Raw genomic sequence first — 218489 nt, forward strand, 5'->3', positions numbered from 1 at the left:
TACGGCGTGCGCTACACCACGGCGTTCGCCCAGGTCTATGAACAACTGGCGGTCGATAAGAAGGTGCCGCTGGTGCCGTTCTTCCTCGAGGGCGTTGGCGGGGTTGCGGAGCTGATGCAGGCCGATGGCATCCATCCGGCTGCGGCCGCCCAGCAGCGCCTGCTGGAAAATGCCTGGCCGGCGATAAAACCCTTGCTGTGACGCTTTTATCGGGGGCCGCTTTCGGATAATGTTGCGCCCCCCGTTTCGAGTGCCCCCAATGCCGCGCCCCGCCTGGTCCCTTTACGCCTATCAACTGATCGAGCCCGATGAGCAGCTCGACCTGTTTGCCTGCCAGGAAGTGCGTATTCACCTCGCGGCCCGCCAGCTCGAACTCGGCGTGCCCGTCGACCGTACCTTGTGCGGCAGCCTGCTGCCCGCGCAGCCGCGTTGGTCAGGGGTCGAGCGAGCCATCTACCGTGATGAGCGCCTGTGTAAGCTGTGCAAGGCAATCCTGGATGCTCAACGGCGAGGCATGCGCCCGGTGTGGCCGGAGCTCTGAGCGCCTTTCATCATCTGAAATGCTTGCGCCTCCCGCTTGTTTCGACGCGGGTGTACAATCGTATCCCTTGACTGACCTTTCGAAGGATTTACCGGATGTTGCCGCGCTTTCCCGCCGTCACTCGTAGCCTGACCCTGGCCGCCTTGCTGGCGACAGGCCCTGCTGTTGCGCTGGAACTGCCGTTGCCACCCCCGGGGGAGGACGTAGTTGGCCAGGTTCACACCATCCAGGCCAAGTACGAAGACACCTTCGCCGACATCGGTACCGCGAACGACCTTGGCTACCTGGAGATGATCGCCGCCAACCCGGGCGTCGATCCCTGGCTGCCGGGCGCTGGTACCGAGATTATCCTGCCGACCCGTTACATCCTGCCGCCGGGGCCGCGTGAAGGCATCGTCATCAACCTGGCCGAGTACCGGCTCTACTACTACCCGAAAGGGCAGAACGTGGTGCATACCTTCCCGTTGGGTATCGGTCGCGAGGGCTGGGGGTCGCCGATCGCGAACACCAAGATCACCGCCAAGACGCCTAATCCGACCTGGACCCCGCCGGCCTCGATCCGTGCCGAGCACGCCGCCGATGGCGACATCCTGCCGGCGGTGGTACCGGCCGGGCCGGACAACCCGCTGGGGCCGTTCAAGTTCACCCTGGGAGTGCCGGGCTACCTGATTCACGGGTCGAACAAGAAGTTCGGTATCGGCATGCGCACCAGCCACGGCTGCTTCCGTATGCTCAACAACAATGTGCTGACGCTGTCGAAGATGGTCCCGGTGGGCACGCCGGTACGCATCATCAATGAGCCTTACAAGTTCGGTATCAGTGCTGGCAAAGTGTATCTGGAAGCCCACACACCGCTGGACGATCACGGCAATCCGTCGGTGGTCGACAAGCACACCGCGGTCATCAATGCGCTGCTCAAGCGTGAAGACCTGGCCAACAACTTGCGTATGAACTGGGACATGGTCCGCGATGTGGTCGCTGCCGAAGATGGCATGCCGGTCGAGATCGCCGTGCCCACCAACGGTGCAAGCGCGCCGATGGTGTCGAGCATTCCGCCGGAACTGCAGTAAGCGGTTGCCCGCCGGTAACTAGCAGGGCACTTTTCTTAGGGGCCGCCATGCGGCCCACCTCGGTTCAAACCCGCTTCTGAAGGCATGCGTGCGCTGTCCTGTAGGAGTGGGCGTGTAGCGGGATGGGCTGCGAGGCGGTCTCTGTTGCTTGGTCTTGCAGCAACAGGTTTTCTATCAGGCAATAAAAAAGCCGACCCACAAGTGGGTCGGCTCCATAACAATCCGTGAGGATTATTACTTGCGGCTGGCTTTGTCCAGCATACGCAGAGCGCGCTCATTGGCTTCGTCAGCGGTCTGCTGAGCCTTCTGAGCAGCTGCCAGAGCGTCGTCAGCTTTGCGGTAGGCTTCGTCTGCACGAGCCTGGGCGCGAGCTGCTGCGTCTTCGGTAGCAGTCAGGCGAGCTTCGGTTTCTTTGGATACGCTGCTGCAACCGGTAGCCAGAACTGCGGCCAGAGCCAGAGCAGAGAATTTCAGAACGTTGTTCATCGTGTTCCCCTTCAAGGACTTTCTATAAAATAGCCATCTCTCGGAAAAGAGAAACTGGCCGGCGTACATAGTACCCATTACTTGTAGTAAGTAAACTGACTGAGCGCAAGAACTGCAAAAAAAATGCTGCCGAGGGCTGCAGCGGCGGTTTTGTAAACAAACTGTGAAAACCTGCACCAGCGTTCGCAAGCGACTGTAGTACCGGAACTTTTTTGTTGAACTAAGGGTGACTTTAACTGTCCGTGAACGTCTTAGCCCTACAACATCCGGTTGCTGTTACCTGGCCATACAGACGTTGCTGTCAGCATTTTCATTCAGGGTGGCTTGAGCATTCTTGCTGGCGCCGCCTACTATTTGAGGGTGCCATCGGCGCAGAACGTTCCAGGTCGCGCTGCTGTCCAAGGAGCAACAGGTGGCGTAGGCTTTGCGCGAAAAGTCGCCGAGCGGCTATCAGGCAAGGCGAAAACAGGCGAGGGACGGTCGGAGTCGCGCTCGACTTTGCTGGTTGCAAATGAGCATTCCGACCGGGCTGGCCACCAGCCTGTTTTCAACGCAGCATTATCGTCGCGCAGGCACTTTTAGCACAAAGCCTAGAGGTTCCTCCGCCGGATAAACCACATCGGTAAGGTAAGGGTCTGCCGACAAGACCTGCGAGGAGTAGTGATGAGCGAAACGCTGACCATCCACCATGACCAGGCCGGTCATCAGTTCGAGACCACCGTGGATGGTCACCGGGCTTACCTGACCTACATGGATCTGGGCAAGCAGACGCTGGATATCTATCGCACTTTCGTGCCCAACGCCCTGCGAGGGCGCGGGATCGCCGCCGCGTTGACCGAAAAGGCCTTGGAGTACGCTGAGCAGATGGGCTACACGGTCATCCCCTCGTGCTCCTACGTCGAACGCTACATGGAGCGCCAGCAGCGTCATTCAAGCAAGGCCTGACCTGACAGCACGCATATGATAACGCCGGGTATTGCCCGGCGTTTTCATTTATGCGCAGTTTTCAGCCGCGCTGGCGCTTGGGCAGCACATCCTTGAGCTTGGCGTGCATGCTGCGCAGGGTCTTTTCGGTAGCGGCCCAGTCGATGCAGGCGTCGGTAACCGACACCCCATACTGCAACTCGTCGAGATTCTTCGGAATGGCCTGGCAGCCCCAGTTCAGATGGCTTTCGACCATCAGGCCGATAATCGACTGGTTGCCTTCGAGGATCTGGTTGGCCACGTTCTCCATGACCAGCGGCTGCAGGGCCGGGTCCTTGTTGGAATTGGCGTGGCTGCAGTCGACCATGATGTTTGGCTTGATCTTGGCCTTGACCAGGTCTTGTTCGCACAGTGCGACACTCACCGAGTCATAGTTGGGTTTACCGTTGCCGCCGCGCAGCACAACGTGGCCGTAGGCGTTGCCCTTGGTGGTGACGATGGAGACACCACCTTCCTGGTTGATGCCCAGGAAACGATGGGGCTTGGAGACTGACTGCAGGGCGTTTATCGCCACGGTCAGGCCGCCATCGGTACCGTTTTTGAAGCCGACCGCCGAGGACAAGCCGGAGGCCATTTCGCGGTGGGTCTGGGATTCTGTGGTGCGTGCGCCAATGGCCGACCAGCTGATAAGGTCCTGCAGGTACTGCGGGGAGATCGGGTCGAGTGCTTCGGTGGCGGTGGGCAGGCCCATCTCGGCCAGATCCAGCAGCAACTGGCGGCCAATGTGCAGGCCGTCCTGGATCTTGAATGAGTCATCCAGGTACGGATCGTTGATCAGGCCCTTCCAGCCGACAGTGGTGCGTGGCTTCTCAAAGTACACGCGCATGACCAGATACAGGGTGTCGGAAACCTCCTCAGCCAGTACCTTCAGGCGCTCGGCATACTCGTGGGCGGCCTTGATGTCATGGATCGAGCAGGGGCCGACCACCACGAACAGGCGATGGTCCTTGCCGTCGAGGATATTGCGCACCACTTCACGGCCGGCAGTCACGGTCTGCAGGGCCTTGGTGCTGAGGGGAATTTCCTTCTTGAGCTGATCAGGGGTGATCAAGGTCTCGTTGGAGGCAACGTTAAGGTCATCGATCGGTAAATCAGCCATCGTGTTACTCGTCAGGTCACGGGTGCCGGCCGCCAGCAATCCCCGTGCGGCCCAGCAGCAGATTGTTCGCAGCGGGGAGGCCGAACCTTAGCGCGTTAGCGGGGGCGCGACAATGGGCTGGGCCCGTCGATACGGGGTTTTTGCCTGGCAAGCGGCATTTGGGCGCGAGCTCGCTGCCCTGCGGGATGATTTCGCCGTGGCAGCGACACCTGGGTATAGTGGCTGACCAATAACAATGACTCTTGACCAGGAGCACTGCATGGCATCCCTCGACCCTCAGGTGGGCAATCCCCGCATCGGCATCATCGGCAGCGGCGCAATCGGTGGCTTCTATGGCGTGATGCTGGCCCGAGCCGGTTTCGACGTACACTTTCTGCTGCGCAGTGAATATCAGGTCGTGCGTGAGCAGGGGCTGCAGCTAGACAGCGCCGTGCATGGTCAGGTGCGCATGTCCGTGCAGGCCTACGCCTCTGCCGCCGACATGCCGCCTTGCGACTGGCTACTGGTAGGGGCCAAAGCCACCAGCAATGCCGAACTGGCGCCCTTGATCGTACAAGCCGCAGCACCGCAGGCCAGGGTGGTATTGCTACAGAACGGCCTTGGGGTCGAGGAGCAACTGCGCCCGGCCTTGCGCCCGGACATGCACCTGCTGGGCGGGTTGTGCTTCATCTGTGTCAACCGCGAGCGCCCCGGGGTGATTCGTCACCAGTCGCTGGGCGCGGTGAACCTTGGCTATCACAGTGGGCCCGCACCAGATGATGCAGCGGTCGTGGTGGAGGAGGGAGCGGCGCTGTTCCGGGCTGCGGGCATCGATTCCCAGGCCATGGCCGACCTCGACCAGGCGCGGTGGCAGAAGCTGGTGTGGAACGTACCCTACAACGGCCTTTCGGTGCTGCTGCAGGCCAGCACCACACCTTTGATGAGCGATGCCGACAGCCGTGCGCTGATCCAGGCGTTGATGGCCGAAGTGGTGGCGGGCGCCAAGGCCTGTGGCCGTGAGCTGCCGGCGGGTTACGCCGAGCACCTGTTCCGCGTCACCGAGAAGATGCCGGACTACTGGCCAAGCATGTACCACGATCATGCCTTGCAGCGGCCGTTGGAACTGCAGGCAATCTACGCCGAACCCTTGGCCCGTGCCCGTGCGGCTGGTTGCGAGCTGCCGCGCATGCAGGCGCTATATCAGGCCCTTATGTTTATCGACCGGCGCAACCGCTCGGCCTGAAGGTCGCGGTGGCCCTGCGCCGGACGGCCAGGCGGCTGTCCATGGCGCTGCTAAGCTCAAGCTTGCTCTGCCGTCGCGGCAGTCGAGGAGGTCGAATGATCCGTTCCATGCTGTTCGCCACGGACCTCGGTGTGTATGCGCCCTTCATCATGCAGCACGCTCTGGCCCTGGCGCGGACCTTCAACGCAGAGCTGTATGTGATTCATGCCGTGGAGCCTATGGGGCAGTTCGCTGAATCCTTGCTGCAAAGTTACCTGGACGAACAAACCCTCGACACGTTGCACAGTGAGGGCGTCAATACCGTCATGGCCAATATCGAGCAGCGGGTGCTGGAGAACTTTCGCGAAGAGCTGGGTGAGGTCGCCGACCTGGCGCTGATCCGTGCAGTACGGGTGCGTCAGGGGGACCCTGCCCAGGTGATCCTCGAACAGGCCCAGCGCCTGGCGGTCGATCTGCTGATTTTCGGCAGCCACAGTGCAGGGGCGGGAGTGGATGTGCCGATCGGTCGCACGGCCGTGCGGCTGCTGCAACTGTCGCCGGTGCCGGTGTACATGGTGCCGTTGGCCCAGCATCTTGGACGTAGGAAAGTGTGAGCCTGGCGGTAGGGCGTTTTCCTACGGACGTAACAAAATAGTTCTAGATTTATTTCTCAAGCCACTAATATAGTTATAACTCGTCGCTGCCGGCGCGCCGGTGACCTACCGCCTTTGAGGGATATCTATGAAGCTTCAGCAACTGCGCTACATCTGGGAAGTAGCGCACCATGACCTCAACGTTTCCGCGACGGCGCAGAGCCTCTACACCTCCCAGCCTGGCATCAGCAAGCAGATTCGCCTGCTCGAGGATGAGCTGGGCGTCGAAGTCTTCGCCCGCAGTGGCAAGCATCTGACTCGCGTCACCCCAGCGGGCGAGCGCATCATCAGTACCGCCGGCGAGATTCTGCGCAAGGTCGAGAGCATCAAGCAGATCGCCCAGGAATTCTCCAACGAGAAGAAAGGCACATTGTCGATCGCCACCACCCATACCCAGGCGCGCTATGCGCTGCCGCCGGTGATCAGCAACTTCATCAAGCAATACCCGGAAGTCGCCCTGCACATGCACCAGGGCTCGCCGATGCAGATCGCCGAGATGGCGGCCGACGGTACCGTCGACTTCGCCATTGCCACCGAAGCCCTTGAGTTGTTCGGCGATCTGATCATGATGCCGTGCTACAAGTGGAACCGTTGCGTGGTAGTGCCTCAGGGGCACCCACTGACCAAGCTGCCGAAGCTGACCCTGGAGTCAGTGGCCGAGTATCCGATCGTCACCTATGTATTCGGCTTCACTGGCCGTTCCAAGCTCGACGAGGCGTTCAACCACCGTGGCCTGACGCCGAAGGTGGTGTTCACCGCCGCCGACGCCGACGTGATCAAGACTTATGTGCGCCTGGGCCTGGGCGTGGGTATCGTGGCCAAGATGGCGGTGGACCCGAAACTCGACAGCGACCTGGTGTGCCTGGATGCCAGCGAGTTGTTCGAGGCCAGCATCACCAAGATCGGCTTCCGTCGCGGCACCTTCCTGCGTGGTTTCATGTGCGACTTCATCGAGAAGTTCGCGCCGCACCTGACTCGCGAGGTGATGGCCAAGGCGATCCAGTGCCACAACAAGCAGGAGCTCGAAGAGCTGTTCGAGGGTGTCGAGCTGCCGGTGCACTGACCTGAAATAACTGGGGCCGCTTTGCGGCCCCAGTCGTTTATGCCTTGCTGATCAGGTTGCCCGCGTGCAACCCGCATTCCTTCTGGGTCGACTCCTCCCACCACCAGCGTCCTTCGCGCTCATGCTGGTTCGGCAGCACCGGGCGAGTGCACGGCTCGCAGCCGATGCTGATGAAGCCGCGCTCGTGCAGGCTGTTGTAGGGCAGTTCGAGCATGCGGATATAGCCCCAGACTTCCTCGCTGGTCATCTGCGCCAACGGGTTGAACTTGTACAGGGGGCGTTCGGGAGTTGAAAAGGCGCTGTCGATTTCCAGGGCCGCCACCTGGCTGCGGGTGCCGGGGCTCTGGTCGCGACGTTGGCCGGTGGCCCAGGCGCTCACGGTGGCCAGCTTGCGGCGCAGCGGCTCGATCTTGCGGATGCCGCAGCACTCGCCATGGCCGTCCTTGTAGAAGCTGAACAGGCCCTTTTCCTTGACGAACGGGTCGAGCTTATCGCGGTTCGGGCTGAGGATTTCGATCGGCAGGTTGTACTGCTCGCGCACCTGGTCGATGAAGCGGTAGGTTTCCGGGTGCAGGCGACCGGTATCGAGGCTGAACACCTTGACCTGTTTGTTCAGCTTCCAGGCCATGTCCACCAGCACCACATCCTCGGCACCGCTGAAGGAGATCCACAGCTCGTCGCCGAAGTGTTCGAAGGCGAGCTTGAGGATCTCCTGCGGGGACTTGCTGGCGTAGGTCGCGGCCAGGGCGGCGACGTCGAAGGGTTGGCTCATCAGGCGGTTTCCATCGGGTGAGTGGCGCTGTGCGCTCGTAGTGGTCAGATGGTAACAAAAAATGGCGGGGCAGACGCCTGGCGATCGCGGGGCAACCCGCTCCCACGGAGTTCTACAAGGCTTGCAGCGTTTCCATCAGCACGCGCACCTTGGCGATCGACTCTTCGTATTCGGCCTGCCAATCCGAATCAGCCACCACCGCGCCACCGCCCCAGCAACTGACCTGACCGTCCTTGACCAGCAGGCTGCGGATGGCGATCGAACTGTCCATCTCGCCGCGCACGTCGAGGTATAGCAGCGAGCCGCAGTACAGGGTTCTGCGTGTCGGTTCCAGCTCATCGATGATCTGCATGGCGCGGATTTTTGGAGCGCCGGTGATCGAGCCGCCGGGGAAGCTGCCTGCAATCAGATCCAGGGCATCCTTGTCGGCGGCCAGGTGGCCGACCACGCTGCTGACCAGGTGGTGGACGTTGGGGTAGCTCTCCAGGCTGAACAGCTCCGGCACCTTCACCGAGCCGATCTGGCAGGTGCGGCCGATGTCATTGCGCAGCAGGTCGACGATCATCAGGTTTTCCGAGCGGTCCTTGGGGCTGGCTAGCAACTCGGCAGCGTTGCGGGCGTCCTCGGCGGGGTCGGCAGAGCGCGGGCGGGTACCTTTGATCGGCCGGGTCTCGACCTCGCCTTGGCTGACGTGGATGAAGCGTTCGGGCGAGAAGCTCAGCAGGGCTGTGCCTTCATCCAGCTGCTGGTAGCCGGAAAACGGCGTCGGGCAGGCGGCGCGCAGGGCCTGGTAGGCGCGCCATGGGTCGCCCTGGCAGGGTGCGCGGAAGCGCTGGGTGAGGTTGATCTGGTAGCAGTCGCCGGCCTGGATGTAGCGCTGCACCTGATCGAACGCCCCCCGGTACTGCTCGGGGCGAAGGTCGCCGGTCATGGGGGTCAGCAGGTGGAAGTCACCGCTATCGCCCGGGGTGCTGGCCTCGAACAACGCGATGAGCCGTTGCCGTTCGTCCTCGGGCAGGCGCGGGTGGAACACGAGCTGGCTGCTGCACAGCCGATGGTCGGACACCAGTGCCCAGGCATACAGCCCCAGCCGGGCGTCGGGCAGGCCGAGGTCGTCGACAGCGTGCGTCGGCAATTGCTCCAGGCGCCGGCCAAAGTCGTAGCTCAGGTAGCCGATCAGGCCGCCGGCGAAGGGCAGCTCTATGCCCTCGGGCAGTCGGGCTTCCCCAAGGTCCGCCAGTGCCTGGCGCAGGCGCTGCAGGTAAACCTGGCCGTCTTCATCGCTGTGTGCCTGCAGCTGTTGCAGGGGCCAGGCGCTGAGCAGGTCGTAGCGACCGCGTTCGGCACCCGGACGGGCGCTGTCGAGCAGGATCGCGCCGGGCGCGCGGCGCAGGCGTTCGAAGTAGAAGGCGGGGTCGGGCTGGTAGGGCAGGGGGTGCAGCGTACAGGTCGGCATCAGAGTGGACGGCGATGAAAAAGCGAGGAGGGCGATTGTAGACCTGTGGGGGGGATGCGCCTAGCGTCGGCAGCGACATTCGCATGTTGTGTCTCGCCTCGGGGACGCTATGCGACCCTTTCGCCGCGGTTCGTCGTCACGACAAGCCGGCTCCCACAGGTGGTGTGTGATCCTTTTGGGAACTGGCTTGTAGTAGCGACGAACCGCAAAGGGCTGCAGAGCAGCCCCCGAGCATCACTGCGGATGAACGTGTCCGAACAGGCCTTGCGAAACCTTCACGCGTTGCTCGGCATCCTCGCTGCGACCTTCCTTGGCCAGCATCTCCAGGTGCGCCTCGATGGCGTGGGTGCGTTGCGTGAGCCCGCAGTCGTTGGCGATCTGGATGTTCAGGCCGGGGCGGGCGTTGAGCTCGAGGATCAGCGGGCCCTTGTCCTGGTCCAGCACCATGTCCACACCGATGTAGCCCAGGCCGCACAGCTCGTAGCAGCTGGCGGCAAGCTTCATGAAGCCGTCCCAGTTCGGCAGCTGCACGCCGTCGACCGCGTTGGTGGTGTCGGGGTGCTTGCTGATGATCTTGTTCAGCCAGGTGCCGCGCAGCGTCAGGCCGGTGGCCAGGTCCACGCCGACGCCGATGGCGCCCTGGTGCAGGTTGGCCTTGCCGCCGGACTGGCGGGTCGGCAAGCGCAGCATGGCCATCACCGGGTAGCCCATCAGCACGATGATGCGGATGTCGGGCACGCCCTCATAGCTGATGCTCTTGAAGATCTGGTCCGGGGTGACCCGGTACTCGATCAGCGCGCGGTCGCGGTGCCCGCCCAGCGAATACAGGCCGGTAAGGATGCTGGAGATCTGGTGCTCGATCTCCTCGTGGCTGATGATCTTGCCCGAAACCGTGCGGTAGCGGTCCTCGAAGCGGTCGGCGATCACCAGGATGCCGTCACCGCCGGCGCCCTGGGCCGGCTTGATGACGAAGTCGCTGCGCCCGCCGATGATCTCGTCGAGCTTCTCGATCTGCTTCTCGGTCTCGATGATGCCGTACATCTCCGGCACATGGATGCCGGCCGCCAGGGCGCGCTCCTTGGTAATGATCTTGTCGTCGACGATCGGGTACAGGTGGCGCTTGTTGTACTTCAACACGTAGTCAGCGTTGCGCCGGTTGATGCCCATGATGCCCCGGGCCTCCAGGGCTTTCCACGTCTTGATCAGGCCGAACATCAGGCGTCAGCCTTCTTCAGGAATGCCTTGAAGCGCACGAGCTCGGTCAAGCGGTAGCCGCGGTAGCGACCCATCGCCAGCATGAAGCCCACCAGGATCAGCAGCACCGCCGGGAAGGTGAAGACGAAGTACACGGCTTCCGGCACGGTCATCAGCAGGTGCGCGATGGAGGCGGCGAACAGGGTGCCGACGGCCACTTTCATGGCATGGCCGCCGCCACGTTCTTCCCAGGTGATCGACAGGCGTTCGATGGTCATGGTCAGGATCACCATCGGGAACAGCGCCACCGACAAGCCGCGTTCCAGGCCCAGCTTGTGGCTGAACAGGCTGATGGCGGCGATCAGCACCACGACGAAGGTCAACACCACCGACAGGCGGGGCAGCATCTGCAGCTTGAGGTGTTCCAGGTAAGAGCGCAGCGACAGGCCCAGGGCGGTGATCACCGTGAACAGAATGATGCCGAAGCCCAGTTGCGTCTCGCGGAAGGCCAGGGCGATCAACACCGGGGTGAAGGTGCCCAGGGTCTGGATGCCGATCAGGTTGCGCAGCACCAGGATCACCAGCACGCCGATCGGGATCATCACCATGATCATGAAGGTCTGCTGGGTCTGCAGCGGCAGGCCGTACAGCGAGTATTCGAGGAAGTCGGCGTCGGTGTTCTCGTCGGTCAGCTTGGCCAGGCGGATGGCGTTCATCTCGCTGTTGTTCATGCTGAAGGTGACGGTGGCCTTCTTGCCTCCATCGACGGTGATCAGGTTGTCGTCGCCGGTCCACCACAGCAGGCGGTCGCTGGGCAGGCCTTGCTCACCGGTCTCCGGGTTGAAGTACAGCCAGTCGTTGCCGTTGAAACTGCGCAGCCACAGTTCAGGGCTCTGCGGGGTGTCGGCCACCAGGCGGATGGTGTGGACCTTCTCCAGCGGGACGTGGGCGATGGACAGCAGCAAGTCGATGACCTGGGCTTTCTTCAGCGGTGAGTTGTCGCCGGCCAGCAGCAGCTTGGCGTTGTCGTCGTTGGCGTTGTTGACGCGCTTGATGGTCTCGCTGACGAAGGTCTCGACGTCGGCCGAGTGCTGGCGGATCGGTGCCATCAGTGCTTCGGCGGCGATCTTCTCCGGGCCTTCGACCGCCAGGCTGTCGCGGAAGGTCGGGCCCTTGATCTTGGCCTTCTCGGTGCTGTAGCGCTTGGTCAGCACCAGGCGGTAGTAAAGAGTCTGGTTGCCGCTGGCGCGACGGGCCGACCAGGTCACCTTGCGGTTTCCGTCGGCGCGGTTGACGCTGACGCCATAGTTGTTGGAGATGAAGCTCTCGTTGAGGCTCACGTAGTCACGGTTCAGCGGGGGCACGAACATCTGCACCTTGACCGGGTCCTTGGCGCTGGCAACGAACTCGACCTTGGCGTCGATGTTCCACAGGTCATCGGTCTCGTCCTCGGTCACCGGGATGCCGAGGGCGAAGATCTGGTAGGCCGTGATCGCGATGCCCAGCACCACCAGGACGGTGATCAGGACTTTCAAGTGGAGGGTAAGAGAGCGCATCGGAATTACTCTGCTTTGGGAGCTTCGGTGGCACAGGCAGGTTTGCCGGCCGCGTATTTAAGGCTTGGGTCGACCAGCGCACCGAAGTGCTTGAGGGCCTCGGAGCCGATCAGCAGCGGGAACTGGAAGGCGCTGCGGTCGGTGAGGTTGACCTCGATGGTGCGTCGCGTCTGGCCCATGCAGATGTCGAGTTCGATGACTGGACGCGCAGTGTAGGCCTTGCCCGAGTCGGCGTCATAGTCCCCGGCGCGGCGCTTGATCTTGCTGACGCGGGCCAGGGGGCGTTCGATGGGGTGCTTGTGCGCGGCGTCGATGGCCAGGTAGAAGCGCACCCAGCTCTCGCCGTTGCGCTTGAAGCGCTTGATGTCGCGGGCACTGAGCGAGGCGGTCTTGGCGCCGGTATCGAGCTTGGCTGCCACTTCCAGGTCAAGGTCGCCCAGGCGGGCGTACTCGTTGAGACCGTACACGGTCTTTTCGGCCGCGGGCGCGAGTGCCGGCAGCAGGGTCAGGCAGAGCAGCAATGAAGCGGGTTTGAGTCTCATAATCCTGGCGCGGTGCTGTGCAAAGTTCAGGGCAAGGCGACTGGCCAAGCGTCCTCATTGATCTGTCATGGGCATGAAATGATGACAGACACACTATCCATGCTCCCGAAGGAGCGCGGCATTCTATCACGCCGGTGCCTTGACGCCAGCGCGCCCGCGATCTGACCGCGGCTAGGCTTGGTTAGTTCGTTATTAGACGATTGTCGACAATGTTCTTTTTGTCTTTGACTGTGGCTGTCTATTTAGCTAGTTTTGCCGTCATCGATTTGCAAGGTGTCGACAATCATGCTGGATGTATCCCAGGCCGTGGCAGTGCCGCAGGACGAGACCGAGACCCTCTCTGAGCATGTCTTTCGGCGTATCCAGGCCGCCATCGTCAAGGGCGAGATCGCCCCTGGCAGCAAGATTTCAGAGCCTGAACTTGCGCGCACCTACGGCATCAGCCGCGGCCCGCTGCGCGAGGCCATCCACCGTCTCGAAGGCCAGCGCCTGCTGGTGCGCGTGCCGCATGTCGGCGCCCGGGTGGTATCGCTGAGCCACGCCGAGCTGATCGAACTGTACGAAATCCGTGAGTCGCTCGAAGGCATGGCCTGCCGCCTGGCCGCCGAGCGCATGAGCCAGGCCGCCATCGACGAACTGCGCCATGTGCTCGATACCCATGAGCGCGATGCAGCGTTCCAGGCCGGGCAGGGCTACTACCAACAGGAAGGCGATTACGACTTCCACTACCGGATCATCCAGGGCAGCGGCAACCAGACCTTGTACAAGATGCTCTGCGGCGAGCTGTACCAACTGGTGCGGATGTACCGCATCCAGTTCTCCTCCACGCCCAACCGCCCGCGCCAGGCCTTCGCCGAGCACCACCGTATCCTCGATGCCATCGAAGCCCACGACGGTGAGCTAGCAGAACTCCTGATGCGCCGCCACATCGGCGCGTCCAAACGCAATATCGAGCGCCACTACCAGGGTGCCGACAACAATAGCCCACGAGGTGAGTCATGACAGTGAAGAGCACGCCCGGCCAGCGTTTCCGCGACGCGGTCGCCGCCGAACATCCGCTGCAGGTGGTCGGGACCATCAACGCCAATCACGCCCTGCTGGCCAAGCGCGCCGGTTTCAAGGCCATCTACCTCTCCGGCGGCGGTGTCGCCGCCGGCTCCCTGGGCTTGCCGGACCTGGGCATCAGCGGCCTGGACGACGTGCTCACCGATGTGCGGCGCATCACCGACGTGTGCGACCTGCCGCTGCTGGTGGATGTCGACACCGGCTTCGGCGCCTCGGCCTTCAACGTCGCCCGCACCGTCAAGTCGATGAGCAAGTTCGGCGCCGCCGCCATCCATATCGAGGACCAGGTCGGCGCCAAGCGCTGCGGTCACCGCCCGAACAAGGAGATCGTCTCGCAGCAGGAGATGGTCGACCGCATCAAGGCGGCCGTGGATGCTCGCAGCGATGACAGCTTCGTGATCATGGCGCGCACTGATGCCCTGGCGGTGGAAGGTCTCAATGCCGCGCTGGATCGTGCCGCCGCCTGCGTCGAGGCTGGCGCCGACATGATTTTCCCCGAGGCGATCACCGAATTGCACATGTACAAGACCTTCGCCGAACGGGTGAAGGCGCCGATCCTGGCCAATATCACCGAGTTCGGCGCCACGCCGCTGTACACCACCGAGGAACTGGCTTCGGTCGACGTGTCACTGGTGCTCTATCCGCTGTCGGCCTTCCGCGCCATGAACAAGGCGGCCGAGAACGTCTACACCGCGCTGCGCCGCGACGGCACCCAGAAGAACGTGATCGACACCATGCAGACCCGCATGGAGCTCTACGATGCCATCGGCTACCACGCCTTCGAGCAGAGCCTCGATGCATTGTTCGCGCAGAAGAAAGGGTAAGCGAATGCCTGTACCGGCCCTGCGACAGGGCCGGTACGAATCACCAGGATTAGCCAGCAAGACTTCGATAACAAATTCAAGAAAGGAGAAACACCATGGCCGAAGCAAAAGTACTCAGTGGGGCGGGCCTGCGTGGCCAGGTGGCCGGCCAGACCGCGCTGTCGACCGTCGGCCAGGCCGGCGCCGGCCTGACCTACCGCGGCTATGACGTGCGCGACCTGGCCGCAGGCGCCGAGTTCGAGGAAGTGGCCTACCTGCTGCTCTACGGCGAGCTGCCGAGCAAGGCCGAGCTTGTCGACTACAAGCGCAAGCTCAAGGGGCTGCGCGACCTGCCGCAAGCGCTGAAGGAAGTGCTCGAGCGCATCCCGCGCGATGCACACCCGATGGACGTGATGCGTACCGGGTGCTCGGTGCTCGGTACCCTGGAGCCCGAGCTGACCTTCGACACCCAGCGCGACAAGACCGACCGCCTGCTGGCGCTGTTCCCGGCGGTGATGTGCTACTGGTACCGCTACACCCACCACGGCGTGCGTATCGACTGCAGCAGCGACGAAGACACCCTGGGCGGCCACTTCCTGCACCTGCTGCACGGCAAGAAGCCCAGCGAGCTGCACGTCAAGGTGATGAACGTCTCGCTGATCCTTTACGCCGAGCACGAATTCAACGCCTCGACCTTCACTGCCCGGGTCTGCGCCTCGACCCTGTCCGATTTGTACTCCTGCGTGACCGCCGCCATCGGCTCGCTGCGCGGTCCGCTGCACGGTGGTGCCAACGAGGCGGCCATGGAGCTGATCGAGCGCTTCCAGAGCCCGCAGGAAGCCACTGCCGAGCTGCTGCGCATGCTCGAGCGCAAGGACAAGATCATGGGCTTCGGTCATGCCATCTACAAAGAGTCCGACCCGCGCAACGAGGTGATCAAGGGCTGGGCCAAGCAGTTGGCCGACGAAGTGGGCGACAAGGTCCTGTACGCGGTCTCCGAAGCCATCGACAAGACCATGTGGGAGCAGAAGCGCCTGTTCCCCAACGCCGACTTCTACCACGCCTCGGCGTACCACTTCATGGGCATCCCGACCAAGCTGTTCACCCCGATCTTCGTCTGCTCGCGCCTGACCGGCTGGGCCGCGCACGTGTTCGAGCAGCGCGCCAACAACCGCATCATCCGCCCGAGCGCCGAGTACGTCGGCGTCGAGCAGCGCCAGTTCGTGCCGATCGAGCAGCGCTGAGGCAACGACCGCTAGGGCTGCCATGCAGCCCTTTCGCCGGCAAGCCGGCTCCCACAATGTCCATGCGTTGCTGTGGGAGCCGGCTTGCCGGCGATGGGGGCGCAGCGCCCCCAAAGGCCTGACCTGCAAACCGAATACCGTGAGCCCGATAACGATATGAACACCGCATTCCGCAAGAACCTGCCAGGGACCGCCCTGGACTACTTCGACGCCCGTGCCGCGGTCGAGGCGATCAAGCCCGGCGCTTACGACGGCCTGCCGTATACCTCCCGCGTGCTGGCGGAAAACCTGGTGCGTCGCTGCGATCCGGCCACCCTCGATGCATCGCTCGAGCAACTGATCGAGCGCAAGCGCGACCTCGACTTCCCCTGGTTCCCGGCCCGCGTGGTGTGCCACGACATCCTTGGCCAGACCGCCCTGGTCGACCTCGCCGGGCTGCGTGACGCCATCGCCGACAAAGGCGGCGACCCGGCCGCGGTCAATCCGGTGGTGCCGGTGCAACTGATCGTCGACCATTCGCTGGCCGTGGAATGCGGTGGCTTCGATCCGCAGGCGTTCGACAAGAACCGCGCCATTGAAGACCGCCGCAACGAAGACCGCTTCCACTTCATCAACTGGACCAAGCAGGCGTTCAAGAACGTCGACGTGATCCAGCCGGGCAACGGCATCATGCACCAGATCAACCTGGAGAAGATGTCGCCGGTGATCCACAACGACCGCGGCGTGGCCTACCCTGACACTTGCGTCGGCACCGACAGCCATACGCCGCATGTCGACGCCCTGGGCGTGATCGCCATCGGTGTCGGTGGCCTGGAGGCCGAAAACGTCATGCTCGGCCGCGCCTCGTGGATGCGCCTGCCGGAGATCGTCGGCGTCGAGCTGGCCGGGCGCCTGGCGCCGAACATCACCGCTACCGACCTGGTACTGGCCCTGACCGAGTTCCTGCGCAAGCAGAAGGTGGTCGGCGCCTACCTCGAATTCCACGGTGCCGGCGCCAGCGCGCTGACCCTGGGCGACCGCGCCACCATCTCCAACATGGCCCCGGAGTACGGCGCCACCGCGGCGATGTTCGCCATCGACCAGCAGACCATCGACTACCTCAAGCTGACTGGCCGCGATGACCAGCAGGTGCAGTTGGTGGAAACCTACGCCAAGGTCGCCGGCCTGTGGGCCGACAGTCTGGCCAAGGCCGAGTATGAGCGCACCCTGAGCTTCGACCTGTCGAGCGTGGTGCGTAACATGGCAGGCCCGTCCAACCCGCACGCGCGCGTGGCCACCAGCGACCTGGCGGCCAAGGGCATTGCCGGGCAATGGCAAGAAGTGCCGGGGCAGATGCCGGATGGCGCGGTGATCATCGCCGCCATCACCAGCTGCACCAACACCAGCAACCCGCGCAACGTGATCGCCGCTGGCCTTATCGCCCGCAACGCCAACAAGCTTGGCCTGGTGCGCAAGCCGTGGGTCAAGTCGTCGCTGGCGCCGGGCTCCAAGGCGGTGCAGCTGTACCTGAAGGAAGCAGGCCTGGAACAGGAGCTGGAGCAATTGGGCTTCGGCATCGTCGCCTTCGCCTGCACCACCTGTAATGGCATGTCCGGCGCGCTCGACCCGGTGATCCAGCAGGAGATCATCGATCGCGACCTGTACGCCACCGCGGTGCTGTCGGGCAACCGCAACTTCGACGGGCGTATCCACCCCTACGCCAAGCAGGCGTTCCTCGCGTCGCCGCCGCTGGTGGTGGCCTACGCCATTGCCGGTACCATCCGTTTCGACATCGAGAAGGACGTGCTGGGCGTGGTCGACGGCAAGGAAATCCGCCTCAAGGACATCTGGCCGAGCGATGAAGAGATCGACGCCGTGGTGCGTGCCTCGGTCAAGCCCGAGCAGTTCCGCCAGGTGTACATCCCGATGTTCGCCATCGAGGAAGACAAGGGGCCGAAGGTCGCGCCGCTGTACGACTGGCGTCCGATGAGTACCTACATTCGCCGCCCGCCGTACTGGGAAGGCGCCCTGGCCGGTGAGCGTACCCTGCGCGGCATGCGCCCTCTGGCGGTGCTGCCGGACAACATCACCACCGACCACCTGTCGCCGTCCAACGCCATCCTGCTGGATAGCGCCGCCGGTGAATACCTGGCGAAGATGGGCCTGCCGGAGGAAGACTTCAACTCCTACGCCACCCACCGTGGCGACCACCTGACCGCGCAGCGCGCCACCTTCGCCAACCCCAAGCTGTTCAACGAGATGGTGCGCAAGGACGACGGCAGCGTGAAGCAGGGTTCGCTGGCGCGTATCGAGCCGGAAGGCAAGGTGACCCGCATGTGGGAGGCCATCGAGACCTACATGCAGCGCAAGCAGCCGCTAATCATCGTCGCCGGTGCCGACTACGGCCAGGGGTCGTCCCGTGACTGGGCGGCCAAGGGTGTGCGTCTGGCGGGCGTCGAGGCGATTGTCGCCGAGGGCTTCGAGCGCATCCACCGGACCAACCTGGTGGGCATGGGCGTGCTGCCGCTGGAGTTCAAGGCAGGCACCGACCGCAACACCCTGGGCCTGGACGGCAGCGAGACCTATGACGTGCTGGGCGAGCGCAAGCCGCGGGCGACGCTGACCCTGGTGGTCACGCGGCGCAACGGCGAGCGTGTCGAGGTGCCGGTGACCTGCCGCCTGGATACCGCCGAAGAGGTGTCGATCTATGAGGCGGGTGGGGTGTTGCAGCGCTTTGCCCAGGACTTCCTGGAAGGCACGGCATAACGCAGATGATGCATAGCGGTCCATGGGAGCGGGCTTGCCCCGCGATGGCCAAGACATCGCCATCGCGGGGCAAGCCCGCTCCCATGGACGGATAAGGAACATTAACCATGGCACATGCACCACAGGTAAAAATCCCCGCCACCTACATCCGTGGCGGTACCAGCAAAGGCGTGTTCTTCCGCCTGCAAGACTTGCCCGAGCGCGCGCAGGTTCCAGGCCCGGCCCGTGACGCCCTGCTGCTGCGGGTGATCGGCAGCCCCGACCCATACGGCAAGCAGATCGACGGCATGGGTGGCGCCACCTCCAGCACCAGCAAGACGGTGATCCTGTCGAAAAGCATCAAGCCCGACCACGACGTCGACTACCTGTTCGGCCAGGTCTCGATCGACAAGGCCTTCGTCGACTGGAGCGGCAACTGCGGCAACCTGTCCGCCGCAGTCGGCTCGTTCGCCATCAGCGGCGGGCTGGTCGATGCGAGCCGCATTCCACGCAATGGCCTCGCTACCGTGCGGATCTGGCAGGCCAACATTGGCAAGACCATCATCGCCCATGTGCCGGTCACCGAGGGCGAGGTGCAGGAAACCGGCGATTTCGAACTTGACGGCGTGACCTTCCCGGCCGCCGAGGTGCAGCTGGAGTTCCTCGACCCGGCTGCCGACGAGGATGGCGGGGGCGGGGCGATGTTTCCCACCGGTAACCTGGTCGACGACCTCGAGGTGCCGGGCGTCGGTACCTTCAAGGCCACCCTGATCAATGCCGGTATCCCGACCATTTTCGTCAATGCCGCTGATATCGGCTATACCGGTAGCGAGTTGCAGGACGCCATCAACGGCGATACCGCCGCATTGCAGCGTTTCGAGACCATCCGTGCCCATGGCGCCGTGCGCATGGGGCTGATCGAACATATCGATCAGGCCGCCGGGCGCCAGCACACGCCGAAAGTGGCCTTCGTCGCGGCGCCGAGCACCTACACTGCCTCCAGTGGCAAAGCCGTGCCTGCCGAAGAGATCGACTTGCTGGTGCGTGCGCTGTCGATGGGCAAGCTGCACCACGCGATGATGGGCACCGCAGCGGTGGCCATCGGTACTGCCGCGGCGATTCCCGGGACGCTGGTCAACCTGGCTGCCGGTGGCGGGGAACGAAGTGCCGTGCGTTTCGGCCATCCGTCTGGGACACTGCGGGTCGGGGCCGAGGCGCGTCAGGTGGACGGGCAATGGACCGTGACCAAGGCAATCATGAGCCGAAGCGCTCGGGTGCTGATGGAGGGCTGGGTACGCGTGCCCGGTGATAGTTTCTAAGGCATCAGTAGTGCTCGGCATTCGTTGAGCGGGGCCGCTTTGCGGCCCCTGTTATCAAGGAGCCACGAATGAGCGCAAACGTAGACCTCAACACCCGCCCCGACTACGATCAGGTGCTGCAGACCCTCGCCGACTATGTGCTCGGCTACCGCGTCACATCCTCCGAGGCGCTGAACACCGCCCGCCACTGCCTGATGGACACTCTGGGCTGCGGCCTGCTGGCCCTGCGCTTCCCCGAATGCACCAAGCATCTTGGCCCGTTGGTCGAAGGCACGATCGTCCCCCATGGCGCCCGCGTGCCGGGCACCAGCTACCACCTTGACCCGGTCAAGGCGGCCTGGGACATCGGCTGCATCGTCCGCTGGCTGGACTACAACGACACCTGGCTGGCGGCGGAGTGGGGTCATCCCTCGGACAACCTCGGTGGCATCCTGGCGGTCACCGATCACCTGTCGCAAAAGCGCGTGGCCAATGGCGAGGCGCCCCTGGCCATGCGCGAGGTGCTCGATGCCATGGTCATGGCCCATGAGATCCAGGGCGTGCTGGCACTGGAGAACTCCTTCAACCGGGTTGGCCTGGACCATGTGCTGTTGGTCAAGGTCGCCTCGACAGCAGTGTGTGCCAAGCTCATGGGCGCCAGCCGCGAACAATTGCTGTCAGCACTCTCTCACGCCTTCGTCGATGGCCAGGCCCTGCGCACCTACCGTCATGCGCCCAATGCCGGGTCGCGCAAGTCGTGGGCGGCGGGGGATGCCTCCAGTCGTGGCGTGCGCCTGGCCGATATCGCGCTGCGAGGCGAGATGGGTGTGCCCGGTGCGCTGACCGCCAGGCAGTGGGGGTTCTATGACGTGTCGTTCAGCCACTCCAACAAGGACCTGGCGCTCAAGCCCGAGGCGCAGCGTGAGCTGCGCCTGCCGCAGCCGCTGGGCAGCTATGTGATGGAAAACGTGCTGTTCAAGATCAGCTTCCCCGCCGAATTTCATGCCCAGACGGCCTGCGAAGCCGCGGTGATCCTGCACCCGCAGGTGCGCAACCGCCTGCACGAGATAGACCGCATCGTCATCACCACCCACGAGTCGGCGATCCGCATCATTTCCAAGGAAGGGCCGCTGGCCAACGCTGCGGACCGCGACCACTGCCTGCAATACATGACGGCGGTGCCGTTGATATTCGGTGACCTGGTGGCCGAGCACTACGAAGATGCCTTCCATGCCGCTCATCCGAGCATCGACCGCTTGCGCGAGAAGATGGTGATCGTCGAGGATCCGCGCTTCAGTCGCGAGTACCTGGAGGCCGACAAGCGTTCCATTGCCAATGGCGTGCAGGTGTTCTTCAAGGATGGCTCGCACACGCCGCAAGTGGTGGTGGAGTACCCGCTCGGGCATCGACGCCGGCGGGAGGAGGGGATGCCATTGCTGGAGGCGAAGTTCAGGGAGAACCTGGCGACGCGATTTGCGCGGCAGCGCTGTGAGGAGATCGTGGCGTTGTGCAAGGACCAGGAGAGACTGGAGGCAATGCCCGTGCACAGGTTTGTCGATCTGTTCGTGATTTGATGTTGTCTGTTGCGGCCTCATCGCTGGCAAGCCACTCCCACAGGTTTGGCGCTGACCTTGAGCACTGCGCGATCCTGTGGGAGCTGGCTTGCCAGCGATGAGGCCGGCGCCTCTAATAAAAAAGCCCCGGTATCTCTACCGGGGCTTCTTCTTACCGCTTTTAACTTACCACTTGCAGCTGCTTACGCCTGAACCACCGGGATCTTGGCGTTGGCCGCGGCTTCGCGGAACTCGGCGATCTGGTCGAAGCTCAGGTAGCGGTAGACGTCGGCAGCCATGCTGTCGATGTCCTTGGCGTACTGCATGTACTCTTCAACGGTCGGCAGCTTGCCGATGATCGAAGCGACAGCAGCCAGCTCGGCCGAGGCCAGGTACACGTTGGTGGCATCGCCCAGACGGTTCGGGAAGTTACGGGTCGAGGTGGAGACCACGGTCGAACCGGTCTGTACACGTGCCTGGTTACCCATGCACAGCGAGCAGCCTGGCATTTCCATGCGCGCGCCAGCCTTGCCGTAGATGCCGTAGTAGCCTTCTTCGGTCAGCTGGTGGGCGTCCATCTTGGTTGGCGGGGCCAGCCACAGACGGGTCGGGATACCGCCCTTGACCTTGTCCAGCAGCTTGCCGGCAGCGCGGAAGTGACCAATGTTGGTCATGCACGAACCGATGAACACTTCGTCGATCTTCTCGCCCTGTACCGAAGACAGCAGGCGGGCGTCGTCCGGGTCGTTCGGCGCGCAGAGCACAGGCTCCTTGACGTCGGCCAGGTCGATTTCGATGATTTCGGCGTACTCGGCATCGGCGTCGGCCGACAGCAGCTCAGGCTTGGCCAGCCAGGCTTCCATGGCCTGGGCGCGGCGCTCCAGGGTGCGGGCATCGCCGTAGCCTTCGCCGATCATCCAGCGCAGCAGGGTGATGTTGGACTGCAGGTACTCGGCGATGGCCTTCTCCGGCAGCTTGATGGTGCAACCGGCGGCGGAGCGTTCGGCCGAGGCGTCGGACAGCTCGAAGGCTTGCTCGACGGTAAGGTCGTTGAGGCCTTCGATCTCCAGGATGCGTCCGGAGAAGGCGTTCTTCTTGCCTTTCTTCTCGACGGTCAGCAGGCCTTTCTGGATGGCGTAGTAAGGGATGGCATGGACCAGGTCACGCAGGGTGATACCAGGCTGCAGCTTGCCCTTGAAACGCACCAGGATCGACTCCGGCATGTCCAGCGGCATGACGCCGGTGGCGGCGGCGAAGGCCACCAGGCCCGAACCTGCCGGGAACGAGATGCCGATCGGGAAGCGGGTGTGCGAGTCGCCACCGGTGCCGACGGTGTCAGGCATCAGCATGCGGTTCAGCCAGCTGTGGATGATGCCGTCGCCCGGGCGCAGCGACACGCCGCCACGGGTGCGGATGAAGTCTGGCAGGGTGTGGTGGGTGGTGACGTCGATCGGCTTCGGATAGGCCGCGGTGTGGCAGAACGACTGCATTACCAGGTCGGCGGAGAAGCCCAGGCACGCCAGGTCTTTCAGCTCGTCGCGGGTCATCGGGCCAGTGGTGTCCTGGGAGCCGACGGTGGTCATCTTCGGCTCGCAGTAGGCACCTGGGCGCACGCCCTGGCCTTCCGGCAGACCGCAGGCGCGGCCGACCATCTTCTGCGCCAGGGTGAAGCCCTTGGTCGAAGCGGCAGGTTGCTCTGGCTTCTTGAACAGGTCCGATGGGGCCTGGCCCAGCTCGGCACGGGCTTTCTCGGTCAGGCCACGGCCGACGATCAGCGGGATACGACCGCCAGCGCGGACTTCGTCCAGCAGCACTTCGGTCTTCAGCTCGAAGCTGGTGACCAGTTCGTCGCTGTCGTGGCGGCGCACTTCACCTTTGAACGGGTAGACGTCGATGACGTCGCCCATGGCGAGGTTGGTGCAGTCGAACTCGATCGGCAGGGCGCCGGCGTCTTCCATGGTGTTGTAGAAGATCGGGGCGATCTTGGTGCCGAAGCAGAAACCACCGGCGCGCTTGTTCGGTACATACGGGATGTCGTCGCCGAAGAACCACAGCACCGAGTTGGTGGCCGATTTACGCGAGGAACCGGTACCGACCACGTCACCGACGTAGGCGACCGGGAAGCCCTTGGCCTTGACCGCTTCGATCTGCGCCAGCGGGCCGACCGAACCAGGCTGCGAAGGCTCGATGCCGTCGCGGGCCATCTTCAGCATGGCCAGGGCGTGCAGCGGGATGTCAGGGCGCGACCAGGCGTCCGGAGCAGGGGACAGGTCGTCGGTGTTGGTTTCGCCAGGCACCTTGAACACGGTCAGGGTGTATTTTTCGGCGATGGCTGGACGCGAGGTGAACCACTCGCCGGCAGCCCAGGATTCCAGCACGGCCTTGGCGTGGGCATTGCCCGCCTTGGCTTTTTCGGCCACGTCGTGGAAGGCATCGAACATCAGCAGGGTGTGCTTGAGCTGTTCGGCCGCGACGGCGCCCAGTTCGGCGTCGTCCAGCAGCGCGACCAGCGTTTCGATGTTGTAGCCGCCCTGCATGGTACCCAGCAGCTCGGTGGCGTGCTTGCGGTCGATCAGCGGCGACTTGGCTTCACCCTTGGCGACAGCGGAGAGGAAAGCGGCCTTGACGTAGGCGGCTTCGTCCACTCCTGGCGGAACGCGGTTGGTGATCAGGTCTACGAGGAAGGCTTCTTCGCCGGCCGGCGGGTTTTTCAGCAGCTCGACCAGGCCTGCAGTTTGTTCGGCGTTCAGCGGCTGGGGCACGATACCCAGAGCGGCACGCTCTTCGATATGTTTGCGGTAGGCTTCAAGCACAGTTATTACCCTCATCAGTGGTCCCTAAAGGGAGTCCGGGACGCTCATCCAGCATTCTCCTGCACCCATGCGCTGAAGACGGCTTTTTGAGCCGGCAAGCCAGGGTCGCAGAGAATCCTTACAGAAGCTGTTTTCAAAGTTTTACGCCTGTAGAACGGAAGGCTGATGAGGGGTTGGCCGTGGCCATGCGCTCGCATGGACAGGGCCAACGCCGTTCTACCGGATGAACTGTGCTCGTGACGCTTTGAAAACAGCTTCCAACGGACATGGTTGCCTTGAAAAGGCGGAGTGATTCTACGGCAAAAATTAGCCGAAAGTAAGGCGGCGAAGAAGACTTTAACGGGTGACCCTGGTTAGACAAAGGGCTAACATGGGGCCGTGTTCCCCCGCCAAGCCGTTGTTTTTACATGTCCAACCAATCCATCAAGACGCCTTGCGTCGGCCTCTGCTCCACCGTCTACGGAGACCTGGTTTGCCGCGGCTGCAAGCGCTTTCACCACGAAGTGATCCACTGGAACGGCTACGACGACGAGCAGAAGCGCGCCGTGTGGCTGCGCCTGGAGCAACTGCTGGTGCAGGTGATGATGGCCAAGTTGGAAGTGTTCGACAAAGCGCGCTTGCGCGAGCAGCTCGAACAGCGCTCGATCCGCTATGTGGCACAGCAGTCGGAATATTGCTGGGCCTACCAGTTGATCGCCCGCGGGGCGCGGATGATTCGCGACCTGGAGGCCTACGGGATGGCCTTGCTGCCGGAGTTCCGCGACTGGGAGCTGCCACAGCTGCGCGACGCCATCGACCGGGAATTCTTTTTGCTCTCCGAGGCGCACTACCAGCGCTACATCGCGCCGGCGTTTCTGCAGCAGATCGGTGAGTAACCTGTTTCCCTCTGCCTTGTGTGGGCAGGTCTGGCGAGGATGACTCTCTACTCACGGTCGGGAGAGTCATCTTGAGTTACTACCAGTTCCAACCCATGTTGTGTTTCAACGCACGCTGCTGGTGGCAGCATAAGGACAAGCGCCTGGATTGTCGCCACTGGCCGCCGGCCGCCTCCGAGGCAATGCCTGTCTGGGTCACGTTCGACAGCGGCGACCGTGATGATGGGTGGGTACGATGCGAGCCCGAGCCGCCGCGCCAGTCCGATAAAATATTGTGCAATACGTTCTGGTTCGGCGTGTACGCGCTCGGCGAGCAGTACGCCTACGACATCCGGCCGGCTTACTCGGGAGCTACGTTGGAGCTCTGGCCAAGGCTGGAGAGGGTGCTTGATACCAACATCGATGGCTACCTGGGCATGTACGACGTGCCGACCGAGCCCTACCGGTGGTATGAGCCTACGGCGCCGCTTTGGCAGCTGGAAGGCCTCGACCCTGCAAGCTTGGCGCCTGGCGCACGGCGCTGCAATCTGCAGTGGTACAGCCCAAAAGGCAAGGCCGTGCGGCGCATCAGCGATTTGACCCGGTCGTACCTCGATGATTGGAAAGGGGTCAGGGGAATGGTAAGCCTGGAGGTGCACGAAGTGCCCGTGCCGCCACACCCTAGGCCGAAAACCTGAGCGGCTGTTCAGTCCCCGGTGTACTCGCAACCGCTGGTGCAGGTCTCGTGGATGCGCACTTTCGACAGTTCCGGCAGCAGCGGCTTGACCTGATCCCAGATCCACTTGGCGATCACTTCGCTGGTAGGGTTTTCCAGGCCCGGAATGTCGTTCAGGTAGTTGTGGTCCAGCTGCTCGTAGATCGGCTTGAAGATCGCCTTGATCTCGGAGAAGTCGCGGATCCAGCCGGTGTGCGGATCGAGCGGGCCGGTCAGGTGCAGGGCGACCTTGAACGAATGGCCATGCAGGCGGCCGCACTTGTGCCCGGCAGGGACGTTGGGCAGGCGGTGAGCCGATTCGAATGTGAACTCTTTGAAAATTTCCACGCTGGCATAACTCTGTGTGAATCAACAATGCGCGCAGTCTACCAGCATGCCCGCTACAAGGCTTGCAACCGATCCTGCAACCGCCCGGTGGCGATCAGCTCCAGCAGTTCGTCGCCCAGGCGCCGGCTTTCGGCGATGGCCTTGTACCAGTAACGCTTGCGGCTCGGCGCATCGCCCATGAAACGCTTGAAGTCGTTGCGATCCGGCAGCTTGCCGTAGGGCAGGGCGGCCAGGTACTGCGGCGACGGGGTCATCAGCAGCACGTTCTGCAGGCGCGTGGCATCGCCCTTGCGCCAGGGCAGGGCCTTGTCGAACCAGCCGGGCACCACCTTGTCGGTGAAGTGCGGATAGAGCACCAGGTCGTCGCCGCGGTAGGGCAGGTCCAGATGGTAGTCGAGTAAGCCGCCGTCGCGGTAGGTGCCGGCACCCGCGCCGGGGATGTCGCGTACACCCTCCATGACCATCGGGATCGAACCCGAGGCGAGCAGGGCGTGGCGCAGGTTGGCCAGGTCCAGTGGCAGGCTGCGCGAAGGGAAGTCGGTGAGCGCCTCCAGCGGTGGCGCGGCACGTTGATCGTGCAGGATCACGCGCTCGAAGTGTCGGGCCAGGCGCGAGCGGCCCAGCAGGTTGCTGGCGATCACCGAGCCCAGCCCCACGCCCAGGCGGCCGCGGTGATCGTGGGCGAGCTGGCCGTGGCTCTTCACCACCAGGATGTTCAGGCGATAGTGCGGGTTGGCGAGGATCTGCCCATCGTGGCCCTGCAGCAGGTCGTCGAGCATGCGTTGGCAGCTCTGGCTGATTTCCCTGGGGGTCACGCCCTTGGCGAAATCCTGCTCGGTATACAGCTCGCCCAGGCGGCGGATGCCGGCCACCGGGTCGTCGAGGCAGGCACTGGCGAAACGCCAGGAGCCGATCGAGGCGCCGATCAATGCCCGTTGCCGTGGTGCCGTCGGCAGCCATTCACCGAACAGCGCCAGGTCCAGGCCCTGGATTCCCAAGGGCTTGGGGCCACCGGCGGCGCCCGGCAGCACGCCGACATCGGCGGCCAGCAGGCCGCGCTCGCGGATCTGCCGCAAGGCGCGCTGGCCGGCCTTGAAGGTCAGGGCGGGATACTTGATGTGGATGGCGCTCATGGCGGGGTCTCGGGCAGGGCAGGCGGGCAGTATAGGGCTTTATTGCGAGGCGGCGATGCCATCACCGCCCCACGTGGCCGCGACAAGGCCGCAAGCTGCGCTATCATGCGGCCAGCTGTTTTCAGGTTGAGTTAAGGACCGGTGGTTAATCTTAACCCCGTAGACAAATTGCACATCTCGCTGGAGAGAACCTCATGAAAACTTTGACTGCCCTGTTCACCGCCACCGCCCTTGCTTTCGGTGCCAATGCCGCCTTCGCCAAGGATGTTCAGCCCGATGAAGTGGTCAAGCTGGTGAACGCCAAGACCATCAAGTCGCTGGATGAACTGAAGGCCGTCGCTGTGGCCAAGCATCCCGGCGCCACCGTGACCGACTCGGAGCTCGAGAACGAGTACGGCCGTTATATCTACAAGGTCGACCTGCGTGATGCCCAGAACGTCGAATGGGACGTGGACCTGGATGCCAAGACCGGTGAAGTCCTGAAGGACGAGCGAGACAACTGATGCCTGCACTACCGCGAACGGCACGCTACCTGGCCTTGGCCCTGTTGACCGTCTGTTCGCTGGCCGCCGCGCGCGACCTGGACCAGGATGAAGCCCTGGAGCTTCGGCAAAAGGGCATCATCCTGCCGCTGGAGCAATTGCTCGAAGCCGCCCTGGGGCGTTACCCCGGGGCACGGCTGCTGGAGGCGGAACTGGAAGAGAAGCACGAGCGCTACGAGTACGAGGTCGAACTGCTGACCCCGGCGGGCGTGGTGCGCGAGATCAAGCTCGACGCCCGCACCGGCGCGCTGCTCAAAGACGAGGAAGACGACTGAATGCGCCTGCTGCTTGTCGAGGACAATGTTCCCCTGGCCGATGAACTGACCGCCACCCTGCAGCGCCAGGGTTACGCCGTGGACTGGCTGGCCGATGGCCGCGATGCGGTATACCAGGGCCAGAGCGAACCCTACGACCTGATCATCCTCGACCTGGGCCTGCCCGGGCTGCCGGGGCTCGAAGTGCTGGGGCAATGGCGCGCGAGCGGCCTGCCCACCCCGGTGCTGATCCTCACCGCCCGTGGCTCCTGGGCCGAGCGTATCGAGGGACTCAAGGCCGGGGCTGACGACTATCTGAGCAAGCCCTTCCACCCCGAGGAGCTGCAACTGCGCATCCAGGCCCTGTTGCGCCGGGCCAAGGGGCTGGCCAACCAGCCGAAACTGGAAGCGGCCGGCCTGCATCTGGACGAGTCGCGCCAGTGCGTGAGTCGTGAGGGTGTCGATGTCCAGCTCACTGCCGCCGAGTTTCGCCTGTTGCGCTATTTCATGCTGCATCCGGGGCAGGTGCTGTCCAAGAGCCACCTGGCCGAGCACCTTTACGACGGCGAAACCGAGCGTGATTCCAATGTGCTGGAAGTGCACGTCAACCACCTGCGGCGCAAACTGGGGCGTAGCGTGATCGAGACTCGCCGCGGCCAGGGCTACGTGTACGCCGGGAGTGCTGCGTGAAGTCGATCCAGGCGCGCCTGAGCCTGGGCCTGGTGGCGGTACTGGTAGTGGTTGGGCTGGTCCTGGCGCAGTTGACCTTGTGGCTGTTCGAGGCGGGCCTGCAGCGTTACCTGGAAGCTGGCCTGCGCAAGGAAAGCGAAAACCTGCTGGTGGCGCTGGTGCGTGGCCCGTCCGGCCTGCAGTTGGACGAGCGACGCCTGTCGGCAGCCTACCAGCAGCCGTTCTCGGGCTACTACTTCCGCATTGATTTCGACCAGGGTACCTGGCGCTCCCGTTCGTTATGGGACATGGACATGCCCAAGCCCGGCAAGCCCGGCCTGGACGACGGTCACGAACTCGGCCCCGAGGGCCAGCAACTGCTGGCCTATCGTGGGGACTACCGGCGCCTGGGCCAGGACATCTCGATCAGCGTGGCCCAGGACTATTCACCGGTGCGTGAGGGCTTCCGGCGCATGCAACAGATCGGCCTGGGCCTGGGGCTGGTGGCGTTGATATTGGTCCTGGTGCTGCAACGCCTCACCGTGACCCGCTCGTTGCGCCCGCTGGAGCGGGCGCGCCAGCAGATCGCCCAGTTGCAGCAGGGTCAGCGCTCGCAACTGGATGCCGAGGTGCCCAGCGAGCTGCAGCCGCTGGTGGACCAGATCAACCACCTGCTGACCCATACCGAAGACAGCCTGCGCCGTTCGCGCAATGCCCTGGGCAACCTCGGTCATGCCTTGAAGACGCCGCTGGCGGTGCTTGTCAGCCTGGCTGCCAGCGAACGCCTGCAGGCGCTGCCCGAGGTGCGCGCGCAGATGCGTGAGCAACTGGAGCAGATCCAGCAACGCCTGGCCCGCGAACTCAACCGCGCGCGCCTGGCCGGCGATGCCTTGCCCGGTGCGCAGTTCGACTGCGATGGCGAACTGCCCGGGCTGCTGGCGACGTTGGGGATGATCCATGGCGAAGGCCTGCTGCTCGAGCGCGACGTGGCTCCAGGCTTGTTGCTGCCCTGGGACCGCGAGGATTTGCTGGAGCTGCTCGGCAACCTGCTGGACAACGCCTGCAAATGGGCCGACAGCGAGGTGCGCCTGGGCATCGCGCCAACCACCGAGGGTTACCAGCTGTGGGTCGATGACGATGGCCCGGGCATCCCTGAGGGGCAACGCCTGCAAGTGCTCGAGCGTGGTTCGCGGCTGGACGAGCAGGTCGATGGCCATGGCCTGGGGCTGGGCATCGTGCGCGATATCGTCGAGGCCTGGGGTGGGCGCATCGCGCTGCTGGAAAGCCCGCTGGGCGGGCTACGGGTCAGTATCGAACTGCCGCGCAAGGGGCGTTGATCGGAGCCGGCCCAATCGCGGGGCAGATCAACCGTGCAAAAAAATTGCAGTACAGCCGCAGTTTTTTGAATTGGCCCAGCGCCACCTGCGCCCGGCACAATGCCGGCCACGAAACCTTGCGGTTTCCATCTCTCCAAGGACGGAGCCCCCTTGCGCCACTGCATTGCGCAACACAGGGCCCAGGCCGGTCGCGCTGGGCTTTCTTTTTACCATCAGAAGAACACGATCAAGTCACCTCGATGTCTGCCTCGCGTCCCGAATCCCGCTTGCAGCGCCTGCTCCCGGCGCCGCTGAACATCCCTCCCCGAGAATGGTTGCGTGCAGGCCTTGGCGCGCTGCTCGGCCTGTTTCTCGCCGGCTATCTTTGCAGCCTGGCCTATGGGCCATCGATCGCCCTGCATCTGCTGGGCCCGCTCGCAGCCTCGGCGGTGCTGGTGTTCGCCGTGCACTCCGGTCCGTTGGCCCAACCCTGGCCCGTGCTGGGCAGCTACGCGCTGGCGGCTGTCGTAGGCCTGGCCATGCGCCACGCCTTCGGCGATGGGTTGTGGGTCGCGGCGGCGGCGTTGGGCATCGCCATCCTGGCAATGTGCCTGCTGCGCTGCCTGCACCCGCCCGGTGGCGGCGTGGCGGCCAGCGCGGTGCTGGCCGATCCGGGGCTGGTGGCCATGGGTGACCACCTGCTCGAGCCGGTATTGCTCAATGCGCTGATCCTGGTCGGCGTGGCCGTGCTCTACAACCGTCTGACCGGCGTGCGCTATCCCAAGGGCGCGATCCCGCGACGCGACCTGCACCACACCCACGACCCGCTGCCGGGCGAGCGGGTCGGCATCAGCGCGGGGGACCTGGACCAGGCCCTGGAGGAGATCGGCGAGTTCGTCGATGTCACCCGTGACGAGCTGGAGCGGATCATCCTGGCCACCGAGCAGCACGCCCTGCACCGCAGCCTGGGCGGCATCACCGCCAGCTCGGTGATGTCCCGCGACGTGCAATGGGCAACGCCGCGCACCACCCTCGATCAGGCCTGGAAGCTGTTGTCTGGCCATCACCTCAAGACCCTGCCGGTACTGGAAGAGGGACGCCTGGTGGGGATCGTCAGCCTCAGCGACCTGGTCGGCCCGGCCATGACACGTGGGCGTTTCAGCTGGCGCGGCCTGTTCCGGCGCAAGGTGGTGCGCCTGGAGCAGGTGATGAGCCGGCGGGTGGTCAGTGTCGGCAGCCAGCATCCGCTGGAGCGCCTGTTGCCGTTGCTCAGTGAACAGGGGCTGCACTGCCTGCCGGTGCTCGACGACGAAAAGCTGGTGGGGGTGATCACCCAGACCGACCTGATCGCCGGCCTCAAGCGGCACCTGCTCACTGCCGCGGCGCAGGGCTCAGATCACCGGGTCCCAGCGCTGTGACCAGTCGCTTTCGCCAGCGGCCAACAGTCGGCGCAAGACGCTGAAGGCCTGCTGCAATGCCTCGCTGTCGCGTTCGCGGGCATGCACCAGGAAGGTCGGGTAGGTGAACTCCGGCGCCTGGGGCACGCGCTCGAACACCGCGCTTTGCAGGTAGGCCTGGACCACCCGGGTGCGGAAATAGCCGCTGCCGCCGTGTTCGAGAATGAACTGCAGGGCCAGGGGCCCGAGATTGAAGCTCAGGGCCGGGCGCGACAGGTCGGGCAGGGCGGCGTCATGCTGGCGGCGGAACGCTTCGCCCCAGTCTATGTAGATGTACGGATCGGGCGCATCGACCCGGCGCACGCGGATCAGCTTCTCTTCCATCAACTGTTCGACCTGCAGGCCGGGGCCATAGGTCGGCTGGTAGACCAGCGCGGCGTCGAGCAAGCCCATCTCCACCTTGCGCAGCAGCGCTTCGCCATCGCTGACCTCGCTGCGGATGGCGTGGCTGGGCAGTTCCTGGTGCAGGGCGCTGACCCAATCGAGCAGCATCGGGTTGCCCAGGCTCACCTCGGCGCCCACATGCAGCACCTGCTGGCAGCCCTGGGGCAGCGGCAGGTCACGGCGCGCCGCTTCCCAGGTCTGCACCAGCTGGTTGGCATAGCTGACGAACGCCTCGCCATCGGTGGTCAGGCTGGCGCCGTTGCGGCTGCGCACGAACAGCTGGCAGCCCAGTTGCTGCTCCAGGCGCTGCACGCGGGCACTAATCGCCGTCTGTGAGACGAACAGGCGTTCGGCGGCGGCGACCAGGCTGCCGCAGCGGACGATTTCCAGGAAGGTGCGGGCCTGATCGATGTCCATGGTGCTGCTTCTGTGGCTGGAGAGGCGCCTATTCTAGAGCCATTGCACCTGTTTGGGGCGCTGGTTCAGCCACGTGCCAGTTCAGCCACGCGCCAGCTCAGCCAGATGTGCCGTGGCCTCTTCGCTCTTGAGCACCAGCACATCACCTTCCAGCGCATCCAGGACCACTTCCGCCGTGTTGCCGATCAACGCCCCGGAGATACCGGTGCGGGCCACGGTACCGACGATGGTCACCACCGCGTCGAGTTTTTTCTCGGTATAGGGAATCAGTACGTCGGCCGGCCCTTCGGCGATATGCAGCCTGTCATCGGTGATATCGAATTCCGCCTGGAACGCCGTGCACGCCTCGCGATAGCGTTTCTCGATGGTCTCCGTGAGCTGGTAGACCGGGTCGGAAGCCGACAGCATCGGCGAGGGATGGGCGCTGATCACGTGCAGTTGGCCTTTGGCCAGGCTGGCGATGTCGTAGCCGTGGTCGATGATGCTGGCATGCAACAGGCGATGGGCCTCGTCCTGGTTGCCCACATCCACCGCCGCCAGGATCACGCCGCCGGTCCAGGGGCATTCGCTCTTGACCATCAGCACCGCGCAGGGGCACTCGCGCAGCAGCTTCCAGTCACTGGGGGTCAGCAGTGCCTTGCGCAAGGGATTGTCCGGGCGGTGCTCCTTGATCACCAGTTCACAGCCTTCCGCTTGCTGCACATGGATGATCGACTGGTGCAGGCTGTCCTTCCACTTCTGTTCATGGGTGACATTGTCGTAGCCATCGTCATGCAACTGGCTGCTCAGCAGGCTCAACAGCGCGCTGTGGTCCTGCTTCTTGTCGCACATCAGCAGGTGCAGGCGCGCACCGGTCACCCCGGCAATCAGTTTGGCCCGGGTCAGGGCCCGGCTATGGGCGTGCTCGGGGTCGAGGACGACGAGGATGCTGCGCACGGCTTGCATGGGCGTGAACTCCTTTCGCGGATGGCGACCAATGCCTGACTATAGACGGCGCGGCGGCTCCCACCGGTTGACTTGAGTCAAGCATAGTCACTGGCGCTCGTCAGCGCCGCCGGTATAATCGCCGGTCCCGCCGATGTCCGCTGCGATTGTGAGTACCATGTCCCTGATTCCTGAAATCGATGCCTTCCTGGGTTGCCGCACCCCTGACGCCTGGATCGAGGCGGCACTGGCCGACCAGGAAACCCTGCTGATCGATCACAAGAATTGCGAGTTCAAGGCCGCCAGCACGGCGCTGAGCCTGATCGCCAAGTACAACACCCACCTCGACCTGATCAACATGATGTCGCGCCTGGCCCGCGAGGAGCTGGTGCACCACGAGCAGGTGCTGCGCCTGATGAAGCGTCGCGGCGTGCCGCTACGGCCGGTGTCGGCCGGGCGCTATGCCTCGGGCCTGCGGCGGCTGGTGCGGGCGCATGAGCCGGTGAAACTGGTGGATACCCTGGTGGTGGGGGCCTTTATCGAGGCGCGCAGCTGCGAGCGTTTCGCCGCCCTGGTGCCGCACCTGGACGAGGAACTGGGCACCTTCTACCACGGCCTGCTCAAGAGCGAGGCGCGGCACTATCAAGGCTATTTGAAACTGGCCCACCAGTACGGCGATGAAGCGGACATTGCCCGGGTCGTGGAGCACGTGCGCGAAGCGGAGGTCGGGCTGATCACCTCGCCCGACCAGGAACTACGCTTCCACAGCGGCATTCCCCAGGCTCAGGCCGCCTGAGCTATTGCCGGCGACCGAGCAGCAGCCCGACCACCAGGCCGAAGCCTGCAGAGACCGCCACGGTCTGCCAAGGGTGGCCACCGATGTACTCCTGGGTAGCCTCGACCACCGGCTGCGCCTTCTGGCCCAGGCGGCTGGTGGCATCGCGCGCCTGGCGCAACTTAAGCCCCAACTGCGCGCGCATGCCTTCGGCTTCCTCGCCGACCAGCGACGCGCTGTCGCTGAGCAGCTTCTCGGATTCCTCGATCAATGCCTGCAGTTCGCTGAACACCTGATCCTTGATCTGGTCGTTGTTGCCTTGCGCAGCGGTTTTCCTGGCCATGTACACATCCTCGTGAAGGGTTGGGCGTTGAACAATGGATGCCACGCTGCCGGGAAAGTTGCAGCGGCGTACCGGTGGCGCGTCGTCGCAGTGTAAGATAGCGCCCATTTTCCAGCGGCAGGTAATACCCGATGAGTTTCAATCTGGCCAACATGAGCTTCCAGGAACGGGCGCAGATCGAGGCAGAAAAGGCCCGCTTGTTCGACTACTGGCAGAACAACCTTGGCAAGGCCAAGGGCGAGGCGGCGCGCCTGATTGCTGAGAAGCCACGGCGCAAGGGCAAGTGGGCGGAGTGGGTGCGTGCCGAACTCGACGGCATGTCGCCGCCAGAGTTCAACCAGCTGGTGCGCAGCGAAGTGAACAAGATGATGGCCGCCGCCAGCGCCAACCGCTGAGCCAGGCGAACACCCCGAACGCCTGCGCTGGAGAATCCAACAGACCTTCCTGACTGGAGTTCCCTCGATGCCCAAGTCCATCGTCGCCGCCCTGCAGATCGGTTCGCTGCCTGGTGGCAAGGCCGCCACCCTGGCGCAGATCCTCGACTACGAGCAGGCCATCCGCGACGCCGGTGCCAGCCTGGTGGTGATGCCCGAGGCCTTGCTCGGTGGCTATCCGAAAGGCGAAGGGTTCGGCACCCAGCTCGGCTATCGCCTGCCTGAGGGACGTGAAGCCTTCGCCCGCTATTTCGCCAATGCCATCGATGTGCCAGGGCCCGAGACCGATACCTTGGCCGGCTTGTCGGCGCGTACCGGAGCGAGCCTGGTGATCGGCGTGATCGAGCGCAGCGGCAATACCTTGTATTGCACGGTGCTGTTCTTCGAACCGCACTCCGGCCTGGTGGCCAGGCACCGCAAGCTCATGCCCACCGGCACCGAGCGGCTGATCTGGGGCAAGGGCGACGGCTCCACACTGCCGGTAATCGAAAGCCGTGCCGGGCGCATCGGTGCGGCGGTGTGCTGGGAGAACTACATGCCGCTGCTGCGCACCGCGATGTACGCCAAGGGGGTGCAGTTGTGGTGCGCGCCGACGGTGGACGAGCGCGAGCTGTGGCAGGTGAGCATGCGCCATATCGCCGCCGAGGGGCGCTGCTTTATCATCAGCGCCTGCCAGGTGCAGGACTCGCCCGCCGCACTGGGCCTGGAGGTGGCCAACTGGCCGGCCGAACGACCATTGATCAACGGCGGCAGCGTGATCGTCGGCCCACTCGGCGAGGTGCTGGCCGGGCCGCTGGTGGGCGAGCGCGGCCTGCTTTGCGCCGAAGTCGATACCGATGAACTGGTGCGTGCGCGCTACGACTTCGACGTGGTTGGCCATTATGCGCGGCCGGATGTGTTCGAACTCAGCGTGGACGAGCGTCCGCGGCCAGGAGTCCGTTTCGTCGGTTCATCCAGCGCAGGCGAGTGATCTGCCAACCTGCCGGTAAAGCTGATTACCAGGCGGGGCCTGCGGCCGTTGGCAGGTCGAGCTTGCCTTTGTCGGTAAAACGCACGGTACCGAGTGGCCCTCCTGCCAGCTTGCCGCGCAACACATAGGGCAGGCCCTGCAGCGAGTCCACCTGGCTCAGGCCGTAGGCCTGGCGCAGGAAGGCGAAGGCGGTGACGCTCACCGGCACCACCAGCACTGCTTCGTCGTAGCGGCCGATATGCCCGCGCTGGTCGCTCACCCCGGCCGCCAGGGGCTGGTCGTTGACTTCCAGGTTGAGGGCGATGCCGTTGAAATCCACCGGGGTTTCGTTCGGGTTCTGCACGCGGATCTTCACCGCCATGCGCAGTTCCAGATCCTGGCCTGGCAAAGGATCGATGCCGATCACGCTGATGTTCAGCGGATCGCGCCCCTGGAACAGGGCGCAGGCGTTCAGGCCAAGGGTCAGCAGCAGGATCAGGCAGATGCGGGCATACATGGGTATCTGGCCTTGTGGCACGGGCGAGTCGGCAGTGTCGCAAATGCGTGGCGGCGATGAAAGCCGGGCATGCCGACGTTGCGGGCCTAACGCGAGCCGAATGTCATGCGCAGGTCTTCCATGAACGCTTGCTGCGCCTCACCGGGTGTTTGCCCGCGATGCCTGGCCAGGGTGAACGGCACCACGAAATCCAGCGCGGTATCCAGCGCCCGCAACAGGCCCTGGGCTTCCCAGGGCGCGGCGCAGTGACACGGCAGAAAGCCGATGTGTCGTCCTGACAGGATGAATGTCAGCGCGCTGTCGATCTGCTCTGCCACCGCCATGCTGTGGCGGCTCTGGAACGGCTCGCTCTGTTTGAGAAAACGATAGGGGTGGCTTACCTGATCGGACTCGAGCAACTGCTCGCGGGTTACCTGGGCCTGGCTGAACAACACGTGTCCCTTGCCGCAGTAAAGCCTCTGGCGCTCCTCGAACAGCGGCAGGTAGTCGAACGCCGCCTGGTTGCCGGAGAAGTAGCTGATGGCGCAGTCCAGGCGCTGCTCCAGCAGCAAGCGTTCGAGTTCGGCCGGTGGCGCGCTGGTCAGTTCCAGGCGCACGCTCTCGTCACGCTGGCGAAACCGCGCGATGGCTTGGGCCAGGCGTAGGCTGACGTCACGGTCCTGGTTCTCGGCCAGGCCTATGCGCACGCTGCCCAGCAAGCGCCCGGCAACACCGTTGGCCTGTTGGCGGAACTGCTCGATCTGCAGCAGCAGGCCGCGGGTCGCCTGCAACAGCAACTCGCCTTTCTCGGTCAGCCGGAAGCCGCCCTTGCCCCGGCTGCACAGGCGATAACCCAGGCGGGTCTCCAGTTTCGCCATCTGTTGGCTGATGCTGGGCTGGCTGAGCCCGAGCACACCCTGGGCGGCGCTGAAGCCGCCGGCCTCGACTACAGTGACGAACAGCCGCAGCAGGTGCAGGTCCGGGTCGTGCAATTGTCCGAGCATCACATTGCTCCTGGTGAATGTCAGCTTCGCAAAGTTGCCATTTTTGCAATGTAACCCGGCAGGCATGCTGGCGGCATCCACCCTTATGCCGAGGTGTCCGCCATGCGTTCGACGTTGTGCCTGCTTTCATTGCTGATCGCCCTGCCGCTGCAGGCCGAAGAGAAGGTCGTCAACCTGTACAGCTGGGCCGACTATGTCGCCCCGCAGACCCTGGAACGTTTCGAAAAGGAGACCGGCTACAAGGTCCGCTACGACACCTTCGATACCACCGAGGTGCTGGAGACCAAGCTGCTCACCGGTGGCAGCGGCTACGACGTGGTGGTGCCGTCGGCCACGGTGCTGGCCCGGGCCCTCAAGGCCGGCGCCCTGCAGCCGCTCGAGGCGCAGGCGATGCCCGGTTATGCCAACCTCGACCCGGACCTGCTGGCCAAGCTGGCCGAGGCCGACCCCGGCAATCGCCATGCCGTGCCTTACACCTGGGGCACCCTGGGGCTGGGGGTGAACGTCGAGGCCGTACGCCAGCGCCTGGGCGATGTGCCCCTGGACAGCCTCGACCTGCTGTTCAAGCCTGAGTACGCCAGCCGCCTGAAGGACTGCGGCATCGCCATGCCCGACTCACCGCAGGAAGTGATCGGCGTGACCCTCAACTACCTGGGCAAGGACCCGTACAGCCAGGACAAGGCTGACCTGGACGCGGCGCAGGCGCTGTTGCAGCAACTGCAACCGTCGATCAGCTACGTGGCCAATGGCCGCCAGATCAACGACCTGGCCAACGGCAGCGTGTGCCTGGCGCTCACCTACAACGGCGATGCCGCCATGGCCGCCGACCAGGCGCGCCGCGCTGGCAAGCCCTTCGAGCTGATCTACCGCATCCCCCGCGAGGGCACGCTGGTGTGGCAGGACAACCTGGTGATCCCCAAGGACGCACCGCATCCCGAGGCGGCCCGCGCTTTCATCGCTTTCATGCTGCGCCCCGACTCGGTGGCGGCACTGACCAACACGCTGTTCTTCGCCAACGCCAACCAGGCCGCCACCCCGCTGGTGGACGCGGCGATTCGCAACGATCCGGACATCTATCCGTCGGCCGAGGTGCGCCAGCGCCTGTTCGCCGACCGCAGCATGGCGCTGGCCGACCTGCGCCAGCGCAACCGCCTGTGGACCGCCTTCCGCAGCCGCCAGTGAACGACAACGACAGGAGACACACCGTGGACCTCGCCCAGAACAACGACCAGGCCATCACCCGTGACAGCCTCTATGGCACCGCTGCCGAAAGTACCTATGCCGGCATCACCAGCTTTTCACGGCGCCGCTACAGCCGCGACCTGCGGGGTGTCGACGTGGTGGTAAGCGGCGTGCCGTTCGACACCGCCACCAGCAATCGTCCCGGCGCGCGCTTCGGTCCGCGGGCGATCCGTGCCGCCTCGGTGCAACAGGCCTGGGCCCGGCACTGGCCCTGGGCGTTCGATCCGTTCGACCACCTGGCGGTGATCGACTACGGCGATTGTGCCTTCGATAGCGGTACGCCGCAGTCGGTGCCGCAGAGCATCGAGGCGCATGCCGAGCACATTCTCGAGGCCGGCTGCGCCATGCTCACCTTGGGCGGAGACCATTTCATCAGCTATCCGCTGCTCAAGGCCCATGCCCGTCGGCATGGCCCGCTGGCGCTGGTGCACTTCGATGCGCACAGCGACACCTGGCCGGACGAGGAGGGCCAGCGCATCGACCATGGCACGATGTTCTGGCACGCGGCGCGGGAAGGGCTGGTGGACCCGGCGCGCTCGGTGCAGATCGGCCTGCGCACCACCAACGACGACAGCCAGGGCTTCGCCATTCTCGACGCCCGCCAGGTGCATCGCCAGGGCACCGAGGCGATCGTCACTGCCATCCGCCAGCGGGTGGGCGACCGGCCGGTGTACCTGACCTTCGATATCGACTGCCTGGACCCAGCCTTCGCCCCCGGCACCGGCACGCCGGTATGCGGCGGCCTGAGCACGGTGCAGGCGCTGGAGATCCTCGGCGGGTTGCGCGGGATCAACCTGGTGGGGATGGACCTGGTGGAAGTGGCGCCGGCCTATGACCATGCCGATATCACCGCGCTGGCCGGCGCGACCCTGGCGATGGAGATGCTGTGCCTGTATGCCGCGCGGCACAAGGTAGATACAGTCGGTTGACACCAGGGCTGAAGGTAGCCCAAGGGGCACATACTGAAACATCAGGACCCAAATTCATTCTTTTGCGTCGAACCCTGCGCGCCTTAGGCTATCCAACCTTCGAGCGCGCCTTTTCGTAGCGGAGGTGAAGCATGAATCCCACACTGCCAATCCTGGGCCTCGGCCTGGTGCTGGCGTTGCCACTGCAGGCTGCGTCCTTGGCGCCGCCACTGCTTGCCGCCAACGACAGCAACAATCCCTACAACAGCCCGATCATGCGCGCCAACCCCAACAGCCGGCAGGGCAGCGTGCCGGCAATGCCGCCCGTGCGCGGCCCGTCCACGCAACCCAATCCGCGCCCCCCCACCCTCGACAACCGCGGTATCGGCAACGGTGAAAACCTGCGCCGCGAGCAGCAGACCCCGAACCTGGAACCCACCCGGCCACCACGCGATTCACCACGCGCGCCGTGAGCCCTTGCGAAGGAAGCGAGCATGACGCCACGCATCTGGTTGACCACCCTGGCAGCAGCCAGCCTGTTCCCCTTGTTGGCGCAGGCCGCCGCTGAGCAGCAGTACTCCAGCGAGGCGGGCCCGCTGACCGTCAGCACTGTCGCCGATGGTCTGCGCAATCCCTGGGCGCTGGCCTTCCTGCCCGGCGGAAAGGACATGTTGGTCACCGAACGTCCAGGCAATCTGCGTATAGTCAATGCTGAGGGCAAGGTAGGGCCGCCGCTGTCCGGCGTGCCCAAGGTGTGGGCCGAAGGGCAGGGTGGGCTGCTTGACGTGGTGCTCTCGCCTGAGTTTGCCAAGGACCGAACCGTTTATCTGTCCTATGCCGAAGAGGGCAGCGATGGCAAGGCGGGTACCGCCGTCGGTCGTGGCCAGCTGACCCAGGACCAGTCGCGCCTGGAGAACTTCACGGTGATCTTCCGCCAGCAGCCCAAGTTGTCCGAAGGCAATCACTTCGGCTCGCGGCTGGTGTTCGACCGTGACGGCTACCTGTTCATCGCCTTGGGCGAGAACAACCAGCGTGCCACGTCGCAGGACCTGGACAAGCTGCAGGGCAAGATCGTGCGCATCCTGCCCGACGGCGAGGTACCCAAGGACAACCCCTTCGTCGGCCGCGACAACGTACGCCCGGAGATCTGGTCGTTCGGCCACCGCAACCAGCAGGGCGCGGCGCTCAACCCCTGGACCGGCATGCTCTGGACCCACGAGCACGGCCCGCGTGGCGGCGACGAGATCAACATCCCCAAGGCGGGCAAGAACTATGGCTGGCCGATCGCCACCCACGGCATCAACTACTCGTTGCTGCCGATCCCCGAGGCCAAGGGCAAGCACGTCGACGGCATGGTCGACCCCCATCATGTATGGGAAAAGTCGCCGGGCATCAGCGGCATGGCGTTCTACGACAGCCCCACGTTCAAGGCCTGGGACCACAACCTGTTCATCGGCGCGCTGGCGACACAGGAGTTGATCCGGCTGAAACTCGATGGCGACAAGGTCGTGCATGAAGAGCGGCTGTTGGCTGACCTGAAAGCCAGGATTCGTGACGTGCGGGTAGGGCCGGATGGCTATCTGTACGTGCTGACCGATGCCAAGGATGGCGCCTTGTTGAAGGTGGGGCTGACAGAGGGCTGATCGTCCCGGCGTAAGCCCTGGTGCAAGCTATTGCAGTTGCCCTGGGGCAATGTTGTGGGAGCGGGCTTGCCCCGCGATGGCGTACCATGCGCGGCATGACTCCCGAATCCCTTTATCACAAGGCGCTGGCCGAGCGCGGTTACGTTCCCGATGCCGCCCAGGCAGCCGCTGTGGCGGCCTTGCAGGCCTGCTTCGACTCCCTGCTTCAGGGCCAGCCGACGCAAGGCCTGTATCTCTGGGGCCCGGTCGGCCGGGGCAAGACCTGGTTGATGGACCTGTTCCATCGCAGCTTGGAACTTCCGGCACGGCGCCAGCATTTCCACCACTTCATGGCCTGGGTCCACCAGCGCCTGTTCCAGCTCAATGGTACCGCCGACCCGCTCGCGGCCCTGGCCCGGGCGCTGGCCGAAGAGATACGGGTGTTGTGTTTCGACGAGCTGTTCGTCAGCGATATCGGCGATGCGATCATCCTTGGCCGTCTGTTCCAGGTGTTGTTCGATCACGGTGTGGTGATCGTCGCCACCTCCAACCAGCCGCCTGACCAGCTGTACCGCGATGGCTTCAACCGCGAGCGGTTCCTGCCGGCCATCGCCGCCATCGAGCAGCACATGCGCGTGCTGGCGGTGGCGGGGGAGCAGGACCACCGACTGCGTCCCGGCGTGCAACAGCAACGCTATTGGGTCGACAAGCCAGGGTGGCCGAGCGCGCTCGAGGCGGTGTTCCAGCAGCTGAGCCCGAACGATCCAGGCAGTGATCAGCCGTTGCAGCTCGGCTCCCGGCGTATCGGCGTGCTGCGCCGCAGCACGCACGCCATCTGGTGCCGCTTCGCCGACTTGTGCGAGCAGCCCCTGGCCGCCATGGACTTCATGGCATTGTGCGACCGCTTTCCGGCGATCCTGATCAGCGCTATTCCGGCCCTGGGTGGCGTCCAGCAGGCCGGGCGCATTGCCCGCGGCACCGAGGACGGGGCCGCCCGCGTCGAGGCCGGGGATCGCCAGTTGCCGACGCTGGCGCCGAAGGATGATAGCGTGCGGCGCTTCATCGCCCTGGTGGACGAATGCTACGACCGTCGGGTGTTGTTGTACCTGGAGGCCGAGGTGCCGCTGGAAGCGCTCTACACTCAAGGGTATCTGGCGTTCCCGTACCAACGGACCCTGAGCCGGCTACGGGAGATGCAACTGCAACGCTTCGCCTGAAGGAGCCGACCATGGAGCCGCTGTCGCATCATCTGCTGACCCAGGCCTACAACAATGGCTGGGCCAACCACCGCCTGTACAAGGCTTGTCTGCAACTGACCCAGGACGAGTTCGTCGCCCCCCGCTGCAGTTTCTTCCCGTCGATCAAGGCCACCCTCAACCACCTGTTGACGGTCGACTGGTTCTACCTGGATGCGCTGGAGTGCGAGCAGCGCGGCCAAACGCCGGACCCGGATGGCGAGCGCTTCTTCCAGCCCGAGCAGCCCTTCGCCACCTGCACCGACCTGCAGGCCCAGCAGGCCCAGGCCGACCAGCGGCTGATCGCCTATTGCCGGCAATTGCGCGACGACCAGTTGCGGCGCTACGTGAGCATCGTGCGACCGGACCGGGTGCAACTGGAGCAACGTTTGCGCCTGCTGTCGCACCTGTTCGAGCATCAGATCCATCATCGTGGCCAGGTACACGCGATGCTCAGCGACACGGCGATCAGGCCACCGCAGTTGGACGAATTCTTCTGCGAAGAAGAGGCCTCACTGCGCTCCGGGGATTTTGCCGCGCTGGGTTGGAGCGAGGCGCAGGTCTGGGAGCAACCCTAAGGGACGCTCAGGCTGTTTCGGCACCTGTCAGATCGTGGGCGGCCTGCACCAGCTGCTCCAGCTGGTGATGCACCATGGCACGGTCCAATTGCGCCAGGGCCTGGCGATTCCACAGTATTTGCATGCCGGTGAGTGGGTCGACACCGATCACAGGCTTGCAGGTGTCCTGACAGAACAGGTTCTGCTCGCCCCAGCGTACGTCGTCGATTGCGGGCAGTTCGATGAACATCAGCAAGTGATCCGCCGGGTGCTCGCTGACGTTGCACACAAAAGAACCCACCTGCAGGCTGATCACCGGGTCGAAGGTCAAGGGTGGATCCAGCTTCAGGGCAGCATACAGCTGGGTCAATGCATAATCGTAGTTCGTGCCTGACATGGCGAGTTCTCGATAATGAAGGGGGCCGTCACGGTAGTGTGGGCACGCCCTGGTGGATACCGGTCGCTGTCGCCAATTTTTAGTTGTTGGCTGTCAGCAGAGGCGTTGTGGGGACTGCCACATTCATTCTTCGCCAGACCATCTATTTCCTACAGAAAGTGGCGAAATGCCACTTGCTCCTGCGAACTATCCCTGCATTCATTTCAGCGGGCACGCCTTAGTCTACCGCCTCGTCTTCATCGATACGGTCAAGTCCACAGAGGCTGCTCCAGTTCTGTAGGCGTTGCGATTCGTTCGGTGTTCAAAAGGTCTACGGGAAGCAAGGCCTGGTGTGAGAGGGATTTCTCCAGTTGAGGGCTGGTGTGTGCAGGGGCGGCAGTTGGATGTTGTCGGGGCGGGGTTCACGTCCTTGGGGCAGGAAGGTTTTTACGCCATCCTGGCGGGTGAGTTGGCCCTGCGCGAAAAGGACGACATCATTCATCTACGGGCTGGTGAGCTGCTGTTCGTCAAACGCGGCACTTATCTGGTTGCGACCCAGGCGCAGGGCTGTCAGGTGCTTTGGCTGCCGCTGGACGTGAACTTCGTGCAAGCCTTTGTGCAAAGGCATGGCACTGACCTCGCCCGGCTTGAACGTCACGAGGAGGCGTGCGTGAACACCCTCCGGCTCCAGCCTTGCGCAATGGCGCAGGAATGCGTGGCCAGACTGGCGGCACTTGGTGGCGAAGGGGCAGCTTCAATGCTGGCGATGCTGCGCCTGGAGGAGTTGCTGTTGCTGTTGGTCTTCGGTCCGCAGGGGCGGACGTTGCTGGCGGCTTTGCGGCAACAGGGCAATCGCCATGTCGATCGCCTGCATGCCTTCATGGAGCAACACTACCTGCGCGAGTGGCGACTGGACCAGTATGCCGAGGCTTTCGGCCTGGGCCTGACGGCCTTCAAGTGTTTGTTCGCCAGCTTCTACAAATGCCCGCCCCGAGCCTGGATCACCGAGCGCAGGATCGTCCATGCGCACCATTTGCTGCTTAACACGCGCATGAGCATTGTCGACATCGCCATGGAAAGCGGCTTTTCCAGCCAGTCGTATTTCAGCCAGAGCTACCGCCGGCGGTTCGGCCGCACCCCCAGCGATGCTCGCCGTGGCTGACAACTCTTCTGTTCCCTCCGTTGCCCGGATGATGCGTGTATGAACACACTTTTGCAGCAAATGGCCCGACGCTTGGGCATGGCGCCCTGGTTGGCCAGTGAGCGCGGTGACTACCAACTGTGCATCGAGGGGCATCCCCTGTCGCTCGAGCCGCAAGGCACGCGACTGCTGATTCGCAGTTCACTGTCCTCGCTGGCCGGCCAAGGCGCCAGCCTCGACCCGCAAGCCTTGCGCCGCATGATGGGCATGCTGACGGTGTGGGCTCAGCATTGTCCGCAGCGACTGGCGCTGACACCTGCGGGAGAGCCGCTGCTTGAAGCGCAGGTAGACCTGGCGCAGGGCGATCTCGACATCGTCGATCATGTGCTGGGTGCTCAGGTCGACCTTATCGATCTTCTGTGCGGGCAACCTGCGGATCAAGCACCTGTGACCCACGGAGGAGCTCGGATATGGCTGCCTTGAAATCGCTCGCCGCCGGTTTGACTGCGTTGCTGGCCAGCGTTGCGGTCCAGGCTGAGCCACTGGATTGGCCCCAGGAGCCGTTCCACTACGTTGCCCAGGGCGAGAGCCTGCGTGACCTGCTGGGCAATTTCGCCGCCAACTACCAGGGGGCGGTCGTGGTCAGCGACAAGGTCAGGGACCAGGTCAGCGCCACGTTCGAGCAGCCGGACCCGGAGGCGTTTCTCGAACAGGTCGCCGTGCTGTTCAACCTGGTCTGGTACTACGACGGCGCAGTGCTCCATGTCGACAAGTCCAGCGAAATGCAGACACGCCTTGTCCACCTGGAAAACGTGCGCGAGCCACAAGTTCGCACTGCCCTGCAGGAGGGTGGCGGCTGGACGTCGCGCTTCGCCTGGCGCGCTGCGGCGGATGGGCGGTTGGTGTATGCCTCGGGCCCACCGCGTTACCTCGACCGTGTCGAGCAGACCGTGAAGGCGCTGGAGCAACAGGCGGTATTGCAGGACGCACTCGGTGGCAGCCTGAGTGTCGAGGTGATCGCGCTCAGGCACGCGGTAGCTGAAGACCGTGAAATTGATTACCGCGACCAGAAGATTGCGGTACCCGGTGTGGCCACGCTCCTCTCTCGAGTGTTGACGAACGCCGATGTGCGGGTGGTCGAAGGTCAGGCGGTGGCGAAGGGGGCGCCTGTACGCAGCGGTCAAGCCGTTGTCCAGGCCGAAGCGTCGCTCAATGCCATCATCGTGCGTGACCATCCAGAGCGCATGCCCATGTACCGGCGCCTGGTAGCGGCGCTGGACCGGCCGGCGGCACGCATCGAGGTTGGGCTGACGATCCTGGACATCAACGCCGAGCATCTGGCTGAGCTCGGGGTGGAGTGGCAGGTCGGCATTGGCACTGGCAAACACCAGCTGATCGACATCCGCACCAGCGCAGGCCAGGCGCAGGGAACGCTGGCCGGCAGCCTGGTCGACGGCCGGGGGGTGAACCGGCTGCTGGCCAAGGTGATGCTCATGCAGGGAGAAGGCCGCGCCCAGGTTGTGTCACGGCCGACCTTGCTGACCCAGGAAAACACCCTGGCGGTGCTGGACCACAGCGAAACCTATTATGTCCGGGTGCTGGGCGAACGCGTCGCCGAGCTCAAGGCGATCACCTACGGCACCCTGTTGAAAATGACTCCACGCCTGATCCGCAGTGCGGACCGGCCGGAAATCAGCCTGAGCCTGCATATCGAGGACGGTAGCCAGAAGTCCAACAGCACGGGCCCCGATGGCATACCCACGATCAGTCGCACGGTCATCGACACGCTGGCCCGGGTCGACCTGGGGCAGAGCCTGATGATCGGTGGTATCCACCGCGACGAGACGAGTGTAAGCCTGCGCAAGGTCCCGCTATTGGGAGACATTCCGTTCCTGGGGGCGTTGTTTCGCTATCAGTCCAGCAGCACGCGCCGATCGGTTCGACTGTTCCTGATCGAGCCGAAGCTGATCGATTCCGGGCTTGCAAGTGTCGGTAATGGTTCGGACGCAGTCCCTGCCGGTGATGAGCGCTCTTGAAATGAGTTACCAGCTGCGGGTCTACAGTGGCCTGAATGCGGGGGCCGAAGTGTCCCTGGCGCCCGGCCGGGTAGTCATCGGCGCCGATCCGGCGCAAGCCGATCTGGTGCTGGTGGACGCGGGAATCGCCGCCGTTCACCTGGTGCTCATGGTAGAGCCTGGCGGAGTACGCCTGTTGGAGTGGGGAACCATCGAGCCGCCTACACAGGACGGGGCGACGGTGGTGGCAGGTGTCGAGTTGCAGGCACTGGCCATTCAGCGTTGTGGCCCGTTGTGCTGGGCATTCTGTATAGAGGGCGAGGTTTTTGCCGAGCGGCTTCCCGAAACGCTCTCTCGACCCCGACCCCGACCCCGATTGCGGGCTGGCTGGTTCATGGTACCGGGGGGCGGTTTGCTGCTGTTGCTGGCGCTGCTCTCGCGACTGCTGATTCCAGAGGCTGAAGCCCAGCGCAAAGGGGACACAGGCGATCCCGGCGTCGTCTCACACAGCCTGCCCGTTCCACAGGCCCGGACGCGCCTGGCGCAACTCCTGCGCGAATGGCGCCTGGAAGATGCCCTGAGCCTGGAGGACCGCGGTGACACCTTGGTGCTGCGTGGGACTCTGCAGGGCGGCCAGCAGCAGGACTTCCTGAAGTTGCAGCACCAGTTCCGCGAGGCATTCGGCGAGCATCCGCTGTTGAAGCTGGTCGCTGAGGGCAGGGCACCTGTGCCCGGGAAACTCGATTTCCCGCTGCGCGCGGTGTCACTGGGGCGCGTGCCCTACGTGACGCTGAATGACAACCGTCGTTATCCGGTAGGCGCGCTGCTGCCTTCTGGTATCCGCATCCTGGCGATCGATGGCCAGGCGATCACATTGCGCAAGGGCGGGCAGGATTACTCGATCAATCTCAAGGAGCGCCCTATCGATGATGGATGAGCTATTGCAGGAAGCACGCGACCCACACATGCGCGCCCGGATGTACGGTGCGCTGGAGCATGCGCGGCAGGCCCGCGCCGAGCAAATGTCACGCCCCTTGCCGCCCACGGCATTCCAGGCGTTGCGCGATGAGCGAACGGCCCTTGAAGCGGCCTTGTATATCCTGGAAAAACTGAAGGAACATTGAAATGACAGGCATCAGCAGCGGATTCCACGACGGCACCAGCAACACAATGGACATGGTCCACGAGGGCATGGTCAGGCAGGCGCGAGAGGCCAACAAGGCTGTCCTCGAATCGCTCAGCAAGCTCAACGAGAAAAGCGACGACCCCGCGTTGTTGGCCGACATGCGCCACCGCTCGAACATCTGGTCCAACGTGTTCCAGGTCGATGCGACCTTGGGCCAGACCTTCAAGAACACCATCAGTAGCATCCTGCAGAAGTTCTGAGCATGGAGTACTCGGTGAATAATTTGATGGCGCGCCTGGGCTTGCTGGGTGTCGAACACCGTCACCATGACGAAGCGATGGCGATTGCGCGTTGGCTTGCCCGGCAGCCGCAAACCATGGAAGCCGCCTGTGCGATACGCATCGCCGCCCTGATGGGGGCGGGACGCTGCGAGGAGGCCCTTGCAGAAGGCGACCAGGCGCCCTGGCCATCCCTTGGCCCGTGGCTGGCACTGTGCGAGCGCCAGCTTGGCTACATGGCGGCGCTGGAACGGCGGCTCGAGCGCATGGCGCAAAGCGAGGATTGCGATCTGATCCGGTTTGCCGAGGGGATGCGTGCGCAGGTGGTGGCATGAACGGGTTGACCATGTCGCTGTTGACGAGTGCGCAAACAGCTTCGATTCCGCGGCTCGCTCCTGCGGATCGGGACGCTGCTGCATTTCAGGCATGCCTGATCGAGCAGGCCCCAGGCGCCCCCGAGCAGTGGCGGAGGCCGGCAGTGGCAGAGCAACAGCGTCTGCAAGTGCTCGCCATGGCGATGGACTTGCTCAACGACTCCTTCACAGTGGAGAGCGACACATGAGTGGCATTGCCGAGGTGGCACGTGTGGTCACAGACCTGCAGTCCCTGGCGGCACCGGACGTCGACTTGCGCCAGGTGGCCGAGTTCGAGCAGGCGCTATCCAATAGTGCCGGCAGTCTTGAAGAGGGAGTGCTGCACAAAATCGCACAGCTCGGCCAGCAACATGCCGAAGCCAGGAAGGGCGCGCATGCCAGCCTGGTTTCAGGCGTGGGCGATCCGGTGGCATTGATGGATGCCCACTGGGCCCTGATGCGCACCAACCTGCAGGTCGAGCTGATTGCCAAGGGTGTGGGACGTACCACGCAGAATATCGAAACCCTCATGAAAGCCCAGTAGGTGCCCTGTGAAGAGACCATGGCAGTGCTTGCTGCTTTTGACGGTAATGGTAATGGGCGGTTGCAAGGTCGAGTTGTACCTGGGTCTCGGCCAGCGCGAAGCCAACGAAATGCTCGCGGTGCTGGATGCCGAGGGCATCGAGGCGGTGAAGGCGCAAGACAAGGACGGCAAGGTGAAGATCCTGATCGGCGAGGCCGACATCGGCCATGCGGTAGCCGCGCTCAAGCGCCAGGGCTATCCACGGGAGATGTTCTCCACGGTGAGTGATGTATTCCCCCGGGACAGCCTGATCTCGTCGCCACTGGAGGAGCACGCGCGGCTGACCTATGTGAAGTCCCAGGAACTGTCGCGCACCCTGTCGGAAATCGATGGCGTGCTGGTGGCGCGGGTGCATGTGGTCTTGCCTGAGCCGCGTGACGCCCTGCGCGCGCCGGCCCGTGCGGCTTCGGCGTCGATCTTCATCAAGCATGCGGCGGACGCGCCGCTGGACCTGTACATCGGGCAGATGAAACAGCTGTTGAGCAACAGCATCGAAGGCCTGGACTACGAACGCATCAGTGTGGTGCTGGTGCCTTCCACCCAGGCTCGTCAGCTGCGACCAGGGGCGCGGCATGCGACGCTGCTGTCGATTCAGGTGATGGAGGGTTCGCGCCTGCGTCTGCTTGCGCTGGTCGGGGCATTGTTGGGGATGCTGTTACTAAGCAATCTTGCACAGTACCTGTGGTGGCGCCAGCGAGCATGACCCCGTTTCAGCTTCGCTACTGCCCTGCGAGTTACTTGCACCAGGCTCAATGTCCTGAGCCGTTGCTGCAGGTAGTTCAGGCCTTGCCGCATTGGCGTCGGGACAGCGCGATCAATGGTTGGTTGCTGTCGGCGCTGGACCTGGCCGAACCCTTTGAAATACCAGAACGGCTGGGTGGGCTGGCCCTCTATCCGCAGCCAGCATTCGAACGTGTTCTGGCCACTGTGGGCGGCTTGTTGCATGGCCAGGCCATCATGCGACTGCTCGCCCGAGCCGACCAGACGCGCTTGCGCCACGCCCTTGGCGATCAGGGCCTGCGCTATTGCCTGGAGAAATGGCGGCTGATCATCGGTCCATGGCCACCAGGCTGGCAGCGGGCGCTGCCAAGCGGCGCGCTGGAGGTGGACCTGCCCTTGCAGGGGCTGTCGTTCTGGCTGCAGGCCTGTGGTTGTACCGATCCCGGTTTTGCCCGGCGCCTGGCCCTGCGCCTGCCTGGCGCCGGTGCGTTGCCGACCTGGCCGTTGAGCGACGATCAGCGCGCCCTGGCGCGTATCCTTTGCCTGAAAGTGGCCCGAGACAGGAGCCTGGAATGTTGCCATTTATTGAACTGAATGATTGCCGGCCGATGGTCGAACCAGGTTGTACCGTGTTGCGCAGCGCCGACTACCAGCGCTTTCTCGAGGCCGGTGCCTTGATCGAAAGCGCTCGTCAGCGTGCAAGCGAACTCGATGCCCAGGCCGATGCGGTACTTGAGGCGCAGCATCGGCTTGGGCACGAGGTCGGGCTGGAAATGGCCGCGATCGAGCAAGCGGTGATGCTGCACAGCGTGCGTTTGCGCTGTGCAGAGCTCTATCGCCAGGCAGACCGGCAACTGAGTGAGGTGGTGTACCAGGCGGTGGGCAAGGTGCTGGGGGCCTACCCGGACATCGAGCTGACGCTGGCCGCCACGCGCCAAGCGTTGGCGCAGGTTCAGCCATGCGAGGCGTTGGTTCTGCACGTGTGCCCCGAACAGGTGCGCGAGGTCCGCCTGCGTATCGATGCAATTCTCGAGCAGTTTCCCGACACGGGCCCCCTGGAAATCTGTGGTGATGCTAGGCTCGCACGAGGCGGTTGTCGACTGGAAACCGCGGGCTGCGTCATCGACGCCAGTATCGAAGGGCAGTTGAGCGCCTTGCAGCGAGTGTTGGTGCAAGGGGTTGCTGATAACGAGGCTGGATCGCCATGAGCCCGCTCGAACATGGCCATGAGGCGGTGCTGGCCGCCGCGGCGCGAGCCATCCGCGATGACCAGGAGCGCGATGGGTTGCTCCAGGTATTTTGGGCGCAGCTTCGTCAGCCTGTTCGACCGCCTGTGCGGCAGGATATCTTGCCCGTGCGCCGGCCATTGCCGCAGCGCGGTATCGTGGTATAGCAACTGGCCGCTCAGCCATTGAGGAACGGGCGCAGCCTGCTCAGACCGGCGGCGTCTTCTCTTGCGCCTGCAACCAGCGAATCACCTCGGCCACCGGCTGGATCAACTCGCCGGGGATGTATTGTTCCTCCAGACTGTCCGCGAACAGCGCCCGTGCCAGGGGTATGCGCTCCAGCACCGGCACGCCTTCTTCCTCGGCGATTCGGCGTACCCGCAGGGCCTGCTCGTCGGTGTACTTCAGGGTGACCAGCGGCAACGGGGTTTCCCCGGCCTCGTAGCGCAGGCCGACTGCGATGTGGGTCGGGTTGGTGACGATGACCGACGAACGCCTGACGTCTGCACGCAACGTCCCGTGCTGCAGTTCACGGTGGCGTTTGCGGCGCTCGCGCTTGAGCTCCGGCGCGCCTTCCTGCTCCTTGCGCTCACGCTTGACCTCATCTTTGCTCATGCGCAACTGCTGGTGATGCTGCCTGCGCTCCAGGCCGTAGTCGGCCGCTGAAATCGCCATGAAACCAACGGCGCAGACGCCGATCAGCTGGCCCAGCAGGTTGCCCAGAACAGGCAGGATGCAGCCGATGCCGCACAGTGGAACCCGCAGCAACGCGGGCAGGTTATCGCTGAGCAGACCGAGCACCAATGCGCCGAGCAGCAGCACCTTGAGCAAGGATTTGAGAAAGTCGAGCAGGTTCCTGAGCGAGAAGATTCGTTTCATCCCCTCCACGGGACTGACCTTCTTGAGGTCGGGTGAGAGCGACTGCGTGTTGAATAGCAAGCCGGTTTGCAGCAGGTTGCCCGCGCTGGCGGCAATCAACGTGGTCAGCAGGAACGGCAGGGTGAGCCACAGCAGTTCGTGCAGCAACTGTTGCAGCATCAGCTCCAATGCCTGGCGAAAAGGCAGGTGGAGCAGGGGCTCGGGAAGCAGCATCAGCGCTCGCAGGTGTCCGAGGAAGTAGTCGGGAAAGCCCAGGGGCAACGTGGCGAGGCTCAGGATCAGCACGCTGGATACCAGTTCCTTGCTCTTGACCACCTGGCCGTTACGTCGTGCATCGCGCAATTTGGCCCGAGTAGGATACTCGGTCTTTTCCGTGCTCATGGCTGCTCCAGCAAGGGGCCGAGCAGGCGCACCGCGTGCAGCGCGCTGAACACCTGATCCTGGGCCTGCGCCATCAACAGGTACAGATAGGGCACCAGCAACGCGCTGCAGACCAGGCTCTTGATCGGCATGGACAGGATGAATACGTTCAGCGTCGGGGCGAAACGGCTGATGAGTGCCAGGCCGAACTCGGCGAGGAACATGGCGATCAGCAGGGGCGCGGCGAACAGTAGGCACAGGGTCATCAGGTAGTCGAACTGGGCCAGGAAGAACACGCTCCACTGGTCGCTGATCTGTGGGTAATAGCTGGCCACGGGCCAGCTGGCGTAGCTGCCCAGCAAGGCGCCAAGCAGTCCCAGGAAGGCGCCACCGGTGAAGAACAGGGTGACCAGGGTCTGCAGCAGCAGCGCTCCGGTGGGGCTGGCCTGGCTGCCCAGCAACGGGTTGAGGGTGGACGCCAGGGTCGCTCCGCGCTGGTTGTCGATGAGAAAGCCGCAGGCCTCCAGCGCCCAGAACGGGATGCACGCGATGGACCCGAGCAGCAAGCCGAGCAGCACTTCCTTGCCGATCAGCAGCCCCAGTTGCAGCCCATCCAGGCCTGGCGGCACGGTGCCCGCCACGCTGGGGTAGATGAACAGCGCCACCGAGCACGCCACGCCATTGCGTACCAGCGCGCCGCCCAGTACCTGCTTGCCGAGGATCGGCAGCACGATGAAGCAACTGAACAGCCTGGGCAGGATCAGGCTGAAGTTCAGCAGGGCCTGTTCAAGCGCATGGACAGTCATCGCACCCACAGGACACGCTCGAGCACCAGATCGGTGTAGCGGTAGAGCTCGCTGCCCATCCAGTCGGCCGTGACGAACAGGGTAACGACCACCGCGACCAGCTTGGCGACGAAGCCCAGGGTCTGTTCCTGCACCTGGGTCAGCGCCTGGACCAGCGACACCAGCGTACCCACCAGCGCGGCCATCAGCACCGTCGGCAGTGACAGGATCAGTATCAACCACAGCGCCTGGCTGGCGAAGTGCAGGACTTCGGTACTGCTCATCTCAGCCCCCGTAGCTCAGCACCAGGCCATGGGAGAGGCGCCCCCAGCCATCGAGCAGGACGAACAGCAACAGCTTGAAGGGTAGCGAGATGGTCACTGGCGACACCATCATCATCCCCATGGCCAGCAGGATGTTGGAGATGATCAGGTCGATGGCGATGAATGGCAGGTAGATCAGGAAGCCGATCTCGAAGGCCCGGGTCAGTTCGCTGATGGTGAACGCGGGCAGCAGGACGAGCAGGCTGTTACCGTCGACCTGTTCGGCATAGTGGCTGGGCCACAACTGGCGCGTGCTGTCGAGGAAGAAGGCGCGCTCGCGTTCGTTGACCTGTTTGTCGAGGAACGTGCGAAACGGTTCCAGGCCTTCGTCGAGAAAATGTTCGATCGAGTGAGCATCACCGAGGACTGTCTCATGGGTATTCAGGTAGTCGTAGGTGGCCATGCCCACCGGCGCCATGACGTAGATGCTGAGGATGATCGCCAGGCCATACAGGGCCATGTTGGGTGGGATCTGCTGTACTCCCAGGGCGTTGCGCAGCAGCGAGAAGACCACGGTCATCTTCAGGAACGAGGTGGCCATGACCGCAATGAAAGGGGCCATCGACAGCAGCGCCAGGCCAAGGATCAGGCTCAGTTCGTCAGGCAACTGGATCATGTCGGGTCGTTTTCCAGCAGCCGCGTCACCCGCACCCCGAGGCGACCGTCGATGCGCACCAGCAAGCCGCTGCCGATATAGCGCTGATTGGCAAGAATGCGCACCTCGGCCGCCAGCGGGCTGTGCAGCTCTATCAGGGCGCCTGGCCCCAGGGTCGACAGCGTGTGCAGGTCAAGGGTCTGGCGACCGACCTCGAAACTGACCGCGATCGGCAATTGCTCCAGTTCCCCCAGCGCGGTATCGGGCGGCGGTAATGATTCGTGCATGCGGACTAGCTCCAGGTCTGTGTCGTTGAGCAGCAGTTCTGCCCAGGGATGGCCGTCGAGCACACCGAGTAACCGGGGTGGCATTGGCGTGGCGGCGGGCAGCAGCAGGATGTCGCCCATGCCGAGTTCACGCAGCTCGTGCAGCGACAGGTCGTGGGGGGGCCATTGCAGTGAGAGGTTCAGCGCGATGTTCAGGCGTTCACGCAGCGGGCGTCGCGGCAAGCTGGCGAGCAGGCGCTCGCAATCGCCTTGCACCCAGCAGGTCAGCGCGCGTGTGGCGTGCTTCAGCGATACTTGCAGGCACGCCGTGCGCTGGCAGACACCTGCCGGTTCGATACCCAGGCATTGCAGGCCAGGAAGCCAAGGGCTGTCCCGTTGCAGCAACGCCATTTGCAACGGTGCCGGCAGGCTGGCGAAGTCGGCTTCCTGCAAATGTGGCGCCAACCATTGCGCCAGATGCTGCCGACGGCACAGCAGGCGCGCCGGCACGCCTTGCCAATCGACCAGCACGACCAGGTCGGTGTCCCCCTCGCAAGCGACGATGTCCAGCAAGGCCTGGCGCTCGGCATCGACATAGCTACGTTGGCGATGGCTCAGCAGTCGCTGCAGGCGCAGCTCCTGTTCGTTAGCGGATGGGAAGCTCGCTGGGCTCATGGTTCGGGCCACCACTCGTCGAGCACGTGGCGCCGGTTGCGTGAACCTTGCTCGCCGTCGCCGTTTGCGGAAAAGCCGAGGCTGACCGGCTGCGCTGGATCAAGCCGTTGCAGGCGTTCGAGCAGGTCTGCGCAAGCCACCTGCAATTGCCGCAGACTCGCTGGCGCGGCCTGGATCTCCACCTGCAAACCTGCGCCTCCATGGCGCATGTGCACCTCGACAGCTCCCAACTGCGGCAACCGAGCACGCAGCAGGGTCAGTTCGCGCTTGTCGGCCTTGCAACCGAGCACTTGCAGGTGCAGGCGATCCACCAGTATCTGCAGGTCTTCATTGAAGGTGACGCCCGGGCAGGGCAGTACCCTGTCGACCACTGCACGTTCACAGGTCAGGGCATGAACCGGGGCCGGTATGGCGCTTTCCTGGGGTAGCAGGCGACTGGGCAGGGTGTCGGCGTGATCGCGAATGTCTCGCTGCACGGTCTCGGGTACGCTCTGGACCGTCGACCCGGGCGCCTCGAGTTCTTCGGGCGCCGTCGCGGTGAAGGGATGCATGACAACATCCTCGGTTAGCGTCGGTGGGGCCGGCACAGGTGGATAGTGCTCCGTCCTGCGCATGGCGGGCGCCAAAGGGTAGCCGAGGCGCAGATGGCCAGCCTCTCGAGGCATGCCCTGCCTTTCCGGTGGTGCTAGCAGCTGTTCGAACAACAGCCGCTGGCTGTTCAGGGGAGGCAAGCGAGGCGTGTCATTCGGCGGGATTGGTAAGGCAGGCACGGGCAGGGTCTTCATGGTTGCAAGCCACCGTGTAAGCGATGCTCCTCCAGCTCGAGCTCCTGCCTGCATTCCGCCAGCCGAGCGGCGCGTTGGTGAGCCTCATCTCGTAGTTGGACGAAGCTGTCCCTTTTTTGTCGAGTCTGGGCGAGCTGCGCTTGGGCCTGCTGGTGTGCCGTGTGCTGGCGCGCCAGTGCCTCCTCGCAGGCAACGACTTGCCCGTGCAGGCTCGCTTCGCGCTCACCGAGCAGGCTGACCTGTCGACGCCAGTGCTCCAAGGCACGACAGTCGATCAACTGGCCGACATGCGCGGCGAACAGGCGCTGTTGTTCTTCGCGGGACCCGCGTTGAAAGGCCAGGTACGACTCGACAGATTGTGCCTTGGCTTTTTCTGCCTTCTGTAGAAAGGCCAGTTGGCTTCGCGCTTCACGCTCGGCCCGCTGAAGCCTGCGTTGCTTGATGTGCGCAAGGGCAGTCAGGGGCATCGGGTGATCTCGAGTAGTTGGTCGAGGCTCTGTCGCAGCGAGACGTTCTCGTCGCAAGGCTGGCAGAGCCAGGCGCGGATGGCTTCGCGTTTGCCGATGGCCTGGTCCGCGAGCAGATCCTGGCCGTGCGTGTATTCACCGATCCTGAGCAGCAGTTCGACTTCCTCATACCGGGCCATCCATTCGCGCAGTCGGCCGGCGGCGGTCCGGTGTTCCGGGCTGACCACCTGGTTCATGACCCGGCTGACCGAGCGCAGCACGTCGATGGCCGGGTAGTGGTTGGCGGCTGCCAGGGCCTGGGACAGGACAATATGGCCATCGAGGAGCGAGCGGGTTTCCTCGGCGATCGGCTCGTTCAGGTCGTCGCCTTCCACCAGCACTGTGTAAAGCGCGGTGATCGAACCCTTGGCCGATTGCCCTGCGCGTTCCAGCAGGCGCGGCAACTGGGCGAACACGGAAGGCGGGAAGCCGCGTCGAGTAGGCGGTTCGCCCGCGGCCAGGCCGATCTCCCGCTGGGCCCGGGCGAAGCGGGTCAGGGAGTCCATCAGCAGCAGTACCTTGTTGCCCTGGTCGCGGAAATATTCGGCGACGCTGGTGGCGACGAAGGCCGCCCGGGCGCGTTCCATGGCCGGGCGATCAGAGGTCGCGACCACCAGCACCGCACGGCGCAGGCCGTGCTCGCCGAGTTCTTGGTGAATGAATTCGCGCACCTCGCGGCCGCGCTCGCCGATCAGGGCGAGCACGATCACGTCGGCCTCTGCGTTGCGCAGTAGCGTGGCCAGCAGAGTGCTCTTGCCGCCACCGGCGGGGGCGAAGATGCCTGTGCGCTGCCCTTCGGCGCAGGTGAGCAGGCCATCGATACAACGCACGCCCAGGCTCAAGGGGGTATCGACCAGCTTGCGGCTCAGTGGCGATGGCGCGTCCCGATGCACGGGGTACCAGGCTTGTGGTGTCGCCGACGTGCTGCCGTCGAGCGGATTGCCCAGGCCGTCCAGCACCGTCCCCAGCAAGTGCTCGCCTACCCCCACGCGGTGCATGCCGCCGGTGGGGCAGACTTCGGTGCGCGTGCACAGCCCCTGCATGTCGCCCAGCGGGGCGAGCAACGCCTGCTCCTGCTGCAGGCCGATGACTTCGGCCAGCAGTTCAGGCTGGCCGCCCGGCTTGCGCAGCCGGCACAGCTCGCCGACCTGCACGCCCGGCGCCAGCGCGCGTATCAGGGTGCCGGTGACCTGGGTGACCTTGCCGTTGACTTGCACCAAGGTGGCGTTGTTCACGGCGCCCAGCAGGGTCTGGGGAATCTGGAGCAGCGATGGCGGCATGGGAAAGGTTACGGCACGAAGATGCGCGCCATTCTAGGTGGCCTGCTGCGCAGCGGATTTCACTGTGAGGCGCATGTTTTTAGTTTTCGGTCGGCTACTGTCGCACCTGGCCACAGGCTAAAAAGAAGCGGCCAGTGGCAACAGTGGGGCGCAGGGCTTGCCTCTAGCATGGTGCTCATTCTTTGACGTGGCGACGAGGTGGGGATGAGCGAAGGCGTCGGCTTTATACGGAGTGAACCGGTGCTGGCGATGGTGCCCGGTTGGGAGGCGCTAGGGGCGCCGGTTTCGCAAGGGCAGCAGGTGATACCGATGGCGCAACAGGCCAGCATGGCGGAAGAGGTGTCCATGGCGTTCTCGTCATTGGCCAACGCGCGGCTCAGTAGCCGCAGTCGCGTTACCGATGCGCGTCAGCTGGGATCGCGCGCCGGCCAGGAGGCCGAGGCCATGTTGGCCAAGGTACCGGATGTGCAGCGTCGGTCACTGGATGAACTGGTGGCCTGGTTGCGCCAGCATCCCCAGCTGACCCCGGGTGAGCTGGACGCCCGCCTGGATGGATTTTCCGCTGAGGCCTGTCATCGCTACCTGGCGCTGGCGTATGCGCGTGACGCGCTGGGCGCGTCGGGCGACGCGCATGGTTTGGCCGGCAAGCTGGACCAGGCCTTGGCAACCCTGATGCAGCGCCACGGCCAGGCGATCGAACTGGGCATCGAGATCGGTCCGCTGGCCCAGGCGACGCAGGCCCAGGGGGTGGCCGACGTGGGGGCGCTGCGCGGCGTGTACTGCGACTTCCTGTGCGACTATCGCGGGCTCAGGCATGCCTGGGATGAGCTGCGTGCACGCTTTGGCGATGCCGCCATCGCCGATATTGCGCAGTTCATGCTCAATGGTCTGGCCAGCCATATCAATGGTCCGTCCTCGAGCCTGGACAGCAACCGGTTGCAACAGGTGGTCAGCGACATGAAGCTGGTGCAGGCGCTCAAGAAACTGGAAGGCGACACTGTCGCGCTGTTCCGCCAGCTCGCCGGAGAGCCCAGTGGCGTACGGACCTTCTGACTTGGTCGGCGACCTCCTGGCGCTGATCGATAAACGCTGGACGACAGTGCAGGACATCCAGCGCCTGCTCGTGGCGATGCCGCTGGGCCCGCAGGCGCAACGCATCCAGTGTCTGCGTGAGTTGCAGCGGATCTTCCGTCTGCTGCCCGTGCAAGTATTCACTGACGAGGCGCATCGCGAGCATCTGCTGACGATCTGGCAGTTGGCCATGGACCAGGCCATCGACGACGAGGAGGCGCTGCTGTGCGGCGCGCGGGAGGCATGAGCATGGATCCGTGCACGGCAGCCGTTGCCCAGTTCTGTCGCCATTTGGGTGTGGCGCCAGCGCATCGGCAGGAGCCGTTGCTGCGCCTGGAGCTGCCAGGGGCAGGCGTTCTGCAGCTCGAACGGCGAGGGGGGCAGTTGACGCTGTGGCTGGAGTTTCCCGTGCACGGGGCGATGTTCGAGCGCGCCATGCAGTGTGCGCTCAGGCAGGTGTACGAACATCAGGCCCCAGGTTGCCTGCTGCGCTGTGGACTGCTTGCCGACGATCGTCTGGTGCTGCTGGCAGGCCTCGACGAACACGGCTTGACCGAGCAGGCCTTGCATCTGGCCTATCGCTTGCTGACGCGTGTACGCACCGAGGTTTTGGCGACATGAGCTTTATCGAACCGGCCGGGCAGGTCGATCATTCCTGGCTACCGTGGGCGCCAGCCGACGCGGCGCGTGCCTCGCCAGGATGCGAGGCTTTGCCTCGGCCGAGGCACCCGGTGCAGGCGCACTTGCGTGAGCTGTACCCGCAGTATCAAGCGGCACGCCTGCGGCTGGCCTACGCCAGGCCCGAGCATGACCTGCGCAACCTGTACGACCCGCAACGCTTCACCCGTGCGCTGGGCTCATTGATGAAGCAGTTGCTTGCGTCGCAGAGTCCCGGGGACCGAGAGGCGGCGGCGCTTGTGCAAGCGCTGCTGGCCGATCGGCGCACGCTGGGTTACTGCGTTAACTTCTTGCTCAAGGTGTGAACACATGAAATTGTCGAACGAACAGCAGGATGTCTTGCAGCTGTTGGCCTGGTTGCATCTGCAATGCGCTCGGCCCGAACGGGCGCGGGTATTGCTGGAGGTGCTGTTGCGCGCCGTTCCCCAGCATCGCGTCGGGTGCCGGGCCGCAGTGGTGGCAGCGCTGGAATTGGGCGATTGGGCGAGCGCCGAACGGCAGTGCCTGGCGCTGCGCGAAGCAGGCGAGCTGCGGCCGTCCTTGTGGCTATGCCTGAGCCAGGCGCAGCAAATGGCCGGCCGACTGGAGCAGGCCCAGGCCACCTATGCCGAGTACCTGCGTCGTGAGGCGCGCCGATGAATCAGCTGACCCGGATACTCGGCCGGATCGGCAAGCGCAAGGACCTGATGCTGGCCGTGATGTTGCTGGCGGTAGTGTTCATGATGATCCTGCCACTGCCGCCCCTGCTGCTGGACCTGCTGATCGCGCTGAACATCACCATCGCCGTGGTGCTGCTGATGATGTCGGTGTATGTGGTCTCGCCATTGCATTTCTCGGTGTTCCCCTCGGTGCTGCTGGTCACCACGCTGTTTCGCCTGGCGCTGTCGATCAGTACCACGCGGATGATCCTGCTGGAAGCCGATGCCGGGCAGATCGTGCAGACTTTCGGCGACTTTGTGGTGGGTGGCAACCTGGTGGTGGGCTGCATCCTGTTCCTGATCATCACCATCGTGCAGTTCCTGGTCATCACCAAGGGCGCCGAGCGGGTAGCGGAAGTCAGCGCGCGGTTTTCCCTCGACGCCATGCCGGGCAAGCAGATGAGCATCGACGGCGACTTGCGCGCCGGGGTCATCGACGTCAACGAGGCCCGTGAGCGCCGTGGCGAGGTGGAGAAGGCCAGCCAGATGTTCGGTGCCATGGATGGCGCGATGAAGTTCGTCAAGGGTGATGCTATCGCCGGGCTGGTGATCATTATCGTCAACCTGCTGGCTGGCCTGGCCATCGGCGTGATGCAGAAGGGCATGGGCGCGGCTGATGCGCTGCAGGTCTACGCGGTGCTCACCGTCGGCGACGGCATGGTCAGCCAGGTGCCGGCGTTGTTGATCGCCATCACCGCGGGAATCATCGTCACCCGCGACGGTCAAGGTGCCCATGACCTGGGGGCGAACATCGGCAGCCAGGTCATGGCGCAGCCCAAGGCGCTGCTGATCGGTGGCGCCTTGCTGGGGTTGTTCGCACTCATCCCGGGCTTCCCGACAGTAACGTTCTTCATGCTCGCGTTGATGGTCGGCGGCGGAGGCTGGTGGGCGATTCGCCAGCGGCGGGTCGAAGAGGCAGGCCAACAGCACGGCGGCGGTCTGCCGGCGTTGCTGGCCAATGGTGCCGGCGCTCCCGCGCTGAAACCCGCTGGCAAGACGAAGGCGGGCGGCGATCCGCAGGCCTTTGCCCTGACGGTGCCCTTGCTCATCGATGTGGACAGCGAGTTGCAAGCCGCCCTGGAAGCCGCTTCGTTGAACGATGAACTGGCACGGGTCCGCCAGGCGCTCTATCTGGACCATGGCGTGCCGTTCCCTGGTATCCGCCTGCGGTTCAATAGCGCGCTCGGCCCTGGGGAGTACCGCATCCTGTTGCAGGAAGTGCCGGTGGCGCGAGGCAGGCTGAAGCCTGGGTGTCTTCTGGTTCAGGAGAAGCTCAGCCAGTTGGAGCTTGTCGGCGTGCCCTACGTGGAAGGCGAAGCGCTCTTGCCTGGACGTGCGAGCCTTTGGGTGGAGCAGAGCGAGCGTGATCGCCTGGCGCGTGCCGGCTGTGCCTTCCTGGCGGTCGACCAGGTGCTCGCCTGGCACCTGTCCCATGTGCTGTGCGAATACGCTGGGGATTTCATCGGCATCCAGGAAACCCGCTACCTGCTGGAGCAGATGGAGCAGGGCTATGGTGAGCTGGTCAAGGAGGTTCAGCGGATCCTGCCATTGCAGCGAATCACCGAGGTCTTTCAGCGGCTGGTGAGCGAGGGCATCTCGATCCGCAACATGCGTTCGATCCTCGAGGCCATGGTGGAGTGGGGGCAGAAGGAAAAGGACGTGGTGCAGCTGGCCGAATATGTGCGCAGCAGCCTCAAACGCTACATCTGCTACAAGTATGCCAGTGGCCACAACCTGCTGCCGGCCTACCTGCTCGATCCGTCGGCCGAAGAGATGATCCGCAACGGCATCCGGCAGACCAGCGCCGGCAGCTACCTGGCCTTGGAACCTGCGCAGAGCGATGCCTTTCTCGCCCAGCTAAAGGCAGCGCTGGGCAACCTGCATGAAGCCCAGGCAAAGCCCGTGCTGGTGGTGTCCATGGACATCCGACGCTATGTGCGCAAGTTGGTCGAAGGCGTTTGTTCAGACCTGCCTGTGCTGTCCTTTCAGGAGCTCACGACGCAGATCAACATCCAGCCACTAGGGCGCATTGGTTGACGCCATTCTGGCGTCAGAAACCATACCCCTGAACTACAAAATCGCGACCGGGCCTGACGGAATGGTCGCCACCACCTCAATAGACTTCATCTGTCGGTACCTCAGCCTGGTCATGGCCAGCCTTACCTTGAGACGGGGTACCCAGCCAACCGGAAACAGATGATGAACAGCTCTATCGACGCATTCAACCGCCTAGCCCCCTTGCCGCCTGTCGATCGCGTGGCACCCCCGCAGATCTGGGTCGATATCCAGAGGGTGGAGTGCTTTCTCGACCAGAAAGCGATCACGGCTGCGGATGATCATGGCCTGCCATTGAGCCGCGAGCAGCGGCGGCAGGTCATCGAGACCTTGCTGGGCCCCGAAGGGCAGGCGCGATTGGCGCAAAGCCGGTCCTACTTCGACAGCCTGCTGCCCGATCCTCTGCCCGACGAGCCAGCCGATGCCCTGATTCAGTTGCTGCAAGCCTATGCGGCGTGGTTGCCGGGCGCTCCCCTGCAGTTGGTGAACCTGGGCGAACGGCTAAGCATGGACGAGCTGGTGATGGCGGCGATGGGTTTACGCATGCGCAAGCAGAAAACCGAGCGTACAGAGCTGAGTGGGCAGCTGAAAAGCCTCACCGCAGAGCTGAAGATCTTCAGCGTGATCCAGTCCAAGGTCAACGTGGTCATGGCAGACAAGGGCACCTTCGATCTTCAGGACCCGGGCTTCAACCTCTTCGACCCGAAGTTGTACGACCTGGATGCGGCTGCCTGGGAAACCAGCCCTGAACATCGATTACTTGCTTCGTACGGCACTGCCGCGGTGACGGTACAGCAGTTCCTGGCAGCCAAGCCCACCGGCCTGTCGCCCGATAGCAGTGTTCATCGGCGACACAGGGTCAGCGGACCGATGGATGACCTGAAAGCGGAATACACCTGGCACAAGGACAACAACCCGCTTGCCAACTTCTCCCAGGCCTTGAGCGATCGCACGCGTATCGTCAATGACAGGGTGACCGAGAAGACCACCCTGCTCAATGACGCGGGGTCGCGCTACACCACCTCTACCGAGGTGATGATGAAGTTCGTCGAGACGTGGTTCTCGATGCTGTCGAAGATTATGCAGAACTGAGGTGATTGATGAGTGCAGCTCAACCGACAGGCGCCGATGCCAGCGAGACCGAGGCGATTGAAAGCTTCTTCGCCGAGGGCGGCACGTTCGCCATGTTACGCGGGATTGGCGCGGCACAGCTTGAAACGCTCTATGCCCAGGCATTCGGCTTCTACCAGGCGGGGCGGTTGGAGGATGCCTTGACGATGTTCAAAGGGCTGGCGGCGCTCGACCACTACGACGCCCGGGCATTTCTCGGGGTGGCAGCCAGTTACCAGGGGTTGCAGCGTTATCAGGAGGCACTGCCGGCCTACGCCTACGGCGCAATGCTCGCGCCGCAGGACCCGCGCTTTTGCTTGCATGCCGCTGAATGCCAACAGCATCTGGGTGATCTGGTTTCGGCGCGCAGCGGCTACGAACATGCCCAGGCCTTGGCCGAGAGCGTTGAACATGGCGGCTTGGCGAGCAGGGCGCAGGCGCTGCTCGAGGCATTGCGACAGAAGGAGGCTACACGCCGTGCGAATTGAACATTTTGGCGCTGAACCACGGGAGATCGCGGCTGCAAGCGAGATTGAAGCGCCCGTGACTGGCACTGCCGTCCGCTTGCCAGGCGATACCGGCAGGGTCCCGGTGGACATGCCAGCGCAGCCTGATCGTAGTATCAGGCTGGACCCTCCGTTGATTGAGGAATCCTTGGCGACAGCACGACACCTTCATGGCCTGCTCGATAAAAGTGTCGACCCTGGCCACCTCATGCAGCCGGCATTGGCCACGGTACCCGATGTCGGGGCATTGATCCTCGGGCAGCTTGCCGGAGAGATCTCCGATGCCGAGCTGGATATCCGCCTCACTGAATTGCTGAGCCGGTTGGGCGCCCGCCAGACCGAACTCAATTTGCAGCAGGTTCGGCAGATGACCGAGCAGAACCGCCAGCAGATGGCGCTCAACGCGCAGAAATTGGCAGAGGTGAACCAGCGTCACCAGGACGCCGGCACGGCGAGCGTATTCGAGAAGGTCTTCGGCTGGGCGGCGGCCATCGTGTCCATCGTGGTCGGCACGGTGCTGGTTGCGACCGGGCTGGGCGCCGTGGCGGGCGCCCTGATGATCGCCGGTGGCGTCATGGGGATAGTGTCCATGTCGTTGAAACAGGCGGCCGAGGACGGGCATATCTCAAAAGAAGTGATGAAATACCTCGGGCCTGTGCTGATGGCTGTGGAAGTCGCGCTGGCGCTTGCCTCGGTGGTGCTGACCGTTGGCGGTAGCCTTGCGGTGGTTGCGGCCAAACTGGCCGGCAAGGTGAGTGGCAAGGCTGCACAGGTTGCCCTCTCGGTGGGCCAGAAAATCCAGAGTGTGGCCTCCAGCGGGAGCGCCTCGGTTGCCAGCGCAGGTTCCCAAGCCAAGCTGCAGATGACCTTGACCGGTGCCAGCATGGCGACCGCCACGCTGTCGAGCGCGAGTGAGGCGGCCAGTTCGTTCATGCAAGGACTGGCGCTGCGCAGCGAGGCGCAACTGGCCGAAACACGCCTGGTGCTCGAGCAGGGCCACGCTTATCTCGAGCAGTTGGCCAAGGAACTTGACCAACTACTCGCAAAGAAGCAGCAACGCTTCGAGCAACTGCTGGAAATGCTGAGCGCACGCCACAACGCCTGCGCGGATATCGCCTGTCTAAACGTCATCGCCTGATCAAGGAGCAATCATGAGTCTGTCTATTACCAACATCGATCAATCGCCCGCCGTGGAAGCTCCGTCATCGCTCATCAAGGGGCACAATGCCCCGAAGCCCTTGTGGGCGATGCTGGCCATGCCCAACCCGGCAGCGCAAGAGAAGACCGGCGAGCGGCCAGGGCAAATCGGCCTGGATGCGCCACAGACGATGCCCTGCAGGCAGGATGTGCATTGCCTGCTGGCCATTCTCAGCGCTGCCATGCAGGTGCGCGACGGTAACGCCCAAGGGCGCAGAACACAGGCCGAGGTCAGCGTGCAGGCCGGCAAGGAGCAGATCGGCTGGATGAGAAACGCCAGCAACGCGCTGTTCGCTTCGGCGGCCGTCAGTGGCGCATTGGGCATGTTCACCCTGACCAGCGGCACTACCGGCATGGCCAGAAACCTGAGGGATGCAAGCGCGATCAAGGGGCTGGAACAAGCCAGTCATGCGGCCAGATACGCTCAGCCTGGCGAGGTGGCAGTGGCTTCGAAGCAGCAGATCGGCGCGAACCGGATTGAGGTCAAGCATCTGCAGAACGGCATCGATACCCGTAACACTGGCCTGCACACACTCAATGGCGTGGCGCAAAGCGGGGCTGCGTTCGGCACCGGCATCGCCCATGCCATGAAGTCGCTGCAGGATGCGAGGGCCAAGGAACAGGAGCTTGAAGCAGCGGTTGCTGGCAACCAGAAGGAGCTGTTCCAGCGCAACACCGATGACCTGGCGAAAGTGATCGACCAGGTGCGTCAGCTCATTCAGGAGATCCTGCGTAACGACAGCCAAGGATTCAGGGCTGCAGGGGTCATGGCTTGAGCTCGCCGGGAAGCATGCAGGCGCGCGTGAGTCAGGGCGTAGTTTTTTTTCAACAATTTGATAGAGGTTTGTAAAGTGCCAGACGCGATTTCCATGGGTGGGGTACATCAGCTTTACTCCAGCCCAGTCAATGAGCGCAGTGACTGCGCACAGGTCAGAACCTCCGAGTCCGCTCAGCGGCTGGCTCACCAAGAAGCGCCGTTAGCACACGGCATCCTGATGCGTCTATTCATTGCCGTTGCTGAATTTCTTGGCTTTCGCACCGGTGTGGCGAAGGATGCCAACCAGGCTACGACGTCGACGCCGGATATGATGGGTTCGTTGAACGAGGGTATGGCCAATGGGCTGCCTGAGGTGACGAGGTCGCAAGCCAGAGGCATAACGGCCAAGCTGGAGGAGGTCTCGCTGGAACAGTTCATGGCCAATTACGGCCAACAGCTGGAGGGCAGCAATATCATGCGCAGCACCTGTTGCCTGTTCTCGAATATCACCTCGCTTGGGAACCTCGTCCCTGAGTTGCAGGTAGATACATGCATCAACAAGCTCAAGTTCGCCCAGGAATTTTCGTTCATCGAATCGAATACCCAGGACAATAAAGATCTGATGCAGAGTAATCGACAGGCCGCGGGCAAGGTACTCGAAGCGGTCGGATTCCTCGCCGCGCGATTCGCCGAGTTCCCTGATCCTGATCAGGTTGGGGCCGCCGCAGTGGTCGCGTTCGTCAAGGATGTCGAAACACAGTTCATCGAGCGGTTTGCGCAACAGCCTACGCTGCCAGCGGCAAGCAACAACGAAGAGGCGAACGGGGCGGCGCGGGTTACGGAGCCGGCACTGGCCGCCAGTGGCCTGGACGATGCATTCCAGGCGCAGGCCATCGAGCGGGTTGCGCCAACCGAGATACCGACCGATGGCGCAATTGATGCTGCCAAGGTTTTGAAGGAGGTGACGTTCGGTTTAGGCGCTGACGGCAAGCTACCGAAGCTCGATGACTTCCACGCGGTGATGAGGTCACTGCAGGATCCTGTGGGCCCGCTGTCACGACTGTTCGGGCATTTCGAGTCGCTGGTAGGGCAGGGCAGTGCGTCCGAGCAGAAGATCGCCGCGATGGTGCTGGAGCACACGGCGCTGGGGCAGACTCATACCTTCGGCGAGCTTTTCGGGCATCTGAAGCAGGAGCCCGTGCCGCTTGCAGGTTTCCGGGCGATGGCGATGACGGATACGCTGGAGAGAAGGTGTACCTCCGCCGTTCGCCAACTCGAGGCGCTGCCCGTGGCTCGCGGGGCCTAGTAGGGTGTTTCACAACTAACTGGTGGTATTTGCAAAACACCACATTAGCGGCACCACTGGCTTGGGGCTTCAGCGCCCCAGCCAGTCGATCAGCGCCTTGTGGAACCGCTCGGGTTGCTCGATCTGCGGGGCATGTCCGAGCCCTTCGAAGGTCACCAGGTCCCCCTTCGGAATCAACCCGGCCACCTGCGGTCCCAGGGTCTTGTACCTGCCCAGCATGGCCTTCACCTCGGGGGTGGCGATATCGCTACCGATGGCCGTGGTGTCCTGGTCACCGATCAGCAACAGCGTCGGCATCTTCAGGTCCTTGAACTCGTGCACCACCGGCTGGGTGAAGATCATGTCGTAGATCAACGCCGAATTCCATGCCACCGCCTCGTGCCCCGGGCCCTTGTTCAGCCCCACCAGCATCTGCACCCAGCGTTCGTACTCGGGCTTCCAGCGCCCGGCATAGTAGGTAGCGCGCTCATAGTTGCGCACGCCCTCGGCGTCGAGCTTCAGCTCCCGGGCATACCATTGATCCACGGTGCGATAGGGCACCCCCAGGGCTTTCCAGTCCTCCAGGCCGATGGGATTGACCATGGCCAGGCGTTCCACCTGCTGCGGGTACATCAGGGCGTAGCGAGTGGCGAGCATGCCGCCGGTGGAGTGGCCGAGTACGATGGCTTTGTTCACCCCCAGGCTGGCCAGCAACGCATGGGTGTTGTCGGCCAGTTGCTGGAAGCTGTATTGGTAATGTGCGGGTTTGCTCGAGGTGCAAAAGCCGATCTGGTCCACGGCGATGACCCGATAGCCGGCCTGGCTCAGCGCATCGAGGGTGGTTTGCCAGGTGGCGGCGCAGAAGTTCTTGCCGTGCATCAGCACCACGTTGTGGCCGTTGGCCGTGCCCTTGGCGGGCACGTCCATGTAGCCCATCTGCAAGGCCTGGCCCTGGGACTGGAAGTCGAAGTGCTGCAACGGATACGGGTAGGCGAAGCCTTCGAGTTGCTTGCCGTAGGTTGGCGGTTCGGCGGCGATGGCCGCGCCGGTAATCAGACAGGCCAGGGCCAGGGCAGTTGCGCGCAGCATGACAGCACTCCGTCCAGTTGGGGAAAGAGCGACTGTAGCAGCCGCTGGCGGTTACCCGCCGTGAAAGGTGTTACCCAGTATGAAACCAGCCCAGGGTGACCATCGCCACCACGATGTAGCGCCCACCCTTGGCGAGGGTGACCAGCAGCACGAAGCGCCAGAAGGGTTCGCGCATGATCCCGGCGATCAGGGTGAGCGGGTCGCCGATCACCGGCATCCAGCTCAGCAGCAACGACCATTGCCCCCAGCGCTGGTAGCGCTGCTGGGCGTGCTCCAGCTGGCGGGCGCTGAACGGGAACCAGCGCTTGTCGCGCAGGTGCTCGATGGCCCGGCCCAGCAGCCAGTTGACGATGGAGCCCAGCACATTGCCGAGCGTGGCGACCAGCAGCAGGGTGGCCCAGGCTTGCGGGTCGCGAAGCAGCAGCCCGACCAGCACCGCCTCCGATTGCAGTGGCAGCAGGGTCGCGGCGCCGAAGGCGCTGAGGAACAGCGCCCAAAGGCCGAGCATCAGTAGATGGCGACCACGGTGTCGCGGTCGTCCTGGGTCACGCCGATGACCTGGTAGGCGTCCTTGTGGTCACCCATCTCCATGCCCGGCGAGCCCATGGGCATGCCGGGCACGGCCAGGCCCTTGAGGTCGGCGCGGTTGGCCAGCAGGCGTACCTGCTCGGCCGGCACATGGCCTTCGACGAACTTGCCGTTGATTACCCCGGTGTGGCACGAGGCCAGGCGTGGCGCCACGCCCAGGCGCTGCTTGACCGCGCTCATGTCCGGCTCGACATGGTCGTTGACGGTGAAGCCATTGTCGCTCAGGTGCTTGATCCATTCCTTGCAGCATCCGCAGTTGGGGTCGCGGTAGACGTCGATGGTCTCGGCGGCCTGGGCCAGGCCGGTGATGGCCAGCAGGCCGAGGGTGAGCAGGTGTTTGCGCAGCATGGTGAAGCTCCTGTGAAACTAGACATATCTGGTTGATCAGCGCCGACTCTGTAGGAGCGGCTCATAAAGGACCGGCGTCAAACCTTAGAAACGCAGGCGGACCCCGGCCACCCACCGGGTCTGGCCGCTGTCCTCGTCATTCGCTCGGGCCTGCTCGGCGCGGTTGCCGTGCAGGCGGTTGAAGCTGACCCCGACATAGGGCGCGAACGCCCGGGTGATCTCGTAGCGCAGGCGCAGGCCCACCTCGCTTTCTGCAAGCCCCGCGCCTTGCTCGCGCCCGGCGTCGTTGCGCCCGAAGAAGTTGGCTTCGACGGTCGGCTCGAGGACCCAGCGATTGCTCAGCAGCATAGCGTAAGCGACCTCCAGGCGCAGCGCGGTCTGCTGCCGCTCGCCGGCGTAGGCGGTGGCTTCCAGCTCCAGGCCGTAGAGCGGCGTGCCCTGGATGCCGAAGGCGGCCCAGGCCTGGCCGCTGGCGGGCTTGAAGTCCTGGCGTACACCGCCGACCAGCTCCCACCAGGGGCTGATGGCATGGCCCCAGAGTGCCTGCAGCTCGGCCTTGTGGGTCTTGCCCTGTTCACGTTCACCCTCGCTGCGCAGCCACAGGCGGTCGATATCGCCGCCGACCCAGGCGGTGGCGTTCCAGTTCAGGGCGCCACTGTTTTCGAAGTTCTGGTACTCCAGCTGGTCGACGATCACTGCCCAGTTGGTTGCCCGGTCGTGCACCTGATGCCCCGGCAGCGGCGGGAAGGCGGCGCGGCGGTCGGCGTCGGTGACTACCGGCAAGGGTGTGCGTGGTTGGTCGGGGGGCGTCGCCGCGTGGTTCATCAGGCTGTGGTCCATGGGCATGCTGCCATGGTTCACCTGGCCGTGATCCATTGGCATGGTGCCATGGTTCATGTGGTCCATACCCGTGGCCAGTGCCCGTTCACTGACCAGCAAGGCCAGCAGCGCGACACCGGTGGCGAAGCTGCGGTTGCGGTTCTCATTCATCGACCCGTACCTCGCGGAACATGCCGGTCTCCATGTGGTAGAGCAGGTGGCAGTGGTAGGCCCAGCGGCCCAGGGCGTCGGCGGTCACACGGTAGCTGCGCCGGCTGCCGGGAGGGATGTCGAGGGTGTGCTTGCGTACCAGGAAGCGCCCTTGTTCATCTTCCAGGTCGCTCCACATGCCATGCAGGTGGATGGGGTGGGTCATCATGGTGTCGTTGACCAGGGTGATGCGCACCCGCTCGCCATACTTCAGACGCAGCGGCTCGGCATCGCTGAACTTGATGCCGTCAAACGACCAGGCGAAGCGTTCCATGTGCCCGGTCAGGTGCAGTTCGATGTCCCGCGATGGCTCGCGTCCGTCCGGATCGGGGTAGGGGCTGCGCAGGTCGGCGTAGGTCAGCACTCGGCGGCCGTTGTCGCGCAGGCCGATGCCTGGGTCGGCCAGGTTGGCGCGGGGCGCCATGGTTTGCATGTCCACCAGCGGGTTGTCGGTTTCGCTGGCTGGATGGCTTTGCATCATGGCCATGGCCGAGTGGTCCATGCCCGCCATGCTGCCGTGGTCCATCCCCGGCATGTTCGCATGGTCCATCTGGCCCATGCCGCCATGCCCCATGTCGTCCATGCTCAGCACCGGGCGTGGATCCGGCTCGGGCACTTGAGCTTGCAATCCGGCGGCGCGGGCCAGGGTGCCACGGGCGAAGCCGGTGCGGTCCATGCTCTGGGCGAACAAGGTATAGGCGGGCAGGTCGCCCACGGTGACCAGCACATCGTAGGTCTCGGCCACGGCGATGCGCAGCTCATCCACGGTCACCGGGGTCACCGGCAGGCCATCGGCGGCGATCACTGTGAGTGTCAGGCCGGGAATGCGGAAGTCGAAATAGGTCATCGCCGAGGCGTTGATCAGGCGCAGGCGCACGGTCTCGCCGGGCTGGAACAGGCAGGTGAAGTTGCCGTCCGGTGGCTGGCCATTGAGCAGGTAGGTGTAGCCGGCGGCGCTGATGTCGGCGAGGTCGGTGGGGCTCATGCGCATCTTCGCCCAGGCCCAGCGGTTGTCGAGGGTGTTGCGCCAGCCGCTTTCGGCGACATCGTTTATGAAGTCACCCACCGTGCGCTTGTGGTAGTTGAAGGCGTCGGACTGTTTCTTCAGCGTGGCCATCAGCGCTTCCGGCGCCTGGTCCGACCAGTCGCTGAACAGCAGCACATGATCGCGCTGGTAGCTGTGCTGCTCAGGTTCGCGGGGATCGATGACGATGGCGCCGTACACGCCGGCCTGCTCCTGCAAGCCGGAGTGGCTGTGGTACCAGTAGGTGCCGCTCTGGCGCAGGGTGAACTGGTAGAGGTAGTCGCCACCAGGTTCGATGCCGGCGAAGCTAAGGCCCGGCACGCCGTCCATGTTGGCTGGCAGGATGATGCCGTGCCAGTGGATCGAGGTGGCCTGGTCCAGGCGGTTGCGCACGCGCAGGGTGACGGTGTCGCCCTCGCGCCAGCGCAGCTGCGGGCCGGGCAGGCTGGCGTTGATGGTCTGCGCGGTGCGCGGGCGGCCGGTGATGTTGACCGGGGTCTGGCCGATGAACAGCTCGAACTGCTGTCCACTCAGGTCGTGCAGCGGCAAGCGCCCCTCTGCTGCCTGGGCCAGCGGGCGCCACAGGCCAAGGCCGGCCAGGGCGGTGGCGGCGCCCAGGCCCTTGACGAAGGTGCGGCGGGTTGGAGTCGGTGGCATGGCGTGCTCTCGCTACGAAATTGCCACCATCCTTGCCGCCAGCGCCTGTCAGCCACCTGAGGCGTGGATTACAGATTTGTCAGGCAGCGGCCTCGGCGCCTTCCAGGTCGCGCATCAGCAAGCCGAATTCCAGGGACACCTGCTCGGGGATCGGCAGGTAGACCACATGGCCATCGCCCGGCGCCACCTCGATGGCCTGCTGCTGACGGTCGCACAGGCGGTGCAGGTCGAAGTGGTAGTTGCCGCGCGGAGTCATCAGTTCCAGATGGTCGCCCACGGCGAAACGGTTCTTCACCTTCACTTCGGCCAGGCCGTCCACGCGCACCCCGGTCAGCTCGCCGACGAACTGCTGGCGCTCGGACAGCGAATTGCCGCGCTGGTAGTTCTGGTACTCGTCGTGCACGTGGCGGCGCAGAAAGCCTTCGGTGTAGCCGCGCTGGGCGAGGGATTCGAGGTTGACCATCAAACCGCGGTCGAATGGCCGCCCGGCCACTGCGTCGTCGATGGCCTGGCGGTAGGACTGCACGGCGCGGGCGCAGTAGAAGTGCGATTTGGTACGACCTTCGATCTTCAGCGAATGCACGCCCATATGTGCCAGGCGCTCGACGTGCTGGATGGCGCGCAGGTCCTTGGCGTTCATGATGTAGGTGCCGTGTTCGTCCTCGAATGCCGGCATCTCTTCGCCCGGACGGTTGGACTCCTGCAACAGGAATACCTGGTCAGTGGGGGCGCCGATGCCCAGCGTGGGTTCGAATTCGCGGACGATGTCGCCGGTGGCGTTCTCGGTGGCCGGGGTCGCCTCATATTTCCAGCGGCAGGCATTGGTGCAGGTGCCCTGGTTGGCATCGCGCTTGTTCAGGTAGCCCGACAGCAGGCAGCGTCCGGAGTAAGCCATGCACAGCGCGCCATGCACGAACACCTCCAGTTCCATTTCTGGTACTTGCTGGCGGATCTCCTCGATCTCTTCCAGCGACAGCTCCCGCGACAGGATCACCCGGGTCAGCCCCATGCCCTGCCAGAACTTCACGCTGGCCCAGTTCACCGTGTTGGCCTGCACCGAGAGGTGGATGGGCATCTGCGGGAAGTGCTGGCGAACCAGCATGATCAGCCCAGGATCGGACATGATCAGCGCGTCCGGACCCATCTCGATCACCGGCGCCAGGTCCTTGAGGAAGGTCTTGAGCTTGGCGTTGTGCGGGGCGATGTTGACCACTACGTAGAAGCGCTTGCCCTGGGCCTGGGCCTCCTGGATGCCGAGGGACAGGTTGGCGTGATCGAACTCGTTGTTGCGTACCCGCAGGCTGTAGCGCGGCTGGCCAGCGTAGACCGCGTCGGCGCCATAGGCGAAAGCATAGCGCATGGTCTTGAGGGTGCCGGCGGGGGCTAGCAGTTCGGGCTTGGCGGAAGAGGTCATGTGCGCACCGGGGGCAAAAGGCGCGGATGCTAAGTCGGCGCCGCCGTGCAGGTATTGATCTGGATCAACGGCACTTTTACCGATGCGCTGTGCACTAAATGGTTGAGCCCACGAGGAACGCCGATGAACGAGACCGTCCTGCAGAACAAAGCCCTGACCGTGTTGTTGGCCTTGGTGACCATCGCCTTCATCTGGATCATGTTGCCGTATTCCGGCGCGATCTTCTGGGCAGTGATCCTCGGCATTCTCTTCGCACCGCTGCAACGCCACTTGTTGCTGCGCTGTGGCGGGCGACGCAACCTGGCCACGGCGGCGGCCCTGGCCACCTGCCTGCTGGTGGCGGTGCTGCCGGTGATCATCATCAGCGCCCTGCTGGTGCAGGAGGGGGCAGCATTGTACCAGCGCATCGAGAGTGGCCAGCTGGATATCGCCGGCTATATCGAACGGGGCAAGGATATGTTGCCGGCCTATGTCCAGCATTTCCTCGACCGCATGGGCATGGGCAACCTCGATGGCCTGCGCGACAAGATCACCAAGTGGGCGACCCAGGGCAGCCAGTTCCTTGCCGGCCAGGCCTTCAGCTTCGGCCAGGGCACCTTCGAGTTCCTGGTGAGCTTCGGCATCATGCTGTACCTGCTGTTCTTCTTCCTGCGCGATGGGGCGGAGCTGGCGCGCAAGGTGCGCCAGGCGGTGCCACTGCCCGAGCAGCAGAAACGCCGGCTGCAGTTGAAGTTCAAGCGCGTGGTGCGGGCCACGGTCAAGGGCAACCTGCTGGTGGCGATCACCCAGGGTGCGCTGGGTGGCTTGATCTTCTGGATACTGGATATCCCCAGCGCGCTGGTGTGGGCGGTGCTGATGGCGTTCCTGTCGTTGCTGCCGGCGGTGGGCGCGGGGATCGTCTGGGCGCCAGTGGCGGTGTACTTCGTGCTGGTCGGGGCGCTGTGGAAGGGGATCGTGCTGACAGCGTTCGGGGTGCTGGTGATCGGCCTGGTGGACAACCTGTTGCGGCCAATTCTGGTGGGCAAGGACACGCGCATGCCGGATTACCTGGTATTGGTTTCGACCCTGGGCGGGTTGGCGGTGTTCGGGCTCAACGGGTTTGTGATCGGGCCGTTGATCGCGGCGTTGTTCATTTCCAGCTGGGCGATCTTTGCCTCGACCAAGCCGCAGGTGCAGTTGCCGTCTTGAATGGGCGCAAGGCGCCCCCGGGGTCACCGGAAGCTGTAGGAAACCCCGGTATAAACCCCGAACCCTTCCCCCGGCGTCGAGCGGGCGATGTCCTGCCCGGCATCGTTGTACCCCGGGGTCACCGTCGCCGCGTAACGCTTGTTGGTCAGGTTGCGCAAGTCGAGCCAGGTCTGCCAGTCGCGCTTGGGCGAATCCCAGCCCAGGCGTGCGCCGAGCAGTGCGTAGGCGTCGGCGTGGTAGCTGTTGGCGTAGTCCACCTGCACCTTGGACGCCATCTGCGTGTTGATTCCGGCGTAGAAACCACTCGGCCAGTCGTAGCGCAGTTCGGCCTGGTAGTAGTGCATGGGAATGCCGGGCAGGCGGTTGTCGCCGAACTTGTCGTCGTCACGGTAGTGGAAATCGCTGAAGGTGTAGGCCTGGCGCAGGCTGAGCTTGCCGGTGCCGGATTGTTCCCAGAGGAGGCTGTCCAGGCCGGCTTCGATGCCTTGGTGCACGGTGGGGCTGGCGTTGAACTCCTTGAACGGCAAGCCTTGCACGACTTCCACGTTTAGCAGCTCATGACGTACCTGGGCGTAGTACCAGGCCAGGTCCCAGCGCCCCAGCGCGGAATCACCGCGGGCGCCCAGTTCCAGGGTGGTGGCGGTCTGGTTCTGCATCTTCATCGGCTGGTTGTTTACCGGCGCGCTCCAGACCAGCGACCACGGGTGCGGCGGCTCCACCGAGCGGCTGAGATTGCCGTAGACCTGCAGGTCCGGGCGGATGTCGTAGCGCAGGCCCAGCCGTGGCGCATAATCCCAGTCATGCTGGCTGACCTTGCCGCCACTGCTTGGATAGGTGACGTCGCTTTCACGGCGGGTGTAGATCATCGCCAGGCCCGTGGTCAGCCACAGGTTCGGAATCAGCTCCAGATCGTTGCCTGCATGCAACACAGTGTCCGAGCCCTGGTAGCTGAAGTCGCGGGTGCGGGCCCCGAAATTGTCGCCGCCAGGGCGGGCGAACTGCGAGGCGCCGCTGTTGGGCAGGTGCTTGGTGGTGCGCCAGCCCAGGGTGGTCTTGCTCTCATGGCCGAACAGGGTGTCACGCCGCAAGTAGTTCAGCGTGCCGCTGACATCGGTGTAGGCGACCTTCAGGCGCATCGGGCCTTCGCGCAGGTCCATGGGATAGTCGTGATAGACCAGCCCCGCCTCCAGGCGCGAGTCGTCATCCAGGAAGAAGGTGGTCTTGTTGCCGACCCAGGTGCTGCCCGGTTGCGGGCGGCGGTCATCGCGGGCCAGGTAGGCCGGGTTTGCCGCGCGCGGATCGTGCTTGATCTGATCCTTGGTCAGGCGCCCGGCCAGGTCGTTCTCGGTCTCGCGGTAGCGCAGGTAGAAGCGCGTCTCAAGATTCGGATTGAAGCGATAGCCGACGTTGGCGGCGATGCCCTTGGCGCTGCCGCTGCTGTGCCGCTGGAAGCCGTCGTATTCGGCGTCGGTAAGCGCTACGTAATAGTCGAGGTTGCCCAGCACCTGCCCGGAGCTGATGTGCCGGCGCTGGTAGCCACGGCTGCCGACTTCGTAGCGCACCTGCAAAGGCGCGGCATCGTAGCCGGTGTGGGTCACGTAGTTGATCGCGCCGCCCAGGGCCAGCGAGCCCTGGTCGAAACCGTTGGCACCGCGCAGCACTTCGGCGCGGCTCAGCCAAAGCGGTTCGAATAGTTCATAGGGCGTGCCGCCGGGGCCTGTCAGCGGCAGGCCGTCGAACATCGTGTAGACGCCCGAGCCGTGGGCACCCGGCGCGCGGTTGATGCCCGAACCACGGATCGACAGCTTGATGCCGTCGTTGCCCGCCGACTGGGCGAACACTCCCGGCTGGTAGGCCAGCACATCCTGATTGGTCGCCACCCGGCCCTGGCCCACCTTGTCCATGTCCACCAGGTTGCTGGCGCCGGGGATATCACGCAGCTGATCGGCGGCGGCTTCCAGCTCGGACTGTTGATGGTCCTGGATCAGCACCTGGTCGAGCTCGACGCGGTTGGCGGCCTGGGCGGAGCCGGCGACGAACAGGGCCAGCAGGGAGTAGGGCAGGGTGGGGCGCATGGGGACGGGGTTCCAGATCGGGTGCGGGAGTCTGACGCTGCAAAGGGCAGCCGAAGCACAGGGGACGATCTATAGGACCTCAAAAAAAACACCCCGCCGAGGCGGGGTGTCTTGTATTGCTGTCAGCCGATCAACCGATCAGTTGCAATCCAGCCTGCTGCACCATCTCCAGCAGCGGCTGCGGGTACACGCCCAGCACGAAGGCAAGGATCGCGATGGCCAGCAGCATCACGCCGCCGGTGCGCTGTTCCCACTTCAGCGGGGCGTCGTGGCGACGCAGGTTCGGTTCGACCAGGTACAGGGTGACCATGACACGCAGGTAGTAGTACACGCCGATGGCGCTACCGATCACCAGGGCGCCGACCAGCCACCACAGGTGCGACTCGACGCCGGTGGCGATGATGTAGAACTTGCCGATGAAGCCTGCGGTCAGCGGGATACCGGCCAGCGACAGCATCATCACGGTCAGTACCGCGGTCAGGTACGGACGGCGCCAGAACAGGCCACGGTACTCGTACAGGGCGTCGGCGTCACGGCCGGCGTATGGCGAGGACATCAGGGTGATCACGCCGAAGGCGCCGAGGCTGGTGATCACGTAGGTGACCAGGTACACGCCCATGGCTTCCAGGGCCAGGCCCTTGCTGGCGACCAGGGCGATGACCAGGTAGCCGAAGTGGGCGATGGACGAGTAACCGAGCAGACGCTTGAGGTTGCTCTGGGTCAGCGCCAGCAGGTTGCCGATGATGATCGACGCCACGGCGATGACTGCCAGTACGGTGCTCAGCACGCCGCTGCTGGCGGCGGGGGAGAGCATGAACAGGCGCACGACCACGGCGAATACCGCGACCTTGCTGGCGGTGGCCAGGAATGCGGCCACTGGCGCCGGGGCGCCTTCGTACACGTCCGGGGTCCACAGGTGGAACGGTACCAGCGACAGCTTGAAGGCCAGGCCCACCAGCATCATGCCCAGGCCCAACTGCGCCAGCAGGCTCGGCATGCTGGTGGCGGCCAGGGCCTTGCCCAGCTGATCGAAGGTCAGGCTGCCGGCGTCGGCGTAAAGCAGGGCCATGCCGAACAGCAGGAAGGCGGAGCCGGCGGCCGACAGCACCATGTACTTGATGCCGGCTTCAAGCGAGCGCTTGTTGAAGAACGCATACGCCACCAGGCCGTAGACCGGCACCGACAGCAGCTCCAGGCCGATGAACAGGCCGGCCAGGTGGTTGGCGCTGACCAGCACCAGGCCGCCCAGTGCCGACATCAGCAGCAGCAGGTACAGCTCTTCCCGGTTGCCCGGGAAACCTTTGGAGCCTTCGCCGAGGTAGGCGTGGGCGAGGGTGACGCAGGCCAGGGTGGCCACCAGGATGATCGCCATGTACAGGCAGGCGAACTTGTCGATGGTCACAAGCGAAGTGACCGCCAGCGGTGCAACCTTGAGTGCCGGCAGGATCGACAGCAGGGCCAGGTTCAGGCCCACGGTGGACAGCAGGAAGGTCTGCGAGTGGTTGCGCTTCCAGGCGATCGCCAGCATCACCACCACCGTGGTGATGGTGGTGATCAGCATCGGCGCCAATGCGATGAAGTGTTGAGTGGTGAATTCCATAGCGCTCTTACCGGGCCGAAGCGAGTTGAGTGAAAGCGGAACCGAGCCACTGCTGCACACCGCTCATGGTGGCGGCAGAGGTGTCGAGGAACGGCTGCGGATACACGCCCAGCAGGATCAAGAGGCCAGCCAGGCCCAGCACCATGATCAGCTCGCGACTGTCCATGCCGGCCAGCACGGTGTCGGCCTTGGCCGGGCCGAAGTAGGCGCGGTGGATCATGATCAGCGAGTACACCGAGCCGAACACCAGACCGGTGGTGGCGATCACGGTGATCCATGGGACGTGGGCGAAGCTGCCGATCAGGATCAGGAACTCGCCGACGAAGTTGCCGGTGCCTGGCAGGCCCAGCGAGGCGGCGGCGAAGAACAGGCTGATGGCTGGCAGATACGCGATGCGGTGCCACAGGCCACCCATCTGGCGCATGTCACGGGTGTGCAGGCGCTCGTACAGCTGGCCGGACAGGATGAACAGCGCGGCGGCCGACAGGCCGTGGGCCAGCATCTGGATCACCGCGCCTTGCAGGGCCTGCTGGCTGCCGGAGTAGATGCCGATCAGCACGAAGCCCATGTGCGAGACGCTGGAGAAGGCGATCAGGCGCTTGATGTCGGTCTGCGCGAAGGCCAGGAAGGCACCGTAGAAGATACCGATCAGGCCCAGGGTCATGGCGATCGGCGCGAACTCGGCCGAGGCGTTCGGGAATAGCGGCAGGGCGAAGCGCAGCAGGCCGTAGGCCGCGGTCTTCAGCAGGATACCGGCCAGGTCCACGGAACCAGCGGTCGGCGCCTGGGCGTGGGCGTCAGGCAGCCAGGAGTGGAACGGCACCACCGGCAGCTTCACCGCGAAGGCGATGAAGAAGCCCAGCATCAGGATGTATTCGATGCCGGCCGGCAGCTCGGCCTTGAGCAGGTCGCTGTAGTTGAAGGTGATCACGCCGGTGCTGTTGTAGTTGACCAGCACCAGGCCGAGGATCGCCACCAGCATGATCAGGCCGCTGGCCTGGGTGAAGATGAAGAACTTGGTCGCCGCGTAGATCCGCGTCTTCTTGCCATCGGCCGAGCTGTGACCCCAGAGCGCGATGAGGAAGTACATCGGCACCAGCATCATTTCCCAGAAGAAGAAGAACAGGAACAGGTCGAGCGCCAGGAACACACCGACCACGCCGCCGAGGATCCACATCAGGTTGAGGTGGAAGAAGCCGACGTGGCGCTGGATCTCTTTCCACGAGCACAGCACCGACAGCACGCCGAGCAGGCCGGTAAGCAGGATCATCAGCAGCGACAGGCCGTCGAGGGCCAGGTGGATGCTGATGCCGAAGCGCTTGATCCACTCGACCTTGTATTCGAGGGCCCAGGCCGGTTCGGCGCCCGGCGCCGGGGCCAGGGTGTAGTTGCCGTTCGCCCACAGCCACAGGCCGATGCCGAGCAGCAGGGACATGGTCAGCAGCGCGATCCAGCGCGGCAGGGTGGAGCCGAAGCGCTCACCCAGCCAGCACAGGAAGCCGCCGATGAAGGGGATCAGGATCAGCCAAGGCAAAATCATGACGGGTTGGTTTCCTTTGGCAAAGTCGCAAGATTCATGGTCATACCGCGGCCACTACCACGGCACCGAGTACCAGTACGGCACCGACGGCGATCGAAGCGGTGTACCAGCGCAACTGGCCGGTCTCGGTCTTGCTCATGGCAACGTGACCGCCGCGAGCCAGGCGAGGAATAAGGCCGATGCTGCGGTCAACCGGATCCTTGCGCAGGATGTGGCTGATCAGCAGGTAAGGTTTGACGAAGAGCTTGTCGTAGATCCAGTCGAAGCCCCAGGCGGCGAACCACCAGGCCGACAGGACGCGACCGATACCACTGTTGGCGATCGCGGTGACCAGGCGACGCTTGCCCAGGAACAGCAGGGCCGACAGCAGGATACCGGCGATGGCGATGGCGCCCGAGGCGATTTCCAGCGAGTGCTTGGCTTCGCCACCGGCGTGACCGGCGCTTTCAGGCAGCACGCCTGCCAGTGGCGGGTGGATCCAGGCGCCGACGAAGGTCGACAGCACGATCAGCACGCCCAGCGGCAGCCAGTGGCTGATGCCGTGGCCGGCGTGGGCTTCGGTCTTGGCTTCGCCGTGGAAGGCGATGAAGATCAGGCGGAAGGTGTACAGCGAGGTCATGAACGCGCCGACCAGGCCGGCGTACAGCAGGCCGCTGTTGCCGCTGGCGAAGGCTTCCCAGAGGATCTCGTCCTTGGAGTAGAAACCCACGGTCAGGATCGGCAGGGCGGCCAGGGCGGCGCCACCGACCACGAAGCTGGCATAGGCCAGCGGTAGCTTCTTCCACAGGCCGCCCATCTTGAAGATGTTCTGCTCATGGTGGCAGGCAACGATCACCGCACCCGAGGCAAGGAACAGCAGGGCCTTGAAGAAGGCGTGGGTCATCAGGTGGAAGATCGCCGCGTCCCAGGCGCCGACGCCCAGGGCCAGGAACATGTAGCCGATCTGGCTCATGGTCGAGTAGGCGAGGATACGCTTGATGTCGGTCTGTACCAGCGCAGCGAAGCCGGCCAGCACCAGGGTCACGCCACCGACAACACCTACCAGGTGCAGGACATCCGGCGCCAGCAGGAACAGGCCGTTGGTACGGGCGATCAGGTACACGCCCGCGGTCACCATGGTGGCGGCGTGGATCAGTGCCGAAACCGGGGTCGGGCCGGCCATCGCGTCGGCCAGCCAGGTCTGCAGCGGCAGCTGGGCCGATTTACCGACCGCGCCACCCAGCAGCATCAGGGTGGCCAGGACCATCCAGGTGTCACCGGCCTGGAACTTCTGCGGTGCCAGTACCAGCAGTTCCTGCACGTTCAGCGTGCCCAGCTGGACGAACAGGATGAACAGGCCGATGGCCATGAACACGTCGCCGATACGGGTGACGATGAACGCCTTGAGCGCCGCGTTACCGTTGTTGCGGTTGCTGTAGTAGAAACCGATCAACAGGTACGAGCACAGGCCCACGCCTTCCCAGCCGAAGTAGATGAACAGCAGGTTGTCGCCCAGCACCAGGAACAGCATGCTGGCGATGAACAGGTTGGTGTACGAGAAGAAGCGCGAATAGCCGGCTTCGCCACGCATGTACCAGGAAGCGAACAGGTGGATCAGGAAGCCGACGCCGGTGACCACGCCCAGCATGGTGACCGACAGGCCATCCACGTACAGGGTGAAGTTCGGCGCGAAGCCGTCCACCGACATCCACTGCCACAGCAGCTGGCTGTACGCACCGCCCTCAGGCGGGGCGACGTTGAACTGCCAGATCACGTAGGCAGCGGTGGCCGCCGACAGACCGACCGAGCCGACGCCGATCAGCGCCGACAGGTTCTCCGAGAACCGCCCGCGCGAGAACGACAGCAGCAGGAAGCCGATCAGGGGGAATACGAACGTCAGGAAGATAAGGTTCATCCGCGCATCTCACTGGCAGCATCGATGTCGAGAGTGTGGAAGCGGCGATACAGCTGCAGCAGGATCGCCAGGCCAATGCTGGCCTCGGCGGCTGCCAGGCTGATCACCAGAATGAACATCACCTGGCCGTCGGGCTGGACCCAACGGGCACCGGCGACGATGAACGCCAGGGCAGCGGCGTTCATCATGACTTCCAGGCTCATGAGCACGAAGAGAATGTTGCGGCGGACCATCAGGCCAACCAGACCTAAGCAGAACAGGATGCCGGCGACCGCCAGACCATGCTCGAGAGGGATAGCACCCATGATTTACTCCTTCGCCTCGTTGCGGCCCAGGTGGAAGGCGGTGACGGCTGCCGCGAGCAGCAGCATCGAGGCCAGTTCGACCACCAGCAGGTAAGGGCCGAACAGGCTGATGCCGACCTCTTTGGCGCTCACGGTGGTACCGCTGATGGCAGCGCCCGACGGGGTGACGAACAGCACGTAGAGCAGCTCCAGCAGCAGCAGGGCGGCGAGGATCACCGGCCCCGCCCAGATGCCCGGCTTGAGCCAGCCACGCTCCTGGGCGACCGAGGCCGGCCCGAGGTTGAGCATCATCACCACGAAGACGAACAGCACCATGATGGCGCCGGCGTAGGCGATCACTTCCAGGGCACCGGCGAAGGGCGCACCGAGGGAGAAGAAGATCATCGCCACGGAGATCAGCGAAATGATCAGGTAGAGCAGGGCGTGCACCGGGTTGGTGCCGGTCACCACGCGCAGCGTGGAGACAACGGCGACACCGGATGCGAAGTAGAAAGCGAATTCCATCTTTCTGTCCTTATGGGAGCAAGCTCTTCACGTTGATCGGCTCGGCTTCGTTCTGTGCAGCGCCTTTCGGCTTGCCAGCGATTGCCATGCCCGCAACACGGTAGAAGTTGTAGTCAGGGTTCTTGCCGGGGCCGGAGATCAGCAGATCTTCTTTCTCGTACACCAGGTCCTGACGCTTGAACTCGGCCATTTCGAAATCCGGAGTCAGCTGGATCGCGGTGGTCGGGCACGCCTCTTCACACAGCCCGCAGAAGATGCAGCGCGAGAAGTTGATGCGGAAGAACTCGGGGTACCAACGGCCGTCCTCTGTCTCGGCCTTCTGCAGCGAGATGCAGCCGACCGGGCAGGCCACCGCGCAGAGGTTGCACGCCACGCAGCGCTCCTCGCCATCGGGGTCGCGGGTGAGGACGATGCGGCCACGGTAGCGCGGCGGCAGGTACACGGGTTCTTCGGGGTATTGCAGGGTGTCGCGCTTGCGGAACCCGTGGGAGAACACCATTGCCAGGCTGCGCAGCTGGGTGCCGGTGCCCTTAACGATGTCGCCGATATACTTGAACATGGGTCAAATCCTCACTGGGCCGCGACGGCTGGCGTGTTGTAGAGCACGATCGCAGCGGTCACCAGCAAATTGATCAGGGTCAGCGGCAGGCAGAACTTCCAGCTGAAGTCCATCACCTGGTCATAGCGTGGGCGCGGGATCGAGGCGCGCAGCAGGATGAACAGCATGATGAAGAACGCGGTCTTCAGGGCGAACCACAGGAACGGTACCTGCGGCAGCAGGCCGAACGGGCCGTGCCAGCCACCGAAGAACAGGGTCACCAGCAGCGCCGAGATGAGGATGATGCCGATGTACTCACCGACGAAGAACATGCCCCATTTCATGCCGGCGTATTCGATGTGGTAGCCGTCGGCCAGTTCCTGTTCCGCTTCCGGCTGGTCGAACGGGTGACGGTGGGTCACGGCGACGCCAGCGATGAAGAAGGTGCAGAAGCCGAAGAACTGCGGAATGATGAACCACAGGTTCTGGGCCTGGTAGTCAACGATGTCGCGCATGTTGAACGAACCCACCTGCACCACCACGCCCATCAGCGCCAAGCCCAGGAACACTTCGTAGGACACGGTCTGCGCCGAAGCGCGCAGGCTGCCGAGCAGGGCGTACTTGTTGTTCGACGACCAGCCGGCGAACAGCACGGCGTAGACCGACAGGCCGGCCATGGCGAAGAAGAACAGCAGGCCGATGTTCAGGTCGGCCACGCCCCAGCCCGGGGTGATCGGGATGATCGAGAAGGCGATCAGCAGCGCGCTCATGGCGACTACGGGGGCCAGGGTGAAGATCACCTTGTCGACAAAGGGCGGGTTCCAGTCTTCCTTGAAGAACATCTTCAGCATGTCGGCGGCGATCTGGAACATGCCGAACGGGCCGACCCGGTTCGGGCCGTAGCGGTCCTGCCACCAGCCCAGCAGGCGACGCTCGACGAAGCTGAGCAGCGCGCCGCAGACCACCACGGCCAGCAGCACCACGATTGCCTTGACGACCTGAATGATCACGTCGATCACTTCGGGGGTGAACCAGCTCATTGTGCTGCCTCCTGCAGGCCTTCGACGGCTGCACCGAAGATGGCGGGCGGAATGCCGGCCAGGCCTTTGGGCAACGCAACCAGGCCAGCGCCCAGTTCTTCATTGATACGCAGCGGCAGGCGCAGCGACACACCGGCCACGTTCAGGCTCAGCATCGCGCCGTCGTTGACGCCCAGGCGGTCGGCTTCGGACTTGGCCAAGGCGACGTAGGCGGCCGGGATGCGCTCCTGCACCGGAGCGGCGCGCGAGGAGGACTCTTCGCTGCCGAACAGGTGGAAGAACGGAACCGCGGTCCAGGTGCCGCGAGCCGGGTTGAACGCGCCAGGGATGGCGGTGAACCAGCCCAGGCGGTCGCCTTGGGTCTCGATCAGGCGTACGCCTGGGTCACCGGCACGCAGATGGCCACCCACCTCGTCCTGGAACTTGTTCCAGGCTTGCGGCGAGTTCCAGCCCGGCGACCAGGCGAACGGAACCTGCTGACGCGGTTCGGCCGAACCCGAGTAGCCTTCCATGGAGAAGGCGAACGCGGTGTCCTTGTCCTGCGGGGTACGCGGCTCGTGCACGCTGATGTTGGCGCGCATGGCGGTACGACCCGAGTAGCGCAGCGGCTCGCGGGCCAGCTTCATGCCCTTGATGCGGAACGCGGCGGAAGGTGCTGCGTTGACGATGCCGGCCAGTTGCGGTGCGGCTTCGGCGCAGGCGCTGGTGACGTGGTCCAGCTGGGTCCAGTCCACCGGCTTGTTCAGCAGGGTCGCGCGCAGGGCGTGCATCCAGCGCCAGCCTTCGTGGATCTGGATGCTGCTGTCCAGGTATTGCGGGTCGAACACCTGGAAGAAGCGCTGGGCACGGCCTTCCTGGCTGACCAGGGTGCCATCGCCTTCGGCGAACGAAGCCGCCGGCAGCACCAGGTGGGCACGGTCAACGGTCGGGGTTTTCGAGTGATCGGCGACGATCACCACCTTGGCCGCAGCCAGCGCGGCGTCGACCTTGGCGGCCGGTACGCGGGCGTACAGGTCGTTTTCCAGCACGACGATGGCGTCGGCCTTGCCGCTGATCACGGCGTCCAGCGCCGCGTCGACGGACTCACCGCCCATCATCGCCAGACCGAGGCTGTTGGCCTCAGGCACGACCAGGCTCAGCGAACCGTTCTTCTCGCGCAGCTTGAGGGCCTTGGCGATGTTGGCGGCGGCTTCGATCAGCGCAGGGTCGGCCAGCGAAGTACCGGCGACGACCAGTGGGCGCTGGGCAGCGACCAGGGCGTCGGCGATGCGCTGGGCCAGGGCCTTGGCTTCGTCGTCCAGGCCGGCAACGGCAGGCGCGCTCGGGTCGATGGCATGGGCCACGGCGAAACCGATACGGGCGAGGTCGGCGGGAGCGGCGTGTACACACTCTTCGGCAACGTCATCCAGCTTGGTTTCAGCCAAGGATGCGATGAACAGCGGGTACAGCGCGTGCTGGCCGATGTTCTTCACCGCGGCGTCCAGCCAAGGCTGCACGCGCATGGCGTCGGCCATGGCCTCGGCCTTGCCCTTGGTGGCCTGGCGCACGGCCAGGGCGACACGGGCGGCGGTCTGGGTCAGGTCTTCGCCGAGCACGAACACGGCGTCGTGGTCTTCGATGTCGCGCAGGGTCGGCACCGGCAGCGGGCTGTTGTTCAGCACGTCCAGCGCCAGGCGTACGCGGGCCAGCTCACCAGCCTCCATGCCCGAGTAGAAGTACTCGGCACCGACCAGCTCGCGCAGGCCGTAGTTGCTCTCGAGGCTGGCGCGTGGCGAGCCGATGCCGACGATGGTGCGACCGCGCAGCAGGTCGGCGGCCTTGTCCAGGGCGGCGTCGAGGGACAGCTTGCTGCCATCGGCCAGGTGTGGCTGGCGCGGACGGTCCTTGCGGTTGACGTAGCCATAGCCGAAGCGGCCACGGTCGCACAGGAAGTACTGGTTCACCGAGCCGTTGAAGCGGTTCTCGATGCGGCGCAGTTCGCCGTAGCGTTCGCCGGGGCTGATGTTGCAACCGCTGGAGCAGCCATGGCAGATGCTCGGGGCAAACTGCATGTCCCACTTGCGGTTGTAGCGCTCGGAGTGGGTCTTGTCGGTGAACACACCGGTCGGGCAGACCTCGGTGAGGTTGCCGGAGAACTCGCTTTCCAGCACGCCGTCTTCGACGCGACCGAAGTACACGTTGTCGTGGGCGCCGTATACGCCCAGGTCGGTGCCGCCGGCGTAGTCCTTGTAGTAGCGCACGCAGCGGTAGCAGGCGATGCAGCGGTTCATCTCGTGGGCGATGAACGGGCCGAGGTCCTGGTTCTGGTGGGTACGCTTGGTGAAACGGTAGCGGCGCTCGTTGTGGCCGGTCATTACCGTCATGTCCTGCAGGTGGCAGTGACCGCCTTCCTCGCACACCGGGCAGTCGTGCGGGTGGTTGGTCATCAGCCATTCGACGACGCTGGCGCGGAACGCCTTGGACTCCTCATCGTCGATGGAGATCCAGGTGCCGTCGGAGGCAGGGGTCATGCAGGACATGACGATACGACCACGGGTGTCGTTCTCGTCGGTGTACTGCTTGACCGCGCACTGCCGGCAGGCGCCGACGCTACCGAGCGCCGGGTGCCAGCAGAAATAGGGGATGTCGAGGCCGAGTGACAGACATGCCTGTAACAGGTTGTCCGCACCGTTGACTTCGAGCGCTTTGCCGTCTACGTGGATAGTGGCCATTGTTCAAAGTTCTTCGTTGGCCCGCGTGAGCGGGCGTGGCTAATGGAAATCGGTGAGCTTGCGGCCGGCCTCGAGTCGTTCGGGCCGGCCAGCAGGCTGGCGGATGGCACGGACCATCCGCTGTTTCATCTTGTTATGCGCCGACCACGATCGGCTTCGCCAGGTTCGGGCGCAGGGTGCCAGCGCTTTCTGGCGCCACACCGGCCTCGAACTCCGAGCGGAAGTATTTGATGGCACTGCCCAATGGCTCGACGGCACCTGGTGCATGAGCACAGAAGGTACGGCCTGGGCCGAGGAAGTTGACCAGCCCCAGTAGCGTCTCGATGTCTTCGGCGCGGCCTTGGCCGTTCTCCAGTGCGCGCAGCATCTTCACGCTCCACGGCAGGCCGTCACGGCAAGGGGTGCACCAGCCGCACGACTCGCGGGCGAAGAACTCTTCCATGTTGCGCAGCAGCGACACCATGTTGACGCTGTCGTCGACCGCCATGGCCAGGCCGGTACCCATACGGGTGCCGACCTTGGCGATGCCACCGGCATACATCTGCGCATCGAGGTGCTCGGGCAGCAGGAAGCCGGTACCGGCGCCGCCAGGCTGCCAGCACTTGAGCTTGAAGCCGTCGCGCATGCCGCCAGCGTAGTCTTCGAACAGCTCGCGGGCGGTGACGCCGAATGGCAGCTCCCACAGGCCCGGGTTCTTCACCTTGCCGGAGAAGCCCATCAGCTTGGTGCCGTGGTCTTCACTGCCTTCGCGGGCCAGCGACTTGTACCAGTCGTTGCCGTTGGCGACGATGGCCGGCACGTTGCACAGGGTCTCGACATTGTTAACGCAGGTCGGCTTGCCCCACACGCCGACGGCGGCAGGGAAGGGCGGCTTGGAGCGCGGGTTGGCGCGACGGCCTTCGAGGGAGTTGATCAACGCGGTCTCTTCACCGCAGATGTAACGCCCGGCACCGGTGTGCACGAATAGCTCGAAGTCGAAACCGGAACCCAGGATGTTCTTGCCCAGCAGGCCGGCGGCCTTGGCTTCATCGATGGCGCGGTTGAGGTTCTTCGCCGCGGTGGTGTATTCGCCACGCAGGAAGATGTAACCACGGTAGGCCTTAAGGGCGCGGGCGCTGATCAGCATGCCCTCGACCAGCAGATGGGGCTGTTGCTCCATCAGCATGCGGTCCTTCCAGGTGTTGGGCTCCATTTCATCCGCGTTGCACAGCAGGTAGCGGATGTTCATGGATTCGTCTTTGGGCATCAGGCCCCACTTCACGCCAGTGGGGAAGCCCGCGCCGCCCCGGCCCTTGAGGCCGGAGTCCTTGACGCTCTGCACGATGTCGTCGGCGGACATGTCGGCCAGCGCCTTGCGCGCGGCGGCATAGCCGTTCTTGGACTCGTACTCGGTCAGCCAGACCGGCTCGCCGTCGTCGCGCAGGCGCCAGGTCAGCGGGTGGGTTTCGGCGCTGCGCGCAATGCGGTTGGCCGGGCCGAAGGAAGTGATGGTCATACGTAACCCTCCAGCAGCTTGGAGACGCCGGCAGGTTGCACGTCGCCAAAGGTGTCGTCGTCGATCATCAGCGCCGGGGCCTTGTCGCAGTTGCCCAGGCAGCACACCGGCAGCAGGGTGAAGCGCCCGTCCGCGGTGGTCTGGCCGAGGCCGATGCCCAGCTCGCTCTGGATCTGGCTGACCACCGATTCATGGCCGCCGATGTAGCAGACCATGCTGTCGCATACGCGGATGATGTGGCGGCCGACCGGCTGGCGGAAGATCTGGCTGTAGAAGGTGGCCACACCCTCGACGTCGCTGGCGGGGATGCCCAGCACTTCGCCGATGGCGTAGATGGCGCCGTCCGGCACCCAGCCGCGCTCTTTCTGCACGATCTTCAGGGCTTCGATGGACGCCGCGCGCGGGTCCTCGTAGTGATGCATCTCGTGCTCGATGGCCGAGCGCTCGGTTTCGCTCAGGGCGAAACGGTCGGTTTGGATAAGCGTGCTGTTCATGCTTAGCGGTCCACGTCAGCCATAACGAAGTCGATACTGCCCAGGTACGCGATCAGGTCCGCAACCATGCTGCCTTTGATCACCGAAGGGATCTGCTGCAGGTGCGGATAGCTCGGGGTACGGATCCGGGTGCGGTAGCTCATGGTGCCGCCATCGCTCGTCAGGTAGTAACTGTTGATGCCCTTGGTCGCCTCGATCATCTGGAACGACTCGTTGGCCGGCATGACCGGGCCCCACGAGACTTGCAGGAAGTGGGTGATCAAGGTCTCGATGTGCTGCAGGGTGCGCTCTTTCGGCGGCGGCGTGGTCAGCGGGTGGTCCGCCTTGTACGGTCCTTCCGGCATGTTGCGCAGGCACTGGTCGATGATGCGGATACTCTGGCGCATCTCCTCGACACGGACCATGCAGCGGTCATAGGCATCGCCGTTGTGGGCCAGCGGTACTTCGAATTCGAAGTTCTCGTAGCCGGAGTAGGGGCGGGCTTTACGCAGGTCGAAGTCGCAACCGGTGGAGCGCAGGCCGGCACCGGTGGTGCCCCAGGCCAGGGCTTCCTTGGTGTTGTACGCGGCAACGCCGATGGTACGGCCCTTGAGGATGCTGTTCTGCAGGGCGGCCTTGGTGTATTCGTCGAGGCGCTTGGGCAGCCATTCGACGAAGTCCTTGACCAGCTTGTCCCAGCCGCGCGGCAGGTCGTGGGCGACGCCACCGATGCGGTACCAGGCCGGGTGCAGGCGGAAACCGGTGATCGCCTCGATCACGGTGTAGGCGCGTTGGCGGTCGGTGAAGGTGAAGAACACCGGGGTCATGGCGCCGACGTCCTGGATATAGGTGCCCAGGAACAGCAGGTGGCTGGTGATGCGGAAGAATTCGGCGAGCATGATGCGGATCACGTCGACCTTCTGCGGCACCTGGATGCCGGCCAGCTTCTCTACCGCCAGTACGTACGGCAGGTTGTTCATCACCCCGCCGAGGTAGTCGATACGGTCGGTGTAGGGGATGAAGCTGTGCCACGACTGACGTTCGGCCATCTTCTCGGCACCACGGTGGTGGTAGCCGATATCCGGCACGCAATCGACGATCTCTTCGCCGTCCAGCTGCAGGACGATACGGAAGGCACCGTGGGCCGAAGGGTGGTTGGGGCCGAGGTTGAGGAACATGTAGTCCTCGTTGGCGCCCGAACGCTTCATGCCCCAGGCTTCCGGGTTGAAACGTGCCGATTCCTCTTCAAGCTGCTGCTTGGCCAGGGTCAGGCTGTAGGGGTCGAATTCGGTAGCGCGGGCCGGGTAGTCCTTGCGCAGCGGGTGACCTTCCCAGGTCGGCGGCATCATGATGCGGCTCAGGTGCGGGTGGCCGGCGAAGTCGATGCCGAACATGTCCCAGACTTCACGCTCGTACCAGTTGGCGTTGGGCCAGATACCGGTGACGGTCGGCAAGTTGAGGTCGCCTTCGCTCAGCGACACCTTGATCATCACGTCGCTGTTACGCTCGACCGACAGCAGGTGGTAGAACACGCTGAAGTCGGCGGCCGGCAGGCCGCGGCGCTGGGTGCGCAGGCGCTCGTCGACGCCGTGCAGGTCGTACAGCATGCTGTACGGCTTGGCGACGTTGCGCAGGAAGGAAAGTACTTCTTTGAGCTGGGCACGCTTTACCCACAGTACCGGCATGCCGGTGCGGGTTTCCTGGGCGACGAAAGCGTCGGCGCCGAATCGGTTGTGCAGTTCGACGACCACATCCTGGTCGTCAGCCTTGTAAGGCGGAATATAAATAGCGTTGTCCGCTGTCATGGTCTCGGTCGCTTTGGGTCAACGTTAAGAATGAAGCCAGGCCGCCGGCTCCTGGGGGAGCGGGCGGCAGGTCGCTGGATCAGACTTCGTCGGGGCTGCGCAGGTTGGTTACCGCGATACGCTGTTCGCGACGCAGGTCTTTCTGGGCGGGCATCTCGGCACGGTAGATGCCTTGATCGCCAACAACCCAGGAAAGCGGGCGTCGCTCCTGGCCGATCGATTCCTGCAGCAGCATCAAGCCTTGCAGGAACGCCTCGGGGCGCGGCGGGCAGCCAGGCACGTACACGTCCACGGGGAGGAACTTGTCGACCCCCTGAACGACCGAGTAGATGTCGTACATGCCGCCGGAGTTGGCGCACGAACCCATGGAGATGACCCACTTGGGCTCGAGCATCTGCTCGTACAGGCGCTGGATGATCGGCGCCATCTTCACGAAGCAGGTACCGGCGATGACCATGAAGTCGGCCTGACGCGGCGAGGCCCGGATGACTTCGGCGCCGAAGCGGGCGATGTCGTGGGGTGCCGTGAAGGCCGTGGTCATTTCCACGTAGCAGCAGGAAAGGCCGAAGTTGTACGGCCAGAGGGAGTTCTTGCGACCCCAGTTGACCGCGCCACGCAGCACATCCTCGAGTTTCCCCATGTAGATGTTCTTGTGGACCTGGTCTTCCAGCAGTTGATCGGTGACGGTTTCCCGCTCACCGACCGGATACTGCTCGTTAGGTGCGTCCGGATCGATTCTGGTGAGATTGTATTGCATGCCAAAGCCTCATTGTTTCAGCTTCGCTTGCCGCTTGCGGCGACCTTCGGGAGCCCAATCGAGCGCCCCGACGCGCCATAGGTAGACAAGACCTGCCAACAGAATTGCTATGAAAACGAGTGCTTCGACGAATCCGGTCCAGCCGCTTTCGCGGACGGACACAGACCATGCATACAGGAAGAGGGCTTCGATATCGAAGATCACGAACAGCATCGCGACCAGATAGAATTTGGCGGACAGGCGCAGGCGGGCACTGCCAACGGGCAGCATGCCGGATTCGAAGGGTTCGTTCTTGGCGCGACCCCAGGCCTTGCTACCGAGCAGGCTGGACAGGCCGAGCATGAAGGCACACAGGCCGACGACACCCAGGAGGAAGATGGCAAAGCCCCAGTTGTGGGCGATGAGTCCTGCCGAATCGGACATGCTAGAAATCCTTATACAGAGACCCAGCTCTGCAGTCTGAAATAAGTAGAGCGGCGACGTGGTGTCGCAGACGCAGTGACCAAATGTCGCAGCTGAATCAATCGCGCTGATTTTATGGGTAAACCCAGTGCAAGTAAAATTTCCGTTGCAAATTTATTCGTAGGTTTAAGAACAAAAATCTTTCGTAACTGGCTGAAAGCCTTGAGTTTCGGGCATTGCACGCGGATTTGTTAATTATGTTTCTTACCCCGCGTAATGACTGACTAGTTGCGTAATGATAATTAATATCATTTGATATGGGCTGTATTGTTTTAGCTGTTCTGGGCCTTGCAAAGTTCATCAGCCGATCTGCCCACTTGCAAATGCGAAAAACTCTCGTTCTAGCAGCTTCCGATGCTGCGGGTACCGCTCTGGATCAATACTTTGTCGTTTGCGCCGCGGCTGACCGACGCGGCAATGAGCCACTGGCCGAGCCAGTAGGACAGGATGATCAGGTACTCGGCAGCGGCGAACGGGCTGACGAAGCGGTCGATGCCGATCAGGCTGTCGGAGAACACGAAGGCGCAGGCACCCATTGCGGCGACACCGCCACACGCCAGGGCGCGCCAGAGCATGCAGCAGATCGCAAGGGCATACAGCGCCACCGGGATCAGCAGTGGGCCCAGGCCGTGGCTGGCGAGCAGGCCGAACAGCGAGGCGCCCACCAGCAGTGCGAAGGCCAGTGAGGGGTAGGCCGGGCGTTGGGTCAGGCTGCAGTAACCGCGAAGGTACGCCAGGTGGGCGCAAAGGAACGCGGCCAGGCCGAACACGAACAGGTCGCGGGGGATGGCCAGGAGGATGTCGCCGAGTACCGAGAAGGCCAGGCCGATCATGATCCAGCGACGGTAGGGCGTGGTGGGCGTACTGCCCAGCCAGGCGATCAGGCTCAGGACCGGGATGGGTTTGCTCAGGAGGCCGAGCAGGGCGTTGTCGCTGGCCAGTGCGTATATATAGAGGGCAGCGGCTGCGACGGCGATCAGGATCAGGTGGCTTGGACGAGGCATGGGCGGTCCTTGCGGCTGGGTAGCCACAAGCATAGACCTGATCTGCGGTATTGCCTGTGCCCCGCAAAAGGGTCGGTACAGGCAATAAGAAAGGCCCAGGACTTTCACAAGCCCCGGGCCTTCCTGTTCAGCAGTTCACCAGACTCAGTGGAACTGCTCTTCCTCTGTCGAACCAGTCAGTGCGGTAACCGACGAAGCGCCACCCTGGATCACGGTGGTCATGTCATCGAAGTAGCCGGTGCCGACTTCCTGCTGGTGCGCCACGAAGGTGTAGCCTTTGCTGGCGTCAGCGAATTCCTGCTCCTGCAGCTTCACGTAGGCGGTCATGTCGTTGCGGGCGTAGTCGTGCGCCAGGTTGAACATGCCGTGCCACATGTTGTGGATGCCGGCCAGGGTGATGAACTGGTGCTTGTAGCCCATGGCCGACAGCTCCCGCTGGAACTTGGCGATGGTGGCGTCGTCCAGGTTCTTCTTCCAGTTGAAGGAAGGCGAGCAGTTGTAAGACAGCAGTTGGTCCGGGTATTCCTTCTTGATTGCTTCGGCGAAGCGACGGGCTTCGTCCAGGTCCGGCTTGGCGGTTTCGCACCAGATCAGGTCGGCATACGGCGCGTAGGCCAGGCCGCGGGAGATGGCCTGATCGAGGCCGGCGCGGACTTTGTAGAAGCCTTCACGGGTACGGTCGCCGATCACGAACGGCTGGTCGTACGGATCGCAGTCGCTGGTCAGCAGGTCGGCGGCGTTGGCGTCGGTACGGGCCAGGATGATGGTCGGCACACCGGCAACGTCGGCGGCCAGACGGGCAGCCACGAGCTTCTGTACGGCTTCCTGGGTCGGGACCAGTACCTTGCCGCCCATGTGGCCGCATTTTTTCACCGAGGCCAGCTGGTCTTCGAAGTGCACGCCGGCGGCGCCCGCTTCGATCATGTTCTTCATCAGCTCGTAGGCATTCAGCACGCCGCCGAAACCGGCTTCTGCGTCGGCCACGATCGGTGCGAAGTAGTCGATGTAGCCCTCGTCACCTGGGTTCTTGCCGGCTTTCCACTGGATCTGGTCTGCGCGGCGGAAAGAGTTGTTGATGCGCTTGACTACGGTCGGCACCGAGTCGACCGGGTACAGCGATTGGTCGGGGTACATCGACTCGGCCGAGTTGTTGTCGGCGGCAACCTGCCAGCCGGACAGGTAGATGGCCTGGATGCCAGCCTTGACCTGTTGCACAGCCTGGCCGCCGGTCAGGGCGCCCATGCAGTTGACGAAATCTTTTTCAGGGCGGAAGGACGGGTGGGCACCTTGGGTGACCAGCTTCCACAGTTTTTCCGCGCCCTGGCGAGCCAGGGTGTGCTCCGGCTGCAGGGAGCCACGCAGGCGAACGACATCGGCGGCGGTGTAGGTACGGGTCACGCCTTTCCAGCGCGGGTTCTCGGCCCAGTCTTTCTCGAGGGCTGCAATTTGCTGTTCGCGTGTCAGTGCCATGGAAATAAACCTCGTCGCATCGATCTTGAGTGTAATTGTGCTGATGCTCGGATACGCGGGTCAGAGGGCCAGGCTGTGCTGTCCGGGGGAGTGCGGCGGCGAACGGGGAAGTGCGAAGGGGAAGGGTGGGCAGGCCAGGCGAAGGTGTGCCCTGCAGGTTGGCTCGTGGATGCCTTGCTGCGGTGCGACGCGATTGCCAGAACTGCGGTGATGCGCTTCCGTCCCTCGGGACAACTTCTTCGTTGCAGTCGCAATCCCGTCGAACCGCCTTGTGGGCCGTATGGACACGAGGTGCCTCCACGGTGGGAGGAGCGCACCTCGAAGACCCTTGCCAGGGCCTCTGATTAGCGGGAGCGAGGCCATCATGCCCTTGGCGAAAAGAGCCTGTCAAACATTTTGTAGTGCTTTTTTATGCTTACTACATCTTTGGTCTAATGCGACTTGGCGGTCAGTTTCAAGGCCCTTGGTCGAGGCCTTGAATTACCTGGGGTCAGTCGAGAAGGTCGACTTTGACCCGCAAAGTCATGTTTTCACCGCGCTGGGTGCTGTAAGTGAGGCTTGACGCGCTGCGCTCGGACTGGCTCTGCTGGTTGAACCCGGCCAGGGTGATCCACTCGCCGAGCTTGCCGGTAACGGTCGTGTCGGTGCTCTGCACTTTCACTACATCGGCACGTTCCTGGCTCATTCGATCGTTATTGGTGCTGATTTGCAGGCGAACCGTATCGCCGCTAAGGCGTGGCGTGACGTAGAAACCCTGGGTCACGTTGCGGTATTCGGTGTTGTTCTGGATACGCCCGTAACCATCGGTGGAGCTACTGGTGACAGGGATGCTATGGCCCACCTGGATCAGTGCCGGCTGGCCGTCGCTGGCCTGCACCTGCTGCATGCCGCCTTCGCGGTTGGCTGTGCCGTAGCGGATCACGCGGGCGTTGCCGCGGTTGTCCTGGAAGTTGCTGTCGTTGTTGTCGACGCTGATCAGAAGGCGTTTGGGCGCGGTATCGAGCTGTTGCAGCAGGGCGCGCAGGTCGTCGATGCGTTCCTGGCTGGCGTTGACGATCAGCTTGTCCTCGAAGGTGCTGACGCTGCCGTCCTTGCCAAGGAAGGACTGGGCGGCGGGCAGCAGTTCGGCGCTGCTGCGATGTTGCAGGGCAATGACCTCGGTGGCGGCCTGGGCCGTAAGGCTGGCGGCCAGCAGCAGCGAGGCGAGGAGGGGGCGTAGCGGCATGTCCATGATCTCCGCGGGTGGAATGGACATGATGGCAAATTTGTCGGCATCTTGCTGGTCGTGGATCACAGCGGCATGCACAGGTCGGCTTTTCAGTGGTTGCAGTCAGGTAAATTCCGTAACATCGCGGCCCTCGACTTCAGGCTCATTCCTCAGGCGCTCCCACACAACGATCTGCGCCGAGGCTGCTCACAGGACCCCCATGAAACCCGCACGCCTACGCGCCGACCTGCTCGCCGGCCTCACCACTTCGTTCGCCCTGGTACCGGAGTGCATCGCTTTCGCCCTGGTAGCCCACCTCAACCCGCTGATGGGCCTGTACGGCGCCTTCATCATCTGCACCCTGACCGCGCTGTTCGGCGGCCGCCCGGGGATGATCTCCGGCGCCGCCGGTTCGATGGCGGTGGTCATCGTCGCCCTGGTGGTACAGCACGGCGTCCAGTACCTGCTGGCCACGGTGCTGCTGGGCGGGCTGGTGATGATCCTGTTCGGCGCGCTGCGCCTGGGCAAGCTGGTACGCCTGGTGCCGTACCCGGTGATGCTCGGCTTCGTCAACGGCCTGGCTATCGTCATCGCCCTGGCCCAGCTGGAGCACTTCAAGGAAGGCGAGCACTGGCTCAGCGGTGCGCCGCTGTACCTGATGATCGGCTTGGTGGCGTTGACCATGCTGGTGGTCTATGTGCTTCCCAGGCTGACCCGCGCCGTGCCGCCGGCTCTGGTGGCAATCCTCGGCGTCGGCCTACTGGTCTATCTGCTGGGCCTGCCAACCCGCACCCTCGGCGATATGGCGCACATCGCCGGCGGCCTGCCGACACTTACGCTGCCGGACATCCCCTGGAACCTCGAGACCCTGAAGATCATCGCGCCCTATGCGGTGCTAATGGCCATGGTCGGCCTGCTGGAAACCCTGCTGACCCTCAACCTCACCGACGAGATCACCGAGAGCCGTGGCTACCCGGATCGCGAGTGCGTGGCCCTGGGTGCGGCCAACATGGTCTCGGGCCTGTGCGGCGGCATGGGTGGCTGCGCGATGATCGGCCAGACCGTGATCAATCTCAGCTCCAATGGCCGTGGCCGACTGTCGGGCGTGGTAGCGGGGGTGATGATCCTGCTGTTCGTGCTGTTCCTGTCGCCGTTGATCGAGCGTATTCCGCTGGCGGCGCTGGTCGGGGTGATGTTCGTGGTGGCCCAGCAGACCTTCGCCTGGGCGTCGCTGCGGGTGCTGCACAAGGTGCCGGTGAGCGATGTGCTGGCGATCCTCGCCGTGACCGTGGTCACGGTGTTCACCGACCTGGCCACGGCGGTGCTGTTCGGTATCGTCATCGCGGCCATCAATTTTGCCTGGCAGCACGCGCGCGAGCTGTATGCCGACAGTCATGAGGACGCCGAGGGCAGCAAGCATTACCAGGTGCACGGCACGCTGTTCTTCGCCTCGACCACACCGTTTCTCAACCAGTTCGACCCGGCCAACGACCCGGCGAAGGTCACGCTGGATTGCCAGCACCTGAGCTTTGTCGATTATTCGGCGATCGCGGCGCTGAAGACCCTGCGCGAGCGCTATGCCAAGGCGGGCAAGCAGTTGCGGGTGGTGCACCTTTCCGAGCGCTGCAAGAAGCTGTTGAAGCGGGCGGGGGAGCAGCATTGAAGGCAATGGTCGCCTGCACCGATCCTATCGCCGGCAAACCGGCTCCCACAGGATTGTCACTGCACTCAAGAACTTTGCAGTACCTGTGGGAGCCGGCTTGCCGGCGATAGCGCCGTTATAGGAGAAAGGCTTACTCCCCGCGATTCTTCTTCACGATGCCATCGGCAATGCTTGCCGGCGCCTCGGCGTAGCGGGTGAACTCCATCGAGAAACTCGCCCGGCCCTGGGTCATCGAGCGCATCGAGGTGGCGTAGCCGAACATTTCGCCCAGCGGCACCTCGGCACGGATCACCTTGCCGGCCGGGGTCTCGTCGCCATCCTGGATCATGCCCCGGCGCCGGCTCAGGTCGCCGAGGATATCGCCCTGGTACTCCTCGGGCGTCACCACCTCGACCTTCATCACCGGCTCCAGCAGCACCGCGCCACCTTTCTGCGAAAGCTGTTTGGTGGCCATGGAGGCGGCAATCTTGTAGGCCATCTCGTTGGAGTCGACGTCGTGGTACGAGCCGTCGAACACCGCCGCCTTCAGGTTGATCAACGGGTAGCCGGCAAGCACGCCGTTCTTCATCTGCTCCTCGATGCCTTTCTGGATCGCCGGGATGTACTCGCGCGGCACCACGCCGCCGACGATCTCGTTGATGAACTCCAGGCCTTCCTTGCCTTCGTCGCCCGGGGCGAAGCGGATCCAGCAATGGCCGTACTGGCCGCGCCCGCCCGATTGGCGCACGAAACGCCCTTCGATCTCGCAGGTGTTGCGGATCTTCTCGCGGTACGCCACCTGCGGCTTGCCGATATTGGCCTCGACGTTGAACTCGCGGCGCATACGGTCGACGATGATGTCCAGGTGCAGCTCGCCCATGCCGGAGATGATGGTCTGGCCGGTTTCCTCGTCGGTCTTGACCCGGAACGACGGGTCCTCCTGGGCCAGCTTGCCCAGGGCAATGCCCATTTTTTCCTGGTCGGCCTTGGTTTTTGGCTCCACTGCCACGGAAATCACTGGGTCGGGGAAGTCCATGCGTTCGAGGATTATCGGCTTGTCCATGTCACACAGGGTGTCGCCAGTGGTCACGTCCTTCATGCCGATCAGTGCGGCGATATCACCGGCGCACACGTCCTTGATCTCGGCGCGCTGGTTGGCGTGCATCTGCACCATGCGGCCGATGCGCTCCTTCTTGCCCTTGACCGAGTTGAGCACCGCATTGCCCGAGCTGAGCACGCCCGAATATACCCGGGCGAAGGTCAGGGTGCCGACGAACGGGTCGGTGGCGATCTTGAAGGCCAGGGCCGAGAACGGCTCCTTGTCGTCGGCGTGGCGTTCCAGGTGCTTCTCTTCATCGTCCGGGTCGGTGCCCTTGATCGCCGGGATTTCGGACGGGGCGGGCAGGTAGTCGATCACCGCGTCGAGCATCAGCGGCACGCCCTTGTTCTTGAATGACGAGCCGAGGATGGTCGGGACGATTTCGTTGGCGATGGTGCGTTGGCGCAGGGCGGCCTTGATCTCGTCGACGGTCAGCTCTTCACCTTCGAGGAATTTCACCGTCAGTTCGTCATTGGCCTCGGCGGCGGCTTCGATCATGTGCGCGCGCCATTCGTCCGCCAGTGCCTGCAGTTCGGCGGGAATCTCTTCTTCGCGGTAGCTGGTGCCGTTGTCTGCGTCGTTCCAGTAGATGGCTTTCATCTTCACCAGGTCGATCTGGCCGATGAAGTTTTCCTCGCTGCCGATGGCCAGCTGGATCGGTACCGGGTGGTGGCCCAGGCGCTGGTTGATCTGCTTTACAACGCGTAGGAAGTCCGCGCCCTGGCGGTCCATCTTGTTGATGTAGGCCAGGCGCGGCACATGGTATTTGTTGGCCTGGCGCCACACCGTCTCGGACTGCGGCTCGACCCCGTCGGCGCCGCTGAACACCACTACCGCGCCATCGAGCACGCGCAGCGAGCGCTCCACCTCGATGGTGAAGTCGACGTGGCCGGGGGTGTCGATGATATTGAAGCGGTACTTGTGCTCGAACTGCTTGGTCGAGCCCTGCCAGAAGGCCGTGGTGGCCGCCGAGGTGATGGTGATGCCGCGCTCCTGCTCCTGAGCCATCCAGTCCATGGTCGCGGCGCCGTCGTGCACCTCGCCCATCTTGTGGTTGACCCCGGTGTAGAACAGGATCCGTTCGGTGGTGGTGGTCTTGCCGGCATCCACGTGAGCGACAATGCCGATATTGCGGTACAGCTCGATGGGAGTCGTGCGGGCCATGGCGGGTCACCTGCGGGTGAGGATTCTCCCAAGGTAGCAGAGCGGGAGAATCCTGCCGGGGCGACCGTCAGTCGGCAAGCACCTGCAGCTGCCATTGGCCCTCGGCTTCACGCGCCAGGCCGCTGGCCGGCAGCAGGGCCAGCAGGCGTTCGTGCAGGGCCGCGTCGGTGAAGGCCTTGAGGGTAGCCATGTCCAGCGCGCCGACGGTGATCAGTTCGGCCTTGGTGTAGGACAGCCAGGCCTTCTTCAGCACCATCAACACGTCGCTGCCGGCGGTGCTGGCAAAGCGTCGGTGCAGGGTGCGGCCTTCCAGTTCGAAGCTGTGGCGGTGGCTGTAGCTGGCCTCGTCGCCATTGCCCTCGACGCAGCGGTGGCAGCGGCAGGAGCCGTCGCCGAAGGCGTTACGCAGGTAGGCGTTGAAGTCCACGACGGGCTTGAGGGTCAGGCGTTTGTCGACCTCGAACAGGTCGGCGATCAGGGGTTGTTCTGCGCTCACTCGGTATCCTCGCGTGGTGTGGCGTGCATCGGCGGGCACCCTAACAGATCGGCGCCCGCGAGGCCATGTCGGCCAGGTCGCAGGGCCTCCCGTGGAAGCGGGCCTGCCCCGCGATGAGCCGATAGAGACAACCCCGAGCGTCTGCCGTACTCTTGTCACCCATTTCCAGCCCCATACCCCGAGGTAACCCCGCTTGAGCAGCAAATACCCCTACATCGCCACCGTGACCGTCAGCGCCGAAGACCGTGGGGGCGATACCGAGGCTTCGGAGAACAGCAACATGCGCGTGGGCCTGGAGGCGGTAACCGAAGTGCTGAAGAAGGTGCATTTCGTCGGGACACTCGCGGCACCGGAAAAAGGCGCCACGCACATCTGCGTCACGTTGGAAAATGGCCTTACTTACTACGGCCTGATCGTCAACGGCCATGCCGAACTCGAAGGCGGCTGGATCGCCTTCGAATGCGACATGCCCACCCCCGAAGAGCTGGGCCTGTAAGCCTTACCCCAGTTCAGCCAGGCACTGCTCGAGAATATCCAGTCCTTCCTCGAGCAGCTCGGCCTCGATGGTCAGTGGCGCCAACAGGCGGATGATATGCCGCGCCTTGCCACTTGGCATCAGCAGCAACCCCTTGGCACGCGCCGCCTCCAGCACCTTGGTCAGTTGCGCCGGTGCCGGGCTGCCATCGCCGTTGACGAACTCCAGCCCGCGCATGGCGCCGACCCCGGTCAGGCGGCCGAGCGAGCTGGGCAACCCTGCAGCTTTCCAGCGCGCATGGCGTGCGACGATGGCCTGTTCCTGGCGTTCGCCCCAGGTGGCGAGGTTGTCGTCGGTCATCTGCGCAATGCTCGCCAAGGCCGCCGCACAGGCGATCGGATTGCCCGAGTAGGTGCCGCCCAGGCCGCCCTTGGGCAGCGAGTCCATGATCTCCCGGCGGCCGACCACCGCGCCCAGGGGCATGCCACCGGCGATGCTCTTGGCCAGCAGCAGCAGGTCCGGCTCGATACCCAGTCGGGGGAAGGCGAAACGCTGCCCGGTGCGGCCAAAGCCGGACTGGATCTCGTCGACGATGATCAGTATCCCGTGGCTGTCGCAAAAGCGGCGCAAGGCCTGGGCGAAGCTTGGATCAAGGGCGAGGAAACCACCTTCACCCTGCACCGGCTCGAAGATGAACGCCGCCACGTCCTCCACCGCCAACTCCACGCTGAACAGGCGTTCCATGGCCTTGAGCGCCTGTTCGCAGCTCACCCCGGTGTCCGGGCTGGGGTAGGGCAGGTGATAGACCGGGCCTGGCAGTTCCCCCACGCGTTGCTTGTACGGGGCTACCTTGCCATTGAGGTTGAGGGTGGCCAGGGTGCGGCCATGGAAGCCGCCGTCGAAGGCGACGACGGCGCGCTTGCCAGTGGCGCCCCGGGCGACCTTCAGCGCGTTTTCCGCCGCTTCCGCGCCGCTGTTGGTGAGCATGCCGGCCAACGGGTAGCTGACCGGGACGAATTCACACAGGCGCTCCATGAGCTCCAGGTAGGGGCCGTGGGGCGCCGCGTTGAAGGCGTAGTGGGTCAGGCGCGTGGCCTGCTGCTGGATCGCTTCGACTACCGCCGGATTGCAGTGGCCCAGGTTGAGCACGCCAATGCCGCCGACGAAGTCGATGTAGCGCTTGCCGGTGATATCCCAGACTTCGGCATTGCGACCATGGGAAAGCGTGATCGGGTGAACGATGGCAATGGACTGGCTGATGCTTGGCTGATTCATGTGCGCGGCGCCTGTGATTCGATGGCGTGAATATCGAAGCGTGCAGGGGGTATCCGCAAACGATTTATTGGATTGCCGTCATTCCTTTGATTCATGAATTTCTGCAGAGCGTTGCCTAGCGCTGAAATCGCGCCAAAGAAAAAGGCGGCTGTCCCTTAAGGGGCAGCCGCCTTTTGCTGATTCGCTTCGAGCCTTCGACCGTTGGGATCAGTGGCGACGCTTGTGCTTGCGGTTGTTGTCGCCCATGTGGTTACCGATGGCGCCACCAGCCGCGCCGCCCAGGCCGGCACCGATGGTCGAACCGTTGGAGCCGCCAAGTTTGCCGCCGATCAGCGAACCGCCCGCCGAGCCCAGGCCGCCGCCGATGGCCGCCTCGGTACGGTTGCCCTTGCGCGCGCCTACCGCGCTGCCGGCCGCGCCACCGAGGCCGGCGCCGATCGCCGCGCCGGCGCTGCCGCCGATCTGTTTGCCCACGACGTTGCCAAGGGCGCCACCCAGGCCGCCGCCGATGGCCGCGGTGCCGTCACCGGCGAAAGCGCCCTGGCAGAGCAGCAGGCCGAGAGCGAGGGAAGGCAGAGTCAGACGCATGTTATGAACCTCAGGGGAATCATCAGGGGTAGATTGCCGCACGCTCGCGGCGAGTCAGGGTTGCAAGGACGCTTCAGCGGTAGTAGCGGTCACGGTACTGGCGGTCGTCATCGTCGCGGTCATGGCGATGGTGGTGACGGTGGCCGCGGTCACGGTCGCGCCAGCCATCGTCATCGTCGTGGTAATGATTGCTGTAGCAGCCGCCGAGCAGCAGCAGGGTGGCGATCATGGAAAGGCTTGCAAGGCGTTTCATCACGTTATAGGTCCTTGATCCGCAACGGTTTACGCGGTACCTCCTGAGACACGAGGCGATCAGTTTGGTTCTTTGTCGCGCAAGATTTTATTGCGGCGGCGATGAACGGCAGCGGTGATTCACCTAGTGTGATGTTTTGCAAATACGACCAAAAATCGCCGCGAGTTATGGTCGTTATTTGTGAAACACCACACTCGTGCCCCGGCAGTGCTAGAGTCACCTTCTTTTTTTGTCCCGAGGATGGAACATGCGAGCAATTCTGCCGATCACCGTGGCGCTGCTGCTGGCGGGCTGTGCATCGTCGACCATGGAAGCGGCGCGCAACGGCGCACCCACCGCGCAGTTGGATTCGCACAAGACGCCGGATCTGGTGGCACAGTGCATTCAGTTCAGCTGGCAGGAAGAAAACACCTTCGGGGTCGACGCCAGCGGCTACCTGGAGGCCCGCAAGCAAGGTGGTTTCACCGTGTACACCCGCGAGGCCGAGTCGTTCGTCGACGTCTATGCCCAGGCCGGCGGCACGCGGGTGGACTACTACGCGCAGAAGAACGACGGCATGGCCCTGCGCCGACGCGCGGCAGCCGCCACCTGCCTGTAGGCTGTACTCGGCCAGCGGCGCAGGGTCACATCGGCAGCAGCCGGTCCTGAATCACTTCCTTCATCACCAGCGTCGAACTCAGGCGCTTCACATTGGGAATGCTGGTCAGTTGCTCGTCATACAGCTTCTGGAAGGCCGGCAGGTCCCTGGCCACCACGTGCAGCAGGTAGTCGGGGTCGCCGAACAGGCGCTGGGCCTCGACGATCTGCGGGATCTCGGCCAGCGCCGCCTCGAAGTCCGCCACCGGCTGGCGGGTCACCTCGCGCAGGGTCACGAATACCAGCGCGGCGAAATTCAAGCCCAGGGCCGCCGGGGCCAGGCGGGCGTGATAACCGAGAATGGCGCCTGTGTCCTCCAGTGCCTTGAGGCGCCGGTGGCAGGGCGACAGGCTCAAGCCCACGCGCTCGGCCAGTTCGGTCACCGACAGGCGCCCGTCTTTTTGCAGCTCGGCAAGGATCTTGCGATCGATTCGATCCATTAGGAAGATTCTTCCATTGTTTGGCTTGTTCCGGGAAATATACGAAATAAAATCCCCGGGCGATATCCGTAGTCTTTCTTCATCGAAACCTGTGTGAAAGGAAGGCTCGAAATGGCCATGAGTGTACTGACGGCGTTCTGGGCCGTTTCCCTGCTGTTCGTGATCACCCCCGGCGCCGACTGGGCCTACGCCATCTCGGCCGGCATGCGTGGGCGTTGGGTCGTGCCGGCGGTGGCGGGCATGTTGTCGGGGCATCTGCTCGTCACCCTGGTGGTGGCAGCCGGGGTCGGTAGTCTGATCGCCGGTCACCCGCTGGCGTTGACCTTGCTGACCCTGGCTGGGTGCGTGTACCTGCTGTGGCTGGGCGGCAACCTGCTGCTGAGCCCGGCGGTGCCCGAGGCCGGCGCGGCTGGTGGGCAGGACTCGGGGTCGCGCTGGGCATTCAAGGGCCTGTGCGTCAGCGGCCTCAACCCCAAGGTGTTCCTGCTGTTCCTGGCCTTGCTGCCGCAGTTCACCGACCCGCAGTCGAGCTGGCCGTTGCCTCTGCAGATCCTGCTGCTGGGCTTGGTGCACCTGGGCAGTTCGCTGGTGATCTACCTGATGGTCGGCTACGGCGCCAAGGCCGTGCTACGCACCCGGCCTGCCGCGGCGCAGGCCGTGGGGCGGTTGTCCGGCGCGGTGATGATCCTGATTGCCGCGGGGCTGATTGCCGGGCAGTTGCGTTGAGCCTGTCAGGCACGGCGGGTTGGGCTATGCTGACGGCCCCCACAAACCGGACCTGATCCTCATGAAATACGCCGCCGCACTTCTGCTCAGCCTGTTGGCGCTCGTGGCCCACGCCGCGCAACCCGGCGAAACCCTCGCGCCCTGGACGTTGCTCGATCAGTACGACCAGCCCTACAGCCTGGGGGCCGATACGCGCATCCTGCTGGTCGCCCGCGACATGGACGGTGCCAAGCTGGTCAAGGCGGCGCTGGCCGAACAGCCCAAAGGCTACCTGGAGGCGCGGCACGCCGTGTTCGTCGCGGATATCCAGCGCATGCCGGCGTTGATCAGCAAGCTGTTCGCCATCCCTGCCATGCGCGACTACAGCTACCGGGTACTGCTTGACCGCAAAGGTCGGGTTGCCAGCCGCTATGCCGGGGATGAGGGCAAGGTGCTGTGGCTGGCGCTGGATCACGGCGTGGTGGCAGCGCGCAACAGCTACGCCGATGCCGATGCCCTGAAGGCGGCGTTGGACCAGGCTGGCCGCTGAACCGGCCTGCCCGGTAGCTCAGGCGAAGGCCTGGCGCAGCAGTTGCGGCAGCACCTCACCTGCCTTGCCGGGCAGCATGAACGCCCGCGGATGCTCGCAGGGCACAGGCTGCGGATTGACATGCACCACCGTCGCCCCTGCCGCCAGTGCCATGCGAGGTATCGAGGCCGCCGGCTGTACCAGGCCTGAGGTGCCTACCGACAGCAGTACATCGCACTGTCGCGCGGCGGCGAAGGCCTGCTCCAGCACCGCCTCGGGCAACATCTCGCCAAACCACACCACCCCGGGGCGCAACGGCCCGGCGCAGCAAGCGCAGCGCGGCGGCTCGATGCGGCGGCCGTGTACGGCATCCTCGGGCAGTGCCACGGGCTCATCCGCCGGGCGCGCGCAGTCCAGGCAGCGAAAGGCATTCAGCCGCCCATGCAAGTGCAGCACGGCACGGCTGCCCGCGCGTTCGTGCAGGTCGTCGACGTTCTGCGTCACCAGGGTCAGCTTCGGCACCTGCGCGGCCAGCGCGGCGATGGCCAGGTGACCCGCGTTGGGCTCGGCCTTGGCGATCCCGGCGCGGCGCATCTGGTACCAGCCCCAGACCAGCGCCGGATCGGCGCGAAAGCCCTCGGCGCTGGCCAGTTGCGCCGGATCGAAGCGCGCCCACAGGCCGGTCAGCTTGTCGCGAAACGTGGCGATGCCACTTTCCGCCGACACCCCGGCACCGGTGAACACCACCACGTGGCGGGCCTGGGCAAGCAGCGTCGGATCGAATGGCATGAGGGCTTCCATGGTGCGGTGCAGGGCGGCCGGTCACTGTGCCAGTGGGCCGCGGGTCGGACAAGATCCGAGTGAACCCTCGGCGCGCGCGGAAGACCAAGCCAGTACAGCCAATAGGAGAAGACTCATGGAAATCGGAACAATCTGGTTCGTTGTCGCGCTTGTCGTTATCCTGCTGGAAATCTGGGCGATCTGGCACATCATCGGCAGTGATCGACGCGCCGAGCGCAAGATGCTGTGGGTGGTATTCGTCGTTTATGCACCTTTCCCAGGCTTGTTGTTCTGGGCCTGGCGCGGACCACGGGCAGTGAAGGGCAGGGCGGTCCTGCAGGAAAAATAGGCGCCAATCAAGGCGTGGCTGGGGCTTGACCTCGACTTAACCTGAGGTTTGATACTCGGCCGCTCTTTCCATTGATGGAGCGATACCATGACCCAGCCAGCCGCCTTTGCCCTGAGCAACCCAGAAGGGCTCTACGACCCCAGTGGCAATGCCTATTCCCACGTCGCCGAGGTACGCGCGGGCAGCCGCCTGCTGTACATCGCCGGCCAGGGCGGCGAGGACCTGCAAGGCAAGTTGTCGGCACGTTTCGACGAGCAGGCGCGTCAGGCCCTGGTGAACCTGAAGATCGCCTTGGCTTCACGTGGGGCAACGCTCGAGCACGTATGCAAGCTCACCCTGCTGGTGGTTGACCATTCCGAGGCACGGCTGCGCCAGTGGGTGGCCGAGGCCGAGCATGCCTGGGGCGGCCGGATGACCCCGACCTGCACCTTGATCCCGGTGCCCCGCCTGGCGCTGGACGGCATGCTGGTGGAAGTGGACGCGGTGGCGGCCCTGCCGCAGGCGTGACAAACCCGCATCCATCGTCTTGGCGGCGAGCCGCGAGGGTGGATGCGATACCGCCTCTGCTGCAAACGCCTGGGCGCCCAGGTAGACTCGCGCTCCCGCATTCATCGAGCCTGTTTCATGACACTCCCTGTCGAGCTGCTCCAGACCGGCCCCGAGCATGCCGACCTGGTGCGCAACCTCTACCAATTCTACGCCTACGAGTCCTCGGACTGGGAGCAGGAAGATGTCGAGGCGGACGGGCGCTTCTACCTCCACGAGCCGCACTTCACTCGCTATTGGCAAACCCCGGGCTGGAGCGCCAGCCTGATACTGGTGGACGGTTTCATCGCCGGCTTCCTGCTTATCGAGCGCAGTGAACTGACCGGCATCGACGCCTGGGAGCTGGCCGACCTGTTCGTGCTCAAGAAATATCGCCGCCAGGGCGTGGGCCTGGCGGTAGCGCGGCGCACGCTGTGCCAGGGTCAAGGCGACTGGTTGGTGCGGTGTTATCGCGAGGATGCCCCGGCCCTGGCGTTCTGTCAGGCAGTACTGGGCGACCTGCCACGTCCCGTGCGGGAGATTGTCCTGGATGACGAGCCGTTGTTGTGCAACTTCCTGGTGACTCAGCGACTGCACTGAAGGTCTGCGGGTCGAGCACAGCAAGGTTTGCGTTCTCACGGCCAGCGATTATCGCGGGCGGTGATGGACATGTGAGAAAGTGGCCGATCAGCGAACGGAATGTACTGATTGGACCACAATGCTTTGTCCACCCCGTGGCTTCTCTTCTAGAATCCGTCCATGCCCGGGCGCCATGCCGGGGCAATCGCCCGAGAGCCCCATGAGTTCCAGTACACCGTTGTCCGGAGTCAACCAGCCGCTGCGCGGTATCGCCCTGGTGGTGGTGGCTACCTTCCTGTTCGCCAGCCACGACGGTTTGTCGAAATTCCTCGGCGGGATCTACCCGGTCATCATGGTGGTGTGGGTCCGTTACCTGGTGCACACCTTGCTGATGGCCGGGATCTTCCTGCCCAAGGCTGGCCTGGCGGTACTGCGCACCCGCCGGCCATTGCTGCAAACCCTGCGTGCGCTGAGCCTGCTCAGCACCAGCCTGCTGTTCACCGCCGGGCTGCAGTACCTTCCGCTGGCGGAGGCGACCTCGGTCAACTTTCTCGCCCCGGTGCTGGTCACCGCATTGTCGGTGCCGCTACTCGGGGAGCGGGTGACCCCGGGACAATGGCTGGCCGTGGTCATGGGCTTTGTCGGGGTGCTGGTGGTAGTGCACCCAGGCGGCGCGATGTTTACCCCGGCAATCCTGTTTCCCTTCGGTTCGGCCCTGGGTTTTTGCTTCTACCAGTTGCTGACGCGCAAGCTGGCGGCCCATGACAGCCCGACCACCAGCAATTTCTACGCGGGCGTGTGCAACACCCTGATCATGACGGCGCTGGTGCCGTTCTTCTGGCAGACGCCGCAGTGGCCGCATGTACCGCTTATGCTGGCGCTGGGCGGCTGCGGGATGACCGCCCACCTGCTGTTGACCCAGGCGTTCCGCTACGCGGCACCAGCGTTGCTGGCGCCGTTCAGCTATTGCCAGATCGTGTTCGCCGGGTTGCTGGGCTTGGTGGTGTTCGGGCAGATACCGGACAGCACCAGCCTGGTCGGCATCGCGGTGATCTGCCTCAGCGGCCTGGGGGCTGCCTGGATGCAGCGGCGGCGTTGAACGCCCCTTATCCCACGCGTCCTTCGTGCTGCTTGCGGTACGCCCCCGGCTGTACACCGACAGCCTTGGCGAACGCCCTGGTGAAGGCCGCCACTGACTGATACCCGGCCTGCGCGCCTACCTGCTCGACGGTATTGCCGGCCTTGAGCAACTGGCAGGCATGACGCATGCGCAGGGCCAGCAGCACCTGCCCGGGGGATTGCCCGGCCAGTTCGTTGAAGCGCTTGAAGAAAGCCGAGCGCGACAGCCCCGCGCAGGACGCCATGGCCTCCAGCGTCCAGGCCTGACCTGGTGCCTCGATCAAGCGCTCCAGCAACCCGGCGAAAGCCGGCTGGCGGGCGAGGGCGACCAGCCCGCCCAGCGCCTGGCCGTCGTGTGCCTGCTGGCGCAGCACATAGAGGAACAATAGGTGGGTCAGGCGTTCGAGCAGCGCCTGGGACGGCTGCGGGCGCCGGCATTCCTCGAGGATCAGCCCGAACAGCGCCCGTGCCGCGCTGCCGGCGGGGTCGCTGGCGCGCAGCAGGATCCAGTCCGCCAGCCCGTCGACGATCAGCGACGACAACCCCGACTGGAAGTGGAAGAAACCGCATACCAGCCCGACGCCATCCCCGGCTTCCAGGTCCAGCGCCTGCATGCTCCGGCGCGGCTGGGCACAGGCGTCGGCGGCATTTTCGTCGCCGGACAACCGATAGGCCAGGTCACGCAAGAGAAACACCGCATCACCGCTCTCCAGGCGCAGCGGCTGCGCCTGGCCGTCGATGTGCAGCCAGCAATGGCCTTGCACCACCAGGTGGAAACTGGCCCGGCCCAGGCCCTGGGTGCTGGCGTGCCAGCCGCCGCAGTAGCGGCCCACATGGAACAGGCTGGCATCGAGCTCCAGGCTATCTAATAACCAATCGACGAGGGGGCTGGAAGAAATCATCTAATGCAAGGACTCTGGAGCAAGGAAAGGCGACTGATGAATATGGATGCTACTTCTTATAACCAACAGACTGTAGCGACCTACATCAAAGGAGACCACTCCATGTCCGCGCGCATCACTCTACACAGCCTGCAGACCGCTCCGGAAGCCGCCCGCCCGTTCCTCGAGAACGCGCAGAAGAACTCCGGCTTCATCCCCAACCTTCTGGGCATCCTGGCCAACGCCCCGGCGGCGCTGGAAACCTACGTCACCGTCTCGGCGCTCAACGGCAAGTCCGAGCTGACCCTGGCCGAGCGCGAAGTGGTGCAGCTGATCGCCGCCACCCAGCACGGCTGCGACTTCTGTGTCGCCGGCCACACCGCCGTGGCGCTGAACAAGGCCAAGCTGCCCCAGGAAGTGGTCGATGCCCTGCGCGCCCGCGGCGAACTGCCCGACGCCCGCTACGAGACCCTGGCCGCGTTCGCCCGGGAAGTGATCGCCACCCGCGGCAATGTCAGCGACGCCACCTACCAGGCCTTCCGTGAAGCCGGTTTCAGCGAAGGCAACGCGCTGGAAGTGATTCTCGGTATCAGCCTCGCAACCCTGTGCAACTTTGCTAATGTGTTCGCCCAGACGCCGCTCAACGACGAGCTTGGCAAATACCGCTGGCAGCCTTCGGTCTGACCGAGGCCTGATGCCGGCGCGCCCGGCGTTTCACAAGGAGTTAGGGACATGCTTGACCATGCATTTGGACAGTGGCTGGATGCCAATGCCGAGGCCATCGACCAGGGCCAGTGCGATCCGCACCTGGTGCTGGCGCAGATCGCCGAGTCGCAGTTGCTGCGTATCGGCGTCGACCCGGCCCTGGGTGGCACGGGCGGCGACGTCAGCGAGGCGGTCGAGGCCATTGCCGCCATCGCCAGCCGTTCGCTGGCCGCGGCCTTCGTCTGCTGGGGCCAGCGCGCCTTCATCGAATACCTGCTGCAAAGCCCCAACCGGGAGCTGTGCAAACGGCTGATGCCCGACTTGCTCAAGGGCGAACTCGCCGGGGCCACCGGCCTGTCCAATGCCATGAAGTTTCTCTCCGGCATCGAGGCCTTGCAGGTGCGTGGCCGCCTCGCGGCCGATGGCTGGAACCTCGAAGGTCGGCTGCATTGGGTGACCAACCTGCGCAAGCGCGGTTTCGTGGTGGCGGCGGCCATCGAGGATGACGCCGGCGGCGCACCGTTCGTGGTTGCCATTCCCTCCAACGCGCCGGGCCTGGAGCGCTCCGACGATCTGCAACTGATGGGCCTGCAGTCGAGCAATACCGCGGCGCTGGCGTTCCACCAGGTGCCACTGGCCCGCGACTGGCTGCTGCATGACAACGCCCGCGAGTTTCTGCCCAAGGTGCGCCCGGCGTTCCTGGCGCTGCAGTGCGGCATGGCCATGGGCCTGGCCCGGCGAGCGCTGGATGAAGTGCAGGAGCACCTGCAGGGCCGTGGCTCGTTCCTCGAAGAGGCCCGCCAGGTGCTCAAGGAACGCCTGGAGAATACCGTCGGCGAGCTCAAGCAGGGGTTGCTCGACGGGCGCTTCCAGGGGCAACCGGCCGCCTTGTTCAAGTTGCGCATCACCCTCGCCGAATGTGCCGCCGACGCCGTGCAGCTGGAACTTCAGGCCAGCGGTGGCAAGGCCTACCTGACGGCCTATGGCGAAGGCTTCGCCCGGCGTTGGCGCGAGTCGGCGTTCGTGCCGATCGTCACCCCGAGCCTGGTGCAGCTGCGCGCCGAACTGCAACGCCAGGCGGCCAGCGCATGACCGAGGTGCTGCTCGAAGCCCGTGACATCAGCCTGGGCTACCCGCGCGACGGTGGCTGGCAGGCGGTGCTGGAACAGTTCGACCTGGAGCTGGCGCCAGGCGAGGTGGTGACCATCCTTGGCCCCAGCGGGGTCGGCAAGTCCAGCCTGTTGCGCGTGCTGGCCGGGCTGCAGCAGGCCCGTGGCGGCAGCGTGCAGCTGCGCGGCGAGCCGCTGCAGGGGCCGCACCCGCGCCTGGCGGTGGCGTTCCAGGACCCGAGCCTGCTGCCCTGGCTGAGCCTGGAGAAGAACGTCGCCTTCGGCCTCGACTTCGCCCGCCAGCCCAAGCTGCCGGCGGCCGAGCGGCGCGCACGGATCGACCACGCCATCGACGCGGTGGGCCTGGCTCACGCCCGAGGCCAGTACCCGGCGCAGTTGTCCGGCGGCATGGCCCAGCGCACCGCGCTGGCCCGCTGCCTGGCGCGCCAGCCCGAGGTGCTGTTGCTGGACGAGCCATTCGGCGCGCTGGACGAGGTGACCCGCGCCGACATGCAGCAACTGCTGCTGCAACTGATCGCCACCCACAATACCGCCGCCGTGCTGATCACCCACGATATCGACGAAGCCCTGCTGCTGTCCGATCGCGTGCTGCTACTGGGCAACCACCCGGCGCGCACCCTCGGCCAGTGGCAGATCGACCTGCCGCAGCCGCGCGCGCAGCGGGTCGAGGAACTGGGCGCGCTGCGTATCGAAATCCTCAAGACCCTTCGGCGGGCAAGCCGCACAGCCGAACCCACTCCATCCCCCTTGCCCTCGGAGGCTGTCCATGTGCATGGATGACTGCTGTTCCACCACGTCCCGTCGCGATTTTCTCAAGCTCAGCGCCATGCTCACCGCCGCCGGCGCCGTGCCATTGCTGTCGAGCCTGCAGGCCCGCGCCGCCGCCGAGCCGGACGCGCCGGTGCGCATCGGCTACCTGCCGATCACCGATGCCACGCCACTGCTGGTGGCGCACAACAACGGCCTGTTCGAGGCCGAGGGCATCAAGGCCGAGCGCCCGGTGCTGCTGCGCAGTTGGGCCCAGGTGATCGAGGCGTTCATCTCCGGGCAGGTCAACGTCATCCACCTGCTGTCGCCGATGACCGTGTGGGCGCGCTACGGCAGCAAGGTGCCGGCCAAGGTCGTGGCCTGGAACCACGTCGGCGGCTCGGGCCTGACCGTGGCCCCGGACATCACCGACATGAAGCAGCTCGGCGGCAAGACCGTGGCCATTCCGTTCTGGTACTCGATCCACAACGTGGTGCTGCAGCAGATGCTCACCGACAACGGCCTGAAGCCTGTGTCCAAGCCCGCCACCGCGCAGTTGGCGGACAACGAAGTCAACCTGCTGGTGCTGCCGCCTTCGGACATGCCGCCGGCCCTGGCCAGCAAGCGCATCGCCGGGTATATCGTCGCCGAACCGTTCAACGCCCTGGCCGAGAACCTCAAGGTCGGCCGCGTGCAGCGCTTTACCGGCGACGTTTGGCGCAACCACGCCTGCTGCGTGGTGTTCATGCACGAGCATGACCTGAACAATCGCCCGGAGTGGTCGCAGAAGGTGGTCAACGCCATCGTCAAGGCCCAGCACTGGACCCGCGAGCACCGCGCCGAGGCTGCGGCGTTGCTGTCCAAGGCCGGCCCTAACAAGTACACCCCGCACGAACCTGCGGTACTGACCAAGGTACTGGCGCCATCGGTCGATGACCGTGCCGGCTACATCGCCAGCGGCGCGATCCAGCACCAGCAGTGGGACGAGAAACGCATCGATTTCCAGCCTTATCCGTTCCCCAGCTACACCGAGGAGCTGGTCAAGCGCCTGAAGAACACCCTGATCGTCGGCGAGAGCGATTTCCTTGCCGCCCTCGACCCGGCCCAGACCGCCCGCGACCTGGTGGACGATCGATTCGTGCGCAACGCCATTGCCGAGGTGGGTGGCCCGGCGGCGTTCGGCATTGCCGAGAACTTCCAGCGTAGCGAGGAGTTCGCGGTCTGATGCGCAGGCATTTCGTGCATGGCGCCCTGGGCCTGGCGGGCTTGGCGGCGCTGCTGTTGCTGTGGTGGGCGGGGGTGCGCCTGTTCGGCGCCGCCGATGGCCTGTCGGCGCGCTTCGCGCCCCAGGCCACGCTGCAAAGCCTGATCGAGCTGCTGGGGCAGGGCGAGGTCTACGGGCATATCTGGGTGAGCCTCGAGCGTATCCTCGTCGGCCTGCTGCTGGCGCTGCTGATCGGCGTGCCGCTGGGCCTGCTGGTGGGCAGCTATCGCCACCTGGAGGCGGCGACCACGCCGGCGTTCCAGTTCCTGCGCATGATCTCGCCGCTGTCGTGGATGCCGGTGGTGGTGATGCTGATGGGCGTGGGCGACCAGCCGATCTACTTCCTGCTGGCCTTCGCCGCGCTGTGGCCGATCCTGCTCAACACCGCCGCCGGGGTGCGTCAGCTGGACCCGCGCTGGCTGCAATTGAGCCGCAGCCTCAGCGCCACGCGCTGGGAGACGTTGTGCAAGGTGATCATCCCCGGGGTGATCGGCCATGTGCTGACCGGCGTGCGCCTGGCCATCGGCATCCTGTGGATCGTGCTGGTGCCGTGCGAAATGCTCGGGGTGAGTGCAGGGCTTGGCTATTTCATCCTCGACACCCGCGACCGGCTGGCCTATTCGGAGCTGATGGCGATGGTGCTGCTGATCGGCGCACTGGGGTTCATGCTCGACACGTTGGCGCGGGCGCTGCATCGACGCTGGGTGCATGCCTGAAGAACGAGAGCGCGGGCCTGGATTGGTGGGGGCGGCATAACGCAGCGCCTACAAACTCTGCGTTCAACCAGGATTTCAGGCGCATCCCTGCGCCTGAGCAGGTCAGAAGCTGTACTTGGCGGTCAGCATCAGGTTGCGCGGATCGCCAAAGGTGTCGCCCCCGTAGTTCACCGAGCTGGAAATCGACGAGTAGTACTTCCTGTCGAACACGTTGTTGGCATTGAGCTGCAGGTCCAGGTGCTGGTTGACCGCGTAGCCGGCCATCAGGTCGGTCACCGCATAGGCGCCTTGCTCGAGGCGGTAGCGGCCGCCATCGGCCACGCTGAAATCGTTGTACATGCGGCTCTGCCAGGTGACGCCGCCACCAACGCGCAGTTTTTCCAGCGGGCCCTGGAAGCGGTAGGTGGTGAACAGCTTGAGCTGGTGCTCGGGGGTGTCGGAGGACAGCGGCTTGTTGACGTTGGCGGGGTTCTTGGCGTCCTTGATGGTGTGCACGCGGGCGTAGGTGTAGCCGGCACCGATCTGCCATTGCTCAGTCAGCGCGCCCTGCACCTCGAAGTCGATACCCTGGCTGCGCACCTCGCCGGAGGCTTCGTAGCAGGTGAACTGGCCCGCTCTGCAGACGCTCTTGTCGTTCACCTCGACCGCGCGGTTTTCCTGGTCGATGCGGAACACGGCAAGGCTGGCATTGAGCGCGCCATCGAAGTATTCACCCTTGATCCCTACCTCGTAGTTCTTGCCTTCGATCGGCCGTACCGGCGTGCCGCTGCTGTCCTGGCTGTCCTGTGGCTGGAAGATATCGGTATAGCTGGCGTAGACCGAGTGGTGTTCGTCCAGCTCGTAGATCAGGCCGGCATAGCGGGTGACGTTGCGGGTCACCTTGTAGTCGCCATCGTTGCTGCCGCGCTTGTCGTAGTCGTACCAGTCCAGGCGCCCGCCGAGGATCAGCTTGAGCGGGTCGGCCAGGCTCAGGCGGGTGGTGGTGTACACGCCTTCCTGGTTGATCAGGTAGCGACTGCTGCTGGTGTGCAGGAAGTCGGGCTTGCCGCCGTCGATGGGGTAGTCCATGTCGTAGGGGCTGTAGTTGCGCTCGCTCATGTCGTAGATGCGCTTGCTGGCGCCGACCACCAGCTCGTGGGTGCGCCCGAATGCCTCGAACGGGCCGCTGGCGAAGGTGTCCAGGCCCAGCTGGTTCTCGTCGTGGGCCGACTGGTAGACCGTGCGGCTCAGCGGCTTGGCCAGGTCCCAGCGCGACTGGTAGGAGCCGCGGAACAGCGCGTTCTGCTCGCTGTAGGTGGCGTTGACCTGCAGCTTCCAGTCATTGGCCAGGCGCTGGCGCACCTCGGCGAACAGGGTATTGATCTCCTGGTCCTTGACCTCCCAGTCGGTGGCCGGGTTGTAGGAGCGCGGCAGGTCCAGGTGATGGCCGTCGAGGGCAGTGGGGATCGCGCCCCAGAATACGTTGGTCTTGTCCTTCTGGTGGGAGAGGCCGAGGGTGAGGGTGGTGTCTTCGCTCAGGTCGGCCTCGGTGATCGCGTAGAACAGCCCGTGGTCCTCCTGCTGGCCGTCACGGAAGCCGTTGGCGTCCTGGTACGAGGCCACCACGCGGCCGCGCAGGGTGCCGCTGTCGTTGAGCGGGCTGGAGGCGTCCAGTTCGCCGCGGTAGTTGTCCCAGCTGCCGGCGGCGCCGGTGAGGGTGACTTTCTGCTCCGCCAACGGGCGCTTGCGCACCAGGTTGATGGCCGCCGAGGGCGTGCCTGACCCGGTGACCAGGCCGGTGGCGCCGCGCACCACTTCCACCCGGTCGAACATCGCCAGGTTCGGCTGGGCGCCGACCACCCAGCCGGTGTAGGCGCTGGGGATGCCGTCGTACATGATGTTGTCGACGTCGAAGCCACGGGCCTTGTAGGTCTGCCGGCCCGGGCCGTTGGACTGGTTGAGGAACAGGCCCGGGGTGTACCTGGCGACGTCGTTGATGCTGGTCATGCCTTGGTCGTCCATGCGCTGGCGGGTGATCACCGTCACCGCCTGAGGCGTTTCGCGCATGGTCAGCGGCAGCTTGGTGGCGGTGGACATGGCGCCAGTGGTGTACGACTTCGACCCCTCGGTGGTGCTGCCCAGGCTGCTGTCGTCGATGGCCGTGGCGCCCAGCTCGATCACGGCGGGGGCCTGTTCGGCTGCCAGCGCGGGGGTGAGGGTCGCCATGCAGATGGCCATGGCCAGCAGGTTGCGGGAGGGCGCGAAACGGTGGGGCGAGGGGAGCGATGACATGCCGAGCTTTATCCTTATTACTAGTGCTTATGAGAACGATTAGCAATAAGTATGTCGGGATTGCCCGATCAAGAACAGGGCGTATGAATTGAAAATGATGAAATTTTCACATTTTTCCATTCGAATAGATTGGTTTGCCCACAGCCACACCTATCGATCGGTGCCACCTGCGCCAATCCGTTTACCTTGTTGCCTGCCTATTTCCAGCGCCTGGCCGTCTCGTTGCTTGCCGTGCCGTGCCTGGCCCACCAGCTCGGGGATCAGCGGACCCTCGGGCAGATGACGCCAGAAGCGTCCGGGCAGATGCTGGCGCAACGCGCCGGGGTTGAGCCGGGCGGGGTTGAAGGTGTGCCGGTAGTAGGCCAGCCACAGTTCGGCCCCCGGGTCGTCGGCGTTGCGCGCCCATTGCCGCCAGTCTTGCGGGCACTGGCGGCGGTAGTCCAGTTGCGCGCCGTCGTAGCGGATGCCGTCGTGGGGCGTGGCGATCAGCCAGCGCTGGCGGCCCAGGCGTTCGGCGAAGTGCGCGCTGGCGCTGTCGAGGATGTCATGCGCGGGCTCGTGGTAGGCCACCAGATCCAGTTGCAGCTGCTCGGCCAGCGCCTCGGGCAGTGGTACGAAGCGCACGAAGGCATGCAGGTGATGAGCCTCCCGGCCGACCTGACGGATGCGCCGTTGCAGCTCACTGCCCAGGCGGTCGCCGGCCAGCATCGCGGTGCGATCGCCATGGGCGACGCGCCACAGCACCTCGTACAACAGGTTCCAGCGTTGCTCGCCGCGGTAGCGCCCGGCCTGTTCCAGCTGGGCCAGCAGCGCCGCCGGCACGCGGGCGTGGAACGGGCCGGGGCCTGCGGGCAGGGGCGTGGGCACGGCCAGCAAGTCATCCATCCAGGTCTGGCCCCAGGTCACCGTGGCCGGGTCAATGCCGTGGCCGAGCAGTTGGCGGGCCTGGTCGCGCCAGATGGCGAAATCATCGCCGCAATCCAGCGCGATCATCCCCACAGCCCCATCTGCACAGGCGCCTGGGGTTCACGCAGGCGGGCCCGCAGCAGGCCGCTGCGCAGCTCGGCCTGGGCCGGGCGGTAGTCGCTGGTGACGATGAACGGACGGGCTTTCTCCAGCACGCAGCGCAACTGGATCAGGTCGTCGTAGCGGATGCGCCGCTCCCGGCGCAGGGCGACCATGCGCTGCACGCTGCGCAGGCCGATACCGGGGATGCGCGCCAGCAACGCCGGCTCGGCGCGGTTGACGTCGAGCGGGAAGACCTCGCGGTTGGCCAGCGCCCAGGCCAGCTTGGGGTCGATGTCGAGGGCCAGGTTGCCTGCCTCGCCCAGCAGTTCACCAGCCTTGTAGCCGTAGCCGCGCAAAAGGAAGTCGGCCTGGTACAGGCGATGCTCGCGCAGCAGCGGCGGTGCGGCCAGGGGCACGCTGGAGGGGCTGTCGGGGATCGGGCTGAAGGCGGAGTAGTAGACTCGTTTGAGCCCATAGCCTTGATACAGCGACTCGGCGTTGCGCAGCAAGGTGCTGTCGTCGGTGGCGTCGGCGCCGACGATCACCTGGGTGCTCTGCCCGGCGGGGGTGAAGCGTGGCGCCCGCGGCTCGCCGGCGACGGCCTGCTGGCCGTGGTGGATCACACCCATCGCCTGGCGGATGGTGCTGGCGCGCTTTTCCGGGGCCAGGCGCTGAAGGCTGGCGTCGGTGGGCAGTTCGATGTTCACGCTCAGCCGGTCGGCCAGGCGCCCGGCTTCCTCGATCAGCAGCGGGTCGGCGTCGGGAATGGTCTTGAGGTGGATATAGCCACGAAAGGCGTGTTCTTCGCGCAGCAGGCGCGCCACCCGGATCAGTTGCTCCATGGTGTAGTCGGCGGAGCGGATGATGCCTGAGCTGAGGAACAGGCCGCTGATGCAGTTGCGCCGGTAGAAGTCCAGGGTCAGGCGCACCACCTCCTCGGGGCTGAAGCGTGCCCGGGGCACGTTGCTCGAGCGGCGGTTGACGCAGTACTGGCAGTCGTACAGGCAGAAGTTGGTCAGCAGCACCTTTAGCAGCGACACGCAGCGGCCATCGGGGGTGTAGCTGTGGCAGATGCCCATGCCATCGGTGGCGCCGAGGCCGTCGCGGCCGCGCGAGCTGCGCTTGGGCGCGCCGCTGCTGGCGCAGGACGCGTCGTACTTGGCGGCATCGGCGAGGATGCCGAGTTTGGCGGTGAGTTGCATGGGGTGTTCCGCTGGATACTGAATATTCATACAGTATTTCGGGATTGGTCTGATGGCAAGGGCTTCTGATCGGCCAGGCGCTGCCAAGTCCCCCATGGAACGCCCGAGCGCTCGATTACAGAATTGTAATCTTCATGCCACCCCCCAGATAACCAATGCTCCCTAAAGTCCCTCGCCAAAGCATTCCGCCGCTTGTCGACGAGGACTTCCGCCGTGCCCATCCCCCGCAAGATCGCCTTGCTCTGCCTGTTGCTGGCCGGCCCTGCCGGCGCCGAGGGCCTGAGCCTGGACCAGGCGCTCGACGCCGCCTTTGCCCAGAACCCGGACTTTGCCGCCATCGGCCGCGAGATCGGCATCGCCGAAGGCGAGCGCCGTCAGGCCGGGCTGATTCCCAACCCCGAGCTGTCGTGGGAGGTAGAGGACACCCGCCGTGACACCAGTACCACCACCGTGACTCTCAGTCAGGCCCTGGAGCTGGGCGGCAAGCGCGGTGCGCGGATCGAGGTCGCCGAGGCCGGCCAAGCGGTCGCTCGCCTGGAGCTCGAGCGTCAGCGCAACAGCCTGCGCGCCGATGTGATCCAGGCTTTCCATGCCGCCTTGCGGGCGCAGACCGCGCTGGAGTTGGCGCAGCAATCGCAGGCGCTGACCGAGCGCGGCCTGCGGTTGGTGGAGGGGCGGGTGCGCGCCGGGCAGTCCTCGCCGGTGGAGGCCACCCGCGCCCAGGTGCAGTTGGCCCAAGCCGAGGCGGCGGTGCGCCGGGCGCGAACCGAACGCACGGTGGCCAACCAAGCCCTGGCGCGGCTGACCGGCAGCGCCGAGGCCCGCTTCGACCGGCTCGACGCCAGCTCGCTCTCGCCAGGCCCGGCGCCCAAGGCCGAACGCCTGCTGGCCACGGTCGAGCAGACCGCCGAATGGCGCCTGGCCGCGGCGCATATCGAGCGTGGCGATGCCAGCTTGGGCTCCGAGAAGGCCCAGCGCATCCCCAACCTGACCGTGAGCCTGGGCAGCCAGTACAGCCGTGAGGAGCGTGAGCGGGTCAATGTGGTGGGGTTGTCCATGCCGCTGCCGCTGTTCGACCGCAACCAGGGCAATGTACTGGCCGCCGCGCGCCGCGCCGACCAGGCCCGTGACCTGCGCAACGCCGTCGAACTGCGCCTGCGCAGCGAAACCCGCAGTGCCCTGGAGCAGTGGGGCACGGCCATGGGCGAGGTGCAGGCGTATGACCGCACCATCCTGCCTGCCGCCCAGCAGGCGGTGGACACCGCCACCCGAGGTTTCGAGATGGGCAAGTTCGCCTTCCTCGATGTGCTCGATGCCCAGCGCACGCTGATCGAGGCGCGCGGGCTTTACCTTGACGCGCTGGCCCAGGCGACCGATGCCCGGGCGCAGGTGGAGCGGATCTACGGCGAGCTTTGAGCCTCGTCCCATCGCGGGGCAGGCCCTGAACTGCAACGACTTTTCCAGCAGGAGCAACAATGACCAACCCACGCAAGCTCGCCATCCTCGCCGCCGCCCTGGCCGTTATCGGCCTCGGTGGCGCGGCCTGGACCGGCACCCTTGGCAAGGCCGGCAGCGGCCAGTCCCAACACGGCGACCACGGCGAAGCCGGCCACGGCCATGACCAAGAGAAGGACGACGGACACGGCCACGGCGAGCCCGCAGGCGAGGAGCATGACGAGGAGGAGGGCCAGCTGCACCTGACTGCCGAGCAGATCCGCGCCGCCGGCGTGCAGCTCGCCACCGCCGGTCCGCGCACCTTGGGCACCGCCATCAGCTTCCCCGGCGAAATCCGTTTCGACGAAGACCGCACCGCCCATGTGGTGCCACGGGTTCCTGGCGTGGTCGAGTCGGTGCAGGCCGAGCTGGGCCAGGCGGTCAAACGCGGCCAGGTGCTGGCGGTGATCGCCAGCCAGCAGATCTCCGAGCTGCGCAGCGAGCAGCAGGCCGCGCAACGGCGCCTGGAGCTGGCCCGGCTGACTTTCACGCGTGAAAAACAGCTGTGGCAGGAGCGCATCAGCGCCGAGCAGGACTACCTGCTGGCCCGCCAGGCGCTGCAAGAGGCCGAGATCGCCGCCGCCAACGCCGGGCAGAAGGTCGCCGCGGTGGCGCCAGCCGGCAAGGGCAACCGCTACGAGCTGCGCGCACCGTTCGACGCAGTGGTGGTGGAAAAGCACCTGACCGTGGGCGAGGTGGTGGACGAGACCAGCAATGCCTTCACGCTATCGGACCTGAGCCGGGTCTGGGCCACCTTCGCCGTGGCCCCGCGTGACCTGGACAAGGTGGTCAGTGGCCGTGGCGTCAGCGTCAGCGCGCCGGACCTCGGCGCCCAGGTGGAGGGCAAGGTCAACTACGTCGGCAGCCTGCTCGGCGAGCAGAACCGCGCCGCCACGGTGCGCGCCACCCTGGCCAACCCCAATGGCGCCTGGCGCCCCGGGTTGTTCGTCAATATCGCGGTCACCGTCGAGCGCTTCGACGCCGCGGTGGTGGTGCCGGAAAGCGCCCTGCAGACCTGGGAAGAGCAGACCGTGGTGTTCGCCCGCACCGATGAGGGGTTCGCGGCCCGCCCGGTCAAGCCCGGCCGGCGTGATGCCGGCCAGGTGGAGATCCTTGAAGGCCTGGCCGCCGGTACCGAAGTGGCCGCCGCCGGCAGCTTCGTCCTCAAGTCCGAGCTGGGCAAAGGCTCGGCCGAACACAGCCACTGACCGGGGACGCCTTCCATGTTCGAACGCCTGATCCAATTCGCCATCGAGCAGCGCCTGGTGGTAATGCTCGCCGTGGTGCTGATGGCCGCCGTGGGCATCCACAGCTACCAGAAGCTGCCCATCGACGCCGTGCCCGACATCACCAACGTGCAGGTGCAGATCAACACCGCGGCGCCCGGCTATTCCCCCCTGGAGACCGAGCAGCGCATCACCTTCGCCATCGAGACCGCCATGGCCGGGTTGCCGGGCCTGAAGCAGACCCGCTCGCTGTCGCGCTCGGGCTTGTCGCAGGTAACGGTGATCTTCGATGACGGCACCGATATCTTCTTCGCCCGGCAACTGGTCAACGAGCGCCTGCAGGTGGCCCGCGAACAGTTGCCCGAAGGCATCGAGGCGGCCATGGGGCCGATCTCCACCGGCCTTGGCGAGATCTTCCTGTGGACGGTCGAGGCCACGCAAGGCGCGCTGAAGGACGACGGCACACCCTATACCGCCACCGACCTGCGGGTGATCCAGGACTGGATCATCAAGCCGCAGCTGCGCAATGTGCCTGGCGTGGCCGAGGTCAACAGCATCGGCGGCCACGCCAAACAGTACCTGATCGCCCCGGAGCCCAAGCGCCTGGCAGCCTACAAACTGACCCTCAACGACCTGATCGCCGCCCTGGAGCGCAACAACGCCAACGTCGGCGCCGGCTATATCGAACGCAACGGCGAGCAATTGCTGATCCGCGCTCCGGGCCAGGTGGCTTCGGCCGAGGACATCGCCAGCATCGTCATCTCCAGCGTCGACGGCACGCCGATCCGCGTCAGCCACGTGGCCCAGGTCGGCCTGGGCCAGGAGCTGCGTTCCGGCGCCGCCACCGAGAACGGCCGGGAAGTGGTGCTGGGCACGGTGTTCATGCTGATCGGCGAGAACAGCCGCACGGTGTCCCAGGCGGTGGCGGCCAAGCTCGAGGAGATCAACCGCAGCCTGCCCAAGGGCGTGGTGGCGATCACCGTGTACGACCGCACCAACCTGGTGGAAAAGGCCATCGTCACGGTGAAGAAGAACCTCATCGAAGGGGCGATCCTGGTCATCGCGGTGCTGTTCCTGTTCCTGGGCAACATCCGCGCCGCACTGATCACCGCCATGGTCATCCCGTTGTCGATGCTGTTCACCTTTACCGGCATGTTCAGCAACAAGGTCAGCGCCAACCTGATGAGCCTGGGTGCGCTGGACTTCGGCATCATCGTCGACGGCGCGGTGGTGATCGTCGAGAACGCCATTCGCCGCCTGGCCCATGCCCAGCAGCATCATGGTCGCATGCTCACCCGTTCCGAGCGCTTCCACGAAGTGTTTGCCGCCGCCCGCGAGGCGCGCCGGCCGCTGATCTACGGGCAATTGATCATCATGGTGGTGTACCTGCCGATCTTTGCCCTGACCGGGGTCGAGGGCAAGATGTTCCACCCCATGGCCTTCACCGTGGTGATGGCGTTGCTGGGGGCGATGATCCTCTCGGTGACCTTCGTCCCCGCGGCCCTCGCGCTGTTCGTCACCGGCAAGGTGAAGGAAGAAGAGGGCGTGGTCATGCGCACCGCCCGCCGTCGTTATGCCCCGGTGCTGGAGTGGGTGCTGGGCCGGCGCAACCTGGCCTTTGCCGGCGCCGCCACCCTGGTGCTGCTGTCCGGCGTGCTGGCCAGCCGCATGGGCAGCGAGTTCATCCCCAGCCTCAGCGAAGGCGACTTCGCCCTGCAGGCCCTGCGCGTGCCGGGCACCAGCCTGTCGCAGTCGGTGGACATGCAGCAGCGCCTGGAGAAAACCATCATCGAGCGGGTGCCGGAAGTCGAGCGAGTGTTCGCCCGCACCGGCACCGCCGAGATCGCCTCCGATCCGATGCCGCCGAACATTTCCGACGCCTATGTGATGCTCAAGCCGCGCGAGCAGTGGCCGGACCAGGGCAAGTCGCGTGACGCGCTGATCGCCGAGGTGCAGCAGGCGGCGGCCAGCGTTCCGGGCAGCAACTACGAACTGTCGCAGCCGATCCAGTTGCGCTTCAACGAGCTGATTTCCGGGGTGCGCAGCGATGTGGCGGTGAAGGTGTTCGGTGATGACATGGAGGTGCTCAACCGCACCGCCGCGCAGATCGCCGCCAGCTTGCAGCAAGTGACGGGGGCGTCCGAGGTGAAGGTCGAGCAGACCACCGGCCTGCCGGTGCTGACCATCGATATCGACCGCGACAAGGCCGCCCGCCACGGCTTGAACGTGGGCGATGTGCAGGATGCCATCGCCATCGCGGTGGGGGGCCGTACCGCCGGCACCCTGTACGAAGGCGACCGTCGCTTCGACATGGTGGTGCGTCTGTCCGAGGCGCTGCGCACCGATGTCGACGGGCTGTCGAGCCTGCTGATCCCGGTGCCGGCCAGTGCCGCCGCGGGCGCTGCGCAGATCGGCTTCATCCCGTTGTCCCAGGTGGCCACGCTGAACCTGCAGCTGGGGCCCAACCAGGTCAGCCGCGAAGACGGCAAACGCGTGGTGGTGGTCAGTGCCAACGTGCGCGGGCGTGACCTGGGCTCGTTCGTCGAGGAGGCGTCGCAGACCTTGATCGATAAGGTGCAGATCCCACCGGGTTACTGGACCCGTTGGGGTGGCCAGTTCGAGCAGCTGCAATCGGCGGCCGAGCGCCTGCGCGTGGTAGTGCCGGTGTCGTTGCTGCTGGTCATGGCCTTGTTGCTGATGATGTTCAACAACCTCAAGGACGGTCTGCTGGTGTTCACCGGGATTCCCTTCGCCCTCACCGGTGGCGTGCTGGCGCTGTGGCTGCGCGACATTCCGCTGTCGATCTCGGCGGGCGTGGGCTTTATCGCGCTTTCCGGGGTGGCGGTGCTCAACGGCCTGGTGATGATCGCCTTCATCCGCAACCTGCGTGAGGAAGGGCGCGGCCTGCGTGCCGCAGTCGAGGAGGGCGCCTTGACCCGCTTGCGGCCAGTGCTGATGACCGCGCTGGTGGCATCGCTCGGGTTCATCCCGATGGCCCTGGCCACCGGTACCGGTGCCGAGGTGCAGCGGCCGCTGGCGACGGTGGTGATTGGCGGGATCCTGTCGTCGACGGCGCTGACCTTGCTGGTGCTGCCGGCGTTGTACCAGTGGGCGCACCGGCGTGATGAGGCTGAGACTGCGTGAACCTCTATCGCGGGGCAAGCCCGCTCCCACGCAAGTATTCACTGTGTGTGGGCTTGCCCCGCGATGCTTCAACGCCGACGCCACAGCCAGTGGTCCAGGCTCAACCTTCCAGAGCCTTTCAACAGCAGTGGCAACAACGCCACCAGGTAGATCAGCGGCAGCTTGAAGTTGCCAAAGCCCTGGTCGGTGATCGCATACCCCCGCCCCAGTTCCGCCAGGCTTGACCACTGGTTCGGCCAGTGCACCGCCGCGATCGCCACCATCGTCACCACTATCAACACCGCCGAGGCCAGGCGGGTGCCGAGTCCGAGCAACAGGAGCAGAGGGCAGAGCAGCTCGGCCCACATCGACAGTTGCCAGTTCAGGCCCGCCGGCAGCAGGTCGAACGGGAACGGAAAACTGCCTTGCAGGTCGGCGAACCAGTTGGCGCCATTGAACTTCTCCAGGCCCGATTCGAAGAACTCCCAGGCCAGGAACAGGCGCAGCGGCAGGTCGGCGCTCCAGCTGCCGGCCCGGTCGAGGGCCATGAACGGGCGAGTCAGGGTGTTTGTCAGCATGGTGATCTCCTTGGGTCAGTGCGACAGGGCAGGGGCTGCCCGACGTAAGCGTTGGGCCTGCTTGGCGATGAGCTTGAGGGTGATGGCGGCGAACATCAGGGCGAACGCCAGCGGGTACCAACCGCCCATGGGGATGCGCTTGTAGAACGACAGGCAGAACACCGCCGCCAGCACCCAGGTGCCGGTGCTGTGCAGGGCTTTCCACAGGCGTGGGCCGAGCAGGCGCATCGGTGCCTTGAACGAGGTCAGGGCCAGCAACAGAATGAACAGGTAACCCACCGCGCCCGGGATGTTCGCGACGGCGCTGCGCCCGGCCCAGAACAACTCCGGGTAGCGTTGCGCATACAGGTAGATCAGCACGCCATGGACTGTATGCGAGAAGGCGAAAGCCAGGCCCAGGTAGCGCCGTTCACGGAGCAATTGGCGGCTGGCCTGGCTGGGTAGCAGGGTGACCAGCGTCGAGGCCAGGAAGGTCAGCAGGAACAGTGCGAAAGAGCTGCGTGCCGTGGCGCGAATGGCGCTGCGCAGGCCATCGGCCCCCAGCGGATGGGCGACAAGCACCACAGCGGTCACCAGCAGGGCCAGGGCCGCGAGGGCGTGGAACAGCTTCCAGCCAGAGGGCAGTGGTAACGCTTTCATGGGCAGGGTTTCCGGCGTGCTCGGCGACGGCGGGTTGCCGTCGCGCTGTGCTGGCCGGAAGTCTGTGCTGGCGGGGTATCGACAGTGTGTCGAGGAGGGCGGTGTTATGTATCGCTGTGTAGTGGCGTTCAGCGGGTACTGGTCAGACGCTGCTGCGCTGCGGCGCAACCATTGATCTCCACCGCCTTCTGCAGGAAGGTCTGACGCTGGCGTGGATCGAGTTCACCCAGCAGCCGGTAGATCTCGGCCTGATAGTCACGCTGGCGGCCCCACTGCAGCTGCAGGCCCTGTGGCCGGCTGCGATTGCAGGCCAGGCGGGTGGCCGGCTGCGGATAGTAGGCGGCATACAGGGTGGCCATGCTCGGGACTGCCTCCAGGGCCTCGCGGTAGGCCGGGCTGGCATTGTAGGCCGTGCACCAGTGGGCGATGGCCAGCGCCGGTGGAGCAAAACCTTGCTTGAGGCTGGCCTCGAGCAAGGGGCAGGCGGCCTCGGCGATCTGGTTGGCCGGCAAATAAGTGGTGTAGTACAGCGCCAGGCGATACTGCGCCACCGGGTGGCCGAGGGCGACGGATTTTTTCAGCAGCGCCACGGCCGTGGGCAGCGTGTGCGCCATGGCCTGGCCCTGGCGACTGAGCTCGGGGTCGCCAATGGCGGTGCGCAACGGGCTGGCGCTATCGACCTGGTTGTCGGCCTGTTCCAGCAGGGGCAATGCCTGGCGGTAGAGCAGGTCGGCATGGGGGTCGATGTTCACTTCCAGGGCCTGGGCGCCGACGGCGGCCAGCAGCAACGGCATCGCCACGGCCAGGCTGGTGCGATGGCTGCGACCCTGATGGCGGGCCGAAAACGAAGGGGCGGCTGGGATGGTCATGGCAGTTACGCGGTTGCCTCGGGCAAATCAGGAGCGACGACAGCGTATTCTATCCATCCGCGCCCCTTCCCCGAAAGCCCGGCGTACGGCCATCAGACCAGCTTGATCGGAGCGACCTTGCGTAGAGCCTGCCTTTCCTGGGCCAGCCCCAGTTTGGCAGTGATCACCTTGGCCAGTGCGTTGTTGCCAAGATCGTTGAAGTGCAGGCGGTCGACGAACAGATGTTCGCTGAAGACCGGCGAGCTGCTGAGCATGCTGTTCATGTCATAGCAGGGCACCGGTTCGGCCTGGTTCTTGATACGGCGGAAGAAGGCCATGTGCAGCTGGCTGTCGAAAGTGTCGCCGAGCAGACGATCGAAATTCGATGGCTGTCGGTCGAGCTTGCCGAGCATGGCCTGTTCGGCGCTGGGCACGACCTCGCGGCACCAGGGTAGCAGTGGCTGGAGGATGAAGGTGAGGGTGGTGTGGCCGTCGGCCAGCAGGCGATCCCATTGACGCAGGGTCCGGCCGACGCAATCGGCGGCGCGGATCAGACGCTTGTCGGGGCTGGACAGCGGCTCGATGTCCGGCCAGCGCGGTTGTCGCGCAGGCGCCAGGACCTGGCCCAGGCGCTGCCAGAGCGATTCGCGGCGTGCCTCGCCGGTGGCTTGCACCCCTTCGTTGAAGCGATTGAGAAAGTCCTGGTAGGCCTGTGCCCGATGCGGATCCTGTGCACCGGCCAGAACCTCGGCCAGTGCCTCCTGGGCCAGCGAGTTGAGGCCACTGAGCACCACCACATGGCCGATCTGGCCAAAGCGGTGCTGGTGGGTCAGGAACATCAGCAGCTCCTGCGTGGCATTGAGCCCGCAACCGGCAAGGCTCAGCCAGATCTCCCCGGTCAGCATCGACAGGTACGAGGCCACGGTGTGCTCGTCGGAGCTGGCGCCGATGCCCATGGCGGTGGAGCCGCCGACGAGCAGGTTGACCCGCGCCGTGCCGCCGCGCTCGGCCACCGAGAAACGCTTGCCGGCGCAGTGGCTGTAGCGCATGCCCAACGCGTCGGTATTGATAGTGCCGGAGCGGTAGCCGCGCTCATGCACGTACAGCGTGTGCGGGGCCCGGCGACTGCCCAGTTGCAGGAAGCGCTGGTAATCCTCTGCCAGGGGGTCGGGGGTGCCCATGCTGCCGGGGGTATCGCTGTCGATCGGTGTCATGGGCGTTCCTTCTTGTGAGGGCGGGCTCAGGCAGCCAGCTCCTTGAGGTTGTAGGCCAGGCCGACGGCGGCGATCAGCAGCAGGGCGACGCCCGAGGCCAGGCTGATGAGGCGGTTGCTGCGCGGCGAGGCGATCTTGCCGATGGCGAAGATGTACAGGCTGAGGACGGCGAAATCGATGGCGATCCACAGCAGCGACAGCACCACCATGCTCTTCCCGAACGACTCGGTGATCTGGATGAACTGCGGGAAGAAGGCGATGAAGAAGATGATGTCCTTGGGGTTGGAGATGCCGACCATGAAGCCCTGCAGCAGGCCGCCACGGCCTGGTTGTGCTCCGCTTGTGGCCTGGGTGGCACTCTGGGCCGGGGCCTGCAGCGCTTCGCGAAGGGTGCCCAGGGCGATGTAGCCGATGAACAGGCAGCCCAGCAGGCTCATGCCACTGAGCCAAGCCTTGTCGATGGCAGCACTGGTCAGGATGATCCAGGCGGCCGCACCGATCAGCACCAGTGATGCCCAGTTGGTGCCGACTGCCGTAAATAGGGCCTTGCGCGAGCCCGAGGCGGCGGCGGTGTTGACGATCAGCGCCACCACCGGGCCGGGCGTGGCGATCAGCAGCAGGACGGTTAGGGCATAAGTGGCGGTCAGTGCGGTATTCACGTTCAGTTCTCGGTAAGGCATTCAGCCATTGCGTGGGTGTGGAACGGGCAGCGCGGCGGGCTCGGCGCACCGGGCTCCTGCAGTTGGTACTGCTTCCATTCGAAGTTGTCGTCCTGGCCGAAGAAGCCAAGGGTCTCGGGCATGACGCCGTCGTTGTAGTGACGCACCCGCTCGCGAATCCGCGCCCGGATGCGCTGGCCGCTCTCGGTGCCGGCGCTGGCCACCTCGTCGAAGCTCTCCCGCGGGTTGATGACAAAGGCAATGTGCGGGCCCAGGTTGCGGCTTTTCATCAGGCGATGGGCGGGGAAGCTCATGTTGATGAACAGCGGCATGCCGGCGAAGCAGAATGACCAGCGTGCGTCGTGCGGGTCCTGCGGGATCTCCTCGGGCCATGGCAGCGTGTCGCGGGCGTGGACCTCGCGCAGCACATCCCAGGCCAGTGTCTGCTGCGCCTCAAGCGAGGAGTCGGCGGCCGTTTCGAGAAACACCAGCAACGGGTTGCCGATACGCTGCTTGAGCGGGATCGGCGTGATGGTGGCGATGTAGTCGGCCAGGCCCCCTGCGATATCCTCGGCCAGACGTGCGGCGCGGGCGAAGACGATATGGCAGGTGCGCGCATTGACTGCCTTTCGCCCGAACAGGCAGGGGAAGTCAGGGTTGGCCAAGGTTTCCTTGAAGTGTTCTATGGTCTTGTGTGTCCAGTGGTGTCGGTTCTGGACATGTTCGTCGGCGAGCTCTAGCGCATCCAGGCGATAGCAGATTCCATAACCCGTAAACATGATTTCCCCAGGTAGATCCGAATGTGGCGTTAATAGAACTTTTTCGTCATATCCGTGCAGGTTAGTTATATATAATTGTTATTTACCGGCATTTTCGGAGATGCCCCCTGCGTTGTAAAACGCCTGGATCTATGACCTACTATTAGCTTCACTCATGCTCGGAAGGCGCCATGTCGGAACGGATTCAAGCCTTGCACGCCCTGCGGGCCTTCGAAGTGGCCTCGCGCTATGGCTCTTTCACCCGTGCAGCCCATGAACTCGCCCTTACCCAGGGCGCAGTCAGCCATCACATCAAGACGCTCGAAGCGCTGTTTGGCTGCGATCTTTTCGAGCGTCGCGGGCCCAAGTTGCGCCTGACCGAGCACGGCCGCCTGTTGGCCCAGGAGCTCAAGGTTGGCTTCAAGATCATCGAGAATGCCTGTGCGCTGTTACGCCAGGACCGCTACGGCGTCCGGCTCAAGGCACCGTCCACGCTCACCGTGCGCTGGCTGCTCAGGGCCCTGGACGGCTTCAAGAAGGTTGACAACAGCTGTTCGGTGCAATTGTCGAGCGTGTGGATGGACATCGACGCGGTGGACTTCTATTCCGAGCCTTATGACTGCGCGATCCTGTTGGGTAACGGGCGCTTTGCCGCAGATGTGGAGAGCCTCAAGCTGTTCGATGAATGGCTGGTTCCGGTGTGCCACCCGAGTTACCTTGAGCAGGCGCGGCCGGAGCTCTCGGTGCTTTCCAGCTGCGAATTCCTCCACCCCTCGCCGGACCGCCGCGACTGGCGGCGCTGGCTGGCGCGCATGGATGCACTTGATATCAGCATCGACCAGGGCCAGGTGTTCGACACCCTCGACCAGGGTATTTCGGCTGCCCAGCAGGGGCTGGGCATCTCGGTGGTCGATCTGGTGCTGGCCAGCGCCGATCTTGCCGCCGGCAATCTGGTCACACCATTCCCTCACGCCGTGGCCACCGGCGATGGCTATTACATGACTTGGCTCAAGGCCAGCCCCAAGGCGCATCAGATGCAAAAGCTGCGCGACTACCTGGTGGCCCAGGTGCCGCCACTGTCGCACAAGGACATCAGCTACTTGTACGGCTGAAGTCGTGGGCCGGGAGCACTCGCTCGAGCATGAAGTCGATGAACACCCGCAACTTGGGCGGCATCTGTCGCCCTGAGGGCCACAGCAGGTAGAAGCTGCCGCGCCGCTCCATGAAGTGGTCGAGCACGCTGACCAGGCTGCCGGCCGCCAGCTCCCGGCGCACGCTGAAGTCCGGCAGGCAGGTGATGCCACGGTGGTTGAGGGCGAAGCAGATGCGCGTCTCGACATGGTTGCAGACCATCGAGATGGGAATGGCGTAGTCCTGCTCGGGGTGTTCTCGGCGCAGCGGCCAGGTTTCCAGCTTGCCGCTGTTGGGGAAACGATAGTGCAGGCAGCTGTGCCCGCCGAGCTCGCGGGGGTGCTGCGGCGTGCCGCGTTCGCGCAGGTACTCGGGGGACGCCACCAGGCGATGCTGGAAGTGCCCGAGGAACTTGGCGTTCAGCCTTGAATCCAGCGGCTGGCCGCCGCGCATCACCACGTCGAAACCCTCGCCGACGATATCCACCATGCGGTCGCTGAAGTCCAGATCCAGTTCGATCTCCGGGTAGCGCGCCATGAACTCGGCCAGCGCCGGCATCACCAGCCCGGTCACCTGCGGCAGGCTAACCCGCAGGCGCCCGCGCGGCGTGCCGCTGGCCTGGGACAGTGCCTGCTCGGTGGCTTCGATCTCGGCCAGGATGCGCCGGCTGCGCTCGAGGAACAGCGTACCCTCGGCGGTCAGGGTGATGCTGCGCGTGCTGCGGTGGAATAGGCGCACTCCCAGTTTTTCTTCCAGCCGGGCCACGCGTTTGCCCACGGCTGACGCGCTGATCCCCAGCGATTGGCCAGCGGCGACGAAGCTGCGGGCTTCGGCGACCCGGATGAAGACCATGAAGCCACTGAGGCTGTCCATGCTGTGCTCCGATTGCGGACATTGATGTCCTGACTGAGTGGAATTGTACCCGGCTTTTTCCGTAATACCCCAGCGGCGCAAGATGCCTGCCTGTTCGACAAACCGGAGACCATCATGCATTCACCTTCCTCGGCGGCCTGCGCCGGCGCATCCCCCGCCAGTGCCACGCGCCTGCCCATGAGCGCCTTGCTGGCGCTGGCGCTGACCGGCTTCATCGCCATCCTCAGCGAGACGCTGCCGGCCGGCCTGCTCGACCAGATCGCCAACGGCATGCAGATCAGCCAGGCCATGGCCGGGCAATGGGTCACCGCCTACGCCTTGGGTTCGTTGCTCACGGCCATCCCACTGGTGACCCTGACCCAAGGCTGGTGGCGCCGTCGGGCACTGCTGCTGGCCATTGGCGGCTTCATCCTGTTCAACGGGCTGACCGCAGTGTCCTCGGACAACACGCTCACCTTGCTCCTGCGATTTTGCACCGGTGCCGCCGCCGGCCTGGCCTGGGGCCTGATCGCCGGTCATGCGCGGCGCATGGTGGCACCGGCCCAGCAGGGCAAGGCCATGGCAGTGGCGATGCTGGGGCAGCCCATCGCCTTGTCGCTGGGCTTGCCCATCGGAACCTGGCTGGGGGCATTGATGGGATGGCGGGCGACCTTCGTGATGGTGACCCTGGCCGCATTGCTGCTGGCCGCCTGGGTGCTGCGGGCAGTACCGGATTTTCCCGGCCAGGCTGCGGGCAAGCGCCCCGCGGCCCTGGCGGTGTTGCGTACCCCGGGTGTGGCACGGGTGCTGCTGGTGATCCTGGCGTGGATACTTGGTCATAACATTCTCTACACCTACATCGTGCCGCTGATTGCCGCGGCGGGCATGGCCGAGGCGGTGGGCCAGGTACTGATGACCTTCGGCCTGGCCTCGCTGGCCGGCATCGCCCTGGTCGGCCTGGGAGTCGATCGGCATCTGCGCGGGCTGGTGTTGCTGTGCCTGGCCGGCTTCGCCCTGGCGACCCTGGCGCTGGGGCAGGTGCAAGGCGCACCCTGGTTGGTGCATGTCAGCGTGGCGCTGTGGGGGCTGACCTACGGCGGCGCGCCGACGCTGCTGCAAACGGCCTGCGCCGATGCGGCGGGCGAGGGCGGCGATGTGGCGCAGTCGATGCTGGTGACCGTGTGGAACAGCGCCATCGCCCTGGGTGGCATCATCGGCGGGCTGTTGCTGGTGGGCGCCGGGGTCGGGGCGTTTGGCGCGGTGGTGCTGGCGCTGGTGGGGTTGGCATGGTTGCTGGTGCTGGGCGGACGCCGAGCCGGGTTCGCCGCCGGCGCCCGCTAGCCCGATGTTCATATCGGCGAATCAGTATTTCTGACGACAGGACAGTTACAATCAGCAGGTGCGAACAAAGCAGCGATTCGAGGTCCCCCCGCAGTGCAATTGCAACAAGGCTTCGTCCTGACCCGCCACTGGCATGACACGCCCGAAGGCACCTGCGTGGAGTTCTGGCTGGCCACCGACCAGGGGCCCCGGCGCGTGCGCCTGGCCCCGCAGCCCTCGGTGGCTTTCCTGCCCGCCGCCCAGGCTGAACACGCCCGCTTGCTGCTGGCCGATGAACAGGGCGTCGAACTCAAGCCACTGCAACTGCGCGACTTCGACCTGCGCCCGGTGATGGGCTTGTACTGCCGCCAGCACCGCCAGCTGATCACCCTGGAAAAACGCTTGCGCGGCGCGGGCATCGAGGTGTTCGAGGCCGATATCCGCCCGCCGGAGCGCTATCTGATGGAGCGATTCATCACCGCGCCGGTGCGTTTCGATGGCCGCGCCGACGACCAGGGCACCATGTTCGATGCCCAGCTCAAGCCCGACCCCGACTATCGCCCAACCTTGCGCCTGGTGTCGCTGGATATCGAGACCAGCGAGCGTGGCGAGCTGTACAGCATCGCCCTGGAAGGCTGCGGCCAGCGTCAGGTCTATATGCTCGGGCCGGCCAACGGCGAGGCCGGCGAGGTGGATTTCGACCTGCATTACTGCAGCGATCGCGCCGAACTGATCACCTGCCTCAACCAGTGGCTTGCCCGCCACGACCCCGATGCGATCATTGGCTGGAACCTGGTGCAGTTCGACCTGCGTCTGCTGCACGAGCACGCACAGCGCCTAAAGGTGCCGCTGTGCATGGGCCGCGACGGTGCGCCGCTGCACCTGCGCGAGCATGGCAGCCGCAGCCATTTCTTCGCCGAGGCGCCTGGACGGTTGTTGATCGACGGTATCGAGGCCTTGCGCTCGGCGACCTGGAGCTTTCCCTCGTTCAGCCTCGAAAGCGTCGCGCAACAGTTATTGGGCGAGGGCAAGGCCATCGACACACCCTACCAGCGCATGGACGAGATCAACCGCCGCTTCGCCGAGGACAAGCCGGCCCTGGCCCGCTACAACCTCAAGGATTGCGAACTGGTCACGCGGATCTTCGCCCATACCCGGCTGCTCGAGTTCCTGCTCGAACGTTCATCGGTCACCGGCCTTGCCGTGGATCGCAGCGGCGGTTCGGTGGCCGCGTTCTGCCACCTGTACATCCCGCACATGCACCGCCTGGGTTATGTCGCGCCCAACCTGGGGAGTGTCGAGGGCGAGGCCAGCCCAGGCGGCTTCGTCATGGATTCGCGGCCCGGCCTGTACGATTCGGTGCTGGTGCTCGACTACAAGAGCCTGTATCCCTCGATCATCCGCACCTTCCTGATCGACCCGGTGGGTCTGGTCGAGGGCCTGCGCCAGCCGGACGACACACATTCGGTGGAGGGTTTTCGCGGCGGGCGTTTCTCGCGCAGCCAGCATTGCCTGCCGGCGATTGTCGAACGGGTGTGGCAGGGCCGCGAGGCGGCCAAGCGTGACGGCAACGCGCCGCTGTCGCAGGCGCTGAAGATCATCATGAACGCCTTCTATGGCGTGCTTGGCTCCAGCGGCTGCCGCTTCTTCGACCCGCGCCTGGCGTCGTCGATCACCATGCGCGGGCACCAGATCATGCGCCAGACCCGGGCACTGATCGAAGCGCGGGGCTTTGATGTGATCTACGGCGATACCGACTCCACCTTCGTCTGGCTCAAAGGCGCCCACGACGAAGACGGCGCGGCGCGCATCGGCCGCGAGCTGGTGGCCGAGGTCAACCAGTGGTGGCGCCGCCACCTGGCCGAGACCCTGGGTCTGGACTGCGCCCTGGAGCTGCAATACGAAACCCACTACCGGCGTTTTCTCATGCCGACTATCCGTGGCGCCGACGAGGGCAGCAAGAAACGCTATGCCGGCCTGGTGCGGCGTGTCGACGGCAGCGAGGAGATGGTCTACAAGGGCCTGGAATCTGTACGTACCGACTGGTCGCCCCTGGCCCGACAGTTCCAGCAGGAGCTCTATGGCCGGGTGTTTCGCGGCCAGCCCTATCGCGACTATGTGCGCGGCTATATCGAGCGCACCCTGGCTGGCGAACAGGATGAATTGTTGATCTACCGCAAGCGCCTGCGCCGGCCGTTGGCCGACTACCAGCGCAATGTGCCGCCGCACGTGCGCGCGGCGCGGCTCGCGGACGAGTACAACGCCCGTCTCGGGCGACCGTTGCAGTACCAACGCGGCGGCTGGATCAGCTATGTCATCACCACGGCCGGCCCGGAGCCCTTGGAAAATTGCCAGGCACCTTTGGACTACGACCACTACCTGACCCGCCAGTTGCAACCCGTGGCGGATGCCATCCTGCCCTTTGTCGGTGATGACTTCGCTGCGCTGATCGATCGTCAGCTGGCGCTGTTCTGAGTGCGGTGGTAGCGGGCTAGTGCCGGGGCAAGGCAGCTATCCCTAGGCTGGGCCCCCCAGCACAAGGAGTCCACCCATGCCTACCGACAGCGACTCAGCGGTTGCGCCAAGCGACGACACGCTCCGCTTCGAGCAAGCGTTCCAGGATGACCTCATCGCCAAGCGGCTGCCTGACTGGTTGCACGAGCTTGCCGATGCCTCTCTGGCGGCGTTGTGCGCCGCCCTCAAAACCAGCCTTGACTGCCGGCAACGCCTACGGGCGCGCTGGAGGCGTGTGCAGGGCATCGAAGCGTTTGTCGGTGCCGCCTTGCAGGACGCCTTCGACAAACGATTCGCGACAAAGGTGGATGTCGCCACCCTGTGGTTCCGCCACGGGTACCCGGTGCCGTTGCGTGGCCAGTATTTCACTACCCGAGTTCCGGTTTCGGGTACTGACTATGCCCAGACTCCATTGGTGGAAGCCGCAATGCGCAATTTCGTCGCCAGCGAGTCGGTGGATACCGGCCAGCCGCGCGGTAATGGCCTGCTAAAGGGGGATGGGGGGCGTCTTGATCAGCCCAGTGCGTCCGAGTTTGCCCGGTTATGCCGCGAGCTGGATGCTGGCGCGCGCTATCAGCGCCATCTGGATGCGGTCTTTGACCCGCCCGGCGAACAAAGCATGCGCGCCGTGCTGGCGGGGTTGCTGCACTCCACGCTGGTGGTCGACGCGTGCAAGGCAAATGTCGACGGAATCCTGAGCGCCGCCGAGCTTGATCTGCTTCTGCGCGTGTGCAGCGATGGCGATCCGCAGGTACCGGGCGACGCGCCGGTGGTTGTCAAGCGACTGCGCGTGCTGGGATGCGCGCTGGAGCAGGTCATCGTGTTCGACGTCATTGATCAGGGCTGGTTGCGCAATACCAGCCAACGCATCTTCTGCTACATCCCAGGTGATCCACACGGCCCCTGGAGCGCCCACCCCGACCTGGAGCACTTTAGCCGCAAGCGGCTGGGTCGCCACTTGCGCGATGGCGCCTACCTGACATTCTTCAGCCGCTTTCTGAGGCGCCGCGACAGCCAGCGCTTCTTTTCGACCGTCATCGAGTTGTACCGGGATGTCGCGATCTGGGCCACCCGCGACCTTCAGGTGCACATGCACCCCATCGCACTCCCGCTGTTCGACCAACTGGCGGCGGCGCGTATCGCGCAGATCAAGGATGACGCCGCAATGATCGCGCCTCCCGTGGCTCAACTGGATCGAGCCGTGCAGCAGGCCCATGACCGGTACCTTGCGGCGCAGGGGTGGTTGCTGGCGGGCCTGGCGGGGTTCTTCATTCCTGCGGTTGGCGCTGGGCTGCTCGCAGTCTTTGCCTGGGATCTACTTACCGAGGTTTTCCATGGCGTGGAGAGTTGGCATGACGGCGATACCTCGGCCGCCCTCGACCATCTGACGCATGTGGCGCGCGATCTGGCCGTGGTGGCGGTGACAGCGGTCGGGGTTTCGGCCGTGCGTCATGCATGGGGGCGTTCAGTGCTGGTCGACAGCCTAGTGCCGGCGCAAATGGAAAATGGCAAGACGAAGCTATGGAACCAGGACCTGGCGGCCTATCGCAGTGAGGCGCCACTGTTGGCTGCGCGGCAGGCGGGCGATGGCGTCCAGCGGCAAGCCGGGCAAGCGTTCATCGAGATGGAGGGGCAGCACTATGCGGTGCAGCAGCGCAGCGAAGATGGCGCGTGGCAATTGTGCCCCCAGGCAGGCTTCGGTCCTGTGGTGCACGGCAACGGCGCGGGCGCGTGGCGGTTAGCCAGTGCGCAGCCGTCATGCTGGCAGGGTGCACGCCTGATGTTCAGTCGATTGGGCAGACCGTTCAACGAGCTTGATGCTGCCAGGGTTGACGCAGCACTGAGTATTCACGGGATTGGCGCGAGCAATCTGCGGGCGTTGCACATGGAAAGCCAGGCGCCTGACCCCTGGCTTTGTGACAGCGTCGAACGCCTGCAACTGGAGGCACGCATAAGCCGGGCGATCACGGATCTGCGCTCTGGTGTGGGTAGCGAGGATCATGAATTGCTGCGGCATGCCCAGCGTTGGCCGCAAATGCTTGGGCTTGAGGGGCCCCGGCTTGCCGAGCAGATTGGATTGTACCGCCGACCGTTGCTGCAGGCGCTGTACGACAGTGGGCAGGAAGCCGATACGGTCGCAATCGCCACGTTGCGACGGGCCTTTACAGGCTTGCACAGACGAGCGGCGCAGGCGTTGCTGCAAGGCGCCGATGCCGACGACTACCGACGCCTGGCCGAGACTGGCAGGATAGCCATGCGCCTTGCCGAGGGTGCGAGGGCGAGCGTCGCACGGATCCGTACGGTGCGGGTCTTGGAGGCCTTGCATTACGACATGCCGCAGTCAGCGGATCTTGCGCGGGTGGTGATCGGGCTGCTCGAAGCGCAGGCGGGTGCTTCCAGGCCCATACGCTGGCGATTGCTGGACGAGCGTGTCGGGGGGCCGGTGCTGGTCGCGGGAGGCGAGCCCGCGATGACAACCAGCCTGTTGCACCTTGATGGCCGGTATGTGCGCCTCGATTCACATGGCAACGCCGTGGGGGCGATTGGTGAATTATTCGAGGTCATGGCCGCTGCCTACGACGAGGACCAACTCATGGAGCTGGGCCTGGACGCACCTTCTGCCGCCAGCCTGCGCGTGGCGGTGAGGCGGCGCGCGGTTGCCGACCGACCGGCCGTGGAACGCCTGCTGTCACCCAGGCAGCCGGGCGCCATGCGCCCGCCATCGCGGCTGCAGGACGGTCGCTTCGGCTATCTGTTGAACGGCCGCCTGCCCGACAGGGTGTGGAGCAGAGGCAGGCCGCAGGCGCTGGTCGACAGGGCGCACAGCCTGTTTCCAGCCCTGGACCAGGCAGAGCTCGATACGTGGATCAGCGCGGTCCAGGCCTCGGGGCGGCGCGTCGAGGAGATCCTGACGACGCTGCGTGGGCAATCCGAACTGTTGGCCGAACACATGGAGCGTTGGGTTACAAGCGCTTCGCGTGGCGAGGCCCAGGAGCAGCGTCGCTATTTCAGTGATGCGCTTATACGCTGCTGGCAATGCAGTACCTTCGAGGAGTCCGTCGATCGTTCCCCTCCCATCGAGCTTTGGTGGAGCCAGATGGGGACGAGGCCGGGAACGCTGCCAGAGCTGCCGCGGCTGATCCGGTTCAATCGGGTGTCGGTCCTGTCACTCCGGAGTATGGCGCTCGAAGCAGTGCCCGACAGTTTTCTCGAGGCGTTTGGCAACCTGCGAGTGCTGGAGCTGCCTGGCAACAGACTGACCCGTTTGCCAGCGCAACTGCGGTACATGCGACGGTTGGAATGCCTGGACCTCTACAACAACCAGATCGCGCTTGATCCTGGCCAAATTACGGTGCTTGCCGGTTGTGAGGCGCTCACCTATCTCAATCTTTCCTACAACCCGCTGGGGCGAACCTTCTCGGTTGGCGCGATGGCGCGTCTGAGTGAATTCCGCTTGAACAGTTGCAGGATCGGCGCACTGCCGCATGGCGCGCTTGAATGCCCGCGCCTGGTGGCGCTCGATATACGCAACAACCTGATCACCGCGTTGCCCGAAGGCTTCTACCAAGCCCTGCCTTGGACCCGGGGCGGGTGTGGCTGCAGGGCAACCCCATGACGTCCGAGCAGCATCAGCGGTTGCGGTTAGCCGTGGCTCAGCAGGTGGCACCTGCGCAAGTGATCGAACCTGACATCCTGCCGCGCATGCGCTGGCTCGATGTGATCGGGGATCGGCACCGTGATGAGCTGGGGTCGACCTGGGCGCAGGTGGACGGCAACGAGCGCGGCGAAGCGTTTTTCCACCTGCTCACGGGGTTAACGGAAACGGCCGACTTTCGCAGCCCTGCGGGGGCTCGTGATCTAGCCTATCGGGTACTGGATATGCTCCAGGCGATGGATGCGGATGCCGGGCTATGCAATGAACTGTTCGCCTGCGCCCGCGAGGTCACGTGCCAGGACAGCATTACTCTGCGTTTTAGCGACCTGGAGGTGCGTTTACTGGTGTGGCGGGCGCAGCAGGGCAACGTTGGCGGGAATCGTGAACGGGCCTTGCTCTACCTTGGGCGTCAGTTGTGGCGGCTGGAGGCGGTTGATCGCATCGCCCTGGAAGATGTTCAGGCACAGCGAGCGACGGGCGGCAATCCGGACGAAATAGAGGTGGTCCTGGCGTATCGACTGGCGCTACGCCGCGAGCTGGACCTGCCGCTGCGGATCAACGACATGCTGTTTCGCAACCTCGCGGGCGTCGGTACGCGGCAGGTCGCGCAGGCGCGTGAACGTGTGCTGGCGGCGGAGGGCAGCGAGACGCTGGCACGCTCATTGGCCGAGAGGGATTTTTGGTGCCAGCATTTGCGCCAGGCCTATCAAACCCGCTTCGATGCGTTCGATGCGCCCTATCACGCACGCATGGAGGCTTTGATGGCGGATCGGAGTCTGTCGGAAGCTGTCCGGCTGGGGCAGATCGGCCAAGTACAGGAGGAGCGGATGCTAGCCGAACGCACGAGGATGCTTGAAATGACCCGTCATGCATTGGAGGTGGTTGCCGAGCAGGAAGTGGCCGTTCGCTGAGTTCGCTTCGGACCATGATGGCTTTGGACTATGCTCTAGATCGGGAGCGGTGGTTCCGGAAACTGCGTCAGCAGGAGCCGCGATGATTGCGGAAACCACTGGTTACCTTTGACCCAAGCACATGGATGGATAGTTGGTTTAGGCTCCCGGCCCGGATCTTTCTCCCTGATCTGCAGTCTTTGGTTTATCGAGAGAATAAGGAGATGCGCATGCTCGTTCGGTCACTGACCCTCGCCACCTTGCTCGCCGTAGCCGGCCCTTTGTACGCCGCCGACAGCGATGCCCCGCTGGCCAAGGAACTGGGCAAGGCCAGGCCGTTGGTGGTCATCGCCCCGAGTTCGGCCGACCCGACCCTGCGTGGCCTGGAACAGGCGCTGAAAGATCCCGCTACCCAAGCCGGATTCAAGGAACGTGGGCTGGTGCTGTACAGCGTCGCCAGCATGATGGGCAAGCGCGAGGACAAGAACCTCGAGCAGCAGACCACCATGGCGTTGATCCGTGAGCTCAAGCTGGGCGCCAGCAAAGGCACCAAGGTGATCCTGGTGGGCAAGGACGGCGAACGCCATGTGCTCAAGGACGACGACAGCGGCGAAAAGCTCGATCCGCAAGTTATTTTCAAGGCAGTCGATGAGCTGCCGCCCAGCGAGCAGGCGGTGACCGCGCCGGAGCCGGTAGCCGCTGCGCCAGCCGAGCCAAAGGCCAAGGACAGCAAGGCCAAGCCGAGCAAGCCCGCCAAACCTGCCGCGCCGCCCAAGCCGCTGGAAGACTGAGGCCTCTGTCACGGCCTTCTGCGCCAGCAGAAGGCCGTTCTTGTATCCCTGTGTATCTGCGCCTTGCCTCGACCCACTGCCATACAAAACCACGCCCGCTCCGATACATCGACGACACACCGCTGCGGCTCAATGGCTCCACTTTCCAACCACAGTGGAGCGACACCATGAAAACGACCCGTCAAACCCTTAGCCTGCTCGGCGCCACCCTGCTCGGCGGCATGGTCCTGGGCAACAACGCCTTCGCGGTAGAACCGTTGGCCCAGGGCTACCAGCTGGCCGCCGCCAAGACCCCTGGCGAAGGCAAGTGCGGCGAGGGCAAGTGCGGTGCCAGCGGCAAGGCCACGCAAAGCGAAGGCAAATGTGGCGAGGGCAAGTGTGGCGCCAGCGCCAAGGCCGGTGCCGAGGGCAAGTGCGGTGAGGGCAAGTGCGGCGACGCCTCGTTCGCCCGTACCGACAGCAACCATGATGGCAAGGTCTCGCGCGAGGAGTTCCTGGCAGTGGCCAAGGACCGGGCGGCCGACTTCGACAAGATCGACCGCAACCACGATGGCTTCATTTCCGAGCAGGAAGCCCACGATCACCTGGCGGCGATCTACAAGGCCAATGGCAAGGCGATGCCCGACGGGCTGTTCAGCCACCTGACCAGGTCCTGAAGCCTGTCGCGGGGCCAGCCCGCTCCCACCGGCATTTGCCCTGTGGGGGCGGGCTGCCCCCGATGCCGACCCCTGCCATACGGAACCCTCCGATCATGCCCCAACACACCTTGCACACCGGTCTCGGCCTGCGCCGCGGCCTGCTGCCCGACCTGCTGACCATGGAGGCGGGCGCGGTGGACTTCCTCGAATGCGCCCCGGAGAACTGGATCGGTGTCGGCGGCGCCTTCGGCCAGGGCCTGGCGCGTCTGGCCGAGCGCTTTGCCATCGCCTGCCACGGCCTGTCGTTGTCATTGGGTGGCACCGCGCCGCTGGACCTCGGCTTCCTCCAGCGTACCCGGCAGTTCCTCGACCAGCACCAGGTGCGGATGTACAGCGAGCACCTGAGCTATTGCAGCGACGACGGTCACCTCTATGACCTGATGCCGATTCCGTTCACCGACGAGGCCGTCCACCATGTGGCCGCCCGTATCCGCCAGGCCCAGGACATCCTTGGCCGGCGCATCGCCGTGGAGAACATCAGCTACTACGCCGCGCCGTACCAGGCGATGGCCGAGCTGGATTTCGTCCGCGCCGTGCTCGACGAGGCCGACTGCGACCTGCTGCTGGACGTCAACAACGTCTTCGTCAACGCCTGCAACCACCGTTACGACGCCCGGGCCTTCCTCGCCGGCCTTCCCCGCAAGCGGGTGGTGGGCATGCACGTGGCCGGTCACTATGACGAAGCGCCGGACCTGAAGGTCGACACCCACGGCGCGCCGGTCAAGGAGGATGTCTGGGCCTTGTTCGCCGACGCCTGCCAGCGCTTCGGCGCGCAACCCACCGTACTCGAGCGTGACTTCAACTACCCGCCGCTGGCCGAGTTGCTGGCCGAGACGGCGCGCATTCGCGACGTGCAACGTGCCCATGGAGCGTAAGACCATGACCGAAACCCTGCGCCACCAGCAGTTCACCCTGGCCCGCCACCTGCGCGACCCGGTCGGCAACCCGCCGCCGCCAGGTATCGAGGCGCGGCGCCTGAAGGTCTACCGCGAACTGTTCTACGGCGCCATCGAAGGGCTGTTGGCCGGCAGTTTTCCGGTGATGCGCCGGACCCTCGGCGATCAGCGCTGGCATGCCCGGGTGCGTGACTTCTACGCCCATTACCGTAGCCAGACGCCGCTGTTCACCGAAATAGCCGAAGCCTTCATCGACTACCTGCAGGGCGTCGCGCCGGACGCCCCCTGGCAGCTGGAGCTGGCGCACTATGAATGGATAGAAGCGCAGTTGTACCTGAGCGACGCCGAGGATCCGTCCCACGACCCGACCGGCGACCTGCTGACCGGCGAGCCGCTGCTGTCGTGCGTGGCCCGGGTGCTGGCCTACCGCTGGCCGGTGGAGCGTATCGGCCCCGAGTATCAACCCGACCAGGCGCCGGAGCAGCCCACCTTGTTGCTGGTGTACCGCGACGCCGACCTGCAGGTGCGCTTCGCCCGGTTGGCGCCTTTGGCCTGGCAGCTGTTGGTGGGCTTGCCCGGCACCGGGCGCGAGCGCTTGCGGGCGCTGGGGGATCAGCACCTGCAGCAAGGGCTGCAGATGCTGCGACAGTTGCGTGAGCAGGGCATCATCGTCGGTACTCGAGATGCCCTGTAGGCGCGCGCAGATGTTCCGTCAGGCCACCGGGATCAACGGATCGGCTGCCGCCAGCGCTGCCGCGCGGTCGGCCGCCGGCGGATAGATCCATATTGAATTGATCTGCTGCTTGAGCTGCTTGGCCTCGGCCTTGTCCGTCGGCGGCGAGACCGTGCGCTCCCAGCCTTCGGTGTACACCGCGCCCCAGGCGCCCAGGTCCAGGCAGGTGACGTACTTGGGCTGGCTGTAGGTCATCGGTGCCACGCCGATCAGCTCGGCGGCGGCATTGTTGCCGGCGTAGCGGCCCAGCGGAATGGCATGCTGGCAGGACATCACCGCGTGGTTGCCAGCCTCGTCGCAGGCAGCGTAGGCGACATCGCCCGCGGCATACACCGCCGGGTTGCCGATGACCTTGAGGTTGCCATCCACATGCAGGCGGCCCTGGCGGTCGCGTTCGCCGCTGATCTGCTCGGTCAGCGGGTTGGCCTTGAAACCCACGGTCCAGACAACGGTGTTGGCGGCGATGCGTTCACCGTTGTCCAGCAGCACGCCGCCGCCATCCACCGAGGCCACCGTGGCGCCGCAGATCCACTCGATCCCCAGCGCCGCCGATGCCTGTTCGATGGCCGGGCGGATACCGTCGCCGAGGGCGGCGCCGATCTTCGCGCCGCGGTCGACCACGACGATGCGCGGCTTGACCTTGTCGCCCAGGATCGCTCGCAGCCGGCTGGGCAGCTCGGTGGCGGTCTCGATGCCGGTGAAGCCGCCACCGGCCACCACCACGGTATTGCGTGCGGGGCTGTTGGGGCGGGCGGCCAGGGACTTGAGGTGTTCTTCCAGGCGGGTGGCCGAGTCGATCTTGTCGACATCGAAGGCGTGCTGGTCGAAGCCTTCCAGCGCCGGGCGGTTGAGCAGGCTGCCGCAGGCCATGATCAGGCGGTCGTAACCCAGCTTGGCCTCGATGCCACCCGCCTGACGGTAGGCCACCTGCTGGTTGGTCTGGTCGATGTGGTAGGCCGTGCCTTTGACGAAGCGCACGTTGACCGCGTCGAACACCGCCTGCAAGGGAGCGGCCATGGTGTGTACGTCGGGTTCGTAGAAGCGTGGGCGGATGTGCAGCTCCGCCTGGGGCGCGAGCACGGTGATCAGCACGTCGTCGCGTTTGTGCAGGTCGAGCAGGCGGGCGGCGCCGAGGGCGCTCCACAGCCCGGCGAAGCCTGCGCCAATGATCAGGATCTGTTTCATGAGGGGCTCCTGGATGCCGCGATTATCGATGTTGTCGCTGCGGCAGTAGAAAAAGGTTACGTCTAGTGAGTGAGCCTGGATTACGGCCCGATAGGCGTGCTGCAGATGCTAAGCGCCCCCCAGGTTTGTCCCTAGGCCAAAGAACCCTGGATTTCGGCCAGCGGCACGCCGCGGGCGAAGCGCGCCCGATAGTCCCGCGGGGTCACCGCCAGGTGACGCTGGAACGCCAGGCGCATGCGCTCCTCGCTGCCGAACCCGCAGTGGCGGGCGACCTGCTCGATATGCTGGTCGGAGTTTTCCAGCAAGCGGCGCGCCGCCTCCAGGCGGAACACCTCGATGGCCTTGGCCGGGGTGCGGCCGGTCTTGTGCTTGTACACCCGGGTGAAGTTGCGTAGGCTCATGCGCGCCTGTTCGGCCAGCCGCTCGACCGTCAGCCGCGGGTCGCCCAGGTGCTCGCTGAGCCATAGGTGCAGGGTCTCGAAGGCGTCGCTGTCCTCGCCCTGGGCCTTGAGCAGTTCGCTGAACTGCGCCTGGCCGCCGGGGCGCTTGAGGAACACCACCAATTCGCGGGCCACCTGCATGGCCACCTCGCGGCCGCAGTCGGCCTCGACCAGGGCCAGCGCCAGGTCGATGCCGGCGCTGACGCCGGCCGAAGTCCATACCTGATCCTGCTGCACGAAGATCGATTCGGCATCCACCTCGATGGCCGGAAAGCGTCGGTGCAGGGCATCGCACATCGCCCAGTGGGTGGCGGCCCTGCGGCCATCGAGCAGGCCGGCGGCGGCCAGCAGGAAGGTGCCGCTGCATACCGAAGCGGTACGTCGGGCGCGTTGGGCGGCCTGGGCCAGCCAGGCGACCAGCTCGGCGTGATCGGGGAGGGTGCGGACGATCTCCGGGGCTCCGGGCACGACCAGCGTGTCGAAGGGCTCGTGCAGCCAGGGCGCCAGTGGCTCGGTGGCGACGGCCAGGCCCTCGGCGGTGGCCACCAGGCCCCCTTCGAGGCTGGCGGTGACCACCCGGTAGCCGGGCAGGCCGCGCGCGGCGCGGGCCTTGGTCGCGGCCCAGAACACCGTCTGCGCGCCGGTGAGGTCGAGCAGGCCCATCTGCGGGTAGGCGAGGAACAGCAAGGTGCGCGGCTGGTCAAGCGCGTGCACGGGCGCTGCGGGAATCTGCGGGATGTCGGTCATGGCGCGCTGCTTGTGGACGGGGCGTAGGCCCTAGTCGAGCAGGTGGCGCGATGATGTTCAAGCACGACGCGATGGCCGTCAGGCCTGGCTCTTGTGGGAGCGGGCTTGCCCCGCGATTGCAGCATCAGCCGCATCGCGGGGCCAGCCCGTTCCGACGCTGTTACCTGGCCGACCTAGAAGCTGTAGTCCACCGTGGCGAAATACGAGCGCGGCGCGCCCAGCAGCCACTGTTCGCCGCTGTAGCTCGACTGGGCGTACTCGCGATCGAACAGGTTGTTCACCTGCAGACCCAGGCGCACGTCGGGCAGCACCTGCCAGCCGATATTGGCATCGACCACGGTGTAGCCCGGCACGCGTTGGTCATTGGCGGCGCTGGTATAGCGGGCGTCCACGTAGCGCAGGCCGATGCCGGTGTCGACGCTTTGCCCGAAGGCTTTGCTCAGCCACAGGTTGGCGGTACGCCGTGGGACGTCCTGCGGGTGGTTGCCAGACCGGTCGTAGGAAACGCCTCGGCTGAGTTGAGTGAAATCATCGTACTTGGCGCGCACCAAGGCGGCGTTGCCCGACAGTTGCCATTGATTGCCCAGAGCTAGCTCCAGGCTTGCCTCCAGGCCATCGGAGGTCTGTTGGCCTGCCTGCTGGCTGCGTTTAGAGACCACGTCGTACACCGGCAGCTTCTTCTTGACGATGTGGTAGGCCGCCAACGTCCATTCGCCGCGTCCGTCCCAGAACCGTTGCTTGAGGCCGAATTCGGTCTGCTTGGCTTCGGTCAGTTCAAGGCGTTGCTCCGGGCGCAGGGTCAGCAGGTCACCGACACCATCCTCGCTGGTGGAGTACTGGCCGTACACCGACAGGTCGTCAGTCAGCGCGTACACCAGGCCGGCGCGCCAGTTGCCGCCACGCAGGCTCTGGTCTTCGCGAGTGTCCTTCACCAGGTCGTTGCGGTCGATGTGGTTCTGGTCGCGGCGTATGCCGGTGACCAGCGACAGGCGCTCGGTCAGTTGCGTGCGGTTTTCGGCGAACAGCGAGAAGGTGCTGGTTTTCGACAGCGTCTGCGGGCGCGTCGGATCGGCACTGTGGAACCCGCCGGGCGCCGGCCGCCAAGGGTCGAGCGGGTCGGTGTAGCCATCTTCGTAGGGCGAGTTGCTGTCGATGTTGAAGCGGATCTTGTTGTACTCGGCGCCCACCACGGTCCTGCTGGCCAGGCCGAACAGCGAGTGATCAAAGGTGAAGCTCTGGCGGTCGCCGATCTGCTCCTGGTTGTGCTTGATCTCCAGGAAACTGCCGCGCTGGATCACACCGGCATCCCAGGCGTATTCCTCGGCATTGCGCCAGTGGCGACGGCTCTTGATGTAGTACAGCTGGTTGCTGGCGCTGATGCTGTCGCTGATGGTCCAGTCGCTGGTCAGCCGTGTCCACTCATCGTGGTAGCGCTGCTGGTCATTGCTGACGTTGTAGTTCTTGTTGCGCACGCTGCTGCGCAGATGGCCGTCGATCAGCGGCGTGCCGTAGTAGTTGGCAGGTTGTGCGTCGCCGCGATCGTGGGACAGGGTGAAACTCAGGTCGTCACTGGCATCGAAGCGCAGCGCGCCGGAAAACGCCAGGCTGCGCGAAGCGGTGCGGTCGACCCAGCCGTTGCCCGCCTGCTGGTTCAGGGTGGCGCGGTAGCTCAGGCGCTCGCTCAGGCTGCCGCCGCTGTCCAGCCCCAGTTGCTGGCGGTCCCAGGAGCCATAGCCCAGGCGCAGGTGGTTGCGGATATCACTGCTGAAGGGCTTTTTTGGAATCACGTTGACCGTTGCCCCGGTGGCGCCTTCGCCATACAGCACCGAGGCAGGCCCACGGATCACATCGATACGCTCGACCATCCAGGGATCGACCGGGTAGGTGAGGGTGCCGGCGCCGGCGTACAGGCGCGACCCGTCGAACAGGGTCATCACCGAACTCTGGCCCGTGAAGCCGCGCGCCGACAAGCCGGTGCCGCCATCGCCAGGGGTACCGATGAAAGTGATGCCCGGCGAGCGGGTCACGGCATCCTGCACCGTGGTGTTGTTGCGCTGCTGAATCTGCGCGGCGGTGATGCTGCTGGTGCTCGCCGGGGTTTCCAGGGCACTGAGGTTCAGGCGTGAACCGGCCTGGGTGGGGGTGGCCAGGTCGACGGTCTGCGGGTCGCGGCTGTCGGTGATCGCCGTGGAGGGCAGGGTGAGCGCAGGGCTGGGCTGCTCGTCGGCCAGCGCCGGCAGGGACACGGCCAGGCAGGCCGCCAGGGTGTGAAGCTTGTTGATACGGGACATGTCGTTCCACTGCTGCAGGAAAGAATGGATCCCGGTGGAAAACACGCAACGGCGAAGCGCGCGCAGGCGCGCACGCGAATACCGGCCTGCGCCCGCCCACCGCGGGTTGCCAAGTGAAGCCTCAGGCCGGTCTCCGGGCTTGCGAGGGTCGTGAAGCCTTCACCTTCCCATGCGTGTGCACAGTGGTCTGTCGAAGGGTTCGCTCGCTTACCGTTGCGGGGGCAGCGCCGGACTTGTCGTGGTATCGACTCACCGGCTTCCCGTTTCACCCTGCGCGCGGCGGCGCAGGGCACCTGAAACTGGCGCGCATCTGACCACTGAACGAGCAGGGAGTCAATCGTCTGGAGGGGCGGGCTGAGTGAGGTTGAATGGCGGTTCAGAGCGGTTGCCGTCAGGTAGGCGTTGTCTGCGGGCAGGCCGCGTGGATTGGCGCAGGTCGCGCAGGGCGCTACCATCGGCAGCCAGCCTCCTTATCCAACACCAACAAGCCAAGGACGCGTATGACCGAGCAAGCCCTGTCCCTGCAACAACTCGCCGCCCCCGAAGGCATCTGCTACGGCTGCGGCTGTTCCCACCCCAGCGGCCTGCATGTGCAGAGCCACTGGGACGCCGACGGCATCCACCTGTCGTGCCGACATACCCCCGATCCGACCTTCACCGGCTGGCCCGGCCTGGTTTATGGTGGCCTGCTGGCCATGCTGGTCGACTGCCATTCCAACTGGACCGCCATGGCCTGTCACTACCGTGCCGAAGGCCGCGAACCGGGCAGCCTGCCGCGTATCGACTGCGTCACTGGCCAGCTTGGCCTCACCTACCTCAAGCCCACGCCCATGGGCGTCGAGCTGCTGCTCAAGGCCCGGGTCGAGGGTGAGCTGGGGCGCAAGACCCGGGTGATCTGCGAGGTCTGGGCCGGGGATGTACTGACGGTCACCGCCGATTCGGTGTTCGTGCGGGTCGATACCGAGAAGCTCAAGCGCCAGGCGCATGGCGACGCCTGAACTTGCACCGATGGGGTGGGGCTGGCATTGTCGAACGTGACCCGGCTGCCCGACAGGATGTTGCCATGCCCTACCAGATTCGCCCGGCCCGTGACGAAGACTGCGTGGCCCTGAGCCTCGTCGGTCAAGCGACCTTCGCCCTGGCCAGCCCGCCCGATAGTGCGGTCAGCGCCCAGCAGCAATACATCGCCCATCACCTCCAGCCTGAGCATTTCCAGGCGCACCTGGAGCACCCGCACAAGCGGTTGCTGGTGGTCGAGCGGGGTGGCCAGGTGCTGGGCTACAGCATGCTCGACCTGGCGCCCGGCAAGCTGGGTATTGCCGAAGCCGATCAACTGGCGGAAATCTCACGCTGCTATGTACTACCCTGCGCCCATGGCAGCGGCGCCGGGCAATTGTTGCTCGCCACCACCCTGGCCCAGGTCGATGGCCAGGCGCGCCTGACAGTCAATGAGCTGAACGCCCGGGCGATCGGTTTCTATCAGCGCAACGGCTTTCGCAAGGTGGGCGAGGCTATCTTCCCTTGCGGCGACGAGCGGCACCGCGACTGGGTGATGGTCAGGATGGCCGAAGATCATCTAGATTGAACCCTCCCAACGCGAAGGCACTCCCATGACCGAACTTTCCGCATTCCCCATCACCGGCAAATGGCCGGCGCGACACCCTGAGCGTCTGCAACTGTACTCGCTGGCCACGCCGAACGGGGTCAAGGTCTCGATCATGCTCGAGGAAATCGGCCTGCCCTACGAGGTGCACAAGGTCAGCTTCGAAGCCGAGGACCAGTTGAGCCCCGCGTTCATCTCCCTGAGCGCCAACAACAAGATCCCGGCGATCCTCGACCCCAACGGGCCGGGGGGCCAACCGTTGCCATTGTTCGAATCGGGGGCGATCCTGCAGTACCTGGCCGAGAAGAGCGGCCAGTTGCTGAGCCTGGACCCGGCCCAGCGCTACCAGACCCTGCAGTGGCTGATGTTCCAGATGGGCGGCATCGGGCCGATGTTCGGCCAGGTGGGGTTCTTCCATTTCTTCGCGGGCAAGGAGTACGAGGACAAGCGTCCGCGGGACCGCTACGTCAATGAGTCCAAACGCTTGCTGGCGGTGCTCGACCGCCACCTGCAAGGGCGGGAGTGGATGGTCGATGCATACAGCATCGCCGATATCGCCATCTTCCCCTGGGTGCGTAACCTGGTGGAGCGCTACAACGCGCGGGAGCTGGTGGAATTCGACACGTTCAAGGAAGTGCAGCGGGTGCTGGCGCGGTTCCTCGAGCGCCCGGCCGTGCAGCGTGGCCTGAAGATCCCGGCATGACCTCGTCGGGGGCTGCGCGGCAGCCCCCGTCGCACATCCTCAGAGGACCTGGTTCAACAGCCAGTACAAGCAACCCGCCAGCAGCATCGCCGCCGGCAATGTCAGCACCCAGGCCATCAGCAGGTTGACCAGCGTCTTGCGTTGAATCCCCGAGCCGTTGGCCACCATGGTCCCGGCCACCCCCGAACTCAGCACGTGGGTGGTCGATACCGGCAGGCCGAACATATCCGCCGCGCCGATGGTGCACATCGCCACCACCTCGGCCGAAGCGCCCTGGGCATAGCTCAGGTGGGTCTTGCCGATCTTCTCGCCCACCGTCACCACGATGCGCCGCCAGCCGACCATGGTGCCCAGGCCCAGGGCGATGGCCACCGCCACCTTGACCCACAGCGGGATATAGCGGGTGGCGTCGTCCAGTTGGCGCTTGAACAGCTGCACGTGGCGGGCGGTATCGGCGTCGTAGCGGGCCAGCTGGTGCTTGTCGATCTGGCGGATGGCTTCGCTGGCCAGGTACATGTCGTTGCGCACGTTGGCCATGGCCTCGGCCGGCACGCGCTTGAGCGAGCCATAGCCCTTGACCTCCTCGCCGATCATGCCGGTCAGCGCGGCCAGCGCCGGCAGCAGCTCGGGGCTGGCCTTCGGGGTGGCGACGAACGCGGTCAGCACCTGGCGTGGATCGGCCGGGGCGGGCGCGGGGGCGGCCCGTACCAGGGCCTGGCGGGTTACCTCGGCGACGGCCGAGAACTGCAGGGCCTGCTCGTTGGGCATGGTCTTGTTCAGGGCATAGGCCATTGGTAGGGTGCCGACCAGGATCAGCATGATCAGGCCCATGCCTTTCTGCCCGTCGTTGGAGCCGTGGGCGAAGGACACGCCGGTACAGGTGAGGATCAGCACGCCGCGGATCCACCAGGGCGGCGGCGTCTGGCCTTCTGGCGCCTGGTACAGCTCGCGGCGCTTGACCATCGCGCGCAGGACGAGCAGCAACAGGGCGGCGCAGGCGAAGCCGATCAACGGCGAGAACAACAGGGCATAGCCGACCTTGCTGGCCTGGGCCCAATCCACGCCGCTGGTGCCGTCACGCCCGTGCATTAATGCATTGGCCACGCCCACGCCGATGATCGAGCCGATCAGGGTATGCGAGGACGAGGCCGGCAGCCCCAGCCACCAGGTGCCGAGGTTCCAGATGATCGCCGCCAGCAGCAGGGCGAAGACCATGGCGAAACCGGCCGACGAGCCGACCTGCAGGATCAGCTCCACCGGCAGCAGGGCGATGATGCCGAAGGCCACCGCGCCGCTGGACAGCAGCACCCCGAGGAAATTGCACAACCCCGACCACACCACCGCCACCGAAGCTGGCAGTGAATGGGTGTAGATCACCGTGGCCACGGCGTTGGCGGTGTCGTGGAAGCCATTGACGAACTCGAAGCCCAGGGCGATCAGCAAGGCCAGGCCCAGCAACAGGAAAGGAGTGACGGTGGTGACGACGGTGCCGCTGGCGCTGACGTCCTGCTTGAGGCTCCAGAAGGTGTAGGCCAGGCCCGCCAGCAGCAGGCCGAAGAACAAGGTGAGGGTGGCGCGTCCGGGTTTGTGGGCAAGGGGTGGGCCTGGGGTGCGCAGGCTCAGGTCGGGCTGGCTGGCCAGTGACGGGGTTGCCATGAGGGCTCCGGTTGGCGTCGGGCGGTGGTGCCGAAGGTATACAGCATAGAAACAATTCGTTACCGGGCCGTGACCTCGATCAATGAAGGCCTTAGGCTGGTAGGGAAACGATGTCGCAGGAGTACCTGATGATTCGCTGCAAACGCGTCTACGAGAGCGTCGAGGTGCAGGATGGCCAGCGCGTGCTGGTCGATCGCCTGTGGCCCCGCAATAAGCGCAAGGAAGACCTGCATGGGCAGTGGTTGCGCGAAGTCGCGCCCTCCGATGCACTGCGCAAGGCTTTTCACGCCGGTGAATTGGACTTTGCAGCCTTTGTCCAGCGCTATCAGCAGGAACTGGCCGCCCACCCCGAGCATTGGTATCCGTTGCTGGACCTGGCTGGCAAAGGCAACCTGACCTTGCTCTACGCTGGCAAGGATACCGAGCACAACAATGCCCAGGTCCTGGCCCGGTGGCTGGAGGATGAGCTGGAGCGCCGTGGCCCGGCCAGTTCACCGGTGTGCTATGCCCCTTGAACTGATTCCCGCCAGCGATGACTACCTGACGTTTGCCCGCGACCTCACCCGCCGCGCCATGCTGCCGTACTACCGCGAGTTCGACCTGCTGTGGATCGAGAAAGCCTTCGACGAGGCCTGGGGCTGGCGCGAGCAGTGGTTGGTGGTCGAGGACGAACAGGTAATGGGGTTCTGCAGCCTCAGCCAGGATCGCCAGGCGTTGTTCATTCGCGAGTTGCACCTGTTGCCCGAATATCGAGGCCGCGGCGTGGGCGGCTGGGTGCTGGAGGAACTGGCCGCCTGGGCGGCGCAACGCCGGCTGCCATGGTTACGGCTGATGGTGTTCGCCAGCAACCCGGCGCGGCGCCTGTACCAGCGCCGGGGCTTCGTTGAAGTGGGCATGGACGAGTGTTTCGTGCGGATGCAGCGCCCGGTCGCCTGAGCTACTACTGACGCAGCCGCACCATCCGCCCCTGGACCAGCGTCGCCTCCAGCACTTGTCCCTGTAGCGCCAGCAGTTCACCGGCCAGCAGGTTCTGCAGCAGCGCCTTGCCGTCGAAGGTATTGTTCCCTAGCTCAACCTCCCGCAGACCCTCGACCCGCACCACCGCCTTGCCCACCTGTCCCAGGCGATTGCCACTGAGCAGCAGCGGGCCCGGCAGTGGCGTGGCATTGCGCAGGCTGACGGCGTACTCCGGGGTATTGCCGATGCGATTGCCGACCAGGGCCAGGGCCGCCACCTCGCTGGCGTCCACCGCGCTGCCCTGGCTGCTGGCCAGCAGGTTGTCGTCGATCAGCAGCGGCGCCTCGGGCGTGGGCGCCAGGTTGCGCAACTGGATGCCGTTGCCCCGGCTGTCGCCGATACGGTTGCCCGCCAGCCACACGGCGCCGCGCTGGTCGCTGATTTCGATGGCGGCCTTGGCGGCGCCGAGTATCAGGTTGCCCTCGACCAGCGCCCGGGTCTGGCCGCGCAGGCGCACGCCACTGTTGTTGTCGATGCCCCGCACCTGGTTGTGATGCAGGTGCAACTGGCTGTCGCGGGCGTCGATGGCGTATTGCTGTGAGCCTTCGAAGCGGCTGCCGGCGATGGTCGCCTGGCTGTGTTGCAGTTCCACCGCGCTGGACAATTCGCTGAACTGACTGCTTTCGATCAGCAGCGTGGCGGGGCGCGTACCGATGGGTTGCTGGGTACTCAGCGCGGTGCTCAGACCCCGCGACAGGTTGGCGTTGTAGCCCAGGCGTCGGAGCGTCGAGCCGATCACCTGGGTGTGGCTGCCGGCCCAGGCCACCACGAAGGGGCGCCAGGCGCGATCGGTGTTGCCCGGTTTGTCGCCGGCCACGCTCTCCAGTGTCGAACGCTCCAGCCCCAACCAGCCCTGGTTGATCAGCGCGGTGCCGGAAAAACTGTACAGGTAGAGATGGGCGCCCTCGAGCAGCAGCCCGGCATCGGCGCCGATCATCAGCGGGTAGCTGAGCAGGTAGCCATCCTTGTAGGGCCTGAGCACCCGCGGATCGCGCAGCGCGTCATGCAGTTGCGCCAGGGTGATGCTGCCACCGCGCAGCACCACGGCTTGCGGGTGGTGTGCCTGGTAGCCGGCGATGGCGCGGAACAGGCCATTGTTGACGAACGGCTCGAACGGCCAGCTGCCGGCCTGGGACGAGAACATCGGTTGCAGGCTCACGCTGGCGCGGCCTGCGGGAGGCGCTCGACGGGCCTGTTCGAAGCTTACGGCCTGGCGGACCTGGCGACGCAGCTGGTCCAGCTGTTGCTGGTGCTGCGCCTGGGGCAGGGTGTCCATCACCGGCGCTGCCTGGGCGGTCGTCGCCAGCAGCAGGGCGGCCAGGCAGGAGAGGGAAAAGCGGCTGAACGGTGCCATGTAAGCGTCCTTGATCAAGGCAGGGTGGGGTAGGCCGGCTTGAGCAGGCCACCGATCTGGCTGTAGTTGTCCACCTCGCCGTCCTCGCTGTCGTACAGCTGGCGGGCGAGGGCGTGCCCTGGCCGGCGGGCGAGGAACGGGATCAGCCAGGCCAGCTTGTACGGCGCGACTTCGGCCTGGCGCTGCCCTTTGAGCTCGGGCAGGGTGTCCGGGGCGAGCACGCTGCGGGCGGCGAAACTGGCCAGTTGGTCGAGGATGCGCTGGTCGTCGTCGCTCCAGGCCAGGCCATTGGCGCGCGCCGATTCGCTCAGCAGCACCAGCGGCACCAGGGCGTACTGGCTGTAGTTGGCAGCCAGCCTGCTGCGCGCCACCTCCAGCGGCAGGTAGGCCTGGTCGCCCCTGCGCACGGCCTGGGCCAGGCCCCGGCGCAGGTTGCCGTCGGCCCAGCGGATGAAATCGTCGCGGCCCACCAGCATGCCGGCGGCGGCCACCGCCCAGGCGGCCCAGTAGTCGTGGTTGTTGAAGTACACGGTGGTGGACTGGCGGCGCGGGTCGTACTCGCGCATCACCTGTTCGCCAAGCTGGCTGAACCAACGGTGTTGCACGGGAGTGAGGCGGACCTTGTCGTCGGTCGCCGCCTGGGTCAGCAGCACCGCGCCGGCCATGGCCGCCAGCGCCCACTTGCGCGCCGCCATGCCGGTGTTGCTGGCATCCGGATCGAGCAGGGCACCGGCTTGCGCCCAATGCTCCAGCCATTGCTCCTGGCAGGCCAGGGCCATGTTGGCCTCCTGGGGCTTCTTCGCCTTCTGGAAGCGCTTGCCGGCCTGGATCACGCCTGCGATGAACTGTTTGACCTGCCGGGCAATGCGCTCGCTGTCGGCGTCGGGCGTGGCGCGCAAGGTCGACTTGCTGGCGTCGCGTTGATCGTACTTGCTCTGCAGGTGCAGGCTGCCGGTATAGGGTGGTGGCGGTTGCTTGCTGCAGGTCAGGCTGTGGTAGTCGGCGATCAGGGCCGACTGCGCGGTGGCGCGGGCGGGCCAGATGGTTTGCGCAGCATGGCCGGGGAAGGGCAGCAGGGCGATTGCAAGCAGCAGGGGCAACCCTGGCAGCGTTTTCACAGGCACAGGCGCGTCTCCACATCGGTGGCGGCGCTGCCGGCCTTGGTTGGCTCGAGGAATACCGAGAGCAAGTTGGCGCCGGCGAACTCGGGCGCCCGGCTCAGCTCCAGGTAGTACTGGCCGCCACCGACCGCCGCCTCGCGACGGAACCACACCTTGTCGCGGGCGCCGTTGTCGTAATAGACGATGATGTAGAAATCCTTGACGTTCCTGTCGCTCAGGCGGATGTCGAGAAAGCCCTTGGACACCGCCTGCCGGGCACTGCCGGCATTGCTCAGCAGTTCGATACGCTCGCCGACCTGCAGTGCCGGCCGCTGCAGTTTCGTGCCCAGTAGCTCCCTGGACGTCTTGCAGCCACCGTGTATCGCCGGCACCAGTTGGCGATACATCAAGGGCGAGTCCAGGCGGTAGTTGGCCGGCAGTTCCCAGACGATCAGCTTGGGCGGCGCCTCGGGCTTGTAGTCGGCGGACAGCAGATATTCCAGGAGCGAGCCGTCCTCGCCCACGCCGGGCAGCGCGTAGTTGAGCACATCCGCCTGCAGGTACTGTTTCAGGTAACCGTCGAAGTTGAACTGCTTGCTCTCGTCCTCGCGGGCCGCGGCATTGCTGTCGCCGACCAGGATCACCTCGGGGTCGGGCGCTTCGTCGAACAACGCATCGCTGCTATCGGCCATTGGCACGGTCTGGTAGCCGCGTACGTACTGGAACCCGTAGTTGTTGCCGCAGATGTAGCTCAGGGCCAGGTTCAGCGTGCCGTCCTTGGGTACCATCACGCCGGGCTCGGTGCTGTAGCGTTTCTTGCTCAAGCCACTGTAGAACGGCTGGCGGCGGATCTCCTCGGCCATCAACCTGGCCGTGGCCTCGGCGCCGGCCGGGGTCCAGTGGTGGTCGCGGCGGAAGAAGTATTCGCCCTGAGGCGGCTGGCGCACCAGCTGCATCATCGGCGCCACCACCGCGCCGCCCTGGCGCAGTTGCCCCAGGTAGGTGTCGAGGTTGCGGCTGGCCCGCTCGAAGTCGAAACCATGCAACTGGTCGGCGTAGAGCTTGTCGCGGTGCATCAGGCCGCGGGTCGGCTGGACCGCCATGGCCACCTGGATGCCCTGGCGATGGAATGCGTCCATCAGCCGGGCGAACTCCGGGCGCATGGGCGCGGGAATGCCGAAGTCGTTGGTCAGGTCGACCATCGAGCGGAACAGCCAGCGCTCCTTGCCGGGGACGATCTGGCGCATCAGCTTCATGCGCCCTTCGGCATAGTGCTGCGGTTCGGCCAGGGCCGGGCAGACCATGCACTGCAGGTTCTCGCAGCCGGGCCGGGCGGGCTCGGCGGCCTGGCCGGGCAGGACCGTCAGCGCCAGGGTGGCCGCCAGGCCAAGGGGGAGGAAAGTGTTCATGGGCCAGTCATCCTTGCGGCGGTGTATCACTCGGTCGGGTCGATGCTGTTGGCCAGGCTCAGGCTGCGATTGCCTGGCAGCAGCACGTAGCTGTAGGAGCGGCCTTTCTTGAGAAACAACTCGTCGAAGCTGGCCACTTCCTGACCACCGACATAGGCGGCGAAGTCGATCTTGATTTCGTTGACCATGCGCGCGCCGGTCTGGCCCTTGGCCAGGGCCTTGACCACCTCGTGCTTGCCGTCGGCGGTGCGCAGCGTGGCCTGGGCCGGGGTCAGGTTGTAGAAGGCCACCTGGGCCTTCTTCGGCTCATTGACGTACTGGTCGGCGATCACTTGCAACTGCTTGCCGTCGTACACCACGGTGCTGGCGGCGTTGGCCGCCAGGGTCGGTTCGATGGCCGTGGCGCCGATGCCGATCCTGTGCACCCCGGCCGGCACGAAGCGGTAGCCGCTGAGCTGCCCCGGGGCGACTTTCTGCGGGTTGAGCTTGCCGCTGAGAGCCACGTCGATGCTGCGGTCGGACAGGTTGAGCACGCGCACGAAGGCCGAGTCGGCCGGGGCCACGGCGTCGTACAGGTCGGCATTGCCTTCGGCGGCCAGGAGGGAGTGGCTGGCGGCGGTCAGGGCCAGGGCGGTGAACAGGGGCGAAAGCTTCATCAGGTTCTCCTTGGGACGTCAGAAATGCGCGGGCTGGGCGTCGCGGGCAAGCGCGCCGGGGCGATGGGCAAGCAGGGTGCGCAGGGGAAACTCCCAGATCACGGTGTCGATCTGCGGGTTGTGCAACTGGTCGCTGGCGAGAAACTGGTTCATCGCCTCGAACGGCCCTCGGGCCTCCACGGCGACGGACAACAGGTCACGGTTGAGCGCTTCCTTGAGGAAACCGACGAAGTTCCAATCGTCGATCTTGCTGTAGCTGGTGCCCACCAGCAGCAGGCTCTGCGCCTGTTCGGCGAACAGTTCGTCGCTGCTCTGGGCGGCCTTGAGGGTCTCGTACAGTTCGATCGGATTGGCGCCGAACTGTGGCGCCAGGCGGGCATGGTCGAACTGCAGGTAGTTCATCAGGTCGCCCTTGACCGTCTTGTCGCCGGCCTTGTGCGAGACATACACCTGGTCACCGAGCAGGCGCGGGCGCTGGCGTGCCAGTTCATAGGCCGACAGCCGCGCGCCGTCCGGGCTCCAGTGGGTGTCGGACTTGAGGAACAGGCGCGGACCGGCCAGGTTGCGCAGATAGGCGTCACGCAGCGGCACCACATCCAGGCGGCGCAGTTGCAGGTCGGCGACGAAGCGGTCATAGAGGCTGGCCACCCGTGGGTCGAAGGCGCGCTCGGCATGGGTCGCATAGATATCCAGCTTCATCGGCAAGGGCAGCAGCACCAGGTGCTTGCCATGCTCGGCCAGTTGCTGCTCGACCTTGGCGATCTGCGCCAGCTGGCTCGCCAGGTTGGCGTCCAGGTCGTTGGGCACGCGGTACTCCTGGCTGGTGTAGAGCCAGCCGTCCTTGCCCAGCACCACGCCCTGGGTGCCCTCGCCGAACAGCTGGAAGCGTGCGTCGGCCCACAGCTGCACCGAGGGTTCGCGCAGGAACAAGCGCTTGTCGTAGATCTGCTCGAACTTGCGCAACAGCTTGCCGTCGACGAACAGGTTCCAGCTGTCGGTCTGGGCGCGGGCGAAGCTCAGCACAGGCGGCAGCGAATAGAAGAACATCGCCGCCAACGCCAGGGCGAAGATTACACCGTTGGCCTTGCTGGCCGTCTTCATCACCGGGTACACGGCACTCTCCTAGAACTGGAAATACAGGAACGGCGAAAACGAACTGGCCGCCAGGCTGCTCAGCGCCAGCAGGAAGCCCGCCCACAGCAGCAGGCTGTGCAGCACCCCGACATGACGCATGAAGTAGCCTTCCTGGTTGCCGGCGTAGAAGCGCACGTTGTTGATCCCGGCCAGGATCAGCCAGGCGACTGCCACCAGGGCGAAGGCCATGGCCATCTTCGAGGCGCCGAGCACGTACAGCTCCAGCGAGCCGAAGCCGTTCAGGCCCAGCAGCGCCCGGTAGATGTCGAGGCTGTGACGCAGGTCCATGGTGAAGAACAGCGGCATGCTCAGGATGATCAGCAGCGCGGTGCGCAGGTTGCGGCCCAGGCGGTACGGTGTGCTGACCTTGGTGGCCAGGCCGAACTTGCGCTCCAGCACCATGCCGATGCCGAAGAACAGCCCCCAGCAGATGAAGGCGAAACTCGCCCCGTGCCACAGGCCCGACAGCAGCATGGTCCACACCAGCGCCGGCAGGGCGCCGGCCACGCGCTTGCGCACCAGGGGCATGTAGACGTAGTCGCGCAGGAAATGCGCCAGGGTCATGTGCCAGCGCGACCAGAACTCGGTGATGCTTTGCGACACATAAGGCTGGTTGAAGTTTTCCGGGAAGCGGAACCCCATCATCAGCGCCAGGCCCAGGGCCATGTGGCTGTAGCCGGCGAAGTCGAAGTACAGCTGCAGGGTCGACACCACCAGGCCGAACCAGGCATCGCTGAACTGCAGGCTGCCTTCGCCGATGAACAGCACGTTGATCGGCGCCAGGCGGTCGGCAACCAGCACCTTCATGATGAAACCGAGCATGAACCGGCACACGCCCAGCGAGAACAGCTCCAGCGAGTGGCTGCGCTGGCGCAACTGCGGGGCCAGCTGGCTGTAGCGCAGGATCGGCCCCGCCACCAGGTGCGGGAACAGCGCGACGAAGGCGGCGAAGTCGATGAAGCTGCGCGTGGGCGTGGCGTCCTTGCGGTAGATGTCGACGATGTAGCTCAGCGCATGGAACACATAGAACGAGATGCCCAGCGGCAGGAAGATGTTCTCCAGGGTCCAGGTGTCGATGCCCAGCGGCGCCAGCAGCAGGGCCAGCATCTCGGCGCCGAAGTTGGCGTACTTGAAGTAGCCCAGCGTCGCCAGGTTGCCGGCCACGCCCAACCACAGCAGGCGCAGGGCCCACGGTTTGTCCGCGGCGTCCAGGCGTGCCTTGATGCCCAGGCCGAACGCGTAGTTCCAGGCGGTGATGGCGACGAACAGCAGCAGGAAGTCCGGGCGCCACCAGGCGTAGAACACGTAGCTGGCGGCAACGATCACCAGCGAGCGCCACCGCGGCCGGGCCAGGTAGTAGATAGCCAGGAACAGCGGCAGGTAGAGGAACAGGAATACGTTGGAGGCGAAGATCATGCTGGCCCGTCCTTAGTAGCTGATCACCACGCCGACACTCAACTGGTAGTCGTCACCGCTGTCCAGCGCGCTGCCTGCGTTGAGGTAGCTGGCGCTGACCAGGGTGTTGACGTCCAGGCGCTTGCCGTCGAGGGCTACCGGGAACATCTTCCAGTAGTAGTTGAGGTCGATCATCTGGCCGACGTTGTCGCCCTTGCCGTGCAGCCCGGCGTTCAGTTCGCTCTGGCGTCGGGCGCGGGCATCGGCGGCCATGCGGATCGGCAGCGCGCCGCCCTCGTCGCGCAGGTTGAGCTGGGTCACCCGCAGGTCCAGGGCGCTGCGCGCGGTGGGGCGGGTCTCCAGGGCGAAGCCGTAGTAGCTCAGGTTGCGCAGGTCGAGGGCGACGAACGCACTGGTCAGGCGCGTGCTGTACGAGCCCTGGCGGGTGATGCGGTCGGACTGGATCGGGTTGAGCCGGAAGCCGTCGTTGTCGTCGTCCGACTTGTCGGTCAGGCCGCCGCGCAATGCCAGGCGCGGGGTCCAGGGCAGCGTCTCGAAGCGCTTGCCGACCTCGCCCAGCGCCGCCCAGCCTTTGCTGGCGTGGCCGGTGCTGGTGACGCCGTTGCCGGCGGTGTTGTCCATCTTGCCGCCCAGGGCCGCCAGTTCCAGGTGGTAGTCGGTGGCCAGGGGCAGGTTGTCGCCCTTGAAGAACAGTCCGTAGCGCCAGCCCTTGAAGTCGTAGCGATCGTCGACGTCGTGGTCGCTGCGGTCGTTCTCCTGCATCAGGCGCACGCCGACCTGGTTGTTCGGGCTCCAGCGATAGGCGTACTGGCCCATCAGGTACAGCGTGCGCTCTTCGCTCGCGGCCAGCGAATTGACGTCGGTGTTGTAGTTGTGGAATTTCTGCCCGAGCGCGACGAATGCGTCGGAGAAGGTGTCCTGATAGTCGAAGCGCACCGACTCCAGGCTGTCGTCCCACCAGATGCCGTAGTCGTCGGCGAAACGTTGGCGGCCGAACGACAGCGAGAAGCGCGGGTCGTCGCCGATCAGGTTGCGTTTGACGTACAGCTCGCGCAGTTCGGCGTACCAGCCCTCGGGTTGTTCGCGGGCATTGTTGTTGGTCGACTCGTTGGCCAGGTTGCTCGACTGGCTGGAGTCGTAGTTCAGCCACAAGCGGCCATAGACCATCCACCTGGCCCAGCGTTTTTCCGGCGAGTACCAGGCGAACGACGGCTCGTAGCGCAGGCTGTAGAAACTCTCGCGGTCGCGGCCGACCTGGGAGTCCTGCGGCCCGTAGCCGGTCTGCAGGGTGAGCTTGTTGAAGAACTCCGAGGTGATCACCGGTTCGCTGCCGTCGACGGTCGCGACGCGCATCGGCGCGCTGCTGTCGGCGTCGGGGCCGGTGACTTCCTCGGCTGCCAGCACCGTCAGCGGCGCCAGGGCGAGCAGGGCGCCGAGCAGGGGTGGGTGCGCTTTCACAGGGTGGGCTCCTTCAACAGATCGTTGCGCACGGCCAGGGCGCGCTCGATGTCATCCTTGGGCAAGGTCTTGTCCAGCCGTTTGATCAGGCCACGGGCGCGGGTCTCGCCGAGGTCGAGGGCGATGCGGGCGTAGGTGTAGGCCTTGACCGGGTCGTGGCAGATGGCCCGGCCGCGCAGGTGCACGGTGGCCATGCGGTACCAGGCGGCAGTCGAGCCTTGCTCGGCCTGTTGCCGCCAGATGGCCAGGGCGCGCTCCTGGTCGGGCTGGTCGAGGCCGCCCTTGCTGTACAGGTCACCCAGCAGCAGGTGGGCGTCCGGGTAGTGGGCGGCGATCAGCTCGTCGATCAGTGCATGGGCCTTGTACGGGTCCAGGGTCAGCCAGTTATTGACCATGTAGAACTGGGCATCCAATACCTTGGCACGGGTCGGGTCCTTGGCCCTAACCTGGGTAATCAGCGCCTGGGCCTGCTCGGCGTTGTGCTCGGTGGGGTTGGAGATCATGAAGTTGGCCTTGGCCACCAGCGCCGGCAGGTAGCCACGGGCGACGGCGTTGTCCAGCCAGCGCTGGGCTTCGGCGATGCCGTCGGCGCGCAACTGGTCGTCGGCCTTGTCGCGGGCCAGTTGCTCGGCCGTCGGCTCGACCTTGGCGCCCATGGCGCGGCTCTGGCGCTGCTCGCGTTCGGCGTCCAGTTCGGCGCGGGTGGTGCCATGGATGCTGTCCAGCAGCGCGCCGATGCGCTGCACCACCTCCACCGGCAGGCTGGCCATCTCCGGCTCCAGGCTGCGGGCGAAGGCGAGGAAGGCCGGGTCCTGGCGCTCGCCGAGGAAGCGGTAGTAGCGCTCGATGCCGCGTGGGTCGATGCGTGCTGCCTGCTGGTACCAGCGCTCGGCTGCGGCGCGGTCGCCCTGGCGCTCGGCGACCACGGCGCGATACAGCTCAGGGCGGCAGTTGAGCAGGCAGCTCTGTTCGTACAGCGCCAACAGCTCGGCGGCGCGTTCGCCCGGGAACAGCTGCGGATAGACCAGGAATACCTCCAGGCTGGTGCTGGTGCTGCGCGGGTCACGGTCGTTGGGGTAGCGGGCCAGGGCCTGGCGCATCCACGCCTCGTGACTGCGCTGCAGGCGCGGGGTGCGGTCGAGCAGGCGCGCCAGCGAGGCCAGTGCCGGGATCTGGCCGTGGCCGTCGGCGAAGGCCTCCTGGTACAGGCTGACGATGTCCTGGCGGTTGGCACTGTCGCTGTTGGACAGCACATCGCCAAGCAGTTGCTTGGAGGCCAGGTCGCCACGCTCGGCGAGAGCGCGCAGGTCGCTCGTGACGTCGGCGCCCGGGTCCTTGTACAGCGCGTAGCGGATCTGCTCCAGGCTCTGCCCGGCCCAGCCACTGCCGGCGCAGACCAGGCCGAGGCCGGCCAGCAACAGGCGCGGGGCGTTCTTGGCGTTCATGACCTGCCCTCAGTTGCCGCTGCCGAAGGGCAGGCCCAGGTACAGGTCGACCGCCACGGCCTTCTGGTAGGCCGCCGCCGGCAGCGGGCTGTCCGGCTGGATGGTCAAGGCCAGGTTGTGGTTGAGCTCGTCGGAGCGGGCGTCCACCACCTTGCCGCTGAAGTGCTGGTCGAGGCCGAACACCTGCATGTTCACCGAGCGCACGCGGCTGACATCGGCGAGCTTGTCGAACGGCACGTTGGCGCGCACGAACATGGCCTCGCCCTTGGGCAGCAGGTGCATCATCGGCGCGGCCTTGTAGCCATAGCCGTCCAGCGGTTGCGACGGGTACCAGACCTGGCAGTCGCACGGGCTGTTGATCACCGTCTCGACGCTGGCGCGGCCCAGCAACGCCTGCAGGTCGCCCGGGGCAAGGTCGGCCAGGGCCTTCATGTCAGCCGGGCTGGTGAAGCTGGTGGCCAGCTGGGTGGAGATGTTCGCCAGTGGTTGGCCGGTTCGCACCTCGGTGGCGTCGGCCGGTAGCAGGTACTTCACGTAGCCGTTGTCCGGCATGCTGATGACCTGGGCGTTGCTCGCCACCGTGGCCTGCAGTGCCGGAATGCGGAAGAACAGCAGGTAGCCCTTGTAGCCGACGAAGCCCAGCGCGGCCAGGCCGGCAGCGGTGTACAGCGCGGTGCCGGCGATGGCCCTGAGCCGCTCGCCAGGCGTGCGCGCGCGGGCTAGCTGGTGCTTGCGCGCCTTGATGTAGTTTTCCCGCTGCATCACGTTGAACAGGCCGTTGATGTCGGCAACCTCACCCGACAGGTAGGCGCTGATCAGGTAGCGCAGGATGTCGCGCTTCTGCGCGTCGAGGTCGACGAACTGCGCGCCGACCTCCTTGCCGCGCTGGGAGACGATGCGCACCTTGCCTTCGATCGCCAGGTCGACCTGGTTCAGGCGCAGCTGGATCGAGGCGTCGTACAGCGCGCCGATGGTCAGCGGTGCTTCGTGCAGCAGGCCGATGCCGCCCAGCGAGATGTCGGCCAGGTCCGCCTCGAGCGGCTCGCGCCCGGCGCCGGCCAGGCGTACCCGGGCGTTCATGCGGGTGCGCACGTACTGACGCTCGTCGATGGCTTCGTGGACGATGTTGGCCGGGGCCGCGGGGGTATTGGAAGTACTCATGTGCAGGCGCCTTTCCTTAACGTTGCGTGAGTTCTAGAAGCACGGTGATGACCCCGAAGAAGATGGCGATCGAGGAGCACAGCATCGCCTTCGAGGACCAGCGGTTGAGGTTGGCGTCGAAGTCGACGCTGCCGGTGGCCAGGGTGGTCTTCTGCCGCGTCCAGCGTTGCTGGTCCATGTGGAACATCGCGTAGACCTTCATCAGCGAGCCGACGATCTGGTTGTAATAGAGAACGAAGGGGTACATCGGGCTGACAGGGTGCCCGGCGAAGATGAACAGCACGGTCACCAGGCTGCGCGAGATCAGCACCCAGAACAGGTACACCAGCAGGTACTGGATGCCGAACACCAGGCCGGCCACCACCGAAGCGGTCAGGCCCATCAGGCAGGTCCACATCGACACCCGCTGGTCGAGCAGCACGTACAGGGTGAACAGCCCCAGGCGCGTGCGACCGAGCAGGGCGGTGGCGCGGAAGTTCTGCCGCAGCGAGTTGCCGTACCAGCGGAACATCAGCTGGCGGGTGGCGACCCAGAAGCTGTCGCTGGGCGGGTGCTCGACGGTCAGGGTGTGGCTGTCGGGCACGTAGAAGGTGTCCCAGCCGGCGCGCATCAGGCTCAGCCAGCTGGACTTGTCGTCGCCGGTGAGGAACTGGAAGCGGCCCAGGCGCCAGTGCTCGAGGAAGTCCGCCTCGACATCGCGGATGAACGCCGGGTCGGTCATCACCCCGGCGCGGAAGAACGACAGCCGTCCGGTCAGGGTCAGTACCCGATGCGACAGGGCCATCGAGCACATGTTGATATGCCGCTGGACGAAACGCATCGAGTGCCATTGGCGCATCCAGCGGCTGCCCTCGACCTCGCAGAACTCGTTGGTGGTCAGGCCACCGACGTCGGGCAGCACGGCGAACAGCTTGACCGCCCGCTCGACGCAGCCGGGCAGCATCATGGTGTCGCCGTCGACCACGCCGACCACCGCATCTTCCAGCGGCATCTGCCGCGACAGGGCACGGAAGGCGTGGGCCAGGCCATCGCGTTTGCCGGTGCCGCGGGCGCGGACGATGACCAGGCGGATGTCGTCGCGGCCCTGCACCTCGTCGCGCATGATGTCCTTGATGAACTGCTCGTCACCTTTCTCGACGATCGAGGCGATCACCGTGCACGGCACCTTGAGTCGCTGCACTTCCTGGAATACCGACTGGTACACCTTGAAGGTGGTATGGGTGGGGATGCGAAAGCTCGTTACCACCATGAACATGTGCGATGGCAATGCCGCGTCGCCCAGGCGCTCGACCTGGCGGCGCAGGCGCGGGAAGCGCCAGTGCAGGAAGTACATGCCGCGTAGGTAGTGGACGATGGCATTGCCGTAGCGCCACATGCCCAGGATGCCGATGATGAAGATGAACTGGTGATGGCCTGGGTCCAGGTACTGCGGCGCGACCATCTGCGCGGCCAGCGCGATGAGCCCGGCGAGCATTGCCCAGGCACAGAAGGTGGCCGCTGCGCGCAGATAGCCCGGGGCCGCGAAAGGCCGCTGTCGTTGTCGTTCCATGGCGCTGTAGCTCCTTGGGTCGGGGCCCGCCGCAGGGGCGGGCATCGGCGTGCCTTACCAGCAGATGCCGTGGTGTTGGGCGTTGCTGCCGTCGGCCATGAAGCCGACCAGGTCGATCACCTGCTTGCCGGCGTCGAGCGCCTGCACGAAGCGTTCGTCGTTGTTGCCCAGCACGATCACCTCGGCTTCATCGATCACCTGTTGCAGGTCGCTGCGCAGCAGGGCGCTGACATGGGGGATCTGTTGCTCGATGTACTGGCGGTTGGCGCCGAACTGGCGTGCATGGTCGACGTTGGCGTCGAAGATCCGCAGTTCGTAGCCTTTTCCGATCAATTGTTCGGCCAGGGTCACCAGGGGGCTTTCGCGCAGATCGTCGCTGTTGGCCTTGAAGGCCAGGCCCAGCAGGGCGATACGGCGCTTGCCGGCCTGGGTCACCAGGTCGAGCGCGTTCGCCACCTGGTTGCGGTTGCTGGCCATGATCGAGCCGAGCAGCGGGTGCGCCACGTCAAGCTGGCTGGCACGATAGGTGAGGGCGCGGACGTCCTTGGGCAGGCACGAACCGCCAAAGGCGAAGCCCGGGCGCAAGTAGTAGCGCGACAGGTTGAGCTTGTAGTCCTGGCAGACCACGTCCATCACTTCGCGGCCATCGACCCCGGAGGCCTTGGCGATGTTGCCGATCTCGTTGGCGAAGCTGACCTTGGTGGCGTGCCAGACGTTGCAGGTGTACTTGATCAGCTCGGCGACCTCGATCGACTTGCGGATCACCGGCGCGTCCAGGCCTTGGTAGAGCGAGGCAAGCAGGTCGCCGGAACGGCTGTCGAGTTCGCCGATCACGGTCATGGCCGGGAAGTCGTAGTCCTGGATCGCCGTGCTCTCGCGCAGGAACTCCGGGTTGACCGCCACGCCGAAGTCGCGCCCGGCCTGCTTGCCCGAGGCCTGCTCGAGCAGCGGGATGACCACGTTCTTCACCGTGCCCGGCAGTACCGTGCTGCGCACCACCACGGTGTGGCGGCTGGCCTTGTCGCGCAGGGCCGCGCCGATCTCGCGGCACACCGCCTCCATGTACACCAGATCGAGGTCGCCATTGGCCTTGCTCGGCGTGCCGACGCACAGCAGCGACAGCTCGGTGGCGAGGATCGCCGCCTGCACATCGGTGGTACCACGCAGGCGCCCCTGACGCACGCCGTCGAGCAGCAGTTGCTCCAGGCCCGGCTCGACGATGGGCGAGCGACCCTGGTTGATCATGTCGATCTTCGCCTGGGCGACGTCCACTCCCAGAACCTGATGCCCACGCGCCGACAGGCAACCGGCGCAGACCGCCCCCACATAGCCAAGTCCGAAGATACTGATGTTCATAGGTCCCTCTCCCCAGGCGCGGCGCAATGCCGGCCGAGATACTCAGTTCAAGAAGTTATGCAAATGCCAGACGCGCAGGATCAAGCCGCGCTAGATAGGTAGCGGTTCAGGCTGTTTCGTGGTGGTCTTTTTACATCCTAAGGAGTTTTCTGATAGTGCGGCAAGCGTTGTTGGTTAGTTTGTTTGGAATTTTCTTAAAGTTTTCTTTGTTAGTTAAAAAATCCTTCAAAAACAATAATTTAAAGTTTGATGTAAGTTGGGCGTCAAAAAAATGATTATCTAATTGGTGTCGACATAATGGCGTCAAAACGGTGGTTTTCCGTGGTTCTTGCAGTGCCTTGTCCCGCACGGTTTCTGCAGGCCAATTAATGTCATTCAGGTTTTTTCGTGTTGTCCGCCATCGCCGGCAAACCCCTTGCGCGGGCGATGCAAAGCCTGCAGGCGACAGTGCTGAACCCACTGTGATCGCCATGTCATCTGTCCCCCTGATTCAGGGCGTGGCGCAATGATGGCTTGCAACGATTGGATCCAATTGGCATAGTGCCGGACGATTGTGCAGACATTCACTCGGGTGCGGGATGCACCCGTCTTCCATTCATGCAAAGGAGGCAAGCAGATGAACGGATTTGGTCCGCGACTCAGAGAAGAGCGCGAACGCCTGGGGCTGACCCAGCGCATTTTTGGCGATATCGGCGGTGTCGAGCCCAACGCCCAGGGCAAATACGAGAGCGGCGAACGCACGCCGCGCATGGACTACCTCGCGGCGGTCGCGAGCCGGGGCGTGGATGCGCTTTATGTGCTCAGCGGCGTGCACACCCCTGCGCCCCTGGACAGCCTGACCTCTGATGAGAACCGCCTGCTAGGCGCCTTTCGCCGCCTGCCGTCGGCCGACCAGGCTGCAGTGTGGCACCTGCTCAACCGTCTCGCGGGTGAAGAAAATGGCCATGAAGGGCTGCGCATGCGCCGGCCTGACCGGCAGGCATATTTCCATGATGCTTTGCGCTAGTGTCCTGTCTCGGAAATACGTTCTCTTTTGGCGAGTGGCTTGGGTGTTCGGCCAAGGCGCCGCGACGAGTCATAGCAGGGCTATGGCGAGGAGTGGCAACGCGGGCAGGGCGCCCAAGACGCCGCCAAAAGTGAACAGCTTATTTCCGAGACAGGACACTAGGTTCGTGGTGAAAAATTTTGTTAAGGTGGCGGGATCCAATCGCCCCACTAACGAGGTGTCTGCTTGATTAGGGTCCTGGTGGTCGACGATCACGATCTGGTGCGTACCGGCATCACACGCATGCTGGCCGACATCGACGGGCTGCAGGTGGTGGGGGAGGCGGACTCTGGCGAGTCCGCCCTCAAACTGGCCCGCGAGCTCAAGCCGGACGTGGTGCTGATGGACGTGAAGATGCCAGGGATCGGCGGCCTGGAGGCCACGCGCAAACTGCTGCGCAGTCACCCCGACACCAAGGTGGTCGCGGTGACCGTGTGCGAGGAAGATCCGTTTCCCACCCGCCTGTTGCAGGCGGGGGCTGCGGGCTACCTGACCAAGGGCGCCGGGCTCGACGAGATGGTCCAGGCCATCCGCCTGGCCTTCGCCGGCCAGCGCTACATCAGCCCGCAGATCGCCCAGCAGTTGGCGCTCAAGTCGTTCCAGCCCCAGGGGTCGCCGTTCGATGCGCTGTCCGAGCGGGAAATCCAGATTGCGCTGATGATCGTCGGCTGCCAGAAGGTGCAGATCATCTCTGACAAGTTGTGTCTGTCGCCCAAGACCGTCAATACTTACCGTTATCGAATCTTCGAAAAACTCTCGGTCACCAGCGACGTCGAACTGACCTTGCTGGCCGTCCGTCACGGTATGGTCGACGCAAGTCTTTAAGCACACCTCATGTCACAACCTTTTGATGCAAGTGCGTTCCTGGCGACCTGCAGCGGTCGCCCGGGCGTTTACCGGATGTTCGACGGCGAGGCCCGCCTGCTGTACGTGGGCAAGGCCAAGAACCTCAAGAAGCGCCTGGCCAGCTATTTTCGCAAGACCGGTCTTGCGCCGAAGACGGCTGCCCTGGTGGGACGTATCGCCCAGGTCGAGACCACCATCACCGCCAACGAAACCGAGGCGCTGCTGCTCGAGCAGACGCTGATCAAGGAATGGCGCCCGCCCTACAACATCCTGCTGCGCGACGATAAGTCCTACCCATACGTATTCCTGTCTGACGGGGAATTCCCACGCCTGGGTATCCATCGAGGCGCGAAGAAAGCCAAGGGCCGCTACTTCGGCCCGTACCCCAGCGCAGGTGCCATTCGCGAGAGCCTGAGCCTGCTGCAAAAGGCGTTCTCGGTGCGTCAGTGCGAAGACAGCTACTACGCCAACCGCACCCGCCCATGCCTGCAGTACCAGATCAAGCGCTGCAAGGGGCCGTGCGTGGGCCTGGTGACGCCCGAGGAATACGCCGAGGACGTGCGTCACTCGGTGATGTTCCTCGAGGGGCGCAGCCAGCAGCTGGGCAACGAGCTTAATGCCGAAATGGAAAAGGCCGCCATGGCCCTGAATTTCGAGAAGGCCGCCGAGCTGCGCGACCAGATCGCCCTGTTGCGCCGCGTTCAGGACCAGCAGTACATGGAAGGCGGCTCCGGTGATGTCGACGTAGTGGCGGCTTTCGTCAACCCGGGCGGTGCCTGCGTGCACCTGATCAGCGTGCGTGGCGGCCGGGTGCTGGGCAGCAAGAACTTCTTCCCCCAGGTGGGCATCGAGGAGGAGGTGGCCGAGGTCATGGCCGCGTTCCTTTCCCAGTACTACCTCGGCAACGCCGAGCGCGAGCTGCCGGGCGAGCTGATCGTCAACGTGGTGCATGAAGACTTCGCCGCCATCAGCGAGGCGGTGCAGACCCTGCGCGGCCGCGAGCTGAGCATCAGCCACCGGGTGCGCGGCACCCGGGCGCGCTGGCAGCAACTGGCGGTGACCAACGCCGAGCAGGCGCTCAATGCCCGCCTGGCCAACCGCCAGCACATGGCCGCCCGCTTCGAGGCGTTGGCCCAGGTGCTGGGCCTGGATGAAGTGCCGCAGCGCCTGGAGTGCTACGACATCAGTCACTCCAGCGGCGAGGCAACCGTGGCCAGCTGCGTGGTGTTCGGCCCGGAAGGCCCGCTCAAATCCGACTATCGCCGGTTCAACATCGAAGGCGTGACCGCCGGCGACGACTACGCCGCCATGCATCAGGCGCTGATGCGCCGTTATGGCCGGATCAAGGACGGTGAGGGCAAGCTGCCCGATGTGCTGCTGGTGGACGGCGGCAAGGGGCAGCTGAACATGGCCCGCGAGGTGATGCAGGAGCTCGGCCTTACCGATCTCACCCTGCTCGGCGTGGCCAAGGGCGTGACCCGCAAGGCCGGTTTCGAGACCCTCTACCTGAACGACGTGGCCCACGAGTTCACCCTCAAGGGCGACTCGCCGGCCCTGCACCTGATCCAGCAGATCCGCGATGAAGCCCACCGCTTCGCCATCACCGGCCATCGCGCCCGGCGCGGCAAGGCCCGGCGCACCTCGAGCCTGGAGGACGTCGCCGGGGTCGGGCCCAAGCGCCGCCGCGACTTGCTGAAACATTTCGGCGGCCTGCAGGAGCTCAACCGCGCCAGCGTCGACGAGATCGCCAAAGCTCCCGGCATCAGTAAAAAGCTTGCCGAGTCGATTTATGCCAGCCTGCATAGCGAGTAGAATGTCGGGTTCAACTCGCAGCCAGTCGTACCGATGAATATTCCAAACCTGCTCACCGTTCTACGCGTCCTGCTCATCCCGATCTTCATCCTGCTGTTCTATGTGCCCTATCACTGGAGCTACATGGCCGCCAGCACGGTGTTCGCCATCGCCGCCGCCACTGACTGGCTCGACGGCTACCTGGCGCGTCGGCTGCAGCAGAGCACCCCGTTCGGCGCCTTCCTCGACCCGGTGGCCGACAAATTGATGGTCGCCGTGGCCCTGGTGCTGCTGGTGCAGGTGCACGCCAACTTCTGGCTGACGCTGCCGGCGGCGGTGATCATCGGCCGCGAGATCGTGGTCTCGGCGCTGCGCGAGTGGATGGCCGAACTCGGCGCCCGCGCCCATGTGGCCGTGTCGAACCTGGGCAAGTGGAAGACCGCCGCGCAGATGCTGGCGCTGGTGATCCTGCTGGCCAACCCGCCGCTGCTGACCTTCTGGGTGGTGCTGGGCTACGGCTTGCTGCTGGTGGCGGCGGGGCTGACCCTGGTGTCGATGGTGCACTACTTGGTGGCCGCCTGGCCGCACCTGCGCGAAGGTTCGGAGCAGAAGTAAAAGTTTTTTTGAATCAAGGGGTTGACGCCGTTCTGTAAATCGCTAGAATGGCACCCATCACGACGCGGGAATAGCTCAGTTGGTAGAGCACGACCTTGCCAAGGTCGGGGTCGCGAGTTCGAGTCTCGTTTCCCGCTCCAAATATAGATTTACAGCGTTCCACCGAACTCTGTAAGTCGTTGTAAAAAAGGGCCTTAGGGCCCTTTTTTAGTTCCAGCGGAAATAACCGAACCCGGTATCTGGTCGGTTCAAGGTCAGGTTTGAGACCCTGGCTGGAGATGGCCCACCTGGTTAGGGTTGATGCTTCACATCATTGCGCAAGGTGGAAGCATCTGAAATTTGCGTTACGACAGGGCTGACAAGCACATGCGCATGTCGTTTGGTCCAGGTCCGCCGCTATTGGACATTACGCCAGTGTTCCCAGCCACATCGCCCCTAGAATGATGAGCTGCGCCGGCACCAGGTATCGCGCAAAAGCGTAGCCGCCATTGCTGAGCGCCAGCACGCATTTGCTTAGTGTGTTCCCCGTCAGAGCCATCATGCCCGGCACCATCAGCTCAGTCATCTGCAGCCGACCCGCAACCACCAGCGAGGCTGCCGACGCCGTTGCCGCGTGGGCATCGCCCAGGCCGCTGACGAATGCTGCGATACTGGCCCCGTTGTGTCCCAGATGTTCGAGCAGAAACGCTGAGAGCAGTGCGATACCGGTCAGGGCCAGGGTGATTACGAGGGCTGTCCACAGGTTGAAGGCACCTGCGCCGAGGTGCGCGGTAGAATTGCTCGGTGCCGCGCGCCAAGGCGCGAGCAGCAACATGCCATAGATCGCGGTGACCAGCGCGCCGAGGCCGACCGCGGGCAGGAAAGGACCGAGCAGGTGGCGGTCGATGATGCTCAGCACCAAGGCGAACTGGGTGATGGTCGCCAAGTTGGACAATACCGCCGCCGCCGCGTAGGAGCGCGCCGCGGTAGGTTGTCGACTGGCGTCATGGGCTAGCAGGGCAATGGTCGCCGAACCGGAAGCAAAGCCTGAAGCGATGGCACTCAACGGCAGCCCATAGCGCGGGCCCACCAGGCGCATGGCGATATGACCTAACGCCGCCACTGTCATCAGCAGAACGACCAAGGTGCAAATAGTGCGTGGGTTGAGCACGCTGTAGGGGCCCAGGAACCGGTCCGGTGTCAGTGGCAATACCACCAGGGCCACCGTGAGCAACGTCAAGCCATCGCGCAGTTCCTGCTCGCTCAGTCGCTGCAGCACGAAATGATGCAGCTCGCGGCGCAAGGCCAGCAACACGGTCGAGACCACACCTGCGGCAGCGGCAAGCTCAGGCTCGGCAACGCTCAGCGCGCCCAGGACAAGTACCAGTAGAAGAGCGATCTCGCCTGTCACATCTGGTGCCTTCCCAGGCGAGTAGCGGTATTGCAGGCAAAGCAGCAGTATCAGGCCCAGGCTTGCTGTCCCGACCAGCACCGGTCCTGCCAGCAGCATGCTGACATAGCCCAGCAGGGCGGTGATGGCGAACGTCCTCAGCCCGGCGGCGGCAGGTACCTCGTCGCGGCGTTTCTTGCGTTCGCGCTCAAGGCCAACCAGCATGCCGATGCCCAGCGCGACTGCGCCGTGGCCAACACTCAGTGTGTCGACGAGCATGGCGCCTTGGGGCTTTGCTTGCGCTCATTGTCAGGGTCGCCTTGCTCGATCGCCATCAAGGCTGACATGTCGTGGATCTCCACCAGCCTGCCGCGCAGGCTGACAATGCCTTGCGCACGCAGGCGGGCGACCGAACGGCATACGGTCTCCAGGCGCAGGCCCAAGTACGATGCCATGTCCTCGCGCGACATACGTAACATGAAGCCATGGGCGGAATAGCCGCGGTTGACGAAGCGTTTGGACAGCCCGATCAGAAAACTGGCCAGGCGCTGCTCGGCGGTGAGGTTGCACAGCATCAACACACGCTCTTGCTCGCGCACTATCTCCCGGCTCATCAAGCGGTTCAGGCTCTGCTGCAATACCGGGAAGTCACGTGCCAGCGTTTGCAGGCGATGATAGGGCACTGGGCAGACTTCGCTGTCTTCCAGGGCAATCGCGTCGCAGACATGGTGGTCGGTGGCGATGGCGTCGAGGCCGAGCACGTCACCCGGCATCCAGAAGTTGATCACTACCCCCTGGCCTTCGGCGCTGTTGAGGCTGCTCTTGAAGCTGCCACAGCGCACGGCATAGAGCATCGTCAAGGGTGCATTGGCGTTGAACAGCGCAGCGCCTTTGCGAATGCGTAGGCGTGGCCCGATCAACGCGCCCAGGCAGCGTTTGTCATCCAGCGGCAGACCGGTGGGCAGGCACAAGCCGCTGACCCGACAATCGCGACAGAGCGTTACCAGCGGTTTCAGGTGAACCGGTGGCGGCGTGTACGGCGCAGCGGGCTGTTCGAGCAGCGAGACCTTCAGTTGGCCCGACATGTTCAGGCCTCCCTCGTGCAAGGCACATCCGCCCGAGCCGTCACGCCTGGACGGGGCGACCAACCCGCCAGCATGTCCAGCGAATGGGGCGCGTTGAGGCGGGCGTTGAGCCGCGCTACAAACTGTTGGGCTTCAACGGCCGTGTTGAAACTCACTCGCCAGTCGTCCATGCGAACCCAGCAGCGGTTGTGTTCGGTGTGGTTCTCGACGTAGACATTCATGGGGCCTCCAGAGCCTGCATGGGCAAGACAACTGCGGGACTAAAGGCCTCCGTGCCTGCATAGCACTTGGGTCAAGGCGTTATTGCCACTTTCATCACGCCATTGCGCTGGTGGGCGAACAGTTCATACGCGGCCTCGATGTCATCAAGGCGCATGCGGTGCGTGACCAGCGGCGAAACATCGACCCGGCCACTGGCTACAACTTGCATCAACCGACGCATGCGTTCCTTGCCACCAGGGCACAGGCTGGTGATGATGCGGTAGTCACCCAGACCAGCGGCATACGGGCCCAGTGGGATGTGCAGGTCGGCGCTGTACACGCCGAGGCTGGACAAGGTGCCGCCCGGCCGCAGCACCCGCAGCGCAGCCTCGAACGTGGCTTGCGTGCCCAGCGCCTCTATCGCCACGTCCACCCCGCGCCCGGCGGTGAGCGCCATGATCTGCTCGACCACATTGCCCTGCGTGAAATCGACGATGTGGTCGGCACCCATGCGGCGAGCGACACTGACCCGCTCGGCCACGGCATCGACACCAATGATGGTGGACGCGCCGAGCAGCCGGGCCCCAGCGACCGCGCACAAGCCGATCGGCCCCAGAGCGAACACGGCTACTGTGTCGCCCAGGATGACGCCCCCGCGTTCGGCCCCTGAAAAGCCGGTAGACATGATATCCGGGCACATCAGTACCTGCTCGTCGCTCAACTGATCGGGAATCGGCGAGAGGTTGACCATGGCATCCGGTACTCGCACGTATTCGGCCTGGCAGCCATCGATGATGTTGCCGAACTTCCAGCCGCCAATGGCCTTGAAGCCATGCGCGGTGCCAACGCCGTCTTGGGCGCTGCACCCACACAGGCAGGCGTTGCTATGGCCACTGGGGGTGATGGCGCCGGCAATGACGCGCTGGCCCTCATGCAAACCTTGCACCTGAGCGCCGAGTTTCTCGATCACGCCGACTGGCTCATGGCCGACGATGAGCCCCTTGGCCACCGGGTATTCACCGCGCAGGATATGCACGTCTGTGCCGCAGATGGTGGTGGTAGTGATGCGTAACAAGGCGTCCAGCGGGCCGATGTCGGGTATGGGCTTTTCCTCCACCACGATACGGTTCTTTTCGACAAACACCGCTGCTTTCATGAGGGCCATGGCACGCCTCCGGGGTGGTGGTTGTTGTGGCTAGGGGAGTAGCGTGCGCCCGGCAATCGGCGAAACATTGATCCTCGTCAAGGTTGTGTGCTGCGAGACATGCCGTCGGTCCGAGGGGCGTCAGTTGACAAACATCAAGCCTGTAGAGCAGGGCTACAGGATGCTTCGGGTATATATCGCAACCGCAGAGGTGTGCCATGGAAACCCCGCAAAGACTGCTGTTGATCGCATCCCCCCTGATGCGCCGAACCCCTGTCTACGACCGAGCCGCAGCCTTGGCCAAGGCCAAGGGCATGGCACTGCACATCGTGGCTTTCGACTACGTGGAGGGGCTTGCCACGGCAGGGCTGGTCAACCAACAGGCTCTTGCAGTGATGCGCGAAGGCTATGTACAGCAACACCGCGAGTGGTTGGAGACCCAGGCGCTGCCGATGCGGCGCAACGGTGTCACAGTCACCACCGAGGTGGTGTGGGTGCAGCACCCCTTGAACGAGATCCTGGTGCACCTGCGAGAGCAGCGCTTTGCCATGCTGATCAAGGCATTCGAGCATGAGCCATGGTGGGCGCGTGCCATGTTCACTTCCCTGGATATCCAGCTGCTGCGCGAAACCCGCATTCCTTTGCACCTGGTGCACCAGGCCAGCCATGCGTTGCCGCGCAGGATCCTGGCGGCCGTGGACCTGTCCAGGCCCGAAGACCAGTTCGAAGGCTTCAATGACCAGATCATCAGCGAGGCGTTGAAACTGGCTTTGCAGTGCAACGCGCAGATCGAATTGCTGTATGCCTACGACCTGGGTTCGATGTACCTGGACGCCAGCGGTAACCGGGAACACGCGTTCCTGTTCGATTCCAACCTCGCTCAGACGCTGCATGAAGCTCAGAGCGATGCCTTCAAGGCCCTTGCCGAGCGCAATGGCATTGCCGTCGAGCACCGCCACATGCGCATCGGCGACCCGGCCAAGGTCCTGGCCCTGTTCATGGACAACAATGATATCGACCTGCTGGTGATGGGCAGTTATCACCACCATGGCATCGGCTGGTTCATCGGCAGTACTGCCGAGCGGATGTTGCATCGTTTGTCCAGCAGTGTGCTGGTGATCTCCCCCGAGCGTTCCCAAGGGTAGCGCACAAGGCCCGCAAGGGCCTTGTTTTCAGGCTCGCAGGTCAAGCTCGTGGAGGATCTCGCTGACGTCGCCGCCCAGGTAGCGTGAGCTGAATCCCAGCGCCTTGGTCATCCGGTGCATGGCGTAGTTAGTCGACAGGTCCCTGGAAATCATCCACTCATAGCCACTGCGCCGCGCCGCGTCGACCAGGTGCCGCAGCAGACGCGTACCCAAGCCTTTACGCTGCCACTCCTCACGCACCGCTATCGCACACTCGCAGCGCGGGCTGTCAGGTAGGCCGGCGTAACGGCTGATGCCAATCTGCTGCAAGCAGCCGTCGACATGTGCCAGTGCGACATAGGCTCTGCGCTGGAAGTCGTCGACCGGCATCGCTTGCGGGGGCAGGCTGGGCAAGCCGCCGCTGAGCCCAGCGGTCAAGCGCAAGCGCCGAGCCTGGTGGGCGATCGAGCTGAGAAAGCGTCGGTTCCGCTCATGGTCCTCCTGGCGCAGCGGGCGGATCAGCACAGGCGTGCCGTCATCGAGCTTCTCGACCCAGTGCTCACTGGGGGCCGGCTGCTTGGACCGCTGCGTGTTCATCGTGCCTCCCGTTACTCGGATAGATACCTGAAAAGCGTTGTAACGTGGCTCGCCGCGGCGGTTCTGACAATCGTCAAGTTCGGGACACGGCCCCTTTTCTGATCTGCATCAAACGCCAGCGCGGGCGCGCCCGGACAATCCTTAGCATCACATCCCTGCCGCGCAAGCCCGGAGGTCCGCCATGGGTCAATATCGACAAATGCTGGTGTTGCTTGGTGAAGTCGACCCGCATTCCGCCGCGTTGCGAAGGGGGCTGGCGCTGGCGCATGTCAGCGGCGCCAGCGTGCATGTGCTGGGGTTGTTCGAACCGCGTGAGGAACCTCTGCTGCGCGAAGAGCGCCTGAACGAAGCCGATATCAAGCGCCAGTACGATCACTATCGTGAGCAACTGCGGGTCCTGGTCGAACGGCACCGCGGCCACGGTGTGGTGCTGACGGTCGACAGCCTCGCCGTCGACGATATCCGCAGCGACGCCATCGACTACATCAGCGAATTGCAGCCGGACCTGGTCATCAAGGACAGCGACTGCGCCTCGACCCTGGCGCGGTTGTTCGGCACCCCGCTGGACTGTGCGCTGATGCGTGGTTTCCAGGGGCTCACCCTGTTCGTGCCGAGGGCAGCTGTTTCATTACCCCGGCGCGTCATGGTCGCCGTGGATACCAGCTTCAGCGAGACCCCGACAGCCCAGCAGCAGTTCAACCAAGGTCTCATTCGCGTCGCCCAGGCTCTGGCACTGCAGTGCGGTGCCGCTCTGCATCTGTTGTCGGCCTACAACCTGGGCGGGGTATTCGCTGCGGACATGAGCGTCACCCAGGCATGGATTGAAGAGATGCGCCAGGCGCTTCAGGAACCCTTCAACGCCTTGGCTGAAGCCGAAGGCGTGGCGCATGACTGCCGCCACTTCATGCAGGGCGGCCCGGTGCAAGTGATCTGCGAACAGGTCGCCGCCCTGGAAGTCGACGCCGTGGTGATGGGTGTGGTGCAGCCCAAAGGGATGGATAAGCTGTTGGGTGACACCACTGAACGCATCGTCGGCCACCCGCCGTGCAGCGTACTCGCGGTTCACCCTCACGTGTTCGAACCCCTGGAGCCTTGGCCATGCAACTGACCTTTCTCGGCGGCACCGGGACGGTGACCGGCAGCAAATTCCTGTTGACCCGCGACCGCACGCGGATCCTGGTCGACTGCGGATTGTTCCAGGGCTACAAGCAGTTGCGCCTGCGCAACTGGGAGCCTTTGCCGCTGGCACTACGGGCGCTCGATGCGATCGTGCTGACCCACGCCCATCTCGACCATAGCGGCTACCTGCCAGTGCTGGCCAGGGAGGGTTACCACGGCCCGATCTATGCCACCCCGGCAACCTGCGCCCTGGCTGAAGTGCTTCTTCTCGACAGCGCGCGACTGCAAGAAGAACAGGCCGAACATGCCAATCGCCACGGCTACTCCAAACACACGCCGGCGCGGCCACTTTATACCGAGGAGGATGCGAAGCGGGTATTGGCGATGTTGCGGCCGGTGGGACTGCACCAGGCAACGCCGATCGCGGAGGGCATGGACCTGCTGTTGCGTACGGCTGGCCATATCCTGGGCGCTGCGACGGTGCAGATCAGTGCCGAAGGGCAGACCTTGGTCTTCTCGGGTGACCTTGGCAGGCCGCAAGACCCGATCATGCGGGCGCCGGAGCTGATCCGCACGGCAGATGTGCTGTTGGTGGAGTCCACCTACGGTGATCGCCACCACCCGGCAGAATCGACCGAGCGATCTCTGGCCCAGGTCATCAACCAGACACTCCTGCGTCATGGCATCGTCCTGGTGCCTTCATTCGCGGTGGGACGCGCCCAATTGCTGATGTATTACCTCCACAAACTCAAGCGTGATGGGCTGATCCCGGATATTCCGGTTTACCTGAACAGCCCGATGGCCACCGATGCGACCGCCCTTTATCAGCAGTTCCGAAATGAACACCGACTGTCGGCGCAGGAATGCGCCGCGATGTGCCAGGGCACACGGATCATCCACTCGGTCGATGAGTCCCGCCACCTGGACCAGTTGCGCGAGCCGGCAGTGATCATTGCCGCCAGTGGCATGGCCACCGGTGGCCGGGTGCTGCACCACCTGAAGGCACTGGCTCCCAACCCGCGCAACAGCATCCTGTTCTCCGGCTTCCAGGCCGGAGGCACGCGTGGCGCGGATATCGTCGCGGGCGCCCCCAGCGTGCGTTTGCAGGGCGAAGACGTGCCCATCCGGGCGCAGGTGCACACCTTGGAAAACCTGTCCGCTCACGCTGACGCCGACGAGATCATGGAGTGGCTGCGCGGCTTCAGCCGGCCACCGCGGCAGACCTATGTCATCCATGGCGAACCACACGCCGCCGACACCTTGCGCCGGCGGATCAGCCTGGAGCTGGGCTGGCAGGTGTGTGTACCGGACTATCAGGAAACCGTTGCCATCGACCCTGTGCGCTGAGCACGGCGCGGGAGGTAGTCATGAACACGAAAGCGCGAGCGAAACTAAGGGCCTGGATGCATCGGCCCAGGGGCAGCCTTGGCTGGATCGTGGCCATCGCCGCGTTGCTCATGGCAGCCTCTGTCTACCGCGCCGTGAGCCCCAGCTGGCGCATGCCGATGCGTGATCCGGCCGTGCTCCTGAGCCTGCTGGCATTGTGCGCGTTGCTGGGCTGGGTCGTGCAGCGCGGAGTGCGCCGTACGGTCGGCAAAGCGATCTTCAACAGCCGGGAGACGGGCGGGCAGGCCAGACTGGCGTTGCTGCGCGCGATCACCCGGGAATCCAACACGCTGATGGTCATGCTGTTGCTCCTGGCGGTTCTGGGCAGTGCCACGGTATGGCAGGCTGGGCGCGCCGTGGCGCAGATCGTGGGAAACTGCTCGGCGAACCTGCAGGCACAGGTGCAGGTACCCGAAGAGGCGCGGCTTGCGGCGTTGGTTGGCAAGCCCGTGTGTGCCTGCCTGGCGCAAACCTTCCTGGAGCGCAATGGGGTGATCCGCCTGGCGTTGTTCGGGACACCGATGCAGCAGGTGAGTGGCCTGCGGGCGCTGACCGCCGCCGACGAGCAGCGTTGCCTCGCGCGGTTCGACCTGCTACCCGAGACAGGCAATTTGAACACGCCTTGACCACAAAGTGAGTGCTGTTGCCTGGACGCTCAATGAATGAAGGGGGCCGCACATGGCACGGGAGATTGCCATGTGCGGCCACGCCTTGGGCCTGGCGCGGCTCAGAGGGTGAGGCGATGGATGACCTGGCTCGGGTCATCCGGGTCCGCGGCCGTGGTGAAGCCTGCTGCCTTGGCCAGGTCGCGCATTGGCTGGTTGGCAGCCGAGTCAATCGAGTACATCTGCCGAAAGCCCTGAGCCTTGGCGTGATCGATCAGGTGGCTGAGCAGGATTCGGCCTAGCCCATGATGTTGCCAACTGTCGAGTACCGTCACCGCGCACTCGCACTCAGCCTTGTCGGCACCGGCGGCATAGCGCGTAATGCCCACTTCCTGCAATTCACCCTCGACGTGGGCCAGGGCGACGTAAGCAGCTTGGCGGTCCTCGTCGACCTTCATCAACTGGTCGAGCAGGGCGTCACTGGGTTCCTTGACCTGGCAGAGGAAGCGAAAGTGCCGCGATTCGGGCGACAAGCGTTCGATGAAGGCCTTTTCGCGTGTCCGGTCCTTGGCTTGCAGCGGCCGGACCAGCACGTGGGTGCCGTTGTCCAGGGCTTCGACCCAATGCTCGCCGGCAGGTGTCGGAAAGATGGATTTGGAGGGTTGACGTGAAGTCTCGGCGGGGGGCATGGCAATATCCTCGGCAGTGATTGAACTAGGGAAGGTAAGCGTCGGCTGTGGACCTGAAGCAGGCTTGACCGTTGTCAAGGTCGTGCACGACAACACCCTTGATCACGCCGCTGCCCGCCAGCAGCAGGTGAGATGGCTGGCCAGGCAACTGGGCGTTTCGCGCTGGGATTCATTTGGCTTTCCAGTACTTCTGCATTTCCAGAAACAGGAACGAGGCGGTCCAGGTGATCAGCACCAGGCCTGTCAGTGCCTGTAGGCCAGTGAGGTATTTCAGGTGACCGGTGGGCGCGATGTCGCCGAAGCCAATGGTGGTGTAGGTGGTGAAGGAAAAATAAACGCAGTCCAGGAAGCTCCCGTCGAAACTACCGCTGAGCGTTCCCCAGCCCTCGGCATGGGACATCAGGTAATAGGCCAGGGCAAAGCACCAGACCTCCACGGCATGTGCCAACAACGCGCCGAACACCCCCGCGACGATACGGAACCGACTCCACAGCCTCAGGCGCGGTAGCCAGTCATTCAAGCGCAGCAGGCATTCGTAGTGAATGACGACCACCAGGATCACGATCAGCATGTTGATCAGCGTGACAGTGAGCATCGTCGTTACTCGGGTCGGGGCTGCAGGGACACTGCATGCTGATGGTCAACTTGTCGCCGGTGGGGTGAAGGATCTGCAGCAGCAACGTCAAGCCGCCTCGGCGCTGTTTCTGCCCCCGGCCATGATGCGCTCGCGCGCAACAGTGTCCTGCTGCTTGTTTCTATCCCTGCAGCAGGCGAGGCGATTGATAAAGGTCAAACCCGGCGAATCGACGCTGCACCGTTGACAAATGTCAGGCCGCTGGCGGCGCCGCTTCCAATACTCCGGGTCGGGCAGACCACCAAAGAGGCTCTACGCCGGGCAACCCGGAAAGCTCGCCACGGGGGATTCTGGATTTGCCTTTGCAGCAACGTGGCACGATTATCGTCCACGCGATCGCTTGCGTACTGCTCAGCTTGATCCTGCCTGGCATGAGCGCAGGTTCCTGGGCTGCCAGGTTGAGGCGCCTGCCTTGAGCTAGAGCCCGAGTCGCGCACGTCGCATTCCTTGAGGAGTTGAGCATGAACGATTTTACCCCTTGGTCGTCCTTGGCAGGCGGCGCCATGATCGGTTTGGCCGCGGGGCTGTTTGCCGTGGCCAATGGGCGCATTGCCGGTATCAGTGGCCTGATCGGGTCGTTGTTGCAGCGTGGCGCAGAAGGGCGGGGCGAGAAAGCGTCGTTCTTGCTGGGGATCTTCGTCGCGCCGCTGCTGTGGCAGGTGTTTACGACGATGCCACCTGTGCATTTCACCGCCTCGCCCTGGGCGCTAATGGTGGCCGGGTTGCTTGTGGGTATCGGCACACGCTATGGCGCAGGCTGCACCAGCGGCCATGGCGTGTGTGGGCTGGCTCGGTTATCGCCACGCTCTGCGGTGGCAACGCTGTGTTTCATGAGCGCCGGATTTGCCACTGTCTTTCTCCTTCGTCATGTCCTGGCAGGTGCTTAACATGCAGCGATTCATTGGTTTCCTCGCCGGGGCCCTGTTCGGCATGGGGCTGTTGGTGTCGGGGATGGCGAACCCTGCCAAGGTCCTTGGCTTTCTCGACCTTGCTGGGCAGTGGGATCCATCGCTGGCACTGGTGATGGTCGGCGCCATCGGCATGGCGTTGCTGCCCATGACGTGGGCACGGCGGCAAGCCGTGGCGTTGCTGGGAGGACGGATGCAGATGCCAACGCGGCATGACGTCGATCATCGGCTGGTCGGCGGCAGTCTGGTCTTCGGGGCCGGCTGGGGGCTTGCCGGCATTTGCCCTGGTCCTGCGTTGGTGCTGCTGGTGGGTGGGTATTGGCAGGCCTGGCTGTTCGTGGCAGCGATGCTTGCTGGCATGCTGCTGGTCAATGCCTTGGAAGTTTCACGCAACTGAACAAGGCAGTGCACCAAAGAAGTTGTCGCGACTTGAGCGCGAATGTGGCCATGCACGGGCATGCGTGATGGAAAGGTGAGGCCGTGCAGGTTTTGCACGTGGGGCACTGTGTGTGCTCGACCCGGGCTGGGATGCCAATGTCCAAGGCAAATAAGCAATGGCGCCAGAGTGCGCAAGAAACGGAGAGCATCCCCCCGTACCGCACCCGATAGTACCCGCGCACCCTGCAAATCACCTTCAGGACGAGGTACAGATCATGCAACTGGCAGGCAAAGTGGCAATCATCACCGGTGCCAGCTCTGGCATCGGCCGTGCGGCGGCGAAACTGTTCGCCCGGCACGGCGCCAATCTGGTGCTCACAGCGCGGCGTCAGGCTGAGCTCGAGCAGTTGGCGGCGGACATCACGGCAGGCGGACACGGCCGGGTCTTTACGGTGGCCGGTGACATCACCGATGCGGCGCTGGCCAGGGAACTGGTGGACGCGGCAGTGTCGCGCTTCGGTGGCCTCGATATCGCCTTCAACAATGCAGGCACCCTCGGTGAGCTGGCTGCCGTTCCCGAGCTGACGCTGGACGCCTGGCAACATACCTTGCACACCAACCTGACCAGCGCTTTCCTCTGCGCCCAGGCGCAGATTCCGGCGCTGCTGGCCCGTGGCGGTGGCTCGCTGATCTTCACCTCGACCTTCGTCGGCCACGCGGTGGGTATGCCGGGCATGGCTGCTTATGCGGCCAGCAAGGCGGGCCTGGTCGGCCTGGTCCAGGTCATCGCGGCGGAGCAGGGTGCCCTCGGGATACGCGCCAATGCGTTGCTGCCGGGCGGTACCGACACGCCGATGGGCCGCAGTGTGATGAGCAGCCCCGAGGCCCAGGCCCATGTCGAAGGGTTGCACGCCCTCAAACGCCTGGCCAGGCCGGAGGAAATCGCCGAGGCGGCACTGTTCCTGGCCTCGGACGCATCAAGCTTCATGACCGGGTCGGCGATGGTGGTGGATGGCGGGATATCGGTGGTGCGCGGCTGAGGCGCGCCATAATATGTCATGCTGGGGCATATCACCCTTTTCGGCATTGCAGGTCCACCGCCTGCTCGGCGCTATGGCGTGCACGTCAACGTCGGTCACAGTGACAATATGAAGGTCCGCGACCCCTTTCTGCACCTGCTCGACAGCCACTGAGCTGTCGAGCAGGCGCGGGCCGTGGCTACTTCAATCGGCCTGCTTGGGCGCAAATCGCAGGATCAGGCAGGCGATGACTGCCGACAGCAACGAGCCCAGCAAGATGCCGATCTTGGCTGCATCGATCTTCTCGGCCTGGCCCGGGAACGCCAGTTCGCCGATGAACAGGCTCATGGTGAAGCCGATACCGCAGAGCATCGCCACGCCGTAGATCTGCAGCCAGCTGGCGCCTTGGGGTTTGCTGGCCAGGCCGGTCTTGACCGCCAGCAGCACGCCACCGAATACACCGAGCTGCTTGCCCAGCAGCAGGCCCAGGGCAATGGCCAGCGGCAGTGGGGCGAAGATGTCGTCAAGGCCCAGGTCGCCGAACGACACCCCGGCGTTGGCAAAGCCGAACGCAGGCACGATGAGGAAGCCGACCCATGGCGCCAGGCCATGCTCCAGCTTGAGCAGCGGGCTGGCCTCGCGGGCCTCGCTGCTGCCTGTGCTGTACGGGATCAACAGGGCGCCGACCACGCCGGCGATGGTGGCGTGCACGCCTGACAGCAGGGTCACGTACCACAGCGCGGCCACGCCGATCAGGTAGGGCCACAGGCTGACCACGCGCAGGCGGTTGCAGGCCAGCAGGATGGCGATGATGCCGGCGGCACCAGCCAGTGCCAGCAGGTTCAGCGACGAGGTGTAGAACACCGCGATGATTGCCACCGCGCCCATGTCGTCGATGATCGCCACCGACACCAGCATTACCTTCAGTGACAGCGGCGCATGTCGTCCGAGCAGGGCCAGGGCGCCGACGGCGAAGGCGATGTCGGTGGCGGCGGGGATCGCCCAGCCGTTGGACAGCCCGGGTTCACCGCCTGCCACCGCCAGGTATATGAGCGCCGGCACGGCCATGCCCATCAGTGCTGGCAGTGCCGGCAGGCGGCGCTGCTCCCAGCTGGCCAGGCGGCCGTCGACCAGCTCGCGCTTGATCTCCAGGCCTACCAGCAGGAAGAAGATCGCCATCAGACCATCGTTGATCCACATGTGCACGGTCATCGGGCCGAGTTTCTCGGTCAGCACCGGGCCGACGGGCAGGTGCAGCAGGTGCTGGTAGGCGCTGGCCCAGGGACTGTTGGCAATGACGATGGCCAGCGCGGCGGTGAACATCAGCAAGACGCCGCCGGCCGCTTCGGTGGCCAGCAGGTGACGCAGCATGGAGCGCGGCTTGAGGGTAGGAAGGGGTGCAGTCATGTAACGGTCCTCGTTCATGGCATCACCCTCGCAATGGCAGTGGCGTGGCGGACAACGGGCACGGCGGGACGCTGGCTCCGGACTGGGCGGGCCACTGCGGCGAAGGGCGAGAAGAAGGATGGGGAATGCGGCACGGCAACCCACGCCGTGAAGACACGGGGCAGGAAGGGCCATGGGGAATGGAGGCATGCGTGCAACATGGACAAATCTCACGGAAAACAAATGAATGTTCTCCGTATTCGGGAAGGCTCCCGGGCGCACGCAGCACACGCCAGGCGGTCATTCTAGCTATCCGATCGCAGGAATGCGTCAACATTTTGCGTCCAAATGTTGCCAGGTCAAGGTGGGGCAGCCCGGTATCGGCCATGGCCAGAGGGCCCCACGCTTTGGGCCCACTCGTTACCTAGGCTGCCTGCATTCACATCGAAAACCTGTCAGCGCACCCGCTCAAGGCTTTTCAGCGCAAGGTCGAGGGCTTTTTGCATGTCCAGCCGCGCCGACCGCCCGACATCCTTGTCACCGAGCTGATAGTTGCGTTCCGACGGCAGGATGGGAGCGGTGAGGTCCTCGGCATCCATCCGCTCGAAGTCATGCTGGTCACCGATGCTCATGGCGCTGCGGCGCAACAGCATGCGTACCTGTTCGGGCTGCAGGTTCGGGTTGATCGACAACATCGCCGCCACCAGGCCCGTGACCATCGGCGTGGCATAGGAGGTACCGCAATGCACTGCGCCGGGCGGCCCTGCTTCGAGGGTCGAGGCGTGGGCGCAGGCGGCAGCGGTGATGTCCACCCGCATGTCCATGTTCGAGCTGCTGCGCCTGACGGCAAAGGCCGGGTCGTCAACGGCGCGCTCGCCTCCCTGGGCGCGCTGGTGGCCGCCGACCACCAGCAACTGCTCGGTGATGAACGAGGAGGGTAGGCGGTAATCGTCGGTGCCGGCAAAGGTCGAGCCATTGCCGGCGGAGTTCACCACCAGCACATCGGGGTGCGACTTGCGCAGCCAGAGAAAGAACTCTTCCAGCAATTCCTCGTAGCCGCTCATGGCAAGCCCTGAGCGCAACAAGGAGTCGACTTCTTCACCCTCGGCGTTGCGGGTGCCGACGCGGTGGATGCCCCAGCTCCAGTTGAGCACGCGCACGCCGTCCTCGACGAGGTTGACCGAGGCCGCGATATTGGCCGTGATACCGGCATCGGAGTTGCGCTCGACGATCACCTCGAAACCGCCGCTGGCCGGTTCCAGGCCGCGCAGGAAGCCGGTGTTGCCACCATTGTTCCAGCCGGCGGCAAGAATGCCGGCGACCGTGGTGCCATGCGTGTCTGGCTGGTCCGCGTCGCGGGCGTACAGGCACGTGCGGGGAATGGCACACGCACCCAGGTAATCGGCAAAGTCCGGGCTGTCGAAGTCGACATCGCGTTCGATCAGGCCGATGCGCAGCGGCTGTGGCTGGATGACAGCCTGCTTGCCAGGCAGGCGTCGCTGGTAGAAATCGACCGCGTCCAGGAAGCGGTTCGCCGCCCACTCGTCAGAGTCCCGGGGTGGGGTGTGGGGGCGTTCCTGTTCGGCCTGTTCCGGCGCCGACTCTTCGATGACCACCGCATCGACGCTGGCCTCGCTGCTCAGGCGTAGAACCAGGGCATCGCGTTGCTCCAGATTGCGTGCCGGCAGGCGCAACTGATAGAGGTTCAGCGGCGCAATGCTGCCGACGACGTTGGCCCCATATTTGCCCGCCAGGCGTTCGGCCTCCTGGCGACCATCATGACGTTCCTCGATCAACAGACTCACCAGGTTCACATACGTAGTCAGACCGTCCATGTTCCTCGCCACTTCGTCTGGCCCTGCGGCCAGTACGTGACTGTTGCGCAGTGTCAGCCATACAGCGTTGCTGGTGCGCGTGCCATGTTCAAGCCAGAGCGGGCCGCTTTGCCGCTCGCTGCTGTCCAGCCGCAGGCGTAGCCGATCCGCTTCGCGCACCACCGCGCTGGAGGGGATCGTCTTGTCGCCGAGTTTCAGTGTCGGCGGCTGGGCGCTCAGCCCCCGGACGGTCAGGCACCAGTCTTGGCGCCGGGTGTCCAGCAGGTCACCGCAACGCTTCAGGCTTTCGATACGCAAGCCTTCCGACGCCTGTGCCATTGCGCCTGCGAGCAACATGAGCAGGGTGATGAAGGCGGCGAGCAGTACGGCCATGGGGCGGTTTCCTTGCTGAGGGCCTGCAGTTCCGACTGCTGCGCAGCGCGCTTGGTTCAGCTGTCAGAGGTATGGCCTTGCCTTGAGGCCCACGCCACGGCGCACAGTGTCACGCCCGCCACGTTCAGCGAGACCGGATTGAAGGCGTCCACCAGCATCGACGGCTGCATCACCGCCACATCCACCAGCAGCCCAAGCAGCACGCCCGCGGCGACCAGCAACGGCCAGGCCAGGCTCGGCATCAGCAGCAGTGCGGCGAGTACCAGTTCAGCTACGCCGGCAATTTGTGACAGCCAGGCTGCGTGCCCCAGTCCGTGAGCCTGCAACAACAACTGCTCACCGGGGCTGAGCAACAGCAGCTTGGGCACCAGCCCGTGGTAGGCGAAGATGAACGCCAGGCTGGCGCGCGCCAGCCAGTGCACCTGGCGCAGGCGGTTCATGGCTGGCCCTGGAGAAAGCGTCGCTGGTGGTCCGGGCTCGGCAGCAGGCATTGGTCGTGCTTGCCGAACAGGCGATAGCGATTGAGTGCCACACGATCGTACAGCCAGTCCCGTAGTCCCTGCGGGCAGATGCGCAGTACCCGCAGCAGCGGCCAGGCGCCGGGCAGTTGTCGGGTGATTTCGAAAAACGCCGCGGAGCGCACCCAGCAGTTCTGGTCACGGATCACCGCCATGGTGTCGAACGCCGCTAGCGGCAGGCCCGCCCAGGCGAGCAGCGCCTGGCCTTGCGCTGACTGCACCGTGGCCAGGCGGATGCGTTGATGGCGATCATGGCGGATCACGAATTTCGCCCAGCCATTACACAGCTTGCACACACCGTCGAACAGCAAGACGGTTTCTCCTGGCGCAAGCAGTGGCGCAGGGGTAGGGCGTTTCAGGGCAGCGGGCATGGCTTGATTCCGTTCAGGCGGTGGGCCGGTATTGTATAGCGGTCAGGCAGGCGAAGGGGCATGTACGCGCGGTGGGTGGATCACCTGCAAAGGCCCTGGCCTGCACCCCTTGGCCAAAGCCGGTATGATACGCGCCCGTCAGCGGAGTGCCCCATGGCCAAAGACATCGATAATCCGTGCATCTCGCTATGCCAGCTCAACAGCGAGCTGTGCGTCAGCTGTGGCCGGACCCGGGACGAGATCCGTAAATGGCGCGGCATGAAGCGCCCGGAGAAGATGGCGACCGTGCAGCGCGCGGCGGCGCGTATGAAGGCTATCGTCAAGAAGAACGCCAAGCGCCAGGTCATGGCGTCGTGAACGGGTAGTCCGAGGGTTCGAAGCGTTGCTGTGTGTCCATTTGGACGCCACGCAGATGCGCGGTTTCCTCGAACACGGCATACAGCGGGTCGGCGGCATAACCGATCAGCAGCGCGCGGCGCGGTGCACCGCTGGCATTCAAGCTGCCGGCATGTACCAGGTCGACATCGAACACCAGGGCGTCGCCCGCTCGCCCGGAAAGCTGGACGCTGCGTGATTCGTCACTGAAGTCGAAAGGTGGCGCGTCCGGGGCGGGGCGATGGCTGCAGGGGACGATACGGGTGGCTCCGTTGTCCGGGCCGTAATCGTCCAGGTAGACCATCACCCCCACCGTGTCGCCCGGGCGCTGCGCCGACAGGTCACGGTGCAGGCGTTGATGGCCACCCCCGGCAACGGGGGCGCGCCCCTCGACCTGGTAGAGGAAGAACCTTTCGCCGATCAACGCGCCAACCGCTGCCAGCACCTGCGGCAAGCGGCAAACGGCCTGGACCGCTGCTGCGCCATCCAGTTGCGCATGACGCCAGTCCCTGGCGCGGGGCACCGGCCAGTCCTCCGAGGGTTTCACCCCAGCCTCGAATAGCCGACGCAGCTCGTCCAGCCATTGTGTCGGGATCGCCTGGCGGAGCAGGGCATAGCCCGCCTGGTGCAGCTGTTGGTGATGGGGCATGGCACTCTCGCTATCCCTGTCAGTCGTGTGTTGGCCAAGGGTAGTGAGCCTGGCCGGCTTTTGCGAGCGTCACGGGTAGCGTGCACTTGGCCAATCACTTCTAGACTTGCGCACATCACCTGTATCCCGTGGGAGAGGCCCATGCGCAGACTCTGGCAAAAGTACCTGGCACTGCTCGACGCCGACCTCAGCGCCAAAGTGTTCGACAACTTGAAGAACCTGCTGGTGTGCGCGCTGCTGTTCGCCGCAGGCACCGAGGCGATTCACGGTGACCAGCAGATCCTGCTGGGCTTGTGGGTGTCGAGTTTCACTGGCTGGGGGCTGATCCTGGTGTCGGCGCTGCTGTTGCTGCTGAACGTCAGCGATACCTTGCACCGGCTGGCCAAGCTGCCTTACCACACGGCATTGCAGGTGATCCTGTGTTTGCTTTACCTGGTGCTGGCTTCGCGGGTGGTCGAGATCGTCTGGAGCTTCCGGGCGGAGTAGGGGCTGGCGAAGCCATGAAAGATCCTCGCGCGCCCCGTTGCGGCTCGTCAGGCGGTATGCCAAGACATTCGCCGACGAATCCCGGATAATACCCGCCATTTTCGCCCGCTTCCTGGTACCCCCTCGCATGGAAATCAAGGTCAATTTTCTCGACAACCTCCGTCTCGAAGCCAAGTTCGACGACTTCACGGTGATCGCCGACCAGCCGATCCGCTACAAGGGTGACGGCTCGGCCCCGGGGCCGTTCGACTACTTCCTGGCCTCGTCGGCCCTGTGCGCGGCGTACTTCGTCAAGCTGTACTGCCAGACCCGCGACATTCCGACCGAGAATATCCGCCTGTCGCAGAACAACATCGTCGACCCCGAGAACCGCTACAACCAGATCTTCAAGATCCAGGTCGAGCTGCCCGAGGACATATCCGAGAAGGACCGCCAGGGCATCCTGCGCTCCATCGACCGTTGCACCGTGAAGAAAGTGGTGCAGACCGGCCCCGAGTTCATCATCGAGCAGGTCGACAACCTCGACGCCGATGCCCAGGCATTGCTGATGCCGGTGTCGGACACCACCACCTACATCCCGGGCAAGGACCTGCCGCTGGAGCAGACCATCGCCAACATGTCTGCCCTGCTGGCGGAGCTGGGGATGAAGATCGAGATCGCCTCGTGGCGCAACATCGTGCCCAACGTCTGGTCGCTGCACGTGCGCGACGCGCAGTCGCCGATGTGCTTCACCAACGGCAAGGGCGCCACCAAGGAAGCGGCGCTGGCCTCGGCGCTGGGTGAGTTCATCGAGCGCTTGAACTGCAACTTCTTCTACAACGACCAGTTCTGGGGCGAGGACATCGCCAACGCCGCGTTCGTGCATTACCCCAACGAGCAGTGGTTCAAGCCTGGGCCCAAGGACGCGCTGCCGGCCGAGATCCTCGATGATTACTGCCTGCAGGTCTTCAACCCCGACGGCGAGCTGCGCGGCTCGCACCTGTACGACACCAACTCGGGCAACAAGGAGCGCGGTATCTGCTCGCTGCCGTTCGTGCGCCAGTCGGACGGCCAGACGGTGTACTTCCCGTCCAACCTGATCGAGAACCTGTACCTGAGCAACGGCATGAGCGCCGGCAACACCCTGGCCGAGGCGCAGGTGCAGTGCCTGTCGGAGATCTTCGAGCGGGCGGTCAAGCGCGAGATCCTCGAAGGCGAGCTGTGCCTGCCGGACGTGCCGCAGGAGGTACTGGCCAAGTACCCGGGCATCGTCGCCGGCATCCAGGGGCTGGAGGAGCAGGGCTTCCCGGTGCTGGTCAAGGACGCGTCGCTGGGCGGTGAGTTCCCGGTGATGTGCGTGACCCTGATGAATCCGCGCACCGGCGGCGTGTTCGCTTCGTTCGGTGCCCATCCGAGCTTCGAGGTGGCGCTGGAACGCAGCCTGACCGAGCTGCTCCAGGGGCGCAGTTTCGAGGGCCTGAACGATCTGCCGCAGCCGACCTTTGACAGCCTCGCGCTAACTGAACCGAACAACTTCGTCGAGCACTTCATCGACTCCAGCGGCGTGGTGTCGTGGCGCTTCTTCAGCGCCAAGGCCGACTTCGAGTTCGTCGAGTGGGACTTCTCGGGCCACGGCGAGGACTCCAACCAGCAGGAGGCGCAGACGCTGTTCGGCATTCTCGAGGACCTGGGCAAGGAGGTGTACATGGCCGTGTACGACGACCTTGGCGCCACCGCCTGCCGCATCCTGGTGCCGGGTTATTCGGAGATCTACCCGGTCGAGGACCTGATCTGGGACAACACCAACCGGGCGCTGGGTTTCCGTGCCGACATCCTCAACCTGCACAAGCTGGACAACCGCTCGCTGAAGCTGCTGCTCAAGCGTCTGGACAATGCCGAGGTGGACGACTACACCACCATCACCACGCTGATCGGCGTCGAGTTCGACGACAACACGGTGTGGGGCCAGCTGACCATCCTCGAGCTGAAACTGCTGATTCACCTGGTACTGCAGCGCTTCGAGGACGCCAAGGAGCTGGTCGAGATGTTCCTGCAGTTCAACGACAACACCGTCGAGCGCGGGCTGTTCTACCAGGCGCTGAACGTGGTGCTGGAGGTGGTGCTGGACGATGAGCTGGAGATGGCCGACTACGAGGCCAACTTGCGCCGCATGTTCGGCAATGAGCGGATGGACGCGGTGCTGGGCTCGGTGGATGGCAGCGTGCGTTTCCATGGCTTGACCCCCACCAGCATGGGGCTCGAAGGGCTTGACCGTCACCTGCGTCTGGTCGAGAGCTACAAAAAGCTGCACGCCGCACGGGCGAGAGCGGCCGGGTTGAGCAGTTGATCATGTCTTGGATGCCAAGGGCCGCCTAAGCGGCCCTTTCTTTTTGGGACAGCGGCTTGCACCGGGGCTGGAGCAGCTGCTGCACGACCCGGGCTTATCCTGGTCACTTTCCAACTCCAACCGCGACGATGCACCACAGTGGCGCAATCCACAGGGTTGGTCTTAGCTGTTGCGGGCCCGGCGAGCGGTTGCCGCCCGTTGGGAAAAGATCGTCAGGGATAGGCCCAAGGAGGGTTGGATGAACAGGAAAATGCTGGCTGGCGCGATACTGCTGTGGATGTGCTCGATGACGGCGCAGGCCGACTGCGCGGTACTGGGACCCTGGGAGGACCCTTGTGCCGGCCCGGTGCTGGGCCCGACGACCTGCGTGTGCGAGCGCTGATCACAGTGAAAGTGCAGGGAAGCATCAATCATTGACCAGGAGGTTACCCATGAAGAAAGTCATGTTGGCTGTACTGCTGCTGTGGGGCTTTTCCGTGACGGCCCAGGCGTCGTGCCCGGTGTTCGGCCCGGGCACAGACCCTTGCGCGGGACCCGTGTTCGGGCCTTCGACCTGCGAGTGCCCTTGATTCCATGGCCGCCTGAGACGGCAGGCGCGAGCTTGCGCGGCGGATAACGGGCGAAAACCAGGCCGGGCTGGCTGCGCACCGATCACTGCGTATTCGAGGGGCTTGGAACATCTCGCTGATCGTGCAGCCCGGCCAGCACCTCGGCGGCGGTGGTGACATGACCGAAATGGTGCTTCCACAGGTCGATGCCCAACTGCCCGGAGCGGTCCAGCGAGGAACCCATGGTCAGGTCGGTGACCAGTGTCGGGGTAAGCCCCGCATCGAACAGGGCGAAGCCTGCGGCCAGCACGCAGGTCTCGGTCTGCAGCCCGCAGACCAACACACGCTCGACGCCGAGGCTTTTGATGTAGTCGAGTGTCTCGGCGCTCTGGCCGTAGCCATGCTTGATGAACACCTTGTCCGCCTCGACCAGGGCCACGTCCTCGCTGGCCGGGTGCCAACCGAGCTGGCGCTGGAAAGGTGTGACCTGCTCGTCGTGCAGTTCGACCGAAGCGATCGTGGGGATGTGCGCGGACAACACGCGGATGCCGTCCACCAGTTTCTCGGAAGGGCTGAAGGTGGATTGCACATCGACGATGAGCAGGACTTGCTGCATGGCGGTTTCCCGGGCGAGGTTCGAAAGCTGGCGAGTATACCGCCGCACGCCGGTTTATTGCGGCAAGGGCCTCTCTATCAACGTGGCGCGTTCACCTGACAATCCGCTTGAGGGCCTCGCCTGCAATTTCGCGGGTCAGTGACTCTGCACCCATATGCCTTCCCAGGCGCAATGCCTGCCCGGACCACAGGTTGCTGAAATCACTGTTGCCTTGCGGGTCGGTGATCGCGCGCAGCGGCATCAGCGCGCCGCCGGCCAACGGGAAACGCGGGGCGAGGGCGCTCATCGGGCCCAGCTCGCGCATGAGGCGGTTGTTGATGCCGCGGGCCGGGCGGCCGGTGAACAGGTTGGTCAGCGCGGTATCGCTGGCGGGGGCGTTGTCCAGGGCGCGGCGGTGTGCAGGTGACACCTTGGCCTCGGGGCAGAACAGGTAGGCGGTGCCGATCTGCACGGCCGAGGCGCCCAGGGCCAGGGCGGCGAGCAGGCCGCGGTGATCGGCCACGCCGCCTGCCGCGATCACCGGCAGGCTCACCGCATCGACGATCTGCGGCACCAGGGCGAAGGTGCCGATCTGGCTGGTGATGTCGTTGCTGAGGAACATGCCGCGATGGCCGCCGGCCTCATAGCCCATGGCGATGATCGCGTCGCAGCCATGCTGTTCCAGCCAGATCGCTTCCTCCACCGTGGTGGCGCTGGACAGCACCCTGGCGCCTGCCGCCTTGACCCGCTGCAGCAGCGCCGGCGCTGGCAGGCCGAAGTGGAAGCTGACCACTTCCGGGCGCAGTTCCTCCACCAGCTTGCAGCTTTGTTCGTCAAAGGGCGCGCGATTGGACACCGGCGTCGGCGCCTCGAAGTCCGCGCCGACTTCATCGTAGAAGGGCTTTAGCGCCTGTTTCCAGCGAGCGTCTTGCTCGGGGTCTGGCGCCGGCGGTTGATGGCAGAAGAAGTTCAGGTTGAGCGGACCCTGGCAGGCGGCACGGAAGGTGTCGATTTCGCCGCGCAACTGCTCGCTGGAGAGCATGGCGCAGGGCAGGGCGCCCAGGCCCCCGGCATTACCGACGGCGATGGCCATGGCTGAGCCGGTGGCGCCGGCCATGGGCGCCTGGAGGATGGGCAGCTCGATGCCAAGCAAATCGAGGATGCGGCGGTCTTGCCAGGTGCTCATGGGCGACTCCTTGAGTGCGGTGGGATCCAGAGTAGCTACAGGGCCTTGCTGACCTGGATGTCGCTGATCTTGTCAGCGTCGTCGCCATGGATCTTGCGCAGGGCTTCCTGCGCCTGCTCCAGGGAGGCGTCGGGCATCAGGGCGAAATCCCAGCGGCGTTCGCCGTCGAGCTTGTACTTGATCACGTACTTGATGGTCTGGGTCATGCTGGCCTCATCCGAGTTTCGACGACGAGCGACGAATGATCTTGATCTTGTGGGTCAGGCTTGGCTTGCGCGTCACGGAGATCGGGCGGGTGGTCACGGTGTCGATGGTGATGTTCCAGAAACCGGTGCTGTGAACGGTGATCTTCGCCGGGAATTTCTCGAAGTGGCCGCCGTGGTAGGTATGCCGGCCGCCATTCTTGAAGCTGCGGAAGTTGGCGTCGTTCATCAGGCGGATGTTGCAGCGCTGGGAACACTCGATGACGACGATATCGTCCTCGTTCAGGTGTTCGCGCTGGTGTACGAATTTCATGGGGCGCTCCGCAAGGATTGTTTCTGCAAACGCGAAAGATATCACGATGTGAGGTTACACTTGCGCCCGGGCTGACCAAGCCAAGGAGATTTCCGCCAGACGTGGGAGCAAAAACGCCTGGACGTGGTCAGAGGATGACTTTGAAGTTGGAGAGTATGTGCATGAAATGGGTAATAGCGGCAGCGGTGCTGGCATTGGGAGGCTGTGTCAGCGTGACGGAACTCGAGCAGTCCCACGCCACCTTGGACGTGATCTCTGGCAAGACGCCACGTGAATACGCCGACTGCGTGAAGCGCAAGCTGGCTGAAACGCGCGATCCGTTGCAGGAGGAGGTGCGCGGGGAAAACCTGCGCCTGACCGTACCGCAGAAGCTGACGGCTGGCGTGGGCCCGGCGGCGCTGCTCGATATCGACAAGCGCGGCAGCGGCAGCGCGATCAAGGTCTACGAGCGGTTGAACAACTTCCCGCTGCGCCTGGGCGACGTGCGCACTGCCGCAACTCAATGCATATCAGGTTCTTGATCCAGCTCAGTTAATCGGCAATTAGCTGGCGTATTGCCACTTTCCTTCCCGGCGGCACGTTGTCGCAGGCCGGGGAATAGGCCTAGTATTTCTGGGCTTATATCGTTTGAGCCTAAGCTTATAACAAGGAAATGGAGCCTCCGTGATGAAACCCCTGAGCCATGTCGTGATCGGCAGCTTGCTGATCTTGGCCTGGCCCTCGGCGCACGCTGCCGACGGCCAGAAAATCTTCAACCAGGGCGGGCAGAATCCCGCCGCCATGGCTTGCCTCGGCTGCCATGGCCCGGACGGCAAAGGCATCGCCGCCGCCGGCTTTCCCCGCTTGGCCGGCTTGCCTGCCGGTTATCTGAGCAAGCAATTGCAGGACTTTCGCAGTGGCAGCCGCAAGCAGGCGGTGATGGAACCACTGGCCAAGGCCCTGGACGATGCGGAAATCGAAGCGATCAGCGCCTACCTGGCCAAGCTGCCAGCCGATCCCGCACCTGACACGCGGCGTCAGCAGATTGCCACCAATCCGGTGGCTCGCCTGGCCCTCTATGGCGACTGGAGCCGCAAGATTCCCGGTTGCGTGCAGTGCCATGGCCCGGGTGGCAGCGGTGTCGGCGAGCACTTCCCGCCGTTGGCCGGGCAGCCGGCCGGCTACCTGGTGGCACAGCTCAACGCCTGGCGCGATGGCAGCCGCAGCAACGACCCCAACCAGCTGATGGTGGATGTCGCCAAAGCGATGACCGATGCCGAGGTCAAGGCGGTTGCCGACTACTTCGCACAGCCGGCGAGCCAGGAGGCCAAGCCATGAAAACCCTTATGCCAAGCCTGTTGCTGTTGGCCATGGGCGCTGCCCAGGCCACCCCTATCGCCATGGAAGACCAGTCCCAGCTCAAGGTGCCGGGCGTGCAGGCGGCCCCGCAATTCGTACCGCCCGCGGAAAGCGCCATTCCGGACAACGCCTTTGGCAAGATGGTCCGTGAAGGGCATGCGCTGTTCGTCGATACCCGCAGGCTGATGCCCGAAGCCGTCGGCAATGGCCTGAACTGCAGCAACTGCCACCTCGACCAGGGCCGCCTGTTCCATTCCGCGCCGCTTTGGGGCGCCTATCCGATGTATCCGGCGTACCGCAAGAAAAACGACAAGGTCAACACCTTCGCCGAACGCATCCAGGGCTGTTTCAGCTTCAGCATGAACGGCAAGCCGCCGGCGGCCGACAGCCCGCAGATGACCGCGTTGAGCGTCTATGCCTACTGGCTGTCGACCCAGGCGCCGACGGGGGTGGAGATCGCCGGTCGCGGCTACCCGGAAGTGCCGAAGCCCAAGGATGGCTACGACTTCAAGCGCGGCGAGCAGGTGTATGACGAACAATGCGCGATCTGCCACGGCGGTAACGGCGAAGGGCAGAAGGTGGCCGGGGACTACGTGATGCCGCCGTTGTGGGGCAAGGACTCGTACAACTGGGGGGCTGGCATGCACCGGATCAATACGGCGGCGTCGTTCATCAAGTACAACATGCCATTGGGCAAGCCCGGTAGCCTGAGCGACCAGCAGGCCTGGGACGTGGCAGCCTGGATCAATCGCCATGAGCGGCCGCAGGATCCGCGCCTGGTCGAGGGCTCTATCGAGAAGACCCGGCTGAAGTTCCATGCCAATGACGGGGTTAACCTCTATGGGCAGAAAGTCGATGGCGTGTTGATCGGGCAGGGGATCGGCGGTTGAGCCGAAACCCTCGCGGGGCAAGCCCGCCCCCACGCCCGGCAAGGGATGATCGTGGGGGCGGGCTTGCCCCGCCATGACGCCGCCAGGCGCTTAAAATTCACGGCCGTCCGGAACTATCTACACTGGAATATCTCTATGATGGCATCGGCCAGCGCGGGGGGCATTGTAAGGTGACCGCCGCCTGATTAGACTGCGCCGAATTTCGTACGCAAAGCCCTTGTTAAGGACGTATATGATCAAGAAATGCTTGTTCCCGGCAGCCGGTTACGGCACCCGCTTCCTGCCCGCTACCAAAGCCATGCCCAAGGAAATGCTGCCGGTGGTCAACAAGCCACTGATCCAGTATGGCGTTGAAGAAGCGCTGGACGCTGGCCTCAGCGAGATCTCCATCGTCACCGGCCGTGGCAAGCGCGCCCTGGAAGACCACTTCGACATCAGCTACGAGCTGGAAAACCAGATCAAGGGCACCGACAAGGAGAAGTACCTGGTCGGCATCCGTCGCCTGCTCGACGAGTGCTCGTTCTCCTACACCCGCCAGACCGAAATGAAAGGTCTGGGCCACGCGATCCTGACTGGCCGCCCGCTGATCGGCGACGAGCCGTTCGCCGTGGTGCTGGCTGACGACCTGTGCGTCAACCCGGAGGGTGACGGCGTATTGACCCAGATGGTCAAGCTGTTCAAGCAGTACCGCTGCTCGATCGTTGCCATTCAGGAAGTCGACCCGCAGGAAACCAACAAGTACGGTGTGATCGCCGGCGAAATGATCCGTGACGACATCTACCGCGTGACCAACATGGTCGAGAAGCCCAAGCCCGAAGACGCGCCGTCGAACCTGGCGATCATCGGTCGCTACATCCTGACCCCGGACATCTTCGACATCATCGCCAATACCGAGCCTGGCAAGGGCGGCGAGATCCAGATCACCGACGCCCTGCTGCAGCAGGCCAAGGATGGCTGCGTGATCGCCTACAAGTTCAAGGGCAAGCGTTTCGACTGCGGTGGCGCCGAGGGTTACATCGACGCGACCAACTTCTGCTTCGAGAACTACTACAAGACCGGCAAGGCGTACTGAGTTCGCCCGGCAGGTCCAGGAGCCACCCTTCGGGGTGGCTTTTTTGTCTGTGGCAGGTAACGGCGCTATGCTGGGCGCCTGCCTAGGAGACTGAATGCATGGCCTACGATTTTGATCTGTTCGTGATTGGCGCCGGTTCCGGCGGTGTGCGCGCGGCGCGATTCGCCGCGGGCTTCGGTGCCAGGGTGGCGGTGGCCGAGAGCCGTTACCTGGGGGGCACCTGCGTCAACGTCGGCTGCGTGCCGAAGAAACTGCTGGTGTACGGCGCCCATGTGGCCGACGAGCTGGAACAGGCCGCGGGCTTCGGTTGGACCCTCGAGGAGGGCCATTTCGACTGGGGTACGCTGATCGCCAACAAGAACCGCGAGATCGAGCGCCTCAACGGCATCTATCGCAACTTGCTGGTCAACAGTGGCGTCACCCTGCTGCAGGGACATGCCCGGATCACCGGCGCCAATGAAGTGGAGGTCGAGGGCCAGCGCTACACGGCGGCCACCATCCTGATCGCCACCGGTGGCTGGCCACAGGTGCCCGACATCCCCGGCAAGGAACTGGCGATCACCTCCAACGAAGCCTTCTACCTTAAGGCATTGCCACGTCGCGTGCTGGTAGTGGGTGGTGGCTATATCGCCGTGGAGTTCGCCGGCATCTTCCAGGGCCTGGGCGCCGCTACCACGTTGCTGTATCGCGGCGACCTGTTCCTGCGCGGTTTCGACGGTTCGGTGCGCACGCACCTGAAGGAAGAACTGGAAAAGCGCGGCATGGACCTTCAGTTCAACGCCGATATCCAGCGCATCGACAAACTCGATGACGGCAGCCTCAAGGCCACCCTCAATGATGGTCGCGAGCTGGTGGCCGATTGCATCTTCTACGCCACCGGTCGGCGGCCGATGCTGGACAACTTGGGCCTGGAAAACACCGGGGTGGAGCTGGATCCGCGTGGTTTCATCCGAGTCGATGAGCAGTTCCAGACCACCGAGCCTTCGATACTGGCCATCGGCGATGTGATCGGCCGGGTGCAACTGACGCCGGTGGCCCTGGCCGAAGGCATGGCCGTGGCCCGTCGTCTGTTCAAGCCTGAGCAGTACCGTCCTGTCGATTACCAGAACATCCCGACCGCGGTGTTCAGCCAGCCGCCGATCGGCACCGTGGGCCTGACCGAGGAGCAGGCGCTGGCCGCCGGGCACAAGGTGCAGATCTTCGAGAGCCGCTTCCGGGCGATGAAGCTGACCCTCACCGACATCCAGGAGAAGACCCTGATGAAGCTGGTGGTCGACGCCGAGACTGACAAGGTCCTGGGTTGCCACATGGTCGGCCCGGATGCCGGTGAAATCATCCAGGGGCTGGGTATCGCCCTGAAAGCCGGGGCGACCAAGCAGCAGTTCGACGAAACCATCGGCGTGCACCCGACCGCCGCCGAAGAATTCGTGTCCATGCGTACCGTCACTCGCTGATACGCCTTATCGCGGGGCAAGCCCGCTCTTACGCCAGGTACCGCCGGGCGTGGGAGCGGGCTTGCCCCGCGATGCTTTTGACCCCGCGCAATCCTTTGCTCAGCCCAATCCCTTCTATTAATAATCCCGCCTTATAGCCAAAACCAATCGCAAGCATGAGCTTTGCCAATGAGCCTTTAACGGGACCAGCGGTTAGGATTCTCTCCGTCAACTGATTTCAACCCATTGAAATTCAATCCATGAAGGAGCGTCTCTCATGCCTATCATCAACAGCCAGGTCAAACCGTTCAACGCCACCGCCTACCACAACGGCGAGTTCGTCCAGGTCAGCGAAGCCGACCTGAAAGGCAAGTGGTCCGTCGTATTCTTCTACCCGGCCGACTTCACTTTCGTCTGCCCGACCGAACTGGGCGACCTGGCCGACAACTACGCCGAGTTCCAGAAACTGGGCGTGGAAATCTACGGCGTGTCCACCGACACCCACTTCACCCACAAAGCCTGGCACGACACTTCGGACACCATCGGCAAGATCAAGTACCCACTGATCGGTGACCCGACCCACGTCATCTCGCGCAACTTCGACGTGCTGATCGAGGAAGCCGGCCTGGCCGATCGCGGTACCTTCGTGATCAACCCGGAAGGCCAGATCAAGATCGTCGAACTGAACGACGGTGGTGTAGGCCGCGATGCTGCCGAGCTGCTGCGTAAAGTCAAAGCTGCCCAGTACGTTGCCGCTCACCCAGGCGAAGTCTGTCCGGCCAAGTGGAAAGAAGGCGAAGCCACTCTGGCACCGTCGCTGGACCTGGTCGGCAAGATCTAAGTCGATGCACACCCCGCGGGCGGTAGACAGCCGCCAAAGCTGAAGCAGTTACCGCCCCGTAAAAACGCCCGGGCGACCTCGCCTGGGCGTTTTTGTATCTGAGTTTTGAAAAAGGAATCGCCCGTATGTTGGACGCCACGCTTAAATCGCAACTGAAAACCTACCTGGAGCGGGTCACCCAGCCGATCGAGATCGTTGCCTCCCTCGACGACGGCGCGAAGTCCCGCGAATTGCACGACCTGCTGGTGGAAATCGCCGGCCTGTCGAACCTGATTACCTTCAGCGCGGACGGCGCCGACACCCGTCGCCCTTCGTTCTCGCTGAACCGCCCGGGGTCTGATATCAGCCTGCGCTTCGCCGGCATCCCCATGGGCCACGAATTCACTTCCCTGGTGCTGGCGCTGCTGCAAGTCGGTGGCCATCCCTCCAAGGCCAGTGCCGAAGTGATCGAGCAGATCCAGGCGCTGGAAGGCGAGTTCACCTTCGAGACCTACTTCTCGCTGTCGTGCCAGAACTGCCCGGACGTGGTCCAGGCGCTGAACCTGATGGCGGTGCTCAACCCCAATGTGCGCCACGTCGCCATCGACGGCGCGTTGTTCCAGGATGAAGTTGAAGCCCGCAAGGTCATGGCCGTGCCGAGCATCTACCTGAACGGCGAAGTGTTCGGCCAGGGTCGCATGGGGCTGGAAGAGATTCTCGGCAAGATCGACACCAATGCCGGCGCCCGCCAGGCCGAGAAGATCAATGCCAAGGACGCCTTCGACGTACTGGTGGTCGGCGGTGGCCCGGCCGGTGCCGCCGCAGCGATCTACGCCGCGCGCAAAGGCATCCGTACCGGTGTTGCGGCCGAGCGTTTCGGCGGCCAGGTGCTCGACACCCTGGCCATCGAGAACTTCATCTCGGTGCAAGAGACCGAAGGGCCGAAGCTGGCCACGGCCCTGGAAGAGCACGTCAAGCAGTACGACGTCGACATCATGAACCTGCAGCGCGGCGAAGCGTTGATCCCGGCCACCGACGGCGGCCTGCACGAAGTACGCCTGGCCGGCGGCGCCTCGCTCAAGGCCAAGACCGTGATCCTGGCTACCGGTGCCCGCTGGCGTGAGATGAACGTGCCGGGCGAGCAGCAATACCGCGCTCGCGGCGTGGCCTACTGCCCGCACTGCGACGGCCCGCTGTTCAAGGGCAAGCGCGTGGCGGTGATCGGTGGCGGCAACTCCGGTGTGGAAGCGGCCATCGACCTGGCCGGTGTCGTTGCCCAGGTGACCCTGATCGAGTTCGACAGCCAGCTGCGTGCCGACGCCGTGTTGCAGCGCAAGCTGCACAGCCTGCCGAACGTCAAGGTGATCACCAGCGCGCTGACCACCGAAGTGGTCGGCGAGGGTGAAAAGGTCACCGGCCTGCGCTACAAGGACCGCAGCACCGAGGCGCTGCATGACCTGGCGCTGGAAGGCATCTTCGTGCAGATCGGCTTGCTGCCCAACACCGACTGGCTCAAGGGCACCGTGGAGCTGTCGCCGCGCGGCGAGATCATCGTCGACGCCAAGGGCCAGACCAGCATCCCGGGTGTGTTCGCCGCCGGTGACGTGACCACGGTGCCATACAAGCAGATCGTCATCGCCGTGGGCGAGGGCGCCAAGGCTTCGCTGGCCGCCTTCGATCACTTGATCCGCACTTCGGCCCCGGCCTGACCGCCTGCGGTTGCAACGCTAGAACGCCGCCATCCCTTGGGGATGGCGGCGTTCTAATTTGTTTCGGCTGTCTCAGGCCGGCTTGCCCAAGGCCTCGTCGGTGGCCTTGCCACGCCCGCCCAGCCACACCAGCAGCAACCCGGTCGCCGCCAGCAGGCCACCGGCCATCGGCACCGCCGCGTAACCCAGGTCCAGGCTGATCACCGCGCCACCCAGAGCCGCGCCCACGGCATTGCCCAGGTTGAACGCGCCGACATTGATCGACGACGCCAGCCCCGGCGCTTCGGCCGCGGCGATCATCACCCGCATCTGCAGCGGCGGAACCACGGCGAAGGTGAATACCCCCCAGACCAGCAGCGCGAGCGCCGCGCCGACATGGCTGCCCAGTACCAGCGGCATCAGCAGCATGATCGCCGCCAGTGCGCCGAGGAAGATCCTTGCGGCACCGTCCAGCGACCAGTCGGCCAGCTTGCCACCCAGGCTGTTGCCCAGGGTGAAGCCGACGCCAATCAGCACCAGGCCGAGGGTGACGAAACTGGCGGAGGCGCCGGTCAGCTCGGCGAGCACCGGCGCGACATAGGTGTACAGGGTGAACATGGCGCCTGCGCCGAGCACGGTGGTGGCCATGGCCAGCAGCACGTTGGGACGGGCGATTACCGCCAGCTCCTTGCGCACATGGGGCACGTTGCCGCGCTCGCCCTTGGGCAGCGCATACCACAGGGCGGCGATGGCCAGCAGGCCGAGCACTGCGGTGCCGGCAAAGGCCATGCGCCAGCCGACCTGCTGGCCGAGCCAGGTGGCGGCCGGCACGCCGCCGATGTTGGCGATGGTCAGGCCCATGAACATGGTGGCCACCGCGCTGGCCTGCTTGTCCCGGGGCACCACGCTGGCGGCCACCACCGCGCCCAGGCCGAAGAAGGCGCCATGGTTGAGGCTGGTGATCAGGCGCGAGACAAGCAGGGTGTAGTAGTCCGGCGACAGCGCCGACAGCAGGTTGCCGAGGGTGAAGATGCCCATCAGCATCATCAGCGCGGCACGCTTGCCGAAGCGGCTGAACAGCAAGGTCATGATCGGCGCGCCGACCATGACGCCGATGGCATAGGCGGTGATCAGCATGCCGGCGCTGGGAATGCTGGCGCCGACGCCGTCGGCGATCACCGGCAGCAGGCCCATGGGGGTGAACTCGGTGGTGCCGATGCCGAAGGCGCCGATGGCCAGGGCGAACAGCACCCGTCCGGGGGAAAGCGTGCTCATTGGGAGCTCCGAAAAAGCGGTTGAAATCAGGGAGGTGGGCCTCCATGCCCGAAGGATATCAGTCCCAGGCCGGCGCCAGGCCGTCCGGGCTGACTTCACGGCCGTCGCGCTCCAGGGTGGCGATGCGCGCCATGTCGTCGGCGTCCAGACGCAGGCTCTGGGCGAGCAGGTTGCTGGCCAGGTTCTCGCGCTTGGTCGATGAAGGGATCACCGCGTAGCCCAGTTGCAATGCCCAGGCCAAGGCCACCTGGGCCACGGTGGCCTTGTGCTTGGCGGCGATTTGCGCCAGCAGCGGATCCTTCAGGACCTTGCCATAGGCCAGGGTCATGTAGGAGGTTGTGGTGATGCCTTGTTCCGCGAGGAAGGCGCTGAGCTTGCGGTTTTGCAGGTACGGGCTGAGCTCGATCTGGTTGGTGGCGATCTCGCCCTGGCCGACCACGGCGATGGCCTGGCGGGTCAGTTCGATGTTGAAGTTGGAGATGCCGATCTGGCGGGTCAGGCCCTGGCGCTTGGCCTCGGCCAGGGCCTGCATGTATTCGGGCAGCTCGACGCCATTGCCTGGTGCGGGCCAGTGGATCAGCAGCAGGTCGACATGCTCGGTGCGCAGCTTGGCCAGGCTCTCGCGCAAGCTGGGGATCAGTTTGTCGGCGGCGTAGTTGTCGACCCAGATCTTGGTGGTGATGAACAATTCGTCGCGCGGCACGCCGCTTTCGGCGATGGCCTGGCCGACCTCGGCCTCGTTCTTGTAGATCTGCGCGGTGTCGATGGCGCGGTAGCCCAGCTCCAGCGCCGACTTGACCGAGTCGATGACGGCCTGGCCGGTGAGGCGGAAGGTACCCAGGCCAAAGGATGGAATGCTCATGGATGTGCTCCTGTCGAGTGAATGCTTGCAGTGTGCGCGGTTCGGCGGGATTGATTAAGGCCTCGGCAAAACAAGGTCCTTTGAGCTGGAGTCATGAATGCGGGGTTGGGTTGTGATCAGAGCGTGACAATAATGGCGTACACGCGTGCGGCAGATACGCTGGATAGCACCGGCTTTGCTGGTGATCGCGGCCAGGCCAGGACTACCTGAGAATGTTGTGATTGAGCAAGTGCGGCTAGGCGGGGTCATGGCAGGATCGACGAAGCTGTGGCCTGCCGTATTTCCAGGAGCAACCTGATTTGTCAGTCAATGCCCTTTACCAGCAGCGGTTCGAGACCGTGCTTGCCTATATCGAGGACAACCTTGAAGGTGACCTGTCGGTGGAAACCTTGAGCGCTGTGGCACATTTTTCGGCGTTTCATTTTCACCGTCAGTTCAGTGCCTATGTGGGTGTCCCGGTTGCCCGTTATGTGCAACTGATGCGCCTGCGCCGTGCCGCGCATCGGTTGCTCGGCCAGCCCGAACACTCGGTGCTGGACGCGGCCCTGGCGGCGGGGTTCGAAAGCCCCGAGGCATTCAGCAGGGCGTTCAGGCGGGCCTTTGGGCATGCGCCCAGCGCGTTTCGCCGCCGGCCGGACTGGCAGGTATGGAATACGGTGTTTGCCATTCCTCATTTTTCCAGGAGCATCACCATGCAGGTACGAATCGTCGATTTCGCCGCCGTGCGCCTTGCCGCGCTCGAACATCGGGGGCCGCCGAGCCAGGTCAGCGAAAGCGTGCGCCGGTTTATCGACTGGCGCATGAGCAGCGGGCAATCGCCCGTGGCCAGCAGCCGCAGCTTCGGCATCCCCTACAATCATCCGGACACTACCGCGCCGGAAGACTTCCGCTTTGCCATCTGCGGGGAAATCCACGAGGCCGTGGTGCCGAACGTTCAGGGCGTGCGGGAGTCGAGCCTGCCTGCGGGGCGCTGCGCGGTGGTGCGGCATGTCGGCTCGCCGGATCATATCGGCGAGACGATCTACCCGATCTATCGTGATTGGCTACCGGGCAGTGGCGAGGAGTTGCGCGATCATCCGCTGTTCTTCCACTACCTGAGCATCTATCCGCAGACGCCGCTGGAACAATGGCAGACGGATATCTACGTGCCGATACGCTGAGCGCCAAGGCCGAGTGCAGACGAGCCCGCTTCTGCAGTCCTTGCAGGGGGGGCTTGTCTGCGCGGCGGCGCCTCGGTCAGTCGTGGATCTTCGCCGGGTCGGTTTGCAACTGCCACAGCCCGGCATGGGCCGCCAGTTGCGCGTCGAGGTCGTACTGGCTGCCGTTGCGCCGGGCCTTCTCATCGGTCTTGAACAGATCGTCGAGCAGGTTCAGCAGGTTGCGCGAGCGGCTCACCGACTCGGGTGTGCTGACATCGGACTCAAGCTTGCCACCCTCGTAGGTGAGCACGCGCTTGGTGCTGGTGGCCTCCTGGGTGGCCTTGGCTTCCTTGAGCACATTGTCGACGAACGACAATTCGGTGGTGCTGCTCGCCGTTTCGCTGAGCGTGTGGTAACGGTAGTTCTTCTCGTCGAACGGATCCGCTTCGGTGAGCTTGGCAGCGGACGACAGGCTCGAATGCCAGGCGGCATCCAGCTTGGCCTCCTGGCGTTGCTGACGGGCGATGGTGGTGCCTTGGCCACTGGTCGAGGTCGATTGCGACACCTGGTAGGCGAAGCGGTCTTCCTCGTCCAGGCGCCGTGCGTTCGGGCGGCTGGACGGTTGCACGATCGAGGCCTTGAAGTCGGCCAGGCCGCTGAGCAACGCACGGCTGTAGGTGTTCACCGCGTCGTTATGGCCCGCCGGGCGCGGGCTGTTGTCGTCGATGCTGTTCAGTTGGCTGAAGGCATCCTTGAGCAGCGAGGTCAGTTGCGCATCGCCCTTGCCGCGCTTCTGCGCCTCGTCGAACTGGGTCAGGTAGTTGTCCAGGGCGGCCTGGCGCTGGGCCTTGCCGCCCAGCAGCGCGCCGCCCTGGGAGTCGAGGTCCAGCTGCACCTGGCCACTCGGGCCATCGAGTTTCAGGCTGCGGGTGGAGCCGTCCAGGCGCAGGTCGAAGGTCTGTTGCCCACCACTGGGCAAGTCCAGCTTGGCATTCATTTGCAGGCCGCTGAACAGGTTCGGATCGAGCTTGACCAGCGAGCCGAGCTGCAGGCTCGGCGGTTGCCGGGTCAAACCATTGATCGCCGACTGGAAACCGTCGGCCAGGGCGGCCAAGCCCTTGAGCTCGTTGGCGTTGAGCTCGCCGCCCTGGACTTCGGCGTCGACCGCCAGGCCCCGCTCACCGTTGTACAAACCCAGTTTCACCGTGGCGCCGGAGGCGGTGGTGAGGCTGAGGGTGACGGTATTGCTGGCGAACTCGCGCAGGCGTGACTGCTGCAGGTTCAGCGGGGTGGTGTCGGTCTCGTTGACCTGCAGGGCTGACTGGGAGACGCGCTGGCCGCCGCTGGCCGCCAGCTGCTCCACCAGGGCGCTGCCCAGGCCCTGGAAGCGGGCGGCGGTGGAGGACGACTTGACCGCGCTGAACATGTACATGCTCAGCTTGTCCAGCCCGTCCTGTTCCCAGGTGTAGCTGGGCTGCGCGTTGTCCAGCGTGCCTCGCGAGGTGTAGGTCTCACTGTCGGGAACGCGGGTGTCCTGGCCCAGGATGACCTGGGTGCCTGGGGCGCTGGCGACGCTCGTGGGCTGGCGAACGATCAGGTTCTGCGTGGGAGCGGGTGGAGTTTGGATCGGCGTGAATCGCAGTGCCGAGGTGATTGGGCTCATCGTCGCTTTCCTTGCGGAGTGAAAAGGATATGCCTTGATATCGGCATGCCATCAGCAAACCTGAGTGAACATTCGGATTTTTCCTCGGCCTATCCGGAATGGTCGTCTTGCCGGCGCAGAAACGAATCGGCCCGCCAGAAGGCGGGCCGGGAGTACTGCAAGCGACGATCAGCGGCGGCGGAACAGCGGCAGCGGTTCGTCGGTGGCGCCCTGGTAGGTCACCGAGAAGTCCTTCAGGCTCTGCAGCGCGTCTTCCGGGTCCTTGTCGGCACGGATGGCGAACGCGTCGAAACCGCAGCGGGCCATGTAGAACAGCTGGTCGCGCAGCACGTCGCCAATGGCGCGCAGCTCGCCCTTGAACTTGTAGCGGTCACGCAGCAGGCGCGCATTGGAGTAGCTGCGCCCGTCGGTGAAGGCCGGGAAGTTCAGGGCGATCACCTGGAAGTGCTCGACGTGCTCGCCGATTTCCTCGGCTTCTTCGTCGCTGTCCAGCCAGATGCCCAGGCCGCCGTCGCGCGCCTTGAGCAGGCTCGGATGGTCGCGCCACAGCTGCAGCGGCACGATGTAGTCGTCGCAGTTGGTCAGTTCGTCGATCGAAACGTCCTTGGGCAGCAGGTGCCAGGTTTCGTCGACGATCTGGTTGTTCTTAATGATTCGCTGCATAGACGCGCTCCTTGAAGGGATCGATGCCGATCCGCTGGTAGGTATCGATGAAGCGTTCGTCTTCAGTGCGTTGCTCGACGTACACATTGATCAACTTTTCAATCACGTCGGCCATGTCGTCCTGGGCGAAGGAGGGGCCGAGGATCTTGCCCAGGCTCGCATCGCGGGCAGCGTTGCCGCCCAGCGAGACCTGATAGAACTCCTCGCCCTTCTTGTCCACGCCAAGGATGCCAATGTGGCCGACGTGGTGGTGGCCGCAGGCGTTCATGCAGCCGGAGATATTCAGGTCGAGCTCGCCGATGTCGAACAGGTAGTCCAGGTCGTCGAAGCGGCGCTGGATGGATTCGGCGATCGGGATCGACTTGGCGTTGGCCAGCGAGCAGAAGTCACCGCCCGGGCAGCAGATGATGTCGGTCAGCAGGCCGATGTTCGGGGTGGCGAAGCCTTGCTCGCGCAGTTCCAGCCACAACGCGTGCAGCTGACGCTGCTCGACGTCGGCGAGGATGATGTTCTGCTCGTGGGAGGTGCGCAGGTAGCCGAAGCTGTAGCGCTCGGCCAGGTCGGCGACCGCGTCGAGCTGCTTGTCGGTCAGGTCGCCCGGGGCGACGCCGGTGGGCTTGAGCGACAGGGTCACGGCAACATAGCCCGGCTTCTTGTGCGCGCGGGTGTTGCGCGAGCGCCAGCGGGCAAAGCCCGGGTGCTCGGCGTCCAACGCGCTGAAGTCGGTGTTGTCCAGGGCCAGGTACTCAGGGTCGACGAAGTGGCGGGCGACGCGCTGTACTTCGGCCTCGGTCAGGGTGGTGTTGCCGCCACGCAGGTGGACCATCTCGGCCTCGACCTTCTCGGCGAACACTTCCGGGGTGAGGGCCTTGACCAAGATCTTGATCCGCGCCTTGTACTTGTTGTCACGACGGCCGTAACGGTTGTACACGCGCAGGATCGCGTCCAGGTAGCTGAGCAGGTCCTGCCAGGGCAGGAACTCGTTGATGAACGCGCCGATCACCGGGGTACGGCCCAGGCCGCCACCGACCAATACGCGGAAGCCCAGCTCGCCCGCGGCGTTACGCACCGGCTCCAGGCCGATGTCGTGCACCTCGATGGCGGCGCGGTCGTCGCTCGAACCATTGACGGCGATCTTGAACTTGCGCGGCAGGTAGGCGAATTCCGGGTGGAAGGTGGTCCACTGGCGGACGATTTCGCACCACGGGCGCGGGTCGACCAACTCGTCGGCGGCGACACCGGCGAACTGGTCGGTGGTGACGTTGCGCAGGCAGTTGCCGCTAGTCTGGATCGCGTGCATCTGCACGGTGGCCAGCTCAGCGAGAATGTCCGGGATGTCTTCCAGCGCCGGCCAGTTGTATTGCACGTTCTGGCGGGTGCTGATATGCGCGTAGCCCTTGTCGTAGTCGCGGGCGATTTTCGCCAGCATGCGGGCCTGGCGTGCGTTCAACTGGCCATAGGGCACGGCGACTCGCAACATCGGCGCGAAACGTTGGATATACAGGCCGTTCTGCAGGCGCAGAGGGCGGAATTCTTCTTCGCTCAGCTCACCGGCCAGGTAGCGGCGGGTCTGATCACGGAACTGCTTGACGCGGTCCTCGATGATCCGCTGATCGTACTCGTCGTATACGTACATATAAGTCCTGTCTCAGGCTGCATGCAGCTAATCGCGCGCACGGCCGCGCACTCCGGGTCGGAGCGGGGAAACGATAGCAGAGTGGGTTTATGCGCTAAAGTGATGTTTTAGCATATGAAAAGAACTATTTGGACTAAGTGAGACTGACTGGCATTTGTCCGCTGCGGTACATCACGGGGCTATAATCCGGGGTTTGCTCCGCAGGGATGTAACAGCATGCTCAAGGCCTTGTGCCAGAGCCTGTGCCTGAGCCTGCCGCTGGCAGCTAGCGCACAGGCCGCTTCGGTGGTGTTTCTCAATCCAGGCTACTCCAACGAAACGTTCTGGGTTGACTATTCACGCTTCATGCAGGCCGCCGCCAGCGACCTCGGCATGACCTTGCGCGTGCAATATAGCGAGCGTCGCGCCGACCTGGCCCTTACTCAGGCCCGTGAGGTGCTGCAAGGACCACAGCGCCCGGACTACCTGGTGCTGGTCAACGAGCTGTACGTTGCCCCAGAGATCATCCGCTTGTCGCGAGGCACCGGAGTCAAGCTGTTCCTGGTCAACAACGGCCTCACCGACAGCCAGGCGCACAGTGTCCAGGCGCAGCCGGACAAATATCCTGAAGTGCTCGGCTCGTTGGTCAGCAACGACGAGGAGGCTGGTTACCAGATGCTCAAGGCGCTGGCGGCGCAACTGCCTGCCGCACCCGGGGCGGTCGACTTGCTGGTATTCGCCGGGGTCAAGACCACGCCGGCCTCGCAGTTGCGCGTGCAGGGCATGCGCCGGGCACTGGCCGAGTTCCCCCAGGTGCGCCTGCGCCAGGTGGTGTACGGCGGCTGGAGCCGCCAGCGTGCCTTCGAACAAGCGCAGATGCTGCTCGAGCGGTACCCCGACACCCGCCTGGTATGGTCAGCCAACGACCAGATGGCATTCGGTGCCATGCAGGCGTTCCAGGCACTAGGCAAGGTGCCCGGGCGCGATGTCCTGTTCAGTGCGGTCAATAGCTCGCCTGAGGCTCTGCGCGCGCGAATCGACGGGCGTTTGAGCGTACTCATGGGTGGGCATTTCACCTTGGGTGGCTGGGCCATAGTCATGCTGCACGATGACGCCCGAGGGCTGGCGGTAGGCCGCGATGGCCAGCGCGAGCACAGCGCGCCGGCTCTGCAACTGATCGACTCAGCCAAGGCGCGGCGCTGGCTCGAGTTGTTGGAGCAGGATGGCCATGGTATCGACTTCCACCGTTTCAGTGCCGAAGGGCGACCGGCAGATTTCCGCTACCCGTTTCTCACGTCACCCGTCGAGTATTGAAAGACCCTGCTTGAGCGAAGGGCATTGCTGGACTTAACTGCTGCTTGTGAAGTGCATTCCCATAACCACTACAAGAGGCAATGCAATGGGAAACTCTACCAAGGTCCGCAAAGCTGACAGCAGTGTCGATGCCTGGGCGATCCTCTGTCTGATCGTGCTGGTGGTGGTCACCGCGGTGTACTGGGTCAGCCATCAATAGCGGATAACTGCTCAAGACCGTGAGAAGCACCTGAACCGCCCGCGGAAGGGATATCCGCGGGCGGATTGCGTTTTGGCAAGCAGTATTGGCGGATTTGCTCTGTGATCAGCGCGCCGTCAGGTGCATCGCCAACTGCACCAGGCCGATCAGCACGAAGATGAAGATCAGCGTGAACACTGTCCCCATCACGATGAAATGGCTGGCCTTGCCATAGGTGAAGTCGCGGGCGCGGTTCTTGCCGCTTTGCACGCCAAACGCCGCGGCAAGGATGCTCTGCAGCATCTGCCAAAAGGTCGGTGGCTTGCCATGTTGGCTGTCGTCCATGAGTGGCTCCTGGGTTCAGAGGCAATCATCGACAGTGTAGGCGACTCAGGCCGATGCGATCGCCGTGCTTGCCTGTTCCTGGTCGTCCTGGGCCACCACCCGCTCGCACAACTCGATGATCTGCTCGCGCATCCAGCGGTTGGCCGGGTCCTGGTCGGTGCTCTCGTGCCAGTAGAGATGGGTCTCCAGCGGCGGAACTTCCACTGGCAGTGGCTGGTGGCGCAACTGGTGGCGGCGGGCGAAACGTTCGGGGACGGTCATCACCATGTCGGTCTGCTGTAGCACCTGGGAGGCCATCAGGTAGTGCTGCGAACGCAGGGCGACACGGCGTTGCACCCCCATTTTGCCAAGGGCCAGGTCCACATAGCCCAGGCCATTGCGGCGGCTGGAGATATGGATATGGGTCATGGCCAGGTAGCCGTCGAGAGTCAGCTTATCGTCGGCTTGGGGGTGACCGGGACGCATGGCGCAGACGTAGCGGTCCTGCATGAGCTTGACGTGCCGAACCTGCGGATCGGTGTTAAGCGGCGCGTCGACGGCGAAGTCCAGGCGCCCGGCGGCCAGCTCCTTTGTGGTTTCGCGGCGCTTGCACAGGAAACTCTCGATCACCAGGGCTGGGGCAAGCCGGCGCAGGCGCTGGAACAGCGGCGGCAGGATCACCGCTTCGGTAAGGTCGGTCATGCTGATGCGGAAGGTCTTGCTCGCCTGCAGCGGGGTGAAGATGCGGCTTTCCTGTACCGAGGTGCGCAGCAGCGACAGCGCGTTGCGTACCGGGCCGATGATGTTCTGCGCCATGGGCGTGGGCACCATGCCTTGGGCGGTGCGCACGAACAGCGGGTCGTTGAATGTCTCGCGCAACCGTGACAGGGCGTTGGATACCGCCGGCTGGGTGATGCCGACGATCTGCCCGGCGCGCGTCAGGTTGGCTTCGGTGTAGATCGCGTCGAAGACGATGAACAGGTTGAGGTCGACCTTGCTGAGGTTCATGGGCGCCGCTCTTTGTTGGAGTTATGGATCGATCATATATTGGTTATGAATGTTTATACACGAAGAAAATAGACTAGGTGGATGAAGGGTGGCTGTTCTAGGCTCAGGTCCATGTTCTTCACTGACGGAAGGTAGCCCCGATGGATTTCGCCTATTCGCCCAAGGTCCAGGTACTGCGCGAACGCGTCAGCGCATTCATGGATGCATACGTCTACCCGGCCGAGCCGGTGTTCGAGCGCCAGGTAGCCGAGGGCGACCGCTGGCAGCCTACCGCTATCATGGAGGAGCTCAAGGCCAAGGCCCGCGAGGAAGGACTATGGAACCTGTTCCTGCCCGAATCCGAATATGGTGCAGGGCTGAGCAACCTTGAGTACGCGCCATTGGCCGAGATCATGGGCCGCTCGCTGCTGGGGCCCGAGCCGTTCAACTGCTCGGCGCCGGACACCGGCAACATGGAAGTGCTGGTGCGCTACGGCAGCGAGGCGCAGAAGCGCCAGTGGCTCGAGCCGCTGCTGCGCGGCGAAATCCGCTCTGCGTTCGCCATGACCGAGCCGGACGTGGCCTCTTCGGATGCCACCAACATGGCCGCCACCGCCGTGCGCGACGGTGACGAGTGGGTGATCAACGGCCGCAAGTGGTGGACCTCCGGCGCCTGTGACCCGCGCTGCAAGGTGATGATCTTCATGGGCCTGTCCAACCCCGATGGCCAGCGTCATCAACAGCACTCGATGATCCTGGTGCCCACCGACGCAGCCGGCGTGAAGATCGTCCGCCCACTGCCGGTGTTCGGCTACGACGACGCGCCACACGGCCATGCCGAAGTGTTGTTCGAGAACGTGCGGGTGCCTTACGAGAACGTGCTCCTCGGCGAAGGCCGTGGCTTCGAGATCGCCCAGGGCCGCCTCGGGCCTGGGCGCATCCACCATTGCATGCGTTCGATCGGCATGGCCGAGCGCGCCCTGGAGCTGATGTGCAAACGCTCGGTCGAGCGCACCGCCTTTGGCCGGCCGCTGGCGCGGCTGGGCGGCAACGTCGACAAGATCGCCGACTCGCGGATGGAGATCGACATGGCCCGGCTGCTGACCCTCAAGGCCGCCTACATGATGGACACCGTCGGCAACAAGGTGGCCCGCAGCGAGATCGCCCAGATCAAGGTGGTGGCGCCGAACGTTGCGCTGAAGGTAATCGACCGGGCCATCCAGATCCATGGCGGGGCAGGGGTGAGCGGTGATTTCCCCTTGGCCTACATGTATGCGATGCAGCGCACCCTGCGCCTGGCCGACGGACCGGATGAGGTGCACCGGGCGGCGATCGGCAAGTATGAGATTGGCAAGTATGTGCCGAAGGAGATGCTCCGTAGCGAGCGCTAGGGTTTCCTGCCTGGGTCGTGGTGGCTGATATTGACGACAGAAGACCCGCCGCAGCGGGTCCCCTCGTCAACTTTCAGCCCGGCGGACTCAGACCCCCGCCGCCAGCTTCGCACTCACCTGCCGACGACGATACGCGCTGTCGCGGCTGGCCAGCCACCAGTACAGCGGCGAGGTGATCGCCAGCCCCACCAGCCACGACAGGTCGGCGCCGTTGATGTGTGCGGACACCGGCCCGACATACAGCGGCGTGTTCATGAACGGGATCTGCACCACGATACCCACCGCGTAGGCAATCAGCGCCTGGGGGTTGTAGCGACCATAGATGCCACCGTCGATTTTGAAGATCGAGTCGATGTCGTAGTCGCCCTTGTGGATGACATAGAAGTCGATCAGGTTGATCGCCGTCCACGGTACCAGCACCACCAGCAACACCAGCAACACCAGCACCATGTCGACGAAGTGGCCGATGAAGTCCGCCGAGGCGAACACCGCCACCACGCAGCAGGCCGCCAGCACGAGCAGCGACAGCACGGCGCGGCTCTTGGCAGTGGGGATCCAGCGGTAGGCGAAGGTCTGTACCAGGGTGATGATCGACAGCACCGCGCCGTACAGGTTGAGGGCGTTGTGGCTGATCACGCTGAGCAGGAACAGCACCAGCATCAGCGGGCCGAGGGTGCCGGTGGCAAGCTTGACCGCGTCCATGGTGTCCATCCCGGCAGGGATCGCCAGCACCGCCACCGCGCCGAAGATGAATGACAGGCTCGAGCCCAGGGCCGAGCCAAGGTAGGTGGTCCAGAAGGTCGAGGACACTTTTACGTCAGCCGGCAGGTAGCGCGAGTAATCCGACACGTAGGGCGCGAAGGCGATCTGCCACAGCGCCGCCAGGGACACGGTGGCCAGCCAGCCGGCCAGGTTGAAGCCGCCGCGGGTGAGGAAGTCGTCGCTCTGCACATGGCTGAAGATGTAGCCGAAGCCGACCACGATGCCGATGCCCAGCACCCAGGTACCGATGCGGTTGAGCACGTGGATGAAGCGGTAGCCGATTATGCCGATGATGCCCGAGCCCAATGCACCGATGACGATACCCACGGACACCGGCACCGTCTCGACCACGCCATGTAGCGACTTGCCGGCCAGGACGATGTTGGAGGCGAAGAAGCCGATGTACATCACCCCGGCGATGACCACCACCAGCAGGGCGCCGAGCGAACCGAACTGGGCGCGGCTCTGGATCATCTGCGGAATGCCCATCTGCGGGCCCTGGGCAGAGTGCAGGGCCATGAGCACGCCGCCTACCAGGTGGCCGACCAGGATCGCGACGATGCCCCAGACCAGATTTAGGTGGAATAGCTGCACGCCGAGTGCGCCGGTGACGATGGGCAGCGGCGCGATGTTGCCGCCGAACCACAGTGTGAACAGATCCCTTACCTTTCCATGGCGGTCTTGCGGTGGCACATAGCCGATCGTGTGTTTCTCGATGAGGGGGGCCGAATTGGCTGCACTGGTCATGACTGACTCCAAGGCAAGGTGGGGCATCGGGGATTGCCCGGGTGCGTGCCGGCAAAGGGCGACGCGTTCTTGTTGGCGCGATGATGCGGGGCGGGCGGGGATCCAGAAATTAGTAAATTTGTGCTCATGAGCCTTAAAAAACCTAAGGCTGGAAAAAGCTTGAATGGGAAGGGCGGCAAGCGCGCTGCCGAGGCGCTTTGGCGCCGGACAAACCACGCCCATGACGCAGCGGCTATGCTTTCCAGTGCGCGGGTTGAGTGGGGAGTACTTCATGGCGACGCTGGAACGGGCCATCGCGATGGCCATCAAGGCACACGAAGGGCAGTTCGACAAAGGTGGGGCGGCTTACATCCTTCACCCGCTGCGGGTGATGGGGCGGGTGATCACTCCTGAGCAGCGCATTGTCGCGGTGTTGCACGATGTGCTGGAAGACACGCCGCTGACCCTGGCCGACCTCGCCCGTGAAGGTTTCCCGCTGAAGATCCTCGCCGCGCTGCTGGCGCTGAGCCGGCGCGAGGGCGAGAGCTACGAGGCGTTCGTCATTCGCCTGGGTGTGGACCCCTTGGCGCGCCAGGTGAAGCTGGCGGACCTGGCCGACAACAGCGACCTTTCGCGCATCCCTTGCCCAGGCCCGGCCGATGTGGCCCGGCTGTGCCGGTACCAGCAGGCCAGCGCCTACCTGCAGACGCTGGCCTGAGGGCCTTTAGCCGCAGGCCTTGAGGTTGACCGGGCCGACGAAGGCGTTGCCGCGCCCCATCACGCATGCCACCTGCTGGTTGCGCTGCAGCTCCCAGGGCTGCGGCGGGTAGGTCTTGTTCCAGGCCTCGAACAACTGGCGGTCCTGTTTGGACAGGCGCAGGTCGTACTGCTTGCTCATGTAGAAGTAGGTGCGCGCGATCATCCCGCGGATCGACGGGCGCGGCATGACCTTCTTGGCCTTGAAGTCGACCTGGGTCAGGCAACTGCCGTACTGGCCATGCTGCTCGGGCAACCAGCCGAAGCTGAAGTTGCTGCGGTCGCCGTTGACCTCGCCGATGCTCGGTACCAGGTTGTGCAGGTCGGCCTCGGCCCGCTGGTAGACCTTGTCGTGGCGCGAGCAGTTCTTGCGCCCGCCGTCCTGCCAACACTGGCGTTGATGGCCGATCTGCCAGGCCGGGACAATGTGTTCCCACTCGATGCGCGAGGCACGGTTGAGGTTCTTGCGCGGCGCATAGCCGCAAGACGCCAGGTCGACCTTGTTGCCCTGGTACTTGCAGCCGCAATAAAACTCGGTGGACTGCGGCGCGTACAGCTTCCAGGCAACCTTCTTGGCCTCTTGGAAGGTGCGTGGGGCGTCGGCGTGGGCGAGGGGGGGGAGCAGCAGCAGGCAGGCAGCGAAAAGCGAAACTCTCATGTGCAATCAGTCTTCCTTCGGCACGGTCCAGAACACCTGCACGCCGCCATCGTCGCGGTGGGCGAGGGTGACGTTGTCGTTCTCGGCGATTTCCTCGAGCAGCGTGGCCCAGTCATCGGGCGATTCGTGCTCCAGGCGGAAGATCAGGGCGGCGCGGCTGCGCTGGGCGGTGGGGCTGTTGATGATCTTCTGGATGCGCTGACCCAGTAGTTCATAACTGCTTGGCGACGCTGAGGCGGGTTTGGCCACGGGGCTGTTCCTTGTTTTGCTGTATGTGCATACAGTATTTCACTGTAAGCCATTTCGCAACAACGGGTAGGATGAAAGCCGTATAAGACCGTGGTAGAGGGATTGGTTCAATCGAAGACATCGCGGCGCCAGCCCGTTCCCACAAAGGTCATGTGTGCCCCGGGGGAGCGGGCTTGCCCCGCGATAGGGTCGGTATCTTCAACATACCAACCCGAAGTGCACGCCGATCAGTATTCCCAGAAGATCCGCTGCAGCTCTTTGCTGTCCTGGGTCTTGGTCATTGCGACCATTGCCAGGATCCGCGCCTTCTGCGGGTTCAGGTCATGGGCCACGACCCAGTCGTTCTTGTCGTCAGGTTGTTCGGCATTGCGCAGTACGAAGCCGCCCTGGTTAACGTGGGAGGAGCGGATGATCTGCACGCCGTCCTTACGCAGCTCCTGCAGCGCCGGCACCACGCGCGACGACACCGAGCCATTGCCGGTGCCGGCGTGGATGATCGCCTTGGCGCCGCCCTGGGCCAGCGCCTTGTAGGCGGTGTCGGTCACGTTGCCGTAGCCATAGGCGATATCCACGGCCGGCAGCTTGCTGATGGTCTTGATGTCGAACTCGGAGTTGACGGTGTGGCGCTTGGCCGGCAGGCGGAAGAAGTACGACTTGCCTTCGACCACCATGCCCAGCGGGCCCCACTGGCTCTTGAAGGCTTCGGTCTTGATATTGACCGCCTTGCTCACGTCACGGCCGGACTGGATCTCGTCGTTCATGGTTACCAGCACGCCCTTGCCGCGGGCGTCCTTGCTGCTGGCCACGGCCACGGCGTTGTACAGGTTGAGCATGCCGTCGGCGGACATCGCCGTGCCCGGACGCATCGAGCCGACCACGATGATCGGCTTGTCGGTCTTCTCTACCAGGTTGAGGAAGTAGGCGGTTTCTTCGAGGGTGTCGGTGCCGTGCGTGATGACGATGCCATCGACGTCCTTGCTGTCGGCCAGTTCGGCGACGCGCTTGCCCAACTTGAGCAGGTCGTCGTTGCCGATGCTTTCCGAGGCGACCTGCATCACCTGCTCGCCGCGCACGTTGGCCAGGTCTTTCAGCTCTGGCACGCCGGCGATCAGCTTGTCGATGCCTACCTTGGCGGCCTGGTAGGTGGCGCTGTTGGCCGCGCTGGCGCCAGCGCCGGCGATGGTGCCGCCGGTGGCGAGGATGACCACGTTGGCGAGCTTCTGTTGTTGCGCGGCTTCCTTGGCGGAAACGGTAGTCGGCAGTACCAGCAACAGCGCCAGGGCGCTCGGTGCGAAGGTCTTGATAGCGGATTTCATCATTTCTGCTTCTCTCTTCCACGGTGAGATGTGCGTTAAGTCGCACTGCAGTAAGGCAGATTTCGTACCATCAACTACCGTTCGTCGTATTTCATCTTGAAACCCTTGTCTGGACTGGAGGTACGCGATCCGACCAATTGGTCAAGTTGCGTGAGGTCATTCGGCTGGCCGAACGAGAGTAGGAAATGTGTTCGGTTTTTCGGACGAATTGCGGATAATCCCTCTTGCGTAGCTGCGGCTTCCTACGCGCTGGATTGACAAACCTGCGGCCTATTTACATAGTTAGTCACCGCAAACGTTTGCGATCCGATAAAAACCACAAGATTCGGAGTCATTTCCATGAAGCTGCCGTTCTCTGGCCGTCCTCTGGCCCTCGCCGTTCTGTCGTCGCTGATATTCTCCCTGCCTGTCGCCCACGCCGAGGAGGCGCCCAAGGTCGCCCTGGTGATGAAATCCCTGGCCAACGAGTTCTTCCGCACCATGGAAGACGGCGCCAAGGATTATCAGAAAACCCATGCCAGCGAATTCCAGCTGGTCGCCAACGGCATCAAGAACGAGACCGATACTGGCGAGCAGATCCGTATCGTCGAGCAGATGGTCAACTCGGGCGCCAAGGCGCTGGTTATCGCCCCGGCCGACTCCAAGGCGCTGGTATCGGCGGTGAAGAAGGCCATGGACAAAGGCGTGATCGTGATCAACATCGATAATCGCCTCGACCCCGAAACCCTCAAGAGCAAGGGCATCAGCGTGCCGTTCGTAGGCCCGGACAACCGCAAGGGCGCGCGTATGGTCGGCGACTACCTGGCCCAGCAAAAGCTCAAGGCCGGTGACCAGGTCGGCATCATCGAAGGCGTGCCGACCACCACCAATGCCCAGCAGCGCACCGCTGGTTTCAAGGACGCCATGGAAGCCGCGCAGATGAAGATCGTCTCGGTGCAATCCGGCAACTGGGAGATCGACAAGGGCAACGCCGTTGCCGCCTCGATGCTCAACGAATATCCCGATTTGAAGGCGCTGCTGGCCGGCAACGACAGCATGGCCCTGGGCGCTGTCTCGGCCGTGCGCGCCGCCGGCAAGACCGGCCAGGTGCAGGTGGTCGGCTACGACAACATCAAGGCCATCGAACCGATGCTCAAGGATGGCCGTGTGCTGGCCACCCTCGACCAGGCTGCCAGCGAGCAGGCGGTGTTCGGCATCCAAGCGGCGCTGAAGATGCTCAAGGGCGAGCAGCCCGGCGTGGATGCCGACAATGTCATCCAGACGCCAGTCAAGCTGATTACCAAGTGAAGTGATTTCGCGGGAGCGTGGGAGCGGGCTTGCCCCGCGATGGTGTCGCAAGGTACAGCCTGCCCTGGCGCCTCGCGGGGCAAGCACGCTCCCACGAAAGCCCGCCTTCTAAACGTGTCATGCTTCGTCCTAGGAGAAAATGGCCATGTCAGTACCGGCCAATGAAACCGTGCTAGCCGTCAGCGGCCTGGGCAAGACCTACGCCCAGCCCGTACTCGGCGATGTCACCCTCGAGCTGCGCGGCGGCGAGGTGCTGGCCCTGACCGGCGAGAACGGCGCGGGCAAGTCGACCCTGTCCAAGCTGATCAGCGGCCTGGAGATCCCCACCACCGGGCAGATGCTCTACCGCGGCCAGCCCTACGCCCCCGGCAGCCGCGCCGAGGCCGAGCGTCTCGGCGTGCGCATGGTGATGCAGGAACTCAACCTGCTGCCGACGCTGACCGTGGCCGAGAACCTGTTCCTCGACAACCTGCCCAGCCGCCTCGGCTGGATCAGCCAGAAGCGCCTGCGCCAGCTGGCCACCGCAGCCATGGCCCAGGTTGGCCTGGATGCCATTGACCCGGACACTCCCGTCGGCGAGCTGGGCATCGGCCACCAGCAGATGGTCGAGATCGCCCGCAACCTGATCGGCGACTGCCATGTACTGATCTTCGACGAACCCACGGCCATGCTCACCGCCCGCGAGGTGGAGCTGCTGTTCACCCAGATCGAGCGCCTGCGCCAGCGCGGCGTGGCCATCGTGTATATCTCCCACCGCCTCGAAGAACTGCAGCAGGTGGCCCAGCGCATCGCCGTGCTGCGCGACGGCAAGCTGGTGTGCGCCGAGCCGATCCAGCGCTACAACAGCGAGCAACTGGTCAACCTGATGGTCGGCCGCGAGCTGGGCGAGCATATCGACCTGGGCCAGCGCACGATCGGTGCGCCACTGCTCAAGGTCGACAGGCTCAGCCGCGGCGACAAGGTCCGCGAGGTGTCGCTCGAGGTCAGGGCAGGGGAGATCTTCGGTATCTCAGGCCTGATCGGTGCCGGGCGCACCGAGCTGCTGCGCCTGATCTACGGCGCCGACCGCGCCGACAGCGGCCAGGTCGCCCTCGGCCAGCCGCCGGTACCGGTGACCATTGACTCGCCCAAGGCGGCGGTCAAGGCTGGCATTGCGCTGATTACCGAGGACCGCAAGGGCGAAGGCCTGCTGCTGAGCCAGTCGATCAGCGCCAATATTGCCCTGGGCAACCTTGGCGCCGTATCCCGTGCTGGCGTGCTCGACGCCGACGCCGAGCGTGAGCTGGCCGAGCGTCAGATCGGCGCCATGCGCATCCGCAGCGCCAGCCCCGCCCAGGCCGTGGGCGAGCTGTCCGGCGGCAACCAGCAGAAGGTGGTGATCGGCCGCTGGCTGGAGCGCGACTGCCAGGTACTGTTGTTCGACGAGCCGACCCGCGGCATCGACGTCGGTGCCAAGTTCGACATCTACGGCCTGCTCGCCGAGCTCGCCCGCCAGGGCAAGGCCCTGGTGGTGGTGTCCAGCGACCTGCGCGAGCTGATGCTGATCT

General features: G+C 64.5%; 223 protein-coding genes, 1 tRNA gene and 1 riboswitch (2 of these 225 cut by a window edge). Of the genes, 116 read left to right on the top strand and 108 right to left on the bottom strand.

Annotation, left to right across the window (positions count from 1 at the left end; translation table 11 throughout):
• The 3 genes from BMY03_RS13010 to BMY03_RS13020 all read left to right on the top strand — a co-directional run.
• A protein-coding gene (locus BMY03_RS13010; protein WP_177182908.1) for an arylesterase crosses the window boundary here: on the top strand, positions 1 to 201 show its end. The gene continues 405 nt to the left of window position 1, outside the view; only the last 201 of its 606 coding nucleotides appear in the window; its start codon lies beyond the left edge, outside the window; it ends in the stop codon at positions 199 to 201.
• A 58-nt stretch (positions 202 to 259) separates the two neighbouring features.
• Positions 260 to 541 (top strand): hypothetical protein, encoded by a 282-nt coding sequence (locus BMY03_RS13015; RefSeq protein ID WP_023630452.1) that lies wholly within the window; start codon positions 260 to 262, stop codon positions 539 to 541.
• 95 nt (positions 542 to 636) lie between these two features.
• Positions 637 to 1611: a L,D-transpeptidase family protein gene (locus tag BMY03_RS13020; RefSeq protein ID WP_023630451.1), complete on the top strand. Its 975-nt coding sequence runs from the start codon at positions 637 to 639 to the stop codon at positions 1609 to 1611.
• Positions 1612 to 1845: 234 nt separating this feature from the next.
• On the opposite strand, the gene oprI is transcribed toward BMY03_RS13020, so the two are convergent.
• A complete protein-coding gene (oprI, locus tag BMY03_RS13025) occupies positions 1846 to 2097 on the bottom strand; it encodes an outer membrane lipoprotei OprI (protein ID WP_003259780.1) in 252 nt (83 codons plus the stop codon).
• Between the two features lie 663 nt (positions 2098 to 2760).
• On the opposite strand from oprI, the gene BMY03_RS13030 reads away from it, so the two are divergent.
• Positions 2761 to 3042 carry a GNAT family N-acetyltransferase gene (locus BMY03_RS13030; protein WP_031315036.1) on the top strand — a complete coding sequence of 94 codons (282 nt, stop codon included), beginning with the start codon at positions 2761 to 2763 and terminating at the stop codon, positions 3040 to 3042.
• A 61-nt stretch (positions 3043 to 3103) separates the two neighbouring features.
• Here BMY03_RS13030 and BMY03_RS13035 read toward each other — a convergent pair whose 3' ends face one another.
• Positions 3104 to 4180 (bottom strand): 3-deoxy-7-phosphoheptulonate synthase, encoded by a 1077-nt coding sequence (locus BMY03_RS13035; protein ID WP_031315035.1) that lies wholly within the window; start codon positions 4178 to 4180, stop codon positions 3104 to 3106.
• A gap of 259 nt (positions 4181 to 4439) precedes the next feature.
• Here BMY03_RS13035 and BMY03_RS13040 point away from each other — a divergent pair, with 259 nt between their 5' ends.
• The 3 genes from BMY03_RS13040 to cysB all read left to right on the top strand — a co-directional run bounded on the left by BMY03_RS13040 (position 4440) and on the right by cysB (position 7097).
• Entirely contained in the window at positions 4440 to 5402 is a 963-nt protein-coding gene (locus BMY03_RS13040) for a putative 2-dehydropantoate 2-reductase (RefSeq protein WP_094011292.1), read from the top strand.
• 95 nt (positions 5403 to 5497) lie between these two features.
• Positions 5498 to 5995, top strand: coding sequence for a universal stress protein (locus BMY03_RS13045; RefSeq protein WP_023630447.1), 498 nt, complete (start codon positions 5498 to 5500; stop codon positions 5993 to 5995).
• A 127-nt stretch (positions 5996 to 6122) separates the two neighbouring features.
• Positions 6123 to 7097, top strand: a complete 975-nt coding sequence (gene cysB / locus BMY03_RS13050; RefSeq protein WP_094011293.1) for an HTH-type transcriptional regulator CysB — start codon at positions 6123 to 6125, stop codon at positions 7095 to 7097.
• A 37-nt stretch (positions 7098 to 7134) separates the two neighbouring features.
• On the opposite strand, the gene BMY03_RS13055 is transcribed toward cysB, so the two are convergent.
• The 5 genes from BMY03_RS13055 to rloA all read right to left on the bottom strand — a co-directional run bounded on the left by BMY03_RS13055 (position 7135) and on the right by rloA (position 12617).
• Positions 7135 to 7869, bottom strand: a complete 735-nt coding sequence (locus BMY03_RS13055; protein WP_094011294.1) for a phosphoadenylyl-sulfate reductase — start codon at positions 7867 to 7869, stop codon at positions 7135 to 7137.
• A 112-nt stretch (positions 7870 to 7981) separates the two neighbouring features.
• Entirely contained in the window at positions 7982 to 9325 is a 1344-nt protein-coding gene (gene pabB / locus BMY03_RS13060; protein ID WP_094011295.1) for an aminodeoxychorismate synthase component I, read from the bottom strand.
• Positions 9326 to 9559: 234 nt separating this feature from the next.
• On the bottom strand, positions 9560 to 10540 hold the full coding sequence (locus BMY03_RS13065; RefSeq protein ID WP_038706442.1) for an alpha-L-glutamate ligase-like protein: 981 nt from the start codon (positions 10538 to 10540) through the stop codon (positions 9560 to 9562).
• Positions 10540 to 12075 carry an osmotic stress tolerance membrane protein RloB gene (gene rloB, locus BMY03_RS13070; RefSeq protein WP_046854910.1) on the bottom strand — a complete coding sequence of 512 codons (1536 nt, stop codon included), beginning with the start codon at positions 12073 to 12075 and terminating at the stop codon, positions 10540 to 10542. The genes BMY03_RS13065 and rloB overlap by 1 nt, the downstream gene beginning before the upstream one ends.
• A gap of 5 nt (positions 12076 to 12080) precedes the next feature.
• Positions 12081 to 12617: a retropepsin-like aspartic peptidase RloA gene (gene rloA / locus BMY03_RS13075; RefSeq protein WP_023629916.1), complete on the bottom strand. Its 537-nt coding sequence runs from the start codon at positions 12615 to 12617 to the stop codon at positions 12081 to 12083.
• Between the two features lie 285 nt (positions 12618 to 12902).
• Between rloA and BMY03_RS13080 the strand changes: the two genes are divergently transcribed.
• The 6 genes from BMY03_RS13080 to prpD all read left to right on the top strand — a co-directional run bounded on the left by BMY03_RS13080 (position 12903) and on the right by prpD (position 21325).
• Complete coding sequence (locus tag BMY03_RS13080; protein ID WP_094011296.1) at positions 12903 to 13619, top strand: GntR family transcriptional regulator; 717 nt, start codon at positions 12903 to 12905, stop codon at positions 13617 to 13619.
• Positions 13616 to 14506: a methylisocitrate lyase gene (prpB, locus tag BMY03_RS13085; protein WP_094011297.1), complete on the top strand. Its 891-nt coding sequence runs from the start codon at positions 13616 to 13618 to the stop codon at positions 14504 to 14506. The genes BMY03_RS13080 and prpB overlap by 4 nt, the downstream gene beginning before the upstream one ends.
• Before the next feature lie 95 nt (positions 14507 to 14601).
• Positions 14602 to 15729, top strand: a complete 1128-nt coding sequence (prpC, locus tag BMY03_RS13090; protein WP_094011298.1) for a bifunctional 2-methylcitrate synthase/citrate synthase — start codon at positions 14602 to 14604, stop codon at positions 15727 to 15729.
• Positions 15730 to 15885: 156 nt separating this feature from the next.
• Positions 15886 to 18474, top strand: coding sequence for a Fe/S-dependent 2-methylisocitrate dehydratase AcnD (gene acnD / locus BMY03_RS13095; protein WP_094011299.1), 2589 nt, complete (start codon positions 15886 to 15888; stop codon positions 18472 to 18474).
• 107 nt (positions 18475 to 18581) lie between these two features.
• Positions 18582 to 19772 carry a 2-methylaconitate cis-trans isomerase PrpF gene (prpF, locus tag BMY03_RS13100; RefSeq protein ID WP_023630594.1) on the top strand — a complete coding sequence of 397 codons (1191 nt, stop codon included), beginning with the start codon at positions 18582 to 18584 and terminating at the stop codon, positions 19770 to 19772.
• 68 nt (positions 19773 to 19840) lie between these two features.
• Entirely contained in the window at positions 19841 to 21325 is a 1485-nt protein-coding gene (prpD, locus tag BMY03_RS13105) for a 2-methylcitrate dehydratase (RefSeq protein ID WP_094011300.1), read from the top strand.
• Between the two features lie 182 nt (positions 21326 to 21507).
• Here prpD and acnB read toward each other — a convergent pair whose 3' ends face one another.
• The gene (acnB, locus tag BMY03_RS13110; RefSeq protein ID WP_023630592.1) at positions 21508 to 24117 is read right to left on the bottom strand and encodes a bifunctional aconitate hydratase 2/2-methylisocitrate dehydratase; all 2610 of its coding nucleotides are present in this window, start codon (positions 24115 to 24117) and stop codon (positions 21508 to 21510) included.
• 407 nt (positions 24118 to 24524) lie between these two features.
• On the opposite strand from acnB, the gene BMY03_RS13115 reads away from it, so the two are divergent.
• Together BMY03_RS13115 and BMY03_RS13120 are read left to right on the top strand one after the other, a co-directional pair.
• A complete protein-coding gene (locus BMY03_RS13115) occupies positions 24525 to 24992 on the top strand; it encodes a DUF1289 domain-containing protein (protein WP_023630591.1) in 468 nt (155 codons plus the stop codon).
• Positions 24993 to 25063: 71 nt separating this feature from the next.
• Positions 25064 to 25669 (top strand): hypothetical protein, encoded by a 606-nt coding sequence (locus BMY03_RS13120; RefSeq protein WP_031315091.1) that lies wholly within the window; start codon positions 25064 to 25066, stop codon positions 25667 to 25669.
• An 8-nt stretch (positions 25670 to 25677) separates the two neighbouring features.
• On the opposite strand, the gene queD is transcribed toward BMY03_RS13120, so the two are convergent.
• Together queD and BMY03_RS13130 are read right to left on the bottom strand one after the other, a co-directional pair.
• Complete coding sequence (queD, locus tag BMY03_RS13125) at positions 25678 to 26034, bottom strand: 6-carboxytetrahydropterin synthase QueD (protein ID WP_023630589.1); 357 nt, start codon at positions 26032 to 26034, stop codon at positions 25678 to 25680.
• Positions 26035 to 26087: 53 nt separating this feature from the next.
• A complete protein-coding gene (locus tag BMY03_RS13130; RefSeq protein WP_094011301.1) occupies positions 26088 to 27167 on the bottom strand; it encodes a patatin-like phospholipase domain-containing protein in 1080 nt (359 codons plus the stop codon).
• A gap of 194 nt (positions 27168 to 27361) precedes the next feature.
• Here BMY03_RS13130 and BMY03_RS13135 point away from each other — a divergent pair, with 194 nt between their 5' ends.
• From BMY03_RS13135 to BMY03_RS13155, 5 genes are all read left to right on the top strand, one after another.
• The gene (locus BMY03_RS13135) at positions 27362 to 27670 is read left to right on the top strand and encodes a PepSY domain-containing protein (protein ID WP_094011302.1); all 309 of its coding nucleotides are present in this window, start codon (positions 27362 to 27364) and stop codon (positions 27668 to 27670) included.
• Positions 27670 to 27984, top strand: coding sequence for a PepSY domain-containing protein (locus tag BMY03_RS13140; RefSeq protein WP_023632694.1), 315 nt, complete (start codon positions 27670 to 27672; stop codon positions 27982 to 27984). Before BMY03_RS13135 ends, BMY03_RS13140 begins: the two co-directional genes overlap by 1 nt.
• Positions 27985 to 28653, top strand: a complete 669-nt coding sequence (locus BMY03_RS13145) for a response regulator transcription factor (RefSeq protein WP_023632693.1) — start codon at positions 27985 to 27987, stop codon at positions 28651 to 28653.
• Entirely contained in the window at positions 28650 to 29969 is a 1320-nt protein-coding gene (locus tag BMY03_RS13150; protein WP_094011303.1) for a sensor histidine kinase, read from the top strand. The genes BMY03_RS13145 and BMY03_RS13150 overlap by 4 nt, the downstream gene beginning before the upstream one ends.
• A 239-nt stretch (positions 29970 to 30208) precedes the next feature.
• A complete protein-coding gene (locus BMY03_RS13155; RefSeq protein ID WP_094011304.1) occupies positions 30209 to 31366 on the top strand; it encodes an HPP family protein in 1158 nt (385 codons plus the stop codon).
• On the opposite strand, the gene BMY03_RS13160 is transcribed toward BMY03_RS13155, so the two are convergent.
• Complete coding sequence (locus tag BMY03_RS13160; RefSeq protein WP_094011305.1) at positions 31340 to 32206, bottom strand: LysR family transcriptional regulator; 867 nt, start codon at positions 32204 to 32206, stop codon at positions 31340 to 31342. The genes BMY03_RS13155 and BMY03_RS13160 overlap by 27 nt on opposite strands.
• Before the next feature lie 81 nt (positions 32207 to 32287).
• Entirely contained in the window at positions 32288 to 33151 is an 864-nt protein-coding gene (locus tag BMY03_RS13165; RefSeq protein ID WP_094011306.1) for a universal stress protein, read from the bottom strand.
• A gap of 157 nt (positions 33152 to 33308) precedes the next feature.
• Here BMY03_RS13165 and BMY03_RS13170 point away from each other — a divergent pair, with 157 nt between their 5' ends.
• The gene (locus BMY03_RS13170) at positions 33309 to 33926 is read left to right on the top strand and encodes a MiaE family protein (protein ID WP_094011307.1); all 618 of its coding nucleotides are present in this window, start codon (positions 33309 to 33311) and stop codon (positions 33924 to 33926) included.
• Between the two features lies 1 nt (position 33927).
• Here the strand turns inward: BMY03_RS13170 and BMY03_RS13175 are convergent, their stop codons facing one another.
• Positions 33928 to 34248: an ElaB/YgaM/YqjD family protein gene (locus tag BMY03_RS13175; RefSeq protein WP_094011308.1), complete on the bottom strand. Its 321-nt coding sequence runs from the start codon at positions 34246 to 34248 to the stop codon at positions 33928 to 33930.
• A 131-nt stretch (positions 34249 to 34379) separates the two neighbouring features.
• Between BMY03_RS13175 and BMY03_RS13180 the strand changes: the two genes are divergently transcribed.
• Positions 34380 to 34643, top strand: a complete 264-nt coding sequence (locus BMY03_RS13180; RefSeq protein ID WP_023630897.1) for a hypothetical protein — start codon at positions 34380 to 34382, stop codon at positions 34641 to 34643.
• A 67-nt stretch (positions 34644 to 34710) separates the two neighbouring features.
• The gene (locus BMY03_RS13185; protein ID WP_094011309.1) at positions 34711 to 35652 is read left to right on the top strand and encodes a carbon-nitrogen hydrolase family protein; all 942 of its coding nucleotides are present in this window, start codon (positions 34711 to 34713) and stop codon (positions 35650 to 35652) included.
• A 25-nt stretch (positions 35653 to 35677) separates the two neighbouring features.
• Here BMY03_RS13185 and BMY03_RS13190 read toward each other — a convergent pair whose 3' ends face one another.
• Both BMY03_RS13190 and BMY03_RS13195 read right to left on the bottom strand, forming a co-directional pair.
• Positions 35678 to 36148, bottom strand: coding sequence for an LEA/WHy family protein (locus BMY03_RS13190; RefSeq protein WP_023630895.1), 471 nt, complete (start codon positions 36146 to 36148; stop codon positions 35678 to 35680).
• Positions 36149 to 36234: 86 nt separating this feature from the next.
• Entirely contained in the window at positions 36235 to 37131 is an 897-nt protein-coding gene (locus BMY03_RS13195) for a LysR family transcriptional regulator (protein ID WP_094011310.1), read from the bottom strand.
• Between the two features lie 102 nt (positions 37132 to 37233).
• Here BMY03_RS13195 and BMY03_RS13200 point away from each other — a divergent pair, with 102 nt between their 5' ends.
• The 6 genes from BMY03_RS13200 (at position 37234) to BMY03_RS13225 (ending at position 42716) form a co-directional block, all read left to right on the top strand.
• The gene (locus tag BMY03_RS13200; RefSeq protein WP_094011311.1) at positions 37234 to 38313 is read left to right on the top strand and encodes an extracellular solute-binding protein; all 1080 of its coding nucleotides are present in this window, start codon (positions 37234 to 37236) and stop codon (positions 38311 to 38313) included.
• Positions 38314 to 38336: 23 nt separating this feature from the next.
• A complete protein-coding gene (gene speB, locus BMY03_RS13205) occupies positions 38337 to 39302 on the top strand; it encodes an agmatinase (RefSeq protein ID WP_094011312.1) in 966 nt (321 codons plus the stop codon).
• 131 nt (positions 39303 to 39433) lie between these two features.
• The gene (locus BMY03_RS13210; protein ID WP_094011313.1) at positions 39434 to 39754 is read left to right on the top strand and encodes a hypothetical protein; all 321 of its coding nucleotides are present in this window, start codon (positions 39434 to 39436) and stop codon (positions 39752 to 39754) included.
• Between the two features lie 21 nt (positions 39755 to 39775).
• Complete coding sequence (locus BMY03_RS13215; protein ID WP_094011314.1) at positions 39776 to 40924, top strand: PQQ-dependent sugar dehydrogenase; 1149 nt, start codon at positions 39776 to 39778, stop codon at positions 40922 to 40924.
• A 95-nt stretch (positions 40925 to 41019) separates the two neighbouring features.
• A complete protein-coding gene (gene zapE, locus BMY03_RS13220; protein WP_094011445.1) occupies positions 41020 to 42120 on the top strand; it encodes a cell division protein ZapE in 1101 nt (366 codons plus the stop codon).
• 11 nt (positions 42121 to 42131) lie between these two features.
• A complete protein-coding gene (locus tag BMY03_RS13225; RefSeq protein ID WP_094011315.1) occupies positions 42132 to 42716 on the top strand; it encodes a DinB family protein in 585 nt (194 codons plus the stop codon).
• Between the two features lie 7 nt (positions 42717 to 42723).
• Here the strand turns inward: BMY03_RS13225 and BMY03_RS13230 are convergent, their stop codons facing one another.
• A complete protein-coding gene (locus BMY03_RS13230) occupies positions 42724 to 43092 on the bottom strand; it encodes a CesT family type III secretion system chaperone (protein ID WP_023630358.1) in 369 nt (122 codons plus the stop codon).
• A 364-nt stretch (positions 43093 to 43456) separates the two neighbouring features.
• Here BMY03_RS13230 and BMY03_RS13235 point away from each other — a divergent pair, with 364 nt between their 5' ends.
• Genes BMY03_RS13235 through BMY03_RS13290 form a run of 13 tightly spaced genes read left to right on the top strand, consistent with a single transcriptional unit; the run spans position 43457 to position 50680 of the window.
• Positions 43457 to 44233 carry a helix-turn-helix transcriptional regulator gene (locus BMY03_RS13235; protein ID WP_158659598.1) on the top strand — a complete coding sequence of 259 codons (777 nt, stop codon included), beginning with the start codon at positions 43457 to 43459 and terminating at the stop codon, positions 44231 to 44233.
• Positions 44234 to 44272: 39 nt separating this feature from the next.
• Positions 44273 to 44695 (top strand): CesT family type III secretion system chaperone, encoded by a 423-nt coding sequence (locus BMY03_RS13240; protein WP_023630360.1) that lies wholly within the window; start codon positions 44273 to 44275, stop codon positions 44693 to 44695.
• Positions 44683 to 46248 (top strand): type III secretion system outer membrane ring subunit SctC, encoded by a 1566-nt coding sequence (gene sctC / locus BMY03_RS13245; protein WP_094011317.1) that lies wholly within the window; start codon positions 44683 to 44685, stop codon positions 46246 to 46248. Before BMY03_RS13240 ends, sctC begins: the two co-directional genes overlap by 13 nt.
• A gap of 1 nt (position 46249) precedes the next feature.
• Positions 46250 to 47164, top strand: a complete 915-nt coding sequence (locus tag BMY03_RS13250) for an FHA domain-containing protein (RefSeq protein ID WP_160290572.1) — start codon at positions 46250 to 46252, stop codon at positions 47162 to 47164.
• Positions 47154 to 47351 (top strand): EscE/YscE/SsaE family type III secretion system needle protein co-chaperone, encoded by a 198-nt coding sequence (locus BMY03_RS13255; RefSeq protein WP_023630363.1) that lies wholly within the window; start codon positions 47154 to 47156, stop codon positions 47349 to 47351. Before BMY03_RS13250 ends, BMY03_RS13255 begins: the two co-directional genes overlap by 11 nt.
• Position 47352: 1 nt before the next feature.
• On the top strand, positions 47353 to 47613 hold the full coding sequence (locus tag BMY03_RS13260) for an EscF/YscF/HrpA family type III secretion system needle major subunit (protein WP_023630364.1): 261 nt from the start codon (positions 47353 to 47355) through the stop codon (positions 47611 to 47613).
• Positions 47614 to 47615: 2 nt separating this feature from the next.
• Positions 47616 to 47966 (top strand): YscG family type III secretion system chaperone, encoded by a 351-nt coding sequence (locus BMY03_RS13265; RefSeq protein ID WP_023630365.1) that lies wholly within the window; start codon positions 47616 to 47618, stop codon positions 47964 to 47966.
• On the top strand, positions 47963 to 48193 hold the full coding sequence (locus BMY03_RS26355) for a hypothetical protein (RefSeq protein ID WP_023630366.1): 231 nt from the start codon (positions 47963 to 47965) through the stop codon (positions 48191 to 48193). Before BMY03_RS13265 ends, BMY03_RS26355 begins: the two co-directional genes overlap by 4 nt.
• Entirely contained in the window at positions 48190 to 48528 is a 339-nt protein-coding gene (sctI, locus tag BMY03_RS13270) for a type III secretion system inner rod subunit SctI (RefSeq protein ID WP_160290573.1), read from the top strand. Before BMY03_RS26355 ends, sctI begins: the two co-directional genes overlap by 4 nt.
• Before the next feature lie 7 nt (positions 48529 to 48535).
• Positions 48536 to 49270, top strand: coding sequence for a type III secretion system inner membrane ring lipoprotein SctJ (sctJ, locus tag BMY03_RS13275; RefSeq protein WP_094011321.1), 735 nt, complete (start codon positions 48536 to 48538; stop codon positions 49268 to 49270).
• A complete protein-coding gene (locus BMY03_RS13280; RefSeq protein WP_038706433.1) occupies positions 49267 to 49881 on the top strand; it encodes a SctK family type III secretion system sorting platform protein in 615 nt (204 codons plus the stop codon). The genes sctJ and BMY03_RS13280 overlap by 4 nt, the downstream gene beginning before the upstream one ends.
• Positions 49860 to 50495, top strand: a complete 636-nt coding sequence (locus BMY03_RS13285) for an HrpE/YscL family type III secretion apparatus protein (protein WP_094011322.1) — start codon at positions 49860 to 49862, stop codon at positions 50493 to 50495. The genes BMY03_RS13280 and BMY03_RS13285 overlap by 22 nt, the downstream gene beginning before the upstream one ends.
• Positions 50492 to 50680, top strand: a complete 189-nt coding sequence (locus BMY03_RS13290; RefSeq protein WP_023629660.1) for a hypothetical protein — start codon at positions 50492 to 50494, stop codon at positions 50678 to 50680. Before BMY03_RS13285 ends, BMY03_RS13290 begins: the two co-directional genes overlap by 4 nt.
• A gap of 40 nt (positions 50681 to 50720) precedes the next feature.
• Here the strand turns inward: BMY03_RS13290 and sctU are convergent, their stop codons facing one another.
• The 8 genes from sctU to sctN form a co-directional block, all read right to left on the bottom strand.
• Positions 50721 to 51773, bottom strand: a complete 1053-nt coding sequence (sctU, locus tag BMY03_RS13295) for a type III secretion system export apparatus subunit SctU (protein WP_023629661.1) — start codon at positions 51771 to 51773, stop codon at positions 50721 to 50723.
• Positions 51770 to 52558: a type III secretion system export apparatus subunit SctT gene (gene sctT, locus BMY03_RS13300; RefSeq protein ID WP_094011323.1), complete on the bottom strand. Its 789-nt coding sequence runs from the start codon at positions 52556 to 52558 to the stop codon at positions 51770 to 51772. The genes sctU and sctT overlap by 4 nt, the downstream gene beginning before the upstream one ends.
• Positions 52555 to 52821: a type III secretion system export apparatus subunit SctS gene (gene sctS, locus BMY03_RS13305; protein ID WP_023629663.1), complete on the bottom strand. Its 267-nt coding sequence runs from the start codon at positions 52819 to 52821 to the stop codon at positions 52555 to 52557. Before sctS ends, sctT begins: the two co-directional genes overlap by 4 nt.
• A 1-nt stretch (position 52822) precedes the next feature.
• The gene (gene sctR / locus BMY03_RS13310) at positions 52823 to 53476 is read right to left on the bottom strand and encodes a type III secretion system export apparatus subunit SctR (protein WP_023629664.1); all 654 of its coding nucleotides are present in this window, start codon (positions 53474 to 53476) and stop codon (positions 52823 to 52825) included.
• Complete coding sequence (gene sctQ, locus BMY03_RS13315) at positions 53473 to 54396, bottom strand: type III secretion system cytoplasmic ring protein SctQ (RefSeq protein ID WP_094011324.1); 924 nt, start codon at positions 54394 to 54396, stop codon at positions 53473 to 53475. The genes sctR and sctQ overlap by 4 nt, the downstream gene beginning before the upstream one ends.
• Positions 54393 to 54947 (bottom strand): type III secretion system needle length determinant, encoded by a 555-nt coding sequence (locus BMY03_RS13320; RefSeq protein WP_052062220.1) that lies wholly within the window; start codon positions 54945 to 54947, stop codon positions 54393 to 54395. Before BMY03_RS13320 ends, sctQ begins: the two co-directional genes overlap by 4 nt.
• A gap of 230 nt (positions 54948 to 55177) precedes the next feature.
• Complete coding sequence (gene sctO / locus BMY03_RS13325; RefSeq protein ID WP_023629667.1) at positions 55178 to 55648, bottom strand: type III secretion system stalk subunit SctO; 471 nt, start codon at positions 55646 to 55648, stop codon at positions 55178 to 55180.
• On the bottom strand, positions 55639 to 56967 hold the full coding sequence (gene sctN / locus BMY03_RS13330; RefSeq protein ID WP_038706432.1) for a type III secretion system ATPase SctN: 1329 nt from the start codon (positions 56965 to 56967) through the stop codon (positions 55639 to 55641). The genes sctO and sctN overlap by 10 nt, the downstream gene beginning before the upstream one ends.
• A 204-nt stretch (positions 56968 to 57171) precedes the next feature.
• Between sctN and sctW the strand changes: the two genes are divergently transcribed.
• From sctW to BMY03_RS13385, 11 genes are all read left to right on the top strand, one after another.
• Positions 57172 to 58020 (top strand): type III secretion system gatekeeper subunit SctW, encoded by an 849-nt coding sequence (sctW, locus tag BMY03_RS13335; RefSeq protein ID WP_081941277.1) that lies wholly within the window; start codon positions 57172 to 57174, stop codon positions 58018 to 58020.
• Between the two features lies 1 nt (position 58021).
• Positions 58022 to 58285: a TyeA family type III secretion system gatekeeper subunit gene (locus BMY03_RS13340; protein WP_052062219.1), complete on the top strand. Its 264-nt coding sequence runs from the start codon at positions 58022 to 58024 to the stop codon at positions 58283 to 58285.
• A gap of 2 nt (positions 58286 to 58287) precedes the next feature.
• Positions 58288 to 58659, top strand: a complete 372-nt coding sequence (locus tag BMY03_RS13345; protein WP_094011325.1) for a type III secretion system chaperone family protein — start codon at positions 58288 to 58290, stop codon at positions 58657 to 58659.
• Positions 58656 to 59021: a type III secretion apparatus assembly protein SctX gene (gene sctX / locus BMY03_RS13350; protein WP_094011326.1), complete on the top strand. Its 366-nt coding sequence runs from the start codon at positions 58656 to 58658 to the stop codon at positions 59019 to 59021. The genes BMY03_RS13345 and sctX overlap by 4 nt, the downstream gene beginning before the upstream one ends.
• Positions 59022 to 59025: 4 nt before the next feature.
• Positions 59026 to 59355 carry a type III secretion apparatus assembly chaperone SctY gene (sctY, locus tag BMY03_RS13355; RefSeq protein WP_023629638.1) on the top strand — a complete coding sequence of 110 codons (330 nt, stop codon included), beginning with the start codon at positions 59026 to 59028 and terminating at the stop codon, positions 59353 to 59355.
• The gene (gene sctV, locus BMY03_RS13360; RefSeq protein WP_094011327.1) at positions 59352 to 61451 is read left to right on the top strand and encodes a type III secretion system export apparatus subunit SctV; all 2100 of its coding nucleotides are present in this window, start codon (positions 59352 to 59354) and stop codon (positions 61449 to 61451) included. The genes sctY and sctV overlap by 4 nt, the downstream gene beginning before the upstream one ends.
• Positions 61452 to 61613: 162 nt before the next feature.
• Positions 61614 to 62561, top strand: coding sequence for a virulence-associated V antigen (locus tag BMY03_RS13365; RefSeq protein ID WP_177182909.1), 948 nt, complete (start codon positions 61614 to 61616; stop codon positions 62559 to 62561).
• An 8-nt stretch (positions 62562 to 62569) separates the two neighbouring features.
• A complete protein-coding gene (locus BMY03_RS13370; RefSeq protein ID WP_094011329.1) occupies positions 62570 to 63067 on the top strand; it encodes a SycD/LcrH family type III secretion system chaperone in 498 nt (165 codons plus the stop codon).
• Positions 63057 to 64223 carry a type III secretion system translocon subunit SseC family protein gene (gene sctE / locus BMY03_RS13375; protein ID WP_177182910.1) on the top strand — a complete coding sequence of 389 codons (1167 nt, stop codon included), beginning with the start codon at positions 63057 to 63059 and terminating at the stop codon, positions 64221 to 64223. Before BMY03_RS13370 ends, sctE begins: the two co-directional genes overlap by 11 nt.
• Positions 64224 to 64236: 13 nt before the next feature.
• Positions 64237 to 65058 carry a hypothetical protein gene (locus BMY03_RS13380; RefSeq protein ID WP_023629644.1) on the top strand — a complete coding sequence of 274 codons (822 nt, stop codon included), beginning with the start codon at positions 64237 to 64239 and terminating at the stop codon, positions 65056 to 65058.
• A gap of 219 nt (positions 65059 to 65277) precedes the next feature.
• Positions 65278 to 66345, top strand: coding sequence for a hypothetical protein (locus BMY03_RS13385; RefSeq protein ID WP_143067546.1), 1068 nt, complete (start codon positions 65278 to 65280; stop codon positions 66343 to 66345).
• Positions 66346 to 66414: 69 nt separating this feature from the next.
• On the opposite strand, the gene BMY03_RS13390 is transcribed toward BMY03_RS13385, so the two are convergent.
• The 6 genes from BMY03_RS13390 to trhP form a co-directional block, all read right to left on the bottom strand.
• Positions 66415 to 67413: an alpha/beta fold hydrolase gene (locus BMY03_RS13390; protein ID WP_094011332.1), complete on the bottom strand. Its 999-nt coding sequence runs from the start codon at positions 67411 to 67413 to the stop codon at positions 66415 to 66417.
• 70 nt (positions 67414 to 67483) lie between these two features.
• Entirely contained in the window at positions 67484 to 67921 is a 438-nt protein-coding gene (locus BMY03_RS13395; RefSeq protein WP_023629647.1) for a YqaA family protein, read from the bottom strand.
• A complete protein-coding gene (locus tag BMY03_RS13400; RefSeq protein WP_094011333.1) occupies positions 67921 to 68349 on the bottom strand; it encodes a DUF411 domain-containing protein in 429 nt (142 codons plus the stop codon). The genes BMY03_RS13395 and BMY03_RS13400 overlap by 1 nt, the downstream gene beginning before the upstream one ends.
• A gap of 84 nt (positions 68350 to 68433) precedes the next feature.
• Positions 68434 to 69339 carry a copper resistance protein B gene (locus BMY03_RS13405; RefSeq protein ID WP_038706428.1) on the bottom strand — a complete coding sequence of 302 codons (906 nt, stop codon included), beginning with the start codon at positions 69337 to 69339 and terminating at the stop codon, positions 68434 to 68436.
• On the bottom strand, positions 69332 to 71059 hold the full coding sequence (locus BMY03_RS13410) for a copper resistance system multicopper oxidase (protein ID WP_094011334.1): 1728 nt from the start codon (positions 71057 to 71059) through the stop codon (positions 69332 to 69334). Before BMY03_RS13410 ends, BMY03_RS13405 begins: the two co-directional genes overlap by 8 nt.
• A gap of 79 nt (positions 71060 to 71138) precedes the next feature.
• The gene (gene trhP, locus BMY03_RS13415; RefSeq protein ID WP_094011335.1) at positions 71139 to 72473 is read right to left on the bottom strand and encodes a prephenate-dependent tRNA uridine(34) hydroxylase TrhP; all 1335 of its coding nucleotides are present in this window, start codon (positions 72471 to 72473) and stop codon (positions 71139 to 71141) included.
• 123 nt (positions 72474 to 72596) lie between these two features.
• Here trhP and BMY03_RS13420 point away from each other — a divergent pair, with 123 nt between their 5' ends.
• Positions 72597 to 73661: an AI-2E family transporter gene (locus BMY03_RS13420; protein WP_094011336.1), complete on the top strand. Its 1065-nt coding sequence runs from the start codon at positions 72597 to 72599 to the stop codon at positions 73659 to 73661.
• A gap of 23 nt (positions 73662 to 73684) precedes the next feature.
• Here the strand turns inward: BMY03_RS13420 and BMY03_RS13425 are convergent, their stop codons facing one another.
• The 17 genes from BMY03_RS13425 to BMY03_RS13505 all read right to left on the bottom strand — a co-directional run bounded on the left by BMY03_RS13425 (position 73685) and on the right by BMY03_RS13505 (position 94589).
• The gene (locus BMY03_RS13425; RefSeq protein ID WP_094011337.1) at positions 73685 to 75736 is read right to left on the bottom strand and encodes a TonB-dependent receptor family protein; all 2052 of its coding nucleotides are present in this window, start codon (positions 75734 to 75736) and stop codon (positions 73685 to 73687) included.
• A gap of 130 nt (positions 75737 to 75866) precedes the next feature.
• Positions 75867 to 77336 carry an NADH-quinone oxidoreductase subunit NuoN gene (gene nuoN / locus BMY03_RS13430; RefSeq protein ID WP_038706426.1) on the bottom strand — a complete coding sequence of 490 codons (1470 nt, stop codon included), beginning with the start codon at positions 77334 to 77336 and terminating at the stop codon, positions 75867 to 75869.
• A gap of 7 nt (positions 77337 to 77343) precedes the next feature.
• Complete coding sequence (gene nuoM, locus BMY03_RS13435; protein WP_038706425.1) at positions 77344 to 78876, bottom strand: NADH-quinone oxidoreductase subunit M; 1533 nt, start codon at positions 78874 to 78876, stop codon at positions 77344 to 77346.
• A gap of 40 nt (positions 78877 to 78916) precedes the next feature.
• A complete protein-coding gene (nuoL, locus tag BMY03_RS13440) occupies positions 78917 to 80770 on the bottom strand; it encodes an NADH-quinone oxidoreductase subunit L (protein ID WP_023631350.1) in 1854 nt (617 codons plus the stop codon).
• On the bottom strand, positions 80767 to 81075 hold the full coding sequence (gene nuoK, locus BMY03_RS13445; protein ID WP_023631349.1) for an NADH-quinone oxidoreductase subunit NuoK: 309 nt from the start codon (positions 81073 to 81075) through the stop codon (positions 80767 to 80769). Before nuoK ends, nuoL begins: the two co-directional genes overlap by 4 nt.
• Before the next feature lie 3 nt (positions 81076 to 81078).
• Positions 81079 to 81579 carry an NADH-quinone oxidoreductase subunit J gene (nuoJ, locus tag BMY03_RS13450; protein ID WP_023631348.1) on the bottom strand — a complete coding sequence of 167 codons (501 nt, stop codon included), beginning with the start codon at positions 81577 to 81579 and terminating at the stop codon, positions 81079 to 81081.
• A 10-nt stretch (positions 81580 to 81589) separates the two neighbouring features.
• Complete coding sequence (nuoI, locus tag BMY03_RS13455) at positions 81590 to 82138, bottom strand: NADH-quinone oxidoreductase subunit NuoI (protein ID WP_016488223.1); 549 nt, start codon at positions 82136 to 82138, stop codon at positions 81590 to 81592.
• A gap of 11 nt (positions 82139 to 82149) precedes the next feature.
• On the bottom strand, positions 82150 to 83157 hold the full coding sequence (gene nuoH, locus BMY03_RS13460; protein ID WP_023631347.1) for an NADH-quinone oxidoreductase subunit NuoH: 1008 nt from the start codon (positions 83155 to 83157) through the stop codon (positions 82150 to 82152).
• Complete coding sequence (gene nuoG / locus BMY03_RS13465; protein ID WP_038706424.1) at positions 83154 to 85868, bottom strand: NADH-quinone oxidoreductase subunit NuoG; 2715 nt, start codon at positions 85866 to 85868, stop codon at positions 83154 to 83156. The genes nuoH and nuoG overlap by 4 nt, the downstream gene beginning before the upstream one ends.
• A 133-nt stretch (positions 85869 to 86001) precedes the next feature.
• The gene (gene nuoF, locus BMY03_RS13470) at positions 86002 to 87363 is read right to left on the bottom strand and encodes an NADH-quinone oxidoreductase subunit NuoF (RefSeq protein WP_094011338.1); all 1362 of its coding nucleotides are present in this window, start codon (positions 87361 to 87363) and stop codon (positions 86002 to 86004) included.
• Entirely contained in the window at positions 87360 to 87857 is a 498-nt protein-coding gene (nuoE, locus tag BMY03_RS13475; RefSeq protein ID WP_012313767.1) for an NADH-quinone oxidoreductase subunit NuoE, read from the bottom strand. Before nuoE ends, nuoF begins: the two co-directional genes overlap by 4 nt.
• A gap of 2 nt (positions 87858 to 87859) precedes the next feature.
• On the bottom strand, positions 87860 to 89641 hold the full coding sequence (gene nuoC / locus BMY03_RS13480) for an NADH-quinone oxidoreductase subunit C/D (protein ID WP_094011339.1): 1782 nt from the start codon (positions 89639 to 89641) through the stop codon (positions 87860 to 87862).
• A 79-nt stretch (positions 89642 to 89720) separates the two neighbouring features.
• Positions 89721 to 90398: a NuoB/complex I 20 kDa subunit family protein gene (locus BMY03_RS13485; RefSeq protein ID WP_008096180.1), complete on the bottom strand. Its 678-nt coding sequence runs from the start codon at positions 90396 to 90398 to the stop codon at positions 89721 to 89723.
• A 9-nt stretch (positions 90399 to 90407) separates the two neighbouring features.
• Positions 90408 to 90821: an NADH-quinone oxidoreductase subunit A gene (locus BMY03_RS13490; RefSeq protein WP_011534614.1), complete on the bottom strand. Its 414-nt coding sequence runs from the start codon at positions 90819 to 90821 to the stop codon at positions 90408 to 90410.
• A gap of 380 nt (positions 90822 to 91201) precedes the next feature.
• Positions 91202 to 91864: a lysoplasmalogenase gene (locus BMY03_RS13495; RefSeq protein ID WP_038706423.1), complete on the bottom strand. Its 663-nt coding sequence runs from the start codon at positions 91862 to 91864 to the stop codon at positions 91202 to 91204.
• A 144-nt stretch (positions 91865 to 92008) separates the two neighbouring features.
• Entirely contained in the window at positions 92009 to 93334 is a 1326-nt protein-coding gene (gene aceA, locus BMY03_RS13500; protein ID WP_023630475.1) for an isocitrate lyase, read from the bottom strand.
• Positions 93335 to 93824: 490 nt separating this feature from the next.
• Positions 93825 to 94589 carry a secretin N-terminal domain-containing protein gene (locus tag BMY03_RS13505; protein WP_177182911.1) on the bottom strand — a complete coding sequence of 255 codons (765 nt, stop codon included), beginning with the start codon at positions 94587 to 94589 and terminating at the stop codon, positions 93825 to 93827.
• Between the two features lie 172 nt (positions 94590 to 94761).
• Between BMY03_RS13505 and BMY03_RS13510 the strand changes: the two genes are divergently transcribed.
• Positions 94762 to 96204, top strand: coding sequence for a SulP family inorganic anion transporter (locus tag BMY03_RS13510; protein ID WP_038706422.1), 1443 nt, complete (start codon positions 94762 to 94764; stop codon positions 96202 to 96204).
• A 130-nt stretch (positions 96205 to 96334) separates the two neighbouring features.
• Here the strand turns inward: BMY03_RS13510 and fusA are convergent, their stop codons facing one another.
• Positions 96335 to 98446 (bottom strand): elongation factor G, encoded by a 2112-nt coding sequence (gene fusA / locus BMY03_RS13515; RefSeq protein ID WP_094011340.1) that lies wholly within the window; start codon positions 98444 to 98446, stop codon positions 96335 to 96337.
• Positions 98447 to 98513: 67 nt separating this feature from the next.
• Positions 98514 to 98942 carry a hypothetical protein gene (locus BMY03_RS13520; protein ID WP_094011341.1) on the bottom strand — a complete coding sequence of 143 codons (429 nt, stop codon included), beginning with the start codon at positions 98940 to 98942 and terminating at the stop codon, positions 98514 to 98516.
• A gap of 193 nt (positions 98943 to 99135) precedes the next feature.
• On the opposite strand from BMY03_RS13520, the gene BMY03_RS13525 reads away from it, so the two are divergent.
• Positions 99136 to 99438, top strand: a complete 303-nt coding sequence (locus tag BMY03_RS13525; RefSeq protein WP_046855047.1) for a hypothetical protein — start codon at positions 99136 to 99138, stop codon at positions 99436 to 99438.
• A 3-nt stretch (positions 99439 to 99441) separates the two neighbouring features.
• On the opposite strand, the gene BMY03_RS13530 is transcribed toward BMY03_RS13525, so the two are convergent.
• The 3 genes from BMY03_RS13530 to BMY03_RS13540 all read right to left on the bottom strand — a co-directional run bounded on the left by BMY03_RS13530 (position 99442) and on the right by BMY03_RS13540 (position 101533).
• On the bottom strand, positions 99442 to 100692 hold the full coding sequence (locus BMY03_RS13530; protein WP_094011342.1) for a 2-aminoadipate transaminase: 1251 nt from the start codon (positions 100690 to 100692) through the stop codon (positions 99442 to 99444).
• A gap of 207 nt (positions 100693 to 100899) precedes the next feature.
• A complete protein-coding gene (locus tag BMY03_RS13535) occupies positions 100900 to 101280 on the bottom strand; it encodes a glycine zipper domain-containing protein (RefSeq protein ID WP_094011343.1) in 381 nt (126 codons plus the stop codon).
• Between the two features lie 73 nt (positions 101281 to 101353).
• Complete coding sequence (locus tag BMY03_RS13540) at positions 101354 to 101533, bottom strand: hypothetical protein (RefSeq protein WP_031316984.1); 180 nt, start codon at positions 101531 to 101533, stop codon at positions 101354 to 101356.
• Positions 101534 to 101780: 247 nt separating this feature from the next.
• Between BMY03_RS13540 and BMY03_RS13545 the strand changes: the two genes are divergently transcribed.
• Positions 101781 to 102131, top strand: coding sequence for a hypothetical protein (locus BMY03_RS13545; protein ID WP_023632956.1), 351 nt, complete (start codon positions 101781 to 101783; stop codon positions 102129 to 102131).
• Positions 102132 to 102156: 25 nt separating this feature from the next.
• On the opposite strand, the gene BMY03_RS13550 is transcribed toward BMY03_RS13545, so the two are convergent.
• Positions 102157 to 102609 carry an Lrp/AsnC family transcriptional regulator gene (locus BMY03_RS13550; RefSeq protein WP_038706418.1) on the bottom strand — a complete coding sequence of 151 codons (453 nt, stop codon included), beginning with the start codon at positions 102607 to 102609 and terminating at the stop codon, positions 102157 to 102159.
• 111 nt (positions 102610 to 102720) lie between these two features.
• Between BMY03_RS13550 and BMY03_RS13555 the strand changes: the two genes are divergently transcribed.
• Complete coding sequence (locus BMY03_RS13555; protein ID WP_094011344.1) at positions 102721 to 103335, top strand: LysE family translocator; 615 nt, start codon at positions 102721 to 102723, stop codon at positions 103333 to 103335.
• A 61-nt stretch (positions 103336 to 103396) separates the two neighbouring features.
• Positions 103397 to 103864 carry an FAD/FMN-containing dehydrogenase gene (locus tag BMY03_RS13560; protein WP_094011446.1) on the top strand — a complete coding sequence of 156 codons (468 nt, stop codon included), beginning with the start codon at positions 103397 to 103399 and terminating at the stop codon, positions 103862 to 103864.
• An 18-nt stretch (positions 103865 to 103882) separates the two neighbouring features.
• Here the strand turns inward: BMY03_RS13560 and BMY03_RS13565 are convergent, their stop codons facing one another.
• The gene (locus BMY03_RS13565) at positions 103883 to 104632 is read right to left on the bottom strand and encodes an SIR2 family NAD-dependent protein deacylase (RefSeq protein WP_094011345.1); all 750 of its coding nucleotides are present in this window, start codon (positions 104630 to 104632) and stop codon (positions 103883 to 103885) included.
• Positions 104633 to 104759: 127 nt separating this feature from the next.
• Here BMY03_RS13565 and BMY03_RS13570 point away from each other — a divergent pair, with 127 nt between their 5' ends.
• The 4 genes from BMY03_RS13570 (at position 104760) to BMY03_RS13585 (ending at position 107175) form a co-directional block, all read left to right on the top strand.
• Complete coding sequence (locus tag BMY03_RS13570; protein ID WP_031315336.1) at positions 104760 to 104972, top strand: PLDc N-terminal domain-containing protein; 213 nt, start codon at positions 104760 to 104762, stop codon at positions 104970 to 104972.
• Positions 104973 to 105059: 87 nt separating this feature from the next.
• Positions 105060 to 105479, top strand: coding sequence for a RidA family protein (locus BMY03_RS13575; protein ID WP_023631062.1), 420 nt, complete (start codon positions 105060 to 105062; stop codon positions 105477 to 105479).
• A gap of 117 nt (positions 105480 to 105596) precedes the next feature.
• Complete coding sequence (locus BMY03_RS13580) at positions 105597 to 106097, top strand: GNAT family N-acetyltransferase (RefSeq protein WP_023631061.1); 501 nt, start codon at positions 105597 to 105599, stop codon at positions 106095 to 106097.
• Between the two features lie 199 nt (positions 106098 to 106296).
• Positions 106297 to 107175: a DMT family transporter gene (locus tag BMY03_RS13585; protein WP_023631060.1), complete on the top strand. Its 879-nt coding sequence runs from the start codon at positions 106297 to 106299 to the stop codon at positions 107173 to 107175.
• 7 nt (positions 107176 to 107182) lie between these two features.
• On the opposite strand, the gene BMY03_RS13590 is transcribed toward BMY03_RS13585, so the two are convergent.
• On the bottom strand, positions 107183 to 108097 hold the full coding sequence (locus BMY03_RS13590; protein ID WP_094011346.1) for an AraC family transcriptional regulator: 915 nt from the start codon (positions 108095 to 108097) through the stop codon (positions 107183 to 107185).
• A gap of 102 nt (positions 108098 to 108199) precedes the next feature.
• On the opposite strand from BMY03_RS13590, the gene BMY03_RS13595 reads away from it, so the two are divergent.
• The 5 genes from BMY03_RS13595 to BMY03_RS13615 are packed head-to-tail and all read left to right on the top strand — an operon-like array spanning position 108200 to position 112638.
• Positions 108200 to 108760 carry a carboxymuconolactone decarboxylase family protein gene (locus BMY03_RS13595; RefSeq protein WP_038706414.1) on the top strand — a complete coding sequence of 187 codons (561 nt, stop codon included), beginning with the start codon at positions 108200 to 108202 and terminating at the stop codon, positions 108758 to 108760.
• A gap of 48 nt (positions 108761 to 108808) precedes the next feature.
• Complete coding sequence (locus BMY03_RS13600) at positions 108809 to 109873, top strand: acyl-CoA dehydrogenase family protein (RefSeq protein ID WP_023633026.1); 1065 nt, start codon at positions 108809 to 108811, stop codon at positions 109871 to 109873.
• Complete coding sequence (locus BMY03_RS13605) at positions 109870 to 110691, top strand: ABC transporter ATP-binding protein (RefSeq protein WP_094011347.1); 822 nt, start codon at positions 109870 to 109872, stop codon at positions 110689 to 110691. The genes BMY03_RS13600 and BMY03_RS13605 overlap by 4 nt, the downstream gene beginning before the upstream one ends.
• Positions 110678 to 111883, top strand: coding sequence for an ABC transporter substrate-binding protein (locus BMY03_RS13610; protein ID WP_094011348.1), 1206 nt, complete (start codon positions 110678 to 110680; stop codon positions 111881 to 111883). The genes BMY03_RS13605 and BMY03_RS13610 overlap by 14 nt, the downstream gene beginning before the upstream one ends.
• Complete coding sequence (locus tag BMY03_RS13615; RefSeq protein ID WP_038706411.1) at positions 111883 to 112638, top strand: ABC transporter permease; 756 nt, start codon at positions 111883 to 111885, stop codon at positions 112636 to 112638. The genes BMY03_RS13610 and BMY03_RS13615 overlap by 1 nt, the downstream gene beginning before the upstream one ends.
• A 102-nt stretch (positions 112639 to 112740) precedes the next feature.
• Here BMY03_RS13615 and BMY03_RS13620 read toward each other — a convergent pair whose 3' ends face one another.
• The 3 genes from BMY03_RS13620 to BMY03_RS13630 all read right to left on the bottom strand — a co-directional run bounded on the left by BMY03_RS13620 (position 112741) and on the right by BMY03_RS13630 (position 117119).
• Positions 112741 to 114909, bottom strand: coding sequence for a TonB-dependent siderophore receptor (locus tag BMY03_RS13620; RefSeq protein WP_094011349.1), 2169 nt, complete (start codon positions 114907 to 114909; stop codon positions 112741 to 112743).
• A gap of 150 nt (positions 114910 to 115059) precedes the next feature.
• Positions 115060 to 115902 carry a TIGR03915 family putative DNA repair protein gene (locus BMY03_RS13625; RefSeq protein WP_094011350.1) on the bottom strand — a complete coding sequence of 281 codons (843 nt, stop codon included), beginning with the start codon at positions 115900 to 115902 and terminating at the stop codon, positions 115060 to 115062.
• On the bottom strand, positions 115899 to 117119 hold the full coding sequence (locus BMY03_RS13630; RefSeq protein ID WP_094011351.1) for a putative DNA modification/repair radical SAM protein: 1221 nt from the start codon (positions 117117 to 117119) through the stop codon (positions 115899 to 115901). Before BMY03_RS13630 ends, BMY03_RS13625 begins: the two co-directional genes overlap by 4 nt.
• A 213-nt stretch (positions 117120 to 117332) precedes the next feature.
• On the opposite strand from BMY03_RS13630, the gene BMY03_RS13635 reads away from it, so the two are divergent.
• Genes BMY03_RS13635 through BMY03_RS13645 form a run of 3 tightly spaced genes read left to right on the top strand, consistent with a single transcriptional unit; the run spans position 117333 to position 122983 of the window.
• Positions 117333 to 118535 carry a TolC family protein gene (locus BMY03_RS13635; protein WP_094011352.1) on the top strand — a complete coding sequence of 401 codons (1203 nt, stop codon included), beginning with the start codon at positions 117333 to 117335 and terminating at the stop codon, positions 118533 to 118535.
• Between the two features lie 59 nt (positions 118536 to 118594).
• A complete protein-coding gene (locus BMY03_RS13640; RefSeq protein WP_094011353.1) occupies positions 118595 to 119821 on the top strand; it encodes an efflux RND transporter periplasmic adaptor subunit in 1227 nt (408 codons plus the stop codon).
• Positions 119822 to 119836: 15 nt separating this feature from the next.
• Complete coding sequence (locus BMY03_RS13645) at positions 119837 to 122983, top strand: efflux RND transporter permease subunit (RefSeq protein ID WP_094011354.1); 3147 nt, start codon at positions 119837 to 119839, stop codon at positions 122981 to 122983.
• A 68-nt stretch (positions 122984 to 123051) separates the two neighbouring features.
• Here BMY03_RS13645 and BMY03_RS13650 read toward each other — a convergent pair whose 3' ends face one another.
• From BMY03_RS13650 to BMY03_RS13675, 6 genes are all read right to left on the bottom strand, one after another.
• Positions 123052 to 123540: an HvfX family Cu-binding RiPP maturation protein gene (locus tag BMY03_RS13650; protein WP_094011355.1), complete on the bottom strand. Its 489-nt coding sequence runs from the start codon at positions 123538 to 123540 to the stop codon at positions 123052 to 123054.
• A 15-nt stretch (positions 123541 to 123555) separates the two neighbouring features.
• Positions 123556 to 124179, bottom strand: coding sequence for a ferric reductase-like transmembrane domain-containing protein (locus BMY03_RS13655; RefSeq protein WP_094011356.1), 624 nt, complete (start codon positions 124177 to 124179; stop codon positions 123556 to 123558).
• A gap of 128 nt (positions 124180 to 124307) precedes the next feature.
• A complete protein-coding gene (locus BMY03_RS13660) occupies positions 124308 to 124973 on the bottom strand; it encodes a hypothetical protein (protein ID WP_038707575.1) in 666 nt (221 codons plus the stop codon).
• Positions 124974 to 125140: 167 nt separating this feature from the next.
• Complete coding sequence (locus BMY03_RS13665; protein ID WP_244891320.1) at positions 125141 to 126241, bottom strand: hypothetical protein; 1101 nt, start codon at positions 126239 to 126241, stop codon at positions 125141 to 125143.
• 26 nt (positions 126242 to 126267) lie between these two features.
• Positions 126268 to 126900 carry a LysE family translocator gene (locus BMY03_RS13670; RefSeq protein ID WP_031315284.1) on the bottom strand — a complete coding sequence of 211 codons (633 nt, stop codon included), beginning with the start codon at positions 126898 to 126900 and terminating at the stop codon, positions 126268 to 126270.
• Between the two features lie 2 nt (positions 126901 to 126902).
• Positions 126903 to 127679 carry a YqcI/YcgG family protein gene (locus BMY03_RS13675; protein WP_094011357.1) on the bottom strand — a complete coding sequence of 259 codons (777 nt, stop codon included), beginning with the start codon at positions 127677 to 127679 and terminating at the stop codon, positions 126903 to 126905.
• Positions 127680 to 127849: 170 nt separating this feature from the next.
• On the opposite strand from BMY03_RS13675, the gene BMY03_RS13680 reads away from it, so the two are divergent.
• Positions 127850 to 128770 carry a LysR substrate-binding domain-containing protein gene (locus BMY03_RS13680; RefSeq protein WP_023630977.1) on the top strand — a complete coding sequence of 307 codons (921 nt, stop codon included), beginning with the start codon at positions 127850 to 127852 and terminating at the stop codon, positions 128768 to 128770.
• Here the strand turns inward: BMY03_RS13680 and BMY03_RS13685 are convergent.
• Positions 128751 to 129662 carry a LysR family transcriptional regulator gene (locus BMY03_RS13685; protein WP_038706403.1) on the bottom strand — a complete coding sequence of 304 codons (912 nt, stop codon included), beginning with the start codon at positions 129660 to 129662 and terminating at the stop codon, positions 128751 to 128753. The two genes, BMY03_RS13680 and BMY03_RS13685, sit on opposite strands and share 20 nt — an antisense overlap.
• Before the next feature lie 114 nt (positions 129663 to 129776).
• On the opposite strand from BMY03_RS13685, the gene BMY03_RS13690 reads away from it, so the two are divergent.
• The 8 genes from BMY03_RS13690 (at position 129777) to BMY03_RS13720 (ending at position 141099) form a co-directional block, all read left to right on the top strand.
• Entirely contained in the window at positions 129777 to 130982 is a 1206-nt protein-coding gene (locus BMY03_RS13690; protein ID WP_094011358.1) for an MFS transporter, read from the top strand.
• Positions 130983 to 131075: 93 nt separating this feature from the next.
• A complete protein-coding gene (locus BMY03_RS13695; RefSeq protein WP_094011359.1) occupies positions 131076 to 133436 on the top strand; it encodes a DNA polymerase II in 2361 nt (786 codons plus the stop codon).
• A 76-nt stretch (positions 133437 to 133512) separates the two neighbouring features.
• Complete coding sequence (locus BMY03_RS26125; protein ID WP_143067547.1) at positions 133513 to 137091, top strand: dermonecrotic toxin domain-containing protein; 3579 nt, start codon at positions 133513 to 133515, stop codon at positions 137089 to 137091.
• Positions 137088 to 138041 (top strand): NEL-type E3 ubiquitin ligase domain-containing protein, encoded by a 954-nt coding sequence (locus tag BMY03_RS13700; RefSeq protein WP_177182912.1) that lies wholly within the window; start codon positions 137088 to 137090, stop codon positions 138039 to 138041. Before BMY03_RS26125 ends, BMY03_RS13700 begins: the two co-directional genes overlap by 4 nt.
• Positions 138042 to 138250: 209 nt before the next feature.
• A complete protein-coding gene (locus tag BMY03_RS13705; RefSeq protein ID WP_023630983.1) occupies positions 138251 to 138811 on the top strand; it encodes a DUF4174 domain-containing protein in 561 nt (186 codons plus the stop codon).
• Positions 138812 to 138978: 167 nt separating this feature from the next.
• Positions 138979 to 139467 (top strand): HvfA family oxazolone/thioamide-modified RiPP metallophore, encoded by a 489-nt coding sequence (locus tag BMY03_RS13710; RefSeq protein ID WP_031315297.1) that lies wholly within the window; start codon positions 138979 to 138981, stop codon positions 139465 to 139467.
• Positions 139468 to 139562: 95 nt separating this feature from the next.
• Positions 139563 to 140384 (top strand): HvfB family MNIO-type RiPP peptide maturase, encoded by an 822-nt coding sequence (locus tag BMY03_RS13715; protein WP_094011361.1) that lies wholly within the window; start codon positions 139563 to 139565, stop codon positions 140382 to 140384.
• Between the two features lie 4 nt (positions 140385 to 140388).
• On the top strand, positions 140389 to 141099 hold the full coding sequence (locus BMY03_RS13720) for an HvfC family RiPP maturation protein (protein ID WP_094011362.1): 711 nt from the start codon (positions 140389 to 140391) through the stop codon (positions 141097 to 141099).
• Positions 141100 to 141117: 18 nt separating this feature from the next.
• Here the strand turns inward: BMY03_RS13720 and BMY03_RS13725 are convergent, their stop codons facing one another.
• The 3 genes from BMY03_RS13725 to BMY03_RS13735 form a co-directional block, all read right to left on the bottom strand.
• Positions 141118 to 142323 carry an NAD(P)/FAD-dependent oxidoreductase gene (locus tag BMY03_RS13725; protein ID WP_094011363.1) on the bottom strand — a complete coding sequence of 402 codons (1206 nt, stop codon included), beginning with the start codon at positions 142321 to 142323 and terminating at the stop codon, positions 141118 to 141120.
• 131 nt (positions 142324 to 142454) lie between these two features.
• Entirely contained in the window at positions 142455 to 143510 is a 1056-nt protein-coding gene (locus tag BMY03_RS13730) for a GlxA family transcriptional regulator (RefSeq protein WP_094011364.1), read from the bottom strand.
• Positions 143511 to 143683: 173 nt separating this feature from the next.
• The gene (locus BMY03_RS13735; RefSeq protein ID WP_094011365.1) at positions 143684 to 145801 is read right to left on the bottom strand and encodes a TonB-dependent receptor; all 2118 of its coding nucleotides are present in this window, start codon (positions 145799 to 145801) and stop codon (positions 143684 to 143686) included.
• 107 nt (positions 145802 to 145908) lie between these two features.
• Positions 145909 to 146113, bottom strand: a riboswitch (cobalamin riboswitch).
• Positions 146114 to 146301: 188 nt separating this feature from the next.
• On the opposite strand from BMY03_RS13735, the gene BMY03_RS13740 reads away from it, so the two are divergent.
• The 3 genes from BMY03_RS13740 to BMY03_RS13750 all read left to right on the top strand — a co-directional run bounded on the left by BMY03_RS13740 (position 146302) and on the right by BMY03_RS13750 (position 148107).
• Positions 146302 to 146799 carry a PaaI family thioesterase gene (locus BMY03_RS13740; RefSeq protein WP_023631478.1) on the top strand — a complete coding sequence of 166 codons (498 nt, stop codon included), beginning with the start codon at positions 146302 to 146304 and terminating at the stop codon, positions 146797 to 146799.
• A 65-nt stretch (positions 146800 to 146864) separates the two neighbouring features.
• Complete coding sequence (locus BMY03_RS13745) at positions 146865 to 147386, top strand: GNAT family N-acetyltransferase (RefSeq protein ID WP_038706395.1); 522 nt, start codon at positions 146865 to 146867, stop codon at positions 147384 to 147386.
• Between the two features lie 25 nt (positions 147387 to 147411).
• Positions 147412 to 148107: a glutathione S-transferase N-terminal domain-containing protein gene (locus tag BMY03_RS13750; RefSeq protein WP_023631479.1), complete on the top strand. Its 696-nt coding sequence runs from the start codon at positions 147412 to 147414 to the stop codon at positions 148105 to 148107.
• Positions 148108 to 148146: 39 nt separating this feature from the next.
• Here the strand turns inward: BMY03_RS13750 and BMY03_RS13755 are convergent, their stop codons facing one another.
• Positions 148147 to 149763, bottom strand: coding sequence for an inorganic phosphate transporter (locus tag BMY03_RS13755; protein ID WP_094011366.1), 1617 nt, complete (start codon positions 149761 to 149763; stop codon positions 148147 to 148149).
• A 128-nt stretch (positions 149764 to 149891) separates the two neighbouring features.
• Between BMY03_RS13755 and BMY03_RS13760 the strand changes: the two genes are divergently transcribed.
• Together BMY03_RS13760 and BMY03_RS13765 are read left to right on the top strand one after the other, a co-directional pair.
• A complete protein-coding gene (locus BMY03_RS13760) occupies positions 149892 to 150278 on the top strand; it encodes a DUF488 domain-containing protein (protein WP_023632656.1) in 387 nt (128 codons plus the stop codon).
• Positions 150268 to 150699, top strand: a complete 432-nt coding sequence (locus tag BMY03_RS13765; protein WP_094011367.1) for a GNAT family N-acetyltransferase — start codon at positions 150268 to 150270, stop codon at positions 150697 to 150699. Before BMY03_RS13760 ends, BMY03_RS13765 begins: the two co-directional genes overlap by 11 nt.
• 4 nt (positions 150700 to 150703) lie before the next feature.
• Here BMY03_RS13765 and BMY03_RS13770 read toward each other — a convergent pair whose 3' ends face one another.
• The 12 genes from BMY03_RS13770 to BMY03_RS26130 all read right to left on the bottom strand — a co-directional run bounded on the left by BMY03_RS13770 (position 150704) and on the right by BMY03_RS26130 (position 165290).
• Positions 150704 to 152134, bottom strand: a complete 1431-nt coding sequence (locus BMY03_RS13770) for a right-handed parallel beta-helix repeat-containing protein (protein ID WP_094011368.1) — start codon at positions 152132 to 152134, stop codon at positions 150704 to 150706.
• Between the two features lie 14 nt (positions 152135 to 152148).
• Complete coding sequence (locus tag BMY03_RS13775) at positions 152149 to 153258, bottom strand: polysaccharide lyase (RefSeq protein WP_094011369.1); 1110 nt, start codon at positions 153256 to 153258, stop codon at positions 152149 to 152151.
• Positions 153249 to 154643, bottom strand: coding sequence for an alginate O-acetyltransferase AlgX-related protein (locus BMY03_RS13780; protein ID WP_038706392.1), 1395 nt, complete (start codon positions 154641 to 154643; stop codon positions 153249 to 153251). The genes BMY03_RS13775 and BMY03_RS13780 overlap by 10 nt, the downstream gene beginning before the upstream one ends.
• A gap of 26 nt (positions 154644 to 154669) precedes the next feature.
• The gene (locus tag BMY03_RS13785; protein ID WP_094011370.1) at positions 154670 to 155299 is read right to left on the bottom strand and encodes an alginate O-acetyltransferase AlgF; all 630 of its coding nucleotides are present in this window, start codon (positions 155297 to 155299) and stop codon (positions 154670 to 154672) included.
• An 18-nt stretch (positions 155300 to 155317) separates the two neighbouring features.
• Positions 155318 to 156412, bottom strand: coding sequence for an alginate O-acetyltransferase (locus tag BMY03_RS13790; RefSeq protein ID WP_177182913.1), 1095 nt, complete (start codon positions 156410 to 156412; stop codon positions 155318 to 155320).
• Positions 156413 to 156421: 9 nt separating this feature from the next.
• Positions 156422 to 157849 (bottom strand): MBOAT family O-acyltransferase, encoded by a 1428-nt coding sequence (locus BMY03_RS13795; RefSeq protein ID WP_094011371.1) that lies wholly within the window; start codon positions 157847 to 157849, stop codon positions 156422 to 156424.
• Between the two features lie 12 nt (positions 157850 to 157861).
• A complete protein-coding gene (locus tag BMY03_RS13800) occupies positions 157862 to 159307 on the bottom strand; it encodes an alginate export family protein (protein WP_094011372.1) in 1446 nt (481 codons plus the stop codon).
• Complete coding sequence (locus BMY03_RS13805) at positions 159304 to 160752, bottom strand: tetratricopeptide repeat protein (RefSeq protein ID WP_094011373.1); 1449 nt, start codon at positions 160750 to 160752, stop codon at positions 159304 to 159306. The genes BMY03_RS13800 and BMY03_RS13805 overlap by 4 nt, the downstream gene beginning before the upstream one ends.
• Positions 160753 to 160761: 9 nt before the next feature.
• Entirely contained in the window at positions 160762 to 161913 is a 1152-nt protein-coding gene (locus tag BMY03_RS13810) for a PilZ domain-containing protein (protein WP_094011374.1), read from the bottom strand.
• A 16-nt stretch (positions 161914 to 161929) separates the two neighbouring features.
• Complete coding sequence (locus BMY03_RS13815; RefSeq protein ID WP_023632349.1) at positions 161930 to 163462, bottom strand: glycosyltransferase; 1533 nt, start codon at positions 163460 to 163462, stop codon at positions 161930 to 161932.
• Between the two features lie 54 nt (positions 163463 to 163516).
• Positions 163517 to 164818, bottom strand: coding sequence for a nucleotide sugar dehydrogenase (locus BMY03_RS13820; protein WP_038706387.1), 1302 nt, complete (start codon positions 164816 to 164818; stop codon positions 163517 to 163519).
• A gap of 130 nt (positions 164819 to 164948) precedes the next feature.
• Positions 164949 to 165290, bottom strand: a complete 342-nt coding sequence (locus BMY03_RS26130; RefSeq protein ID WP_143067548.1) for a hypothetical protein — start codon at positions 165288 to 165290, stop codon at positions 164949 to 164951.
• A 144-nt stretch (positions 165291 to 165434) separates the two neighbouring features.
• On the opposite strand from BMY03_RS26130, the gene BMY03_RS13825 reads away from it, so the two are divergent.
• From BMY03_RS13825 to BMY03_RS13845, 5 genes are all read left to right on the top strand, one after another.
• A complete protein-coding gene (locus BMY03_RS13825; RefSeq protein WP_023631420.1) occupies positions 165435 to 165824 on the top strand; it encodes a helix-turn-helix domain-containing protein in 390 nt (129 codons plus the stop codon).
• 225 nt (positions 165825 to 166049) lie between these two features.
• Complete coding sequence (gene gacA, locus BMY03_RS13830) at positions 166050 to 166688, top strand: response regulator transcription factor GacA (RefSeq protein WP_023631421.1); 639 nt, start codon at positions 166050 to 166052, stop codon at positions 166686 to 166688.
• A gap of 9 nt (positions 166689 to 166697) precedes the next feature.
• The gene (gene uvrC / locus BMY03_RS13835; RefSeq protein WP_038706386.1) at positions 166698 to 168521 is read left to right on the top strand and encodes an excinuclease ABC subunit UvrC; all 1824 of its coding nucleotides are present in this window, start codon (positions 166698 to 166700) and stop codon (positions 168519 to 168521) included.
• A gap of 33 nt (positions 168522 to 168554) precedes the next feature.
• Positions 168555 to 169115: a CDP-diacylglycerol--glycerol-3-phosphate 3-phosphatidyltransferase gene (gene pgsA / locus BMY03_RS13840; RefSeq protein WP_038706385.1), complete on the top strand. Its 561-nt coding sequence runs from the start codon at positions 168555 to 168557 to the stop codon at positions 169113 to 169115.
• Positions 169116 to 169179: 64 nt separating this feature from the next.
• Positions 169180 to 169255 (top strand) — tRNA-Gly (locus BMY03_RS13845).
• Between the two features lie 266 nt (positions 169256 to 169521).
• Here the strand turns inward: BMY03_RS13845 and BMY03_RS13850 are convergent.
• From BMY03_RS13850 to BMY03_RS13865, 4 genes are all read right to left on the bottom strand, one after another.
• On the bottom strand, positions 169522 to 170763 hold the full coding sequence (locus tag BMY03_RS13850) for an MgtC/SapB family protein (RefSeq protein ID WP_094011375.1): 1242 nt from the start codon (positions 170761 to 170763) through the stop codon (positions 169522 to 169524).
• The gene (locus BMY03_RS13855; RefSeq protein ID WP_094011376.1) at positions 170745 to 171569 is read right to left on the bottom strand and encodes a helix-turn-helix domain-containing protein; all 825 of its coding nucleotides are present in this window, start codon (positions 171567 to 171569) and stop codon (positions 170745 to 170747) included. Before BMY03_RS13855 ends, BMY03_RS13850 begins: the two co-directional genes overlap by 19 nt.
• Before the next feature lie 2 nt (positions 171570 to 171571).
• The gene (locus BMY03_RS13860) at positions 171572 to 171790 is read right to left on the bottom strand and encodes a hypothetical protein (protein WP_094011377.1); all 219 of its coding nucleotides are present in this window, start codon (positions 171788 to 171790) and stop codon (positions 171572 to 171574) included.
• A 71-nt stretch (positions 171791 to 171861) separates the two neighbouring features.
• Entirely contained in the window at positions 171862 to 172935 is a 1074-nt protein-coding gene (locus tag BMY03_RS13865) for an NAD(P)-dependent alcohol dehydrogenase (RefSeq protein WP_094011378.1), read from the bottom strand.
• Between the two features lie 197 nt (positions 172936 to 173132).
• Here BMY03_RS13865 and BMY03_RS13870 point away from each other — a divergent pair, with 197 nt between their 5' ends.
• A complete protein-coding gene (locus BMY03_RS13870; RefSeq protein WP_023630309.1) occupies positions 173133 to 174059 on the top strand; it encodes a universal stress protein in 927 nt (308 codons plus the stop codon).
• A gap of 27 nt (positions 174060 to 174086) precedes the next feature.
• Here BMY03_RS13870 and BMY03_RS13875 read toward each other — a convergent pair whose 3' ends face one another.
• Positions 174087 to 174635 carry a GNAT family N-acetyltransferase gene (locus BMY03_RS13875; RefSeq protein WP_094011379.1) on the bottom strand — a complete coding sequence of 183 codons (549 nt, stop codon included), beginning with the start codon at positions 174633 to 174635 and terminating at the stop codon, positions 174087 to 174089.
• 181 nt (positions 174636 to 174816) lie between these two features.
• On the opposite strand from BMY03_RS13875, the gene BMY03_RS13880 reads away from it, so the two are divergent.
• Genes BMY03_RS13880 through BMY03_RS13890 form a run of 3 tightly spaced genes read left to right on the top strand, consistent with a single transcriptional unit; the run spans position 174817 to position 177766 of the window.
• Positions 174817 to 175743, top strand: a complete 927-nt coding sequence (locus BMY03_RS13880) for a universal stress protein (protein ID WP_094011380.1) — start codon at positions 174817 to 174819, stop codon at positions 175741 to 175743.
• On the top strand, positions 175734 to 177101 hold the full coding sequence (locus BMY03_RS13885) for an MBL fold metallo-hydrolase RNA specificity domain-containing protein (RefSeq protein WP_094011381.1): 1368 nt from the start codon (positions 175734 to 175736) through the stop codon (positions 177099 to 177101). Before BMY03_RS13880 ends, BMY03_RS13885 begins: the two co-directional genes overlap by 10 nt.
• A 20-nt stretch (positions 177102 to 177121) precedes the next feature.
• A complete protein-coding gene (locus BMY03_RS13890) occupies positions 177122 to 177766 on the top strand; it encodes a hypothetical protein (protein ID WP_232888057.1) in 645 nt (214 codons plus the stop codon).
• Between the two features lie 101 nt (positions 177767 to 177867).
• Here the strand turns inward: BMY03_RS13890 and BMY03_RS13895 are convergent, their stop codons facing one another.
• Together BMY03_RS13895 and BMY03_RS13900 are read right to left on the bottom strand one after the other, a co-directional pair.
• A complete protein-coding gene (locus BMY03_RS13895; RefSeq protein ID WP_023629267.1) occupies positions 177868 to 178434 on the bottom strand; it encodes a GNAT family N-acetyltransferase in 567 nt (188 codons plus the stop codon).
• A gap of 169 nt (positions 178435 to 178603) precedes the next feature.
• Positions 178604 to 179029, bottom strand: coding sequence for a potassium channel family protein (locus tag BMY03_RS13900; protein WP_023629268.1), 426 nt, complete (start codon positions 179027 to 179029; stop codon positions 178604 to 178606).
• Here BMY03_RS13900 and BMY03_RS26135 point away from each other — a divergent pair.
• The 4 genes from BMY03_RS26135 (at position 179004) to BMY03_RS13915 (ending at position 181394) form a co-directional block, all read left to right on the top strand.
• Entirely contained in the window at positions 179004 to 179255 is a 252-nt protein-coding gene (locus BMY03_RS26135; RefSeq protein WP_123902482.1) for a hypothetical protein, read from the top strand. The two genes, BMY03_RS13900 and BMY03_RS26135, sit on opposite strands and share 26 nt — an antisense overlap.
• 274 nt (positions 179256 to 179529) lie before the next feature.
• Positions 179530 to 179955, top strand: a complete 426-nt coding sequence (locus tag BMY03_RS13905; RefSeq protein ID WP_023629269.1) for a YeeE/YedE family protein — start codon at positions 179530 to 179532, stop codon at positions 179953 to 179955.
• A 1-nt stretch (position 179956) separates the two neighbouring features.
• A complete protein-coding gene (locus BMY03_RS13910; protein WP_094011382.1) occupies positions 179957 to 180373 on the top strand; it encodes a DUF6691 family protein in 417 nt (138 codons plus the stop codon).
• Between the two features lie 256 nt (positions 180374 to 180629).
• Entirely contained in the window at positions 180630 to 181394 is a 765-nt protein-coding gene (locus BMY03_RS13915; RefSeq protein ID WP_094011383.1) for an SDR family oxidoreductase, read from the top strand.
• A 183-nt stretch (positions 181395 to 181577) separates the two neighbouring features.
• Here BMY03_RS13915 and nhaA read toward each other — a convergent pair whose 3' ends face one another.
• The 4 genes from nhaA to BMY03_RS13935 form a co-directional block, all read right to left on the bottom strand.
• A complete protein-coding gene (gene nhaA, locus BMY03_RS13920; protein WP_038707571.1) occupies positions 181578 to 182780 on the bottom strand; it encodes a Na+/H+ antiporter NhaA in 1203 nt (400 codons plus the stop codon).
• A 434-nt stretch (positions 182781 to 183214) separates the two neighbouring features.
• On the bottom strand, positions 183215 to 184930 hold the full coding sequence (locus tag BMY03_RS13925) for a S8/S53 family peptidase (protein WP_244891322.1): 1716 nt from the start codon (positions 184928 to 184930) through the stop codon (positions 183215 to 183217).
• Between the two features lie 92 nt (positions 184931 to 185022).
• A complete protein-coding gene (locus BMY03_RS13930; RefSeq protein WP_094011385.1) occupies positions 185023 to 185406 on the bottom strand; it encodes a DoxX-like family protein in 384 nt (127 codons plus the stop codon).
• Positions 185403 to 185855, bottom strand: a complete 453-nt coding sequence (locus BMY03_RS13935) for a thiol-disulfide oxidoreductase DCC family protein (protein WP_094011386.1) — start codon at positions 185853 to 185855, stop codon at positions 185403 to 185405. Before BMY03_RS13935 ends, BMY03_RS13930 begins: the two co-directional genes overlap by 4 nt.
• Positions 185856 to 186008: 153 nt before the next feature.
• On the opposite strand from BMY03_RS13935, the gene BMY03_RS13940 reads away from it, so the two are divergent.
• The gene (locus tag BMY03_RS13940) at positions 186009 to 186212 is read left to right on the top strand and encodes a DUF1289 domain-containing protein (RefSeq protein ID WP_023631435.1); all 204 of its coding nucleotides are present in this window, start codon (positions 186009 to 186011) and stop codon (positions 186210 to 186212) included.
• Here BMY03_RS13940 and BMY03_RS13945 read toward each other — a convergent pair.
• Complete coding sequence (locus BMY03_RS13945; RefSeq protein ID WP_094011387.1) at positions 186199 to 186879, bottom strand: phytanoyl-CoA dioxygenase family protein; 681 nt, start codon at positions 186877 to 186879, stop codon at positions 186199 to 186201. The genes BMY03_RS13940 and BMY03_RS13945 overlap by 14 nt on opposite strands.
• A 141-nt stretch (positions 186880 to 187020) precedes the next feature.
• Here BMY03_RS13945 and BMY03_RS13950 point away from each other — a divergent pair, with 141 nt between their 5' ends.
• From BMY03_RS13950 to BMY03_RS26630, 4 genes are all read left to right on the top strand, one after another.
• Positions 187021 to 187365 (top strand): hypothetical protein, encoded by a 345-nt coding sequence (locus tag BMY03_RS13950; protein ID WP_023630028.1) that lies wholly within the window; start codon positions 187021 to 187023, stop codon positions 187363 to 187365.
• 127 nt (positions 187366 to 187492) lie between these two features.
• Positions 187493 to 189691, top strand: a complete 2199-nt coding sequence (locus tag BMY03_RS13955; RefSeq protein ID WP_023630029.1) for an OsmC domain/YcaO domain-containing protein — start codon at positions 187493 to 187495, stop codon at positions 189689 to 189691.
• Between the two features lie 238 nt (positions 189692 to 189929).
• Positions 189930 to 190073 carry a PA0050 family protein gene (locus tag BMY03_RS13960; RefSeq protein WP_023630030.1) on the top strand — a complete coding sequence of 48 codons (144 nt, stop codon included), beginning with the start codon at positions 189930 to 189932 and terminating at the stop codon, positions 190071 to 190073.
• Positions 190074 to 190122: 49 nt separating this feature from the next.
• Positions 190123 to 190260, top strand: a complete 138-nt coding sequence (locus tag BMY03_RS26630; RefSeq protein WP_023630031.1) for a PA0050 family protein — start codon at positions 190123 to 190125, stop codon at positions 190258 to 190260.
• Between the two features lie 82 nt (positions 190261 to 190342).
• On the opposite strand, the gene BMY03_RS13970 is transcribed toward BMY03_RS26630, so the two are convergent.
• From BMY03_RS13970 to BMY03_RS13985, 4 genes are all read right to left on the bottom strand, one after another.
• A complete protein-coding gene (locus BMY03_RS13970; protein ID WP_094011388.1) occupies positions 190343 to 190855 on the bottom strand; it encodes an isochorismatase family protein in 513 nt (170 codons plus the stop codon).
• A 91-nt stretch (positions 190856 to 190946) separates the two neighbouring features.
• Positions 190947 to 192020, bottom strand: a complete 1074-nt coding sequence (locus BMY03_RS13975; RefSeq protein ID WP_094011389.1) for an NAD(P)H-dependent flavin oxidoreductase — start codon at positions 192018 to 192020, stop codon at positions 190947 to 190949.
• Positions 192021 to 192055: 35 nt separating this feature from the next.
• Complete coding sequence (locus BMY03_RS26360) at positions 192056 to 192226, bottom strand: hypothetical protein (RefSeq protein WP_094011390.1); 171 nt, start codon at positions 192224 to 192226, stop codon at positions 192056 to 192058.
• Between the two features lie 7 nt (positions 192227 to 192233).
• Positions 192234 to 192536, bottom strand: a complete 303-nt coding sequence (locus BMY03_RS13985; RefSeq protein ID WP_094011391.1) for a DUF1883 domain-containing protein — start codon at positions 192534 to 192536, stop codon at positions 192234 to 192236.
• A gap of 161 nt (positions 192537 to 192697) precedes the next feature.
• Here BMY03_RS13985 and BMY03_RS13990 point away from each other — a divergent pair, with 161 nt between their 5' ends.
• The 7 genes from BMY03_RS13990 to ahpF all read left to right on the top strand — a co-directional run bounded on the left by BMY03_RS13990 (position 192698) and on the right by ahpF (position 199798).
• On the top strand, positions 192698 to 193057 hold the full coding sequence (locus BMY03_RS13990; protein ID WP_094011392.1) for a hypothetical protein: 360 nt from the start codon (positions 192698 to 192700) through the stop codon (positions 193055 to 193057).
• A 145-nt stretch (positions 193058 to 193202) separates the two neighbouring features.
• Positions 193203 to 193853 carry a c-type cytochrome gene (locus tag BMY03_RS13995; RefSeq protein WP_094011393.1) on the top strand — a complete coding sequence of 217 codons (651 nt, stop codon included), beginning with the start codon at positions 193203 to 193205 and terminating at the stop codon, positions 193851 to 193853.
• Positions 193850 to 194764: a c-type cytochrome gene (locus tag BMY03_RS14000; RefSeq protein ID WP_094011394.1), complete on the top strand. Its 915-nt coding sequence runs from the start codon at positions 193850 to 193852 to the stop codon at positions 194762 to 194764. Before BMY03_RS13995 ends, BMY03_RS14000 begins: the two co-directional genes overlap by 4 nt.
• A gap of 232 nt (positions 194765 to 194996) precedes the next feature.
• Positions 194997 to 195836, top strand: coding sequence for a UTP--glucose-1-phosphate uridylyltransferase GalU (gene galU, locus BMY03_RS14005; RefSeq protein WP_023631140.1), 840 nt, complete (start codon positions 194997 to 194999; stop codon positions 195834 to 195836).
• Positions 195837 to 195934: 98 nt separating this feature from the next.
• Complete coding sequence (gene gorA, locus BMY03_RS14010) at positions 195935 to 197290, top strand: glutathione-disulfide reductase (RefSeq protein ID WP_094011395.1); 1356 nt, start codon at positions 195935 to 195937, stop codon at positions 197288 to 197290.
• A gap of 256 nt (positions 197291 to 197546) precedes the next feature.
• On the top strand, positions 197547 to 198110 hold the full coding sequence (ahpC, locus tag BMY03_RS14015; RefSeq protein WP_023631141.1) for an alkyl hydroperoxide reductase subunit C: 564 nt from the start codon (positions 197547 to 197549) through the stop codon (positions 198108 to 198110).
• Positions 198111 to 198235: 125 nt separating this feature from the next.
• Positions 198236 to 199798 carry an alkyl hydroperoxide reductase subunit F gene (gene ahpF, locus BMY03_RS14020; RefSeq protein WP_094011396.1) on the top strand — a complete coding sequence of 521 codons (1563 nt, stop codon included), beginning with the start codon at positions 198236 to 198238 and terminating at the stop codon, positions 199796 to 199798.
• 72 nt (positions 199799 to 199870) lie between these two features.
• Here ahpF and BMY03_RS14025 read toward each other — a convergent pair whose 3' ends face one another.
• Positions 199871 to 201052 (bottom strand): MFS transporter, encoded by a 1182-nt coding sequence (locus BMY03_RS14025; protein ID WP_094011397.1) that lies wholly within the window; start codon positions 201050 to 201052, stop codon positions 199871 to 199873.
• 58 nt (positions 201053 to 201110) lie between these two features.
• Positions 201111 to 201914, bottom strand: coding sequence for a 2,5-didehydrogluconate reductase DkgB (gene dkgB / locus BMY03_RS14030; protein WP_094011398.1), 804 nt, complete (start codon positions 201912 to 201914; stop codon positions 201111 to 201113).
• A 299-nt stretch (positions 201915 to 202213) separates the two neighbouring features.
• Here dkgB and BMY03_RS14035 point away from each other — a divergent pair, with 299 nt between their 5' ends.
• Complete coding sequence (locus BMY03_RS14035) at positions 202214 to 203074, top strand: AraC family transcriptional regulator (RefSeq protein WP_236661072.1); 861 nt, start codon at positions 202214 to 202216, stop codon at positions 203072 to 203074.
• A gap of 76 nt (positions 203075 to 203150) precedes the next feature.
• On the opposite strand, the gene BMY03_RS14040 is transcribed toward BMY03_RS14035, so the two are convergent.
• The 3 genes from BMY03_RS14040 to BMY03_RS14050 form a co-directional block, all read right to left on the bottom strand.
• On the bottom strand, positions 203151 to 204716 hold the full coding sequence (locus tag BMY03_RS14040; RefSeq protein ID WP_094011400.1) for a hypothetical protein: 1566 nt from the start codon (positions 204714 to 204716) through the stop codon (positions 203151 to 203153).
• A gap of 168 nt (positions 204717 to 204884) precedes the next feature.
• The gene (locus tag BMY03_RS14045) at positions 204885 to 205379 is read right to left on the bottom strand and encodes a DUF934 domain-containing protein (RefSeq protein ID WP_023629994.1); all 495 of its coding nucleotides are present in this window, start codon (positions 205377 to 205379) and stop codon (positions 204885 to 204887) included.
• Positions 205363 to 207015 (bottom strand): nitrite/sulfite reductase, encoded by a 1653-nt coding sequence (locus BMY03_RS14050; RefSeq protein WP_023629995.1) that lies wholly within the window; start codon positions 207013 to 207015, stop codon positions 205363 to 205365. Before BMY03_RS14050 ends, BMY03_RS14045 begins: the two co-directional genes overlap by 17 nt.
• Before the next feature lie 216 nt (positions 207016 to 207231).
• On the opposite strand from BMY03_RS14050, the gene BMY03_RS14055 reads away from it, so the two are divergent.
• Entirely contained in the window at positions 207232 to 208308 is a 1077-nt protein-coding gene (locus tag BMY03_RS14055; RefSeq protein ID WP_094011401.1) for an ABC transporter substrate-binding protein, read from the top strand.
• Between the two features lie 304 nt (positions 208309 to 208612).
• Here the strand turns inward: BMY03_RS14055 and BMY03_RS14060 are convergent, their stop codons facing one another.
• Both BMY03_RS14060 and BMY03_RS14065 read right to left on the bottom strand, forming a co-directional pair.
• Positions 208613 to 208831: a DUF2970 domain-containing protein gene (locus BMY03_RS14060; protein WP_094011402.1), complete on the bottom strand. Its 219-nt coding sequence runs from the start codon at positions 208829 to 208831 to the stop codon at positions 208613 to 208615.
• A 45-nt stretch (positions 208832 to 208876) separates the two neighbouring features.
• Positions 208877 to 209818, bottom strand: a complete 942-nt coding sequence (locus BMY03_RS14065) for a LysR family transcriptional regulator (protein WP_094011403.1) — start codon at positions 209816 to 209818, stop codon at positions 208877 to 208879.
• A 140-nt stretch (positions 209819 to 209958) separates the two neighbouring features.
• On the opposite strand from BMY03_RS14065, the gene BMY03_RS14070 reads away from it, so the two are divergent.
• On the top strand, positions 209959 to 211188 hold the full coding sequence (locus BMY03_RS14070; protein ID WP_038706377.1) for an acyl-CoA dehydrogenase: 1230 nt from the start codon (positions 209959 to 209961) through the stop codon (positions 211186 to 211188).
• 87 nt (positions 211189 to 211275) lie between these two features.
• Here BMY03_RS14070 and BMY03_RS14075 read toward each other — a convergent pair whose 3' ends face one another.
• A complete protein-coding gene (locus BMY03_RS14075; RefSeq protein ID WP_094011404.1) occupies positions 211276 to 212697 on the bottom strand; it encodes a purine-cytosine permease family protein in 1422 nt (473 codons plus the stop codon).
• A gap of 271 nt (positions 212698 to 212968) precedes the next feature.
• On the opposite strand from BMY03_RS14075, the gene BMY03_RS14080 reads away from it, so the two are divergent.
• Positions 212969 to 213394 (top strand): bifunctional (p)ppGpp synthetase/guanosine-3',5'-bis(diphosphate) 3'-pyrophosphohydrolase, encoded by a 426-nt coding sequence (locus tag BMY03_RS14080; protein ID WP_023631215.1) that lies wholly within the window; start codon positions 212969 to 212971, stop codon positions 213392 to 213394.
• Between the two features lie 6 nt (positions 213395 to 213400).
• Here the strand turns inward: BMY03_RS14080 and BMY03_RS14085 are convergent, their stop codons facing one another.
• The 3 genes from BMY03_RS14085 to BMY03_RS14095 form a co-directional block, all read right to left on the bottom strand.
• Positions 213401 to 214090 carry an endonuclease gene (locus tag BMY03_RS14085; protein ID WP_094011405.1) on the bottom strand — a complete coding sequence of 230 codons (690 nt, stop codon included), beginning with the start codon at positions 214088 to 214090 and terminating at the stop codon, positions 213401 to 213403.
• Between the two features lie 6 nt (positions 214091 to 214096).
• Positions 214097 to 214339, bottom strand: a complete 243-nt coding sequence (locus tag BMY03_RS14090) for a DUF1654 domain-containing protein (protein ID WP_023631213.1) — start codon at positions 214337 to 214339, stop codon at positions 214097 to 214099.
• 227 nt (positions 214340 to 214566) lie between these two features.
• Complete coding sequence (locus BMY03_RS14095; RefSeq protein WP_094011449.1) at positions 214567 to 215655, bottom strand: asparaginase; 1089 nt, start codon at positions 215653 to 215655, stop codon at positions 214567 to 214569.
• A 339-nt stretch (positions 215656 to 215994) separates the two neighbouring features.
• Here BMY03_RS14095 and BMY03_RS14100 point away from each other — a divergent pair, with 339 nt between their 5' ends.
• On the top strand, positions 215995 to 216942 hold the full coding sequence (locus tag BMY03_RS14100; RefSeq protein ID WP_023631211.1) for a sugar ABC transporter substrate-binding protein: 948 nt from the start codon (positions 215995 to 215997) through the stop codon (positions 216940 to 216942).
• A gap of 145 nt (positions 216943 to 217087) precedes the next feature.
• Positions 217088 to 218489 carry the 5' portion of a sugar ABC transporter ATP-binding protein gene (locus BMY03_RS14105; protein WP_038707570.1) on the top strand. It continues 152 nt past the right edge of the window, so 1402 of the gene's 1554 nt are visible here — the first part of the coding sequence; it begins with the start codon at positions 217088 to 217090; the stop codon falls past the right edge of the window.

This window comes from Pseudomonas soli (assembly GCF_900110655.1).
In the GTDB taxonomy this organism is placed as follows: domain Bacteria; phylum Pseudomonadota; class Gammaproteobacteria; order Pseudomonadales; family Pseudomonadaceae; genus Aquipseudomonas; species Aquipseudomonas soli.

Bases quoted from the DNA above. Each gene is read 5' to 3' on its own strand.
- BMY03_RS13015 (WP_023630452.1), top strand. From the start codon at position 260: ATGCCGCGCCCCGCCTGGTCCCTTTACGCCTATCAACTGATCGAGCCC.
- BMY03_RS13020 (WP_023630451.1), top strand. From the start codon at position 637: ATGTTGCCGCGCTTTCCCGCCGTCACTCGTAGCCTGACCCTGGCCGCC.
- oprI (WP_003259780.1), bottom strand. From the start codon at position 2,097: ATGAACAACGTTCTGAAATTCTCTGCTCTGGCTCTGGCCGCAGTTCTG.
- BMY03_RS13030 (WP_031315036.1), top strand. From the start codon at position 2,761: ATGAGCGAAACGCTGACCATCCACCATGACCAGGCCGGTCATCAGTTC.
- BMY03_RS13035 (WP_031315035.1), bottom strand. From the start codon at position 4,180: ATGGCTGATTTACCGATCGATGACCTTAACGTTGCCTCCAACGAGACC.
- BMY03_RS13040 (WP_094011292.1), top strand. From the start codon at position 4,440: ATGGCATCCCTCGACCCTCAGGTGGGCAATCCCCGCATCGGCATCATC.
- BMY03_RS13045 (WP_023630447.1), top strand. From the start codon at position 5,498: ATGATCCGTTCCATGCTGTTCGCCACGGACCTCGGTGTGTATGCGCCC.
- cysB (WP_094011293.1), top strand. From the start codon at position 6,123: ATGAAGCTTCAGCAACTGCGCTACATCTGGGAAGTAGCGCACCATGAC.
- BMY03_RS13055 (WP_094011294.1), bottom strand. From the start codon at position 7,869: ATGAGCCAACCCTTCGACGTCGCCGCCCTGGCCGCGACCTACGCCAGC.
- pabB (WP_094011295.1), bottom strand. From the start codon at position 9,325: ATGCCGACCTGTACGCTGCACCCCCTGCCCTACCAGCCCGACCCCGCC.
- BMY03_RS13065 (WP_038706442.1), bottom strand. From the start codon at position 10,540: ATGTTCGGCCTGATCAAGACGTGGAAAGCCCTGGAGGCCCGGGGCATC.
- rloB (WP_046854910.1), bottom strand. From the start codon at position 12,075: ATGCGCTCTCTTACCCTCCACTTGAAAGTCCTGATCACCGTCCTGGTG.
- rloA (WP_023629916.1), bottom strand. From the start codon at position 12,617: ATGAGACTCAAACCCGCTTCATTGCTGCTCTGCCTGACCCTGCTGCCG.
- BMY03_RS13080 (WP_094011296.1), top strand. From the start codon at position 12,903: ATGCTGGATGTATCCCAGGCCGTGGCAGTGCCGCAGGACGAGACCGAG.
- prpB (WP_094011297.1), top strand. From the start codon at position 13,616: ATGACAGTGAAGAGCACGCCCGGCCAGCGTTTCCGCGACGCGGTCGCC.
- prpC (WP_094011298.1), top strand. From the start codon at position 14,602: ATGGCCGAAGCAAAAGTACTCAGTGGGGCGGGCCTGCGTGGCCAGGTG.
- acnD (WP_094011299.1), top strand. From the start codon at position 15,886: ATGAACACCGCATTCCGCAAGAACCTGCCAGGGACCGCCCTGGACTAC.
- prpF (WP_023630594.1), top strand. From the start codon at position 18,582: ATGGCACATGCACCACAGGTAAAAATCCCCGCCACCTACATCCGTGGC.
- prpD (WP_094011300.1), top strand. From the start codon at position 19,841: ATGAGCGCAAACGTAGACCTCAACACCCGCCCCGACTACGATCAGGTG.
- BMY03_RS13115 (WP_023630591.1), top strand. From the start codon at position 24,525: ATGTCCAACCAATCCATCAAGACGCCTTGCGTCGGCCTCTGCTCCACC.
- BMY03_RS13130 (WP_094011301.1), bottom strand. From the start codon at position 27,167: ATGAGCGCCATCCACATCAAGTATCCCGCCCTGACCTTCAAGGCCGGC.
- BMY03_RS13135 (WP_094011302.1), top strand. From the start codon at position 27,362: ATGAAAACTTTGACTGCCCTGTTCACCGCCACCGCCCTTGCTTTCGGT.
- BMY03_RS13140 (WP_023632694.1), top strand. From the start codon at position 27,670: ATGCCTGCACTACCGCGAACGGCACGCTACCTGGCCTTGGCCCTGTTG.
- BMY03_RS13145 (WP_023632693.1), top strand. From the start codon at position 27,985: ATGCGCCTGCTGCTTGTCGAGGACAATGTTCCCCTGGCCGATGAACTG.
- BMY03_RS13155 (WP_094011304.1), top strand. From the start codon at position 30,209: ATGTCTGCCTCGCGTCCCGAATCCCGCTTGCAGCGCCTGCTCCCGGCG.
- BMY03_RS13160 (WP_094011305.1), bottom strand. From the start codon at position 32,206: ATGGACATCGATCAGGCCCGCACCTTCCTGGAAATCGTCCGCTGCGGC.
- BMY03_RS13165 (WP_094011306.1), bottom strand. From the start codon at position 33,151: ATGCAAGCCGTGCGCAGCATCCTCGTCGTCCTCGACCCCGAGCACGCC.
- BMY03_RS13170 (WP_094011307.1), top strand. From the start codon at position 33,309: ATGTCCCTGATTCCTGAAATCGATGCCTTCCTGGGTTGCCGCACCCCT.
- BMY03_RS13175 (WP_094011308.1), bottom strand. From the start codon at position 34,248: ATGGCCAGGAAAACCGCTGCGCAAGGCAACAACGACCAGATCAAGGAT.
- BMY03_RS13180 (WP_023630897.1), top strand. From the start codon at position 34,380: ATGAGTTTCAATCTGGCCAACATGAGCTTCCAGGAACGGGCGCAGATC.
- BMY03_RS13185 (WP_094011309.1), top strand. From the start codon at position 34,711: ATGCCCAAGTCCATCGTCGCCGCCCTGCAGATCGGTTCGCTGCCTGGT.
- BMY03_RS13190 (WP_023630895.1), bottom strand. From the start codon at position 36,148: ATGTATGCCCGCATCTGCCTGATCCTGCTGCTGACCCTTGGCCTGAAC.
- BMY03_RS13195 (WP_094011310.1), bottom strand. From the start codon at position 37,131: ATGCTCGGACAATTGCACGACCCGGACCTGCACCTGCTGCGGCTGTTC.
- BMY03_RS13200 (WP_094011311.1), top strand. From the start codon at position 37,234: ATGCGTTCGACGTTGTGCCTGCTTTCATTGCTGATCGCCCTGCCGCTG.
- BMY03_RS13210 (WP_094011313.1), top strand. From the start codon at position 39,434: ATGAATCCCACACTGCCAATCCTGGGCCTCGGCCTGGTGCTGGCGTTG.
- BMY03_RS13215 (WP_094011314.1), top strand. From the start codon at position 39,776: ATGACGCCACGCATCTGGTTGACCACCCTGGCAGCAGCCAGCCTGTTC.
- zapE (WP_094011445.1), top strand. From the start codon at position 41,020: ATGACTCCCGAATCCCTTTATCACAAGGCGCTGGCCGAGCGCGGTTAC.
- BMY03_RS13225 (WP_094011315.1), top strand. From the start codon at position 42,132: ATGGAGCCGCTGTCGCATCATCTGCTGACCCAGGCCTACAACAATGGC.
- BMY03_RS13230 (WP_023630358.1), bottom strand. From the start codon at position 43,092: ATGTCAGGCACGAACTACGATTATGCATTGACCCAGCTGTATGCTGCC.
- BMY03_RS13240 (WP_023630360.1), top strand. From the start codon at position 44,273: ATGAACACACTTTTGCAGCAAATGGCCCGACGCTTGGGCATGGCGCCC.
- sctC (WP_094011317.1), top strand. From the start codon at position 44,683: ATGGCTGCCTTGAAATCGCTCGCCGCCGGTTTGACTGCGTTGCTGGCC.
- BMY03_RS13250 (WP_160290572.1), top strand. From the start codon at position 46,250: ATGAGTTACCAGCTGCGGGTCTACAGTGGCCTGAATGCGGGGGCCGAA.
- BMY03_RS13255 (WP_023630363.1), top strand. From the start codon at position 47,154: ATGATGGATGAGCTATTGCAGGAAGCACGCGACCCACACATGCGCGCC.
- BMY03_RS13260 (WP_023630364.1), top strand. From the start codon at position 47,353: ATGACAGGCATCAGCAGCGGATTCCACGACGGCACCAGCAACACAATG.
- BMY03_RS13265 (WP_023630365.1), top strand. From the start codon at position 47,616: ATGGAGTACTCGGTGAATAATTTGATGGCGCGCCTGGGCTTGCTGGGT.
- BMY03_RS26355 (WP_023630366.1), top strand. From the start codon at position 47,963: ATGAACGGGTTGACCATGTCGCTGTTGACGAGTGCGCAAACAGCTTCG.
- sctI (WP_160290573.1), top strand. From the start codon at position 48,190: ATGAGTGGCATTGCCGAGGTGGCACGTGTGGTCACAGACCTGCAGTCC.
- BMY03_RS13280 (WP_038706433.1), top strand. From the start codon at position 49,267: ATGACCCCGTTTCAGCTTCGCTACTGCCCTGCGAGTTACTTGCACCAG.
- BMY03_RS13285 (WP_094011322.1), top strand. From the start codon at position 49,860: ATGTTGCCATTTATTGAACTGAATGATTGCCGGCCGATGGTCGAACCA.
- BMY03_RS13290 (WP_023629660.1), top strand. From the start codon at position 50,492: ATGAGCCCGCTCGAACATGGCCATGAGGCGGTGCTGGCCGCCGCGGCG.
- sctU (WP_023629661.1), bottom strand. From the start codon at position 51,773: ATGAGCACGGAAAAGACCGAGTATCCTACTCGGGCCAAATTGCGCGAT.
- sctT (WP_094011323.1), bottom strand. From the start codon at position 52,558: ATGACTGTCCATGCGCTTGAACAGGCCCTGCTGAACTTCAGCCTGATC.
- sctS (WP_023629663.1), bottom strand. From the start codon at position 52,821: ATGAGCAGTACCGAAGTCCTGCACTTCGCCAGCCAGGCGCTGTGGTTG.
- sctR (WP_023629664.1), bottom strand. From the start codon at position 53,476: ATGATCCAGTTGCCTGACGAACTGAGCCTGATCCTTGGCCTGGCGCTG.
- sctQ (WP_094011324.1), bottom strand. From the start codon at position 54,396: ATGAGCCCAGCGAGCTTCCCATCCGCTAACGAACAGGAGCTGCGCCTG.
- BMY03_RS13320 (WP_052062220.1), bottom strand. From the start codon at position 54,947: ATGCATCCCTTCACCGCGACGGCGCCCGAAGAACTCGAGGCGCCCGGG.
- sctO (WP_023629667.1), bottom strand. From the start codon at position 55,648: ATGCCCCTGACTGCCCTTGCGCACATCAAGCAACGCAGGCTTCAGCGG.
- sctN (WP_038706432.1), bottom strand. From the start codon at position 56,967: ATGCCGCCATCGCTGCTCCAGATTCCCCAGACCCTGCTGGGCGCCGTG.
- sctW (WP_081941277.1), top strand. From the start codon at position 57,172: ATGAGCGAAGGCGTCGGCTTTATACGGAGTGAACCGGTGCTGGCGATG.
- BMY03_RS13345 (WP_094011325.1), top strand. From the start codon at position 58,288: ATGGATCCGTGCACGGCAGCCGTTGCCCAGTTCTGTCGCCATTTGGGT.
- sctX (WP_094011326.1), top strand. From the start codon at position 58,656: ATGAGCTTTATCGAACCGGCCGGGCAGGTCGATCATTCCTGGCTACCG.
- sctY (WP_023629638.1), top strand. From the start codon at position 59,026: ATGAAATTGTCGAACGAACAGCAGGATGTCTTGCAGCTGTTGGCCTGG.
- sctV (WP_094011327.1), top strand. From the start codon at position 59,352: ATGAATCAGCTGACCCGGATACTCGGCCGGATCGGCAAGCGCAAGGAC.
- BMY03_RS13365 (WP_177182909.1), top strand. From the start codon at position 61,614: ATGAACAGCTCTATCGACGCATTCAACCGCCTAGCCCCCTTGCCGCCT.
- BMY03_RS13370 (WP_094011329.1), top strand. From the start codon at position 62,570: ATGAGTGCAGCTCAACCGACAGGCGCCGATGCCAGCGAGACCGAGGCG.
- BMY03_RS13380 (WP_023629644.1), top strand. From the start codon at position 64,237: ATGAGTCTGTCTATTACCAACATCGATCAATCGCCCGCCGTGGAAGCT.
- BMY03_RS13385 (WP_143067546.1), top strand. From the start codon at position 65,278: ATGCGTCTATTCATTGCCGTTGCTGAATTTCTTGGCTTTCGCACCGGT.
- BMY03_RS13390 (WP_094011332.1), bottom strand. From the start codon at position 67,413: ATGCTGCGCGCAACTGCCCTGGCCCTGGCCTGTCTGATTACCGGCGCG.
- BMY03_RS13395 (WP_023629647.1), bottom strand. From the start codon at position 67,921: ATGCTCGGCCTTTGGGCGCTGTTCCTCAGCGCCTTCGGCGCCGCGACC.
- BMY03_RS13400 (WP_094011333.1), bottom strand. From the start codon at position 68,349: ATGCTGCGCAAACACCTGCTCACCCTCGGCCTGCTGGCCATCACCGGC.
- BMY03_RS13405 (WP_038706428.1), bottom strand. From the start codon at position 69,339: ATGAATGAGAACCGCAACCGCAGCTTCGCCACCGGTGTCGCGCTGCTG.
- BMY03_RS13410 (WP_094011334.1), bottom strand. From the start codon at position 71,059: ATGCCACCGACTCCAACCCGCCGCACCTTCGTCAAGGGCCTGGGCGCC.
- trhP (WP_094011335.1), bottom strand. From the start codon at position 72,473: ATGACCTCTTCCGCCAAGCCCGAACTGCTAGCCCCCGCCGGCACCCTC.
- BMY03_RS13420 (WP_094011336.1), top strand. From the start codon at position 72,597: ATGAACGAGACCGTCCTGCAGAACAAAGCCCTGACCGTGTTGTTGGCC.
- BMY03_RS13425 (WP_094011337.1), bottom strand. From the start codon at position 75,736: ATGCGCCCCACCCTGCCCTACTCCCTGCTGGCCCTGTTCGTCGCCGGC.
- nuoN (WP_038706426.1), bottom strand. From the start codon at position 77,336: ATGGAATTCACCACTCAACACTTCATCGCATTGGCGCCGATGCTGATC.
- nuoM (WP_038706425.1), bottom strand. From the start codon at position 78,876: ATGATTTTGCCTTGGCTGATCCTGATCCCCTTCATCGGCGGCTTCCTG.
- nuoL (WP_023631350.1), bottom strand. From the start codon at position 80,770: ATGAACCTTATCTTCCTGACGTTCGTATTCCCCCTGATCGGCTTCCTG.
- nuoK (WP_023631349.1), bottom strand. From the start codon at position 81,075: ATGGGTGCTATCCCTCTCGAGCATGGTCTGGCGGTCGCCGGCATCCTG.
- nuoJ (WP_023631348.1), bottom strand. From the start codon at position 81,579: ATGGAATTCGCTTTCTACTTCGCATCCGGTGTCGCCGTTGTCTCCACG.
- nuoI (WP_016488223.1), bottom strand. From the start codon at position 82,138: ATGTTCAAGTATATCGGCGACATCGTTAAGGGCACCGGCACCCAGCTG.
- nuoH (WP_023631347.1), bottom strand. From the start codon at position 83,157: ATGAGCTGGTTCACCCCCGAAGTGATCGACGTGATCATTCAGGTCGTC.
- nuoG (WP_038706424.1), bottom strand. From the start codon at position 85,868: ATGGCCACTATCCACGTAGACGGCAAAGCGCTCGAAGTCAACGGTGCG.
- nuoF (WP_094011338.1), bottom strand. From the start codon at position 87,363: ATGACCATCACTTCCTTCGGCCCGGCCAACCGCATTGCGCGCAGCGCC.
- nuoE (WP_012313767.1), bottom strand. From the start codon at position 87,857: ATGAACAGCACGCTTATCCAAACCGACCGTTTCGCCCTGAGCGAAACC.
- nuoC (WP_094011339.1), bottom strand. From the start codon at position 89,641: ATGACAGCGGACAACGCTATTTATATTCCGCCTTACAAGGCTGACGAC.
- BMY03_RS13485 (WP_008096180.1), bottom strand. From the start codon at position 90,398: ATGCAATACAATCTCACCAGAATCGATCCGGACGCACCTAACGAGCAG.
- BMY03_RS13490 (WP_011534614.1), bottom strand. From the start codon at position 90,821: ATGTCCGATTCGGCAGGACTCATCGCCCACAACTGGGGCTTTGCCATC.
- BMY03_RS13495 (WP_038706423.1), bottom strand. From the start codon at position 91,864: ATGCCTCGTCCAAGCCACCTGATCCTGATCGCCGTCGCAGCCGCTGCC.
- aceA (WP_023630475.1), bottom strand. From the start codon at position 93,334: ATGGCACTGACACGCGAACAGCAAATTGCAGCCCTCGAGAAAGACTGG.
- BMY03_RS13505 (WP_177182911.1), bottom strand. From the start codon at position 94,589: ATGTCCATTCCACCCGCGGAGATCATGGACATGCCGCTACGCCCCCTC.
- BMY03_RS13510 (WP_038706422.1), top strand. From the start codon at position 94,762: ATGAAACCCGCACGCCTACGCGCCGACCTGCTCGCCGGCCTCACCACT.
- fusA (WP_094011340.1), bottom strand. From the start codon at position 98,446: ATGGCCCGCACGACTCCCATCGAGCTGTACCGCAATATCGGCATTGTC.
- BMY03_RS13530 (WP_094011342.1), bottom strand. From the start codon at position 100,692: ATGAATCAGCCAAGCATCAGCCAGTCCATTGCCATCGTTCACCCGATC.
- BMY03_RS13535 (WP_094011343.1), bottom strand. From the start codon at position 101,280: ATGCGTCTGACTCTGCCTTCCCTCGCTCTCGGCCTGCTGCTCTGCCAG.
- BMY03_RS13540 (WP_031316984.1), bottom strand. From the start codon at position 101,533: ATGAAACGCCTTGCAAGCCTTTCCATGATCGCCACCCTGCTGCTGCTC.
- BMY03_RS13545 (WP_023632956.1), top strand. From the start codon at position 101,781: ATGCGAGCAATTCTGCCGATCACCGTGGCGCTGCTGCTGGCGGGCTGT.
- BMY03_RS13550 (WP_038706418.1), bottom strand. From the start codon at position 102,609: ATGGATCGAATCGATCGCAAGATCCTTGCCGAGCTGCAAAAAGACGGG.
- BMY03_RS13555 (WP_094011344.1), top strand. From the start codon at position 102,721: ATGGCCATGAGTGTACTGACGGCGTTCTGGGCCGTTTCCCTGCTGTTC.
- BMY03_RS13560 (WP_094011446.1), top strand. From the start codon at position 103,397: ATGAAATACGCCGCCGCACTTCTGCTCAGCCTGTTGGCGCTCGTGGCC.
- BMY03_RS13565 (WP_094011345.1), bottom strand. From the start codon at position 104,632: ATGCCATTCGATCCGACGCTGCTTGCCCAGGCCCGCCACGTGGTGGTG.
- BMY03_RS13570 (WP_031315336.1), top strand. From the start codon at position 104,760: ATGGAAATCGGAACAATCTGGTTCGTTGTCGCGCTTGTCGTTATCCTG.
- BMY03_RS13575 (WP_023631062.1), top strand. From the start codon at position 105,060: ATGACCCAGCCAGCCGCCTTTGCCCTGAGCAACCCAGAAGGGCTCTAC.
- BMY03_RS13580 (WP_023631061.1), top strand. From the start codon at position 105,597: ATGACACTCCCTGTCGAGCTGCTCCAGACCGGCCCCGAGCATGCCGAC.
- BMY03_RS13585 (WP_023631060.1), top strand. From the start codon at position 106,297: ATGAGTTCCAGTACACCGTTGTCCGGAGTCAACCAGCCGCTGCGCGGT.
- BMY03_RS13590 (WP_094011346.1), bottom strand. From the start codon at position 108,097: ATGATTTCTTCCAGCCCCCTCGTCGATTGGTTATTAGATAGCCTGGAG.
- BMY03_RS13595 (WP_038706414.1), top strand. From the start codon at position 108,200: ATGTCCGCGCGCATCACTCTACACAGCCTGCAGACCGCTCCGGAAGCC.
- BMY03_RS13600 (WP_023633026.1), top strand. From the start codon at position 108,809: ATGCTTGACCATGCATTTGGACAGTGGCTGGATGCCAATGCCGAGGCC.
- BMY03_RS13605 (WP_094011347.1), top strand. From the start codon at position 109,870: ATGACCGAGGTGCTGCTCGAAGCCCGTGACATCAGCCTGGGCTACCCG.
- BMY03_RS13610 (WP_094011348.1), top strand. From the start codon at position 110,678: ATGTGCATGGATGACTGCTGTTCCACCACGTCCCGTCGCGATTTTCTC.
- BMY03_RS13615 (WP_038706411.1), top strand. From the start codon at position 111,883: ATGCGCAGGCATTTCGTGCATGGCGCCCTGGGCCTGGCGGGCTTGGCG.
- BMY03_RS13620 (WP_094011349.1), bottom strand. From the start codon at position 114,909: ATGTCATCGCTCCCCTCGCCCCACCGTTTCGCGCCCTCCCGCAACCTG.
- BMY03_RS13625 (WP_094011350.1), bottom strand. From the start codon at position 115,902: ATGATCGCGCTGGATTGCGGCGATGATTTCGCCATCTGGCGCGACCAG.
- BMY03_RS13630 (WP_094011351.1), bottom strand. From the start codon at position 117,119: ATGCAACTCACCGCCAAACTCGGCATCCTCGCCGATGCCGCCAAGTAC.
- BMY03_RS13640 (WP_094011353.1), top strand. From the start codon at position 118,595: ATGACCAACCCACGCAAGCTCGCCATCCTCGCCGCCGCCCTGGCCGTT.
- BMY03_RS13645 (WP_094011354.1), top strand. From the start codon at position 119,837: ATGTTCGAACGCCTGATCCAATTCGCCATCGAGCAGCGCCTGGTGGTA.
- BMY03_RS13650 (WP_094011355.1), bottom strand. From the start codon at position 123,540: ATGCTGACAAACACCCTGACTCGCCCGTTCATGGCCCTCGACCGGGCC.
- BMY03_RS13655 (WP_094011356.1), bottom strand. From the start codon at position 124,179: ATGAAAGCGTTACCACTGCCCTCTGGCTGGAAGCTGTTCCACGCCCTC.
- BMY03_RS13660 (WP_038707575.1), bottom strand. From the start codon at position 124,973: ATGCCGTTGCTGCTGGCCGCCGTCGGCGCCCAGGCCCTGGAAGTGAAC.
- BMY03_RS13665 (WP_244891320.1), bottom strand. From the start codon at position 126,241: ATGACACCGATCGACAGCGATACCCCCGGCAGCATGGGCACCCCCGAC.
- BMY03_RS13675 (WP_094011357.1), bottom strand. From the start codon at position 127,679: ATGTTTACGGGTTATGGAATCTGCTATCGCCTGGATGCGCTAGAGCTC.
- BMY03_RS13680 (WP_023630977.1), top strand. From the start codon at position 127,850: ATGTCGGAACGGATTCAAGCCTTGCACGCCCTGCGGGCCTTCGAAGTG.
- BMY03_RS13685 (WP_038706403.1), bottom strand. From the start codon at position 129,662: ATGGACAGCCTCAGTGGCTTCATGGTCTTCATCCGGGTCGCCGAAGCC.
- BMY03_RS13690 (WP_094011358.1), top strand. From the start codon at position 129,777: ATGCATTCACCTTCCTCGGCGGCCTGCGCCGGCGCATCCCCCGCCAGT.
- BMY03_RS26125 (WP_143067547.1), top strand. From the start codon at position 133,513: ATGCCTACCGACAGCGACTCAGCGGTTGCGCCAAGCGACGACACGCTC.
- BMY03_RS13700 (WP_177182912.1), top strand. From the start codon at position 137,088: ATGACGTCCGAGCAGCATCAGCGGTTGCGGTTAGCCGTGGCTCAGCAG.
- BMY03_RS13705 (WP_023630983.1), top strand. From the start codon at position 138,251: ATGCTCGTTCGGTCACTGACCCTCGCCACCTTGCTCGCCGTAGCCGGC.
- BMY03_RS13710 (WP_031315297.1), top strand. From the start codon at position 138,979: ATGAAAACGACCCGTCAAACCCTTAGCCTGCTCGGCGCCACCCTGCTC.
- BMY03_RS13715 (WP_094011361.1), top strand. From the start codon at position 139,563: ATGCCCCAACACACCTTGCACACCGGTCTCGGCCTGCGCCGCGGCCTG.
- BMY03_RS13720 (WP_094011362.1), top strand. From the start codon at position 140,389: ATGACCGAAACCCTGCGCCACCAGCAGTTCACCCTGGCCCGCCACCTG.
- BMY03_RS13725 (WP_094011363.1), bottom strand. From the start codon at position 142,323: ATGAAACAGATCCTGATCATTGGCGCAGGCTTCGCCGGGCTGTGGAGC.
- BMY03_RS13730 (WP_094011364.1), bottom strand. From the start codon at position 143,510: ATGACCGACATCCCGCAGATTCCCGCAGCGCCCGTGCACGCGCTTGAC.
- BMY03_RS13735 (WP_094011365.1), bottom strand. From the start codon at position 145,801: ATGTCCCGTATCAACAAGCTTCACACCCTGGCGGCCTGCCTGGCCGTG.
- BMY03_RS13740 (WP_023631478.1), top strand. From the start codon at position 146,302: ATGACCGAGCAAGCCCTGTCCCTGCAACAACTCGCCGCCCCCGAAGGC.
- BMY03_RS13745 (WP_038706395.1), top strand. From the start codon at position 146,865: ATGCCCTACCAGATTCGCCCGGCCCGTGACGAAGACTGCGTGGCCCTG.
- BMY03_RS13750 (WP_023631479.1), top strand. From the start codon at position 147,412: ATGACCGAACTTTCCGCATTCCCCATCACCGGCAAATGGCCGGCGCGA.
- BMY03_RS13755 (WP_094011366.1), bottom strand. From the start codon at position 149,763: ATGGCAACCCCGTCACTGGCCAGCCAGCCCGACCTGAGCCTGCGCACC.
- BMY03_RS13760 (WP_023632656.1), top strand. From the start codon at position 149,892: ATGATTCGCTGCAAACGCGTCTACGAGAGCGTCGAGGTGCAGGATGGC.
- BMY03_RS13765 (WP_094011367.1), top strand. From the start codon at position 150,268: ATGCCCCTTGAACTGATTCCCGCCAGCGATGACTACCTGACGTTTGCC.
- BMY03_RS13770 (WP_094011368.1), bottom strand. From the start codon at position 152,134: ATGGCACCGTTCAGCCGCTTTTCCCTCTCCTGCCTGGCCGCCCTGCTG.
- BMY03_RS13780 (WP_038706392.1), bottom strand. From the start codon at position 154,643: ATGAACACTTTCCTCCCCCTTGGCCTGGCGGCCACCCTGGCGCTGACG.
- BMY03_RS13785 (WP_094011370.1), bottom strand. From the start codon at position 155,299: ATGAAGCTTTCGCCCCTGTTCACCGCCCTGGCCCTGACCGCCGCCAGC.
- BMY03_RS13795 (WP_094011371.1), bottom strand. From the start codon at position 157,849: ATGATCTTCGCCTCCAACGTATTCCTGTTCCTCTACCTGCCGCTGTTC.
- BMY03_RS13805 (WP_094011373.1), bottom strand. From the start codon at position 160,752: ATGAACGCCAAGAACGCCCCGCGCCTGTTGCTGGCCGGCCTCGGCCTG.
- BMY03_RS13810 (WP_094011374.1), bottom strand. From the start codon at position 161,913: ATGAGTACTTCCAATACCCCCGCGGCCCCGGCCAACATCGTCCACGAA.
- BMY03_RS13815 (WP_023632349.1), bottom strand. From the start codon at position 163,462: ATGGAACGACAACGACAGCGGCCTTTCGCGGCCCCGGGCTATCTGCGC.
- BMY03_RS13820 (WP_038706387.1), bottom strand. From the start codon at position 164,818: ATGAACATCAGTATCTTCGGACTTGGCTATGTGGGGGCGGTCTGCGCC.
- BMY03_RS26130 (WP_143067548.1), bottom strand. From the start codon at position 165,290: ATGGCGATCACAGTGGGTTCAGCACTGTCGCCTGCAGGCTTTGCATCG.
- BMY03_RS13825 (WP_023631420.1), top strand. From the start codon at position 165,435: ATGAACGGATTTGGTCCGCGACTCAGAGAAGAGCGCGAACGCCTGGGG.
- uvrC (WP_038706386.1), top strand. From the start codon at position 166,698: ATGTCACAACCTTTTGATGCAAGTGCGTTCCTGGCGACCTGCAGCGGT.
- pgsA (WP_038706385.1), top strand. From the start codon at position 168,555: ATGAATATTCCAAACCTGCTCACCGTTCTACGCGTCCTGCTCATCCCG.
- BMY03_RS13850 (WP_094011375.1), bottom strand. From the start codon at position 170,763: ATGCTCGTCGACACACTGAGTGTTGGCCACGGCGCAGTCGCGCTGGGC.
- BMY03_RS13855 (WP_094011376.1), bottom strand. From the start codon at position 171,569: ATGTCGGGCCAACTGAAGGTCTCGCTGCTCGAACAGCCCGCTGCGCCG.
- BMY03_RS13860 (WP_094011377.1), bottom strand. From the start codon at position 171,790: ATGAATGTCTACGTCGAGAACCACACCGAACACAACCGCTGCTGGGTT.
- BMY03_RS13865 (WP_094011378.1), bottom strand. From the start codon at position 172,935: ATGGCCCTCATGAAAGCAGCGGTGTTTGTCGAAAAGAACCGTATCGTG.
- BMY03_RS13870 (WP_023630309.1), top strand. From the start codon at position 173,133: ATGGAAACCCCGCAAAGACTGCTGTTGATCGCATCCCCCCTGATGCGC.
- BMY03_RS13875 (WP_094011379.1), bottom strand. From the start codon at position 174,635: ATGAACACGCAGCGGTCCAAGCAGCCGGCCCCCAGTGAGCACTGGGTC.
- BMY03_RS13880 (WP_094011380.1), top strand. From the start codon at position 174,817: ATGGGTCAATATCGACAAATGCTGGTGTTGCTTGGTGAAGTCGACCCG.
- BMY03_RS13885 (WP_094011381.1), top strand. From the start codon at position 175,734: ATGCAACTGACCTTTCTCGGCGGCACCGGGACGGTGACCGGCAGCAAA.
- BMY03_RS13890 (WP_232888057.1), top strand. From the start codon at position 177,122: ATGAACACGAAAGCGCGAGCGAAACTAAGGGCCTGGATGCATCGGCCC.
- BMY03_RS13895 (WP_023629267.1), bottom strand. From the start codon at position 178,434: ATGCCCCCCGCCGAGACTTCACGTCAACCCTCCAAATCCATCTTTCCG.
- BMY03_RS26135 (WP_123902482.1), top strand. From the start codon at position 179,004: ATGTTGATCAGCGTGACAGTGAGCATCGTCGTTACTCGGGTCGGGGCT.
- BMY03_RS13900 (WP_023629268.1), bottom strand. From the start codon at position 179,029: ATGCTCACTGTCACGCTGATCAACATGCTGATCGTGATCCTGGTGGTC.
- BMY03_RS13905 (WP_023629269.1), top strand. From the start codon at position 179,530: ATGAACGATTTTACCCCTTGGTCGTCCTTGGCAGGCGGCGCCATGATC.
- BMY03_RS13910 (WP_094011382.1), top strand. From the start codon at position 179,957: ATGCAGCGATTCATTGGTTTCCTCGCCGGGGCCCTGTTCGGCATGGGG.
- BMY03_RS13915 (WP_094011383.1), top strand. From the start codon at position 180,630: ATGCAACTGGCAGGCAAAGTGGCAATCATCACCGGTGCCAGCTCTGGC.
- nhaA (WP_038707571.1), bottom strand. From the start codon at position 182,780: ATGACTGCACCCCTTCCTACCCTCAAGCCGCGCTCCATGCTGCGTCAC.
- BMY03_RS13925 (WP_244891322.1), bottom strand. From the start codon at position 184,930: ATGTTGCTCGCAGGCGCAATGGCACAGGCGTCGGAAGGCTTGCGTATC.
- BMY03_RS13930 (WP_094011385.1), bottom strand. From the start codon at position 185,406: ATGAACCGCCTGCGCCAGGTGCACTGGCTGGCGCGCGCCAGCCTGGCG.
- BMY03_RS13935 (WP_094011386.1), bottom strand. From the start codon at position 185,855: ATGCCCGCTGCCCTGAAACGCCCTACCCCTGCGCCACTGCTTGCGCCA.
- BMY03_RS13940 (WP_023631435.1), top strand. From the start codon at position 186,009: ATGGCCAAAGACATCGATAATCCGTGCATCTCGCTATGCCAGCTCAAC.
- BMY03_RS13945 (WP_094011387.1), bottom strand. From the start codon at position 186,879: ATGCCCCATCACCAACAGCTGCACCAGGCGGGCTATGCCCTGCTCCGC.
- BMY03_RS13950 (WP_023630028.1), top strand. From the start codon at position 187,021: ATGCGCAGACTCTGGCAAAAGTACCTGGCACTGCTCGACGCCGACCTC.
- BMY03_RS13955 (WP_023630029.1), top strand. From the start codon at position 187,493: ATGGAAATCAAGGTCAATTTTCTCGACAACCTCCGTCTCGAAGCCAAG.
- BMY03_RS13960 (WP_023630030.1), top strand. From the start codon at position 189,930: ATGAACAGGAAAATGCTGGCTGGCGCGATACTGCTGTGGATGTGCTCG.
- BMY03_RS26630 (WP_023630031.1), top strand. From the start codon at position 190,123: ATGAAGAAAGTCATGTTGGCTGTACTGCTGCTGTGGGGCTTTTCCGTG.
- BMY03_RS13970 (WP_094011388.1), bottom strand. From the start codon at position 190,855: ATGCAGCAAGTCCTGCTCATCGTCGATGTGCAATCCACCTTCAGCCCT.
- BMY03_RS13975 (WP_094011389.1), bottom strand. From the start codon at position 192,020: ATGAGCACCTGGCAAGACCGCCGCATCCTCGATTTGCTTGGCATCGAG.
- BMY03_RS26360 (WP_094011390.1), bottom strand. From the start codon at position 192,226: ATGACCCAGACCATCAAGTACGTGATCAAGTACAAGCTCGACGGCGAA.
- BMY03_RS13985 (WP_094011391.1), bottom strand. From the start codon at position 192,536: ATGAAATTCGTACACCAGCGCGAACACCTGAACGAGGACGATATCGTC.
- BMY03_RS13990 (WP_094011392.1), top strand. From the start codon at position 192,698: ATGAAATGGGTAATAGCGGCAGCGGTGCTGGCATTGGGAGGCTGTGTC.
- BMY03_RS13995 (WP_094011393.1), top strand. From the start codon at position 193,203: ATGAAACCCCTGAGCCATGTCGTGATCGGCAGCTTGCTGATCTTGGCC.
- BMY03_RS14000 (WP_094011394.1), top strand. From the start codon at position 193,850: ATGAAAACCCTTATGCCAAGCCTGTTGCTGTTGGCCATGGGCGCTGCC.
- galU (WP_023631140.1), top strand. From the start codon at position 194,997: ATGATCAAGAAATGCTTGTTCCCGGCAGCCGGTTACGGCACCCGCTTC.
- gorA (WP_094011395.1), top strand. From the start codon at position 195,935: ATGGCCTACGATTTTGATCTGTTCGTGATTGGCGCCGGTTCCGGCGGT.
- ahpC (WP_023631141.1), top strand. From the start codon at position 197,547: ATGCCTATCATCAACAGCCAGGTCAAACCGTTCAACGCCACCGCCTAC.
- ahpF (WP_094011396.1), top strand. From the start codon at position 198,236: ATGTTGGACGCCACGCTTAAATCGCAACTGAAAACCTACCTGGAGCGG.
- BMY03_RS14025 (WP_094011397.1), bottom strand. From the start codon at position 201,052: ATGAGCACGCTTTCCCCCGGACGGGTGCTGTTCGCCCTGGCCATCGGC.
- dkgB (WP_094011398.1), bottom strand. From the start codon at position 201,914: ATGAGCATTCCATCCTTTGGCCTGGGTACCTTCCGCCTCACCGGCCAG.
- BMY03_RS14040 (WP_094011400.1), bottom strand. From the start codon at position 204,716: ATGAGCCCAATCACCTCGGCACTGCGATTCACGCCGATCCAAACTCCA.
- BMY03_RS14045 (WP_023629994.1), bottom strand. From the start codon at position 205,379: ATGCAGCGAATCATTAAGAACAACCAGATCGTCGACGAAACCTGGCAC.
- BMY03_RS14050 (WP_023629995.1), bottom strand. From the start codon at position 207,015: ATGTACGTATACGACGAGTACGATCAGCGGATCATCGAGGACCGCGTC.
- BMY03_RS14055 (WP_094011401.1), top strand. From the start codon at position 207,232: ATGCTCAAGGCCTTGTGCCAGAGCCTGTGCCTGAGCCTGCCGCTGGCA.
- BMY03_RS14060 (WP_094011402.1), bottom strand. From the start codon at position 208,831: ATGGACGACAGCCAACATGGCAAGCCACCGACCTTTTGGCAGATGCTG.
- BMY03_RS14065 (WP_094011403.1), bottom strand. From the start codon at position 209,818: ATGAACCTCAGCAAGGTCGACCTCAACCTGTTCATCGTCTTCGACGCG.
- BMY03_RS14070 (WP_038706377.1), top strand. From the start codon at position 209,959: ATGGATTTCGCCTATTCGCCCAAGGTCCAGGTACTGCGCGAACGCGTC.
- BMY03_RS14075 (WP_094011404.1), bottom strand. From the start codon at position 212,697: ATGACCAGTGCAGCCAATTCGGCCCCCCTCATCGAGAAACACACGATC.
- BMY03_RS14080 (WP_023631215.1), top strand. From the start codon at position 212,969: ATGGCGACGCTGGAACGGGCCATCGCGATGGCCATCAAGGCACACGAA.
- BMY03_RS14085 (WP_094011405.1), bottom strand. From the start codon at position 214,090: ATGAGAGTTTCGCTTTTCGCTGCCTGCCTGCTGCTGCTCCCCCCCCTC.
- BMY03_RS14095 (WP_094011449.1), bottom strand. From the start codon at position 215,655: ATGAAATCCGCTATCAAGACCTTCGCACCGAGCGCCCTGGCGCTGTTG.
- BMY03_RS14100 (WP_023631211.1), top strand. From the start codon at position 215,995: ATGAAGCTGCCGTTCTCTGGCCGTCCTCTGGCCCTCGCCGTTCTGTCG.